General features: G+C 39.7%; 221 protein-coding genes, 2 tRNA genes, 1 other RNA gene and 2 pseudogenes (2 of these 226 only partly in view). 157 read left to right on the top strand and 69 right to left on the bottom strand.

The window, feature by feature from the left end; translation table 11 throughout:
• The 3 genes from guaB to ACJZU6_RS12840 form a co-directional block, all read left to right on the top strand.
• Nucleotides 1-1,358, top strand: partial view of an IMP dehydrogenase gene (guaB, locus tag ACJZU6_RS12850; RefSeq protein WP_080158899.1) — the 3' portion only. 106 nt of this gene lie to the left of the window's left edge; 1,358 of the gene's 1,464 nt are visible here — the last part of the coding sequence; its start codon lies off the left edge, out of view; it ends in the stop codon at nucleotides 1,356-1,358.
• Between the two features lie 113 nt (nucleotides 1,359-1,471).
• A complete protein-coding gene (gene guaA, locus ACJZU6_RS12845) occupies nucleotides 1,472-3,055 on the top strand; it encodes a glutamine-hydrolyzing GMP synthase (RefSeq protein ID WP_327773117.1) in 1,584 nt (527 codons plus the stop codon).
• A gap of 420 nt (nucleotides 3,056-3,475) precedes the next feature.
• Nucleotides 3,476-5,035 (top strand): AbgT family transporter, encoded by a 1,560-nt coding sequence (locus ACJZU6_RS12840; RefSeq protein ID WP_080158897.1) that lies wholly within the window; start codon nucleotides 3,476-3,478, stop codon nucleotides 5,033-5,035.
• A gap of 164 nt (nucleotides 5,036-5,199) precedes the next feature.
• On the opposite strand, the gene fghA is transcribed toward ACJZU6_RS12840, so the two are convergent.
• Together fghA and ACJZU6_RS12830 are read right to left on the bottom strand one after the other, a co-directional pair.
• Nucleotides 5,200-6,048 (bottom strand): S-formylglutathione hydrolase, encoded by an 849-nt coding sequence (gene fghA / locus ACJZU6_RS12835; RefSeq protein WP_080158896.1) that lies wholly within the window; start codon nucleotides 6,046-6,048, stop codon nucleotides 5,200-5,202.
• A 91-nt stretch (nucleotides 6,049-6,139) separates the two neighbouring features.
• Nucleotides 6,140-7,270 carry an S-(hydroxymethyl)glutathione dehydrogenase/class III alcohol dehydrogenase gene (locus tag ACJZU6_RS12830; RefSeq protein ID WP_107275697.1) on the bottom strand — a complete coding sequence of 377 codons (1,131 nt, stop codon included), beginning with the start codon at nucleotides 7,268-7,270 and terminating at the stop codon, nucleotides 6,140-6,142.
• A 225-nt stretch (nucleotides 7,271-7,495) separates the two neighbouring features.
• Between ACJZU6_RS12830 and ACJZU6_RS12825 the strand changes: the two genes are divergently transcribed.
• A complete protein-coding gene (locus ACJZU6_RS12825) occupies nucleotides 7,496-8,386 on the top strand; it encodes a LysR substrate-binding domain-containing protein (RefSeq protein ID WP_045037555.1) in 891 nt (296 codons plus the stop codon).
• A gap of 12 nt (nucleotides 8,387-8,398) precedes the next feature.
• Nucleotides 8,399-8,932, top strand: a complete 534-nt coding sequence (gene tadA / locus ACJZU6_RS12820) for a tRNA adenosine(34) deaminase TadA (RefSeq protein ID WP_080157165.1) — start codon at nucleotides 8,399-8,401, stop codon at nucleotides 8,930-8,932.
• Between the two features lie 65 nt (nucleotides 8,933-8,997).
• Here tadA and ACJZU6_RS12815 read toward each other — a convergent pair whose 3' ends face one another.
• Both ACJZU6_RS12815 and mltF read right to left on the bottom strand, forming a co-directional pair.
• Nucleotides 8,998-9,165, bottom strand: coding sequence for a hypothetical protein (locus ACJZU6_RS12815; RefSeq protein ID WP_162841599.1), 168 nt, complete (start codon nucleotides 9,163-9,165; stop codon nucleotides 8,998-9,000).
• Nucleotides 9,166-9,418: 253 nt separating this feature from the next.
• On the bottom strand, nucleotides 9,419-10,885 hold the full coding sequence (gene mltF / locus ACJZU6_RS12810; RefSeq protein ID WP_408900950.1) for a membrane-bound lytic murein transglycosylase MltF: 1,467 nt from the start codon (nucleotides 10,883-10,885) through the stop codon (nucleotides 9,419-9,421).
• Nucleotides 10,886-11,275: 390 nt separating this feature from the next.
• Between mltF and purL the strand changes: the two genes are divergently transcribed.
• The 12 genes from purL (at nucleotide 11,276) to pgpA (ending at nucleotide 24,123) form a co-directional block, all read left to right on the top strand.
• Nucleotides 11,276-15,193: a phosphoribosylformylglycinamidine synthase gene (gene purL / locus ACJZU6_RS12805; RefSeq protein ID WP_408900383.1), complete on the top strand. Its 3,918-nt coding sequence runs from the start codon at nucleotides 11,276-11,278 to the stop codon at nucleotides 15,191-15,193.
• A 184-nt stretch (nucleotides 15,194-15,377) separates the two neighbouring features.
• Nucleotides 15,378-15,782 (top strand): hypothetical protein, encoded by a 405-nt coding sequence (locus ACJZU6_RS12800; RefSeq protein WP_080157161.1) that lies wholly within the window; start codon nucleotides 15,378-15,380, stop codon nucleotides 15,780-15,782.
• A gap of 105 nt (nucleotides 15,783-15,887) precedes the next feature.
• Nucleotides 15,888-16,226: a nitrogen regulatory protein P-II gene (gene glnB / locus ACJZU6_RS12795; protein WP_006646656.1), complete on the top strand. Its 339-nt coding sequence runs from the start codon at nucleotides 15,888-15,890 to the stop codon at nucleotides 16,224-16,226.
• 298 nt (nucleotides 16,227-16,524) lie between these two features.
• Nucleotides 16,525-17,775, top strand: a complete 1,251-nt coding sequence (glyA, locus tag ACJZU6_RS12790; protein WP_080157159.1) for a serine hydroxymethyltransferase — start codon at nucleotides 16,525-16,527, stop codon at nucleotides 17,773-17,775.
• Nucleotides 17,776-17,992: 217 nt separating this feature from the next.
• Entirely contained in the window at nucleotides 17,993-18,442 is a 450-nt protein-coding gene (gene nrdR, locus ACJZU6_RS12785) for a transcriptional regulator NrdR (protein WP_045037560.1), read from the top strand.
• A 24-nt stretch (nucleotides 18,443-18,466) separates the two neighbouring features.
• The gene (gene ribD / locus ACJZU6_RS12780; protein ID WP_210434277.1) at nucleotides 18,467-19,594 is read left to right on the top strand and encodes a bifunctional diaminohydroxyphosphoribosylaminopyrimidine deaminase/5-amino-6-(5-phosphoribosylamino)uracil reductase RibD; all 1,128 of its coding nucleotides are present in this window, start codon (nucleotides 18,467-18,469) and stop codon (nucleotides 19,592-19,594) included.
• Nucleotides 19,595-19,617: 23 nt separating this feature from the next.
• The gene (locus tag ACJZU6_RS12775; RefSeq protein ID WP_107276210.1) at nucleotides 19,618-20,274 is read left to right on the top strand and encodes a riboflavin synthase; all 657 of its coding nucleotides are present in this window, start codon (nucleotides 19,618-19,620) and stop codon (nucleotides 20,272-20,274) included.
• Nucleotides 20,275-20,321: 47 nt separating this feature from the next.
• On the top strand, nucleotides 20,322-21,422 hold the full coding sequence (gene ribBA / locus ACJZU6_RS12770) for a bifunctional 3,4-dihydroxy-2-butanone-4-phosphate synthase/GTP cyclohydrolase II (RefSeq protein WP_369925330.1): 1,101 nt from the start codon (nucleotides 20,322-20,324) through the stop codon (nucleotides 21,420-21,422).
• 202 nt (nucleotides 21,423-21,624) lie between these two features.
• On the top strand, nucleotides 21,625-22,095 hold the full coding sequence (gene ribE, locus ACJZU6_RS12765; RefSeq protein WP_036795804.1) for a 6,7-dimethyl-8-ribityllumazine synthase: 471 nt from the start codon (nucleotides 21,625-21,627) through the stop codon (nucleotides 22,093-22,095).
• Nucleotides 22,095-22,568, top strand: a complete 474-nt coding sequence (nusB, locus tag ACJZU6_RS12760; RefSeq protein WP_080157149.1) for a transcription antitermination factor NusB — start codon at nucleotides 22,095-22,097, stop codon at nucleotides 22,566-22,568. Before ribE ends, nusB begins: the two co-directional genes overlap by 1 nt.
• A 73-nt stretch (nucleotides 22,569-22,641) precedes the next feature.
• On the top strand, nucleotides 22,642-23,625 hold the full coding sequence (thiL, locus tag ACJZU6_RS12755; protein ID WP_408900382.1) for a thiamine-phosphate kinase: 984 nt from the start codon (nucleotides 22,642-22,644) through the stop codon (nucleotides 23,623-23,625).
• Between the two features lie 9 nt (nucleotides 23,626-23,634).
• Nucleotides 23,635-24,123, top strand: coding sequence for a phosphatidylglycerophosphatase A (pgpA, locus tag ACJZU6_RS12750; protein WP_080157145.1), 489 nt, complete (start codon nucleotides 23,635-23,637; stop codon nucleotides 24,121-24,123).
• Nucleotides 24,124-24,208: 85 nt separating this feature from the next.
• Here pgpA and dxs read toward each other — a convergent pair whose 3' ends face one another.
• The 3 genes from dxs to xseB are packed head-to-tail and all read right to left on the bottom strand — an operon-like array spanning nucleotide 24,209 to nucleotide 27,236.
• The gene (gene dxs, locus ACJZU6_RS12745) at nucleotides 24,209-26,074 is read right to left on the bottom strand and encodes a 1-deoxy-D-xylulose-5-phosphate synthase (RefSeq protein WP_107276209.1); all 1,866 of its coding nucleotides are present in this window, start codon (nucleotides 26,072-26,074) and stop codon (nucleotides 24,209-24,211) included.
• 24 nt (nucleotides 26,075-26,098) lie between these two features.
• A complete protein-coding gene (ispA, locus tag ACJZU6_RS12740) occupies nucleotides 26,099-27,001 on the bottom strand; it encodes a (2E,6E)-farnesyl diphosphate synthase (RefSeq protein ID WP_107276208.1) in 903 nt (300 codons plus the stop codon).
• Nucleotides 26,991-27,236, bottom strand: a complete 246-nt coding sequence (gene xseB / locus ACJZU6_RS12735) for an exodeoxyribonuclease VII small subunit (RefSeq protein WP_045037567.1) — start codon at nucleotides 27,234-27,236, stop codon at nucleotides 26,991-26,993. The genes ispA and xseB overlap by 11 nt, the downstream gene beginning before the upstream one ends.
• A gap of 357 nt (nucleotides 27,237-27,593) precedes the next feature.
• Here xseB and pomA point away from each other — a divergent pair, with 357 nt between their 5' ends.
• From pomA to thiI, 3 genes are all read left to right on the top strand, one after another.
• On the top strand, nucleotides 27,594-28,355 hold the full coding sequence (gene pomA, locus ACJZU6_RS12730) for a flagellar motor protein PomA (RefSeq protein ID WP_080157137.1): 762 nt from the start codon (nucleotides 27,594-27,596) through the stop codon (nucleotides 28,353-28,355).
• A gap of 9 nt (nucleotides 28,356-28,364) precedes the next feature.
• Nucleotides 28,365-29,255 (top strand): flagellar motor protein MotB, encoded by an 891-nt coding sequence (locus ACJZU6_RS12725; protein WP_408900949.1) that lies wholly within the window; start codon nucleotides 28,365-28,367, stop codon nucleotides 29,253-29,255.
• Between the two features lie 224 nt (nucleotides 29,256-29,479).
• Nucleotides 29,480-30,931, top strand: coding sequence for a tRNA uracil 4-sulfurtransferase ThiI (thiI, locus tag ACJZU6_RS12720; protein WP_080157132.1), 1,452 nt, complete (start codon nucleotides 29,480-29,482; stop codon nucleotides 30,929-30,931).
• A 96-nt stretch (nucleotides 30,932-31,027) separates the two neighbouring features.
• On the opposite strand, the gene ACJZU6_RS12715 is transcribed toward thiI, so the two are convergent.
• From ACJZU6_RS12715 to ACJZU6_RS12680, 8 genes are all read right to left on the bottom strand, one after another.
• Nucleotides 31,028-31,636 carry a DJ-1 family glyoxalase III gene (locus tag ACJZU6_RS12715; RefSeq protein ID WP_080157129.1) on the bottom strand — a complete coding sequence of 203 codons (609 nt, stop codon included), beginning with the start codon at nucleotides 31,634-31,636 and terminating at the stop codon, nucleotides 31,028-31,030.
• On the bottom strand, nucleotides 31,629-32,534 hold the full coding sequence (gene panE / locus ACJZU6_RS12710) for a 2-dehydropantoate 2-reductase (protein WP_408900381.1): 906 nt from the start codon (nucleotides 32,532-32,534) through the stop codon (nucleotides 31,629-31,631). Before panE ends, ACJZU6_RS12715 begins: the two co-directional genes overlap by 8 nt.
• Nucleotides 32,535-32,642: 108 nt before the next feature.
• Complete coding sequence (locus tag ACJZU6_RS12705) at nucleotides 32,643-33,479, bottom strand: outer membrane protein OmpK (RefSeq protein WP_408900380.1); 837 nt, start codon at nucleotides 33,477-33,479, stop codon at nucleotides 32,643-32,645.
• A gap of 323 nt (nucleotides 33,480-33,802) precedes the next feature.
• Entirely contained in the window at nucleotides 33,803-35,191 is a 1,389-nt protein-coding gene (locus ACJZU6_RS12700) for an AmpG family muropeptide MFS transporter (protein ID WP_408900379.1), read from the bottom strand.
• A 178-nt stretch (nucleotides 35,192-35,369) separates the two neighbouring features.
• Nucleotides 35,370-35,738 (bottom strand): hypothetical protein, encoded by a 369-nt coding sequence (locus tag ACJZU6_RS12695; RefSeq protein WP_408900378.1) that lies wholly within the window; start codon nucleotides 35,736-35,738, stop codon nucleotides 35,370-35,372.
• A gap of 48 nt (nucleotides 35,739-35,786) precedes the next feature.
• Entirely contained in the window at nucleotides 35,787-36,338 is a 552-nt protein-coding gene (locus ACJZU6_RS12690) for a peptidylprolyl isomerase (protein WP_080157118.1), read from the bottom strand.
• Nucleotides 36,338-36,913 (bottom strand): YajG family lipoprotein, encoded by a 576-nt coding sequence (locus ACJZU6_RS12685; RefSeq protein WP_080157116.1) that lies wholly within the window; start codon nucleotides 36,911-36,913, stop codon nucleotides 36,338-36,340. Before ACJZU6_RS12685 ends, ACJZU6_RS12690 begins: the two co-directional genes overlap by 1 nt.
• 80 nt (nucleotides 36,914-36,993) lie before the next feature.
• Complete coding sequence (locus ACJZU6_RS12680) at nucleotides 36,994-38,118, bottom strand: methyltransferase (protein WP_408900948.1); 1,125 nt, start codon at nucleotides 38,116-38,118, stop codon at nucleotides 36,994-36,996.
• 154 nt (nucleotides 38,119-38,272) lie between these two features.
• Here ACJZU6_RS12680 and bolA point away from each other — a divergent pair, with 154 nt between their 5' ends.
• The 10 genes from bolA to dinB all read left to right on the top strand — a co-directional run bounded on the left by bolA (nucleotide 38,273) and on the right by dinB (nucleotide 47,766).
• Nucleotides 38,273-38,587 carry a transcriptional regulator BolA gene (bolA, locus tag ACJZU6_RS12675; protein WP_080157111.1) on the top strand — a complete coding sequence of 105 codons (315 nt, stop codon included), beginning with the start codon at nucleotides 38,273-38,275 and terminating at the stop codon, nucleotides 38,585-38,587.
• Between the two features lie 560 nt (nucleotides 38,588-39,147).
• On the top strand, nucleotides 39,148-40,488 hold the full coding sequence (locus tag ACJZU6_RS12670; RefSeq protein ID WP_199190770.1) for a Na(+)-translocating NADH-quinone reductase subunit A: 1,341 nt from the start codon (nucleotides 39,148-39,150) through the stop codon (nucleotides 40,486-40,488).
• 3 nt (nucleotides 40,489-40,491) lie between these two features.
• Nucleotides 40,492-41,736, top strand: a complete 1,245-nt coding sequence (locus tag ACJZU6_RS12665; protein WP_199190769.1) for an NADH:ubiquinone reductase (Na(+)-transporting) subunit B — start codon at nucleotides 40,492-40,494, stop codon at nucleotides 41,734-41,736.
• The gene (locus ACJZU6_RS12660) at nucleotides 41,726-42,517 is read left to right on the top strand and encodes a Na(+)-translocating NADH-quinone reductase subunit C (RefSeq protein WP_080157108.1); all 792 of its coding nucleotides are present in this window, start codon (nucleotides 41,726-41,728) and stop codon (nucleotides 42,515-42,517) included. Before ACJZU6_RS12665 ends, ACJZU6_RS12660 begins: the two co-directional genes overlap by 11 nt.
• On the top strand, nucleotides 42,510-43,142 hold the full coding sequence (locus tag ACJZU6_RS12655; RefSeq protein ID WP_065166531.1) for an NADH:ubiquinone reductase (Na(+)-transporting) subunit D: 633 nt from the start codon (nucleotides 42,510-42,512) through the stop codon (nucleotides 43,140-43,142). Before ACJZU6_RS12660 ends, ACJZU6_RS12655 begins: the two co-directional genes overlap by 8 nt.
• 7 nt (nucleotides 43,143-43,149) lie before the next feature.
• Nucleotides 43,150-43,746 carry an NADH:ubiquinone reductase (Na(+)-transporting) subunit E gene (gene nqrE, locus ACJZU6_RS12650; protein WP_060999503.1) on the top strand — a complete coding sequence of 199 codons (597 nt, stop codon included), beginning with the start codon at nucleotides 43,150-43,152 and terminating at the stop codon, nucleotides 43,744-43,746.
• Nucleotides 43,747-43,769: 23 nt separating this feature from the next.
• Entirely contained in the window at nucleotides 43,770-44,993 is a 1,224-nt protein-coding gene (gene nqrF / locus ACJZU6_RS12645) for an NADH:ubiquinone reductase (Na(+)-transporting) subunit F (RefSeq protein ID WP_080157106.1), read from the top strand.
• A 160-nt stretch (nucleotides 44,994-45,153) separates the two neighbouring features.
• Nucleotides 45,154-46,179: an FAD:protein FMN transferase gene (locus ACJZU6_RS12640; protein ID WP_080157104.1), complete on the top strand. Its 1,026-nt coding sequence runs from the start codon at nucleotides 45,154-45,156 to the stop codon at nucleotides 46,177-46,179.
• Between the two features lie 11 nt (nucleotides 46,180-46,190).
• A complete protein-coding gene (nqrM, locus tag ACJZU6_RS12635; RefSeq protein ID WP_036795773.1) occupies nucleotides 46,191-46,412 on the top strand; it encodes a (Na+)-NQR maturation NqrM in 222 nt (73 codons plus the stop codon).
• A 265-nt stretch (nucleotides 46,413-46,677) separates the two neighbouring features.
• Nucleotides 46,678-47,766, top strand: a complete 1,089-nt coding sequence (gene dinB / locus ACJZU6_RS12630; RefSeq protein ID WP_297480730.1) for a DNA polymerase IV — start codon at nucleotides 46,678-46,680, stop codon at nucleotides 47,764-47,766.
• Nucleotides 47,767-47,826: 60 nt separating this feature from the next.
• Here the strand turns inward: dinB and ACJZU6_RS12625 are convergent, their stop codons facing one another.
• Nucleotides 47,827-49,287, bottom strand: a complete 1,461-nt coding sequence (locus ACJZU6_RS12625; protein ID WP_080157100.1) for an aminoacyl-histidine dipeptidase — start codon at nucleotides 49,285-49,287, stop codon at nucleotides 47,827-47,829.
• 1,081 nt (nucleotides 49,288-50,368) lie between these two features.
• Between ACJZU6_RS12625 and ACJZU6_RS12620 the strand changes: the two genes are divergently transcribed.
• The 6 genes from ACJZU6_RS12620 to ACJZU6_RS12595 all read left to right on the top strand — a co-directional run bounded on the left by ACJZU6_RS12620 (nucleotide 50,369) and on the right by ACJZU6_RS12595 (nucleotide 57,018).
• The gene (locus ACJZU6_RS12620) at nucleotides 50,369-51,658 is read left to right on the top strand and encodes an NCS2 family permease (protein ID WP_408900377.1); all 1,290 of its coding nucleotides are present in this window, start codon (nucleotides 50,369-50,371) and stop codon (nucleotides 51,656-51,658) included.
• Between the two features lie 68 nt (nucleotides 51,659-51,726).
• The gene (gene gpt / locus ACJZU6_RS12615; protein ID WP_080157097.1) at nucleotides 51,727-52,185 is read left to right on the top strand and encodes a xanthine phosphoribosyltransferase; all 459 of its coding nucleotides are present in this window, start codon (nucleotides 51,727-51,729) and stop codon (nucleotides 52,183-52,185) included.
• 185 nt (nucleotides 52,186-52,370) lie between these two features.
• On the top strand, nucleotides 52,371-53,630 hold the full coding sequence (gene frsA, locus ACJZU6_RS12610) for an esterase FrsA (RefSeq protein WP_080157095.1): 1,260 nt from the start codon (nucleotides 52,371-52,373) through the stop codon (nucleotides 53,628-53,630).
• 256 nt (nucleotides 53,631-53,886) lie between these two features.
• Nucleotides 53,887-54,297 carry a sigma factor-binding protein Crl gene (gene crl, locus ACJZU6_RS12605; RefSeq protein WP_080157093.1) on the top strand — a complete coding sequence of 137 codons (411 nt, stop codon included), beginning with the start codon at nucleotides 53,887-53,889 and terminating at the stop codon, nucleotides 54,295-54,297.
• A 245-nt stretch (nucleotides 54,298-54,542) separates the two neighbouring features.
• A complete protein-coding gene (proB, locus tag ACJZU6_RS12600; protein ID WP_408900376.1) occupies nucleotides 54,543-55,697 on the top strand; it encodes a glutamate 5-kinase in 1,155 nt (384 codons plus the stop codon).
• 79 nt (nucleotides 55,698-55,776) lie between these two features.
• Entirely contained in the window at nucleotides 55,777-57,018 is a 1,242-nt protein-coding gene (locus tag ACJZU6_RS12595; protein ID WP_080157194.1) for a glutamate-5-semialdehyde dehydrogenase, read from the top strand.
• A 64-nt stretch (nucleotides 57,019-57,082) separates the two neighbouring features.
• On the opposite strand, the gene ACJZU6_RS12590 is transcribed toward ACJZU6_RS12595, so the two are convergent.
• The 4 genes from ACJZU6_RS12590 to ACJZU6_RS12575 all read right to left on the bottom strand — a co-directional run bounded on the left by ACJZU6_RS12590 (nucleotide 57,083) and on the right by ACJZU6_RS12575 (nucleotide 59,548).
• Nucleotides 57,083-57,625 (bottom strand): NUDIX hydrolase, encoded by a 543-nt coding sequence (locus ACJZU6_RS12590; RefSeq protein WP_327768655.1) that lies wholly within the window; start codon nucleotides 57,623-57,625, stop codon nucleotides 57,083-57,085.
• Complete coding sequence (locus ACJZU6_RS12585; protein WP_080157088.1) at nucleotides 57,618-57,830, bottom strand: DUF2897 family protein; 213 nt, start codon at nucleotides 57,828-57,830, stop codon at nucleotides 57,618-57,620. The genes ACJZU6_RS12590 and ACJZU6_RS12585 overlap by 8 nt, the downstream gene beginning before the upstream one ends.
• 220 nt (nucleotides 57,831-58,050) lie before the next feature.
• Nucleotides 58,051-59,181, bottom strand: a complete 1,131-nt coding sequence (gene dapE / locus ACJZU6_RS12580) for a succinyl-diaminopimelate desuccinylase (protein WP_408900375.1) — start codon at nucleotides 59,179-59,181, stop codon at nucleotides 58,051-58,053.
• Nucleotides 59,182-59,194: 13 nt separating this feature from the next.
• Complete coding sequence (locus ACJZU6_RS12575) at nucleotides 59,195-59,548, bottom strand: ArsC family reductase (protein ID WP_080157084.1); 354 nt, start codon at nucleotides 59,546-59,548, stop codon at nucleotides 59,195-59,197.
• 245 nt (nucleotides 59,549-59,793) lie between these two features.
• Between ACJZU6_RS12575 and ACJZU6_RS12570 the strand changes: the two genes are divergently transcribed.
• Nucleotides 59,794-60,075 carry a helix-turn-helix domain-containing protein gene (locus ACJZU6_RS12570; RefSeq protein ID WP_036795756.1) on the top strand — a complete coding sequence of 94 codons (282 nt, stop codon included), beginning with the start codon at nucleotides 59,794-59,796 and terminating at the stop codon, nucleotides 60,073-60,075.
• A 61-nt stretch (nucleotides 60,076-60,136) separates the two neighbouring features.
• On the opposite strand, the gene ACJZU6_RS12565 is transcribed toward ACJZU6_RS12570, so the two are convergent.
• Nucleotides 60,137-60,763 carry a response regulator gene (locus ACJZU6_RS12565; RefSeq protein WP_210434276.1) on the bottom strand — a complete coding sequence of 209 codons (627 nt, stop codon included), beginning with the start codon at nucleotides 60,761-60,763 and terminating at the stop codon, nucleotides 60,137-60,139.
• Between the two features lie 4 nt (nucleotides 60,764-60,767).
• On the bottom strand, nucleotides 60,768-62,459 hold the full coding sequence (gene narQ / locus ACJZU6_RS12560; protein ID WP_080157083.1) for a nitrate/nitrite two-component system sensor histidine kinase NarQ: 1,692 nt from the start codon (nucleotides 62,457-62,459) through the stop codon (nucleotides 60,768-60,770).
• A 310-nt stretch (nucleotides 62,460-62,769) separates the two neighbouring features.
• Here narQ and napF point away from each other — a divergent pair, with 310 nt between their 5' ends.
• The 6 genes from napF to ACJZU6_RS12530 all read left to right on the top strand — a co-directional run bounded on the left by napF (nucleotide 62,770) and on the right by ACJZU6_RS12530 (nucleotide 67,387).
• A complete protein-coding gene (gene napF / locus ACJZU6_RS12555; protein ID WP_107276194.1) occupies nucleotides 62,770-63,252 on the top strand; it encodes a ferredoxin-type protein NapF in 483 nt (160 codons plus the stop codon).
• A 25-nt stretch (nucleotides 63,253-63,277) separates the two neighbouring features.
• On the top strand, nucleotides 63,278-63,550 hold the full coding sequence (locus tag ACJZU6_RS12550) for a chaperone NapD (protein ID WP_080157079.1): 273 nt from the start codon (nucleotides 63,278-63,280) through the stop codon (nucleotides 63,548-63,550).
• Nucleotides 63,547-66,033, top strand: a complete 2,487-nt coding sequence (gene napA / locus ACJZU6_RS12545; RefSeq protein WP_080157077.1) for a periplasmic nitrate reductase subunit alpha — start codon at nucleotides 63,547-63,549, stop codon at nucleotides 66,031-66,033. Before ACJZU6_RS12550 ends, napA begins: the two co-directional genes overlap by 4 nt.
• Nucleotides 66,034-66,101: 68 nt before the next feature.
• Nucleotides 66,102-66,629: a nitrate reductase cytochrome c-type subunit gene (locus ACJZU6_RS12540; protein WP_080157075.1), complete on the top strand. Its 528-nt coding sequence runs from the start codon at nucleotides 66,102-66,104 to the stop codon at nucleotides 66,627-66,629.
• 29 nt (nucleotides 66,630-66,658) lie between these two features.
• Nucleotides 66,659-67,234: a NapC/NirT family cytochrome c gene (locus ACJZU6_RS12535; RefSeq protein ID WP_060999543.1), complete on the top strand. Its 576-nt coding sequence runs from the start codon at nucleotides 66,659-66,661 to the stop codon at nucleotides 67,232-67,234.
• A gap of 15 nt (nucleotides 67,235-67,249) precedes the next feature.
• A complete protein-coding gene (locus ACJZU6_RS12530) occupies nucleotides 67,250-67,387 on the top strand; it encodes a TIGR02808 family protein (RefSeq protein ID WP_080157073.1) in 138 nt (45 codons plus the stop codon).
• Nucleotides 67,388-67,493: 106 nt separating this feature from the next.
• Here the strand turns inward: ACJZU6_RS12530 and ACJZU6_RS12525 are convergent, their stop codons facing one another.
• Nucleotides 67,494-67,952, bottom strand: a complete 459-nt coding sequence (locus tag ACJZU6_RS12525) for a DUF1499 domain-containing protein (RefSeq protein WP_107276193.1) — start codon at nucleotides 67,950-67,952, stop codon at nucleotides 67,494-67,496.
• An 11-nt stretch (nucleotides 67,953-67,963) separates the two neighbouring features.
• A complete protein-coding gene (locus ACJZU6_RS12520; RefSeq protein ID WP_107276239.1) occupies nucleotides 67,964-68,308 on the bottom strand; it encodes a DUF2956 domain-containing protein in 345 nt (114 codons plus the stop codon).
• A gap of 452 nt (nucleotides 68,309-68,760) precedes the next feature.
• Here ACJZU6_RS12520 and ACJZU6_RS12515 point away from each other — a divergent pair, with 452 nt between their 5' ends.
• Nucleotides 68,761-69,114, top strand: coding sequence for a DUF2919 domain-containing protein (locus ACJZU6_RS12515; RefSeq protein WP_408900374.1), 354 nt, complete (start codon nucleotides 68,761-68,763; stop codon nucleotides 69,112-69,114).
• On the opposite strand, the gene ACJZU6_RS12510 is transcribed toward ACJZU6_RS12515, so the two are convergent.
• Nucleotides 69,107-70,284, bottom strand: a protein-coding gene (locus ACJZU6_RS12510) for an IS3 family transposase (RefSeq protein WP_408900069.1) whose coding sequence is annotated in 2 segments (ribosomal slippage) — nucleotides 69,107-70,026 and nucleotides 70,026-70,284 — 1,179 coding nt in all. Because the reading frame shifts where the segments join, the coding sequence is not laid out codon by codon here. The genes ACJZU6_RS12515 and ACJZU6_RS12510 overlap by 8 nt on opposite strands.
• Before the next feature lie 61 nt (nucleotides 70,285-70,345).
• Between ACJZU6_RS12510 and ACJZU6_RS12505 the strand changes: the two genes are divergently transcribed.
• Together ACJZU6_RS12505 and ACJZU6_RS12500 are read left to right on the top strand one after the other, a co-directional pair.
• The gene (locus ACJZU6_RS12505; protein ID WP_408900373.1) at nucleotides 70,346-70,468 is read left to right on the top strand and encodes a DUF2919 family protein; all 123 of its coding nucleotides are present in this window, start codon (nucleotides 70,346-70,348) and stop codon (nucleotides 70,466-70,468) included.
• Between the two features lie 20 nt (nucleotides 70,469-70,488).
• On the top strand, nucleotides 70,489-70,905 hold the full coding sequence (locus tag ACJZU6_RS12500) for a hypothetical protein (protein ID WP_235865868.1): 417 nt from the start codon (nucleotides 70,489-70,491) through the stop codon (nucleotides 70,903-70,905).
• 339 nt (nucleotides 70,906-71,244) lie between these two features.
• Here ACJZU6_RS12500 and crr read toward each other — a convergent pair whose 3' ends face one another.
• The 5 genes from crr to cysZ all read right to left on the bottom strand — a co-directional run bounded on the left by crr (nucleotide 71,245) and on the right by cysZ (nucleotide 76,166).
• Nucleotides 71,245-71,754, bottom strand: coding sequence for a PTS glucose transporter subunit IIA (gene crr, locus ACJZU6_RS12495; protein WP_080157069.1), 510 nt, complete (start codon nucleotides 71,752-71,754; stop codon nucleotides 71,245-71,247).
• A gap of 45 nt (nucleotides 71,755-71,799) precedes the next feature.
• A complete protein-coding gene (gene ptsI, locus ACJZU6_RS12490) occupies nucleotides 71,800-73,524 on the bottom strand; it encodes a phosphoenolpyruvate-protein phosphotransferase PtsI (RefSeq protein ID WP_080157067.1) in 1,725 nt (574 codons plus the stop codon).
• A 55-nt stretch (nucleotides 73,525-73,579) separates the two neighbouring features.
• Nucleotides 73,580-73,867, bottom strand: coding sequence for an HPr family phosphocarrier protein (locus ACJZU6_RS12485; protein ID WP_045037604.1), 288 nt, complete (start codon nucleotides 73,865-73,867; stop codon nucleotides 73,580-73,582).
• 319 nt (nucleotides 73,868-74,186) lie between these two features.
• Nucleotides 74,187-75,155 carry a cysteine synthase A gene (cysK, locus tag ACJZU6_RS12480; protein ID WP_080157065.1) on the bottom strand — a complete coding sequence of 323 codons (969 nt, stop codon included), beginning with the start codon at nucleotides 75,153-75,155 and terminating at the stop codon, nucleotides 74,187-74,189.
• A gap of 249 nt (nucleotides 75,156-75,404) precedes the next feature.
• On the bottom strand, nucleotides 75,405-76,166 hold the full coding sequence (gene cysZ / locus ACJZU6_RS12475) for a sulfate transporter CysZ (protein WP_080157064.1): 762 nt from the start codon (nucleotides 76,164-76,166) through the stop codon (nucleotides 75,405-75,407).
• Between the two features lie 352 nt (nucleotides 76,167-76,518).
• Here cysZ and zipA point away from each other — a divergent pair, with 352 nt between their 5' ends.
• The 6 genes from zipA (at nucleotide 76,519) to ACJZU6_RS12445 (ending at nucleotide 84,142) form a co-directional block, all read left to right on the top strand.
• The gene (gene zipA, locus ACJZU6_RS12470; RefSeq protein ID WP_408900372.1) at nucleotides 76,519-77,898 is read left to right on the top strand and encodes a cell division protein ZipA; all 1,380 of its coding nucleotides are present in this window, start codon (nucleotides 76,519-76,521) and stop codon (nucleotides 77,896-77,898) included.
• Between the two features lie 140 nt (nucleotides 77,899-78,038).
• A complete protein-coding gene (gene ligA, locus ACJZU6_RS12465; RefSeq protein ID WP_408900371.1) occupies nucleotides 78,039-80,057 on the top strand; it encodes an NAD-dependent DNA ligase LigA in 2,019 nt (672 codons plus the stop codon).
• Nucleotides 80,058-80,582: 525 nt separating this feature from the next.
• Nucleotides 80,583-82,010 carry a porin gene (locus ACJZU6_RS12460; RefSeq protein ID WP_408900370.1) on the top strand — a complete coding sequence of 476 codons (1,428 nt, stop codon included), beginning with the start codon at nucleotides 80,583-80,585 and terminating at the stop codon, nucleotides 82,008-82,010.
• 132 nt (nucleotides 82,011-82,142) lie between these two features.
• Nucleotides 82,143-82,331, top strand: a complete 189-nt coding sequence (locus ACJZU6_RS12455; RefSeq protein ID WP_408900369.1) for a hypothetical protein — start codon at nucleotides 82,143-82,145, stop codon at nucleotides 82,329-82,331.
• A gap of 174 nt (nucleotides 82,332-82,505) precedes the next feature.
• Nucleotides 82,506-83,930 (top strand): glutamate--tRNA ligase, encoded by a 1,425-nt coding sequence (gene gltX / locus ACJZU6_RS12450; protein ID WP_080157053.1) that lies wholly within the window; start codon nucleotides 82,506-82,508, stop codon nucleotides 83,928-83,930.
• 136 nt (nucleotides 83,931-84,066) lie between these two features.
• Nucleotides 84,067-84,142, top strand: a tRNA-Ala gene (locus tag ACJZU6_RS12445).
• 51 nt (nucleotides 84,143-84,193) lie between these two features.
• Here the strand turns inward: ACJZU6_RS12445 and ACJZU6_RS12440 are convergent.
• Nucleotides 84,194-84,730, bottom strand: a complete 537-nt coding sequence (locus ACJZU6_RS12440) for a hypothetical protein (protein ID WP_080157051.1) — start codon at nucleotides 84,728-84,730, stop codon at nucleotides 84,194-84,196.
• Between the two features lie 875 nt (nucleotides 84,731-85,605).
• On the opposite strand from ACJZU6_RS12440, the gene ACJZU6_RS12435 reads away from it, so the two are divergent.
• The 13 genes from ACJZU6_RS12435 (at nucleotide 85,606) to wecA (ending at nucleotide 102,221) form a co-directional block, all read left to right on the top strand.
• Complete coding sequence (locus tag ACJZU6_RS12435; protein ID WP_408900368.1) at nucleotides 85,606-87,714, top strand: polysaccharide biosynthesis tyrosine autokinase; 2,109 nt, start codon at nucleotides 85,606-85,608, stop codon at nucleotides 87,712-87,714.
• Nucleotides 87,715-87,793: 79 nt separating this feature from the next.
• Nucleotides 87,794-88,657, top strand: coding sequence for an ATP-grasp fold amidoligase family protein (locus ACJZU6_RS12430; protein ID WP_408900367.1), 864 nt, complete (start codon nucleotides 87,794-87,796; stop codon nucleotides 88,655-88,657).
• A gap of 181 nt (nucleotides 88,658-88,838) precedes the next feature.
• Complete coding sequence (locus tag ACJZU6_RS12425; RefSeq protein WP_080157046.1) at nucleotides 88,839-90,050, top strand: hypothetical protein; 1,212 nt, start codon at nucleotides 88,839-88,841, stop codon at nucleotides 90,048-90,050.
• A gap of 18 nt (nucleotides 90,051-90,068) precedes the next feature.
• The gene (locus ACJZU6_RS12420; RefSeq protein WP_080157045.1) at nucleotides 90,069-91,457 is read left to right on the top strand and encodes a lipopolysaccharide biosynthesis protein; all 1,389 of its coding nucleotides are present in this window, start codon (nucleotides 90,069-90,071) and stop codon (nucleotides 91,455-91,457) included.
• A gap of 46 nt (nucleotides 91,458-91,503) precedes the next feature.
• Nucleotides 91,504-92,574, top strand: a complete 1,071-nt coding sequence (locus tag ACJZU6_RS12415; protein WP_080157043.1) for a glycosyltransferase — start codon at nucleotides 91,504-91,506, stop codon at nucleotides 92,572-92,574.
• Nucleotides 92,575-92,580: 6 nt separating this feature from the next.
• A complete protein-coding gene (locus tag ACJZU6_RS12410; RefSeq protein WP_408900366.1) occupies nucleotides 92,581-93,738 on the top strand; it encodes a glycosyltransferase family 4 protein in 1,158 nt (385 codons plus the stop codon).
• 68 nt (nucleotides 93,739-93,806) lie between these two features.
• Nucleotides 93,807-94,865, top strand: a complete 1,059-nt coding sequence (locus ACJZU6_RS12405; protein ID WP_408900365.1) for a sugar-transfer associated ATP-grasp domain-containing protein — start codon at nucleotides 93,807-93,809, stop codon at nucleotides 94,863-94,865.
• A 256-nt stretch (nucleotides 94,866-95,121) separates the two neighbouring features.
• Entirely contained in the window at nucleotides 95,122-96,129 is a 1,008-nt protein-coding gene (locus ACJZU6_RS12400) for a sugar-transfer associated ATP-grasp domain-containing protein (protein ID WP_158258900.1), read from the top strand.
• 689 nt (nucleotides 96,130-96,818) lie between these two features.
• Complete coding sequence (locus ACJZU6_RS12395; RefSeq protein WP_408900364.1) at nucleotides 96,819-97,691, top strand: ATP-grasp fold amidoligase family protein; 873 nt, start codon at nucleotides 96,819-96,821, stop codon at nucleotides 97,689-97,691.
• Nucleotides 97,691-98,698, top strand: coding sequence for an NAD-dependent epimerase (locus ACJZU6_RS12390; RefSeq protein ID WP_080157034.1), 1,008 nt, complete (start codon nucleotides 97,691-97,693; stop codon nucleotides 98,696-98,698). The genes ACJZU6_RS12395 and ACJZU6_RS12390 overlap by 1 nt, the downstream gene beginning before the upstream one ends.
• 4 nt (nucleotides 98,699-98,702) lie before the next feature.
• Nucleotides 98,703-99,815, top strand: coding sequence for a glycosyltransferase family 4 protein (locus tag ACJZU6_RS12385; protein WP_107275294.1), 1,113 nt, complete (start codon nucleotides 98,703-98,705; stop codon nucleotides 99,813-99,815).
• A 10-nt stretch (nucleotides 99,816-99,825) separates the two neighbouring features.
• Complete coding sequence (locus tag ACJZU6_RS12380) at nucleotides 99,826-100,992, top strand: nucleotide sugar dehydrogenase (protein WP_408900363.1); 1,167 nt, start codon at nucleotides 99,826-99,828, stop codon at nucleotides 100,990-100,992.
• Nucleotides 100,993-101,141: 149 nt separating this feature from the next.
• Nucleotides 101,142-102,221, top strand: coding sequence for a UDP-N-acetylglucosamine--undecaprenyl-phosphate N-acetylglucosaminephosphotransferase (wecA, locus tag ACJZU6_RS12375; RefSeq protein WP_408900362.1), 1,080 nt, complete (start codon nucleotides 101,142-101,144; stop codon nucleotides 102,219-102,221).
• Nucleotides 102,222-102,279: 58 nt separating this feature from the next.
• Here the strand turns inward: wecA and ACJZU6_RS12370 are convergent.
• Nucleotides 102,280-102,356 (bottom strand) — tRNA-Arg (locus ACJZU6_RS12370).
• A 46-nt stretch (nucleotides 102,357-102,402) separates the two neighbouring features.
• A complete protein-coding gene (locus ACJZU6_RS12365; protein ID WP_408900361.1) occupies nucleotides 102,403-103,539 on the bottom strand; it encodes a flagellar assembly protein T N-terminal domain-containing protein in 1,137 nt (378 codons plus the stop codon).
• Between the two features lie 147 nt (nucleotides 103,540-103,686).
• Here ACJZU6_RS12365 and ACJZU6_RS12360 point away from each other — a divergent pair, with 147 nt between their 5' ends.
• Together ACJZU6_RS12360 and ACJZU6_RS12355 are read left to right on the top strand one after the other, a co-directional pair.
• Entirely contained in the window at nucleotides 103,687-104,322 is a 636-nt protein-coding gene (locus ACJZU6_RS12360; protein WP_080157024.1) for a FlgO family outer membrane protein, read from the top strand.
• 11 nt (nucleotides 104,323-104,333) lie between these two features.
• A complete protein-coding gene (locus ACJZU6_RS12355; RefSeq protein ID WP_080157022.1) occupies nucleotides 104,334-104,780 on the top strand; it encodes an LPP20 family lipoprotein in 447 nt (148 codons plus the stop codon).
• A gap of 3 nt (nucleotides 104,781-104,783) precedes the next feature.
• Here ACJZU6_RS12355 and ACJZU6_RS12350 read toward each other — a convergent pair whose 3' ends face one another.
• The 3 genes from ACJZU6_RS12350 to flgA all read right to left on the bottom strand — a co-directional run bounded on the left by ACJZU6_RS12350 (nucleotide 104,784) and on the right by flgA (nucleotide 106,441).
• Nucleotides 104,784-105,212 carry a flagella synthesis protein FlgN gene (locus tag ACJZU6_RS12350; protein WP_080157021.1) on the bottom strand — a complete coding sequence of 143 codons (429 nt, stop codon included), beginning with the start codon at nucleotides 105,210-105,212 and terminating at the stop codon, nucleotides 104,784-104,786.
• 72 nt (nucleotides 105,213-105,284) lie between these two features.
• Nucleotides 105,285-105,593 (bottom strand): flagellar biosynthesis anti-sigma factor FlgM, encoded by a 309-nt coding sequence (flgM, locus tag ACJZU6_RS12345; protein ID WP_297479146.1) that lies wholly within the window; start codon nucleotides 105,591-105,593, stop codon nucleotides 105,285-105,287.
• A 140-nt stretch (nucleotides 105,594-105,733) separates the two neighbouring features.
• On the bottom strand, nucleotides 105,734-106,441 hold the full coding sequence (gene flgA, locus ACJZU6_RS12340; RefSeq protein WP_080157017.1) for a flagellar basal body P-ring formation chaperone FlgA: 708 nt from the start codon (nucleotides 106,439-106,441) through the stop codon (nucleotides 105,734-105,736).
• 119 nt (nucleotides 106,442-106,560) lie between these two features.
• Between flgA and ACJZU6_RS12335 the strand changes: the two genes are divergently transcribed.
• The 11 genes from ACJZU6_RS12335 to flgJ all read left to right on the top strand — a co-directional run bounded on the left by ACJZU6_RS12335 (nucleotide 106,561) and on the right by flgJ (nucleotide 116,282).
• Nucleotides 106,561-107,505: a chemotaxis protein gene (locus ACJZU6_RS12335; protein WP_080157016.1), complete on the top strand. Its 945-nt coding sequence runs from the start codon at nucleotides 106,561-106,563 to the stop codon at nucleotides 107,503-107,505.
• A 49-nt stretch (nucleotides 107,506-107,554) separates the two neighbouring features.
• On the top strand, nucleotides 107,555-108,382 hold the full coding sequence (locus ACJZU6_RS12330; RefSeq protein ID WP_408900360.1) for a CheR family methyltransferase: 828 nt from the start codon (nucleotides 107,555-107,557) through the stop codon (nucleotides 108,380-108,382).
• Nucleotides 108,383-108,590: 208 nt separating this feature from the next.
• Nucleotides 108,591-108,986 carry a flagellar basal body rod protein FlgB gene (gene flgB / locus ACJZU6_RS12325; protein WP_080157011.1) on the top strand — a complete coding sequence of 132 codons (396 nt, stop codon included), beginning with the start codon at nucleotides 108,591-108,593 and terminating at the stop codon, nucleotides 108,984-108,986.
• A gap of 3 nt (nucleotides 108,987-108,989) precedes the next feature.
• On the top strand, nucleotides 108,990-109,403 hold the full coding sequence (gene flgC / locus ACJZU6_RS12320; RefSeq protein ID WP_045036601.1) for a flagellar basal body rod protein FlgC: 414 nt from the start codon (nucleotides 108,990-108,992) through the stop codon (nucleotides 109,401-109,403).
• A 17-nt stretch (nucleotides 109,404-109,420) separates the two neighbouring features.
• Entirely contained in the window at nucleotides 109,421-110,167 is a 747-nt protein-coding gene (gene flgD / locus ACJZU6_RS12315) for a flagellar hook assembly protein FlgD (RefSeq protein ID WP_080157009.1), read from the top strand.
• A gap of 6 nt (nucleotides 110,168-110,173) precedes the next feature.
• Nucleotides 110,174-111,559, top strand: coding sequence for a flagellar hook protein FlgE (gene flgE / locus ACJZU6_RS12310; protein ID WP_408900359.1), 1,386 nt, complete (start codon nucleotides 110,174-110,176; stop codon nucleotides 111,557-111,559).
• Between the two features lie 158 nt (nucleotides 111,560-111,717).
• Entirely contained in the window at nucleotides 111,718-112,467 is a 750-nt protein-coding gene (gene flgF / locus ACJZU6_RS12305; protein ID WP_408900358.1) for a flagellar basal-body rod protein FlgF, read from the top strand.
• A gap of 19 nt (nucleotides 112,468-112,486) precedes the next feature.
• Nucleotides 112,487-113,275, top strand: coding sequence for a flagellar basal-body rod protein FlgG (gene flgG, locus ACJZU6_RS12300; RefSeq protein WP_080157004.1), 789 nt, complete (start codon nucleotides 112,487-112,489; stop codon nucleotides 113,273-113,275).
• Nucleotides 113,276-113,366: 91 nt separating this feature from the next.
• Nucleotides 113,367-114,089, top strand: a complete 723-nt coding sequence (locus tag ACJZU6_RS12295) for a flagellar basal body L-ring protein FlgH (RefSeq protein WP_107275434.1) — start codon at nucleotides 113,367-113,369, stop codon at nucleotides 114,087-114,089.
• An 82-nt stretch (nucleotides 114,090-114,171) separates the two neighbouring features.
• Nucleotides 114,172-115,263, top strand: coding sequence for a flagellar basal body P-ring protein FlgI (locus ACJZU6_RS12290; protein ID WP_080157003.1), 1,092 nt, complete (start codon nucleotides 114,172-114,174; stop codon nucleotides 115,261-115,263).
• A gap of 17 nt (nucleotides 115,264-115,280) precedes the next feature.
• A complete protein-coding gene (flgJ, locus tag ACJZU6_RS12285) occupies nucleotides 115,281-116,282 on the top strand; it encodes a flagellar assembly peptidoglycan hydrolase FlgJ (RefSeq protein ID WP_408900357.1) in 1,002 nt (333 codons plus the stop codon).
• Nucleotides 116,283-116,379: 97 nt separating this feature from the next.
• Here the strand turns inward: flgJ and ACJZU6_RS12280 are convergent, their stop codons facing one another.
• Nucleotides 116,380-116,565, bottom strand: coding sequence for a flagellar hook protein (locus tag ACJZU6_RS12280; RefSeq protein WP_408900356.1), 186 nt, complete (start codon nucleotides 116,563-116,565; stop codon nucleotides 116,380-116,382).
• Between the two features lie 237 nt (nucleotides 116,566-116,802).
• Here ACJZU6_RS12280 and flgK point away from each other — a divergent pair, with 237 nt between their 5' ends.
• Together flgK and flgL are read left to right on the top strand one after the other, a co-directional pair.
• Nucleotides 116,803-118,779 (top strand): flagellar hook-associated protein FlgK, encoded by a 1,977-nt coding sequence (gene flgK / locus ACJZU6_RS12275; RefSeq protein WP_408900355.1) that lies wholly within the window; start codon nucleotides 116,803-116,805, stop codon nucleotides 118,777-118,779.
• 12 nt (nucleotides 118,780-118,791) lie between these two features.
• Complete coding sequence (gene flgL / locus ACJZU6_RS12270) at nucleotides 118,792-120,060, top strand: flagellar hook-associated protein FlgL (protein WP_408900354.1); 1,269 nt, start codon at nucleotides 118,792-118,794, stop codon at nucleotides 120,058-120,060.
• 448 nt (nucleotides 120,061-120,508) lie between these two features.
• On the opposite strand, the gene ACJZU6_RS12265 is transcribed toward flgL, so the two are convergent.
• Nucleotides 120,509-121,534: an IS110 family transposase gene (locus tag ACJZU6_RS12265; RefSeq protein ID WP_408900353.1), complete on the bottom strand. Its 1,026-nt coding sequence runs from the start codon at nucleotides 121,532-121,534 to the stop codon at nucleotides 120,509-120,511.
• 365 nt (nucleotides 121,535-121,899) lie between these two features.
• Between ACJZU6_RS12265 and ACJZU6_RS12260 the strand changes: the two genes are divergently transcribed.
• The 35 genes from ACJZU6_RS12260 (at nucleotide 121,900) to ACJZU6_RS12090 (ending at nucleotide 156,297) form a co-directional block, all read left to right on the top strand.
• Nucleotides 121,900-123,435: a flagellin gene (locus ACJZU6_RS12260; RefSeq protein ID WP_408900352.1), complete on the top strand. Its 1,536-nt coding sequence runs from the start codon at nucleotides 121,900-121,902 to the stop codon at nucleotides 123,433-123,435.
• 87 nt (nucleotides 123,436-123,522) lie between these two features.
• Nucleotides 123,523-123,975 (top strand): flagellar protein FlaG, encoded by a 453-nt coding sequence (locus tag ACJZU6_RS12255; RefSeq protein ID WP_408900351.1) that lies wholly within the window; start codon nucleotides 123,523-123,525, stop codon nucleotides 123,973-123,975.
• Nucleotides 123,976-123,986: 11 nt separating this feature from the next.
• On the top strand, nucleotides 123,987-125,429 hold the full coding sequence (fliD, locus tag ACJZU6_RS12250) for a flagellar filament capping protein FliD (protein WP_408900350.1): 1,443 nt from the start codon (nucleotides 123,987-123,989) through the stop codon (nucleotides 125,427-125,429).
• A gap of 8 nt (nucleotides 125,430-125,437) precedes the next feature.
• Entirely contained in the window at nucleotides 125,438-125,755 is a 318-nt protein-coding gene (locus tag ACJZU6_RS12245) for a flagellar biosynthesis protein FliS (protein ID WP_080156989.1), read from the top strand.
• 56 nt (nucleotides 125,756-125,811) lie between these two features.
• Complete coding sequence (gene fliS, locus ACJZU6_RS12240) at nucleotides 125,812-126,213, top strand: flagellar export chaperone FliS (RefSeq protein WP_080156987.1); 402 nt, start codon at nucleotides 125,812-125,814, stop codon at nucleotides 126,211-126,213.
• A gap of 250 nt (nucleotides 126,214-126,463) precedes the next feature.
• Complete coding sequence (locus ACJZU6_RS12235; protein WP_080156986.1) at nucleotides 126,464-127,909, top strand: sigma-54 dependent transcriptional regulator; 1,446 nt, start codon at nucleotides 126,464-126,466, stop codon at nucleotides 127,907-127,909.
• Between the two features lie 317 nt (nucleotides 127,910-128,226).
• Nucleotides 128,227-129,249 (top strand): sensor histidine kinase, encoded by a 1,023-nt coding sequence (locus ACJZU6_RS12230; protein WP_408900349.1) that lies wholly within the window; start codon nucleotides 128,227-128,229, stop codon nucleotides 129,247-129,249.
• A 29-nt stretch (nucleotides 129,250-129,278) separates the two neighbouring features.
• Complete coding sequence (locus ACJZU6_RS12225) at nucleotides 129,279-130,667, top strand: sigma-54-dependent transcriptional regulator (protein WP_408900348.1); 1,389 nt, start codon at nucleotides 129,279-129,281, stop codon at nucleotides 130,665-130,667.
• Between the two features lie 61 nt (nucleotides 130,668-130,728).
• A complete protein-coding gene (gene fliE / locus ACJZU6_RS12220; RefSeq protein WP_408900347.1) occupies nucleotides 130,729-131,040 on the top strand; it encodes a flagellar hook-basal body complex protein FliE in 312 nt (103 codons plus the stop codon).
• Between the two features lie 61 nt (nucleotides 131,041-131,101).
• On the top strand, nucleotides 131,102-132,847 hold the full coding sequence (gene fliF, locus ACJZU6_RS12215; RefSeq protein WP_408900346.1) for a flagellar basal-body MS-ring/collar protein FliF: 1,746 nt from the start codon (nucleotides 131,102-131,104) through the stop codon (nucleotides 132,845-132,847).
• Nucleotides 132,840-133,880 (top strand): flagellar motor switch protein FliG, encoded by a 1,041-nt coding sequence (gene fliG / locus ACJZU6_RS12210; RefSeq protein WP_080156979.1) that lies wholly within the window; start codon nucleotides 132,840-132,842, stop codon nucleotides 133,878-133,880. The genes fliF and fliG overlap by 8 nt, the downstream gene beginning before the upstream one ends.
• Before the next feature lie 45 nt (nucleotides 133,881-133,925).
• Nucleotides 133,926-134,747 (top strand): flagellar assembly protein FliH, encoded by an 822-nt coding sequence (gene fliH, locus ACJZU6_RS12205; protein ID WP_408900345.1) that lies wholly within the window; start codon nucleotides 133,926-133,928, stop codon nucleotides 134,745-134,747.
• Entirely contained in the window at nucleotides 134,744-136,060 is a 1,317-nt protein-coding gene (fliI, locus tag ACJZU6_RS12200; RefSeq protein WP_408900344.1) for a flagellar protein export ATPase FliI, read from the top strand. Before fliH ends, fliI begins: the two co-directional genes overlap by 4 nt.
• A gap of 43 nt (nucleotides 136,061-136,103) precedes the next feature.
• A complete protein-coding gene (gene fliJ, locus ACJZU6_RS12195; protein WP_045036582.1) occupies nucleotides 136,104-136,547 on the top strand; it encodes a flagellar export protein FliJ in 444 nt (147 codons plus the stop codon).
• 131 nt (nucleotides 136,548-136,678) lie between these two features.
• On the top strand, nucleotides 136,679-138,088 hold the full coding sequence (locus ACJZU6_RS12190; RefSeq protein WP_408900343.1) for a flagellar hook-length control protein FliK: 1,410 nt from the start codon (nucleotides 136,679-136,681) through the stop codon (nucleotides 138,086-138,088).
• Nucleotides 138,089-138,194: 106 nt separating this feature from the next.
• Nucleotides 138,195-138,668 (top strand): flagellar basal body-associated protein FliL, encoded by a 474-nt coding sequence (gene fliL / locus ACJZU6_RS12185; protein WP_408900947.1) that lies wholly within the window; start codon nucleotides 138,195-138,197, stop codon nucleotides 138,666-138,668.
• 7 nt (nucleotides 138,669-138,675) lie between these two features.
• On the top strand, nucleotides 138,676-139,728 hold the full coding sequence (gene fliM / locus ACJZU6_RS12180) for a flagellar motor switch protein FliM (protein WP_408900342.1): 1,053 nt from the start codon (nucleotides 138,676-138,678) through the stop codon (nucleotides 139,726-139,728).
• A gap of 23 nt (nucleotides 139,729-139,751) precedes the next feature.
• On the top strand, nucleotides 139,752-140,138 hold the full coding sequence (gene fliN, locus ACJZU6_RS12175) for a flagellar motor switch protein FliN (protein WP_080156971.1): 387 nt from the start codon (nucleotides 139,752-139,754) through the stop codon (nucleotides 140,136-140,138).
• A 9-nt stretch (nucleotides 140,139-140,147) separates the two neighbouring features.
• Entirely contained in the window at nucleotides 140,148-140,504 is a 357-nt protein-coding gene (fliO, locus tag ACJZU6_RS12170; protein WP_080156969.1) for a flagellar biosynthetic protein FliO, read from the top strand.
• Nucleotides 140,491-141,330: a flagellar type III secretion system pore protein FliP gene (fliP, locus tag ACJZU6_RS12165; RefSeq protein ID WP_080156967.1), complete on the top strand. Its 840-nt coding sequence runs from the start codon at nucleotides 140,491-140,493 to the stop codon at nucleotides 141,328-141,330. Before fliO ends, fliP begins: the two co-directional genes overlap by 14 nt.
• A gap of 31 nt (nucleotides 141,331-141,361) precedes the next feature.
• Nucleotides 141,362-141,631, top strand: coding sequence for a flagellar biosynthesis protein FliQ (gene fliQ / locus ACJZU6_RS12160; protein WP_036795654.1), 270 nt, complete (start codon nucleotides 141,362-141,364; stop codon nucleotides 141,629-141,631).
• A gap of 52 nt (nucleotides 141,632-141,683) precedes the next feature.
• Nucleotides 141,684-142,466: a flagellar biosynthetic protein FliR gene (gene fliR, locus ACJZU6_RS12155; RefSeq protein ID WP_107275314.1), complete on the top strand. Its 783-nt coding sequence runs from the start codon at nucleotides 141,684-141,686 to the stop codon at nucleotides 142,464-142,466.
• Between the two features lie 80 nt (nucleotides 142,467-142,546).
• Nucleotides 142,547-143,677 (top strand): flagellar biosynthesis protein FlhB, encoded by a 1,131-nt coding sequence (gene flhB, locus ACJZU6_RS12150; RefSeq protein ID WP_408900341.1) that lies wholly within the window; start codon nucleotides 142,547-142,549, stop codon nucleotides 143,675-143,677.
• Nucleotides 143,678-143,839: 162 nt separating this feature from the next.
• The gene (gene flhA / locus ACJZU6_RS12145; protein ID WP_408900340.1) at nucleotides 143,840-145,936 is read left to right on the top strand and encodes a flagellar biosynthesis protein FlhA; all 2,097 of its coding nucleotides are present in this window, start codon (nucleotides 143,840-143,842) and stop codon (nucleotides 145,934-145,936) included.
• 51 nt (nucleotides 145,937-145,987) lie between these two features.
• On the top strand, nucleotides 145,988-147,616 hold the full coding sequence (gene flhF, locus ACJZU6_RS12140; RefSeq protein WP_297479244.1) for a flagellar biosynthesis protein FlhF: 1,629 nt from the start codon (nucleotides 145,988-145,990) through the stop codon (nucleotides 147,614-147,616).
• On the top strand, nucleotides 147,609-148,499 hold the full coding sequence (locus ACJZU6_RS12135) for a MinD/ParA family protein (protein WP_080156958.1): 891 nt from the start codon (nucleotides 147,609-147,611) through the stop codon (nucleotides 148,497-148,499). Before flhF ends, ACJZU6_RS12135 begins: the two co-directional genes overlap by 8 nt.
• Nucleotides 148,492-149,214 carry an RNA polymerase sigma factor FliA gene (locus ACJZU6_RS12130; protein ID WP_107275317.1) on the top strand — a complete coding sequence of 241 codons (723 nt, stop codon included), beginning with the start codon at nucleotides 148,492-148,494 and terminating at the stop codon, nucleotides 149,212-149,214. Before ACJZU6_RS12135 ends, ACJZU6_RS12130 begins: the two co-directional genes overlap by 8 nt.
• Before the next feature lie 81 nt (nucleotides 149,215-149,295).
• Entirely contained in the window at nucleotides 149,296-149,667 is a 372-nt protein-coding gene (gene cheY / locus ACJZU6_RS12125; protein ID WP_080156955.1) for a chemotaxis response regulator CheY, read from the top strand.
• Nucleotides 149,668-149,698: 31 nt separating this feature from the next.
• Nucleotides 149,699-150,418, top strand: coding sequence for a protein phosphatase CheZ (locus ACJZU6_RS12120; RefSeq protein WP_080156953.1), 720 nt, complete (start codon nucleotides 149,699-149,701; stop codon nucleotides 150,416-150,418).
• 9 nt (nucleotides 150,419-150,427) lie between these two features.
• Nucleotides 150,428-152,584, top strand: a complete 2,157-nt coding sequence (locus ACJZU6_RS12115; protein ID WP_408900339.1) for a chemotaxis protein CheA — start codon at nucleotides 150,428-150,430, stop codon at nucleotides 152,582-152,584.
• A 74-nt stretch (nucleotides 152,585-152,658) separates the two neighbouring features.
• Complete coding sequence (locus ACJZU6_RS12110) at nucleotides 152,659-153,843, top strand: chemotaxis response regulator protein-glutamate methylesterase (protein WP_408900338.1); 1,185 nt, start codon at nucleotides 152,659-152,661, stop codon at nucleotides 153,841-153,843.
• A gap of 10 nt (nucleotides 153,844-153,853) precedes the next feature.
• Nucleotides 153,854-154,630: a ParA family protein gene (locus ACJZU6_RS12105; RefSeq protein WP_080156949.1), complete on the top strand. Its 777-nt coding sequence runs from the start codon at nucleotides 153,854-153,856 to the stop codon at nucleotides 154,628-154,630.
• Nucleotides 154,623-155,348: a chemotaxis protein CheW gene (locus ACJZU6_RS12100; RefSeq protein WP_408900337.1), complete on the top strand. Its 726-nt coding sequence runs from the start codon at nucleotides 154,623-154,625 to the stop codon at nucleotides 155,346-155,348. The genes ACJZU6_RS12105 and ACJZU6_RS12100 overlap by 8 nt, the downstream gene beginning before the upstream one ends.
• Before the next feature lie 20 nt (nucleotides 155,349-155,368).
• The gene (locus ACJZU6_RS12095) at nucleotides 155,369-155,863 is read left to right on the top strand and encodes a chemotaxis protein CheW (RefSeq protein WP_080156946.1); all 495 of its coding nucleotides are present in this window, start codon (nucleotides 155,369-155,371) and stop codon (nucleotides 155,861-155,863) included.
• Nucleotides 155,863-156,297, top strand: coding sequence for a DUF2802 domain-containing protein (locus tag ACJZU6_RS12090; RefSeq protein WP_080156945.1), 435 nt, complete (start codon nucleotides 155,863-155,865; stop codon nucleotides 156,295-156,297). The genes ACJZU6_RS12095 and ACJZU6_RS12090 overlap by 1 nt, the downstream gene beginning before the upstream one ends.
• Nucleotides 156,298-156,318: 21 nt before the next feature.
• Here ACJZU6_RS12090 and ACJZU6_RS12085 read toward each other — a convergent pair whose 3' ends face one another.
• The gene (locus ACJZU6_RS12085) at nucleotides 156,319-156,630 is read right to left on the bottom strand and encodes an EscU/YscU/HrcU family type III secretion system export apparatus switch protein (protein ID WP_408900336.1); all 312 of its coding nucleotides are present in this window, start codon (nucleotides 156,628-156,630) and stop codon (nucleotides 156,319-156,321) included.
• A 16-nt stretch (nucleotides 156,631-156,646) separates the two neighbouring features.
• A complete protein-coding gene (locus ACJZU6_RS12080) occupies nucleotides 156,647-157,501 on the bottom strand; it encodes a hypothetical protein (RefSeq protein ID WP_408900335.1) in 855 nt (284 codons plus the stop codon).
• 114 nt (nucleotides 157,502-157,615) lie between these two features.
• Here ACJZU6_RS12080 and ccmA point away from each other — a divergent pair, with 114 nt between their 5' ends.
• From ccmA to ACJZU6_RS12030, 10 genes are all read left to right on the top strand, one after another.
• Nucleotides 157,616-158,263 (top strand): cytochrome c biogenesis heme-transporting ATPase CcmA, encoded by a 648-nt coding sequence (gene ccmA / locus ACJZU6_RS12075; protein ID WP_080156938.1) that lies wholly within the window; start codon nucleotides 157,616-157,618, stop codon nucleotides 158,261-158,263.
• Between the two features lie 8 nt (nucleotides 158,264-158,271).
• Entirely contained in the window at nucleotides 158,272-158,940 is a 669-nt protein-coding gene (gene ccmB, locus ACJZU6_RS12070) for a heme exporter protein CcmB (RefSeq protein WP_080156937.1), read from the top strand.
• Between the two features lie 118 nt (nucleotides 158,941-159,058).
• Nucleotides 159,059-159,790 carry a heme ABC transporter permease gene (locus ACJZU6_RS12065; RefSeq protein WP_045039253.1) on the top strand — a complete coding sequence of 244 codons (732 nt, stop codon included), beginning with the start codon at nucleotides 159,059-159,061 and terminating at the stop codon, nucleotides 159,788-159,790.
• 7 nt (nucleotides 159,791-159,797) lie between these two features.
• Nucleotides 159,798-160,004: a heme exporter protein CcmD gene (ccmD, locus tag ACJZU6_RS12060; RefSeq protein ID WP_080156935.1), complete on the top strand. Its 207-nt coding sequence runs from the start codon at nucleotides 159,798-159,800 to the stop codon at nucleotides 160,002-160,004.
• Entirely contained in the window at nucleotides 160,001-160,483 is a 483-nt protein-coding gene (gene ccmE / locus ACJZU6_RS12055) for a cytochrome c maturation protein CcmE (protein ID WP_080156933.1), read from the top strand. Before ccmD ends, ccmE begins: the two co-directional genes overlap by 4 nt.
• A gap of 3 nt (nucleotides 160,484-160,486) precedes the next feature.
• The gene (locus ACJZU6_RS12050) at nucleotides 160,487-162,478 is read left to right on the top strand and encodes a heme lyase CcmF/NrfE family subunit (protein WP_080156932.1); all 1,992 of its coding nucleotides are present in this window, start codon (nucleotides 160,487-160,489) and stop codon (nucleotides 162,476-162,478) included.
• Complete coding sequence (locus ACJZU6_RS12045) at nucleotides 162,471-163,055, top strand: DsbE family thiol:disulfide interchange protein (protein ID WP_080156929.1); 585 nt, start codon at nucleotides 162,471-162,473, stop codon at nucleotides 163,053-163,055. The genes ACJZU6_RS12050 and ACJZU6_RS12045 overlap by 8 nt, the downstream gene beginning before the upstream one ends.
• The gene (locus ACJZU6_RS12040) at nucleotides 163,052-163,567 is read left to right on the top strand and encodes a cytochrome c-type biogenesis protein (RefSeq protein WP_080156928.1); all 516 of its coding nucleotides are present in this window, start codon (nucleotides 163,052-163,054) and stop codon (nucleotides 163,565-163,567) included. Before ACJZU6_RS12045 ends, ACJZU6_RS12040 begins: the two co-directional genes overlap by 4 nt.
• Nucleotides 163,564-164,853 carry a c-type cytochrome biogenesis protein CcmI gene (gene ccmI, locus ACJZU6_RS12035; RefSeq protein WP_080156926.1) on the top strand — a complete coding sequence of 430 codons (1,290 nt, stop codon included), beginning with the start codon at nucleotides 163,564-163,566 and terminating at the stop codon, nucleotides 164,851-164,853. The genes ACJZU6_RS12040 and ccmI overlap by 4 nt, the downstream gene beginning before the upstream one ends.
• Nucleotides 164,854-164,924: 71 nt before the next feature.
• Complete coding sequence (locus ACJZU6_RS12030; protein WP_080156924.1) at nucleotides 164,925-165,728, top strand: MlaA family lipoprotein; 804 nt, start codon at nucleotides 164,925-164,927, stop codon at nucleotides 165,726-165,728.
• A gap of 77 nt (nucleotides 165,729-165,805) precedes the next feature.
• On the opposite strand, the gene ACJZU6_RS12025 is transcribed toward ACJZU6_RS12030, so the two are convergent.
• The 4 genes from ACJZU6_RS12025 to ACJZU6_RS12010 form a co-directional block, all read right to left on the bottom strand.
• Nucleotides 165,806-167,071, bottom strand: coding sequence for an outer membrane protein transport protein (locus tag ACJZU6_RS12025; RefSeq protein ID WP_408900334.1), 1,266 nt, complete (start codon nucleotides 167,069-167,071; stop codon nucleotides 165,806-165,808).
• Nucleotides 167,072-167,429: 358 nt separating this feature from the next.
• Nucleotides 167,430-168,668, bottom strand: coding sequence for an outer membrane protein transport protein (locus tag ACJZU6_RS12020; protein ID WP_080156921.1), 1,239 nt, complete (start codon nucleotides 168,666-168,668; stop codon nucleotides 167,430-167,432).
• Nucleotides 168,669-168,931: 263 nt separating this feature from the next.
• Nucleotides 168,932-169,669: a DUF3379 family protein gene (locus ACJZU6_RS12015; protein WP_408900333.1), complete on the bottom strand. Its 738-nt coding sequence runs from the start codon at nucleotides 169,667-169,669 to the stop codon at nucleotides 168,932-168,934.
• Complete coding sequence (locus ACJZU6_RS12010) at nucleotides 169,662-170,225, bottom strand: sigma-70 family RNA polymerase sigma factor (RefSeq protein ID WP_080156917.1); 564 nt, start codon at nucleotides 170,223-170,225, stop codon at nucleotides 169,662-169,664. The genes ACJZU6_RS12015 and ACJZU6_RS12010 overlap by 8 nt, the downstream gene beginning before the upstream one ends.
• 619 nt (nucleotides 170,226-170,844) lie before the next feature.
• On the opposite strand from ACJZU6_RS12010, the gene fadI reads away from it, so the two are divergent.
• A complete protein-coding gene (fadI, locus tag ACJZU6_RS12005) occupies nucleotides 170,845-172,155 on the top strand; it encodes an acetyl-CoA C-acyltransferase FadI (RefSeq protein WP_408900332.1) in 1,311 nt (436 codons plus the stop codon).
• Nucleotides 172,155-174,257: a fatty acid oxidation complex subunit alpha FadJ gene (fadJ, locus tag ACJZU6_RS12000; protein WP_408900331.1), complete on the top strand. Its 2,103-nt coding sequence runs from the start codon at nucleotides 172,155-172,157 to the stop codon at nucleotides 174,255-174,257. The genes fadI and fadJ overlap by 1 nt, the downstream gene beginning before the upstream one ends.
• A 118-nt stretch (nucleotides 174,258-174,375) precedes the next feature.
• On the opposite strand, the gene ACJZU6_RS11995 is transcribed toward fadJ, so the two are convergent.
• Both ACJZU6_RS11995 and ACJZU6_RS11990 read right to left on the bottom strand, forming a co-directional pair.
• Nucleotides 174,376-174,657 carry a hypothetical protein gene (locus tag ACJZU6_RS11995; RefSeq protein WP_080156914.1) on the bottom strand — a complete coding sequence of 94 codons (282 nt, stop codon included), beginning with the start codon at nucleotides 174,655-174,657 and terminating at the stop codon, nucleotides 174,376-174,378.
• A 240-nt stretch (nucleotides 174,658-174,897) separates the two neighbouring features.
• Nucleotides 174,898-177,663, bottom strand: coding sequence for an insulinase family protein (locus tag ACJZU6_RS11990; RefSeq protein WP_408900330.1), 2,766 nt, complete (start codon nucleotides 177,661-177,663; stop codon nucleotides 174,898-174,900).
• A 277-nt stretch (nucleotides 177,664-177,940) separates the two neighbouring features.
• Between ACJZU6_RS11990 and sixA the strand changes: the two genes are divergently transcribed.
• Both sixA and ACJZU6_RS11980 read left to right on the top strand, forming a co-directional pair.
• Complete coding sequence (gene sixA / locus ACJZU6_RS11985) at nucleotides 177,941-178,414, top strand: phosphohistidine phosphatase SixA (protein ID WP_408900329.1); 474 nt, start codon at nucleotides 177,941-177,943, stop codon at nucleotides 178,412-178,414.
• A 16-nt stretch (nucleotides 178,415-178,430) separates the two neighbouring features.
• The gene (locus ACJZU6_RS11980) at nucleotides 178,431-178,790 is read left to right on the top strand and encodes a hypothetical protein (RefSeq protein WP_327765737.1); all 360 of its coding nucleotides are present in this window, start codon (nucleotides 178,431-178,433) and stop codon (nucleotides 178,788-178,790) included.
• Here the strand turns inward: ACJZU6_RS11980 and smrB are convergent.
• Nucleotides 178,787-179,317: an endonuclease SmrB gene (gene smrB / locus ACJZU6_RS11975; RefSeq protein ID WP_080156911.1), complete on the bottom strand. Its 531-nt coding sequence runs from the start codon at nucleotides 179,315-179,317 to the stop codon at nucleotides 178,787-178,789. The two genes, ACJZU6_RS11980 and smrB, sit on opposite strands and share 4 nt — an antisense overlap.
• Before the next feature lie 53 nt (nucleotides 179,318-179,370).
• Between smrB and prmB the strand changes: the two genes are divergently transcribed.
• Nucleotides 179,371-180,303, top strand: coding sequence for a 50S ribosomal protein L3 N(5)-glutamine methyltransferase (prmB, locus tag ACJZU6_RS11970; RefSeq protein WP_080156910.1), 933 nt, complete (start codon nucleotides 179,371-179,373; stop codon nucleotides 180,301-180,303).
• Between the two features lie 96 nt (nucleotides 180,304-180,399).
• On the opposite strand, the gene queC is transcribed toward prmB, so the two are convergent.
• Both queC and ACJZU6_RS11960 read right to left on the bottom strand, forming a co-directional pair.
• Entirely contained in the window at nucleotides 180,400-181,098 is a 699-nt protein-coding gene (gene queC, locus ACJZU6_RS11965; RefSeq protein WP_080156909.1) for a 7-cyano-7-deazaguanine synthase QueC, read from the bottom strand.
• Nucleotides 181,099-181,425: 327 nt separating this feature from the next.
• Nucleotides 181,426-182,511, bottom strand: coding sequence for a PLP-dependent cysteine synthase family protein (locus tag ACJZU6_RS11960; RefSeq protein ID WP_144396180.1), 1,086 nt, complete (start codon nucleotides 182,509-182,511; stop codon nucleotides 181,426-181,428).
• Between the two features lie 399 nt (nucleotides 182,512-182,910).
• On the opposite strand from ACJZU6_RS11960, the gene ACJZU6_RS11955 reads away from it, so the two are divergent.
• A complete protein-coding gene (locus ACJZU6_RS11955; RefSeq protein WP_080156907.1) occupies nucleotides 182,911-183,372 on the top strand; it encodes an Lrp/AsnC family transcriptional regulator in 462 nt (153 codons plus the stop codon).
• Between the two features lie 74 nt (nucleotides 183,373-183,446).
• Here the strand turns inward: ACJZU6_RS11955 and tesB are convergent, their stop codons facing one another.
• Nucleotides 183,447-184,304 (bottom strand): acyl-CoA thioesterase II, encoded by an 858-nt coding sequence (tesB, locus tag ACJZU6_RS11950; protein WP_080156906.1) that lies wholly within the window; start codon nucleotides 184,302-184,304, stop codon nucleotides 183,447-183,449.
• 64 nt (nucleotides 184,305-184,368) lie between these two features.
• Entirely contained in the window at nucleotides 184,369-184,677 is a 309-nt protein-coding gene (locus tag ACJZU6_RS11945; protein WP_107275330.1) for an MGMT family protein, read from the bottom strand.
• 89 nt (nucleotides 184,678-184,766) lie between these two features.
• Here ACJZU6_RS11945 and ACJZU6_RS11940 point away from each other — a divergent pair, with 89 nt between their 5' ends.
• Both ACJZU6_RS11940 and ffs read left to right on the top strand, forming a co-directional pair.
• Complete coding sequence (locus ACJZU6_RS11940) at nucleotides 184,767-185,504, top strand: hypothetical protein (protein ID WP_080156904.1); 738 nt, start codon at nucleotides 184,767-184,769, stop codon at nucleotides 185,502-185,504.
• 163 nt (nucleotides 185,505-185,667) lie between these two features.
• An RNA gene (ffs, locus tag ACJZU6_RS11935) (signal recognition particle sRNA small type) lies at nucleotides 185,668-185,764 on the top strand.
• Between the two features lie 605 nt (nucleotides 185,765-186,369).
• Here the strand turns inward: ffs and ACJZU6_RS11930 are convergent.
• The 4 genes and pseudogenes from ACJZU6_RS11930 to ACJZU6_RS11915 form a co-directional block, all read right to left on the bottom strand.
• Complete coding sequence (locus tag ACJZU6_RS11930) at nucleotides 186,370-186,912, bottom strand: hypothetical protein (RefSeq protein ID WP_408900328.1); 543 nt, start codon at nucleotides 186,910-186,912, stop codon at nucleotides 186,370-186,372.
• Entirely contained in the window at nucleotides 186,909-188,000 is a 1,092-nt protein-coding gene (locus ACJZU6_RS11925; protein WP_408900327.1) for a hypothetical protein, read from the bottom strand. Before ACJZU6_RS11925 ends, ACJZU6_RS11930 begins: the two co-directional genes overlap by 4 nt.
• A gap of 302 nt (nucleotides 188,001-188,302) precedes the next feature.
• Nucleotides 188,303-188,899: pseudogene (locus ACJZU6_RS11920) on the bottom strand (tyrosine-type recombinase/integrase).
• A 288-nt stretch (nucleotides 188,900-189,187) separates the two neighbouring features.
• Nucleotides 189,188-190,525, bottom strand: coding sequence for a protein kinase domain-containing protein (locus ACJZU6_RS11915; RefSeq protein ID WP_408900326.1), 1,338 nt, complete (start codon nucleotides 190,523-190,525; stop codon nucleotides 189,188-189,190).
• A gap of 1,370 nt (nucleotides 190,526-191,895) precedes the next feature.
• On the opposite strand from ACJZU6_RS11915, the gene ACJZU6_RS11910 reads away from it, so the two are divergent.
• The 3 genes from ACJZU6_RS11910 to ACJZU6_RS11900 all read left to right on the top strand — a co-directional run bounded on the left by ACJZU6_RS11910 (nucleotide 191,896) and on the right by ACJZU6_RS11900 (nucleotide 192,932).
• Nucleotides 191,896-192,045, top strand: coding sequence for a hypothetical protein (locus ACJZU6_RS11910; protein WP_162841597.1), 150 nt, complete (start codon nucleotides 191,896-191,898; stop codon nucleotides 192,043-192,045).
• Nucleotides 192,035-192,226 carry a hypothetical protein gene (locus ACJZU6_RS11905; protein ID WP_080156901.1) on the top strand — a complete coding sequence of 64 codons (192 nt, stop codon included), beginning with the start codon at nucleotides 192,035-192,037 and terminating at the stop codon, nucleotides 192,224-192,226. Before ACJZU6_RS11910 ends, ACJZU6_RS11905 begins: the two co-directional genes overlap by 11 nt.
• A gap of 256 nt (nucleotides 192,227-192,482) precedes the next feature.
• Nucleotides 192,483-192,932: a PACE efflux transporter gene (locus ACJZU6_RS11900; RefSeq protein WP_408900325.1), complete on the top strand. Its 450-nt coding sequence runs from the start codon at nucleotides 192,483-192,485 to the stop codon at nucleotides 192,930-192,932.
• Between the two features lie 7 nt (nucleotides 192,933-192,939).
• Here ACJZU6_RS11900 and ACJZU6_RS11895 read toward each other — a convergent pair whose 3' ends face one another.
• The 4 genes from ACJZU6_RS11895 to ACJZU6_RS11880 form a co-directional block, all read right to left on the bottom strand.
• A complete protein-coding gene (locus ACJZU6_RS11895; RefSeq protein WP_408900324.1) occupies nucleotides 192,940-193,830 on the bottom strand; it encodes a LysR family transcriptional regulator in 891 nt (296 codons plus the stop codon).
• A 103-nt stretch (nucleotides 193,831-193,933) separates the two neighbouring features.
• Nucleotides 193,934-194,368 (bottom strand): carboxymuconolactone decarboxylase family protein, encoded by a 435-nt coding sequence (locus ACJZU6_RS11890; protein WP_080156898.1) that lies wholly within the window; start codon nucleotides 194,366-194,368, stop codon nucleotides 193,934-193,936.
• A gap of 149 nt (nucleotides 194,369-194,517) precedes the next feature.
• Complete coding sequence (locus ACJZU6_RS11885; RefSeq protein ID WP_408900323.1) at nucleotides 194,518-194,901, bottom strand: VOC family protein; 384 nt, start codon at nucleotides 194,899-194,901, stop codon at nucleotides 194,518-194,520.
• A gap of 144 nt (nucleotides 194,902-195,045) precedes the next feature.
• Nucleotides 195,046-196,527, bottom strand: coding sequence for a SulP family inorganic anion transporter (locus ACJZU6_RS11880; RefSeq protein WP_080156896.1), 1,482 nt, complete (start codon nucleotides 196,525-196,527; stop codon nucleotides 195,046-195,048).
• 422 nt (nucleotides 196,528-196,949) lie between these two features.
• Here ACJZU6_RS11880 and nfsA point away from each other — a divergent pair, with 422 nt between their 5' ends.
• The gene (gene nfsA / locus ACJZU6_RS11875) at nucleotides 196,950-197,672 is read left to right on the top strand and encodes an oxygen-insensitive NADPH nitroreductase (RefSeq protein WP_408900322.1); all 723 of its coding nucleotides are present in this window, start codon (nucleotides 196,950-196,952) and stop codon (nucleotides 197,670-197,672) included.
• Nucleotides 197,673-197,814: 142 nt separating this feature from the next.
• Here nfsA and ACJZU6_RS11870 read toward each other — a convergent pair whose 3' ends face one another.
• Nucleotides 197,815-198,702, bottom strand: coding sequence for a DMT family transporter (locus ACJZU6_RS11870; protein WP_080156894.1), 888 nt, complete (start codon nucleotides 198,700-198,702; stop codon nucleotides 197,815-197,817).
• Between the two features lie 212 nt (nucleotides 198,703-198,914).
• On the opposite strand from ACJZU6_RS11870, the gene sigZ reads away from it, so the two are divergent.
• From sigZ to ACJZU6_RS11840, 6 genes and pseudogenes are all read left to right on the top strand, one after another.
• Nucleotides 198,915-199,454 (top strand): RNA polymerase sigma factor SigZ, encoded by a 540-nt coding sequence (gene sigZ / locus ACJZU6_RS11865; RefSeq protein WP_408900321.1) that lies wholly within the window; start codon nucleotides 198,915-198,917, stop codon nucleotides 199,452-199,454.
• Between the two features lie 282 nt (nucleotides 199,455-199,736).
• Nucleotides 199,737-201,523 (top strand): annotated as a pseudogene (locus ACJZU6_RS11860) (ABC transporter ATP-binding protein).
• On the top strand, nucleotides 201,516-203,333 hold the full coding sequence (locus tag ACJZU6_RS11855) for an ABC transporter ATP-binding protein (RefSeq protein WP_408900320.1): 1,818 nt from the start codon (nucleotides 201,516-201,518) through the stop codon (nucleotides 203,331-203,333). Before ACJZU6_RS11860 ends, ACJZU6_RS11855 begins: the two are co-directional and overlap by 8 nt.
• 46 nt (nucleotides 203,334-203,379) lie before the next feature.
• The gene (locus tag ACJZU6_RS11850; protein ID WP_408900319.1) at nucleotides 203,380-204,840 is read left to right on the top strand and encodes a glutathione synthase; all 1,461 of its coding nucleotides are present in this window, start codon (nucleotides 203,380-203,382) and stop codon (nucleotides 204,838-204,840) included.
• Between the two features lie 129 nt (nucleotides 204,841-204,969).
• Nucleotides 204,970-205,443, top strand: a complete 474-nt coding sequence (locus ACJZU6_RS11845) for a hypothetical protein (protein ID WP_235865862.1) — start codon at nucleotides 204,970-204,972, stop codon at nucleotides 205,441-205,443.
• 177 nt (nucleotides 205,444-205,620) lie between these two features.
• Entirely contained in the window at nucleotides 205,621-206,244 is a 624-nt protein-coding gene (locus tag ACJZU6_RS11840; protein ID WP_408900318.1) for a MarC family protein, read from the top strand.
• A gap of 89 nt (nucleotides 206,245-206,333) precedes the next feature.
• On the opposite strand, the gene ACJZU6_RS11835 is transcribed toward ACJZU6_RS11840, so the two are convergent.
• Together ACJZU6_RS11835 and ACJZU6_RS11830 are read right to left on the bottom strand one after the other, a co-directional pair.
• The gene (locus ACJZU6_RS11835; RefSeq protein ID WP_241956824.1) at nucleotides 206,334-206,723 is read right to left on the bottom strand and encodes a hypothetical protein; all 390 of its coding nucleotides are present in this window, start codon (nucleotides 206,721-206,723) and stop codon (nucleotides 206,334-206,336) included.
• A gap of 442 nt (nucleotides 206,724-207,165) precedes the next feature.
• Nucleotides 207,166-207,429, bottom strand: coding sequence for a hypothetical protein (locus ACJZU6_RS11830; protein WP_408900317.1), 264 nt, complete (start codon nucleotides 207,427-207,429; stop codon nucleotides 207,166-207,168).
• A 177-nt stretch (nucleotides 207,430-207,606) separates the two neighbouring features.
• Here ACJZU6_RS11830 and ACJZU6_RS11825 point away from each other — a divergent pair, with 177 nt between their 5' ends.
• The 3 genes from ACJZU6_RS11825 (at nucleotide 207,607) to ACJZU6_RS11815 (ending at nucleotide 212,704) form a co-directional block, all read left to right on the top strand.
• A complete protein-coding gene (locus ACJZU6_RS11825) occupies nucleotides 207,607-208,692 on the top strand; it encodes an efflux RND transporter periplasmic adaptor subunit (protein ID WP_408900316.1) in 1,086 nt (361 codons plus the stop codon).
• A complete protein-coding gene (locus ACJZU6_RS11820) occupies nucleotides 208,689-211,757 on the top strand; it encodes an efflux RND transporter permease subunit (RefSeq protein ID WP_408900315.1) in 3,069 nt (1,022 codons plus the stop codon). The genes ACJZU6_RS11825 and ACJZU6_RS11820 overlap by 4 nt, the downstream gene beginning before the upstream one ends.
• Nucleotides 211,758-212,209: 452 nt before the next feature.
• The gene (locus ACJZU6_RS11815; RefSeq protein ID WP_080156881.1) at nucleotides 212,210-212,704 is read left to right on the top strand and encodes a hypothetical protein; all 495 of its coding nucleotides are present in this window, start codon (nucleotides 212,210-212,212) and stop codon (nucleotides 212,702-212,704) included.
• Nucleotides 212,705-212,774: 70 nt separating this feature from the next.
• On the opposite strand, the gene rsmS is transcribed toward ACJZU6_RS11815, so the two are convergent.
• Genes rsmS through dinG form a run of 4 tightly spaced genes read right to left on the bottom strand, consistent with a single transcriptional unit; the run spans nucleotide 212,775 to nucleotide 216,448 of the window.
• Complete coding sequence (gene rsmS, locus ACJZU6_RS11810) at nucleotides 212,775-212,945, bottom strand: pleiotropic regulatory protein RsmS (RefSeq protein ID WP_080156880.1); 171 nt, start codon at nucleotides 212,943-212,945, stop codon at nucleotides 212,775-212,777.
• Between the two features lie 39 nt (nucleotides 212,946-212,984).
• Complete coding sequence (priC, locus tag ACJZU6_RS11805) at nucleotides 212,985-213,536, bottom strand: primosomal replication protein PriC (protein ID WP_408900314.1); 552 nt, start codon at nucleotides 213,534-213,536, stop codon at nucleotides 212,985-212,987.
• 24 nt (nucleotides 213,537-213,560) lie between these two features.
• Nucleotides 213,561-214,334 carry a TSUP family transporter gene (locus ACJZU6_RS11800; protein WP_107275343.1) on the bottom strand — a complete coding sequence of 258 codons (774 nt, stop codon included), beginning with the start codon at nucleotides 214,332-214,334 and terminating at the stop codon, nucleotides 213,561-213,563.
• 29 nt (nucleotides 214,335-214,363) lie between these two features.
• Nucleotides 214,364-216,448, bottom strand: coding sequence for an ATP-dependent DNA helicase DinG (gene dinG, locus ACJZU6_RS11795; protein WP_408900946.1), 2,085 nt, complete (start codon nucleotides 216,446-216,448; stop codon nucleotides 214,364-214,366).
• 533 nt (nucleotides 216,449-216,981) lie between these two features.
• Here dinG and ACJZU6_RS11790 point away from each other — a divergent pair.
• A complete protein-coding gene (locus ACJZU6_RS11790; RefSeq protein ID WP_408900313.1) occupies nucleotides 216,982-217,977 on the top strand; it encodes a porin in 996 nt (331 codons plus the stop codon).
• Between the two features lie 152 nt (nucleotides 217,978-218,129).
• Nucleotides 218,130-218,771, top strand: a complete 642-nt coding sequence (locus ACJZU6_RS11785) for a DUF2057 family protein (RefSeq protein WP_408900312.1) — start codon at nucleotides 218,130-218,132, stop codon at nucleotides 218,769-218,771.
• A 113-nt stretch (nucleotides 218,772-218,884) separates the two neighbouring features.
• Here the strand turns inward: ACJZU6_RS11785 and ACJZU6_RS11780 are convergent, their stop codons facing one another.
• Entirely contained in the window at nucleotides 218,885-219,232 is a 348-nt protein-coding gene (locus tag ACJZU6_RS11780; protein WP_080157183.1) for a conjugal transfer protein TraR, read from the bottom strand.
• A 355-nt stretch (nucleotides 219,233-219,587) separates the two neighbouring features.
• Between ACJZU6_RS11780 and ACJZU6_RS11775 the strand changes: the two genes are divergently transcribed.
• From ACJZU6_RS11775 to recR, 5 genes are all read left to right on the top strand, one after another.
• A complete protein-coding gene (locus ACJZU6_RS11775; RefSeq protein ID WP_255418333.1) occupies nucleotides 219,588-220,004 on the top strand; it encodes a YbaN family protein in 417 nt (138 codons plus the stop codon).
• 125 nt (nucleotides 220,005-220,129) lie between these two features.
• Nucleotides 220,130-220,675: an adenine phosphoribosyltransferase gene (gene apt / locus ACJZU6_RS11770; RefSeq protein WP_080156875.1), complete on the top strand. Its 546-nt coding sequence runs from the start codon at nucleotides 220,130-220,132 to the stop codon at nucleotides 220,673-220,675.
• 278 nt (nucleotides 220,676-220,953) lie between these two features.
• The gene (gene dnaX / locus ACJZU6_RS11765) at nucleotides 220,954-223,080 is read left to right on the top strand and encodes a DNA polymerase III subunit gamma/tau (protein WP_408900311.1); all 2,127 of its coding nucleotides are present in this window, start codon (nucleotides 220,954-220,956) and stop codon (nucleotides 223,078-223,080) included.
• Nucleotides 223,081-223,115: 35 nt separating this feature from the next.
• Complete coding sequence (locus tag ACJZU6_RS11760; protein WP_045041700.1) at nucleotides 223,116-223,445, top strand: YbaB/EbfC family nucleoid-associated protein; 330 nt, start codon at nucleotides 223,116-223,118, stop codon at nucleotides 223,443-223,445.
• A 3-nt stretch (nucleotides 223,446-223,448) separates the two neighbouring features.
• Nucleotides 223,449-224,048, top strand: coding sequence for a recombination mediator RecR (gene recR, locus ACJZU6_RS11755; protein WP_080156873.1), 600 nt, complete (start codon nucleotides 223,449-223,451; stop codon nucleotides 224,046-224,048).
• An 88-nt stretch (nucleotides 224,049-224,136) separates the two neighbouring features.
• On the opposite strand, the gene ACJZU6_RS11750 is transcribed toward recR, so the two are convergent.
• Together ACJZU6_RS11750 and ACJZU6_RS11745 are read right to left on the bottom strand one after the other, a co-directional pair.
• Complete coding sequence (locus ACJZU6_RS11750) at nucleotides 224,137-224,685, bottom strand: regulatory protein ToxS (protein WP_080156872.1); 549 nt, start codon at nucleotides 224,683-224,685, stop codon at nucleotides 224,137-224,139.
• Nucleotides 224,676-225,554: a transcriptional regulator gene (locus ACJZU6_RS11745; RefSeq protein WP_080156871.1), complete on the bottom strand. Its 879-nt coding sequence runs from the start codon at nucleotides 225,552-225,554 to the stop codon at nucleotides 224,676-224,678. The genes ACJZU6_RS11750 and ACJZU6_RS11745 overlap by 10 nt, the downstream gene beginning before the upstream one ends.
• Nucleotides 225,555-225,744: 190 nt before the next feature.
• Between ACJZU6_RS11745 and htpG the strand changes: the two genes are divergently transcribed.
• From htpG to ACJZU6_RS11725, 4 genes are all read left to right on the top strand, one after another.
• Nucleotides 225,745-227,646 carry a molecular chaperone HtpG gene (gene htpG, locus ACJZU6_RS11740; protein ID WP_080156870.1) on the top strand — a complete coding sequence of 634 codons (1,902 nt, stop codon included), beginning with the start codon at nucleotides 225,745-225,747 and terminating at the stop codon, nucleotides 227,644-227,646.
• Nucleotides 227,647-227,788: 142 nt separating this feature from the next.
• A complete protein-coding gene (gene adk / locus ACJZU6_RS11735; RefSeq protein ID WP_036795529.1) occupies nucleotides 227,789-228,433 on the top strand; it encodes an adenylate kinase in 645 nt (214 codons plus the stop codon).
• A 224-nt stretch (nucleotides 228,434-228,657) separates the two neighbouring features.
• Nucleotides 228,658-229,629 carry a ferrochelatase gene (hemH, locus tag ACJZU6_RS11730; protein WP_080156869.1) on the top strand — a complete coding sequence of 324 codons (972 nt, stop codon included), beginning with the start codon at nucleotides 228,658-228,660 and terminating at the stop codon, nucleotides 229,627-229,629.
• A 151-nt stretch (nucleotides 229,630-229,780) separates the two neighbouring features.
• Nucleotides 229,781-230,686, top strand: the 5' portion of a protein-coding gene (locus tag ACJZU6_RS11725; protein ID WP_080156868.1) for an inosine/guanosine kinase. It continues 399 nt past the right edge of the window; only the first 906 of its 1,305 coding nucleotides appear in the window; the start codon lies at nucleotides 229,781-229,783; its stop codon lies beyond the right edge, outside the window.

Raw genomic sequence — 230,686 nt, 5'->3', positions numbered from 1 at the left:
AAGAGATTGCTCTTAACATTCCTATGCTATCAGCATCTATGGACACAGTGACTGAAGGTCGCCTAGCTATTGCTCTCGCTCAAGAGGGTGGTATTGGTTTTATCCACAAGAATATGTCAATCGAACAACAAGCGGCTGAAGTTCGCATGGTGAAAAAGTTCGAAGCTGGCGTTGTTGCAGAGCCTGTTACCGTTAAACCAAATAACACTATTGCAGATGTTAAGCGTTTAACGGAAGAAAATGGTTTCGCAGGTTACCCTGTGGTTACAGATAACAACGAATTGATCGGTATTATTACTGGTCGTGACGTTCGTTTTGTTACCGACCTTTCAATTAAAGTTGAAGAAGTAATGACTTCAAAAGAGAAGCTAGCCTCTGCTAAAGAAGGTGCATCTCGTGAAGAAGTTGAAGCTATCATGCAAAAGTATCGTGTTGAAAAAGTGCTGCTTGTTGATGATAACTTCCGCCTAAAAGGCATGATTACAGCGAAAGACTTCCAAAAAGCAGAACGTAAACCTAATGCATGTAAAGATGCGCGCGGTAGTTTACGTGTTGGTGCTGCTGTTGGTGCTGGTGCGGGTAATGAAGAACGTGTTGCTGCATTAGTTGAAGCTGGCGTTGACGTATTACTTATCGATTCATCTCACGGTCACTCAGAAGGCGTTTTACAACGTATTCGTGAAACACGTGCAGCTTTCCCGAACTTGCCTATTGTGGGTGGTAACGTTGCAACTGCTGAAGGTGCTCGCGCACTGATTGATGCAGGTGTAAGTGCGGTTAAAGTGGGCATCGGCCCTGGTTCAATCTGTACTACTCGTATAGTGACTGGTGTGGGTGTTCCACAAATTACTGCGATTTCAGAAGCTGCATCAGTGGCTGATCAATACGGTATTCCAGTTATTGCGGATGGCGGTATTCGTTACTCTGGTGATTTATGTAAAGCCATCGCTGCGGGTGCGTCATGTGTAATGGTTGGCTCAATGTTCGCGGGTACTGAAGAAGCACCAGGTGAAGTTGAACTGTACCAAGGCCGTTCATACAAATCATACCGTGGTATGGGTTCACTAGGCGCAATGTCAAAGGGCTCTTCTGACCGTTACTTCCAATCAGATAACGCAGCTGACAAACTTGTACCAGAAGGTATTGAAGGTCGTGTGGCTTACAAAGGTTTGATGAAGGAAATTGTGCATCAACAAATGGGTGGTTTACGTTCAAGCATGGGCTTAACTGGCTCTGCAACAATTGAAGATTTACGCACTAAAGCTGAATTTGTACGTATTTCAGGTGCCGGCATGAAAGAATCACACGTACATGATGTGACGATTACAAAAGAAGCTCCTAACTACCGTATGGCTTAATTATTAAGCAGTCAGTCTTCATTGAACGAAAACGATTGCCTAAGTTGTGAAGTTAGATAAAATCGGGGCTAAATATAGCCCCCAATACATTCAATTTTTGAGATAGCTCTATAATGACCACTACCGCAAATATTCATGACCAACGTATTCTTATTTTGGATTTTGGTTCGCAATACACTCAGTTAATTGCCCGTCGTATCCGTGAAATCGGCGTTTACTGTGAACTTTGGAGCTGGGATGTTGATGAAGCTGATATCCGTGATTTCAATCCAAACGGTATTATTCTTTCTGGTGGTCCTGAAAGCGTAACTGAAGCGGGTTCTCCTCGCGCACCACAGTATGTATTTGAAGCGGGTGTTCCGGTGTTTGGTGTATGTTACGGCATGCAGACCATGGCAGAACAACTGGGTGGTAAAGTTGCCGGTTCTGATGAGCGTGAATTTGGTTATGCGCAAGTTAAAATTGTTGAGCAGACTGCTTTCTTAAAAGATATTCAAGATGCTGTTGCTGCGGATGGTACACCATTACTTGATGTATGGATGAGCCACGGTGACAAAGTTGTCGAAATTCCAGCGGATTTCATTAAAGTCGCTGAAACAGATACCTGTCCATTTGCTGCAATGGCAAATGAAGATAAGCGTTTCTACGGAGTGCAATTTCACCCTGAAGTAACGCATACCCGTCAAGGCATGAAGTTAATTGAAAACTTTGTAATGAATGTGTGTGGCTGTGAAAAGCTATGGACTTCAGCCAATATTATTGAAGATGCGATTGCACGAATCAAAGAACAAGTGGGTGACGATGAAGTTATCCTTGGTCTTTCTGGTGGTGTTGATTCATCAGTGGTTGCGATGCTTATTCACCGTGCAATTGGCGATAAGCTAACATGTGTATTTGTTGATAATGGTTTACTTCGTCTTAACGAAGGTCAGCAAGTAATGGATATGTTTGGTGATAAATTTGGCCTAAACATTATTCACGTTAAAGCAGAAGATCGTTTCTTAAATGCATTAGCGGGTGTTGATGAACCAGAAGCAAAACGTAAGATCATCGGCCACGTGTTTGTTGATATCTTTGATGAAGAATCAAAGAAACTAAAAAATGCTAAGTGGTTAGCACAAGGTACTATCTACCCTGATGTTATCGAATCTGCAGCGTCTAAAACGGGTAAAGCACATGTGATTAAATCACACCATAACGTTGGCGGTTTGCCTGATGATATGGAAATGGGCTTGGTTGAACCATTACGTGAATTATTTAAAGATGAAGTACGTAAGATCGGTCTAGAGCTTGGCTTACCTTATAACATGCTATATCGCCACCCATTCCCAGGACCTGGTTTAGGTGTACGTGTATTAGGTGAAGTGAAGAAAGAGTACTGTGACTTACTACGTCGTGCTGATGCAATCTTTATTGAAGAGCTACATAACGCTGATCTTTACAATAAAGTATCACAAGCATTTACTGTGTTCTTACCTGTACGCTCTGTAGGCGTGATGGGCGATGGCCGTAAGTATGATTGGGTTGTATCGCTACGTGCGGTAGAAACTATCGACTTTATGACCGCGCATTGGGCCCACTTACCTTACGATTTCTTAGGTAAAGTATCAAACCGTATCATCAATGAAGTTAATGGCATCTCACGTGTTGTTTACGATATTTCTGGTAAGCCACCAGCCACGATTGAGTGGGAATAATTACGGGCTTATTAGCACGAATTGAATAATAAAAAGCACCTACGGGTGCTTTTTTTATTGTTGTAATTTAAGGCGATTGAAGGGCAAAAGCTAACAGTGGTTGTTTATTTTTGTGTATCAGCAAAAGGAGAGTAGCCCTAATAAGGGGGTAGGTAAGGGGAAGATAAATCGTAAATTTCCATAAATGTTGCAGATATGTTTTTTTATTGTTTTTAGTAAGTTTCGTATTAATGATTGGTTACAATATGTTGTGGTATATGAGTGTTATAAATAGGTCTATAACACTGTTTGTTGTGGTAATTTCATTACAATCGTTCAGCGAATATTCAGAATTTATTTGGGCGAAAAACACAATGAGATCGACTACATGTAAGTAGATCCAAACAGCAAACATAACCAGCATAAGGACATGGCATTACCATGAACGAAAAAACACTAAAGCAAGCACCACCTCCATCGACGAGTGCGATGGACAAGTTTTTAAATGGTATTGAGCGCGCAGGTAATAAAATTCCTGATCCCGCTTTACTGTTCTTTTGGGGCTTAGTCACCGTTTGGATTCTTTCGGCTGTTTTATCACAGTTTGATTTCGGTCTTGTGCACCCAGTTACTAAAGATGTGGTACAAGTGAATAACTTGCTAACGGGCGATGCCATGGCAAGCTTCTTGGCTAATATGGTGAAAAACTTCACCGGTTTTGCGCCACTAGGTATTGTTTTGGTTGCTATGTTAGGTGTTGGTGTTGCTGAAGCGTCTGGCTTTATCAATACCGGTCTGAAAAAAATGCTAAATGTCACGCCAGCTAAGCTATTAACGCCGATGCTGATTTTAGTGGCAATTGTATCGCACACTGCGGCTGATGCCGGTTATGTGTTGGTTATTCCTCTTGGTGGTATTATCTTCCACGCTGCGGGTCGTCACCCTCTAGCCGGTATTGCGGCTGCGTTTGCGGGTGTTTCTGGTGGTTTCTCTGCTAACTTTATTCCTTCTGGTATCGACCCATTATTAGCGGGCTTCACCCAAGAAGCAGCGCGCATCATGGACCCAACTTACATTGTTAACCCGTTAGCAAACCTAATGTTCACTGGTTTATCATCATTTGTTATTGTGGGTATTGGCTGGTATATCACTGATAAAGTGATTGAGCCTCGTTTACAAAAAACAGCAATTGATACTGATGCAGAAGAAGCACCAGATATGGGCTCTTTTACACCATTAGAAAGCAAAGCATTCTCATACGCTGGCTGGACAATGGTCGTTGGTATTGTGCTATTAGTTGCTGCTGTATGGCCTGAAACATCACCATTGCGTTCACCATCCGGTGAAGTGGCAGCCTTTAATGCGCCAGTAATGCAATCTATCGTACCGTTGATTTTTATTCTGTTTGTTATTCCGGGTATTATTTACGGTAAAGTTGCGGGCACATTTAAGCAAAGCGGTGATGTAATTAAAGCAATGTCGACCACAATGGCGGGCATGGCTGGCTTTATGGTAATGGTGTTCTTTATTGCTCAGTTCTTAGTTGCGTTTACCCAGTCAAACCTAGGTACATTATTAGCACTTTCTGGTGCACAGTTATTGCAACAAATGAACCTTCCTGGACAAGTAACTATCATTGGTATGATTCTACTAACAGCAAGTGTTAACTTGTTAGTGGGTTCTGCGTCTGCTAAGTGGGCATTGATTGGTCCTATCATGGTACCAATGTTAATGGCCGTAGGTATCTCGCCTGAATTAACCCAAGCGGCCTACCGTGTTGGCGACTCTGTATCTAATATTATTTCGCCAATGATGGTGTTCTTCCCATTAGTGGTTGTTTACATGCAGCGTTATGTTAAGAGCTCAGGTATTGGTACATTAGCGTCAATGATGATGCCGTACTCAATTGCAATGCTAATTGGTTGGACTATCTTCTTGTTAGTATTCTGGACGCTAGGTATTCCTCTAGGTGTTCAAGCGCCTTACACTTACAGCATGTAATTAATAGACTGTAATAACGGTAATTAGCTTTAATATAGCTAGTGTTAATACAGCGTTATCGTCAAACAATAAAAAGCCTCGAACAGTTAGACTTAGACTGGCCGAGGCTTTTTTGTGTCTTATTAAACCCTGTCTGCAAAAAAGGAGTTTAATAAAGTTAGCGGTTATTTATTGAAGTTTTCAACGTGGAAACGCAGATGCTCATCAATAAATGACGCCATAAAGTAGTAGCTGTGGTCATAACCATCTTGCATACGAACTTCAACTGGGTAGCTATTGGTTTCTGCTGCCGCAATCAGGGTTTCAGTTCGAAGTTGACCGTCATTGTAGAAGTTATCGTGCGTACCTTGATCAACTAACATTGGTAATTTGATCTCAGCAATACGCATCAATTCACTTGCATCATATTGCTTCCAGTTTTGAGTATTTGTTCCCAAGTAACCGGTAAATGCTTTTTGGCCCCAAGCGCAATTCATTGGATTAACGATAGGGCTAAATGCAGATGCAGAGCTATAACGCTTCGGATTACGCAAGGCGATCATGAGTGCACCATGTCCACCCATTGAGTGACCACTGATTGCACGCTGCTCAGTGACAGGGAAGTGTGCTTCAATCAATGTTGGCAGTTCATTTACGATGTAATCATACATATGGTAATGACGATTCCACGGCGCTTCTGTGGCATTAACATAGAAACCAGCACCTAGACCAAAATCATAAGCACCTTGTGGATCGTCGGCAACGCCTTCGCCACGTGGGCTAGTATCAGGGGCTACAATCGCAACGCCTAATTCTGCCGCCATGCGTTGTGCACCTGCTTTTTGCATAAAGTTTTCATCAGTACATGTTAGGCCTGATAACCAGTAAATAACCGGTACTTTTTGCCCTGCGGCACATTGCGGTGGCAGGTAAATAGCAAAACGCATATCACAATTAAGAACTTCTGAGCGGTGAGTATATTGCTTATGCCAGCCGCCAGCACTTTTGTTACAGCTAATATTTTCTAAAGGCATTGGATTTGGTCTCTTGTTAAAGCTGCGCAGAGTGTAGGGACTCTGCGCATTTTTTATGGCGTTATTATAGTAATGCTGAGGTATAAAAAGCTTACTTATCGAAGTGAATAACCGTACGGATACTCTTACCTTCATGTAGTAGGTCAAATGACTTGTTGATGTCGTCTAGGCCCATGTTAAATGAGATGAAATCATCAAGTTTGAATTCACCCGCCATGTAACGGTCAACGATACCTGGAAGCTCTGAACGGCCTTTAACGCCACCAAATGCAGAACCACGCCATACACGACCAGTCACTAGTTGGAATGGACGGGTAGAGATCTCTTGACCTGCACCAGCAACACCGATGATCACTGATTCGCCCCAACCTTTGTGACAACACTCAAGCGCTGAGCGCATCACGTTGACGTTACCGATACACTCAAAAGAGTAATCAACACCGCCGTCAGTCAATTCAACAATCACTTCTTGAATTGGCTTGTCGAATTTCATTGGGTTAATACATTCAGTTGCACCTAGTTTCATTGCTAGATCGAACTTACTTTCATTGATATCAATTGCAATAATACGGCTAGCTTTAGCCATAGTACCACCGATGATAGCTGCAAGACCGATACCACCAAGACCAAACACAGCGATAGTGTCGCCTTCTTTAACTTTAGCCGTGTTAAGTACTGCGCCCATACCGGTAGTTACGCCACAACCAAGAAGACAGACTTCTTCCAGTGGTGCTTCTTTGCTGATTTTAGCTAAAGAGATTTCTGGAAGTACAGTGTACTCAGAGAAAGTAGAGCAACCCATGTAATGGAAGATAGGCTGACCGTCTTTGTAGAAACGCGTGGTGCCGTCTGGCATTAAGCCTTTACCTTGGGTTTCACGTACAGCCTGACAAAGGTTAGTTTTACCAGATAGGCAGTATTTACATTTGCCACACTCAGCAGTGTAAAGAGGGATAACGTGATCGCCAACTTCAACACTTGTTACGCCTTCACCGATCATTTCAACGATACCGCCACCTTCGTGACCAAGGATCGCAGGGAAGATACCTTCTGGATCGTCGCCAGATAATGTGAATGCATCAGTGTGACATACGCCAGTTGCAACGATGCGAACTAATACTTCGCCAGCACGGGGTAACATTACATCAATTTCTTCAACAGAAAGAGGCTGTTTTGGCCCCCATGCGATAGCCGCTTTTGATTTGATAAATTTGTCAGTCATAATCTTCACTCTAGTTGTATTTATTTCTACTTCGTCAAAAGTAGATGAAAATTGGGTGAAAAGGAAAAATAATTATTTTATTGCTCCGTTTCGATGCTAGCTATTGTATTTGTTTCTTGAATAATGATAATTACCTAAAAGTGCAAATTACTTTTACACGTGTGTAATAATAAGCAGCGTAATCGTCATTTTTGCGATCGTTCATGTTAGTAATAGGTATTTAAAATGTTTCTATGGGAAGGGGTGACCGAGTTTGTTGCTGTCGCGGAAACGGAAAGTTTTACTGCAGCATCAAAACGATTAGGTATTTCGACTGCGCAAGTGAGTCGCCAAGTCAGTGCGTTAGAGAACCGACTTAATACCAAGCTATTCTACCGTACTACACGTAAGGTTTCATTAACGGAAGAAGGCAATGTTTATTATCAACATTGTCGTCAAGTATTAGACGGCCTTGAAGATGCTGAGCGTGCAATCAGTAATTTACGCGGTAAGCCACAAGGGTTGATCAAATTAACTGCACCGGTGACTTATGGCGAAAAATACATTATGCCGTTGGTTAATGATTTTATGCTGCAATACCCTGAAGTGGAAGTAACGATTGATTTAACTAACCGTCAAGTTGATTTAGTGGAAGGCAGTTTTGATCTCGCAATTCGTTTAGGGCGTTTGACCAGCTCATCAATGATGGCGAAGCGTTTAACCAGCCGCACCATGTATGTTTGTGCTTCACCCGCTTATTTACAGAAATTTGGTATTCCACATTCATTATCTGAATTACGTCAGCATAATTGCTTGATTGGTAACTACGATCACTGGCGCTTCCAAGAATCAGGTAAAGAAAAAAGTATTCGTGTTAGCGGTACCCTTAATTGTAATAGTGGTTATGGTTTACGTGATGCGGTGATTAAAGGGATCGGCTTAGCGCAATTACCTGACTATTATATAGATAAGGATTTAGAATCAGGGGCTATTGTTCCTATTTTAACGAATTACCAAGAGCCTGATGAAGGCATTTGGGCGCTTTACCCGCATAACCGTCATTTATCACCTAAAGTGAGAATGTTGGTGGATTACCTTGCAGAGCAATTACCTCACATTAGCCATTATGATTTGTAAGTACTTATACGGATGTTAAATAAAGAATTAGATGCTGAGGATTCAGCAGTAACAGACGATGTTTTTATGCGTCGTGCAATGGAATTAGCCGCTCTAGCTGAAGCTGAAGGCGAAGTGCCTGTTGGTGCGGTAGTGGTACATGATGGCGTGATCATTGGCGAAGGCTGGAATCGCTCTATTGGTCATCATGATGCGACCGCCCATGCTGAAATGATGGCATTACGTCAAGCAGGACAAATGCTACAAAACTACCGTCTTATTGATACGACATTGTATGTCACTTTAGAGCCGTGTCCGATGTGCGCTGGGGCTATTGTTCATAGTCGTGTTGGAAAAGTGGTGTTTGGTGCTCATGATGCTAAAACTGGAGCGGCGGGCAGTGTTATGAATTTGCTTAGTTATGAAGGTGTTAATCATCATGTGCTATTTCAGGGTGATGTATTAGCAACGGAATGCCGAGCGCAGTTACAAGCTTTTTTTAAGCGCCGTCGTGCCGAGAAAAAAGCGGCTAAATTATTAGCAAGGCAACAGCAACATGATGATTGAGTTCAGTTAAATCGAATAAGCTTGGTGGTGATTTATTATTAGATAAATGATTCCAAGCTTATTAGCTAATAGCTTGGGCTGCTATGTTCTGCCGTTGCCGTCAGAATACAACTGCGCTGACGCCATAGAATTTTTTTACGGATATTACTACTTAGACGTTTGCGACGTGTTGCTGCGGTTGTGAGGTGTTTAGCAATGCGCGGTGTTTTTGATCTTAATTTGATAACTTTCATGGTTCCATCCATAGCGTTGACATAACGGTCAAAGCATTCTTCAGCAAATAAGATATCGCTGACGCCGTTAATAATGTCATTGTTGATACAATGTATTTATTATGCATAACAATGCATCTTTTGATAGTGATCTTTATAGGTTCATCATCAAACGTTGATCAAACTCTCATTGTGTAAAAAATGAGTCGATTATTCTAAATCGACGTCGATAAATACGATTAAATCACTATCTCTGATTCAGAAGAGTGCATGATTACTCAACGATGATAGATGGTGGTGATGGCGTTGGTGTAATCGTTTGTAGGCCATCAACAATTTTTAAATTATCACTTTCAAATTGACGACTATGAGCCCGTTCATAACCAATAATACTTTGGTAGTAACGTCGAATCCCTTCAACATAATTCAGTGCTTCATTGCCACGTGCATAACCATAACGTGATTGAATATAATATTTACGTTGACCTAATAATGGTAAGCGTTGCTTAACATCGACCCAAGTATCAGGATTTCCTCCTTGTGCTTTGGTGAGTCGACGAGCGTCCATTAAATGTCCAAAGCCAACATTATAAGAAGCGAGCGCAAACCAGACTTTTTCATGTTCTTCGACACTGTCAGGGACGCGGGCGATCATCTTTCGCAGGTACTCACTGCCGCCACGAATGCTTTGTTCAGGATCTAAACGGTTAGTGACCCCTACTGATTCTGCCGTCGGTAAGGTGAGCATCATCATGCCACGGACACCCGTTGGTGATATTGCCTGTGGATCCCAATGTGATTCTTGATAAGAAAGCGCGGCTAATAAACGCCAATCAAAGCCATTAGCATATTGTTTAAATAAGGCTTCCCACTGGGGTAAGGTGGTATTAACTGCGCGTAAAAAAGCACGAGTATCAACATAATCAAATTGATCGATATGACCGAAATATTTCTCTTCCAGCAGCGTCATGGTGCCGTTTTTCTTCATCTGTCCAAAAAATTCAATCATTAATGCATACAAACTGTCGTTACCACTTTGTTTTACAAACCAGCTTACTGGCTCGTCTTGTGTCAGTTCAAGAGCGATAGCAATATCAGGATGAATACGTTGCAATAACGCCACGTCAACAGAATCGGCAACGGTATAATCAAGTTCACCTGTCGCGACTTTAATTAATAGATCGTTAATGTCTGATTCTGGAATTGATTGCCATTTCAAGGTTGGGTGAGTGGTACGAATAAGCTTTAATTTTTGTTCATGACTTGAGCCTTTGACAACAGCTAAGCGTTTATTATTTTGAGCTAATTCATCAAGATTACGCGGTCGACGTTGGCCTTTTTTATACACCACGATTTGGCTAGCGTAATAATACGCTGGTGCGGGATGATAGCCTTGAAGACGATCGGGCGTCACTGTAAGCCCTGCGGCAATAATATCAATATCGCCGCGTTCTAATGCGGGAAATAATTCAGAGAGGGTAAACATCGCTGTGATCTCAAGTTTAACCCCGAGCTTTTTAGCAAAGGTCTGTGCCAGTTCATAATCTAGCCCGGTTGGACCTTCTGCGCCGATATAATAAGACAGTTGATTATTTAACGTTCCTACTCGTAATACACCACTATCTTGAATTTTCTCAAGGCTGGTGGGCGTGTTCTCTTGCCATTGACAGCCATTGGTTAATATCGCAAGTAACAGCAGACTTATAAAACGACGAAGTAGAGTGAACAACTGAATATTTATCAACTAAGCGGACCTAATCTGAACATTAATGTTCTTTATATCAAACCCTGTTAATTGCGCAAAGTTGAACTGTTCAGTTAATGATCATAATTTAGAGATCGGAATGGATTAAGGGACATTATCCTATTTCACGGTTAAAAAATGACCCAAAAATAAGATGGAATAGTGTTTTTTTGATATTTTGATTAAGATTGAAAAAAAAACACGCAAACGGTTGCGTCAGGTGTTACGTCACAAATTTTTTTCCCTTATACTAGGCACTCGTGAATAACGTTGTGATAGTTAAGCAGTGAATAGTCTTGTACTAGGTGCTATTGAGATAAGTTTCTACGGTTTGAAATTTACCTCAATATCACTTTTTTTAATCTGCTAATCGAGAGACCTTTGCACATGGAAATTTTGCGTGGTTCACCCGCTTTGTCTGAGTTTCGCGTTAATAAGTTACTTGAGCGTTGTCATGAGTTAGATCTGCCAATTACTCATATCTATGCTGAGTTTGCCCATTTTGCTGATGTGGTGACAACGCTAACCGCTGATGAACAAGCTAAACTTACCCGTCTACTCACATACGGTCCAACGATTGCAGAGCACGAGCCTAAAGGTTTATTGCTACTTGTTACTCCTCGTCCTGGCACGATTTCTCCTTGGTCTTCAAAATCGACCGATATTGCACGTAATTGTGGTTTAACAACGATTAAACGTCTTGAGCGTGGTACAGCATATTATGTTGAATCATCATTACCACTTACTGCAGCACAATTGGATGACTTAAAAGCGCTACTTCATGATCGGATGATGGAAGTGGTGACCGATAATGTTGAAGCCGCGGGCGCATTATTTATACAAGCACAACCGGCAGCAGTGAAAAGTGTTGATATTCTAACGGGTGGCCGTCAAGCATTAGAGCAAGCGAATCTCACCTTAGGCCTTGCATTGGCTGAAGATGAAATTGATTACTTGGTTGAAAATTTTACCAAGCTTGAGCGTAATCCCAATGACATTGAATTAATGATGTTTGCTCAGGCGAACTCAGAGCATTGCCGTCATAAGATCTTTAATGCCGATTGGACGATTGATGGTGTCGATCAACCAAAATCATTATTTAAAATGATCAAAAACACCTATGAGCATAACCATGAGCACGTGTTGTCTGCTTATAAAGACAATGCTGCGGTTATGGAAGGGTCTCACGTTGGGCGTTTTTTCCCTGATCCACAATCACGTCAATATACTTATCATCAAGAAGATACCCATATTTTGATGAAAGTTGAAACCCATAATCACCCAACAGCAATTTCACCGTGGCCGGGTGCAGCAACAGGCTCTGGCGGTGAAATTCGTGATGAGGGCGCAACCGGTATTGGCGGCAAACCCAAAGCGGGTTTAGTTGGTTTTACTGTATCAAACTTGCGTGTGCCTGGTTTTGAACAGCCGTGGGAAACCGATTTTGGTAAACCAGATCGTATCGTGACAGCACTTGATATCATGTTAGAAGGCCCACTGGGTGGCGCGGCATTTAATAACGAATTTGGTCGTCCTAATCTACTGGGTTATTTCCGTACTTACGAAGAAAAAGTCACTTCTCACGCTGGTGAAGAAATCCGTGGTTATCATAAGCCAATTATGATTGCGGGTGGCATGGGTAATATTCGTGCTGATCATGTGCAGAAAAAAGAAATACCTGTTGGCGCCAAGTTAATTGTGCTTGGCGGCCCAGCAATGAACATTGGTCTTGGTGGTGGTGCGGCGTCATCAATGGCATCAGGACAATCAGCAGAAGATTTAGATTTTGCTTCAGTGCAGCGTGAAAACCCAGAAATGGAACGTCGTTGTCAGGAAGTGATCGATGGTTGTTGGCAGATGGGCGATGACAACCCAATAGCTTTTATTCACGATGTAGGCGCGGGTGGTATTTCTAACGCTTTACCTGAATTAGTTAACGATGGTGAGCGTGGTGGTAAATTTCAATTACGTGATGTGCCTAATGATGAACCAGGCATGAGCCCACTTGAGATTTGGTGTAATGAATCACAAGAGCGTTATGTATTAGCAATTGCGCCTGAAAATATGGCTACGTTTGATGCTATTTGTCAGCGTGAGCGTGCCCCTTATGCGGTGGTGGGTGAAGCCACAGCTGAGCGTCATTTAAGCCTTGAAGATAGTCATTTTGATAACACCCCGATTGATATGCCAATGGATATTTTATTGGGTAAAGCGCCGAAGATGCACCGTGATGCACAAACGCTGACAGTAGTTGGGCTGCCGCTTGATCGCAGTGAGATCACCATTGAAGCTGCAACGCAACGTGTTTTACGTCTGCCTGCCGTCGCAGAAAAAACGTTTCTAATCACCATTGGTGATCGTAGTGTGACAGGCCTAGTTGCACGTGATCAAATGGTCGGTCCTTGGCAGGTGCCAGTGGCTAACTGTGCAGTAACAGCGGCAAGCTATGATAGTTACCACGGCGAAGCGATGTCGATGGGCGAGCGTACGCCTGTTGCGCTGCTTAACTTTGGTGCTTCTGCGCGTTTAGCGGTTGGTGAAGCAATTACTAATATTGCAGGTACTGATATCGGCGATATGAAGCGGATTAACTTATCGGCTAACTGGATGTCACCAGCAGGCCATCCCGGTGAAGATGCTGGTCTATATGAAGCAGTAAAAGCCATTGGTGAAGAGTTATGCCCAGCATTAGGGTTAACGATTCCTGTGGGTAAAGATTCAATGTCAATGAAAACTAAGTGGCAGCAAAATGGTGAGGAAAAAGAAGTCACATCACCATTGTCATTAGTGATCACTGCTTTTGGTCGCGTTGAAGATGTTCGTAAAACAGTGACACCGCAATTACGCACTGATAAAGGCGCATCAAGCTTATTGCTGGTGGATCTTGGTTGTGGTCAAAACCGTCTTGGTGCGACCGCTTTAGCACAAGTTTATAAGCAGTTAGGTGATAAAGCCGCTGATGTTGATAGCCCTGAATTATTAAAAGGCTTCTTTAATGCGATGCAAACCTTAGTGCGTGACGAGAAGCTATTGGCTTATCATGATCGTGGTGATGGTGGTTTATATGTCACTTTAGCTGAAATGGCATTTGCAGGTCACACTGGTATTGAAGTTGATATTAATACCACTACAACGGATGCATGTGATGATGTGCTAGCAGCGTTATTTAGTGAAGAGCTAGGTGCTGTGATTCAAGTGCGTAGTGATGATGTTGAAGCCGTACAAGCGGTATTAGCGGCAAATGGTTTAGCAGCATGCAGCCATATTATTGGTACTGTAATAGATGAAGACACAGTCCGTATTTGGAATGGTAATGATTTAGTTCTTGAACAGAATCGCACTGAATTACGTGCAATCTGGGCTGAAACCACGTATCAAATGCAAGCGATGCGTGATAATCCAGCCGGAGCATTACAAGAATTTGAAGCCAAGAAAGATACGCAAGATCCAGGCTTACATACTCAGTTAACATTTGATATTAATGAAGATGTTGCAGCGCCATTTATTGCACCAGCGATTAATTTTGGTGCGAAACCACAGATGGCAATTCTACGTGAGCAAGGTGTTAACTCTCACGTTGAAATGGCGGCTGCGTTTGATCGTGCAGGCTTTGAAGCGAAAGATGTTCACATGAGTGATATTCTTAGCGGTAAGGTACAACTTGATGGCTTTAATGGTTTAGTGGCGTGTGGTGGCTTCTCTTACGGTGACGTATTAGGCGCGGGTGAAGGCTGGGCAAAATCAGTGTTATTTAACAATATTGCCCGTGACCAATTTGCTGCATTCTTTACTCGTTCAGATACTTTGGCATTAGGGGTGTGTAATGGTTGCCAGATGATGTCTAATCTGCACGAGCTGATTCCAGGTGCTGATTTATGGCCGCGTTTTGTGCGTAACGAATCAGAACGTTTTGAAGCGCGCTTTAGTTTAGTTGAAGTACAAAAGAGTGATTCATTGTTCTTTAATGAAATGGCAGGTTCACGGATGCCAATCGCAGTTTCACATGGCGAAGGTCGAGTTGAAGTACGTAATGGCGAGCATTTGGCGGCGATTGAGCAGTCAGGCACGATTGCGCTGCGTTATCTTGATAACTACGGCAATGTTACTCAAAATTACCCAGCTAACCCTAATGGTTCGCCAAACGGTATTACAGGTTTAACCACGCAAGATGGACGAGTCACGATTATGATGCCGCACCCAGAGCGAGTATTCCGCACCGTGGCTAACTCTTGGCACCCAGATGATTGGAGTGAAAACAGTCCTTGGATGCGAATGTTCCGTAATGCGCGGGTTAACCTAGGCTAATAGATACATTCATTAAACATATAGAAGCTGTCATTTATTGGCAGCTTTTTTTATACTGTAACTGTGACACTTATAAATTTAAATATGAAGTTGATATTGATCACATTAACCGGGAAAGAACATTGGGATAATTAACGTAACGAATACGTAAAAATGACCACGGCGTCGTTACAAGGATGAAACAATGGGATGGGATGTTCCCAGTAGTTACCGTCTAATCGGTGCAACTAAATTACTTGCAGTGTTAGTTGTTATTGGTCTTATTCAACATTTTGATATGATCATTCAAGCCTTACGCTTTGATTTACTTAGCATGGTACCGATGAGTGTCACTATATTGGTATTGATCTCAGGAATACTTGCTTGTATTGGATTATTTCGAGGTAAGAAATGGGGGTTTATACCACTTTATTTTTACATTCCGGCTGCAACGTTATTTCTTCAAGTGAGTTTAATTCCTTTTATTCCTAATATTTTTCCGGTTAAACATCATGATATTGTTATTATGGTGATCAATGGCTTGGTATTACTGTACTCCGTGTCGCTACTTTTGCGACGAATGGAGACTAATTACATTAAAGAATATTAAATGGTATTAAATTACTGCATTGAATCTGTGATAATAGCTTTAATTTAATCAAGTCGGTGTTCGTAATCACGATCCCGATCTTCTGCTCAGCAAAGGATGATGATAATGAAAAAAATTGAAGCCATTATTAAGCCATTTAAACTTGATGATGTTCGCGAAGCGTTAGCGGAAGTGGGTATCACAGGCATGACAGTGTCAGAAGTCAAAGGATTTGGTCGTCAAAAAGGCCATACTGAGCTTTATCGTGGTGCCGAATACATGGTTGATTTTTTACCTAAAGTGAAAATTGAAATTGTAGTGACTGATGAAGTTGCAGAGCAATGTATCGACACCATCGTAGAAACAGCCCAAACAGGTAAAATTGGCGATGGTAAAATCTTCATGTTTGATATTGAGCGTGTGGTACGTATTCGTACCGGCGAAGAAGATGAAGATGCTATTTAATTTGTGATGGTTAATCATGATGAAACATCAAGAGGAGTTGCCACAGTGCAGCTCCTTTTTTATGGCTGTATTTTATGTCAATAAATAACCATTGAATCATGACGTCAATTTAGTAACTGATTACTGTTACAACAAAGAAAACCACATTTAGGACTTTCTGATTTAGATCAATTTATGTAATATAGACTACAGATAAGAAATGAAAACGGAAACGATTGCGCCCGCGTGGCGTCTAGGTTTGTGACTTTTCGTTTATCACTAAAAATAGTATAAAACTTTGCCGAGTCAGGAGATACAGATGCTAAAGCGCGATATGAATATTGCTGATTATGATGCGGAACTATTTGCAGCTATTCAGGAAGAAACAGCCCGTCAGGAAGAACACATCGAGTTGATTGCTTCTGAAAACTACACCAGCCCACGTGTAATGGAAGCACAAGGTTCTCAGCTAACAAATAAATATGCTGAAGGTTATCCTGGTAAGCGTTACTACGGTGGTTGTGAGTTTGTCGATAAAGCTGAGCAACTTGCGATTGACCGTGCGTGTCAGCTATTTGGTGCAGAATACGCGAACGTTCAGCCACACTCTGGCTCTCAAGCCAATAATGCGGTTTACATGGCATTATTGAATGCGGGTGATACGGTATTAGGCATGAGTTTGGCACACGGTGGTCACTTAACGCACGGCTCACCTGTAAACTTCTCGGGTAAGTTATACAACATCATTCCTTACGGTATCGATGAAAATGGTCAAATTGACTACCAAGAAATGGAAGCATTAGCGTTAGAGCATAAACCAAAAATGATCATTGGTGGCTTCTCGGCTTACTCGCAAGTGGTTGATTGGGCAAGAATGCGTGAAATCGCTGATAAAATTGGCGCTTACTTATTCGTTGATATGGCACACGTTGCGGGCTTAATTGCGGCCGGTGTTTATCCAAACCCTGTGCCTCATGCACATGTTGTTACTACAACAACCCATAAAACATTAGCTGGCCCTCGTGGTGGTTTGATTTTGTCAAACGAAGGCGAAGATCTTTACAAAAAGCTTAACTCTGCTGTTTTCCCAGGTGGTCAGGGCGGCCCGTTAATGCATGTTATCGCAGCGAAAGCGGTGGCCTTTAAAGAAGCGATGGAACCTGAGTTTAAAGTTTACCAAGCAAATGTGGTTGTGAACGCTAAAGCAATGGTAGCTGAATTTATTAAGCGCGGTTATAACATCGTTTCTGGTAGTACAGAAAACCATTTATTCCTTGTTGATTTAATTGATAAAGGTATCACTGGTAAAGAAGCAGATGCAGCATTGGGTGCTGCAAATATCACTGTTAACAAAAACAGTGTACCCAATGATCCACGTAGCCCATTTGTAACTTCAGGCATTCGCGTAGGTACACCATCAATTACTCGTCGTGGTTTTGATGCCGATGATGCACGTCAACTTGCAGGCTGGATGTGTGATGTTTTAGATAACATCAATGATGCTGCTGTTATTGAAGCGACTAAAGAGAAAGTGCTTGAAATTTGTAAGCGTCTTCCCGTTTACGCATAATTTAGTCATGATACGGTATTAAATACCTATTATTGCATATCAAGATAAGGCTTGCCTGTTTAGAGGTAAGCCTTTTTTGTTGTCTAAATAACATAAAATGTACCATTATTGATGATAATTGTTACTTTTAAGGCTATTTATTATAAAAAAGGAAGGGGATAGTCTCATTAAAGTGATGAAATGAGTTACACTGAGTCGATTGAATGTAGGAGGCTAAATGCATTGTCCTTTTTGCGGTGCAAATGACACCAAAGTAATCGATTCTCGATTGGTTGCAGATGGCCACCAAGTGCGCCGACGTCGCCAATGTTTAGCGTGCAATGAACGCTATACTACGTTTGAAACGGCAGAACTTGTGATGCCTCGCGTAGTAAAAACGAATGGCAACCGTGATCCGTTTAATGAAGAAAAATTACGCGGTGGTATTCAACGTGCGCTAGAAAAGCGTCCCGTGAGTACTGACGACATTGAACGTGCGGTAAATAGTATAAAATCTTGTCTTCGAGCAACCGGTGAACGTGAAGTACCATCTGAGATGATAGGTAATTTAGTGATGGAAGCTTTAAAAGAATTGGATAAAGTCGCTTATATCCGCTTTGCTTCTGTTTATCGTAGTTTTGAAGATATCCGTGAGTTTGGTGAAGAAATCGCTAAGCTGGAACGTTAAAACAAATAATCGTTAAGACCAACAATAATGACACACACTGATCAACAAATGATGTCGCGAGCAATAGTACTGGCTCAGCGCGGTCGTTATACCACAGCACCTAACCCTAAGGTAGGATGCGTGATTGTAAATAATGGCGACATTGTTGGTGAAGGGTATCATTATCAAGCAGGACAACCCCATGCTGAAGTGTTTGCATTACGGCAGGCACAACAACGTGCTCAAGGGGCGACCGTCTATGTTACCTTAGAACCATGTTCTCATTATGGTCGAACGCCGCCCTGTGCTGAAGCATTAATTAATGCCAATGTGGCACGGGTTGTGTGTGCGATGGTGGATCCTAATCCTGCTGTTGCTGGGCGGGGTATTGCATTGTTGCAAGCGGCAGGTATTCAAGTCGATATTGGTATTTTAGCTTTGCAAGCACAAGCATTGAATCCTGGCTTTATTAAACAAATGACCCATCAAATGCCCTATGTTGAGCTCAAACTTGCCGCGAGTTTAGATGGGCGAACTGCGTTAGCAAATGGGGCCAGTAAATGGATCACTGGCCCTAAAGCGCGATCGGATGTTCAACAATTTCGTGCCTGTGCTGGGGCTATTTTGTCGACCAGTGCGACGGTTATTGCTGACGATCCTTCACTTAATGTACGCTGGAATGAGCTTGATGCATCTGTTCAGCAACAATACCCTCAGTCAGCGTTACGCCAGCCTATGCGGGTTATTATTGATAGTCAGAATAGATTGACGCCTGAATATCAACTTTTCAATTTACCCGGAGAAACCATTCTTGCTCGTACTATGCTCGGTACTGAAGCGTGGCCCGATTCCGTGCAGCAATGGAAAATTCCAACTCAACCCAACAGTAACCAACTTGATCTGGTGGCTTTATTGTCGCGGTTAGCCGACTATGGCATTAATCATATTTGGGTTGAAGCGGGGGCTAGTTTGGCAGGAGCATTATTGCAACAGCAATTGGTTGATAGTTTGATTTTATATCAAGCCCCTAAACTAATGGGCAGTGATAGCCGTGGCTTGATTGATATCACCGGATTAACATCAATGACACAAACACCACTGTTAACCATTACTGATGTGGGGTTGGTTGGTGATGATATTCGTATTATAGCAACAGTACAAAATAATAAATAAAATAGTGAAATTAAGGGTTTATCATGTTCACTGGAATTATAGAAGCTGTCGGTAAAATATCAGCCATGACACCAAAAGGTGCTGATGTTTCTGTTACTGTTGATTCAGGATCGCTAGATTTATCAGATGTTAAATTAGGCGATAGTATTGCGACTAACGGTGTTTGCCTTACCGTCGTTAAATTAACGGGTAAAGGTTATGTTGCTGATCTTTCATTGGAAACATTAAACCGTACTGCTTTTGTGAATTATAAAGCAGGCCAAGTGGTTAATTTAGAAAAAGCGATGTTGGCAACGACGCGTTTTGGTGGTCATATGGTTTCAGGCCACGTTGATGCTGTTGCTGAAGTGATTGAGCGTCAACATATTGGTCGTGCGATTGAATTTTGGATTAAAGTGCCACCGCAACTTGCTAAGTATATTTCAGAGAAAGGCTCTGTGGCTGTTGATGGCATTAGCTTGACCGTTAATGCTGTGCGTGGTGACGAATTTAAGTTAACGATTGTGCCACATACTGCGGCTGAAACTACGATGGCTGATTTCCATGTTGGTCGAAAAATTAACCTTGAGGTTGATGTTATCGCGCGCTACCTTGAGCGATTAATGCTCGGTGATAAAGCGGCGGAAAAGCAATCTCAAGTAACAATGGATTTATTGGCGAGAACTGGGTTTCTCGGTTAAGCATTGCTTTATGCTCAATAAAGCAACATAAGATTAAGGGTAGTATTATGATAAGTAGTGCAAAAGAAATCATTGATGATATTCGCCAAGGAAAAATGGTTATCCTGATGGATGATGAAGATCGTGAAAATGAAGGTGATCTTATTATTGCATCACAACATATCACCCCTGAAGCGATTAACTTCATGGCGACAAATGGCCGTGGCTTAATTTGTTTAACATTAAGCAAAACCCGTTGTCAGAAATTAGGCTTACCGTTAATGGTTCAAGATAACACTGAACAATTTGGAACGCCTTTTACTATCTCTATTGAAGCTGCAACGGGTGTTACAACGGGTATTTCAGCGGCAGACCGTTCTCGCACAGTGCAAGCTGCTGTGGCTGCTGATGCAACCGCGGCTGATATTGTTATGCCTGGTCATATCTTCCCATTAATGGCGCAAGAAGGCGGTGTACTTACACGAGCTGGACACACTGAAGCAGGTTGTGATGTTGCACGTCTTGCTGGTCTTGAGCCTTCAAGTGTTATTGTTGAAATTCTAAATGATGACGGCACCATGGCGCGCCGTCCTCAATTAGAAGTATTTGCTGAAAAACATGGCCTAAAATTAGGCACGATTGCTGATCTTATTGAATATCGTAATTTGCATGAAACGACGATTGAGCGTGTCGGCGAGTGTAAGCTTAATACCGAGTTTGGTGAGTTTGATATGATCACGTATCGCGATAAAATCGACGATCAAGTTCATTATGCGCTGCGTAAAGGCGACGTTGAAGCCAATGCACCTACGTTAGTACGTGTGCATTTACAAGATACCTTTAAAGATATTCTTCAATCAGGTGCGACTCAGTGGACATTGCCAGCGGCAATGCAGCGTATTAGTGCTGAAAATGGTGTACTCGTCGTGTTGAGTAAACAAGAGTCAACCGATAGTATTATCAATAAAGTGAAAAATATTGCAGCTGAAAATGAAGGTCGCCCACAAGTAAAGGCGAATCCATACAATCCTTCACGCCAAGTAGGTATCGGTTCGCAAATTTTATCTGATTTAGGTATTGGTAAAATGCGCTTATTGTCATCAAGTACACAACGTTACCATTCATTATCAGGCTTTGGCCTTGAAGTGGTTGAATATATTTGCGAATAATAGCGTATTGTATTTGCTGAGATGAATTCACGGAGCATTATTATTATTGATAATGCACACTTATTGGTTGGTTCTACAACGAATAAGCAATAAATATTAACAAATCCACTGAAACCGACGGTTGTGCGTAGCAGACATATCGTAAAGTGTGTTAGACTCCCGCGGTTTCTCAAACTGGAAAGACATAGTCACAGGAAGGCCCATGAAGGTAATTGAAGGCGCCATCGCGGCACCAAACGCAAAAATTGCTATCGTAATTGCACGCTTTAATAGCTTTATTAACGAAAGTTTACTTTCAGGTGCATTAGATGCGCTGAAACGTCAAGGTCAGGTTAGTGAAGATAATATCACTGTTGTTCGTTGCCCTGGTGCTTATGAACTACCGCTTGTTGCCCAGCAAGTCGCGAAGAGTGATCGCTATGATGCTATCGTAGCTTTAGGCTCTGTTATTCGTGGTGGAACACCTCATTTTGACTATGTTGCCGGTGAGTGTAATAAAGGTCTAGCACAAGTAGCACTAGAGTATAATACTCCAGTAGCTTTTGGTGTGTTGACTGTTGACTCTATAGAACAAGCCATTGAGCGTGCCGGTACCAAGGCTGGTAATAAAGGGGCAGAGGCTGCACTAAGCGCGCTCGAAATGGTAAATGTCCTGTCCCAAATCGAATCCTAATGGGGGTTACTGTGAAACCAGCCGCGCGTCGTAATGCACGTCAATTTGCTGTACAAGCAATTTATTCTTGGCAACTTACTAAAGGTAATGTTGCGGATATTGAGCAATATTTCCTTTCAGGCGATAAGTTTGAAGAAGAAGAACATCAAGCTGATGCGCCTGTGTGTAAAGCGCCTGAGACTGATGTTAGCTACTTCCGTGATTTATTTGCAGGTGTTGTATTAAGCCATCAAGAACTTGATAGCAAAATGCGCCCATACTTGTCTCGTCCACTTCAGGATCTAGACCAGATGGAACTTGCTTTACTTCGTCTTGCAATGTACGAAATGGTTAAGCGTGAAGACGTACCATTTAAAGTTGTGATCAACGAAGCCATCGAATTAGCAAAACTTTTCGGTGCTGAAGATAGCCACAAATTCGTCAATGGTGTGTTAGATAAAGCTGCACCATCTTTACGTAAAAAAGATAAATAATTTTTTACGTTAAGTACGATGAAAGAAGTCAGCTTATTAGCTGGCTTTTTTTTTATTAAAGGAATAGAAAATCATGGCAAAAAGTGAATTTGATATCATCAAACAGTATTTCGCACACCAACAACAGCAGCGTGATGATGTTGTGTTAGCGATCGGAGATGATTGTGCGCTAGTGGATGTTCCCGCCAATTACCATGTTGCAGTAAGCACCGATTCATTAGTTGCAGGCACACACTTTTTAGCTGATGCCGATCCTGCGTTAGTGGCTTATAAAGCATTAGCATCTAATATCAGTGATTTAGCTGCAATGGGAGCCACGCCTGCATGGGTATCCTTAGCGTTAACATTACCGACAATTGATGAAGCGTGGTTAGCGCCTTTTTGCCATAGTTTTTTTGAACTTGCTAATCGATATAATATTCAATTAATTGGTGGCGATACCACTAAAGGCCCGTTAAGTATTACCTTAACCGTACAAGGTCTCGTGCCCCAAGGCCAGGCATTAACCCGTGGTGGCGCACAAGTGGGTGATGATATTTATGTAACAGGTAACCTGGGTGATAGCGCTGCAGGGCTTGCTTTGATATTAAATCAGTCTCAATGTGAACCATCTCTCGCGGCAGTGCTTGTTGAACGCCATTTCAAAGCACAACCTCGAGTGAATGTGGGTGAGGCTTTACGTGGTATTGCATCGGCGGCATTGGATATCTCTGATGGCGTGATTGCGGATGTAAAACATATTGGTGACCGATCTCAAGTTGCGATTGAGATTGATGTCGAAAAATTACCAGTATCTGCTGATTTACTGACATTCTGTAATGGTGATCGTCAACAAGCGCAACAGTTAGCTTTAACCAGTGGTGAAGAATATGAACTTTGCTTTACTGTTTCAAAAGCTAATCGAGATGCATTAGCGATGGCTTTAGCGCATACTAATGTTAAATATAGCTGTATTGGTCAAGTGACTACGGGTCGTGGCTTATCGTTATTACAGTTAGGTAAGCCATTGAGTTGGAAATTATCCGGTTGGGATCATTTTGGTGTAACAAATAATTAGGGTATTAACGTGAGTACAAATCCAAAAGATTTATTAAAAATGAATAATCCTTGGCACTTATTAGCCACAGGATTTGGCAGTGGTTTAGCAAAATATATTCCTGGTACGATGGGAACGCTGGCCGCCATTCCGTTATACCTTGTTCTTGCTCAATTGCCTTTTGGTTGGTATTTAGTGGCGGTTTTGGTTGCCGCTCTGATCGGGATCCGTATTTGTCATATTACCTCTACTGACATGAAGGTGCATGATCATGGCAGTATTGTGTGGGATGAGTTCGTTGGTTTTTGGATCACGATGGCTGTTGCACCAACCGTATCATGGCAGTGGATATTAGCAGGTTTTATTCTATTCCGCTTTTTTGACATGTTAAAGCCATGGCCGATTAGCTGGTTAGATAAACATGTCGAAGGTGGCTTTGGGATCATGATTGATGATGTGTTAGCTGGCTTTATGGCAATGATTTCGTTGTGGTTTGTTGGTTACTGGCTAGGTTTCTAAGTTTGAGTTTAACGAACAAACAATAAAAAAGCCATGAAGAGTATGCTTCATGGCTTTTTTGATTGCTGTAAGTGTAAATTAATGCTTATTTAGCAAGATATTCAACAATTTGTTTTTCAATGCCAACACCATCGATTTCTAACATATGGTGTAATTCAGCTTGCGTCCCTTGTTCGATGAATCGATCGGGCAGACCAATGTTTAATACTGGTTTCATGCATTTTTGCTGCATTAAGAACTCAATAACACCGCTACCTGCACCGCCAGCAATCACATTTTCTTCAACAGTAACTAGCACATCATGATTCGCTGCTAGTTCAAGAATTAATGCTTCATCAAGCGGTTTCACAAAACGCATATCGGCAACGGTTGCATTTAAGTTTTCAGCTGCATCCAAGCTATAACCCAGCATGGCGCCAAAGTTTAAAATGGCCACTTTCTCACCGTGACGGCGAACAATGCCTTTACCAATTTCCAGTGCTGTCATGGTAGTTTCAACTTCAGTGCCTAGACCACAACCGCGTGGATAGCGTACAGCACTCGGACCTTGATGTTGATGGCCGGTATAGAGCATTTGACGGCATTCATTTTCATCGCTTGGCGCCATGATCACCATGTTCGGAATACAGCGCATAAAGCTAATATCAAATGCACCTTGATGGGTTTGACCATCAGCGCCAACTAAACCTGCACGATCGATCGCAAACATGACAGGTAAGTTCATAATAGCAACATCATGAATCAATTGATCATAGCCACGTTGCAAGAAGGTAGAGTAAATTGCTACAACAGGGTGATAACCACCAATTGCCATACCGCTTGCAAGTGTTACTGCGTGCTGTTCTGCAATAGCAACATCAAAATATTGGTCTGGGTATTCTTTTGAAAAGCGTACCATGCCAGAACCTTCACGCATGGCGGGGGTAATTGCCATCAGTTTGTCGTCAACTGCCGCCATATCACATAGCCAATCACCAAAGATTTTAGAAAAAGTTGGGCTGGTATTTTTTGCTTTTGGCAGTGGTTTTTCACTTAGATCAAATTTTGGAACCGCATGATAATTGATTGGGTCGGCTTCTGCTGGCGCATAACCTTTGCCTTTTTTAGTCATGATATGCAGAAATTGCGGTCCTTTAAGATGACGCATATTCTTGAGTGTTTTAACTAACTCATCAATATCATGGCCATCAATTGGACCAATGTAATTAAAGCCAAGTTCTTCAAACATCGTGCTTGGCACAACCATGCCTTTAATGTGTTCTTCTGCACGTTTAACGATTTCTTTAATTGGTGGTGCATTTGAGAGTACTTTTTTACCGCCTTCACGAATGGAAGCGTAAAAGTTACCTGCCAACAAATGTGCTAAGTGGTTACTTAAACCACCCACATTTTCAGAAATCGACATTTCATTATCATTAAGAATGACTAACATATCGCTATGTATATCACCGGCATGGTTCATGGCTTCAAATGCCATGCCTGCCGTAATCGCGCCATCACCAATAATGCTGACAACTTTACGATCAAGGCCTTCTTTCTCAGCCGCAATCGCCATGCCTAAACCAGCACTGATTGATGTTGATGAGTGGCCGACAGATAAGACATCGTATTCACTTTCATCACGCCAAGGAAAAGGATGTAATCCACCTTTTTGGCGAATGGTCGACATTTGATCGCGACGGCCCGTTAAAATTTTATGCGGGTAAGCCTGATGGCCAACATCCCAGATTACATGGTCAAACGGAGTATTATAGACATAGTGAAGCGCAACGGTAAGCTCAACTGTACCGAGTCCGGAGGCAAAGTGACCGCTGGTTTGGCTAACCGTCTTGAGTAAATAAGTACGTAACTCATCACAGACTTGAGGCAGACTTTCTGCGGGCAATAATCGTAATTCATCTGGCGTGTTAGCTAATGCGAGATGCGGGTATTTTGATATATCCAAAGTCATAACAGTTCGGCGCTTTTACTGATTTTAGTTGTTGCGCTCGATAACATATCGGGCAAAAACTTCCAATTGATAGGTATTGTAAGGTATTGCTGCTAATGCTTGTAGTGCTTCTAGATAAAGTTGCTGCGCTTTTTGTTGCGCACCTTCTAACCCAAGTAGTGCAGGGTAGGTACTTTTATCTAACTCAAGATCTGAACCTTGAGGCTTACCTAGCGTTTCAGTGTCGCTGATTACATCTAAGATGTCATCTTGAACTTGAAATGCAAGGCCTATGGCATCGGCATATTTGTCGAGCTGTGGCAGAATTTCACGTCCTTTTTCACCAGCAGCCAGTGCACCTAAGCGAACCGCACAACGGATCAAGGCGCCTGTTTTGTGTTTATGAATTAATTCTAGTTGCTCTAGTCCAACGTGTTGGCCTTCAGCTTCTAAATCGAGTGCTTGTCCTTGGCACATACCAGCTGCGCCAGAGGCTTGCGCTAATTCGCTAACCATGGCAATACGTTGTTGATGTCCTTCTGGACTTAAACGACCTTGAGCAATAATTTCAAAGGCTAACGTTTGTAATCCATCACCAGCTAAAATAGCAATCGCTTCATTAAAAGCAATATGACAAGTGGGTTGACCGCGACGCAATGCATCGTTATCCATTGCGGGTAAATCATCATGAATTAACGAATATGCATGAATACATTCAACAGCCGCAGCGGCAGTATCTAGATCATCATAATCGACACCCAACATTTCACCGGTTACGTATGTCAGGTAAGGACGAGCACGTTTTCCGCCCAATAGGGTACCATGCTTCATGGCCTTTAGCAGGGTTTGGTCTGAAAAAGGTTGTTTATTTAACCAATCGATTAGGCATTGGTTGTTACGTTGTTGCAGCGTTTTAAGCGTCTGCGATAGCGGTACACTATTCGTCATGGCTTGGCTCAAAGTCGGTTAATGGTGCATTATCATCAGCATGTAATAAAATTTCTACGCGCTGTTCTGCTTGAGTTAACTTTAGCTGACTGTTGCGAGCCAATGAAATACCACGCTCAAATTTCTTCAGCGCATCTTCCAGTGGGATATCACCCGATTCTAGTTCATTGACAATGGCATCTAGCTCATCAAGTGCGGCTTCGAATGCCATATTTTCAGGTTTTTTTGCTGCCATATCATTTTCACTCTTATCTAAGTGCAAGAAAAATAACGTAGTGACTATCTAAGGTCAAATTATGTCACAGTAATCTGTGCCACAGACAGTAATTTTCATCGTTGGGAGCAATAAATATCACTCAATGATGGAAATAAAACCCTAAATGAAACGTCATTATGGTCGATAAAGAGTTAGCTTGCGATAGATAGTACTGTTGACGTTTTATTCTATGATCGCAATGTTTTATTTTATGGAGCGATATGGTGCTGCGGTTTAATGAACGCTGAACATTATCCTTATAAATTCTTGTCCTATGTTAATTGGCTGTCAGATCGTTAAATTAAAAATTAAAAACGACAGCGAAGGAGTTCTTGCGTGGATTTGGCAACACTTATCGGATTGGTTGGGTCATTCGCTTTTATTTTAATGGCAATGTTGGTGGGGGGCGATTTGGTGATGTTTGCCGATACCTCCTCGGTATTGATCGTTTTTGGCGGCAGTTTGTTTATCGTGCTGATGAAATACAATATCAGTCAGTTTTTTGGCGCTGCTAAAATTGCGGCTAAAGCGTTTATATTTAAAACCGATAAACCGGATGACCTTATTGCGCAAATTGTCACTATGGCCGATTCTGCTCGTAAAGGCGGTTTTCTTGCATTGGAAGAGATGGAAGTAGAAAACCCGTTTTTGCGTAAAGGTATTGATTTGCTGGTTGATGGCCATGATGCTGACACAGTAAGGATGATATTAAGAAAAGACATTGCATTGACCAATGAGCGCCATGAACAAGGGGCAAGTATTTTTTCTGCGTTAGGGGATGTTGCACCTGCAATGGGAATGATAGGAACACTCATAGGTTTGGTGGCGATGCTATCGAATATGGATGATCCTAAGTCAATTGGGCCAGCAATGGCAGTAGCATTGTTAACCACATTATACGGTTCTATTTTGGCTAATATGGTGGCATTACCCATCGCGGATAAATTAATGCTGCGTAAAAATGAAGAGCGCTTGAATCGGTTGTTGATTCTTGATGGTGTGTTAGCGATTCAAGAAGGTCAAAATCCACGTGTGATTGATAGTTATTTGAAAAATTATCTGCATGAGAAAAAACGTCGGATCAATTTTGATGAGTAAGGGTGGATGATGGATTCTTTACCACCACAACAGAAAAAAGGTGCACCAGCATGGATGGCTACTTTTGCTGATCTTGCGACCTTGTTGATGTGCTTTTTCGTATTATTGTTATCGTTTTCTGAAATGGATGTACTTAAATTTCAGCAAATTGCTGGCTCGATGAAAAATGCTTTTGGGGTTCAAAATGTATTAAACGTGAATGATATTCCCAAAGGTACCAGTGTTATTGCGCAAGAGTTTCGTCCAGGACGGCCAGAGCCAACGCCGATTGAAGTGATTATGCAGCAGACCATTGATATTACTAAGCGTTCATTAGATTTTCATGATGGCGTCAATGAACGTGATGGCGGAAGGCGTAAAGAAGATACAACGTCAAATAATGGCCCCAGTGACCATTCTAAACAACAAGCACAAATGCAGTCGCAAATGGCTCAAGTCTTAACCCAAGCCTTAGCGCGAGAGATCACTGATAATACGGTGGAGATTGAATCGTTTGGGCAGCAGTTAGTGATTCGTATTAAAGAAAAAGGCGCATTTCCTGAAGGCTCTGCCTTTTTACAGCCTAAATTTATTCCTCTTATTCAGCAGGTTACTGAGTTGGTAAAAGATGTTCCAGGTATTATTCGAATTAGTGGTCATACTGATAATTTGCCGCTAGATTCTGAATTGTATCGTTCCAATTGGGATATTTCATCACAACGAGCAGTATCCGTCGCTCAGATTATGGAACAAGTAACAGGTTTTGATCGTAAGCGAATGCGCGTTGTGGGTATGGCCGATACCTCGCCCATTGCGAATAATAAAACTGCTCAAGGGCGAAGTCGTAATCGACGGGTTGAAATTTCAATTGTACAAGGACGGCCTCATTATTCTAAAGAAGTGAGCGCTGAAGTAAAATAAGTGAGTGGTCTTTTTTCGTGATGGTATTTGCTGGTTGGTGTGATTGTGACTAAGGTAAAAACAGCATAAACACCAATAATAAGTGCGTGACTGAGTAAGATAAGTTGTGCTGTTCGTATATCCTTGTTCCAGTGGCAGACACCTTGCTGTATAATTCGCGCCTTTAATTCCGTTTGGTACTTTATTCTGTTTGGTACTTTAGACCCAGTAAAGCGAAGTGTGTTATGAAATTTATAGTTAAACCACATCCAGAGATTTTTGTTAAAAGTGACTCAGTACGTAAGCGTTTTATCAAAATTCTTGAGTCTAACCTGCGCATTATTTTAAAGCGTCAGTCTGAGTCTGTTAGTGTTTATAATCGTCGCTTTTCATTAGAAGTGAACGAACCTGATGAAACTAAACGTGAGATGGTGCTTGCCGCTCTAACGCAAACACCTGGTATTCACCATTCACTTGAAGTTCAACAGACGGAATTTACTGATCTTCATAATATCTTTGAGCAAACACTACAACTTGTTGGTGACAGTCTTGACGGTAAAACATTCTGTGTTCGCGCAAAACGTGTAGGTAAACATGATTTTACCTCGATTGAAGCTGAACGTTATGTTGGTGGTGGTCTTAACCAAGCGATTGAATCTGCAAAAGTTAGACTGAAAAAACCTGATGTTACTGTTAACATTGAAATTGAGAATAACTTACTTAACCAAGTATTATTCCGTCATAAAGGTCTAGGTGGCTTCCCTCTAGGTACGCAAGAAGACGTATTAAGTCTTATTTCTGGTGGTTTTGACTCCGGTGTTTCAAGTTACCTTCATATTAAACGTGGCAGTAAAGTCCATTACTGCTTCTTTAATCTTGGTGGTCCTGTCCATGAGATTGGTGTTAAGCAAGTTGCACACTTCTTATGGAAAAAATACGGTTCATCTGCCAAAGTTAAATTTATCGCTGTTGATTTTGATCCTGTTGTTGGTGAGATCTTAGAAAAAGTCGATGATGGTCAAATGGGCGTGATCCTTAAGCGTATGTTTATGCGTGCTGCGGGTCGTGTTGCTGAGAAGTTTGGTATTCAAGCATTAGTGACGGGTGAAGCATTAGGCCAAGTATCTAGCCAAACGCTAACGAATTTACGTCATATTGATAATGTGACTGATACTTTGATTCTGCGTCCGCTGATCAACTGGGACAAAGAAGATATTATCGATGTCTCTCGTCAGATTGGTACCGAAGACTTTGCTGCAACCATGCCTGAATTCTGTGGTGTGATTTCAAAGAGCCCAACAGTCAAAGCGGTAAAATCAAAGCTTGAGATTGAAGAAGCGAAATTTGATTTTACTATTCTTGATCGCGTTATAGATGAGGCACGAGTGATGGATATTCGTGAAATCGAAAAACAGAGCCAAGAACAAGCCCCTGAAATTGAATTAGTTGAGCATATCTCAGCTGATGCTGTTGTACTTGATATTCGTAGCCCAGATGAAGAAGACGAAAGCCCGCTAGAACTTGATGGTGTGGAAGTTAAACATATTCCATTCTACAAGTTAGCGACTCAATTTGGTGATTTACCAAAAGAGAAGACTTACTTACTTTACTGTGCTCATGGTGTGATGAGTCGTTTACAAGCGCTGTACTTGAAAGAGAATGGCTTTGAGAACGTAAAAGTATATCGCCCATTATAATTAATGCCATGTGCGCGGATCTTATGCCGTGCTTATGACATCAAAAAAGCCCTCAATGATCTGATCATTGAGGGCTTTTTTATGCTGGTGGTGCCGTTAACGTTCAGGCATAACATCGTAATGCATATTTGGCCACACAACCATTGATTCGGCGATAGCGGCAGTTGTGGCTTTATTGGTTAACTGAGTAACAAGATCAAGTGCAAATTCTTGTGCTGTACCGGGGCCTTGACTGGTTAATAAGTGAGCATGTTTATCATACACAACACGTTTAGGGCGTAATTGAGGTGCTGGAATTTGATCATGAAAAGCAGGGTGACAAGTCATTAGTGCTTTAGGAAACATGTCATTGGCGGCAAACATGATAGCTGGCGTGGCACAAATTGCGGCAATCAATTTACCATCATAGTGGTGTTGTTTTACAAATTCGACCACTAACGGGCTATCACGAAAATGCTCTGCTCCTGCAACGCCTCCGGGTAATACCACGGCATCAAATTGTTCATCGGCTATTGTAATTAGTGCGGTATCCGCAACCAGTTTAATGCCGCGTGAACCCTCAACAATTAATGCGCCATCTTCTGCTGCACTGGCAACAATAACCTCAAATTGAGCCCGTTTTAAAATAGAAATGGTATTAATTGCTTCCATTTCTTCACTGCCAGGGGCAATACAAACAACGACGCGAGGACATAACTCAGGCATGGTCTAGTGACTCCATGTGTTTAATAGCCTGCCATAATTGATAATTAATTGGAGTATCAATGTTATGGCGTTGGGCTTGTTGAACTAAATATCCATTAATATAATCGATTTCAGTGAGTCGATGATGAAAAATGTCACGATTCATGGATGAATAGTTACTGGCTGTTGCTTTAATAACATTATCAACTTGGTGGCGTAGCTGTTGTTGAGTAGTTGTAAAGCCTTCCGCTGTCATAACTTGTGCCACTTCTAAACAAATACCATCGAGTTGTGACTGGTAGCAAGGACGGGCTAAATCGCCATTACAGCATTGATGGATAGCTGTCAGTGGATTGATGGCACAATTGATGGCCAGTTTTTGCCATAGCGGCTGATAGATATTAGCTTGCCATTGGGTTGGCGCTAAAGCGGCACCAAATAGTGCCGCAATATGGGACAGAGATTGCGCATAATCATTGATAGCGCCCAGTGATGTTTGCCCTAAACCAGTATGCTGAATGGTTGTTGGGGTGGGTTTAAAGGCAGCTTGAGAGGTCGTGGCATAGATAATCGGGTTATGGGGCAATAATTGCTGAATCTGCAACTGAGTACCGATGCCATTATGCATAATAACCACTACGCAATCGGTGTTTAAATAAGGCAATAATGGTGTAAGTGCTGTTGTGACTTGAAAGGCTTTGACCGTAACAATTAACAATTCACAAGCGGCGAGATCATCTGGGCTATTACAGCTAAAAGAATAGTCATTTGTTGTTGTTGGCGTTGTTAATTCATTAAAGTGCAGCGTTGCTTTGGTTTCAGCGTTTCTGGTCCATAACTGCACATTGTGTCGTTGTTGGGTTAATTTTATGGCCCATAATGCACCAATAGCACCAGCACCTAGCAGAGTTATGTTCACAGTTTAATCCGTTATTAGCCTAATTTGTCGCATCATAACATCGTGGCTAATTACAGCGATCAAAAAAAGGCGCTATTAGCGCCTTTTTTGTGGTGTTATACCGTCAGCTTAGAACTTGTAAGATAGGCTAAAGTATTGTGAAACACCTGAAGTTTTTAGGGTCGCTGAATCTTTTAGACCATATACATTATGGTAAGCTTTTAGACCGTAACCGACTGCGTAGCGATCTGAGTGCCATACGATACCATTGTACATTGCCCCGCCATTACTAACTTGTGAGTATTTCTCTTTCATACCAAATTGGTAATCAATGTAACCTTGGTAAGAAATGAAAGTACCATTTTCAAAGGTGTAAACTGGCTTGAACCAGTTAGTTGATACTTGGTAACCGTTCCAGTCTTTAGCGTTCATGTCATATAGAGAATAAACGTTAAAGCCCATTTTGCCTAACCATGGCACTTCAATATCAGAACCTAGACCAACAAAATAGTTGTTAACTGGATCAAAAGCACCATTTGTTGGATCTAAGCCTTGAGATGTGTAGCCGCCGCCCCAGTTAAATAGTGTTGCTACATAAAGTTCTTTTACTGGACCGAAAGATAGATCTTTACCTGTTAATGCGTCAAGAGAGATGCGTGGTGCAAATTTCATGAACATTTTTTCTTTTTTATATTTATCGCTACTATCAGAGTTTGTTAGGTTAAATACATCAACATAACCATAAAGGTCAAAGATTCCTGAACGACCACCAAACTCCATCTCTAAGTAATCGTGACCTGTATGTGCATCTGCAGGGCGAGGTAATTCTTTTAACGCGTACATTAGGTTGAACTGCATCCACTTATAATCATTTTTGTGGATGTTGTCAGAGTAATCTGCTGCATTAGCTAACGAAGGAAGTGCTGTTGCTGCTAAAACGCTGAATGCTACTAGTGATTTGCGCATCTTTTTATCTCGCTCATGTTGATCTAGATAGATGGTGGGATTTGGCCGCCCCGTTTGTTGGCGCTGATTCTAGTGCTTTATTACACGTTTGGGAATGAAACGTTTGCGCAATCCTTTACCATTTGTGATCGCGATCTAGTGTAATCGATTACATTAACTAAAAGTGTGATCTTGATCCATTGAATATCAATAAGAATGAACTTTAATCTGTCTTGATAGACTAACGGCAACGCAATAAAAATTGTTAGTTTTAGCGGAGAGTATCGAAAGCTAGCTGTATCGATCTAGCTTTCGAGATCGGATAAATTAAATTGATGTTTTTATCAAGATGGGCGGGTAGGCTCAGCGATAATATTAAGTGCTGAATTATTGGCTAACATGCGGATCAGTATTAATACGGGCACTCCCATTAAGGCCGTGGTTAAGAAAAATACGTTATAACCAAAGTGATCGATATAGACGCCCGAAAACCCCGCAAGGAATTTAGGGAATAATACCATTATCGAACTGAATAAAGCATATTGAGTTGCTGAGAATGCCACATTGGTTAGACTTGACATAAATGTGATAAATGCAGCTGTAGCAATACCTGCACCAAGATTATCGGCGGAAATAACCAATGTCAGCATTTCAAGGTTATTACCGACATAGCTAAACATAATAAATAATAAGTTAGTGATTGCCGATAACATTGCACCTAATGCCAGTATTTTAAGGGTGCCAAACTTACTGACTAAAATACCGCCTAATCCTGCGCCAGCAATGGTCATTGCGACTCCAAATACTTTTGATATTGAAGCGACTTCATTTTTAGTAAAGCCCATATCGACATAGAACACATTCGCCATTACGCCCATCACAATATCTGAAATACGGTAACAACTGATTAATAACAGTATGAGTAGTGCATTTTTACCGTAGCGTTGAAAGAAATCTCGAAATGGCATGATCACCGCAGTGTAGAACCAAGCACTTAAATTTGCGTGATGCTTATTGTAACCGTTATTAATAAGTTCTTGTTTGTAATTGGCTTCAATGGTGTTGATAGCGCTGTTATCTATAGTTGGCTCTTTGACAATAAGGGTGGTGATCACCCCGATAAGCATCATAGCTGCCATAATGAAATAGGCACTTTTCCAACCACTAGGATCGTAACCGGAATCAGATCCAAACCAGGCGGCAAAAGCAAGAGCACCGGCACCTGCCATGATCATCGCTAAACGGTAACCGGCTAAATAGGTTGCTGACAATGCGGCTTGCATACGCTCTGTTGCAAGTTCAATACGAAAGGCATCGATAACAATATCTTGGGTTGCAGAAGCAAATGCAACCAGAATGGCAAAAAGGGCGAATTGAAACAGGTCTGTTTGTGGATTACTTAATGCCATGCCGCATAAGGATAAAATAATTACAATTTGTGAAAATAGCATCCAGCCGCGACGGCGACCAAATAAAGATGAAAAAATGGGTAATGGGAAACGATCGACTAGGGGAGACCATGCCCATTTAAAGCCATAAGCTAAGGCAACCCAGCTGAAAAATCCAATGCTTGTTTTACTCACGTCGGCTTCACGTAGCCAAAAAGACAGAGTACCAAACACTAATAAGATTGGTAATCCTGATGAAAATCCAAGTGCTAACATGATCAAGGCTTTAGGGTTGGCGTAAACTCGCCAACCTTGGGTGTCTGCTTGAGGTGTCGCTTTATCCATATATTCCTCTGAAAATCAAGGTCACAATACTTGTTGCTAGCGTACTGAAGATTTAAAATTTTATTGTAAAACGAAAGCTTAGCAGCTCTCAAATTTTTACGCATTGACTTGATGATTCTCAGACAAACATTTTACAATTTAATTCTATTTTTAGTGTTATTTACGCAAATTAACACCATTAGGGACGATTTATCAGCGTGATTTTAGGGCAAGGACCAATATTGAGTAAGTAACAGCTGAGGGTAGCAACCTTATGTTGGATAAAACGATCCCCCATTAATTGATAATCACTAATACCGCTCAATGTTTGAATTAACGACCAATAACTGGCTTCATATTGATTAGCTGGTTGTGGGTTATCATAAGGAAGTGTCCACCATTGAGCTAATTGGTGGTTAAATAAATTTTGCAGTTGGATATAAGTAATTTGTCCGTGGCTAGCGGCAATGGCATTTAGCGCAAGGATGGGGGCATTATCAACAACAAATTGTTGTAAATACCGTTCTTGAGTTGGAATAGCTGTGCGATTATAAGCAAGTGTTAACATAGATGTCACCTGTTACGTGAGTGATCACGCACAGGTGACGTGATCACATTATTTAATGACTTTCATGGCTTCAATAATAATCGGTTGTTGTGGAATATCACTCATGCCCGTTTGTGGGTTTGAGGTTGTCGGTATCGTTGCCATTTTTTCAACAACAGGGAAGCCTTTTATTACCTTACCAAATACAGCATAGCCTGTTCGGTTGCCTTGAGTATTTAAGAACGCATTATTTGCGAGGTTGATATAAAATTGGCGCGTAGCTGAGTTTGGATTTTGAGTACGTGCCATGGCGATGGTCGCAATATCATTAGGTAAGCCGTTATCCGCTTCATTTTTGATTGGCGGGTAACTTGGACGTTGTTTTAATGCTTTATCAAAACCACCACCTTGCGCCATAAAACCAGGAATGACACGATGAAAAATAGTGCCCACGTAACTGCCATCATCGACGTAACGTAAGAAGTTTTTAGTTGTGATTGGTGCTTTTGCTTCATTTAATTCAACGGTAAAGCTACCGATATTAGTGGTAACCAATACTTTAGTTGCGGCACTAACGGGTAGTGCAACCAATAAGCATAAAGCTAATAAAAAACGCGACATTATACATTCTCCTTAAGGTATTTATTTAATTCACTATCATTAGCGATTTCATGAAGTACAGAATTCATGAGTTTATTCATGCTTGTTGCAATTTCTTTATTTGATGCGGTTAGTGCATCTTCACGACTTGAGCGACCTGAATAACGTTTAGTAAATTGACCACTAGGGGTATTTACCACCAACTGTAATTGCAGTTCACTGCGCATGTCATATTTCACCAGTCCTTGTTCAACAGTAATTAATGCTTTTTCAACGCTAATTGCCATGGTGGACGTTGCATTATTAGTGATGCTAAATCCTTGACCTGTTAGCTGTTGTGCTAATGCTTGACGTAATGTTAATGCTATTGGCTGTTGAGGTTGAATGACCTGCACATTTTCAGTGCTGCCATTATCAATAACGGCGATATAACTATTTGGCGCTTGATCAACACAAGTTAGGTTAAGTGCTTTGTTATTGGCCCATGGCTGTGATGTGAAGACGGCTGTGGGCATTAATGCAACGGGCGCTGGTGGTGTCGTAGCACATGCACTTAATACCAATGTTGATACTAGAACAACGTATTTTTTGATCATAAAGCATTCCCTTTGCTTATTTTGTTAATAAAAGTTGTTACTGTCGTTTAAATCTTGATTTAGACGACAATACATGAGGTTTATTTTATTGCACGTAATACGACAAATTTATCATTACTGCCAATGGTGTCGACTTTCGCGAAAATACGGCTTAATTTCTCATGGTATTTAAGTTGGCGATTACCAATGATTATTAACTCTCCATGTTGACGTAATATTCGCTGAGCATCACAAAACATTTGCCAAGCAATATGATCTGTAATGGTATTATTCTGATGGAATGGTGGATTACATAACACCAGATCTGCACTTTGATTGTCAAAATTATCGAGGCAGTTTGATGCCATTACGTTAAATTTTTCTGTTGTTGGCAGGTTTAATTGCGCATTATCACGACAGGAGGCTACTGCCATAAAGCTTTCATCAACACAGGTAATGTTAGCATGTGGGTTTAATCGAGCCGCTTTAATACCAATCACACCATTACCGCATCCAAGGTCAATAATATCGTTATATTGTGACTTTGATGGAATGAAATCTAATAAGAATCGGCCACCGATATCTAAGCTATCACTTGAGAAGACATTAGCATAATTAGTCATCGTTAAATTATGATCAGGTACTGTCCAGCTTGTTGGCTGTGGCATTGGGGCTGTTAATGATTTATTGACGGAAGTAAAAATTAACCGTGCTTTTTTAACGGCTAATGATGTCTTTGTTTCACCTAAATATTTTTCAAACAACTTTAACGTTGAAGAGTGAATTTCTTTTACTTTACCCGCGGTAATAACCATACAATCTTGTGGCAATAGATGGCAAAGTTGTTGTAGCTGCCAGCTTAATAGGCGGTTATTTTTCGGTTGCTTAATAATAACTAGCTGTGGCTCTGCTGGTAATTCTGCCAGACAATCAATAATAGTGACTGCCGGTAAATTATTAACACTTAGGTTATTAGTAATGGCTTGCTGAGTAATAAAGGAATCTGTCACCGTTGTTACTGGTGCTTGATCTGCAAACCAACAACTCAATGCACCAAAATTATCATTGAGGATCAATACTGGTCGTTGAGGATTAATATCCATCGTATGACAATGATTGATCAAATATTCATCTGCGGCATCCCATGCTTGCAGGGTTTCATTTTTGCGTACAGGGAAACGGGTTAACGTTAATGTACGTTGGTGCAAGGTTAGCTCTGGTTTCATTAAGAATAACTTTCGAGTATGTTGACGAAGAAATAGTAGAGTATTTTCGCAGAACAGTGAAAAGCTTGAAAGGAAATCTAGCAAGTTAACACCATAATAATGAGGAATTGTTATTATTGGTGTTGAAAAAGCTGCTTTTTTAGTTGAGGACATTATGATTCAACCCCAAATCGAAGCAAAGTTAAATCACAGTTTTACGCCTGTGCATCTTGACGTCATTAATGAAAGTTACATGCACAACGTTCCGGAAGGTGCTGAAAGTCATTTTAAAGTCGTTGTCGTGAGTGCTCAGTTTGAAGGCCAACGTCTTATTTCCCGTCATCGGGCGGTAAATCAGTGTTTAGCCGATGAATTAGCAAATCATATTCATGCACTTGCAATTCATACTTATACTGAATCAGAATGGCAGCAACAATCACAGGCACCCGCATCACCACACTGTCATGGTGGTTCAACATTAGATAATTGATAAGGGTGTCTATAATTATAAAAGTCGTTAACAAAACGGCTTTTTTTATGACATTTTGAAGTGGTTACTGTTTTGGCTATTAGTTAGCGGTGTTGTTGGTGAGTTGTTAATGTTATGGTTAAAATACAACTGACTATCACATGGTTATTGATAAGTTTGTATTTATGTTGACATGATGTGTTTTTGGGGGTGTTTTTTTACAATAATGTTAAATAAATCATTGGATTTGAAATTTAATATTTATGTGAAAAATTCCCGTAAATGTGCAGTTGATCATGTTTATTAGTTAATAAACCTATTGCGTCTTATTTGTTGCTTGGTTTTCACACGGAATCGCGTGGATTACCATAGAAAAAACGAGTTAATTAATGGTAGAATCGCGGGCTGAAAAATTACTCGCGCATTAATGTTTGTGGCGCGATAGTTAACTGGATGTTGCGATACGGAGTCGTTCAGTGGTTTCTACCACTGCCTGTTCATCGATATCAGGCCAAGGAACGTAGTATCTTAATTACGCAATATGAAAATTCTTTTTTCCCTTTAATGTAGTGCAAGTGCGTATGATTACAATAAAAAAGGGTTTGGATATCCCAATTTCAGGGACTCCAGCCCAGGCGATACATGATGGTAATGCCATCTCTAAAGTCGCCTTGCTTGGCGAAGAATATGTTGGTATGCGTCCTACAATGCATACTCGCGTAGGGGATGTAGTGAAAAAAGGTCAGGTTCTTTTTGAAGATAAAAAGAACCCTGGCGTTAAATTCACTGCACCAGCTAGCGGCAAGGTAATAGAAGTTAATCGTGGTGCTAAGCGCGTTCTACAATCAGTTGTTATTGGTGTAGAAGGTGATGAGCAAATCACATTTAACAAATATGATGCAGCGCAATTAGCACAGTTAAGTCGTGCGGTTGTGGTTGATCAATTAGTTGAATCAGGTATGTGGACAGCGCTTCGTACGCGCCCGTTCAGTAAAGTACCCGCTGTTGGTTCAGAGTCGAAAGCGATTTTTGTTACTGCAATGGATACCAATCCATTAGCGGCTAACCCTGAAGTTATCATCAATGAGCAAAATGAAGCGTTCATTGCCGGTTTAACTGTGCTTTCACGTTTAACCAGCGGCAAAGTTTACGTATGTAAATCAGGTGCAAGCCTACCTCGTTCAGCAGAAGCGAATGTTGAAGAGCATGTATTTAACGGCCCACACCCAGCAGGTCTAGCCGGAACACATATTCATATGTTGTTCGGTGCAGACGCGAAGAATATTGCATGGAATATCAATTACCAAGACGTGATTGCGTTTGGTAAGTTATTCCTGACTGGTGAAATTTTCACTGATCGTGTTGTTGCGTTAGCTGGCCCTGTAGTGACTAATCCTCGTTTAGTACGTACTCAGATTGGTGCTTCTATTTCTGACTTAACTGATTCAGAAATGATGCCAGGTCAATTACGCGTGCTATCAGGTTCAGTACTTAACGGTGTTAAAGCTGAAGGTGTTCATGGATACCTTGGTCGTTACCACTTACAAGTTTCTGCTTTACGTGAAGGCTATGAGAAAGAATTCTTAGGCTGGATTGTTCCTGGTAAAAACAAGTTTTCTGTTACTCGTGCCTTCATGAGCCAGTTCTTCCCAGGTCAGTTGTTCAACATGACAACAACGACAAATGGTAGTGAGCGTGCCATGGTGCCAATCGGTAATTATGAAAAAGTAATGCCGCTTGATATTGAACCAACATTATTACTGCGTGATATCTGTGCAGGTGATATTGACAGTGCACAACAATTGGGCCTCCTAGAACTAGATGAAGAAGATCTAGCACTATGTACGTTCGTGTGTCCTGGTAAATATGAGTTTGGTCCAATGATGCGTGAGTGTTTGGACAAAATTGAGAAGGAAGGGTAATTCATGGGTTTCAAGAATTTCCTCGAAAGTATTGAGCACCACTTTGAACCAGGTGGTAAGCATGAGCGTTGGTTTGCGTTATATGAAGCGTTTGCCACTCTTATGTATACGCCAGGACAAGTGACGCGTTCATCTGCGCACGTTCGCGACAGCATCGATCTAAAACGTATCATGATCATGGTATGGTTTGCGGTATTCCCAGCAATGTTCTGGGGTATGTATAACGTAGGTGATCAAGCTATTGCTGGTCTTAACCACTTATACACAGCAGACAAACTAACAGCAGTCATTGCTGCTGACTGGCATTACTGGTTTACCCAGATGTTAGGCGGCACGCTATCAGCAACTGCTGGTTGGGGTAGCAAGATGCTACTTGGTGCAACTTACTTCTTACCTATCTACGCAGTTGTTTTTGCGGTAGGTGGTTTCTGGGAAGTGTTGTTCTGTATGGTGCGTAAGCATGAAGTTAACGAAGGTTTCTTTGTAACTTCTATTCTTTTTGCATTGATCGTTCCGCCAACACTACCACTTTGGCAAGCCGCTTTAGGTATTACTTTTGGTGTCGTTGTCGCAAAAGAAATTTTTGGTGGTACTGGTCGTAACTTCCTTAACCCAGCACTTGCTGGTCGTGCTTTCCTATTTTTCGCATACCCAGGTCAGATTTCTGGCGACCTAGTATGGAATGCGGCGGATGGTTTCTCTGGCGCGACACCACTAAGTCAGTGGTCTCAAGGTGGTCAAGCAGACGTAGTTAACACTATTACTGGTCAATCAATCACTTGGATGGACGCATTTGTTGGTCATCTTCCAGGTTCAATTGGTGAAGTATCAACACTCGCTATCCTTATCGGTGGCCTGTTTATTGTTGTTATGGGCATTGCTTCATGGCGTATTATCGCTGGTACAATGATCGGTATGATCGTTGCTGCAACGCTATTTAACATCATTGGTTCTGATACTAACCCAATGTTCAACATGCCTTGGCAGTGGCACCTAGTGTTAGGTGGTTTTGCGTTTGGTATGATGTTTATGGCGACAGACCCAGTGTCGGCTGCGTTCACCAATAAAGCAAAATGGTGGTATGGCGCACTGATTGGTGCAATGGCTGTAATGGTACGTGTAGTTAACCCTGCATATCCAGAAGGTATGATGCTAGCGATTCTATTTGCTAACCTATTTGCACCTCTATTTGACAACCTAGTTGTTCAAGGCAACATCAAACGGAGACTGGCTCGTCATGGCAAGTAATAAGGATAGCTTCTCAAGAACGCTGATTTTTGTAGTTGTATTGAGCCTTGTGTGTTCAATCATCGTATCTACAGCAGCAGTTGTTCTGCGTCCAAAACAGCAAGAAAATGCAGTACTTGACGTACAACGCAACATTCTTGCTGTTGCTGGTCTGCTAAATAAAGACACTAACATTAAGCAAACATATAACCAGTTTATCGAGCCTAAGCTTGTAAACATTAATACGGGTAATTATGTTGCGGAAGTTGCTGGCGAAAATGCAGCTAAATATAATCAACGTGACGCTGCGAAGAATGATAAAGAATCTATCAAACTTCCAGCTAACGAAGATTTAGCAAAGATCATTCGTCGTGCAAATGTGGCGACTGTTTATCTTGTTAAAGATGCAGCTGGTACGTTAACTAAAGTGATCCTACCTATTCACGGTAACGGTTTATGGTCAATGATGTATGCATTCGTTGCGGTTGCAACCGATGGTAATACTATTGACGGCATCACTTACTACGATCAGGCGGAAACTCCTGGACTTGGTGGTGAAGTTGAAAACCCAACATGGCGTGAGCAGTTTGTTGGTAAGAAGTTGTATGATATGAACTTCAAACCTGCAATTAAAATCCTTAAGGGTGGTGCACCTGTAGGTACTGATCACCAAGTTGATGGTCTTTCTGGTGCAACGCTAACAAGTAACGGCGTACAGCATACCTTCGATTTCTGGTTCGGTGCACAGGGCTTTGGTCCTTACCTTGCTAAGTTACGTGCAGGAGATCTGAATAATGGCTGATACTAAAGAAATGAAAAAGATCCTATTTGGACCTTTTATCAGCAATAACCCAATTGCATTACAAATTCTTGGTGTTTGTTCAGCGTTAGCGGTAACTACTAAGTTAGAAACTGCGTTTGTAATGACAATTGCAGTGACATTGGTAACTGCATTTTCGAACTTCTTCGTATCATTAGTTCGTAATCAAATTCCAAACAGCGTGCGTATTATTGCGCAAATGGCGATTATCGCATCATTGGTAATCGTGGTTGACGAAGTATTACGTGCATACCTTTACGATGTATCAAAGCAGCTATCTGTATTCGTTGGTTTGATCATTACTAACTGTATCGTAATGGGCCGTGCGGAAGCATACGCAATGAAATCTGCACCAGTACCTGCATTTATTGATGGTATCGGTAACGGTTTAGGTTACGGTTTTGTACTTATTACTGTGGCTTTCTTCCGTGAGCTTTTAGGCTCAGGTAAGTTATTTGGTATGCAGGTATTGCCTCTAGCTTCTGATGGCGGTTGGTATCACCCGAACGGCCTAATGCTGTTGGCTCCTTCTGCGTTCTTCCTAATTGGTTTCATGATCTGGATTATTCGTACTTTCCGTCCAGAACAAGTAGAAGCGAAGGAGTAAGAGGAATATGGAACATTATATTAGCCTATTGATTCGCTCGATCTTTATCGAGAACATGGCATTATCTTTCTTCTTGGGTATGTGTACTTTCCTAGCTGTGTCTAAGAAAGTTAAGACCTCTTTTGGTCTAGGTGTTGCGGTAATCGTAGTACTGACACTATCTGTACCGTTAAACAATCTTGTGTACAACTATGTACTTAAAGATGGTGCAATTTTCCCAGGTGTTGACCTTAGCTTCTTGAACTTTATTACGTTCATTGGTGTGATCGCAGCATTGGTTCAGATCCTTGAAATGGTTCTTGATCGCTTCTTCCCGCCACTATACAACGCGCTAGGTATTTTCTTACCGTTGATCACAGTTAACTGTGCAATCTTCGGTGGTGTATCTTTCATGGTGCAACGTGATTACAACTTCACAGAATCAATCGTCTACGGCTTCGGCTCTGGTGTTGGTTGGATGTTGGCAATTGTTGCGCTTGCGGGTATCCGTGAGAAGATGAAATACTCAGATGTACCTGCGGGTCTTCGTGGTTTAGGTATTACCTTTATCACTGTTGGTCTTATGGCGTTAGGCTTTATGTCTTTCTCTGGCGTACAGCTGTAATCAGGATAAGGAAGGAATAGTCAATGGATATTATTCTTGGCGTAGGCATGTTTACCTTGATTATCCTGGCTCTAGTTTTAGTGATTTTATTCGCTAAATCTAAGCTAGTACCATCAGGTGACATTACTATCTCAGTAAACGGCGATCCAGAAAAAGCGATCACTACAGGTGCGGGCGGTAAACTACTGAATGCACTTTCTGCTAACGGTATTTTCGTATCATCAGCATGTGGTGGCGGTGGCTCTTGTGGTCAGTGTCGTGTAAAAGTTAAATCTGGTGGTGGTGATATTCTACCAACAGAACTTGATCACATTTCTAAAGGTGAAGCACGTGAAGGCGAACGTCTAGCGTGTCAGGTTAACGTTAAATCTGACATGGACATCGAGCTTCCTGAAGAAATTTTTGGTGTGAAGAAGTGGGAATGTTCTGTTATTTCTAACGATAACAAAGCAACCTTTATTAAAGAGCTTAAGCTTCAAATTCCTGATGGCGAAACAGTACCTTTCCGTGCTGGTGGTTACATTCAGATTGAAGCACCGGCTCACCACATTAAATACTCAGACTTTGATGTACCAGAAGAGTACCGTGGCGACTGGGATAAGTTTAACTTGTTCCGCTACGAGTCTAAGGTTGATGAAGATATCATCCGTGCTTACTCAATGGCTAACTACCCAGAAGAGTTCGGTATTATTTTGCTAAACGTACGTATTGCTACGCCGCCGCCGAATAATCCTGATGTAGCTCCTGGTCAAATGTCATCATTCATCTGGTCACTGAAAGAAGGTGACAAGTGTACTATTTCTGGTCCTTTCGGTGAGTTCTTCGCGAAAGACACTGAAAATGAAATGGTATTCGTAGGTGGTGGTGCAGGTATGGCGCCAATGCGTTCACATATCTTCGACCAACTTAAGCGTCTACACTCTAAGCGTAAGATGTCTTACTGGTACGGTGCACGTTCTAAGCGTGAAATGTTCTATGAAGAGGATTTTGATGCACTAGCTGCAGAGAACCCTAACTTTGTATGGCATTGTGCGCTATCAGATCCACAGCCTGAAGATAATTGGGATGGTTACACTGGCTTTATTCACAACGTTCTTTATGAAAACTACTTACGTGATCATGAAGCACCTGAAGATTGTGAGTACTACATGTGTGGTCCACCAATGATGAACGCAGCTGTTATCAGCATGCTGAAAGATCTTGGTGTTGAAGATGAAAACATTCTATTGGATGATTTCGGTGGCTAATTACTAGCCCTTCGCCTTGAAAGAAGGCTGGCCTATTAAGGTCAGCCTTTTTCATTATTAATGAATAATAATGTTATTTTTATTGTGGTTATTATCAGTTAGTAATGACTAACTATGGTCCCTAGAGTAAAAATTACCTTTATTTCATTGGAGTAGTTGAATGAAAATGTTCCTTATTCGGGCTGTATTTGTGATTACAGCATTGTTAGCGCTTGCCGGCTGTAGTGATCAGCGTCAGCAAATCACTATTAATGGCTCGACAATGGGAACCTATTATTCAATTAAAATAATAAATCAAGATGGTTTGCCAACAGCAAAAGAAATTCAAAAAGAGATCGATCGTCGTTTAGAGTTAGTTAACGATCAAATGTCGACTTACCGTCCAAATTCAGAATTAAGTTTATTTAATCAAGCGCCAGCCAATAAAGCTTTTCCTGTCTCTGCGGCAACCGCGAAAGTGATCACTGAAGCCTTACGTATCTCTAAGGTTAGTAATGGTGCTTATGATGTGACTGTTGGACCTGTGGTTAATTTATGGAGCTTTGGCCCTGAAGCACGCCCTGAATCAATTCCAACCGATAAAGAAGTGACGACTCGCTTATCTGAAGTGGGTTATCAGCATGTGAAAGTTTTACCTGATAATAAACTTATTAAAGATGAAGCTAAGTTATATGTCGATTTATCATCAATCGCTAAAGGCTATGGTGTTGATGTGGTTGCTGATTATCTAAAAGATGATTTACACGTTAAAAACTTCATGGTTGATGTCGGTGGTGAGCTTCGCTTGCAAGGTAAAAATCAAGCCAATGTTTTATGGCGTATTGCTGTTGAAAAACCAGTAGAGAATGAACGTGCGGTACAAGAAATTCTTCAGGCGGGTGATATGGCGATTGCAACATCAGGTGATTATCGTAATTACTTTGATGAAAATGGCGTACGTTATTCACACTTGATTAACCCTAAAACTGGCCGTCCTATTGATAATCATGTAGTGTCGGTAACTGTTATTGCGCCATCATGCATGACGGCAGATGCTTATGCGACAACCTTCTCTGTAATGGGTGAGGATGAATCAATTGCACTAGCAAACCAAGAAAATATTCCTGTTATGTTGATTGTAAAAACCAAAGATGGCTTTGTTGAATACAAATCAAAGACTTTTGAGCAATACGTAGATAAAAAATAATAGAGGCTTCCATGGCAATTTATTTAGTAACATTTGCTGTTTTTCTACTGGTTATTATTGCAATGGCAGTAGGGTATATTTTTCAGCGTAAGTCTGTTAGTGGTAGTTGTGGCGGTTTAGACGGCATTGGTATCGCAAAAGAATGTGATTGTCCTGAACCGTGTGATGCACGTAAAAAACGAGAAGCTCGTGCTGCACGTCAGGCTGAATGGAAGAAAAATCAGATTATATAATCGGTTTTAATCACACAATGTAAGTTATTACTTACTCTGAAACCCAGGTACGACAACGAAATTGTCATACCTGGGTTTTTTTATGAGTGTAATTTAAATGAAATCCAAGCCGATAAAAAAGTGCTGTGATGTAGCTTCTGTTACATTCTCCATCGCCCCATTTGGAAAAATGGTCATTGCTATATTGGCACTGATTCAGTAAATTGTCGTATAATGACTGTATATAAAAACAGTTATTTGCTGTGTTCATTAATGAGTATTTGCTGTGACCAATCCATTGTCTATCCAACGTAAAATTATCCATGTTGATATGGATTGCTTTTATGCAGCTGTTGAAATGCGTGATAACCCGGCTTTACGTGATATTCCAATCGCTATTGGTGGGCGTTCTGAGCAACGAGGGGTGGTGAGCACATGTAATTATCTCGCCCGTAAATATGGGGTGCATTCAGCAATGCCGACTGCACAAGCAATGAAACTGTGCCCGCATTTAACGTTAGTGCATGGACGAATGGAAATATATCGTCAAGTTTCTCAGCAAATACGGGCTATCTTTGCTCGCTACACCGATAAAATTGAACCGTTATCATTAGATGAAGCTTATTTAGATGTCAGTGATTGTGAGATGTTGCACGGCTCTGCAACCTTGATTGCACAACATATTCGACAAGCTATAGAACAAGAGTTGCAACTAACGGCATCTGCTGGCATTGCTCCGGTTAAATTTATTGCAAAAGTAGCATCTGATCTTAATAAGCCCAATGGTCAATATGTAGTAACCCCCGAACAAGTGGATGACTTTGTCGCAGAGCTAAAACTGGAGAAAATTCCAGGGGTTGGGAAAGTCACTATTCAAAAACTACATCAACAAGGATTGTATGTCGGCCGTGATGTTCAAAATTATGCACAACAGCAGCTACTGCAACAGTTCGGTAAGTTTGGACAATCATTATGGTTACGTGCTCATGGTATCGATGAGCGTGAAGTGATTGTGGAACGTCAGCGAAAATCTGTTGGCGTTGAACGTACGTTTAGTAAAAATATAGCCAGTTATGACGAATGTTGGCAGGTAATTGAGCACTTACATTTAGAGCTTGAACAGCGGTTGCGAAAAGTACGGCCGCAACTGAATATTGCTAAACAAGGGGTAAAATTAAAATTTGCCGATTTTCAGCAAACAACAGTAGAGCATAGTTACCCGTTATTGGATAAACAGCAATTTATACCACTGTTAACAGAAGCACTGACACGTCAACAAGGACGAGAAATTCGTCTTATTGGATTAAGTGTGGGTTTAGAGCAAGGATTAAAAGCCCAGCAGTTATCATTTAGTTTTGATAATAATAAAGATTAATACACCCCAATAAAAAACGGGCACGAGGCCCGTTTTGAATTCATACTTCAATTATTCGAGTTATTTTTTAACAGGAATATTTTTCAGAATCGCTAGCATTTGATCCCAGAACATTTGTACGGTATCAATTTTCACTTTCTCATCTGGAGAGTGAGGGAATTTGATTGTTGGGCCAAAAGATAGCATATCCATTTCTGGGTATGGTTCTTTAAATAGGCCACACTCAAGACCAGCGTGGATCACCATGATGTTAGGTTTATTTCCATACATCTGCTGATAGGTATCACGGAATACTTGCATGATTTCAGAATCAGCATCAGGTTTCCAACCTGGGTATGCGCCAGATGAAACACACTGTGCGCCAGTAAGTGCCGCTAATGATTGCAACATACCTTCAACGTAGCTACGACCAGAATCGATCAATGAACGAATCAGACATAGGATCGTTACTGTGTTTGTTTCAGTCGTGATTACACCCATGTTTAATGATGTTTCTACTACGCCTTCAATATCATCGCTCATGCGAATAACACCGTTAGGACAAACATTTAACGTATGCATTAAACGTGTTTGGTCAGCCAGTACCATAACATCGCTAGGTTGTGCACATGCTTCAGTAAATAAGGTAATGTCAGTTTCAACATGGCCTAATTCAGCACTAACGATTTGTTGGTAATGAGCAAATAACGTATTAAGCTTATCGATATTTGCCGCTGGTAATGTTGCAACAACGCTTGCTTCACGTGGTAGGGCATTACGTAAGCTACCACCAGTGAAATTGTTGATACGTAAATCAAGCTCATTAGCATGACCCACTAAGAAACGCGCCATTATTTTATTCGCGTTACCACGACCAGTATGAATATCACAGCCTGAGTGACCGCCTTTTAGGCCTTTAACAACTAATTTAATTGCTTGATGTTCAGCCGGAACAGCTTCGCGTTGAATATCAATGGTCAACGCAACATCAACACCGCCTGCGCAACCCATGTAAACTTCGCCTTCTTGCTCAGAGTCAGTATTCAATAGAATATCACCCTCAAGCCAGCCTGCTTCCAAACCAAAAGCACCTGTCATGCCTGTTTCTTCATCGATGGTTAATAATACTTCTAATGGACCATGTTCGATGTCTTTAGCCGCTAGAATGGCAAGGCAGGTAGCCATACCCATGCCATTGTCTGCACCTAGTGTTGTGCCTGTCGCCGTTACCCATTCACCATCAATAAATGGCAGAATTGGATCTTGAGTAAAGTCGTGGACAGTGTCTTCATTTTTTTGTGGCACCATATCAATGTGTGCTTGAAGTACAACGCCTTTACGGTTTTCCATGCCAGCTGTTGCTGGTTTTTTAATAATAACGTTGCCGGCATTATCACGACGAACATCTAATCCTTCCGCCTGTGCGAACGACACAATGTATTGTGCTAGTTGCTCTTCATATTTAGAAGGGTGAGGGATTGAACAAATCTGATCAAAGAAATGCCAAACAGCTTTTGGTGATAGTTGAGTAATTTCAGACACGGTAGCCTTCCTTTTAATATACGAGATTGGGCTAGTGTCATTTTGTAGGGTCTTAGCCGTAAAATGACAAAATAGGTAGCGAGTGTTTTTATCGCTTTGGTTTTAGCATATCACTCTGCCTTTAGGGGAGATAGGGCAAATAATAAAATCTTATAGCACTGATTTCTGCGGTTATTACGGCACTGATGCCGTTATCCTCAATCATAATTGTGGTTATGTCTTTTATATGATCAAATGTGCTGAAAAATATCCAAAAAGAGAGGGATTGAAATATAACCAAATAATAATGTAATAAATTTACACGAAAAGCCATATCTCAAGTTAAAAAAGCAGAAAGTGTGATCTACTTAAAAAAAACGTTGTAAATTTATTTCATTTTGACTATAGTTTAGTCATGCCTAATTGATAGGCACAATGATTAACACGACATGTTCAGGATGAACCCGAGATATCGCCTCCAAGGAACCGAGAATAAGTGAGCCGCGATGGCAAGCCACTAACGATGACGTTGGTGTACTTATGACTAAGGTGATTTAAATGAAAATTTTTTCTTCAATGACACATTTTTGGAATAACCGTACTGTATATACAAGTAACTTCCATTACCCAACGCCGTACCGTTACTAATTAGATTTTATTGTTTTGTTGCTTTCAACGAAACAAATGCAAGTTTGTTCATCCCCTTAAATTAAGAATATCTCGATAACACTATCCAGTTATCTGCAACATTCTGCCGCCACTTCCCTTTGAAGTGGCGTTTTTTTAGCTGCTTTTCATGTTATACCCTCATTTTTATTCTGGTTATCGGCCTTTATTAACACTTGTTTAGTTATTTAAAAAGTAAATGTTCAAAAAATAGCCATGGATGTTTTATTTTTAATTAACTGATAAATATACTTTAAATAGACGTTACTTAAGTTATATCAAGACTGATAGTTATTGTTTTACGCTTTTCAACGATAAAATCTGGAAATTGCGTGATCGCATGATTATAATCAGCCCCGAAATGGATTGCGCAATCGTTTTCTATTTCTTGGCGTTGTTTGTTACTTTATTGCGTATCTCTAAGGAACCGAGAAGCATGCTAGAAAAGTTATTTAAACTCACTGAAAATGGCACAACTGTGCGCACTGAAATTATGGCAGGTGTTACTACCTTCCTGACAATGGCTTATATTATTTTTGTAAACCCCACTATGCTAGCCAGTACAGGAATGGATCAAGGTTCAGTGTTTGTTGCTACTTGTTTAGCGGCAATGATTGGCTGCTTTGTGATGGGTTTTTATGCTAACTATCCTGTCGCACAAGCACCGGGCATGGGACTTAACGCCTTTTTTACTTATACCGTTGTTTTAGGTATGGGTCATACATGGCAAGTGGCATTAGCAGCAGTATTTTTATCTGGCTTATGCTTTATTGCATTGAGTGTTATGCGCGTCCGTGAATGGATTATCAACGCGATTCCTCATTCATTACGTATCGGTATTTCAGCCGGTATTGGTCTGTTTTTAGCGTTCATTGCTTTGCAAACATCAGGCATTGTTGTGGCGAGTCCTGCAACATTAGTCACCGCCGGTGATTTAACCAGTTTTCCAGCAATAATGGCTGCACTCGGTTTTTTCCTGACGATTTCTTTAGTACAACGTGGTTTTAAAGCGGCGGTATTAATTGCGATTTTAATTGTAACTGCAATCAGCATTATTGTTGGTGAAGTGGATTACAACGGCATTATGTCAATGCCACCAAGCATTGCTCCAACCTTTATGCAGCTTGATTTTTCAGGCGCGATGGAAGTGGGGTTAATTTCAATTGTGTTTGCCTTTTTGTTTGTTGATTTGTTTGATACCGCAGGCACATTGGTCGGTGTTGCAACTAAAGCAAACTTAATTGGTGAAGACGGCAAATTACCGCGTTTAAACCGAGCACTATTAGCCGACAGTACTGCAACCTCGATTGGTGCACTATTGGGGACGTCAAATACCACATCTTTTGTTGAGAGTGTGTCGGGTGTCGCAGTTGGCGGTCGTACAGGTCTAACAGCCGTAACAGTTGGCGTGTTATTCTTATTAGCCTTATTTTTTGCCCCATTGGCTGGAATGGTTCCAGCCTATGCAACGGCGGGTGCGCTGTTTTATGTCGCGATTTTAATGATGTCAGGTTTGGTATCGATTGATTGGCGAGATTTAACAGAAGCGGCGCCGGTGGTGGTTGTGTGTTTACTAATGCCTTTAACTTATTCAATTGCGGAAGGTATTGGTCTTGGTTTTATCACATTTGCGGTCGTAAAAGCATTGAGTGGCAAGGGACGTGAAGTAAACATGAGTGTATGGGTTATTTCAGCGCTATTTCTTGCGAAGATTATTTTCTTATAAGCGTAATGTTATATACGTTTACATAAATTTATGCGGTTTTAAATCGCTGTTTCAGAGGTTGTTTTACTATGAGTAATAAATTCGTCATCACTTGGGATAACATGCAAATGTACACGCGCCAGCTAGCAGAAAAATTGCTACCAGCAGAGCAGTGGACAGGTATTATTGCAGTTAGTCGTGGCGGTTTAGTGCCAGCTGCTATTTTGGCGCGCGAATTAGGCATTCGTCATGTTGATACCGTATGTATCGCAAGCTACGATCATGATCACCAGCGAGATATGAAAGTGATCAAGCAAGCTGATGGTGACGGTGAAGGCTTTATCGTGGTTGATGACTTGGTTGATACTGGTGGTACTGCTGAAAAAATTCGTGAAATGTACCCACGCGCTAAGTTTGTAACAGTATGTGCTAAGCCTGCGGGTCAGCATTTAGTTGATGATTTTGTTGTTAGTATTCCACAAGATACTTGGATTGAACAACCTTGGGATATGGCGGTTACTTTCGTCGATCCTATTGCGAAAAAGTAATTCGTTTATTTCAGCACTGATTCAGCAATCAAGTTATGTTGCGGTAATCATCGAGCTTGAAAACTAAGTTTTATCAAAGACGTCACGTTGTTGACGTCTTTTTTTATGGATTTTAGTTATTGGCAGCCGTTTAGGTATATTATCTAGGTCTATTAAGAGAAGTGATATATACGTTGGAGGATGCCGTGTCGGAACCATCAAAACAAAATTTATCAGAGAAGCTATTTGCTCCACGTCAAACCAGCAAAGAGACATCGAATATTGTTAAGATTGCGCATGTCCGTAGTGGGGATGTAAACAATGCTCTTGATGGTGAAAGTCAGCTTGAATGGTATCGTGTCTTACGTCGCCCACAATGGATATGGCAAGGTGTTGATCCTGTTGAGCAAGAAGCTGTTTTAGCGCGTATAGCGGGTTCTAATGCCCCTCGTACCAGTGATCATTTACTTGATACCGTTATTGGTTATCGTCCGGGTAACTGGACCTACGAATGGTCACAGTTAGCTTCAAATTATCAGCAATTAGCCCGTACGGCGGCTAATAATGGCGAGAAGCTAGCAGCATCAGAGCTATTATTTAAAGCCAGTACCCATTATAGCATTGCTGCTTATCCTTATATCAAAGGTGATCAGCTGGCTGATCAAGCTGAGTTACAGGCCAATCAAAGTTACCGAGAGGCAATTGAACTACGGCCGCATGATATGCGTAAGATTGATGTTAAATATGAAAATAAGACTTTTGAGGCATTCATTCATCTTCCGCGCACTGACAAATTATTACCGACAGTTATTGTCAGTGGTGGTTTAGCAACATTACAAAGTGATTTGTGGCGTTTATATGAAGATTATTTAGGCCCTGCTGGATATGCAATGGTCACGCTTGATATGCCATCTGTGGGCCACAGTGATCGCTGGAATTTAACCGAAGATACCAGCCGTTTGCACCAAGCGTTACTGCAACAAATCCGTGATGTGCCTTGGGTCGATAACCGCAATGTAGCAATGTTAGGGCTGCGTATGGGCGGTAATGCTGCAATTCGACTTGGGTTTATGGAGCCAACACGACTAAAAACCTGCGTTAGCATCGGGGGAGCTATCAATAGCTTTCTTACACAGCCGAAGTTATTAGATAAAATTCCACGGATGTATTTGGATGTATTGGCATCACGCATGGGTAAGAATGGCCAAGCTGAAGCAAGTATTAAATCTCATTTACCTGCGTGGTCATTAAAAAACCAAGGAATACTTGGTCGTCGCCGCGTTGACATTCCTATGCTTGGTATTGGTTTAAAAAACGATCCTGTTTGCCCAGAGATGGATAACCAATTGATTGCGTTATCAAGCTATGGTGGTAAAGCGATCACTTTACCTGCAAAACCTATTTATGATGGTTACCATCGCGTAATGACTGAAGTGGTTAAATGGCTTGATGATAAAATGAAATAATTATCACAGCGACAATATGAGATTTAACAGTAACGGAATCGTACTATTGTGCGATTCCGTTTTTTTATAACCAAATATATTGTCATGATATTGTTAGCAAAATTGATAGCTATGGTTTGTTATTTTGTTAAATATTATCCATACTATAATCAATTATTATTGTGCTAAGCGTATGTTTTAATGCGTTAGGGATAATATCAAAGGTAGTAAGTATTACTTGCGAATTCAATACCGCTGACTATGGATGGACAAAACAATGACAATAGCAACAAGCTTTCCGCCGCATGGCCGTTTGATGTCTAAATTGACAGCAATAGGTCCTTATCTTCGTGAGAAAAAATCACAACCTCAACGGTTCTTTTTTGACTGTTTAGCCAGTTGTGTCAATGCTGAAAAAGAACCTGAACTACGTGAGTTTTGGGGCTGGTGGTTAGTGATGACGGCAACCGATACTGGCTATGAATATGAGTATGATTTTGGTCGCTTTAATGCCGCAGGTGAGTGGGTTGATGGTAAATTACCTGCAAAACATAAAGACGCTGTATTAAAAACATTAACGGATTTTTACTCAAAATTAACGCCCTTTATTATTGATGAGTGTCAATTAACATTGTCTCCCGCTGCAAAATTAACTCAAACCCCGCTAATTGAGTTATCAGCTAACTAAGCTAATTGATGGTTTAAGTTGACTCAAATGACCACTGGCGACATGAAATACTGCCGCTGTGAAATTCTCATAACGATGCACTGATATTGTCGCTACGTGGTATAGGGGTTATTCATTAAGGATGTTTATGCTTAAACATCCTTCTAAAGCCGATTAATATTGATTTTGTCATTGTTTTTTTCTTGTGCTTTTCGGTAGGGATTGATACAACAAAGAACATTTATTATTTCAATCTATTTGATCTCATGGCTGATTCAAAAAAATCTCAAGCACAACAGCAAGACGTTGCCGCAGGTGCCGCAACACATACAATTGTCGTCAAACTAGGAACTAGCGTGCTAACAGGTGGCACACTAAAACTTGATCGTGCCCACATGGTTGAGTTAGTGCGTCAATGCGCGATGTTACGTAGTCAAGGCCATAAAATTATTATTGTTACTTCTGGTGCGATCGCGGCTGGTCGTGAGCATTTAGGTTACCCCGAACTACCCAAAACGATGGCGAGTAAACAATTACTTGCCGCAGTTGGACAAGGCCGCTTAATTCAAGAGTGGGAAACCTTGTTTGGTATTTATGGGATCAATATTGGTCAAATGTTACTAACGCGCGCTGATTTAAATGATCGCGAACGCTATTTAAATGCGCGCGATATGTTGGTGGCGTTATTAGATAATGGCATTGTACCAGTTGTTAATGAAAACGACGCTGTTGCAACCACTGAGATCAAAGTCGGCGATAACGATAATCTCTCTGCGCTGGTGGGCATTTTAGGCGGTGCAGATAAACTATTATTAATGACAGACCAAGCAGGTTTATTTACTGCTGATCCACGTAGTAATCCTGATGCTGAATTGATCCATGAAGTACATACCATTGATGATAAATTACGTAAATTAGCCGGTGGTACTGTTGGTGGATTAGGCACTGGTGGCATGGCGACTAAGTTACAAGCCGCAGAAGTGGCTTGCCGTGCAGGTATTGAAGTTATTATTGCTGCGGGACGTCGCGTTGATGTGATCGTTGATCTTGCCGCTGGTAAAGCGGTGGGAACACGTTTTCTACCTTTAGAATCATCACTTGAAGGTCGTAAACAATGGATCCTTGCCGGTCCACCGCCAGCGGGTGATATTGTGATTGATGATGGTGCTGTAACCGCAGTGCAGCAAAAAGGCAGTAGTTTACTTGCTAAAGGGATCACTCAGGTAAAAGGCACCTTTGAACGTGGTGAAGTAGTACGTATTTTTGATAGCAAAAACGTCTTACTAGCACGGGGTATTAGTCGTTATTCAAGTGATGATATGACTAAAATTGCGGGTAAGCACAGCCATGATATTCATCAGGTTTTAGGTTATGAATACGGTCATGCTGCTATTCACCGTGATGATATGGTCGTTATTTAGTCGTCGTGATAATTCACCCGATAACTTATCAGGCATTGAATTTGAATTTAAGTAAGGAATTATTGTGAATCTTGAAATAATGGGACAAGCGGCGCAGCAGGCTGCGTTTGAATTAGCGACCACTGCAACCTCGATAAAAAATACTGCACTAGCGATTATTGCAGATGAATTAGAAGCAAACCAAGCGGCTATTCTTGCGGCTAATAAGCAAGATACGGACGCTGCTGTAGCGAGTGGTATGTCTGATGCGTTAATCGATCGTTTATTACTTAACGATGAGCGTATTTGTGCTATTGCCAACGATGTGCGCAATGTTATTAACTTAAATGATCCTGTTGGTGCAGAACTTGATAGTCGTGTACTTGAAAATGGTATGCGTTTAAGCCGCCGTCGAGTACCGTTAGGTGTTGTTGGTGTTATTTATGAAGCACGTCCTAATGTAACCATTGATATTGCAGCTCTGTGCCTTAAAACGGGTAATGCGAGTATTTTGCGTGGTGGCCGTGAGACGTTCCATTCGAATATGGCATTGGTAAAAGTAATTCAATCTGCATTAGCTAAAGCGGGTTTACCTGCAGCGTCTGTGCAATATATCGAACAGCCTGATCGTGAATATGTTTCGCAATTACTTAAGCTTGATCAATATGTTGATATGATCATTCCTCGTGGTGGTGCTGGTTTACATAAGATGTGTAAAGAAAATAGCACTATTCCCGTTATCATTGGCGGCTTTGGTATTAGCCATATGTATGTTGATGACAGTGCTGATTTATCCCGCTCATTAGATGTGGTTGAAAATGCGAAAGTACAACGGCCTTCTGCATGTAACTCATTGGATACGTTATTAGTTAACGAACAGATTGCGGCGACCTTTTTACCTCGTTTAGTTGAGCGCATGAATAAAGCCCAAGTAACCTTAGTGGCTGATGATGCTGCGTTTAATCTACTTGAAGGTAAAGCAAGCTTACTGCGTAAAGCAGAAGCGGGTGACTTTGATACTGAATGGTTAAGTTATACGTTAGGCGTTAAGGTTGTTGCTGATGTTGATGAAGCTATTGCGCATATGCGTAAACATAATGCTAGCCATTCAGATTCAATCTTGACCAATAACATTCAAGCGGCTGAGCGGTTTGTTAATGCAGCAGGTTCTGCGGCGGTATATGTGAATGCATCAACCCGTTTTACTGATGGTGCGCAATTTGGTTTAGGTGCAGAAGTTGCGGTATCTACACAAAAACTGCATGCACGAGGTCCGATGGGCTTAGAAGAATTGACCAGTTATAAATGGGTTGGTATTGCTGATTACCTGAGTCGTCCGTAACTAATAACATAATATAATACATATCAAAAAAGCTGCCGATAAAATGGCAGCTTTTTTATTGGTGTTAAATTGCTTGTTTAAGCTTCGCAAGCCCATATGCGGCAATGGTGACGCTATCTTTTAATTCACCGTTAATGATCATTGTTTCAAATTCAATAATAGAAAAAGATTGGCTGATGAGATCTTCTTCTTCAGCATCTCGGTGTTGCTCTGGTGCTGAGTGGAGTTGGGTCGCGAGATAAATGTGACAGGTTTGATTTAAAAAACCATAAGCAATAAATTGGCTGCCAAGGTAGACCATGTTATCTGCAATTAATCCAGTTTCTTCTTGCAGTTCACCTTTTGCAAGATCAAGATGATCCGCATCCGGGTTTGCTTCCCATGCCCCTTGTGGAATTTCCCAACACCGTTGTTGAATACTATAGCGAAATTGCTGTACTAGATGAATGTGGCCATTATCAATCGCTAAAATAGCGGCACAATCGGGCTTTTCAACCACACCATAAATGCCTTCGGCACCGCTTTGACGCTGGATTTTATCTTCGCGTACTGTCATCCATTTATTTTGGTACACAATACGGCTATCTAATGTTTTTATATCAGTCATTTTTATCCTGTGAATGGTTGTTGTCGTGAGTGTTATGAGTATCCGTGGAGTGTGATGACTGAGAGTCGTCAAATGGTGTTTGCGGCGGGTGTCTTTTTTTGAGTCCTGTACGCATATAAGCGGTGTATTTTAAAGCGGCAATATTGCTGGCGATCACCGCAATAATAATCACACAGATAACCCAAGGATTAAAAAACCATTCCATATTCACCTCACAACGATAATGTCTATATCAATTCACTGCATCTTATATGCGTGATTGATCATGAGTCTAAATCATTGTTATAGAGTATCAAGAATGCCGGTTAGCTTCGATGGTTTCATGATAATAACAATGCATAATTATCTATCAAATATCGCATTATTAGCTGTTCAATAGTGTTATCTGAACAGCATTAATGATGAGGAACGTCGGTGGGGTGTAATTATAAAATATTGTTTAGAATCTGTTGGTACATGTCAGTTAGCCGTTCAAGATCGGTGACTTTAACGCATTCATTCACTTTATGAATAGTGGCATTAACGGGTCCTAGTTCTACCACTTGTGCGCCTGTGCGTGCAATAAAACGGCCATCTGAAGTACCGCCTGTTGTCAGCAATTGTGGCGGAGTATGGTTAATGCCAGTGATGGCAGCAACAACGGCATCAACTAATGTACCACTGTCAGTTAAGAAGGGATGACCACTTAAGGTCCATTTTAAATCGTAGTCTAAGCCATGTGCGTCAAGGATTGAATGTACACGACGTTTAATATCAACATCGGTTAATTCTGTGCTGAAACGGAAATTAAACTGTATATCACATTGGCCGGGAATAACATTTGATGCGCCAGTGCCAGCAGCAATATTGGGGATCTGAAAGCTGGTTGGCGGAAAGAAGTCATTACCATTGTCCCAATGGGTTGCGGCTAATTCAGCTAATGCGGGCAGGGCTTTATGAATCGGATTATTGGCCAAATGTGGGTAGGCAACATGGCCTTGAATGCCCTTAATGAGCAGATCACCGGTAATAGAACCACGACGACCATTTTTGACAATATCACCAACAGTATCAGTACTTGATGGCTCACCTACAATGCACATGTCTATTTTTTCATTACGTGCTTCAAGGGTGTCAATTACGCGAGTGGTACCATTAATAAATGGGCCTTCTTCATCAGAAGTGATGAGCAGTGCAATTGAACCATTATGATTGGGATTTTGGGCAATAAAACGTTCAATCGCAACAACCATACAGGCCAGTGAACCTTTCATATCAGCAGCACCACGTCCGTGTAAGTAGCCATCAATAATGGTGGGTTCAAAAGGCGGTGTATGCCATTGCTCGATAGGACCTGAAGGCACAACATCGGTATGACCTGCAAACACAAACAGTGGTGCTTGAGTGCCACGACGAGCCCACAAATTTACCGTATCTTCAAATACCATGGTTTCAATATTAAACCCTAATGTTTGTAAGCGCGCGATCATAACTTGTTGGCAACCTGCGTCTTCAGGTGTGACTGAAGGACGAGACATTAAATCTTTTGCTAGTGTAATAACGGGACTGTCAGACATCCTTGTATCCTTGTTATTTAGTAAGAAAAATAGCGTTATATTGGTCAGGTTTAAAACCTAAGTAGTAATGATTATTATGCTGTAATAACGGGCGCTTAATCATGGCGGGTTGTTCTAGCATTAATTGTAATGCTGTCTCTCGATCAAGGTTGGCTTTTTGTTCTGCGGTTAATTGACGGAAAGTTGTACCGCGTTTATTGACCATGGCTTCCCAGCCAAGTGCTGCTTCAAAGATTTCAAGTTGTGCAAGATCAAGCCCATCAGTACGGTAGTCATGAAATTGATAAGCGATATTTTCAGCAGTAAACCATTGCTTCATTTTTTTGATGGTGTCGCAGTTTTTAATGCCATAAGCGATAGTGTTCATATTTGACTGACTTTTTTATAATAAGTAGATTATCTTTTATAGCGAGATTATTAGGTTATCGCAACCGTTGTACTTTTATTGGGAGTATTTACGGTAACTTACTTGAATGATGATAATCAGAATAATGCGAGTAAGTTCACCTTTATTTGTATCCATAATGATGAAACCGAATGTCTCGTTGATCAAACGCAACATCCTTGTTTGAGAACGGGCAATAATAGATACAGTATATTATGGAGGCCCCAATGGAACTGAATCCGGTTTTTGCCCGTAGACTTTATCTGGCTTTACTTGTTGAACACACGGAACGTCCTAATGTTCCTCGTTTAATTGAACAAACAGGTTGGCCCCGACGGACGATTCAAGATGTATTAAAAGCCTTACCTGGGCTTGGTATTGAATTGACTTTTATTCAAGATGGGCGACGTCATAATGATGGGTATTATAAATTAAGTGACTGGGGACCTTTTGACCTGCAATGGGTTGAATCGCGAGAACAGGATTTAATTACATCTTTAGCGTTGTAAGCTAGTACTATCATAATGATTAATGACCGCAGTGTGTTTATCACTGCGGTTTTTTATGTATCTAATAACCTAAGGTTTGTAGATAAAGTACTGTTGCTGCCGTACGAGATTTGACTTGCAGTTTGCGTAATAAACTTTTCATATGCACTTTTACAGTGGCTTCTGAAATAAACAGTGAATCTGCAATAACCTTATTACTATGGCCTTTGGCTACTTCTTGTAATATTTGATTTTCTCTTTCCGTTAAGCTTGAAAATAATGTATTTTCAGTGCCATTGTTATTAAGAAATGCCGTTACAACTTCACTGTATGCTTTACCCCCCGTTAGTGCGGTTTTTAGTAAAGCGACTAATTCATCAGGCTCGGTATCTTTGAGTAAATAGCCATCAGCACCTGCATCGATAAGTGTTTTAATATCAGCATGGTTATCCGACACTGTAAGGATCACAATACAAGCATCTATGCCTTCATTACGAAGCGTAATCAGAGTATCTAAACCTGAAATACCTTTCATGTTGAGATCTAACAAAATTAGATCTACGGGCAGTTTATGGGCGAGGGCAATGGCTTCATTACCATTACTGGCTTCACCAATAACATCAAATTTAGTATCGAAACTCAATAACTGGCCAATACCTCTACGCATTAATGGATGATCATCGACGATCATTACTTTCCAAGGTGTCATCTTTTTATCCTTCTGATAATGCGAATTGCAACTTAACTTGACTGCCAACGCCGATTTGAGAGTAAAGGGTTAATTCGCCCTTTAAGCGAGAAGCACGCTCTTGCATGATGTTTAAGCCATAGTGATTAAGTTTTGAGTTTGAGGGATCAAATCCAACCCCATCATCAGCAATTTCAACATTAATAATGCCGTGTTGTTGATGACATGAAATTTTGATTTGCTTGGCATCAGCATGCTTGATTGCATTTAATACTGCTTCACGAATAATCTGTAATAAATGGACCTGATTATGTGCAATTAATGCCATTGATGGTAAGTGATTTTCAATGTTAAATTGCGCTGGCGTTTGTTCCCGTAATGGTATTAATAATTGTGTTAATGCTTCACTGAAATTGGCTTCTTTGATGGTTAATCTAAAGGTACTCAATAACTCGCGTAATTGGGTGTAAGCATTTGATAGCTCTTCATCAATAGTTTGTATGGTTTGTTGCTGGCGATTGTCGGTATTAGTAAGTTGTCGTTTTAATAGTGTTAATTGAATTTTAAGATACGATAATGACTGTGCTAATGAGTCATGCAGCTCACGAGCAATTGTCGCTCGCTCTTCCATTAATAATAACTGCTCGGTCTGTTTTTGAGTTCGGTTGTAATAAATTCCACGGCTTAAAATATTAGCGATATTTTCAATCAATGCCAGATCAGGACAAGGCAATTGATATTGCCACCATAGTTGCCCCATTGTTTCACCATCAATTAATAATTGCTGTCGGTGCCAAGTGGTTGATTGTTCTTCACCGACGGTAATTTCAGTGGTGGTGCCATTTGATTCTTCAATAATTAACTTAGCTGCAGTTAAACCATCAATCGCAATTAATGTTTCCAACATCTGTTGAAAATGGTGATGAGTTAAGCGGCTAACTGATAGTTGTTGCGAGCAGTTATATAACACTTTCAACGATTCATTAGCATGGCGCAGACGGTGAGTTTTTTCATTGACGCTTTGTTCTAAATCGTAATAAAAATTATTTAAATCTGCAGCCATTTGGGTAAATGTGCGCGCTAAAATTCCTAATTCGTTTTTACTCTTATTATTGATGGTTAATGAAAATTGATGTTGCTTAATTTGTTTACATCCCGCCATTAATTGATTGAGCGGGGCTACAATTTGGCGCTGTGTAAATTGGATTGTAAATAACACCACCATCAAAATGAGTAATAAACCTACCGCACTAATAAGTGCTAAAAGATGTAACTTGTTTTCGGATGATTGTTGTAATTCAAAGACAAATTGATCGATACGCTCTACAAAAGGGGCGACTTGAATTAAATAGCCATCCTTATCTATTTGATCTAATTCTGAACGTACAGCCTGCCATGTTAAGAGTAATTCTGTGTAATGGTGCTGTATTGTTTGTGGAGTGTACCAACGATGTAATTCCTGCATTGTTGGCGATGTCAGTGATTGATCAAACTCAATAGTATGGGAGTTAAGTAATGGAGATTGAGTTTCGATATCAAATGCCAAGCGATAACTTTGCATTCTTAGTGAGCCTGCTGTGTTGATTGCTGCCGCATCGTTAAGACTCGAAACTAACATACATAGCGCTAAGCTCGTCGTTGTCGCAACTAAAAATAGAATAGTTACCATTGAACGACCAATTGTGGTGGTAACGGAATTAACTTTTTGCTGTTGCATGAATTGCCGCCAACCTATAAATATGAATGATTGTTAATGGAAAGGGATGCTAGGTATTATTTATTAGGATTATATTGAGTCTGCTAATTTTGCACTGACTGATTAAACGATAAATTTGCAAATGTTAGATATTATCCACTATGTTTTATTGATCTAGATCAAAGTATAGGGTCAATTACCCCTTAGGGGGTATGTTCGCAGTTATGACGATATTTAAAAATAACGTAAAAGAACATTAATAGAAAGTGAATGACAGCAAGAGAGATTAATTGGTCATCATATAATGTTTACATATATAAAGGAGAGCGCTGTGATTAATCGTTCCCGTCGAGGTTTTTTTACTCGTAAGCAGCTATCCCCACAGCCACGCTTGCCTTGGATAAAGGACGAAAATACCTTCACTGATCATTGTCTACGTTGTAATGCTTGTATTGATGCTTGCCAAACAAAGGTGATTATAAAAGGTGATGGTGGTTTTCCAGTGGTGGATTTTCATCATGGGGAAGGTGAATGTAGTTTTTGCTATCAATGTGCAGATGTGTGCCCTGAACCTTTATTTGAGCTCCAATCCCAACCTCCATGGACACAAGTGGCTACGATTAATTCATCGTGTCTCGCACTCAATAACATTGAATGCCGTAGTTGTGGCGACCAATGTGAAACACAAGCAATCACTTTTTCTTTACAAGTGGCAAAGGTTGCTCAACCTGTTATCAATCAGGCTGATTGCAGTGGATGTGGTGCATGTATAAGCGGTTGCCCTGTGGCTGCGATTGAAATGATAACGCCTTAAATTTAAAGAATTATAGAGAGTAAACATGACATTAAATGAAGTGCATACCTCAAGCCTTATCGTTCACGTTAAGCCACAATATTTAGCAACGATTAGCCAACAGATTTTAGCAATACCGAACACCGAAATTCCTGCGACAAGTGAAGAAGGGAAAATTATCGTAGTACTTGAGACAGAGAACCAAGGCTACGTAACAGATGCAATTGATAAAATTAATAATTTAGATCATGTATTAATTACTTTTTTGGTCTATCACCATATTGAGCACTACGATACACAAGCTGAGGGTAAGCTATGAAAATGACAAGAAGAGCATTTGTGAAAGCAAATGCTGCAGCATCAGCTGCTGCGGTAGCGGGTATTTCGTTACCAGCATCAGCGACGAATTTAATTGTGAGTTCTGATGAAACGAAGATTAAATGGGATAAAGCGCCTTGTCGTTTTTGTGGTACGGGTTGTTCAGTGTTAGTCGGGACTCAAAATGGACGAGTGGTTGCGACGCAAGGTGATCCCAAAGCACCTGTAAACAAAGGCCTTAACTGTATTAAAGGCTATTTTTTATCGAAAATAATGTACGGTAAAGATCGTTTACAAACGCCATTATTACGCATGAAAGATGGTGAGTACCATAAAGAAGGCGAGTTCACGCCTATTTCATGGGATCACGCGTTTGATGTGATGGCTGAGAAATGGAAAGCAGCATTGAAAAAGCAAGGCCCTACAGGTGTTGGTATGTTTGGCTCAGGCCAATGGACTGTCATGGAAGGCTATGCGGCTTCTAAAATGATGAAAGCAGGCTTTCGTTCAAACAATATCGATCCCAATGCCCGTCACTGTATGGCGTCTGCGGTAGTTGGCTTTATTCGTACCTTTGGTATTGATGAGCCGATGGGGTGTTATGATGATTTAGAGCATGCAGATGTGTTTGTACTTTGGGGTTCAAACATGGCTGAAATGCACCCTGTATTATGGACACGAATGACTGATCGTCGTTTAAGTCATCCCCATGTAAAAGTAAATGTGTTGTCGACTTATGAGCACCGTTCGTTTGAATTAGCTGATAATGGCATGATTTTCCATCCGCAAACTGATTTAGCTATTGCTAACTATATCGCTAATTACATCATTGAAAACGATGCTGTGAATTGGGATTTTGTTAATAAACATACTCATTTCAAACGTGCTCAAACGGATATTGGCTACGGTTTACGTGATGATAATCCATTACAAAAGCAAGCTGAAAACCCTAATTCAGGCGAACTATTCCCAATGACATTTGACGAATATAAAGCGTCAGTTGCGGAATATACCCTTGAAAAAGCATCACAAATGTCAGGTGTTGAACCTGAAAAACTGGTTGAGTTAGCTAAATATTATGCCGATCCTAAACTCAAAGTAATGTCTTTATGGACCATGGGAATGAACCAACATACTCGTGGTGTATGGATGCAAAGTTTGGTTTATAACTTGCATTTATTAACCGGTAAAATTTCAACGCCGGGTAATAGTCCATTTTCATTAACCGGTCAGCCTTCAGCATGTGGTACTGCACGTGAAGTAGGTACGTTTGCTCACCGTTTACCGGCTGATTTACTGGTTGCTAATCCTAAGCACCGTGCTATTGCTGAAAATATTTGGAAGTTGCCTGAAGGTACGATTCCACCTAAACCGGGTTACCACGCCGTGCAGCAAGATCGAATGCTGAATGACGGTAAATTAAACGCGTATTGGGTGATGTGTAATAACAACATGCAAGCGGGTCCTAATATTAATGAAGAGCGTTTACCTGGTTACCGTAATCCAGATAACTTTATCGTCTGTTCTGACCCTTACCCAACGGTTACCGCTCAAGCGTCTGATCTGATTCTACCAACGGCTATGTGGGTTGAAAAAGAAGGCGCTTATGGTAATGCTGAGCGTCGTACTCAAGCTTGGTATCAACAAGTTAAAGCGCCTGGTGATGCTAAGTCTGATTTATGGCAGATCATGGAGTTTTCAAAGCGGTTTAAGGTTGAAGAAGTGTGGGACGAAGCATTACTTAATAAGATGCCTCAGTACCGCGGTAAAACGATGTACGATATTTTATTCCTTAATGGTCACGTTGATAAATTCCCATTAACCGAAGCGCAACCATTGAATGATGATGCTCAAGCGCAAGGTTATTACGTTCAAAAAGGGCTCTTTGAAGAGTACGCAAGTTTTGGTCGTGGTCATGGGCATGATTTAGCACCTTATGATACTTACCATAAAGTTCGTGGTTTACGTTGGCCTGTTGTGGATGGTAAAGAAACCCAATGGCGCTTTAAAGAAGGCACTGATCCCTACGCTAAAAAAGGCACTGGCTGGGACTTTTATGGCAAACCTGATGGTAAGGCGTTAATCATTTCAGCACCTTATGAAGCGCCACCGGAAGTGCCTGATCAAGATTATGATATGTGGTTGTGTACTGGACGTGTGTTAGAGCATTGGCACACAGGTACCATGACGCGTCGTGTACCAGAACTATATAAAGCGGTGCCAGACGCATCGTGCTACATCAATCCACAAGATGCAAAAGCCCGTAACCTTCGTCGTGGTGATGAAGTGTTATTGTCATCGCGCCGTGGTGAAGTACGCTGTCGAGTAGAAACGCGTGGTCGTAATCGTCCACCGGTTGGATTGGTCTTTGTACCGTTCTTTGATGCCAATATTTTAGTTAATAAATTGATCTTGGATGCAACTGATCCATTGTCGAAACAGACAGATTTTAAGAAATGTCCTATCAAGATCACCAAGATCTAATCAATTAATTCAGCGGACGAGGGTTGTCGTTCGCTGTAACTAGAATATGTACAGAAACGGAGAACAGCATGAAGAAATTAATTTTTGCAGTATTAGTTGCAGGACTGATGCTCACCGGCATTGCACATAGTGATGATAACAATGTTACGACAGCAACTGAAACCGCGAAGACAACGGCAAATATTGCCGCTGCAGCTAAATTAGATAATCCCGGTGGCATTGGTGGACTTGAGTCATTACGTGGTTTAGCTGAAATTGAAGCAACACGCCCAGCGGATCTAATGAAGCATTACCCAAAGGATCAAGGGGTAATAGACAGTGATTATATTTATCAGCCACCGCTGATCCCACATACCATTCGTCACTACGAAGTGTCACTTAATGCTAATAAGTGTCTTGCTTGCCATAGTTGGAAAAATGCCAAAGAGATGGGGGCAACCAAGATCAGTGTGACCCATTATGTGTCACCACAGCAAGGCCAAGTGTTGTCTGATGTATCACCAAGCCGTTATTTTTGTTTGCAGTGCCATGTGCCTCAAGCAGACGCTAAGCCATTAGTTGAAAATGACTTTAAACGTGTAAGTGCATTACGTTAATCGTGACTGAATAGTAAAAAGGTTGATCTATGAAGTTGTTAAAAACATTTTGGTTACGACTAAAAACACCCAGTAAAGTCGCTGTCGGACTGGTTCTCTTTATGGGATTTATGGGCGGACTATTATTCTGGGGCGGGTTTAATACCGTAATGGAAAAAACTAACTCAGAAGAATTCTGTGCTGGTTGTCATGCGCCAATCGTAAAAGAGATTCAAGAAACGATACACTTTTCTAACCGATCAGGGGTAAGGGCAATTTGTTCTGATTGTCATGTACCTCATAATTGGACGGATAAAATTGTGCGTAAGGTACAGGCTTCAAAAGAAATTGTTGCTCATATGATGGGTACAATTGATACCCCTGAAAAGTTTAATGCTCGTCGTGGTCATTTAGCTGAACGAGAATGGCAACGTATGAAAAATAACGATTCTCAAGAATGCCGTAATTGTCATCAGTTCAATTATATGGACTTTTCTGAGCAAGCGCCACGTAGTGCAAAACAGCATTCGACCGCATTAGCATCTGGCGATAAAACCTGTGTTGATTGCCATAAGGGGATTGCCCATAAGTTACCAGACATGAAAGATGTGGCTGGGTGGCAATAAACCAAAGGAGAAATGATGAGTACGCTAGAATCAGTAATTTGGCATGTGTTGGGTTATGCAGCAATGCCTGTGATTATTTTATCTGGTTTTGTGGCCGTCGCAGCTGTGAGTGTGTGGCTATTGTCGCTAGGTAAAGATAAAAAAGTAAATTAAATAGCGTTAACAACACCATAATGAAGCCATGACAATTCAAATAAACATTTGGATTGTCATGGTTTTTTTTGAGTCGAGTTACGATGTGTGAATTTGCGGTATCGTATTAATCGCTGGTGGTCGATGTGTCATGAATTAATTGTTGTTCGACTAATTGGGTTCTAAATTGGTGTGCTCGTTTACGGTTGACGCCAAAATCAGAATAACCACTGCGAGAGATAGATCTTACATGCAGTTGTTGTGCGTGTTGTTTGACTTCAAAGTCATCCACAAAGCCAAATACAGCACTGGTGACTTCAATATGAAAGTAAGTATCATCATGTTCGATTAGCTTTGCTCCTGGTAACGTTTGGGCGACAGCAATAATATCAGACCAACGTTGAATACCTTTAGCGGTTAGCCTGAAGGGAGCAAGCTTAAACTTTTCACGTTGTTCAAGTGTTGATACACAATGGGATTTATTATCACAAGGCATGTCTATTTGACGTTGCCATGGTGTCGCTTGAGGATCGGCACAACCACTGATTAAGCCACCAATCGCTGTTATAAAACCAATAATTTTCATATTTGCTCTCATCATAGTGCACTGGTATAGGCTAAATAAGCCCCAAAGCCAACCCAAGAAACAATAATAAGTCCCCACGGTAGCCAATGTTGCTTATAGATAATTTGTGGGGCTGATGATGACGTATTAGCGGTGGTTTCAAGTTGAGTATTTTTGACTTGCTGAGTTTTCTTCTTTAATTTATCGCGCTCTCTGGCTTTGGCTTTCTGTTGTTTTTTATATTGTTCAATCCCTTTTTGAATTCCTTGTGCGATAAGTTTTGTTTGCTCTTTTGTTTGACCTTCTTTTTGCGTGGCTTTAGCAACACGTAATGCTTCTATCTGTGTTTCTGCAGAAGGTACTGTATTTTTTTTCATGGTCGTCATACGCACTAGTGACCTTATTGATAAATGGTTATTAAGAGTGATTATATCTGATTACTTTATTTTAGCAGCAGTGTTGCTGTATGTATGGTTGTTGGTATATATGTTGAAATTTATATATTTACGGTTTTTTGTATGAAAATTCCAGTTTTAGATGAACATAGTGTTAATACTATATTCATATTGTAACTTTATGATTAAAAAGAATTAACCAACCTATTTGGGCCATAGGTGTTGGTTGAGAAATAACCTGTTTTTGTTGGTTTTAGATCAAAAAACGTGACTTATACGGCAATATGCATAAATGAAAAGTGCGGTATTCCACAAAAATAGCGCTTAAATAGTACTTAATATGCAGTGATCGATTAGAGTCGAAATTAAGCCATAGTGTATTGATGTTATCTTAATTGATGCGTATTGAGTTAAACAGGTAAGAGGGAAGTTGTTTGCTTTATCCTATCAATGCTTATGATGATCATGGGCAGTTAAAACTAAATAAGATGCTATGGCTAGCGCTGATTTTTAATGCGAAAGCATTGGTGATTTTTATCATGGCAGGGGTGAGTCGAACCCAAGGCGGACAATTGCTTGAGTTGATTTATCCTCTTCGAGAGACACTTTATATAGGCATGGTATTGGGAAGTCCTGCCTTATTATTAATGTGGTTATCGGGTCAGCGTAATAGCAATAATAAAGTTGTACATTATCTGTGGCAGCATGGAAAAAAATTATTAATAGCTGCTTACAGTATCGATTTTGCTTTGCAAATATATCATCTCGTGTTTGAAGTGGTCAAGTAAAATTGGCCACTGATTTGTATTCATTATTAAATCGGCGTTCTGATTCATTAGGCGTCAAGCCACCGTTATATTGATGGGGCCTGACTTGGTTGTAATATCGGATAATATATTCAGTGATCGCCACTTTAGCTTCATTCGATGAGCGATAACCCGCAGTTGGCATCCACTCTGTTTTAAAACTTCTAAAAAATCGTTCCATTGGGGCGTTATCCCAACAATTTCCACGTCGACTCATACTTTGTGTAATTTGATACCGCCAAAGTAATCGGCGATATTGTTTACTTGTGTAATGACAGCCTTGATCTGAATGAAACATAACACTTTTAGGCGCCCCTCGAACTTCATAAGCCATCGAAAGGGCTTTACCTGTTAGATCTGTATTGGGTGAGCCTGACGTTGCCCAACCAATCACTTTACGGGCAAATAAATCAATCACAACAGCAAGGTACAACCAACGTTGTCCTGACCAAATATATGTCACGTCGCCACACCAAACCTGATTAGGCTCAGTAACTGCAAACTGGCGATCTAATGTATTGGGAATATTTAAATGTTCATTTTCTACTTTTTTATAACGATGTTTTTTAACCTGACAACTGACTAATCCTAGTTGTTTCATGATGTTAGTTGCCTTATATCGACTTAACGGCACGCCTTTAGTCGTAACGATACCTGCAATTGTTCTGGCTCCAGCAGAGCCACTACTGGCACGATGTGCAGCCTTCACTTCACTAGATAATAGCACTTGCTCTTTTGACTGCGTTTTAGGCCGTTTAGTCCAATATTTATAGCTACTGCGATGAATATCAAAGACATGACAAAGGATAGATACAGGATAATAAGCTTTTAATTCATCAACTAATATGAAGTTTTGAATGAGTCCGAGGCCAAAAGAGCGGTTGCTTTTTTTAGTATTTCTTTCTCCATTTCAATCCGTTTAATCTTCTTCTCTAATTCACGAATTTTAAGCTGATCAGGCGTCATTGGTGTTGCTTTCGGTGTCATTCCACCACGTTCATCTTTCAGCTGTCGAACCCACTTATCCATTGTTGATTTACCAACATTCATTGCTTCCGCAGCTTCTTTTACAGAGTAGCCTTGGTCTAAAACGAGTTGTGCTGATTCTAATCGAAATTCAGGTGTAAAATTAGGGCGTATTCTTTTAGTCATAGTGTCACCTATTAAATTATGAGGTGATGATATCACCTCTAACTAGGTGGCCAAATTAACTATGCCACTTCAGTTGCGTGAAGGTGCATTCTCTTGGGTTGGTGCATTAACCTTGTTATTAACGGTTTGGCTAGGGTTATATCTAGTTCGAAGCTCACGAGTCAAAGATGTGTTTGCGTATTAGCTTGTAGAGAGGTAATCGCAATGGAAAAGTTAACAATGGGTAAAGGGCAATTATTTCTTAGTTCATTATTGAGCCCACTGGCGATGGCTGATTGGCTGTTGGATGTCAGTTTTGAAATACACAGTGCTTGTCGATTACGACAAATGGTTAATACGTCATTGTCTTTATTGCCAGGCGAAGAAACCATTTTTTTTGAAGGCTTAAGTGAAAATAATCATCATTCATACCGTGAAGTGGTAGGCAGTGCGCAATTACTCGATGTTTCAGCTGAAAGTGTTAGCATTGCGTTACAAGTACAAGAACGACTAGATGATGGTGGCTGGCGAACTATTTTGGCACAAACATTATCGACAGGATTAAATATGCCAATGCTGTTTGAATCTGGCGAACCCAATTGTGAACATGTTAAATTACAAGTTGAGGTGATGACAGCATAAGCCATCAATTAAATATGAATTATGATGATATATAAGAAGCGCGACTATTTTATAGTGGCGTTTTTTTATGGCTGCTCATAAATAGTCAGTAATAATGTCTATAGTATTATGCCGTTCACAATAAGTTTTTGACCTAATGTTTTTAAAGGATAATCACTTAATTAATGGGGCTAGTATTACCTATGAGCGGTTTAATAAATTGAGATGTAATATATCAAGATGAATAGAGAAAGTGGCACAGAGGCGATTTAGTGTGTTTTTATAAGCAAAGATGGATTTATAATAGATATAAAAAAACGCAGCTAGAAAGCTGCGTTTTTTATTAAGATAATAACTATCTTATTTCTTGATGCGTAGTACTGGTGTTTCACCAACGTTTACAGCACCAGATAGCTTGATTAGCTCTTTGATCTCGTCCATGTTAGAGATAACTACTGGCGTCAATGTTGACTTAGCTTTCTCTTCTAGAAGTGCAAGATCGAATTCGATGATAGTGTCGCCAACTTTAACAGATTGGCCTTCTTCAGCGATGCGAGTAAAACCTTCGCCTTTAAGTTCAACAGTATCAATACCGAAGTGAACAAAAAGCTCGATGCCATCGTCAGACTCAATAGAGAAAGCGTGGTTAGTTTCAAAAATCTTACCGATAGTACCGTTTACTGGTGCAACCATTTTGTTGCCAGTTGGTTTGATAGCAATACCATCACCAACAATTTTTTCAGCAAATACTACATCAGGCACATCTTCGATGTTAACGATTTCGCCAGAAAGTGGTGCGATAATTTCAATTACACTAGCTTCACTGCTGTCGTCAGAAACCATTTTCTTTAATTTGTCAAACAGGCCCATATCGTTGCTCCTAAGCGTTGTTATTTTATCTGCAGCTATATTTTATTAGCAGATGGTCTTTTCTGCGATGAATTTTTCTACGTGCTCTTCAATCTCAGCCGCTGTTGGAAGAGTTAAAGCATACTCTGCCATTGCTTTAACGTCAGCAAAGTTAGCATTACGGATAACTTTCTTAACGCGAGGGATAGAAATAGCACTCATGCTGAACTCGTCCAGACCCATACCTAATAGAAGTAGGGTTGCACGTTCGTCGCCAGCAAGTTCACCACACATACCTGTCCACTTACCTTCAACGTGAGAAGCATCAATAACTTGCTTGATCACAGTAAGTACAGCAGGCGATAGTGGATTGTAGAGATGAGAGATAAGCTCATTACCACGGTCAACTGCTAGAGTATACTGGGTTAAATCGTTGGTACCAATACTAAAGAAAGAAACTTCTTTCGCTAAGTGGTGTGCAATCGCTGCGGCTGCTGGTGTTTCAACCATAACACCGATCTCGATGTTAGTGTCAAACGCTAAACCTTCAGCGGTTAATTCAACCTTAAATTCTTCAATAGCAGCTTTTAGTGTACGTACTTCTTCAACCGAAATAATCATCGGGAACATGATACGTACTTTACCGTGTGCTGACGCACGCAGAATAGCACGGAATTGGTCACGAAGGATTTCACGACGATCTAGGCTGATACGAATTGCACGCCAACCCAAGAATGGGTTCATTTCCTTAGGAAGATCTAAATAAGGTAGATCTTTATCACCACCGATATCCATAGTACGGATAATCACTGGCTCGCCATGCATTGCTTCTGCAACTTCTTTGTATGCTTGGTACTGTTCTTCTTCTGTAGGTAGAGAATCACGGTCCATGAACAAGAATTCAGTACGGTATAGACCAACGCCTTCACCGCCATTACGGTTAACGCCAGCACAGTCTTTAACTGTGCCAATGTTGCCGCATACTTCAACTTGCTTGCCATCAAGTGTAATTGCAGGAAGATCTTTTAGCTTAGCTAGTTCTTCTTGCTCTGCTTTATTAGCATCACGGATAGCTTTAAATTTGTTTAATTCATCATCAGTTGGATTGATAACAACCTGATTATTGATTGCATCAAGAACTAACATATCGCCGTTCTTAACTAAAGATGTAATGTTATTTGTACCTACAATTGCAGGAATTTCTAGTGAACGAGCCATGATAGAGGTGTGTGAAGTACGACCACCGATATCAGTAATAAAGCCAAGAACGAACTCTAGATTAATTTGTGCTGTTTCTGATGGTGTTAGGTCGTTAGCAACCAAAATCACTTGCTCATCAATAGCACTTAAATTAATAACATTAATACCTAATGCGTTTTTAATAAAACGGCTACCGATATCACGGATATCACTTGCACGTTCTTTTAAATACTCGTCATCAAGTGATTCAAGGGTTTGCGCTTGTTCTTCAATGATAGAATAAATCGCGTAATCCGCTGAATGCTTATCTTTAATAAGGGCTATGATCTCTTCTTCTAGCTCCTCATCTTCAAGCAACATGATGTGACCTTCAAAGATGGCTTCTTTCTCTTCACCAAAGGTGACACGTGCTTTTTCTTTGATAACTTCAAGTTGCTCAGAAGATTTTTTTCGAGCGTCGAAGAAACGTTGAATTTCGTTATCGATCTGGTCTGCAGCGATTGGAGTTTTGTTTAGAACAATCTCTTCTTCTTGCAATAGCAATGCTTTACCGAAAGCAATACCAGGAGACGCCAGGATACCTGAAATCATAGCCTTACCTTTAAATTAACTAAAAACTGGAAACTCGTTTGTATACAAACTTAGCTTAGATTTCGCGGAACATTGCGATTTCAGCGCCGTCGTGTAGCTCTGTAAGAGTTACTAGCTTATCTACTGCTTCTTGAGCTTGTGCACCTTCAGCTGCAATAGTAATTACTGCACCTTTAACTAGGCCAAGAGTTTGAAGCTTAAATAAGCTCTTAGCGCTTGCGCTTTTACCGTTTGAAGTTACTGTGATGTCAGCTTCAAATGATTTTGCATCTTTAACGAACTGTGCCGCTGGACGAGTGTGTAGGCCGTTTGGTGCAGTAATTTCAACTTGCTTCTGATACATATTTCACCCCGATTTAGATATATTTGTTATATTAATAGTTTGCCTTACAAGCTATAACCGCTGTGATTATAGTCTCAGCATGTTGTGTAAGCAGTATAAACTACCTAATAACATACTGTCTTAGCTTTAATCCAAGTCAAAGTTTTATGAAAAACTTTTTTTAGTATTAATCAAAATTGACTAATAATTGTCCTTTTATTTTGATGCTAAAAATAAAGCGCATCAGCTTTATAGTAAAGCTAAGAATAAAATGCAACAAAAAAGCCCGCAAAGGGCCTTTTTGAGGGTAGATATACCTAGATAACATCACAAAGTGTGATCACTGTTGGGTTTCTTTTTCTGTAAAGATACCCGCAAAAAGTGCTGTAGATAAGTAGCGTTCGCCAGAACTGGGTAAAATAACAACAATGTTTTTATCAGCAAATTCTGGTCGAGCAGCAATATTATTTGCAGCAACAACGGCGGCTCCTGATGAAATTCCCGCCAATATACCTTCTTCATCCATTAATCGACGCGCCATATCAATCGCATCTTCCGAGCTAACTTGCTCAATTTCATCGATCAGTGCTAAATCAAGATTGCCAGGAATAAAGCCGGCACCAATACCTTGAATCTTATGCGGTGCTGGTTGAACGGTTTCACCATTAACGGTTTGAGTCATGACTGGGGATTCTGATGGTTCTACTGCAACCACTGTAATAGCTTTGCCTTGCTGTTGTTTAATATAGCGACTTACACCTGTAATTGTGCCGCCTGTACCGACACCTGAGACAAAGACATCAATTTCGCCATCGGTAGCATCCCAGATCTCAGGCCCTGTGGTTTTTTCATGAATAGCGGGGTTAGCCGGGTTATTAAATTGTTGTAGCAATAGATATTTACTTGGATTTGAATTGACAATTTCTTCTGCTTTATCAATTGCGCCTTTCATACCTTTAGCCGCTTCAGTGAGAATCAATGTTGCACCAAGTGCTTTTAATAATTTGCGGCGCTCAAGACTCATGCTTTCTGGCATGGTGAGAGTAAGTTTATAGCCACGAGCTGCAGCCACAAAAGCCAGCGCGATGCCTGTATTACCACTGGTCGGTTCTACAAGTTCAACACCTTCTTTTAATAAGCCATTTTTCTCTGCTTCCCATACCATATTGGCACCAATGCGGCATTTAACACTAAAGCTTGGGTTACGTGCTTCGATTTTTGCGAGCACCTTACCGTTACTGACACGATTAAGACGTACCAGCGGAGTGTTACCAATAGTGAGAGAGTTATCTTCGTATATTTTGCTCATACTTCGTTCCTTCGTGACAAATTAGACTCAATGTTGAATAGATTAAGCATATACCTGTCTCAATATTTGCAAAGTAATTAATGGTTATATCTTATTGTTATTATGTGACAGTTAATACTATTAAGGGTGTTTAGGTTGTAAGATCTGGTGGTGTTTTGTTGTTTAAGTGGCATTTTTTTTATTAGAAATAAAAGCAAAAAAGGTCAATACAGTAATCGTGATTGACCTTATTTGAGTAATAAATTTAGATTAATAGCGTTTGAATTGATTTCGGTAATGATCAACCCACATTGCCGTCGCGCCACACACGGCAATTGGCATTACAAATAAATTAATAATAGGTACCATGGTTAATAACATCACAACGGCGCCAAAACTTAATGCTTGGCCTCTTTTTTGTTTAAGAGCATCGCGCATTTCAGGGAAGGATACTTTATGGTTATCAAATGGGTAATCTACATATTGAATGGTCATCATCCAAGCATTGAATAAGAACCATAATACTGGCGCTACTGTTTGGCCAATCGCTGGAATCCACATTAAAATGAGTAATCCAATCGCTTTAGGTAGATAATACTTAAGCTTGGTCCATTCTCGACCCATGGTACGAGGAAGATCTTTTATTAATGCTTTTAAACTATCATCAGGCGGTGTTTTTCCTGTGAGTTTGGCCTCAAGGTATTCAGCTAGCAATCCATTAAATGGTGCAGCAATCCAGTTAGCTATCGTACTAAAGAAGTATGAGAAGGACACCAGAGCGGCAATTGCCAGTAATGGCCATAAAATATAAGACAGCCAATCAAGCCAACTTGGTAAGTAGCTTAGCCAATGGTTAATCCAACCACCAAGATGATCTAATAAGGTGGCAAAAGCACTACCAAGTAATACAATATTGATCAATAAAGGAATAAGAACAAAACGTCGCGTTCCTGGTTGTGATGCGAGTTTTAGGCCTTGAAAAAAATAACCAGCACCGCTGGTTGTTGGTTGTACATTATGCTGTTGTGGCATTTCTTTCTCCTGAACAAGCATTTTTTAGTGTTTTACTGTTCATTTGTTTAGGTTTCTTTATCAATGTTAACGGTAGCGGTAGGATGGAATCAAACCACAAAATTGTTGTCACTACTTTAACAACAAAATAAAAAGGATGAGTCATAATACAAAAATGATGTAAATTTGTACAAAAAACGTCAAGCTGGCACTATCCTTGATGGAATCTCGATATTCATCTTCTCATTGCCAAGTGAGTTTTGGTACAGTAAGTCATTCGGTGAGAAATTCTAACTAGATATTAAGTTTCCTAGTAGATTTTTTTCTATTATTAACCCCGTAAAGGGACAACGAGTTAATTTAGAGTATTCATATGCAGGAATTGCGTCTGGTTCTTATTATTGTTGGTGCGTTAGCAATTGCAGCGCTTCTTTTTCATGGTCTATGGACAAGTAGAAAAGAAAAACCAGCTAAATTTGGTGAGAAGCCACTAAGTAAAATAGATGAAGCAAATCTTGAGAGTCAAGATATTGCCCAAGAGAGTGTTAGTGACGTCCGTGTTGTGAATACTGCGCCGGAAGTAACTGAGACTAAGTCAAACCAAGCAGACACTATTACAATGACAACAAAACCAGTGTCAAAACGTAAAGAGCCTGGTTTTAGTTTTGGTGAACGTCCCCAACATGACCCATTACTCGGTGAAACTGCGCCTCAAAGTACAACCGCTCCTGTAAAAGTGGTTGCAAATGAGCGTATTGAACCACAAATGCACATTGGCTCAACACCTAAGCCTACTGTTGCAGTTCAACCAAGTGTTGCGCCTCAGCCCACTGTTGCAGTTCAACCAAGTGTTGCACCTCAACCAAGTGTTGCGCCTCAGCCTACTGTTGCGCCCCAACCAAGTGTTGCGCCTCAACCAAGTGTTGCGCCCCAACCAAGTGTTGCGCCCCAACCAAGTGTTGCGCCCCAACCAAGTGTTGCACCTCAACCAAGTGTTGCACCTCAGCCAAGTGTTGCGCCTCAACCAAGTGTTGCGCCCCAACCAAGTGTTGCACCTCAACCAAGTGTTGCACCTCAGCCAAGTGTTGCGCCTCAGCCAAGTGTTGCGCCTCAACCAAGTGTTGCGCCTCAGCCTACTGTTGCGCCTCAACCAAGTGTTGCGGATGTTAAGCCAGCAATTGCAGAAGATGTAACGACTGCTCCAACTCCTATTTTTACACCAGCAGTTGAAGAAGAGATCAAAGCGGAGGCTGTTGCAGTAGTGACACCTGAGCCTGAGGTTATTTCTGAGCCAGAAACGATCATCGAACCTGAAGTATTACCAGAGCCAGAACCTCTACCGCCAAGTTATTTATCTGTTTGTGTACATGCTCGTAAGGGTAAGGTGCTGCGTGGGCCATCATTATTTGCTTGTTTAGAGCGTAATGGATTAATTTTTGGCGAAAATTCAGTTTTTCACCGTCATGCTGATTTAGCGGGTACTGAGCCTGTTATTTTCTCTGTGACTAATTTGCTTAACCCGGGCACATTTCCAGAAACAAACTACCAGCATTTTGAAACCCCTGGTATTGGCTTTTTCTTAATGTTGCCATGTCATGGTAAAGCATCAAGTAACTTCAATATGATGTTGCAAACAGCGCAGCAAATTGCTGATCAACTTAATGCGGATGTGATGGATCAAGATCGTGTCATGATCACGCCAAATCGTATTGCAGCATATCGAGAAAAATCAGTAAAATATAATCAATGCTAAGTTGATAAACTATTATTATTGATAAAAATTCAGGCTCCTTCGGGGGCCTGAATTTTATTGTATCTACTGATATAACTATAATGATTTACTGTTTTGTAATCAGAGTCATTAATCGACATTTTCTTCAGGTAGGAATTGAAATGAGCACCGACCTTCAGCAACAACTTGCCAGCTTAAAACAACAATTAGATTATCATGGCCATCGTTATTACGTTGAAGATAACCCTGAGGTACCGGATGCTGAATATGATCGTCTGATGCAACAGTTATTGGCGATAGAAGCTGAATATCCACAATGGGTAACACCTGACTCACCAAGCCAACGTGTTGGTGGCAGTGCCTTAGACGGTTTCACTCAAGTAACCCATGAAATTCCAATGTTATCATTAGGTAATGCATTTAATGATGATGATTTACGTGATTTTCAAAAACGTCTTCAAGATCGATTACGAGATAACAGCAGTATTCATTACTGCTGCGAACCTAAGTTAGATGGCTTAGCGGTAAGTTTATTGTATGAGAATGGCATTCTGGTGCAAGCAGCAACACGAGGTGATGGTACAACGGGTGAAAATATCACTCATAACGTACGTACGATTGGTGCAATCCCACTACGTTTACGCGGTGATGATTGGCCGCAGCGTTTGGAAGTGCGTGGTGAAGTCTTTATGCCAAAGAAAGGCTTTGATGAGCTAAATGCCAAAGCACTTAAAAAAGGCCTTAAAACTTTTGCTAACCCACGTAATGCTGCAGCCGGAAGTTTACGTCAGCTTGATCCTAAAATTACCGCAACGCGTCCACTTAGTTTTTATGCTTATGCGGTAGGAGTCGTTGAGGGACGTGAATTAGCGGACACGCAATATCAACGTCTATGCCAGCTTAAAGCATGGGGTCTACCCATGTGCCCAGAAATTAGAATGGTTGATAGCATTGAGGCGGTGATTGAGTACCATCAAATGATCGGTGATAAACGCCAATTATTAGGGTATGAAATTGATGGGGTTGTGATCAAGGTTGATCAGTTAGATCTACAGTTACAATTAGGTTTTGTTGCGCGTGCACCTCGTTGGGCGATTGCTTATAAGTTTCCAGCCCAAGAAGAAATGACCATTTTAAACAATGTTGAATTTCAAGTTGGCCGCACAGGTGCAATAACACCAGTAGCAAAACTTGAACCAGTATTTGTTGGCGGAGTTACCGTCAGTAATGCGACGTTGCATAATGCTGATGAAGTGTCACGTTTAGGGGTCATGATTGGTGATACGGTGATCATTCGTCGTGCTGGTGATGTTATTCCTCAAATAGCCGCGGTGGTTGAATCTCGTCGCCCTGCTGATGCTGTTGCGATAGTCTTTCCAACACAATGTCCTGTGTGCCAATCTAAAGTTGAACGTGTTGAAGGAGAGGCTGTAGCGCGTTGTTCTGGTGGCTTATTTTGCCAAGCGCAACGTAAAGAAGCACTAAAGCATTTTGTTTCACGTAAAGCATTAGATGTTGATGGCTGTGGTGAAAAAGTGATAGAGCAATTGGTTGATCGCGAGATGGTGATGACGCCTGCTGACTTGTTTAAGTTTAGTGCTGGTGAAGTAACGGTACTTGAGCGCATGGGGCCTAAATCTGCGCAAAAATTAGTTGATGCTTTATCTGCGTCGAAGCAAACAACCCTTGCACGGTTTATTTATTCATTAGGGATTCGTGAGGTGGGTGAAGCGACCGCTGCTAATGTTGCTAATTATTTTGAAACATTAGAGGCGATCAGTCTGGCCTCTAAAGATCAGTTAATAAAAGTACCTGATGTCGGTGAAGTGGTTGCCGCTCATTTGTTCAATTTCTTCCGTGAACCTCACAATACAGCCGTTATTGATGATTTATTGGCACAAGGTATTCATTGGCCTGTGATTGAAAAGCCGCAAGCAGGAGTTGAATTACCGCTAGATGGCAAAGTTGTTGTGCTAACAGGATCATTGTCACAATTAACCCGTGGTGATGCTAAAGCGGCATTACAGGCATTAGGGGCGAAAGTGACGGGCAGTGTTTCTAAAAAGACTGATTTATTAGTTGCAGGTGAAGCCGCTGGTTCTAAATTGACCAAAGCTCAAGAGTTAAATATTGAAATTTGGGATGAAGAACAGCTCGTCGATTTAATCAATAACGCATAAAAAGACCAATATTTGAGACTGAGGCCCCACCTTGTGGGGCTTTTTTTGGGGTGGAAATCGGTAATTATTATTGATGAAAGACTTAATTTTTAGCGTTTATTTAATGGTGGTCATAATCAAATTTTCATATAAGCAACAATGAGAGTGTTGTTTTGTATATTATTAATCATTGTATTTGTAAAATACGACGCTGTTCACAATAATATCTCGCCATTGTATTAAGTTATTGTTTTTATTTAATTATTTATTTGGTGTGAAGTGATGTATCAAACATATGACATTGATCACGATAGCGTCAAAAGTTTGCACTCAATCATATTTTCACTATTAAAAAGTAAGTTCTTATTGATGTTTTGCGCCGCGAAAGTAGTCTTAATGTCGAAGTAAGTTAAAAGTTCAATTTAAAACGAAATAATATGTATTGGTCGAAATGATTCGACTGACATATAAGAGATTTACTTGCCATCTTCGGCGGCCAACCTTTCAGGGGCAAGTAAACAGCTAATATCTTTTAGGAGTTATTCCATGGAATCAAAGTTTTTTAAAGTTTCGGCTTTAACCGCAGCAATGGTAGGTGCATTATCAGCGGCACCAGTTATGGCAACGGAAGACAGTGCAGCAGGTCCAGAGTATGTGGTAGCTGTTAATGAATTTCTTGATGATTCAACATTAGCAGGTGTTGCTGTTGTTGATACGCGTTCACGTACTCGTACTTCAGGTAAACCTGGCGGTGAAAATGGCGATTCGTGGAGCCGTCTAGATTACTCTGCTTATAACCTTATTTTAGATTTTACATCTGGTTACCATAATGGTTGGTTAGGCGCGGATATCGCTGGTTATGTATCTGGTGATTTGTACAATGATAGTGCAGTTCATAGTGGTAAAAATAGCCCTAACTATGGACGTACCCTTGCTAATGAAATATCAACATCAACGAATTTAGATTGGGGTTCAGGTGATGGTGACCCAGTTAAAATTACTAAAGCGGCATTGAAGTTTAAAGCTGGCCAAAATGTAGATGGTCGTTTTGGTTTTACTCAAGCGAATGGTAATGGTGTTTTAGGTAACGTATGGTCTTTCGTTCCTGGTACATACCGTGGTGCTGAATTGAATGCAAACTTTGGTAACTTTAAAGCAACATACTTTATTGCAGACCAATTTACAGCTCCTTGGATTCTAAGTGAAAAAGATTATGCGCCTACTGGTTGGGCTGATACGAAATGGGGTATTGCGCACTCTCTAGGCCTTCAAGGTAATGCAACTGATGACTTATTCCTACAATTTGGTATTGGTCAGGTAACTGATGTCCGTTATCAAAACGGTGTAGACTGGGATATTGATCAAGCAACTGGTCATCATGATGCAATTGATACAACAGGTTACAAGGTTTACGCTAAGTATAATATCAATGAAAACATGTCACTTGCATACGATTTCTACGGTGTAAATGATGACGTACAATATGATGGCCTTGGTTACACCACGGGTCTATCATTCAACGCTAAGTTCGGTCAGTTCTCATGGATGACAGATCTTCAATACGCGAAGAGTGATAACGATCGTGATGTTAACCCTCGTATGATTTACACATACGGTATGACAAATGGTACATATTCACTATGGTGGGATGCATTATCTGATTGGAACAAATCAGGCGAAGTATCGATCTACAACCGTTTATCATATGACCAAGGCAATGGTTGGAACTACTACCTAGGCTTCGGTTACGGTTCTGGTAGCAAGTCAGCAGCTGATGGCGCTATGGGTGACTGGGATTACGAGAGCGAGTATGCAGTTAACGGTACAGTTTCTTACTCAGTACCAAATGGTGCACTTAAAGGTTCTACCATTCGTCTACACGCAACAATGCTAGAGCGTGATGAGTTTGCTGGTGCAGCTTCTGCTGATGAAACAGATTTACGTTTCCAAGTTATTATTCCTTACACTTTCTAATATAACAATTAGTTAGGTATGAATTTAAAAGCCCATTTCGATGGGCTTTTTTATTATCTTAAAAAAGAGAACTGGATTATTCATCTTCTTCCTACAATTGAGTTAGGTAACTCAACTAACGAAGGTGATTATATGAAAAAATATATTATTGGTATTATGGCTGCGATGGTACTAGCTGTCAGTTCAAATGTTTTTGCATCAGGTGGTTCCAATGGCGCTGGTGGTTTTGGTCAAACATACTGTCACTTATCAAATAATGAGACGGTTTTTGTTCCTTGGTTTATATGTAAGCAACACGGTGGTGAATCATACGACTTTTGATTTGATAATAGAGAATGGACTCTCTAATTTTTTATTGTGACCCATCCACCATGACTATTTTACGCTCTCGTCTTCCTGATTATTGTAGAATTAGCCCACAGTGCTAGAATACCTACCAATAGATTCAGCACAGTAGCTTTTACTGTGTCATCCATCATTCATAAGGTAATCTCAATGACGGTTAAAACTCGCTTTGCACCAAGCCCAACAGGCTTTTTGCACGTTGGTGGTGCGCGTACAGCATTGTATTCATGGCTATTTGCTAAGCACATGGGCGGTGAATTCGTATTACGTATCGAAGACACAGATCTTGAGCGTTCAACGCAAGAAGCGATTGATGCGATCATGGAAGGCATGGAGTGGTTAGAATTAAATTGGGATGAAGGTCCTTACTACCAGACTAAGCGTTTTGATCGTTATAACGAAGTGGTTGATCAACTTCTTGCAGAAGATAAAGCATATAAATGTTACTGCCCAAAAGAATTGCTTGATGAAATTCGTGAGCAGCAGATGGCTGACGGTGTAAAACCGCGCTATGATGCTAATCACCCAAAAATTGTTGCAGCAAATGCAGCAGCAACAGCTGACTCTCCTTTCTGTATTCGTTTCCGTAATCCAAAAGAAGGCACAGTGATCTTTGATGATAAGATCCGTGGTCATATTGAGATTGCTAACAGCGAGCTAGATGATTTAATTATTCGTCGTACAGACGGTAGCCCAACATACAACTTCTGTGTTGTTATTGATGACTGGGATATGGGTATTACGCAAGTTGTTCGTGGTGAAGATCACATCAACAACACTCCACGTCAAATCAACATCTATGAAGCATTAGGTGCACCAGTGCCTGAGTTTGCACACTGTGCAATGATCCTAGGTGATGATGGCGCTAAATTATCTAAGCGTCATGGCGCTGTTGGTGTAATGCAATACCGTGATGACGGTTTCCTACCGCATGCTCTACTAAACTACTTAGTTCGTTTAGGTTGGTCGCATGGTGACCAAGAAATCTTCTCACTACAAGAGATGATTGATTGCTTTACGCTTGAGTCTGTAAGCAAGTCAGCATCAGCATTCAATACTGATAAATTGTTATGGCTAAACAATCATTACATTAAAACAGCAGCACCTGAATATGTTGCTAAATACCTACAATGGCATTTAGATCAAAAACAAATTTCCATTGAAAATGGTCCTGCTATTACTGACGTTATCACGTTAGTGGGTGAGCGTTGTCATACACTGATCGAACTAGCAGAGCAATCACGCTACTTCTACCAAGACTTCAGTGAGTTTGAAGCGGGTGCAGCTAAGAAGCACTTACGTCCAGTTGCTAAAGATGCATTGGCACTAGCACTTGCTAAAGTTGAAGCATTAGATGAATGGACAACTGAAAATCTACATGCTGTAACAACACAAGTTTGTGAAGAGCTTGAGTTAGGCATGGGTAAAGTAGGTATGCCTCTGCGTGTTGCAGTAACTGGTCAAGGCCAATCGCCATCAGTTGATGCGGTAATGCAATTGATTGGTAAAGAGCGTGTTATTACACGTATTAAGATGGCATTAGATTATATCGCAGAGCGTGAAGCTAACGCTTAAGTATTTGTTTTTATAAAGACAAGCGGAAGCATCGTTGATGTTTCCGCTTTTTTTATAACTAGCGTAAAGTAGATCACATTTTTTGTTTTATCGTCGTGACATTTATTAAAAACATCAATACTATAAGCATCATATTGGGGCTATAGCTCAGCTGGGAGAGCGCTTCGCTGGCAGCGAAGAGGTCATCGGTTCGATCCCGTTTAGCTCCACCAAATTTAAAACCTCGTCAGTTATCTGACGAGGTTTTTTGCGTTTAGTTATATTTAAAAACGCGCATTAATAATTGGGAAAATTGGAAGGTTTTTACTTACAAAAGTGCCTGATTTATCATAGTTAATTAAACCTATCTGCACTCCTTTATTAATGTGGTCTGTCGCATTAACTAAACCGAACTGAAGTCCATTAAGTGATCCAGCGTAGTTGAAGGTACCAAATTGAGCGCCAGTAAAATTATTGGCTGTGTAGTTTACTAAACCAAAGTCAGCACCTGTAGCTTTGCCTTCGTTCCAGTTAGCTAAACCAAATTCTAAACCTTTCATACTGGATGTAGTATGGTTAACACCAAAGGCTAAACCAAAGTTAAGTCCGGTAAAATCATTGATAGTCGATAAGCCTAGCAATGAAAAGTTAACACCTTTTACTTGGTTTGTTTGGCCGTAAAGTATGTTTAAACGCGCTCCAGAGACATTACCAGCAGGTAAATTTACACCAGGTACAGAAAGTTGTACGGGTGTGTTAGCCATTGCTATTGGTGATAAAATAGCGGTTGTTAAAGCGATCATTACAGAAGTTATTTTCATATGAATACCCTAAATATAGATGACTGATATTTAGAAAATCTTATATCAAATATAATAAGACATATATAGTAAAGTCCAAAAAACAAATGAAAATAAGCTTTTGAAATTAGCAAAATTCGTTATTTAAATTATAGATTTTTTTAATTTATTAGATGATATAAGTAAAAGTTTTATTAAATAATGAGTTTTATTTGATGTAGTATAAGTGTTTTTTATTAAGTATATATTTATTTCTTTTATGTCGTATTTAATTATAGTTAATAATTGTCGTTAATATATTCACCGTGCGAATAATTGACATGGTAAACATTGTAATAATTATTACTATGCTTGTTTTTAGTACTTAAATTATTTTTTTTATTTTAATATTCTTTTTGATTTTAATTTATTGTTAGTGTTTACTATTCTTTATCATATTGATTTTTATGTATTTTATTTTTTTATTTTAGGTTTTCTTGTTAATTCAAAAGATTTAAATGGTGTTGGTTTATTATTTTCTTTATTGTTGTCACGTTTGAAAACAATTGTATCAATGGAAATTAATTAACCATTAAATGTTTATTGGTTAATTAATTTTATTATTTAATGTGATTGTTAATTAACCGCCATATATATCCGTGATTTAAAGGTTTTTATATGGTCATAAATAGATTTAACACGAAAAAATAAAAGATGAAGTAAGATAAACGCAAATGAGGGGCTGTAACCTTAGGGCGGTAGCGTATTTGATTATTGGCATATATCTTCATTGTTTGTCTGTCTGAGAACTCATCGATAGAGTAAATAATGTCTTAGATGTAGTTAAATACTCTTATTATTTAATCGAAAATTTTTAAAAATTCCTTTTAGTTAACCATTTCGGATTGAAATCATTCATGACTGCCATTAGTAATAAACAAGTAAAATCCATTTCGACAGCGAATGAAGAAATCGACTTAGGTAAGATTTTTGGTGTTTTGCGAGATAGTAAAAAATCTATTCTTGCTTTAACCCTAGTTTTTACTTTATTAGGTCTGATTTATTCTGTTTTTGCTACTCCTATTTATAGATCTGATGTATTGATTCAAGTTGATTCAAAAAGTGATGGCTCTCCTGCTTTTGGAGAAGCGATGGCAAAAGAATTTACAACTGAATCATCAGCAGTTACCGAGATAGAGTTAATTAAATCTCGTCGCGTTATTGGTAAAACAGTCGATAAATTAAACCTAACAACGTCAGTTACTCCTGATTACTTCCCTATTTTTGGTAAAGGTTTTGCACGATTAACTCATACTCAAAGTAGTGCAACTGTAGCGCACTTCTCTATGCCGACTAACGCACAAAAAAATGTTTACCAGTTAAAGATTGTTAATATAGATACTGGTGAATTTGCATTAACTGATGAAGATAATGCAAACGTTAAATTAACGGGTTTTGTAGGGCAACCAGTTAAAGAACAAGGTTATGATTTATTGGTAACAGCGTTAACTGGTGCGAATAATGACACTTTTACAGTTAAACAAATTTCTCGCTTTGATATTATTGCTTATTTCCAAGAATCATTAATTGCAGCTGAAAAAGGTAAAGATACCGGTATTGTTGAAGTTTCACTAAAGGGTCAGAACCGATTAAAGACTCAACGTATTCTGAACAGTATCAGTGAAAACTATTACTTATTGAATGCAGACCGAGCTGCGGCAAGTGCAGATAAGAGCTTAGCGTTTTTAGAAGGACGTCTACCAGCAATCAAAGTGGAATTAACCACGGCTGAAAATAAGTTAAATCAATACCGTGAAGCTAATCAATCAGTTAATATAGAATTGCAAGCAAAATCTTCACTTGACGAGCTTGTTGCTTTAACGGGTCAAATTAATGAATTGAGTTTCCAAGAGGCCGATATTTCACGAAGCTATACTAAGTCACATCCACTGTATAAAGCATTAATTGAAAAACGTAATGATTTACTGGCTCAAAAGAATCGTTTAACTCGTAAAATTGATCAAATGCCAGAAACACAACGTGAAATTATTCGCTTAACGCGTCATGTTGATGTTAATCAGCAAACATATATGCAAATTCTTAATAAAATTCAAGAGCTTAATATAGTTAAAGCTAGTAGTTCTGCAAGTGTTCAAATTATTGATACAGCATCAAGTAGTGTTAAGCCTATTGCACCTAACCGTGTAATGCTCGTTATTGCTCCTGCTATTATTGGCCTGATTCTTGGTGCATTAATCGCATTATTCCGTGTTATTTTGAATAATACCGTTGTTGATCCTCAGCAATTAAAACTAATGGGTTTACCTGTTTTTGCTTCAGTACCAAAAACGAAGAAGCTGCCTAATGCGATTTTAGCGGAAGTTGATTCAGATGATATCTCAATTGAAGCACTACGTATGTTACGTAACCGCATGTTGTTAGCGATGAATAATGCAAGTAATAATACAGTATTATTAACAAGCGCTAGTTCAATGGTTAAATCAGGAAAAACATTTGTTATTACTAATGTTGCAGCATTAATGGCTGAAGCAGGTAAGCGAGTGTTAATTATTGATGCCGATATGCGTAAAGGTAAAATTGCATCAACACTAAATGGTAAGCAAGCAAATGGTTTAGCTGAGCTACTTAGTGGTAAAAATGATCTGAAAACAGTAATAAAGACATCTACAATTGCTAATCTAGATTATATTTCTGGTGGCGAACATGCACATTCACCTGCCGAATTGCTAATGCATGATCAATTTAAAACATTATTAGCATGGGCTTCTGAACACTATGATGTTGTTATTGTTAATTCACCACCAGTATTAGCTGTTGTTGATGCTGCGATTATCGGTGCTACTGTTGGTACAACAGTAATGGTTGGCAGTTATGGTGAGGATACTTTAAAAGATATCGAACAAGCTAAGCAAAAGTTTGAAGATAATGGTATTGAAGTTGATGGATTTGTTTTAAATAACGCAATGAAGAAAACAAGTAATCAAGCTATCTTTAAAAAGTATTGATAAGTTATTTTTAATTTCAAAATAATTATGGCAAGTAATTGCCATAATTATAATTTCCCTTTATATAAAGATATAAGTAATGCGTAAAATAATTAATCTTATTTGTAATAAAAGTAAATTAGCTAGAGAATTAAGATATAACTTTAGTTTTATACGTGAAACTGGTTATATACCATCATTTAAAAACCCTAAAACATATAATGAAAAAATAAACTATCGCAAGCATAACCCTAAACATGAATTATTTAGTGTTTGTGCTGATAAGATTAAATCTAAAGAATATGTAGCAGAAAAACTATCTTCAGATTACATTATTGAAAACTATTATGTTGGCGATAGTATTACTGTAGATAAAATTAAAGAAATTCTTGCTGATAAAGGTGATTTGTTATTAAAAGCGAATCATAATTCTGGACCAGTTTATTTAATCACAACTGAAGCTACAGATGATGAGATTACTCGTAAGGTTGATGATGTAAATAATCAATTAAAAGTAGATTATGGTAAGCAGCTAAATGAACCTTGGTATAGTGACATAAAACGAGGTGTATTAGTTGAAAAAAGGTTATCTCCTCAAGAAGGCGAAACTGATGTTCGTGATTATAAATTCCATGTTTTCAAACAAAATGATGGTAGTTTTAAAATCATTGTACAAATAGATTTTGACCGTAGTGGTAATCATACTCGTTCTTTCTTTGATGATGAATTGAATTGGCTTCCATTCTATACTTTGTACTCAGATACTGGCGTATGCATTAAAACATCAATTGAAATGCCTAAGAATTACGATCTAATGTTAACTGCAGCTAAAACATTAGCTGAACCATTTAGTTATGTTCGTGTTGATTTCTATAATGTCGATGGTGCTATTTACTTTGGTGAATTGACTTTTGCTCAGGGAAGTGGCCGTTCAGGGCTTACAAATAAAGCATACGATCTTTGATTAGGCCGCTTATGGGAAGGCGACCCCTCTTATTAAATTCCATATTGATTAAATATAAAGTTAAATACTTAGTTCTGTTTTTCATTATATTTACTGATTATATATACAATAAATTACCAAATTATAATGTATAACTTGGTAATTTATTATACATCTCACTTCACATTATGATTTAATAAATATGATGTCAAATACTAAAATAAGCCAAGTTGTATTTTGGATATCTGTAGCAATTATCTTTATCGGATTTATGGAAAACATTAATGAGTTAAGATATGACTTAATGATTCCATTAATAGCTATAGGGTGGGTATTACACTTTACTTATAGTGATCATAAGATTGATAGTCAGAGTACTAAGTCCTTTATATTGCTTTCTGGAATTATTGCACTAATTGCGTTACCTTCACTACTTAAAATTTACCCTCATATACATAATCTAATAAATTATACTTATTATAGTTTTACTGTGGGTATGATCGTAAAGTTATTCTCGGTATATAGTACTTTTGTATTTTTAAAAGGGGATACCGATAAATTAGAAAGAATGATTAAATATGTTTTAATTCTTAATTTATCGATGTTCTTTATTCAATTTATAATAGTATTCCCTACTGGTATTTATATTGATCCATTAAAATTAATAACAGGGGAGTCATCACGATATGGCAGTGATATCTTTGTCCCTCTTATTGGTAATATATATCGTTGTACTGGATTCTATGAAGAACCATCAACGTATGCCGGATTTATTGTTGTTCTTTTAGCATCCAAACTTTATTTAAATCCGAAAGTAGATAAATTAGTTATTTTCTCTGCTTTATCTATTATTTTATCTTTTTCTGTTGCCGCAATTGTTTATGGATTAATCATTATTGGTTATTTCCTTTTACGCAGTAAAGCGAGTTACTTGAAATATATTTTGTTTTTGTTATCCCCATTACTTGTGGCTGCTATTATAGGTATTGCTATTCAGCGCCTAACTTCATTGGGTGGTGATGCTCAAGATATTCGTAGTAATTTGAATGATATGGTATTTGATCAGAATTTAATGATCCTTATCTTTGGCAATGGTGCTTTAGGTATTATGCCTGAAGCTGCACATATAATGAACACAACAGGAGATATATTTAAATTAGGTATAGCTTCGTTGAATGATAATGGTATGTGGTTATTCTTTATCATTAAATTTGGATTTGCTGGATTAGCAATAATAATATCTTATTTATTTATTAAATCTAAAACATTACTCAATAGAATTATGTTTTTAGTTATATTATTAACTAAATTAAGTTTTTTATACTTTGGATTTATATTCTATTTCTTTTTAGTCTTTAATAATAAACCAGAATTAGAGGAGTCAGACAATGGAACCAAAAGTGAAGTCGAGTAAACAAAGGGATCTGTTTTTGTGAATATTCGAGAATTCAAAGCTTTTTTTTGGAGCTTTATTGATGGTGTTGGCTCTCAGGGTAGCCAATTAATTATTACCATCATGTTAGCTCGACTACTGACTCCTGCTGATTTTGGTGTGATTGGTTTAATTTCAGTCGTTGTATATTTATCGAATGTTATAGGTAACGGTGGTTTAAATAGTAGTCTAATTAGAAAATCTAAACCATCTGCCGATGATTTTACATCAGTATTCATTTTTAATATAACACTTGGTATATTGCTTTATGTTATTATTTTCTTATCATCAGGATTTTTATCGCATTTTTTAAATTTACCCCAAGCTGAAATTTACCTCAAAGTATATGCATTAAGTATTATATTTACTGCATTGGAACAAATTCAACGTGTAAAATTAACAATCGATCTTAATTTCAAAACACAGGCTAAAATTACATTATTTTCGGTTATTTTCAGTGGTATAGTTGCATTAATTTTAGCTAAACTTGGCTTTGGTGTATGGGCTTTAATTGCACAAGCTGTTGTTTTATCTATTATTAGATGTGCTATTTTTTGGTATGTGATCGGTTGGAGACCAACTGGGCATTTTAAAATGCCACTATTATTAGAACATTTAAATTTTGGATATAAATTATTACTAGGCAATGTTGTTGATGTTGCGTATAGATATATGTTCAATTTGGGTATTGGTAAGTTTTATTCTGTAACGGATCTTGGTTTTTATAATCAGGCTACAAAACTTACAGAAGTACCATCTATGACGATAACAACAGTTGTTCGTCGTGTAAATTACCCTATTATTAGTAAATTAAGAAATAATAATAAGTGTTATTTTGATAATTTAAATAATATAGCTTCTTATATTGTAGCTGTTTATTTACCTATTACATTATGGTTATCATTTAATTCTCATAATATAGTATTGAAGTTATTAGGTGAAAGATGGATTGATGCTAGTCCTTTTTTATCAATATTAGCTATTGCTTTCTTTATTGTGCCATTATCTAATTTATTTGGTAATATTTTATCAGTTGAAGGACGGACTGATTTATATTTTAAAATAAGATTGATTGTTAAATTTATTCTTGGAGTATTATTTTTCATTATCCATTCTTATGGTATTTATGTTGTATTATTTTTCATAATATTTGCAACCATATTTGAATGGTTTGTTAATATTATAGTTTCATATAAATATTTCAATTTTCCTGTATTAAAATATTTCAAGAGATTATTATTAATCACTATTCCAATAGTTATTTCTAGCTTTTTGGTTAATCATTATATCAATATAGATTCAACAATAGGTGATTTAGCTATGAAGCTAATAGTAAGTATGATTATACCTGCTTGTATCTTATTTTTATTATCGAAAGAAAAGGTTTAATTAATAGCCTTTATTGATTACTTACTATTATTTATTTGGTTATATTATGTCACAAAAAAGTATAGATTTATTTATTGATGCAATAAGGAAGGGTGGCGCTGAGCGCGTTTGTGTAAATTATGCAAACTATTTGGTAGATAATGGCTATAAGATACGAATTGTTATATTTAAAGAGTATGAAGATTCTTATATTGATCTTGTAGATAAGCGTGTTGAGATTATAACTTTAGGTTGTCATGATGCTTCATCGATGATTAAAAAGGTAAAGGCTATAAACTTTATCTTTTCTGATACAGTTATAGTATTTAATCATCAAATGTCTATTGCATTATGGTTCTATCGCCAATTTGGCTGTAAACAGAAATTTAAGTTAATATCTCGTAATGTGAATTATCTAAGCCGAGATTTATATACATCTAAAAATTCAATAAAAAAATGGGTGACTATTTTATTAACTAAAATAATATATCGTCGTATTGATTGTTTTATTGCCCAATGCAATGACATGAAAAATGACATGGTAAATTACCTTTCTGTACCTGAGAGTAAAATTACAGTTATATATAATCCAGTATCTACTAGTGTTTATAAAAAAGAAAATGTAGAGAAAGATATTGATATTTTATTTGTTGGTAGAATAAGCAAGCAGAAAGGGTTGCCGTATTTAGTTTCCGTTATCGATAGCATTATTAATAAAGAGCAAGCTAAAGTTTGTATTGTTGGTAAAGGTGTTCTTGAAGAGCAATTAGATAAAGAATTATCTGTCATAGAAAATAAATATAATATTAAAATATTACGAGTTCGTTCAACTAATGATGTTAATAGTTATTATAATCGAGCAAAAGTAACGATATTAACCTCTCTTTATGAAGGATATCCAAATGTATTGGCAGAATCATTAACTGCAGGTACTCCTGTTGTTTCTTTTGACTGTCAAAGTGGTCCTGAAGAAATTATTCGTGATGGAATTAATGGCTACTTGGTTCCATGTTTTAATACGGAAATATTTGTTGATAAACTAGAATTAATTCTAAACGGAAAGACATTATCTGACGTCCGTGATTTTAATAGTGAAAACAGTTTTAACCTTTTAGAAGAATTGATTAATAAAGAGTAAATAATAATGAGTAAAAAAATTCTGGTTATTAGTGATCATCGAGGAGGTGGTGCTGGACATGTAGCAACACAGTCTGGATTATTATTCTCAGATCAAGGTTATAATGTTGATTATATTTTTGGTGATGATTATTTTAAGTTTAATGCTGTAGGATATTGTTGCAATTATAGCGCGATTGATATAATTAGAAAAAAATTAGCAATTAGTAAGCCAGAAATTATTTTAATCCATAACTTTGATCACTTATGGAGTCCGTTTTTTTTAGTTGAAATTAATAAATATAAAGAAAAAACTGGAGCTAAAGTAATTATGACTGTTCATGATTACCATATAGTTTCTGCTTCAAATTCTTTATCTTATTATGAAAATACAGAAAAAAAATTCTTTAAAGATCCACCTTCATTTAAACAATTAGTGACTAAAAAACTTGATAGACGTAGCTATATTTATGGATTGGCAAGGTTAGTGCAGTGGTATCCATATTATTCTGTATTGAATTTGCAAAAAACGTTTGATCATTTTATGTGTCCGAGTGAATTTATTTATAAGCAAGTAGTCAAGCGATTCGATCCTTCTATTGTAAGTGTTGTACATAATCCGACATCTGCAACTATTTCATCGTATCAACTTGATAATGATGACGTTGTTATTACCTTTGCTGGGCGTTTAAGTAAAGATAAAGGAATTTATGATTTTATTAAATCGATAGCTGACTCAAAATTAGTATCACCTAAGCATATTACTATCAACATTATTGGAAAAGGTCCTTATTTTGATGATATTGAGAGACTAGTTGATACTCTGAAAGAGCAAAATATTACTATTGTATTACATGGGTTACAAAAATTTGAAATTGTAAAATCTATTTTTGAAAACTCTTCATATGTATTATTACCGTCATTATGTTATGAAAATGCACCATTAACCTTGGTTGAAGGTGTTTTTGCTGGCTGTAAAGTATTAACTATGAATTATGGTGGTATGGTTGAGATTGCAGATAAGCTTAATCTTTCAATATTGATGGATGATTTTAGTCCGAAATCTATTCAATTTGTTTTTGATAATTTAAATACAAAAAAAGAAGAGCAATCGACTTTAGATAAATTTTATCAGGATTATTCAAATGATAACTATATCTCTAAGGTCAAAGAAATTATTTCATGATTTAATTTATTATTATGTAATGTTGAGTAAGTAATTAATATAAATACAAATCTAACTTGGATTTTGAAATGTTTACTAAATTATTTATTATAAATAATTTAGTAAAGTTAAGGTTTAAAATGAAAAATAGCTTTTTACGTCGTCGTTTTTTTGAGCTTCGTGTAACAATAAAAGATTTAATTTGGGGTGTTAAGAATCCTGAGTCTTTTAAACGGAAAAATAATTTAAGCCCAATAATGGGACGTTTTTCATCTTATAAATTTGAGCAACTCTCTGGAATACAGTCAAATGATTATGTATCAGATTGTTTTTATTTTAATAAGATAGAAGCAAAAATAAATAATTTTGAATTAAGCGATTATTTTAATCATAAAGGCTATTTACCTTCGATCTTACAGTCAAATGCAATTCCATTACTGTTTAATTATATTTCTGGTATTGTTTATGATGCTGAAGATAAAGTTATTGATGCAAATATAGTTGCTGAACGATTACGTAATGATCCTAATAATACTGAATTTGTTATTAAAAGAAGTGTTGGGACTGGTGGTGGTGAAAGTGTAGAGATTGGAAGTGCGAATGAAATTATTCCTTTTTTTAATTTATATGCAAAAAAGAAATATGATTTCGTTATCCAACCATTAATTAAACAACATGATTTGTTAGCTGCTTTTAATCCATCATCACTAAATACTGTACGTATTATGACATTAGCTTATGACAATAATGTTCATCATGTTTCAAGTATGGTAAAAATGGGTGGACCTGGCGGCCGAATTGATAATGTTAGTGCCGGTGGTTTGTGTATTGGAATTAAAGATGATGGTTCTTTAACTACTTTTGGTTTTGACTGTTATTTAAATAAAACTACTCGTCATCCCCAAACACAACTTAGTTTTCCTGATAACTACGAAATACCATATTTTAATGAAATGGTTGAAGTGGTAAAAGATAAGCATAAGTTATTTAAAAGTCATGGAATTATCTCCTGGGATGTAAGTGTAGATAATGATGGCTATGTTACTATTGTTGAATGCAATACTGCTTGGAGTGGTTTGGAATCACATCAAGCTTTTCATGGCCCTGTCTTCAAAAGGCACATGGAATACATAAAGAATATCAATTGATAGTGGGTATTTTTGTTGTTGAAATAATGTAAATTATCTTTTTTTATAAACATTTACACTTAATATTATTTATTCTCCTGAAAGTTGGGCATAAGTCTAAATTATTAGTTATTTTATCGAAATCTAGATGCTTATAATAATAAACGACAAGATTAGTCGTTTGCTTTGATAGTCCACCTATCGAGCATTTTATGAAATGAATTTAAATATAATTTCTATTCATTATTGTTATAAGTTGTATAAGGTTTCACTAGCTATGAAAGATAGTAATGTTCGTCGTTTAGCTTATTCTGTTTTAGCCAATGCTAAATACGTTAAGTATGGTATAAAAAATCCAGAATCGTTAAAGTGTAAAAACTTACTTAGCCCAATTACAGGGCGCTTCTGGAACCATCGATACCAATCAGTATGTGGTATTGAATCAGATAAATATTTATCTGAACCTTATTTTTATAATAAAGTTGAATCTAAGGTTAATGATTTCAGCCTTAATGATTTTCTTGATCATAAAGGTTATATATCAAATATATTAAATAGCCATACAGTACCTGATATAGCTAATTGTATTTCAGGCACTATTTATAATAGCAAGAGTGAAGTAATTAAATTTGATGATTTAGTTATATTATTGGAGCATGAATCAGCGGATAATGAATTTGTAATTAAACGCAGTATTGGTACTGGTGGTGGAAAGAGTGTTGAGATTGGTAATACAAGCCACATTATTCCATTTTTAAAGTCTTATTTCGATAAAAAGTATGATTTTGTTGTTCAGCCGGTTATAAAACAGCATGATGATTTAGCTATTTTTAATCCATCATCGATTAATACTGTTAGAGTTATGACTTTTTCTTATCATGGCAATGTTTATCCCATTTCAACAGTACTAAGAATGGGAAATGGTGGTAGAGTCGATAATTCTTCATCTGGTGGCATATCTATTGGTGTTGATGAGACTGGAAAGTTACGCGATTTTGCAATTGATCATCATTTTAATAAATATGAACAACATCCAGGAACATTGATTAATTTCTCTGATGGTTATGTTATTCCTTATTTTAATGACTTATTAGAACTTGCTAAAGATAAGCATAAATGGCTAAAAAGTCATGGTATTATTTCGTGGGATTTGACCGTTGATAATAATGGTAATATGTCAATTATCGAATATAATGCAGGTTGGGGAGAAATTAACTTCCATCAAGCAAATAATGGTCCAATATTTAAAAATCATATTGAATATATAAAAAGTATTAATGGTTAATAGTTGATGTGGATAATATAATAAGTATTTATTATATATTTAGATCGTTCTTTTAATTTATTCAATGTTTTTAATATATTCAATGTTGTTAACGATTGATAATGTGGTTACCTATATCTGATTATAAAAAATGGAAGTATTTCATTTAATAGGTAGTCACTCTCTTCTCCTACGTTTATAATTGGAGGTGAAAGTAGAATTAGTGTTTTAAGTTATACCACTCTTTTATGATTAGAAGTAAATATGAAAATTGATAAATATTAGCTTATTAAAGCTATAATATTTTCTTTTATAAGAGTGTTTTTCTATTTAGTGATTTAAAGTGAAAAGATAATTGAAGTGCTAAATATTTATTAAAAAGTAGATGTTGATGTTAACAAAGCGGTAAATTGTAGCGTTTAACCATAAATATGGTGACTAAAAATATTATCAATATCCGTAATGTCAATATAATTTTGATTAACTATATTAAAGTCTGTGCTAATAAATGCTGCTTATTGAAGGACAGTAAGAGATAATATAGTTATGTTTCGTCTTATAGAATAGAAAATATTATCATAAATTAACCATACAATTTATGAATAAAACATCTTTCAACAATGGTAATTATTTATTGTTAAAATGACAGATATTCTATATTTATAAATCATATTAAGTAAATAAAATGTATTAATAAGTGAGGGTGTAACGTGGAAAGTCTAGAATTTAGATTGTTCTCCAAGATCATCTCTAAAATACCAATTAAAACAAGATTGCAAATCTTATTTTTTCGTAAATTTAAGCGATTTATTAATTTTGATAATCCTCGGACATATAACAAAAAAATTCAGTGTAAAAAGATTGCAGATCGCAGTGAATTATTAACAATTGGTGCTGATAAAATAAAAGCCAAAGATTTTGTTAAAGATATAGTTCCTGAATTATATCTACCAAAAATGCTTTGGGTGGGGGATTCTCCTGAGTCTCTTGATAATTTAGATTTATCAACATTACCTAAAGATTACGTATATAAAGCTAACCATACTAGCCAGACAATTGAAATTATTCGTCATGGTAATCATCTTCCTAAAACAAAGATGAAAGCGTTAGCAAAAGATTGGCTGAAAAAAGATCAATCAGGTGCATTAGGTGAGTGGGCATATGAAAATATTCCACCACGGGTGTTTATTGAAGAGTATTTAGAGTTTGATGGTCATGAGCCTGATGATTACAAATTATATGTATTCAACGGCAAAGTCGGTTTTATCCAGTTAGATTCTGGCCGATTTACCAGTATGACTCGTAATCTTTATGATGCTAATTGGGAGGAGCTTGGGTTTGAATATCATCATCCTCGTTGTCATCCAGCACCAGAAAAACCAGAATACATCGATGAAATGATCCGTATTGCAGAAAAAATTGGTCAACAATACGATTTTGTACGAGTCGACTTATATTTTTATGATGGAAAAATAACGTTTAGTGAGCTGACAATGTATTCAGCCTCCGGATTTTTAACGATGCCTGATGATTGGGACTTAAAAATCGGTGATCTATGGACTCAAGATTATAAGGTAAAATAATGAAATATTTAGTAACGGGCGCGGCCGGTTTTATTGGTGCAAAAGTAAGTGAAGAATTATTAAAAAAAGGTCATGACGTTGTTGGTATCGATATTATCAATGACTATTATGATGTAGCGTTAAAAGAAGCACGTTTAGCACCATTATTAGAAAATAATAAATTTGTTTTCAAGAAAATTGATATTGCTCATTCGCAAGATGTACTTGATTTATTTGCTGATGAAAAATTCGATCGCGTTGTTCACCTTGCCGCTCAAGCTGGTGTACGTTACTCGATTGAAAACCCAATGGCATATGCAGATAGTAACCTTGTTGGTCACCTTAATATTTTAGAAGGTTGCCGTCATAATAATGTTGGCCACCTTGTTTATGCATCATCAAGTTCTGTATACGGTCTTAATGCTAAAACACCATTTTCAACATCAGATACAGTAGATCATCCTGTATCTCTTTATGCAGCAACGAAAAAATCTAATGAGTTAATGGCGCATTCGTACTCTCACCTGTACAACATGCCAACAACTGGATTACGTTTCTTTACTGTGTATGGACCTTGTGGTCGCCCAGATATGGCTCCTTATATTTTCACTAAGAAAATTTTGGATGGCGAAACAATTGATATCAACAACAATGGTGATATGTGGCGCGACTTTACTTACATTGATGATATCGTTGAAGGTGTTATTCGTATCGCTGATGTTGTTCCTGCCCGTAATGATGATTGGACAGTTGAAGAAGGTACACCAGCATCAAGCTCTGCACCTTATAGCGTATATAACATTGGTCACGGTAGCCCAATTAACTTAATGGAATTTATTAAAGCCATTGAAACTGAATTAGGTATTGAAGCAACTAAAAACTTCCGAGGCATGCAACCTGGTGATGTATACCAAACTTATGCAGATACTCAAGATCTATTTAAAGTAACTGGCTATACCCCAAAAGTTGGTGTTAAAGAAGGCGTTGCGAACCTCGTTCGTTGGTATAAAGAATTTTATAATAAGTGATCCCATGGCAAAGATAGCTATATCAGCCAATACAAGTTGGTATTTATTTAACTTTAGAAAGAACACTATATTAGCGTTAATTGAAGCGGGTCATACTGTAGCAGCCATTTCTCCTCGAGATGATTATTCAGTGAAACTTGAACAATTAGGTGCGCGATTTATCCATATTGATATTGATCAAGGTGGCACAAATCCAATTAATGATGCTAAAACGTATTTTGCTTTTAATACTATTTTTAAAGCTGAAAAGTTTGATGTTGTATTAAACTTTACACCTAAAAATAATATTTATAGTACTGTGGCTGCGTCAAAAAATGGTACTAAAGTCATTAATAATATTGCTGGACTTGGCATTATTTTTATCAATGAAAATATGACGGCAAAAATTGCACGAGCTTTGTATAAGTTTAGTCAACGTCGAGCCAGTAAAATTTTCTTTCAAAATGAAGATGACCGCGGGTTATTCATTGATAACAAACTGGCAGATATTTCAAAGACGGATCGTTTACCTGGTTCTGGTGCAGACCTCTCACGCTTTGCAATATCACCAGCGGCTGATGATGGCGTTGTCACGTTCTTATTAGTGGCGCGTATGCTTTACGATAAAGGTATCGGTCATTATGTTGAAGCTGCTCGTGAACTAAAGCAACGTTATGGCGATAAAGTACAATTTAATTTACTTGGCTTTCTTGATGTAAATAACCCATCTGCTGTTTCAAAAGCTGAAATGCAAGTATGGGTTGATGAAGGCATTGTTAATTATCTTGGTTTCTCAGATACTGTTGAAGCTGAGATAGCAAAAGTAGATTGTATGGTGTTACCTTCTTTCTATCGTGAAGGTGTGCCTAAATCGTTGCTTGAAGCAGGTGCTATGGGGAAACCTATTGTTACGACTGATAATGTTGGTTGTCGTGAAACAGTTGACCATGGGATTAATGGCTATCTTTGTCAAACACGTTCTACCGCAAGTTTGGTGGAAATGCTCACTAAAATCATTGAGCATACCCATCAAGAACGTCTTGATATGGGTTTAGCGAGTCGTCGAAAGATTGAAAGCGAATTCGATGAAAAAATTATAATTAATAAATACCTAACGGCTATTGAAAGTATTATCTAAGAGAGATTTCATGAAAATTACTATTGCAGGTACAGGCTACGTAGGTCTGTCAAACGCCATGTTATTGGCACAGAACAACGAAGTTATTGCTATTGATATTATTGAAGAAAAAGTAAATCTTCTTAATAATAAAAAGTCACCAATTGTTGATCGTGAAATTGAATATTTCTTAGAAAACAAAGAACTTAACTTTGTTGCGACATTAGACAAAGAATTAGCATATAAAGATGCTGAATATGTAATTATTGCAACACCAACAGATTATGACACTGTTCATAACTACTTTAATACTTCTTCAGTCGAAGCGGTTATTAAAGATGTTATGGCGATTAATCCAAATGCAGTGATGATTATTAAATCAACAGTACCAGTGGGTTATACTAAAGAAGTTAAAGCAAAGTTTGGTTGTGATAATATTATTTTCTCACCTGAATTCTTGCGTGAAGGCCGTGCCTTATACGATAACTTATACCCATCACGTATCATTGTTGGTGAGCAAAGTGAGCGTGCTAAAGTATTTGCTGAACTACTACAGCAAGGCGCGATCAAAGAAGATATTAATGTTCTATTTACTGATTCAACAGAAGCTGAAGCAGTTAAACTATTCTCAAACACTTATTTAGCAATGCGTGTGGCTTACTTTAATGAGCTAGATACTTATGCTGAAACACATGATTTGAATGCGCGTCAAATCATCGAAGGTGTTGGCTTAGACCCTCGTATTGGTAGTCATTACAATAACCCATCATTTGGTTACGGCGGCTACTGCCTACCAAAAGATACTAAGCAGTTACGTGCTAACTACCAAGATGTACCAAATAGCATTATCGGTGCTATTGTTGACGCAAACACAACCCGTAAAGACTTTATTGCTGACTCAATCATGAAACGTAGTCCAAAGCGTGTTGGCGTATATCGCTTAATCATGAAGTCAGGCTCTGATAATTTCCGTGCTTCAAGTATTCAAGGTATTATGAAGCGTATTAAAGCGAAAGGTATCGAAGTTGTTATTTACGAACCAGTATTAACTGAAGATGAATTCTACCATTCTCGTGTTATTAAAGATTTAAATCAATTTAAAGGCGAGTGTGACGTTATTGTTTCTAATCGTATGGCTGAAGAATTGAGTGATGTAGCTGATAAAGTTTATACTCGAGATATATTCCAAGAAGATTAATAATAGCAATCAATAAATTATATTTATATGTTTTTTATTGATGAATGATCGTAAATAATAGAAACAGTAGAAATGTAATAGTCAGTATTATTACTTCTATTGTTTCTTTTTTATTTTCGGAATGTATAAGATTTAAAAAAGTGTTTATTATGTTTATTGGATATTGTTTTATCTTTATCTCATCATTGATTTTTTTATTTGTGATGAGAGTTGTAGCCAAAAGAGTGGGTTTAGTTGATAAACCTAATGAACGAAAACATCATAAAGGTACAATTCCTTTAATTGGTGGTATTTCTATATTTGCGGCCATATCTGTTACCTTTTTGTCATTTCTACCTCACACCCGTGATTTATATTTATATTTAGGCTCTGCTCTAGTGCTTATTATTCTTGGTGCATTTGATGATCGTTTAGACATTAGTTTTAAAATACGATTAATTGTCCAAGCAGCTATTTCTATCGCTATGATTGTAATTGGTGGCCATAGCCTCCACAATCTTGGCTTTTTAATGGGCAGTGAAACCATTCAATTATCTGTTTTTGCTAGCTATGTAATCACTGTTATTGGTGTTATTGGTGCAATTAACGCATTTAATATGGTTGATGGTATTGATGGCTTATTAGGTGGATTAGCAGCGGTAACTATTGGCTCTATAGGTGTGGTGTTTTTCTTATCGGGCAATACATATTTAGGGACGGTTTGTGGCTTAATTGTGACTGCTATTATTCCTTATATCATGCTTAATCTTGGTATTCCTTTTGGCTCTAGAACTAAGGTCTTTATGGGTGATGCCGGTAGTATGTTTATTGGTTTTACAGTTGTATGGTTACTGATAAAAGCAACCCAAGATCCCGAGTTATATGCTTTTAAACCCGTTACTGCGCTATGGTTAATTGCGATTCCATTAATGGATATGGCGACGATTATGATCCGTCGTATTCGTAAAGGCCAGTCACCATTTCAACCCGATCGTGAACATTTACACCACATCTTCCAGCGACTTGGATTATCACCTCGTCAAACATTATTGACGATTTGTTCAATGGCATTGGCGTGTTCGGTTATTGGTTTATGGGCTGACTATCTAGGTATTGCTGAGTCAACGATGTTTGTTGCTTTCTTAGTGATGTTTGTATGTTACTTCACTGCAATTAGTCATATTTTCCGCATTGTAGCATTTGTACGTAACGTCTTAGGGATTAAGACGAATAAAGTGAAAGCTGATTAATTTATCCTAGAAGCAATAAAGGCTTAGTAATCAATGATCACTAAGCCTTTATTTAATATGGTGCTCCCTGCTGGAGTCGAACCAGCGGCCTTCCCCTTAGGAGGGGGACGCTCTATCCATCTGAGCTAAGGAAGCGTTCGCACAGTGTACACGAAAATCAACAGAGTTTAAGAAAATAGTGTTATTGATTCAACTGCTTGGTCAGTAAATCGCCAGGTTGAATGCTAGATGTCAGTTGTGGTTGATTAACACTAAGCTCTGCAGACTTTTCATAGACTCGATTAACGGTAAGTGTGATCGCTGTTTCAACCATACGGTTGCGTGGAATACCTTTCTGATCGATAAACCCTGCGCTGTGCCATAATTTAAGTTGATCACCGTTGTGAACCCCATGTACTCGACCAACATTGATTTGAGCGACGCCTTGATGGATATTAATTATTTCAGGCAGGCTAGCGCGGCATGAAAGGGCACTTTCAATATCTAACATCATATTTTGAGTGACGCGTTGAATACTTTGCCCATACGGTGATACCCAAAAACGTGCCGTTTTAGTATCAACATAACTTGTACGAGCAAAGGGCCATAAACCAATATCACGGTAACTATTTTGGTAGATTGTCTCACCTGTTTTACCGTCCATTATATTAAGAGTTAACGCAAATTGACGATTAATGGTGTTGGGTTGTAATAGATGATCATCAACGGTAGCGGAAATATCCGTGATCTCACCACTGACCAAATATTGTGCGTCATTATCTTCAGCTAACATCATCATCGCATCTGCATGGTTAGCACTAACAGGCACTTGGGTTACACCTGTTACTAAAAAACTTTGCGAACGTTGCTGAATATTTTTTTGTAAGACCTTTGAAAAATCATCCCCTAGCTGATAAATACTGCCCATCGCTGCTTGTTGTGGCTCCGCGAGTGAAAATTTCCCCAGTAATAATCCTTTCTTATATTGTACCTTGTGGCAACTTTTTGCCGATGGGTAAATATCTATTCTGGCTGTAACATACATTTTGCCGCCAGCATCTTTCTGTTCTAGCACGCTAATATGTCGAATTTCATTACCGCTAAAACGGTATTGTTGCCGATCTTCTTGCAAATAAGTTTTAAGCATCGGTAGGCTGGCAATCTCACCTCCCGTAAATGTCATTGCTTGAAAGACCGCATTTTCTAAGGCATTGACGCGTGCGGTCGCTTTACTTTCAAGAATGTTAGCTTCACCTGTCACCTGTACCCATTGGGCATGACTTGAGTGTGATACGAACAACCATAACGCACTTAAACAGAGTAATAATTTTTTATTCATAAAAGGCCAATTTAGGTATGTTTTTTGCTTTGATCAGGACATAACCACAACGGAATGCAAAGAGTGTTCCCAATTGGTGCTTCTCATTAAAGAAATTGTATTCGTGAACGATATATCCCTTATCACACGTAGCAAGAGTGACCAACAATGAACAAATTTATACTGGTGGTGTGTGCGCTACTATTAACAGCTTGTACAGGACCCCAAGTTTATAACGGTAAAGAACCATTTTCTTCAGCGGGGTATTCGCTAACAACGACGCCTCGTCATACGGTCGATTATTTTGTTGAAGGACTCACAAATCAACTTATTGAGTCCAATCAATATTTAACTGCAAGTACGCCTTTGGCTGTGACGTCGTTTGTTGATCTGCAAGATATGGGGGTCACTAATTGGTTGGGTAATGTGGTTAGTGAAAATTTTATGTTTCAGATGCAGCAACGAGGATTTACGGTCGTTGATTACAAATCAACAGGGGTGATTAAAGTAACACGTAATGGTGATTTTAGTATTAGTCGTAATTGGCAAGAATTGTCAGCGCAACAGCCGGTTGATTATGTGCTAACGGGGACAATGTTACGTCAAAGCGGCGGTGTGCTTGTGAATGCAAGAATCATCGGAATGCGATCGCATGTTGTTATTGCCACGGCACAAGGCTTTTTACCCGCAGAGCGTATTGGGCGTGATTTGGATTTTATGAATAAGATTCAAATCCGTAATGGGGTGATTATTCGAACGGAACAACAACAGCCTACTACCAATAATATTGTGTTACGACCTTAAGGATAACCGTGATGACTAAATGGCTAATAATGGTGTTATTAATCTTAATATCTGGGTGTTCTTCTTCAAATAGTGGTACTCACCCGAATTTAACCAATAGTAATGAAAGAGTATTTGCCGTTGGTTACGCGTCAATTAGTGAGCAAAATGGGCGTACTCAAGAAGAAAAAAGTTTACGGGCAATGCGTGCATCAAAAGTGGATGCGTACCGTGAATTATCAGAACAAATTTATGGGTTACGAATTTCAGCAACAACATCGTTATCAAATCAGCAACTAGGCCCTGAAAATACGAATGGTGCTGTTGATGGTATTATTCGAGGGGCCAAAGTGATCCGTAGTTATCCTGTAGGTGATAGCTATGTAACTGAAATGGAATTAAATTTAGGCTTAATGGAACGTATGAAGCAACACGGCGAAGTGTTTCATGTACCCAATAATCAACAAGTGATGTTTTAACTATTAGGCTTTAAGGTTGGTGCCTAATGAGCGAACATTCTGCGCCTTACCATCACAATTATAGGTCATCTGGTGGCGACCTCGACTTTGTTGAAATAGGTTATTGAGTTTATGAAAACTTAATTGCGCCCGTTGTAATACTTCGCCATTGATGTCATTACGTTGTTTACATAATGTCACGAGCTGTTGAATTTCTTCAACATGCTGACCGAGTAATGCATCGTCTTGTAATTGTTGCCGCTGTGAATGATGAGCAATAAGATAATCATGTTGTTGAATACTATTGATCAGTGTCAGTTTTTCTTTTGCAAATTGCTCTATTTCTAACGCTCGTCGATGAGCTATGGCTGTTTTTTCTTGGTTGAGTAATTCAGCAAGAGAGACCAAAGCCGTGTGTTGAAGCTCAAGCAATTGCTCAATAGTGTGTTTCATAACCAAGATCCTTACAGTGAATGCGCAATAATATTAGTCTATTAATAACATCAGTTCTTAATAAGAACAGCATTAAAGATCGTTAAGTTCATCTTCAAACTTGATTATATTATTAGCGAGTTTGTCGGCATCAATAGTATAACTGCCATTAGCGATGGCTTGTTTTATTTCAGCAACTTTTGCGGCATCAAAACTGGTTTCTGCTGCTAATTGTTGATGAATTTGACCAACCGCTTTACCTTGAGAACTTAAAGATACCGCGTCGTGTTGCGGTTCAATTGTAGTGGTTGATGGCGTATTTGTTGTTGCCGTTTTGGTATGGTTAACCGTACGAGCTGTATTTAGTGGTTGCCCACCACGAAGATGATCAATGTTTGTCATAATGTAGTACCTGTCGATGCCAATAGCGTTATAGTCAATTATCGACGTATAGACTATAAACTTTAGCTTTTTTTGTTTACGAATACCAAAATATTATGATGTATTATTTTTGATTTTTAGCCGCCTATTGTCGGTTGTTGTTAATATTTTACCGAGACTTCTCCTACCGCTGTAATGACCCCATCAATGATTCGCTTTGATTTGCTATTTTGCACGCGAATCTCATCACCAATAGCCCCATCTGATAATGCTTTGCCGGTGGTAACTATGGCTAATCCTGTTTGCCCGGCTCGAATTAACACACTGTCATTGCGGCACACTAAGCAGATATCATTTGCTTGAATGACATCACCTGCTTTCACGGTACGTTTTACTTTTGAACCAATAATTTGTTGAGGATCATTAAAGCTGACACCACGTTGAAAGCGGCTTTCCACCATGGCAACTTTTACGTTAGCAGCACTGAGTAAAGCGCCACGGCCGAGGTGGGTGGTGGCGATCACTTGTGGCAGAGTCTGTTGAACATTAACCGGCACATAGAGCTGCCAATCTTCACTATTACACTGTACCAGTACCGTAACATTACCTGATAACGTTTGTTTACCCGGCGTGGTTGCTACTAGGGGACTTGAGCAGGTAGGAAACCGTAATCGAGAATCTAATGTTGCAGCGGTAATATTAACACTACCAAAATCAGATGGCGCTAACGAACGTTTTATATGCTCTGCTGCTGTTTGCTGAATAAGGCTTTGTTGTGAGATAGATGTGGCATGAACATTAATACTAAAGTTCAGCAACAAACTGCCGATAATAATGCAAATTAAGTTTAAATATCGATGAGTGATCACGGCGTTATGCTCTCTGTCGGTGGTAATCATGCGGTTATTAAGCGGCTTATCATAAGTAATTATTTGAAAAATTGCTTGTATTGGTGTTGTTAATATTTTCAGACAGGAAACCCTTTCACATGTCAGGCATTTTAGATTCCGTTAATCAACGTACGCAGTTGGTAGGACAAAATCGATTAGAATTACTTACTTTTCGACTTAATCGGCGTCAGCGATATGGGATTAATGTCTTTAAAGTTAAAGAAGTTTTACAGTGTCCTAAGTTAACATCGATGCCGAATTTACATCCGTTTGTTAAAGGTATCGCTTATATTCGAGGACAAACAATATCAGTGATAGATATGAGCCTTGCCACAGGCGGACGACCTGTCGAAGATATCAGCAATTGTTTTATTATCATTTCTGAATTCAACCGCTCGGTGCAGGGCTTTTTAGTGTCAGCAGTTGAGCGAATTGTGAATATAAATTGGGAGGCGATTTTACCACCCCCAAAAGGCGCAGGACGAAATAATTACCTTACAGCCGTCACTGAAATTGATAATGAACTGGTAGAAATTCTTGATGTAGAAAAGATCCTTGATCAAATTTCACCTGTTGATACTCGGTTATCGAGTGAATTACTGAATGAAATTAGCTTAATAACACCAACAGTAAAAACGGTACTCGTTGCCGATGACTCCATGGTAGCGCGTAAGCAAGTGCAGCGTGCGATTGAATCTATCGGTTGTGATTGCATTTGTGTGAAAGACGGTAAAGAAGCCTTTAGAACATTACAAACCATGGCTGCAAAAGACAGTATTTATCAACAACTAGCTTTAGTGATATCAGATATTGAAATGCCTGAAATGGATGGTTATACCTTAACGGCTGCGATTCGTAATGATTCCGCGTTAAAAGATCTGCATGTTATTTTACATACTTCACTGAGTGGGGTCTTTAATCAGGCGATGGTTGAACGTGTGGGTGCTAATGCCTTTATTCCTAAATTTAATCCTGATGAGCTAGGTCGAGCAGTAAAAAATGCCATGACCACAGCGACTGCTGCTTGCGTTAGTTCTAAATAATAAATCTATTTAATATGCAATAAACGACAAAAACAAGAAAGAGTAATTGATGACAACATTAACGGTAAATGATCAAGACTATTATGACTTTTGTCATTTTCTTGAAGCACAGTGTGGCATTGTTTTGGGGGACAGTAAGCAATATTTAGTGCGAAGTCGTTTAAGTCCTCTCATTAAACGTTTTGGGTTGCCATCTTTGTCTGATTTATTGCAAGGCGCATTGAAAGGGCGTAATCGAGAATTACGGGTTGCACTGATAGATGCAATGACAACGAATGAAACACTGTGGTTTCGTGATAGTTATCCTTTTACTGTTTTAGCCGATAAGATCTTACCTGAACTTGCAGCCAACAGAAGGCCATTAAAAATATGGTCAGCGGCAAGTTCGTCAGGACAAGAACCGTATTCAATGGCGATGACTATTTTAGAACAGCAATTGAAACGACCGGGGCTATTACCCAGCATTCAGATCACTGCGACCGATATTTCACAGACCATGCTTGATATGTGTCGTGAAGGGGTATATGACAACCTGGCGCTAAGTCGTGGTTTATCTGTTGAACGTCGAAGACTATTTTTTGAATCACATATTAGTGGTGGCATGCAAGTTAACCAACGCGTAAAACAGCTGGTTAATTTTCGGACTCAAAATTTAAAAGACAGCTACGTTCTATTGGGTAAATTTGACGTAATATTTTGCCGTAATGTACTCATTTACTTTTCACCTGAAACCAAAGTAAAAGTGTTAAATCAATTAGCAGCCAGTTTAAACCCTGGTGGTTACTTATTTCTGGGTGCTTCTGAATCATTAACCGGACTCTGCGATCGGTTTGAAATGGTACGTTGTAATCCCGGTATTATTTATAAATTGAAATAATAGCAAGAGCAGGTGATTTAGGGGCGAGGATTCAAGGATTTTAGGATTCGAACCCCTGAACTAGACCTTGTATGCTATTCCTGCTATTCCTGCTATTCCTGCTATTCCTGCTATTCCTATTTTTTCCTCCTCCCTTTTCCATCTTGGCATTGTCTTTGCTTTACTGCTGTTGTCACTGTGACAGTAAATAACACCGTAGAGGCAAAGTATGTCGATTTCTTTTGATAAAGCATTAGGTATTCATCAGTATACCGTTGGTGCACGAGCAACACGTGCAGAAACATTAGCGAGCAACCTTGCGAATGTTAATACTCCAGGCTTTAAGGCAAAAGATATCGACTTTAGCCGCGTCCTGCAATCGGCAACCGCAGGGGCAAATGTTGGCCTTAATCGTACCAATGGGCGGCATATTACTGCCTCTCCAGCCGCCAATGGCGAACAACTTTATCGAGTGCCAACTCAGCCTGATACTGGTGATGGCAATACTGTTGATGCGCAATTAGAACAAAATTTATTTATGCAGAATAGTATTGAATATCAAGCATCGCTCGATTTTTTAGGCTCTAAATTTAAGAATTTAACCAAGGCATTGAAAGGGGAATAATGGATGAGTTTATTTAATATCTTTAATGTGACCGGTTCTGCCATGAGTGCTGAATCAGTACGACTTAATACCACCTCTAGTAACTTAGCCAATGCCAACAGTGTCAGTAGCTCAGCGCAAGAAACTTATAAAGCGCGTTACCCTATTTTTGCGGCAGCGCTTGATAGTGCTAATCAAGGCGATGCTAGCGTGCCAGTACAACTGCAGGGGATTGTTGAAAGTAATGAGCCATTAAGTGCGGAATATAATCCTGAGCATCCATTGGCGAACAGTGCTGGTTATATTTATAAACCTAATGTCAATGTGATGGAAGAAATGGCGAATATGATTTCCGCATCACGCTCTTACCAAAATAATGTTCAAGTGGCGGATGCAAGTAAGCAAATGCTGATGAAAACCTTGCAGATGGGCAAATAAGCTAAGGAGTTTGTGTTATGACAACCATTAACGGTGCCGGGCAATCTCTTTCTTATCTTGACCAGTTAAAAGGCATGCAAGATAAAAAGATTGCCCAAGAACAACCTACAACGGGCACTAATCAATTAAAACAAGACGATTTTTTATCGTTGTTAACTAAACAGTTAGCGCAACAAGATCCGTTTAAGCCTGTGGGTAATGATCAGATGATCGCTCAAATGGCGTCTTTTGCTACCGTTGATGGTATCAATAAAATGAATGAGCAATTTGGTTCACTCAATAGTGCTATGACATCAAACCAAGCGCTGCAAGCCTCATCGTTAGTTGGACAAGATGTGCTTATTCCAAGTGCATCGGCATTGAAAAACCATGACGGTGAAATGGCGGGCATGGTACGCATGCAACAAGGGGTCGATAACGCCATTCTGCGGGTTGAAAATGAGCAAGGCGTATTAGTAAAAACTATTACTCTTGGCGCAAAATCAGCCGGGGAACATCCGTTTGCATGGGATGGAAAAGACGATGCTGGCAATGTGATGCCACAAGGCAAATATAACTTTTCGGTATCGGGAACTGTTGGCGGCGAAAGCCAACAATTTGAAGTATTAACTCACGCTAATGTTAACAGTGTTTTATTAGGTAATAGTGACGGCAAAGTAATGTTAAATCTGGCGGGGGTGACCAAACCTGTCAACTTAGCCGAAGTTTTACAAATCGGTAAAAGTGCACAATCAGCGGCACCACTTAGTACACAACAAGGATAATTTACGATGAGCATGAATATCGCATTAAGTGGCTTGGGTGCTGCGCAAAAGGATTTAAATACCACCAGTAATAACATTGCTAACGCCAATACTTTTGGTTTTAAAGAGTCACGGGCAGAGTTTGGGGATGTGTATTCTAATTCCATCTTCTCAAACGCTAAAACCACGACGGGTGGTGGTGTACAAACTTCAACCGTGGCACAACAGTTCCATGAAGGTTCAAGCATTTATACCAATAACCCATTAGATTTACGAGTATCTGGTGCGGGTTTTTTTGCGGTGGCAGATAATAAAAATGAAGCTGCAAACAGTAATTTAACCCGTAATGGTGCGTTTCAGTTAAACAATGAAAATGAATTAGTTAATGCGGAAGGAAAGTTTTTACTCGGTTATCCTGTTAATCAAGATTCAAATACTGTTGCTTCTTATGAGGCTAAATCTTTAAAAATTGATGATGTATTTGGACAGCCAACGGCGTCTAAAAATATCAAAGTTTCGCTTAACTTGCCTAACAAAGAGACTGCACCTAAAACGCAGCCATTTGATTTTGCAAATAGTGACTCATTTAGTCGTTCTACCTCATCAACTATTTATGACTCACTCGGTAAGCCATATAAAATGACCACTTATTATGTGGCTAAGTATGATCCTAATGCCGTGGCACCAGAATCAACTAATGCCAATACATGGGAAGTCTACCAAACCGTGACTGATAATAACGGTAAAGAAAAAGCATTAGATGCTAAAGCAGAGTCTTTACCTACGGGGTATTCAGTCGCAGGTTCAAATGGTCATCTGGGGTATATGATGAAGTTTGATGCTAATGGACAACCACTAAAAGCAACACCAGCAGTACCGCCTGACGCTGCTATTCCTGGAACACCATTAAATATTCAGATGGAAAGTTTTGCCGAGGCGGCTATTGATGTGGGTGGTGCGGATGGCACTCAAGCAATCACCATGAATTATGAAGATCCAACGCAGTATGCATCGGCGTTTGAAGTGCGTAAGTTTCAGGATGTTGATGGTGCATCAACAGGGTATTTATCTAAAGTGGATATTGATCCTGAAGGTAACATTATGGCGTCTTATTCAAACGGTAAAGATTTAGTTGTTGGTCGCGTGGCGATGGCTCGAGTTGCCAATGAGCAAGGGCTTACGCAACTTGGTGGCTCGCTATGGAATGCAACCCAAGAGTCGGGTGAAGTGGTGTGGGGGGATGCATCTCAAGGTTCATTTGGCGCCATCAAAAGTGGCACTCTAGAGCAATCAAATATTGATATGACTCAAGAGCTGGTGGATTTGATCAGTGCCCAGCGTAACTTCCAAGCCAGCTCACGCGCATTGGATGTTAATAATCAGCTGCAACAAAATATTCTTCAGATCCGTTAATTTCAAATGCGTTAATTATTATTAATCGCTCGACGCCACCGTTATCGGTGGCGTTTTTGTATCTTCAGTTCTCAATTCTTAGCCGTTGTTATTCTTTATCCACATCTTGGCGTAGTTTTTGCTTTAAATCGGCTAATGCACAGAGGAGTGTCAAAAAAATGGATCGGGCGCTGTTTCTCGCTATGAGCGGGGCAAAACAAGATATGCAAGGCATGCGAGTACATGCCAATAACCTTGCTAACGTGAGCACTACAGGTTTTCGTGCTGACTTACAGCAAGCGCGTAGTATGCAGGCTTTTGGTGATGGAGTGCCGAGTCGTGTGTTTACTATGGCGGAGCGCACGGGCAATGATTTTGCTCAAGGTTCGATGATCAATACTGGGCGTGATCTTGATGTTGCGGTACAAGGTGATGGTTGGTTGGCTGTTCAAGATGCGGGTGGTCAAGAAGGATATACTCGCGCGGGACATCTTAACGTTGATCAGATGGGCATGCTGCAAAATAGTAATGGTCAGCTTGTTTTAGGGCGCAATGATAGCCCGATCTTTATTCCTCTGCCGATTAATAAAATTGAGATTAGTCAAGATGGTACGGTCTCAGTAATCCCTAAGGGAGCACCATCAGATGTGATGGTAACGGTTGATCGTATTAAGTTAGTCAAACCTGAAAATCGAAGTCTGTTTAAAGATACAGATGGTCTCTTTAAGGTGATTGGTAATCGTGAACCATTAGATGCCGATGCTAGCGTCAGTTTAGCTAAAGGCATGCTTGAAGGCAGTAATGTTAATGCGGTGGCCGAAATGACCAATATGATCGATTTACAGCGTCACTTTGAAATGCAAGTGAAGTTAATGAAAACAGCCGAAGAAATGGATAAATCTTCTTCTTCTCTGATGCGTATCAGCTAATTACTAAAGGACGATCATCATGCATCCAGCATTGTGGGTCAGTAAAACGGGTTTAGATGCCCAACAAACCAATATTTCAACCATTTCTAATAACTTAGCTAACGCATCAACCATAGGTTTTAAGAAAAGTCGCGCGGTTTTTGAAGATCTGTTTTATCAAAATATTAATCAGCCCGGCGGTAAATCAACCCAAGATACCACATCGCCAAGTGGCTTAATGCTGGGTGCAGGTTCAAAAGTGGTTGCGACTCAAAAAGTGTTTACTCAAGGTAATACGCAAACCACCAATAATGCCATGGATATGATGATCGAAGGCGATGGTTTTTTCCAAGTCTTACTGCCTGATGGCAATATTGGTTATACCCGTAATGGTCAATTTACGATTAACGATCAAGGTATTTTAGTCACCAGTGGTAGCGGTTATCCGGTGCAACCTGAAATTGTAGTGCCTGATAATGCGGTGGGTATTACTGTCGGTACTGATGGCGAAGTGTCGGCGCGTATTCGTGATCAACAAGAAAATGAAGTGCTAGGGCAATTAACCACCACCGATTTTATTAACCCCGCAGGTTTAGAGCCGATTGGACAAAATTTATTCTTACCCACAGGAGCCAGCGGTGATCCGCAAGAAGGTACACCAGGTTTAGAAGGTTTTGGCTCTATTCGTCAATCAATGCTTGAAACATCCAATGTCAATGTGACTGAAGAGCTAGTGAATATGATTGAAGCGCAGCGGGTCTATGAAATGAACTCCAAAGTGATTTCAACCGTTGATCAAATGTTGAGTTACGTTAATCAGCAACTATAAGTTTATTAGCTAGGAAATCGCTGTGAAAGTACATTCAAATCACCATGGACGCTGGCTATTGATTGCTCTTGTTTGTAGTTTAAGCGGGTGTATGTCAACGCCAGATTCAGTGGGCAGTGATATTGAAAAAGCCACGACTAATGTTGATGCTGTTGAAGGTAAACAGCCTGAATCAAAGAGTTTAATTGACCGTTTACGCGCGCGTGATGATGCTCAAATGAATGATCCAGCATGGAATCCGGTTCGACCGCAAGCTAAGCCTGAACATTATGCAACTGCAACCGGATCGTTATTTAATCAAGATCAAGCGCAAGATTTATATGATGACACCAAGCCGCGCGGTATTGGCGATATTGTGACAATCTTGCTTGAAGAAAAAACCACCGCGAAGAAAAATGCCAGTTCAGATCTTGATAAGAAAACCGATCTTCACATGAAACCTATTGAGTTGGGTGGCAAACCCGTCACTCTGCATGATTATACCCTGTCTTATGCGATGGCAAATAATAATACCTTTGAAGGATCAACATCGGCAGATCAAAGTAACAGCATTAAAGGTTCCATTTCTGTTGAAGTTATTGATGTGTTGAGTAATGGCAACTTAGTTATTCGCGGTGAGAAATGGTTAATGCTCAATACCGGTGAGGAATATATTCGTGTAAGCGGCAATATTCGTCCGGATGATATCGATCAAGATAACACTATTGCTTCAACCCGTATTTCTAATGCGCGCATTCAATATTCAGGTACTGGCGATCGGCAAGATGTTCAGCAGCAAAATTGGTTATCCCGCTTTTTTAATGTTGCTTTTTAATAGAACTTTTTAATCTCATTATTCATCTCGCCTTTGTATAAGGTTGGTTGCTTTATCGTTTTAACTTGTCTTGGAGAATCGCTTGAGAATTTCGACAATATGTTTACTGGCATTCACTTTCTTCGCCACAACTGTACAGGCGGCACGTATTAAAGATGTTGCAGCGGTTGCTGGCGTACGGAGTAACCAATTGGTCGGTTATGGCTTAGTCGTGGGTTTGCCGGGAACTGGTGAAACTACCCCTTTTACTGAGCAAACCTTTAATGCAATGCTGCAAAATTTTGGGATTCAATTACCCGTCGGTACTAAACCTAAAACCAAAAATGTCGCGGCAGTTGCGGTGAATGCCACCTTACCTGCGTTTACTAAACAAGGGCAGACCATTGATATTACCGTGTCTTCGATTGGTTCAGCGAAAAGTTTACGTGGCGGCACATTATTACAAACGTTTCTAAAAGGCCTTGACGGTAAAGTGTATGCGATTGCACAAGGCAGTTTAGTGGTGGGCGGTTTTAGTGCTGAGGGCGCAGATGGTTCTAAAGTTGTTGGTAATACGCCTACCGTTGGTCGAATCACTAATGGTGCAATGGTTGAGCAAGAAGTTTCAAATCCCTTTGGCCGTGGTGATTATTTAACTTTTAATTTATATGAGTCTGATTTTACCACTGCACAACGAATGTCCGATTCGATTAATCAATTTTTAGGACCACAAATGGCGTCAGCTGTCGATGCGACTTCGATTCGTGTGCGTGCTCCACGTGATGTCAGTCAGCGCGTTGCGTTTTTATCGACCGTGGAAAATTTGGAATTTGATCCTGCTGAAGGCTCAGCCAAAATCATTGTTAATTCACGTACTGGCACCATTGTTATCGGACAACATGTCAAATTACGTCCAGCGGCAATTACCCATGGTGGCATGACGGTATCAATTAAAGAGAATGCACAAGTGAGTCAGCCTAATGCCTTTGCTGGTGGCGATACAGTGGTGGTGCCTAATTCTCAGATCACCGTTAATGAATCAGATGCACGCATGTTTAAATTTGAACCCGGAGTGACATTGGATGAATTAGTGCGAGCGGTCAATCAAGTTGGCGCGGCACCATCAGATTTGATGGCCATTTTACAAGCATTAAAACAAGCTGGTGCCATTGAAGGCCAGTTAATTATTATCTGATATTTAAGAGAGCGGCAATGAAACAAATAGATCCTGGTTTTATTCATGATTTAAGTAGCCTTGATCGCCTACGGGCAGGCATTGGTGAGGATAAAAAAGGCTCTTTACGTGAGGCCGCGGTTCAATTTGAATCTATTTTTACGCAGATGTTATTTAAATCGATGCGTGAAGCCAATAGTGCGTTTGAATCCGATTTAATGAGCAGTAATAATGGCAAATTTTATCAACAAATGCATGACGAACAAATGTCGTCGCAGCTAAGTACCACAGGTAGTCTTGGGCTGGCAGATATGATTGTTAAGCAGTTAGGTGGTGAGCAACAAGATAATAGTCAGCACCAACCAACAACAGATTTATATCCACAACAACAGCCGCAGCCGTTTTTAATTCGTCCAATTAATACTGATGTGATTGCGTTGCCATTAGCAGAGTCACCTGCTAGTAAGCTGAGTCCATCAGATAAGCAGCAATCACAGCCAACAATGCTCACTGTTATTGCCAAAACACAGCCAACGATAACCACAGAATCACCACTAAAACCAACTGAACCGACAAGTTTTTCCTCTGCAGAAGCATTTGTGAGTTATATGAAGCCTTATGCTCAGCGTGCAGCACGTGCGCTAGGTACTGATCCGTCATTATTGATTGCACAAGCAGCATTAGAAACTGGGTGGGGAAAGAAGGTGATTAATAATGCTCTGGGTTCAAGCAATAATTTATTTAATATTAAAGCGGATCCGCGTTGGCAGGGGCAAAAAGTTGCCACTAAGACATTAGAATTTCATGATGGTATTGCCGTACAAGAGCAAGCGGCGTTTCGATCTTATGATTCTTACCAACATAGCTTTGATGATTTTGTTAATTTCTTACAGCACAACCCGCGTTATTCAAAAGCATTAACGCACAGTAACCAGCCGCAGCAATTTATTCGTGAAATTCATCAAGCGGGGTATGCCACTGATCCGAATTACAGCAATAAGGTGTTAGCTGTCATGAAAAAAGTGCAGAGCTTATTGTGATACGTGGTTATTGTGATTAGGAATGGTAATCAAAGTTAATAGTGATCAAAGGGGGATAACAATAGCAGAATGAATCGTTAATACCGTAATAAAAATATCACACCACAATATCAATTAGACTTGATACCATCTTGATCAGATCGTTACTCTCAAATAACGCTCCTTCCACTTCCTTATCAGACACTTGTTTTTTATCTTGCTTATCATCAACGCTATCGGTGATTAGTGGCACCACCACTTCTTTTATTGCGTAACCAATCAGTCCTGAAAGTAAAATATTCATTAACGATATCCTTTATTTTGAAGGCTGTTTTGCCATTGTTTTTGATGGTGTTTTATCTATATCGGCAGCAACGGCAAAAGTATAAGTAAATAAATGCCAATTAACAGTATTTATTTAAACAATGCCGTTAAAGATAGAATTTATTTAAAAGTGGTTCAGATCTTGCTTGTTAGCAACAGCGTTATCGCACGATTGTTGCCGATAATGGTTTGAATTTTAGTGGGGAGCAAACAGGCGATGGCGGTAGATTTGATGCAAATTGGGGTGAGTGGCTTACGCACATCTCAAAAACAATTGGATGTGGCAAGTCATAATATTACCAACGTCAACACGCCAGGATATAGCCGCCAAGTTGTTGAACAAAAAGCCGATGATGCGCAGTGGAATGGTAATAGTTACTATGGTACTGGTGCTTATATTGATAATGTCAGTCGTGCTTATGATCAATTTGCTGCTCGCGAACTGACGCTTTCCACCACTCAACTAGAAGAAGCCAATGTTAAACAACAGCATTTAGCAATGCTGGATGATTTTACCTCTAAAAGTGCAGTTAATAGCGTTAACAGTATGAACGATTTTTATCATTCTGTGCGCTCTTTAGCTGATAATCCTAATGATCTGGGTAGTCGTCAAACGGTACTGGAACATGCCAATCAAGCCGCGGTGAACTTAAATAATGCCCATGAAACTCTAACCAATATTCGTACTGATGTTAATCAGCAATTGAGTGTCTCTTTAGAGCGGGTGAATGCATTAGGGCAAGAACTTGCCGCGGTCAATACCAGTTTGCAGCAACAATCTAGCAGCGATGATAGTAATGATCTGTTTGATCAACAACGTACTCTGATTAATGAATTAGCCCAATATACGCAAGTGACCGTGTTGGCAGATAAAGGCAGTTTAGCCAATACAGTTATCATTGGTAGCGGTGATACCTTGGTGTCAGGTGTAAGTGCTTCACAACTTAAATTAGTCGATGGCGATCCGGATATTGCCAATAAACAAATCGCGTTAATTAATGGCAATAATAGTAAACCGATTAAAAGCGACACCATTGGTGGCAGCTTAGGTGCAATGCTGACAGTGCGTGATGATGTTATTGATAAAAGTTTGGATCAACTCGGACAAATGGCGCTTGGCTTTGGATCGCAAATGAATGATCTTCAGCAACAAGGGGTTGATCTTAATGGTCAGCAAGGACAAGCGTTGTTCAATGATATTAATAGTCCGAATGCGATGTCACAACGGGCACTTAAACCCTTTGGTAGTAGCAGTGATATTAGCGTTAAAATTGATGATATTAATCAACTTAAAATCGGTGATTATCAATTAGTCAGTGAGGCTGTGGAAGGAATAGATAAAAAAATAGCTATTAGCCATATGGTTATTGATCACCAAGGTAATAAAACTCAACTTGAAGCTAATGATGAAGGTAAGTTTGTTGCCAAGGTTGATGGTTTAGAAATCATCGTTAATGAGCAACCTTCTTTGATTGCGGGTGAAACGGAAACCGCCATTATTCAACCTTTACGTCGTGGTGCAGCGGATATTAGTTTAGCCTTAACCGATCCTCGTGGGCTGGCGGGACACCGTCAATTAACAGCAATAGCGGCTGAATCTAATCTGGGCTCGGCAACCATCACCAAAGCGACTGCTGTGTCTGATAATGCCGCAGGTCGGTATCAATTACAGTTAAACGCCGCGGGCGATCAAGTTACCGTTACTGACTTAAAAACCAATACCAATGTTGAATTAGCAGATAATAAATATTCAGCTGAAAATGGCGCCACCATTGCTTTTAAAACGGGCGCTACTTCGTCAATTTCCGTTATGAGTTTATCTGCTGGCGCAAAAGCTAACGACAGCTTTGAAATTGAACTGGGCACTCAAAATGCTCAAGGCGGTAATGGCAATTTCTTGGCGATGCAGCAAGTGCAGCACCAAAAAACCATGGCAGACGGTAAATCAAGTGTGATTGATTTATTTGAAGGCTTAGCCACTGATATTGGGATGCTCAAAAAAAATGCCGATAAATTAAGTGAAGTGAATCAGCTTGATTTTGATTCAGCCTCAGAGCGAGTGTCGAATTTATCAGGGGTTAACCTTGATGAAGAGGCCGCTAATTTAATGAAGTTTCAGCAATCATATATGGCGTCATCACGAATTATGTCGGTGGCGAAAGAAACCTTTGATACCTTAATGCGCGCAGTATAACGAGGAGTTGTCATGATCAATCGCGTCTCAACCGCCAGTCAGTACCAAAATCTGACCTCCAACTTAATGCGTAAGCAAGGCGAACTGAATCAAACTAACGGTCAATTATCTAGCGGCAAACGGGTCGAAACTGCAGGGGATGATCCGGTATCATCGGTAACGATTCAAAACTACCGCCAACAGTTAACTCAAATCGATCAATATAATAGTGCCATCACCCTTGCAAATAATCGTCTGCAAACCATGGAAACCGCGATAGCTGGTGTTGAAGATAACCTTGGCGCAACCAAGCAAAAAGTACTTGGTATGATTAATGGTGCGATGGCAAGTGATGACCGCACTGCATTTAAAGATGAATTAATTAGCTTGCGTGATGGCTTACTTGAACTAGCCAATAGCCGTGATGAAGCCGGTAACTATGTGTTTGCGGGCTATCAATCGGATACTAAGCCGTTTATGGAAGCCACTGATGGCAGCATGGATTATCATGGTGATAGCCAGTCGCGTTATGCGCAAATAGATAAATCAGTAAACGTAAAAACCAGTTTACCCGGCGATCAATTATTTACGGATGTTCCTAATAGCTACGGTGATTTTCGACCAGTCTTTAGTGATAAAAGCAGTGATGGTGCTGGTGGCTTAACTGATGGCTCTAAACTGCATTTGTTATCTGCCACTACCAGTGATTTTAGATCAGCTGAAGCTATTGAAGTGAGTTTCAATGAAGTTGATGTCTCTGCTGCCGATGGTACAACAACCAAAGAGATGCAATATAACTTAACCGTTGGGGGTAAAGTCGTCGCTGAAAATCAAGCTTATGATTCAGAACAAGGCATCGTTTATAAAGATCCTGCAGCTGCCGATAGCGCCACCCTTAATTTAAAATTTGGTGATATCAACAGTGGCGATAATATTAGCTTAAAGCCAGCTCAAACCATCAATATTTTTGATTCGATTCAGAGTGCGATTGATAACGCAGAGCGTCCAACCTCATCCCCTGCGGCAGAAGCAAACTTACAACGAGTGATTGATGATCTCGACAGTGGTTTTGTGCATATGAACCAACAGCGTTCAGAAGTCGGCACTATTATGCAGCAGGTCGATCGCCAGTTAGAACAGCATCTTGATTTTGAGTTAACTCTAAATCAGGCGCAAAGTGGCTTAGAAGATCTCGATTACAGCAAAGCAATCATGGATATGAATCAACAAATGATGGCATTGCAAGCCTCGCAGCAAGCGTTTGGGCAAACCAAGCAATTGTCATTGTTTAATTATATTTAGGGGTGAGAGGTAAGAGCAGGGACGAGTTTGCTAGGGGCGAGGAAGAGCAGAATATAGGTAAGAGCAGGGGCGAGTTTCGAGGAAGAGCAGAATATAGGTAAAAGCAGGGGCGAGTTTCGAGGAAGAGCAGAACAAAGAGTCTGTGGCAGCCCATTATGCGTCATCTCGGAAGGCGAGGGACGTATATGGACTCCCCGTGTAATGCAAGAGTTTGAGAAAGCGTGTTGGCAAGTGCACGTATATTCGGTTTCTTTATGGGGAGCTACCCCGAACCTGTATGGCTTCATTCACGTTGCAAGGATTCTATACGAGTTAAAGGTGTATCAACACCGTCGTCCCTCTCAGATTTTTCCTTGCCTGCTTTGATTACACGTTATCCACGGTTTCTTGCAACTACATTGGTGAGATATTGCACTTCATGTTACATCGCAACCTTATCTAAGCACTACTAAGCAGGCAGCTTTTCTTGGTAAGGTTGGTTTGATTTCAGCATGGCACAAGCCATCCTGACGGTCTTATTGGCTAATGCTATAACAACTTTATTAAAATGATTTCTTTCAAGTAAGGCTCGAAGCCAGCAACTAAGTTGATCTGATTTATCTTTGATATTACTAACGACAGATCTTGCCCCATGCACAACCACTGCACGTAATGTTCGATCTCCCTTTTTACTTATACCTAATAGCTTATTATGACCACCACTACCTGAATGAGCGGGGACTAAACCTATACTGGCACTTGCATCGCGTCCGCATTTATATGCTGAAGCATCGCCCATTCGAGCATAAAGTGCGCTGGCAACTATCCAGCCAACACCTCTTAATGTCATTAATAACTGACAAGCTGGTATCTGTTTAGCATAAGCAATTAAATAATCAGTAACCTCCTGAATAGGCTTATCAAGTTCAATAAGCTGATTAAGAAGCTGATGTAAAACAAAACGGGCAGAAGACGTTAATCCATTATTAGGATCTTCCAATTCAAGAGGAAGTAAAGCACGTAATTTAGTGGTGCTTTGCGGGAATTTTATTCCATATTCCAAGGCAAAGCCTCTAATCCGATTTGATATCGCTGTTCTTTGTTTTATATAACTTTCTCTGAGATGCAACACACTTGCTATATCTTGTTGCTCAGTTGTTTTGACTGAAACAAAGTGTATGTCTGGACGTTGGGCTGCTTCATAAATAGCAAGAGCATCATTTGCATCATTTTTATTACCCGCTCGATACATCCTGACAATTTGAGGTGGGAGAAGATGAACATGATGCTTATTATTTTGAAAATATCGCCCCCAATAATGAGCAGAACCACACGCCTCCATATAAATCATAGATGCGGGATATTGGGCTATAAATGTGACCATTTTAGCTTGAGACATTTTTTGATTAGGCTTTAATTTTCCATGTTGATTAAACAATGCAACTTGAAAAACGTTTTTAGCGAGATCAATACAAATAGTGCTAGGCTTATTCATGGTATGGGCTCCTTTTTGGTTGACGCTATAACTGTAGCTGACAATGTCAGTAAGGTGGGGAGTCCATACCATTGAAGCTATCCGTGATCTACTCAACGCGTACTTGAGCCTTAAAGAAGCCAGTGAAAACCGTATTACAATCACAGTAACTCTACGACGCGTGGGTAGTAGATTCCCTATCGCGTTCGTAACCTCACTGTAGGGAATGACGGGGATGGGGTGTGCGTTAACCTCGCCTACAAAAACCTAAAAATAATCCTAAAGCTTCGCCAAAAGGTGCCGTTAACTTTAGCACTAAGTTAATTAAATCTCTTTTTAACCCGGCACCACGTCTGGGAAAGATCATACCAAGGAGTGTCACCTTTATGGCTATTACAATTAATACTAACGTAACAGCAATGACTGCCCAGCGTAACCTTAACAGTGCAAGCAGCAGTGTTGCCGACAGCATGCAAAAACTATCATCTGGTCTGCGCATTAACTCTGCTAAAGACGATGCTGCCGGTCTACAAATTTCAAACCGTTTGACCAACCAAACTAATGGCCTAAACGTCGCAATGCGTAACGCTAATGATGGTGTGTCAATGGCACAAACGGCTGAAGGTGCGATGTCAGAATCAACCACTATCATGGAGCGTATGCGTGAGCTAGCTCTTCAATCTGCTAACGGTTCAAACTCTGATAAAGACCGTGACGCAATGCAGAAAGAAATGGGTGAATTGCAAAGCGAAATGAACCGTATCGCTGATACAACCAGTTTCGGTGGTCAGAACCTACTAGATGGTTCATTTGGTTCAAAATCTTTCCAAATTGGCGCTAACTCTAATGAAACACAAAGCCTAGAGTTGATGGATGTTTCTTCACACTCTGTTGGTCGCTCATACTCAGGTGTAGAAGATGTAACTAAAGCATTAGCTGATGAGTTTGTTGGTGGTTCATCAACAGGTGATACTACTTTTAGTCTAAAGCTTGGTGACACAGAGCATAAGATCGAAGTAACTAAAGATATGACTGCAGAAGATTTACAGAACAAACTAAATAATATTGACGGTATCAGCAATATTAAAGTGACGAATGGTGATGTTGAATCAAAAGCGGCTGTGGATGCAGAACAAGCAACACAAACGCTATCTGATATTAATACCGCAACTAAAGGTTTTAACCTTGATGTTGCAGGTCAAAAAATAGCAGTAGCCAAAGATGCAACCAATGCTGATATCGTTAAAAATATTAACGATAAAATGGCAACAATTACGGATGGTTCCGTTGATGGTATAAAAGCAAGTTTAGATAAAGACGGCAATATAGCTGTTACTGGTAAAAGTGATGGTTCTCAATTAGAAATTAAAGCTGACTTTATTGCTGGAGCAACAACAGATAAGATAACTATCGGTACGACAAGTACTGCAGGTGGAGCTTCTATTGCTGCTCCTAAAGGTGAATCAACCACAAATGGTGTAAAAGCTGAAGCTGAAGTCGCTGGTACTTTCGATATCGATTTATCAAAAGCTAAGTTTGATACTGGTGTTGAAAATTATAGCCTAAATGGCGCAGCGGCAGCAAAAGTAAGTGGCACAGTAACCACTGAATCAGTAGCAAGCCTAGATCTATCAACTCAAGAAGGTGCACAAAACGCTATCGACGTACTTGATTCAGCAATGGAGCAAGTGGACGAGAAGCGTGCGGAAATCGGTGCTTTCCAAAACCGTATGACGCACACCATGAGCAACTTGGCTAACATCAACGAAAACGTTAATGCGTCAAACAGCCGTATCAAAGACGTTGATTTCGCCTCTGAAACTATCAACATGACTAAAGGTCAGATCCTACAGCAAGCAGGTACTTCTATCCTTGCGCAAGCAAAACAAATTCCACAAGCGGCACTTAGCCTACTAGGTTAATCCGCTCTAAATATCGTGCCCTGTTGATACTATCAGCAGGGCATTATTGTATTTTAATCGCTAACAAATATGCTCAAGGAACTGGCTATGGCGATCACCTCTACTACTGCTGCAACAGGGCTACATACCGCGCTACAGACATCACTAAATAGTACGACTTCAGCGACGGCTAATACTACTCATCAGTCTAAATCTGATCCAACTTATAGTGAATTACAACCTAGCGGCAAGCCATTGCCACTGATAACAGCGTTAACGGATGTTGATGATGTTAATCACCCTCTTGATGACAATCCGCTTAATTCATTCACGCTTGATCCTATTGCAGAGCAAGAACGCATTAAGCAGATTGAACAAGCATTACAACAATGTAATCGCAGTCTACGTTTCCACCAAGATGAGGAAACAGGCAAGCAGATAGCCACCATTGTTGATAATAAAACCGGTGATGTAATTCGCCAAGTTCCGGCACAAGAATTGCTAGAGTTAAACAAAAATTTAGCCAAGCATGCTTTGGGCTCTATCAGTAAAACAGTGTAGAGGACATAACTATGGGGTTAAGTGCTGCCGGAATGGCATCTGGGCTAGATATTGCAGGTATGACACAGCAATTAGTTGCCGCTGAACGTAAACCAAAATCGGATCGAATCACCAATCAGCAAAAGCAAGTTAATGTTTCTCTGAGTGCTTACGGTCAGGTCAAATCATCTGTCAGTGCAATGCAGTCCATGCTAGAAAAATTTGGCAAAGATGAAGCCTTTAATGGTCAAAAAGCCTCGTCTGATAACAGTGATTATTTATCGATAAAAGCCACCGCTAAAGCCAAAAGCGGGGTGTATAACATTAACATTCAGCAAATGGCACAGTCACATAAATTGATGGGTAAAGAACTATTTAGCGCTGATCCAGAAGCCTCTCTTGGTAGCGGTGAAATGGTAATTAAGGTCGGTGATAAATCGATGACCTTAAATATCGGTGAAGACAATGATGATTTATCGTCAGTGGTTGATGCGATTAATAATGCTGAAGATAACCCCGGTGTTACCGCAACCTTAATTAATACTGGTGAAGACGGCGGTTCAAAAATTGTATTTTCAACCAAAGAAACCGGTGAGAAAAATACCATTGAGATTGATACCTCTGCCATGACGGGGCAATTAGCATCACTTGCTTATAAAGACGGCATGGTGGACAGTAAAGTTGATGAGATGCAGGCAGCGCAAGATGCCAAAATCATGATCGATAACTTCACTACCGTTAGCAGCAGTAATAATACCTTTGAAGATGTGATTGAAGGGGTGACGTTAGATCTTAAAAAGCTCACTGGTACTTCAGGCTCAAGTAATCCCGAAACCGATGATATCGATGTTAAATCGGTAAAAATCACTATCGAAAATGATGAGAAAAGCACCAAAGATTCACTGAAATCGTTTGTTGATAGTTATAACAGCTTAATGGGCACCATTGATAAGTTAACCGGATTTGATGCAGATAAAGAACCAGATGATCCTAATCGGGCAGGGGCATTGAACGGTGATAGCTTAACCCGTTCAGTGACCACCCAAATGCGTAACTTACTCAATGAGCCGATTGAGATTAATGGCAAGCTGTATCAAATGTCTGATTTTGGTATTTCTATTCAGCGTGATGGCACACTAGAGCTTGAAGAAGACAGCGATAAGCTTGATGACATTATCAGCGAAAATTTTGCGGTTATCGGTCAGTTTTTTGCTCAAGAAGACAGTGGCTTTTTGGCTAAAGCCGATAAGCTGTTAGACAGTTTTACTGATAAAACCGATGGTTCATTGTCTGTTAAAGAAGACACGTTAAAAGAGCGCCAAAAATCACTAGACGATGACATGACCGATCTTAATAAACGTATGGCCGCTTATGAAGATCGTACTTATAAACAGTTTTTAGCGATGGATGAAGCCATCGGTCAGATGAATAATCAACTCAGTAGCATGATGAGTTTGATGATGTCGTTTGATTAAGGATATTAATGCAGCCACTCATAATATTAGAGCAACTAACCCAATTAGAACACCAAATCGAACAGTTATTACTTGCGGAAGATTACCCTGATGATTTTCCGCAGCAACTTGAAAACTTAGTCGCTTTGCGTCATCAGCAAGTGGAAGTTGTGCTTAAACATGCGGATTTATCACGGGCGGTATTTGATGACGTTGTTGCTCGTACCCAGGCCATGAAAGGTTTATTACAACAGCATAAAGATCGTATAGGTATGCAATTGGTACGATCGAAAAAAAGTCAAAAATCATTATCGCTCTACAGCAATATTCAACAACATGGACAATAACCTCTAAACCCAATGTTTATTGATAAATGTCTCGCTACTAAACAAAGGATAATAACATGCGTGGTTCTCTTCAGGCATATAAGCAAGTTTCAGTGAATGCACAACTCGCCAGCGCCTCACCGCACCGTATCATTCAAATGTTATACGCTGGGGCGATAGAACGCCTTATTCAGGGCAAAGCGGCGATGGAACAAGGTAATATTGCGGTTAAATGTGAACGTTTAACCAAAGCATTAGATATTGTACTAAGTTTGCGTGATTGTTTATCAATGGAAGATGGTGGTGATATCGCTAAAAACCTTGATGCGCTTTATGATTTTATGGGTAGCGAGATTTCACGCGCTAATGCTGAAAATGTCACTCAGCCTATTGATGATGTGATTGGTATGCTACGCGAAATAAAGTCAGCTTGGGACCAAATTCCAGCGGAATATCACCATCTTACTGAAACAAACTAACTGTTTTTGGGCGTCGGTAACCGTAATTAGAGTTGCCGATAACCATTTTTTTTTGCGTTTTTAGTCTTAAATTGGCATAAAACCTGATCAATTACATTGTTATTTGTATTGGTGTCACAGCTTTTATACGTCAAATCTTGCCTTATGGTGCACATTAATTACAATGTAGCTACTCTCTTCTTGATTGTTGTTCTGTTCGCTACATTGAATATACCGTCAGGGTGTACTCTTATAAAGGCAATATCCATCTATGCACGGTTTAGTAAATACGCTTGTTATTGATGACGACCCACAGCAACGTCATGATTTAGGTGTCATCCTCAACTTTATGGGTGAGCATCATAATGCGCTGTCATCACAAGATTTAACCGTGTCATTATGGGAGCAACCGTGGGGTGTTTGTCTGCTAGGAACAATAACCAATACCAAAAAACTCACTAGTATTATTGAGATGTTGAGAGTGTACCCACAAATTCCTGTGGTTGCGTTAACGAACCATCATGAGTTATTAGCTGAATTACCCAATTATATTGGTGATCTTAAATTTCCGCTGCATTACAACCAACTCGCCGATGCTTTTCGTCATTGCCAAGAATATTTAGGCAAGCGCACTCATCAAGTACCATCTTTAGGCCGTAAGAACATGCTATTTAGAAGCATGGTTGGTCGTAGTACAGCAATTAGTGATATTCGTCGTTTAGTTGAACAAGTCGCTGCTTGTGATGCAAGCGTGTTGATTTTAGGTGAATCAGGCACGGGTAAAGAGGTGGTTGCGCGTAATGTGCATTATCATTCTGAGCGTGGCAAAGGCCCATTTGTACCTGTTAACTGTGGCGCTATTCCGGCTGATTTACTTGAAAGTGAATTATTTGGTCATGAAAAAGGGGCATTTACAGGGGCAATTTCAACCCGTAAAGGCCGATTTGAATTAGCCGAAGGCGGTACTTTATTTTTAGATGAGATTGGTGATATGCCAATGTCGATGCAAGTGAAATTATTACGGGTCTTACAAGAACGTAGCTTTGAACGTGTTGGTGGCACTCAAACCATTAAAGCGAATGTACGTATTGTTGCGGCAACCCATCGTGATCTGGATAAAATGATTGCCGAGAGATTGTTCCGTGAAGATTTATATTACCGCTTAAATGTATTCCCAATAGACATGCCAGCGTTGCGTGATCGTATCGAAGATATTCCGTTATTATTACAAGAGCTGCTTACCCGTATGGAAGCAGAAGGTGCTAAACGGATCCACTTTACACCACGTGCGATTGCATCATTAATGTTGCATGATTGGCCGGGCAATATTCGCGAATTGGCGAATTTGGTCGAACGATTAACGATTCTTTATCCTGGTGAAATGGTTGATGTTAATCATTTGCCAATAAAATACCGTTATAGCCAGCTTCCTGATTTTGTGCCGGAAAGCAGCATGATGTCTATTGAAGAACAAGAACAGCAAGCGTTAGCAGATATGTTTGCGGTTGAAGAAACAGATACCGCATCATTAGGTAATGATTTACCACCTGAAGGATTAAATCTTAAAGAGATGCTGGCTGAACTTGAAGTTGAAATGATTCGCCAAGCATTAGATGCGCAATCAGGCGTTGTTGCACGTGCTGCTGACATGTTGGGTATGCGTCGTACAACGTTAGTAGAAAAAATGCGTAAATATGGATTATCAAAAGACAGTTAATTTATCTTAACTTGCTTTCAATATAAAAAAAGCCACTGCCATTAATTTGGCGGTGGTTTTTTTTATGTTGTTTTCAACATAATTGTTCAATCAATCCCCATCTAATATCACTGTTAGCAATAGTTATTGAGGTGTTGTTAATAATAAATATGCCCTTATAAGCTAAAAAAAGCACGCAGCATCATAAAAGTGTTATTAGCGTCATAAATATGACATTAGTAAATAGTATGATTTTACAATAAGTTACTGATAAATAATGACTAATAATGGCATGTTGTTTGCATGGTATGACCATCATCGTTTGTTGCAGATTAATCATGAGTGACTCATCCAAAACATTATTAGCGTTAAACCAGCAAGTTGAGCGTTATCAGCAAGTATTACAAGTAATGCCTGTTGCCGTCATTTTATTGGATGAAAAGGGCGTAATTAGTGAAGCTAATCAAGAAGCCTTGCGGTTACTTGGTGAACCATTAATCGGTCAACGTTGGGGAGAGATTATTCAACGTAGTTTCGCACCCCAAGATGATGATGGACATGAGGTTTCATTGCGCAGTGGCCGTAAAGTGAAGCTTGCTATTTCAGCTTCTGCGGCTGGGCAGCTTATTGTGATCACTGATTTAACCGAAACCCGCCAGCTACAGTCACGGTTAAGTGAAATGCAGCGTTTGTCGTCGTTAGGGCGAATGGTTGCATCGTTGGCACATCAAGTGCGTACTCCGTTAGCCAGTGCATTGTTGTACGCCGCTAATTTAGCATCAGCAGGGTTAACTCCAACCACGCGAACACGTTTTCAAACTAAGCTGGTGGATCGATTATATGATCTGGAAAAACAAGTTAACGATATGTTGTTATTTGCCAAAGGTGGCGACAATAAAGTGGTGAGTGAATTTACTATTGAAAGTTTACTCAACAGTTTAGAAGCAATGATAGAAGCCCAAGTTTTGAGTCATGATGTCGATTTTAGCATTGACTGTGACGATGAAACATTGCGTTTAATGGGCAATGAAAATGCATTAGCGAGCGCGGTGGGTAATTTGATCACTAATGCGATTCAAATGGCTGGCAAAGGTTGCCGAGTTGCAGTGCGCTGTCAACAGCAGGATCAAATGCTATTACTCAGTGTGACAGATAACGGCCCAGGAATTGCGGCAGAGCATCATCAAAAAGTGTTAGAACCTTTTTTTACCACTCGTAAACAAGGCACCGGATTAGGACTGGCTGTGGTACAGATGGTGGTATCAGCCCATCACGGTAGTTTGATATTAGATTCACAATTGGGGCAAGGGGCCACATTTACCTTGCAGTTACCGTTAGTCACATCAGTTCAAGCCGCATAATGGTTCGAGTTAACTATGGAGAGTGAAGCATGAGTCAAACGCGAGTATTAGTCGTAGAAGATGACGAAGGTTTGCGTGAAGCGTTAGTGGATACGCTTGCATTAGCGGGTTATCAATGGCTAGAAGCGGAAAGTGCAGAACACGCATTAGTGCTATTGAAATCTGAATCGGTTGATATTGTGGTTTCTGATGTGCAAATGACGGGCATGGATGGCTTAGCTTTATTGCGTAGTATTAAATTGCAATGGCCGAAAATGCCAGTGTTATTAATGACCGCTTACGCCAATATCGAAGATGCTGTTGCAGCAATGAAAGAGGGGGCACTTGATTACATGGCTAAACCATTTGCCTCGCAAGTTTTGTTAAATATGGTTGGTCGCTATGCACCGATCCGATCCAACGCTACCAATACGGTCGCAGCGGATCCTAAAAGTTTGCATTTGTTAGCAATGGCAGAAAAAGTCGCTAAAACAGATGCCAGCGTGATGGTCTTAGGTCCTAGTGGGTCGGGTAAAGAAGTGTTGTCACGCTATATTCACGACCATTCTTTACGCTGTGATGGACCTTTTGTGGCGATTAACTGTGCTGCTATTCCTGAAAATATGCTAGAAGCGATGCTATTTGGCTATGAAAAAGGGGCTTTTACAGGAGCAATACAAGCCTGTCCGGGCAAGTTTGAACAAGCTCAAGCAGGTACGATTTTACTGGATGAAATCAGTGAAATGGACATTAACTTGCAAGCTAAATTATTACGGGTATTGCAAGAACGTGAAGTTGAACGTTTAGGTGGACGTAAAAGCATTAAATTGAATGTGCGCATTATTGCAACCAGTAATCGTGATTTAAAAAATCATGTTGCGAAGGGGCGTTTTCGTGAAGATTTGTATTACCGCTTAAATGTTTTTCCAATGACATGGCCAGCATTAATGGAGCGTAAGGGCGATATTGTGCCGTTAGCGCAGTTATTTTTACAACGCCATGCGAGTCAACAAGGGATGGCGATCCCTGTCATAGCACCATGTGCGCTCAACAAATTATTACAATATACATGGCCCGGAAATGTACGTGAACTTGATAACGTGATTCAACGCGCGTTAATCATTCACGATAACCTTATGATAACTGAGCAACATATTTTGGTTGAAGGACTTGATTGGTTACAGATGGTTACACCTTCTACCGCGCCTGATTGCGAAATATCACCGTCGACCACAACGACAATTGACTCAATATCATCCACAGTTGCGGAAAGTTTAGGCCATGAATTACGCGGCCAAGAATTTAATATTATTTTAGATACCTTAGTTGCTTGCCAAGGTAATCGAAAAAATATGGCCGATAAATTGGGTATTAGTCCACGTACATTACGCTATAAATTAGCCAAAATGCGTGATGCTGGCATTGAACTCCCCGCATAATCGATGGGTTATAGATATAACAAACCTTTTTTAGTAGCGATAAACACAGTGAGATTTTGCAATGAAAGTTAATGGATTAGCGGCTGAAATGCAGGCAATGCGTTTAGATGCTCAAAATAATATTCGTCCCGTAACAGGACAACAGGTTAGTGCTGATTTTGGCAATTTACTTAATGATGCCATTAAGTCGGTGAATACGCTTCAAGGGCAGTCAAGTGATCTTGCTACTCGGTTTGATCAAGGTGATCGCAGTGTGTCGTTATCTGATGTGATGATTGCCCGTAATAAATCCAGTGTGGCGTTTGAAGCGACGGTGCAAGTGCGTAATAAAATGGTACAGGCCTACAAAGAATTAATGAATATGCCGGTATAAATATCGTTGTTATCCGTCGATGTGATAGCGCATCATTAGTTATATGTGTGAGAAATAAATAGTGTCAGATCAAATTGTTAATCAACCCGTTACGGTTGCAAATAATAATACTTCACCGATATTACGCGATGCTGCTCAAGATCCCGATCTTGCTGAAAAGAAAGCATCGCGTACTGACAGTATTTTAGGCAATCTTGATCTGTTACGGCAGGTGATTTTAGTGCTATCGGTTGCGATTTGTGTCGCGCTAATTGTCATGGTCGTGGTGTGGATAAAAGAGCCCGAAATGCGACCATTGGGTAGCTATGAAACCGAAGAATTGATCCCTATTTTAGATCACTTTGATCAAAAGAAAATTGATTACCAACTTGATGGCAATACCATTCGAGTACCTGCTGATAAATATAGCAGTATAAAATTAGATTTAACCCGCAGTGGTTTAAACAGTCGTACCGCTGAAGGCGATGATATTTTATTAAAAGACATGGGATTTGGTGTTTCACAGCGGCTTGAAAATGAACGTTTAAAATTAAGCCGTGAACGTCAATTAGCGCGTGCTATCGAACAAATTAGTCAAGTACGTAAGGCGCAAGTGTTGCTTGCGATGCCAAAACAAAGTGTGTTTGTGCGTCATAATCAAGATGCTACCGCGACGGTTTTTCTGACTTTAGCATCAGGCGGAGCACTAGGGCAGCAAGAAGTTGATTCCATTGTTGATATGGTGGCAACGGCGGTGCCTGGTTTACGTCCTACTCGCGTTACGGTGACCGATCAACACGGGCGTTTATTAAGCTCAGGTACTGAAGATCCTTCCTCAACCGCTAAACGAAAAGAATACGAATTAGAGCGTAAACAAGAGCAATCTTTACGGGAAAAAATCGACGCTATTTTGATGCCTGTTTTAGGGGTGGGAAATTACACCTCACAAGTTGATATAACGATGGATTTCTCCGCCTTAGAAGAAACCCGTAAACGCTATGACCCTGCCACGGCGGCTACTCGAAGTGAGTTTACGCGTGAAGATAGCAATGGTGGTCAAGTGGTAGCGGGTATTCCTGGAGCATTAAGCAACCAACCTCCTGTCAGTAGTGCTATTCCCGAAAATATAAAAGACATGCAAGCTGGCACAAGCAGCGGTAATGGTCGCATGCACCGTGAATCTACCCGTAACTATGAGTTAGACACCACGATAAGCCATAAACGCGCGCAAACAGGTGTTATTGATCGTCAAACGGTGTCGGTTGCGATTGATTATAAATCAATAGTTGATCCTAAAACGGGTGAGATCACACGAGTACCAGTATCTGAAGCTGAAATTGTTAAAATTCGTCGTTTATTAATGGGCGGTATTGGTTTTTCAGAGGCGCGTGGTGATTTATTGGAAGTACTATCGGTGCCATTTGCGCTGCCTGAAGAACTATTATTGGCTGATGTGCCTATTTGGGAGAACCCGAATTTTAGCAGTTGGATTCGATGGCTTGCAGCGGCCTTGGTGATTATTGTGGTGATTATCGTCTTGGTGCGTCCAGCAATGAACAAGTTGCTATACCCAAATCAAGCGGCTAATGGCACACCGTTAGATGAAAATGGCTTACCGATTTTAACCCACAATAGTCATAGTGATGGCACCAGCTTAATCGGCGGTGACTTAGATCCAAATGAAAGCTTTGAATTAAGCAGTAGTAGTTTAGATCTGCCTAATTTACATAAAGATGAAGATTTACTGAAAGCAGTGCGGGCGTTGGTTGCCAATGAACCGGATCTTGCTGCACAAGTCGTGAAAAGCTGGATGAATGAAGATGGCTAATGATGTAGCACCAATCGATAATAAATTTGATATTAAAAGCCTTAATGGCACGGAAAAAGCTGCGATTTTATTATTAAGTCTTAATGAACAAGATGCCGCCAGTATTATTCGCCATCTTGATCCGAAGCAGGTGCAGCGAGTCGGTGGCTCGATGGCAAGCATGAAGAACTTAAATCAAGATAAAGTCTCGAGTGTTCATCGTTCATTTTTAGAAGAAATTCAAAAATACACCAGCATTGGTATGGGTAGCGAAGATTTTGTTCGTAATGCGTTAGTGGCAGCATTAGGTGAAGATAAAGCCAATAATTTGGTTGATCAAATTCTAATGGGTAGCGGTTCGCGTGGACTTGATTCTTTAAAATGGATGGATCCGCGCCAAGTTGCCAGTATTATTTTAAATGAGCACCCACAGATTCAAACCATCGTGTTGTCTTATTTAGAGCCTGAACAATCCGCTGAAATTTTATCGCAATTCCCTGAACGCGTGCGGTTAGATTTGATGATGCGTATTGCTAATTTGGAAGAAGTTCAACCTGCGGCACTGCATGAATTAAACGACATTATGGAAAAACAGTTTGCGGGTCAAGCGGGTGCACAAGCCGCTAAAATTGGTGGCTTAAAAGCAGCAGCAGAAATCATGAACTATCTCGATAATAACGTTGAAGGGCTGTTGATGGATCAAATTCGTGAAAACGATGAAGAAACAGCGACTCAAATTCAAGACTTGATGTTTGTGTTTGATAATCTGATTGAAGTTGATGATCGTGGCATTCAAATTCTATTGCGAGATGTGCCGCAAGATCTATTACAAAAAGCCCTTAAAGGTGCAGATGATATGTTACGTGATAAGTTTTATCGCAACATGTCTAAACGTGCGGGTGAAATGCTACAAGAAGATTTAGAAGCCATGGGGCCTATTCGTGTGGCTGATGTTGAAGCGGCTCAGAAAGAAATTTTATCTATTGCGCGTCGTTTATCTGATTTGGGTGAATTAGTGCTAACTGGCAATGGTGGCACTGATGAATTTTTATAATAGTAATGCGGTGGTTCAATGTAAGTTGAAGGAAAAGGTGTTGCTATGAGTGATGAACGTCGTCGTGGTTTTATGCGTGTGTCAGAACATCAAGCCCAAGAACTTGAACGCTGGGCATACCCTGATTACAGCCACGACAGTGATCATGAACCTGAAAATGCGCTTAATTATGATCATCAATATTATCTTGAGCAACAACAATTACAGCAACAGCAATTAACTCAACCTGAGCCTCCGCCGCCACCATTAACCGCGGCAGAACTTGAAGCCATGCAGCAATCTGCTTATGACGAAGGGGTTGAGCAAGGGCGTCAAGCTGGGCATAGCGAAGGTTTTTCCCAAGGCCATGCTGAAGGGGTTACAGCCGGGCATTCTGAAGGGCTGGCACAAGGCTTACAGCAAGGGCTAGAACAAGCTCAAGCTCAAATTGATCAACAAGTGGCATTATTAACGGCGGTGATGGATAAATTTGCAGATCCTATTGCTAAAGTCGACACTGAAGTTGAACAACAATTATTGTTATTGGTGAATGGTTTAACCAAGGCATTGATTCGCGTTGAAGTTAAAACCAATCCTCAAGTATTACTCAATACTGTTCGTGAAGTTGTAGCAACGCTACCGATAGCCGAGCGAGAAATTAAAATACATTTACATCCAGAAGATGTTGCGTTAATTCATGCCAGCTTTGATGAGGCTGATCTGCAACAACGTCAATGGTCATTAATTGCAGAGCCGAGTTTACAACGAGGGGATTTACAGTTGGCGTGTGGCAGTTCTAGTGTTGATTATTTAATTGATGATCGTATTTTGCATTCACTGACCACCTTTAATGAACTCAACAGTAACTTGCAAGAGCCAGTGTTATGACCCTCGCACAACGCCTAAGTCGCTACCAAACTGCAAATACCGCTTGTAAACCTGTGGCTTCAGGGCGGTTGGATCGTGTTGTTGGGCTAACCCTTGAAGCGATAGGCTGCCGCGCCCCTGTTGGTAGTGTCTGTAAAGTAGAAACCCTCACTGGTGAACTAGAAGCAGAAGTGGTGGGTTTTGCTGGTGAAACGCTTTTTTTAATGCCAAGTGAGCAATTATCAGGGGTGATGCCAGGTGCTAAAGTTACCCCTATTTTGCATAACAGTGGTATTCCAGTCGGGCCTGAATTACTTGGGCGTGTTATTGATGGTATTGGTAATCCACTTGATGGCTTAGGGCCTATTTTTACTGAGCAACGAGCAGCGTTTACCTCGGCTCCCATTAACCCCTTATCACGCAAACCGATTAAAGAACCCCTTGATGTTGGTATTAAGGCTATTAATGGTTTATTAACAGTCGGAAAAGGACAGCGGATTGGTCTTTTTGCTGGTTCTGGTGTGGGTAAATCGGTCACGCTGGGTATGATGACTCGCGGTACCAGTGCGCAAATTGTGGTGGTGGGGCTTATTGGCGAGCGTGGTCGAGAAGTAAAAGAATTTATTGATGAAATTTTAGGTAAAGAAGGCCGTGAGCGAGCCGTTGTGATAGCCGCGCCTGCCGATGCTTCGCCATTAATGCGTCTAAAAGGCTGCCAAACCTCACTCACCATTGCCGAGTATTTTCGCGATCAAGGGTTTGATGTGTTGCTGCTGATGGATTCATTAACCCGCTTTGCTCAGGCGCAACGTGAAATTGCATTGTCCGTTGGTGAACCACCTGCAACCAAAGGTTATCCACCATCGGTGTTTGCTAAGTTACCTGCGCTGGTGGAACGGGCAGGTAATGGTAATGAAAATCAAGGTTCGATCACCGCTTTTTTCACGGTATTAAGTGAAGGTGATGATCTGCAAGACCCGATTGCTGATGCTTCACGTGCGATCCTCGATGGTCATATTGTGTTATCGCGTGAAATGGCGGATGCGGGGCATTATCCTGCAATTGATGTTGAGCGTTCTGTTAGTCGTGTTATGCCAGCCATCGTTAGTGATGACCATATGCTGATGTCGAAAGCCGTACGTCAAATTTTATCTATTTGCCGTAAAAATCAAGACTTGGTTGCTATTGGTGCCTATAAACCGGGAACTGATGCAACGATTGATCAAGCTTTTAGTTTTAAACCGAAATTAGATAATTATTTACAGCAAGAAATGAAAGAAGCGGTACCGTATGAAATGTGCGTCAATATGTTGCGATCTACATTAGGTAGCTAATGGAACTTGGTAATAAGGTAATTGAAGACAAGGTCGTTATAGTATGCCATTGAGAACATTTGAATTATTAATCGAACAAGCACAACAACAAGAACATCAAGCTAGCCTCGCCCTCAATCAAGCGCAACTTGAACAGCAAAATTATTTACAGCAATTAGCTCAAATTGAACAGTACCGATTAGATTACTGTCGTCAGCTTTCTGAGCGTGGGCAACAAGGGCTGAGTGCAAGCCAATATAGCCATTTACAAAAATTCTTAACTCAACTTGATACCACATTAGAGAAGCAAAAACAGGCGGGTGGCTATTTTGCTAATCAAATTGAGCAATGCCGTCAGCATTGGCAAGCCATGCAGCAAAAAAAACGTGGTATTGAATGGTTACTGGAAAAAAAACAGCGTGAACGGCAGCTTTTTTTGAATAAACAAGAACAAAAAATGATGGATGAATTTGTAACGTTACAATTTGCACGTCGCCAACAACGCTAGAACTAAAAAACTGGTTTACTTTTTGCATTAGGATAGAACATTAGTTTTGAATGAAACGTTTTTTTGACGCTTTAATCAAACAGTTATTCATTTATTTGTCGTCTGTCGCGACACGTATTAAAAGAGTTACTATGAATCTATTTAATGTGTCATCTGCGCAAACGCCAAAATTGGTGACGGGCAGTTCCGTTGCCAGTTCAATACCTGACACTACGCCATTCGGTGATGGTCAGTTTTTAGAGCAATACCAGCAAGCGCTTGATGAAATGCCTCCGTTAGCGGTGGTTGATGGCGAACTCACATTACTTTCTGATCAAGCAGCGATGAGTGCTGAACAGATGAATATTGAGAGTGAAGTAAACATTCCCTCTACCACTGACGTTATTGATGATGAAAGTGAAATATTAATCGCAGATTCAATAATTGCCGATACCGCAACTGATAAATCATTAATGAACGCTGATGACGGCGAGAGAGTCATTGATGGCGCAGTAGAGTTAATGGCTGCAGGCAATGTCTTTTTACAGCAACTCACACAATCTAACCAGCAGCTTAATTCAGTCGATAAAACACAAACTGAGACTGTTGATGCGAGCGGCAAAAGCTTGCCATCGGTCGTCATGCCAACAACAGATGCTGTACTGACTCAAGATGAATTGGTAGCAGCTCAAACAGCCATTAAAACCACCAATGAAAGTGCTGCGTTTATCATGCCAGCTATGGCCGTAGCGACAACTGCGGCTGAGGCTCTGACGGCAAAAGCGACAGCAAATAGTGATGGACAAAAATCTGGCGCACAGAGTGATGCCGAGCTTATTTCTGATATTAGTGTCAATAATTTGCCATTGCCAGCCTCTTATCGCTCTTTATCTACCTCAACACCTAGTACCGATATGCTTATTAATCCTGCTGTGTTTGATGGTGCTTCTTTGTTGGTAGACGATAATCGACCTCAACAAGGCGTAAATAACCATTCTCAAGCTGATTCATTGGTTCAACAGTTAGCGGGATTAACGACAGCATCAACAACACCAATGCTGAAACCTGAATTACCGCCCATGACCAACGCTTTGCAATCGTCATTAGTTCTTACTCATGAACAGGCTGGCGAAGAGGTTCATGAACGGATCAATATGATGATGGCAAAGAACCTAAAATATGTCGATATTCGGTTAGATCCACCAGAACTTGGCAAACTTCAGATTAAATTGAGTATTAACCAAGATCAAGCTTCGGTGCAATTTACGGTAAATAATCACCAAGCCCGCGATATTGTTGAACAAGCGATGCCACGTTTACGCGAAATGTTACAACAACAAGGGCTACAACTCGCACAAAGCTCGGTACAACAAGAGAATAGTCACCAATTTACGGGGCACAACTCTAATAACTCTGCACATTCACAGTCACACTCAGGGCAGCCATCCTCTTTAACAATAATGGCTGATGATGGATCTCTCATCGCTGAAAGTGATCAAGGGGATTTGCCCATCAGTATGTTCGTAGCAAAACACAAAGACCAAGTTGATTATTACGCTTAGCGTTTTTGGTCATATTAATCGCGTAGGTTTAATCAATAAGGAAAAACATGCAGCAATGTCATGTCGTAATAAAGACCGCAATAAATAGCGAGCAGGATAAATAATGATGGCTAGAAATAGAAAAAAAACAATTGTCATTAGCTTGGTTATTTTGCTTGTGAGCGTTGTGATTGGTGGTGGCATTTGGTTTTTCACCACACCATCAGCAGAAGCTAAAGCGGCAGAGGTTGGCTCAACATCAACTCAGTCGCCGTTGAAAGTGTCGGCTTATTATATCGTGTTACCTGAACCATTTATTTTTAATGTTAGTGGTAAAGAACGTGATCGCGTGGTGCAAATAAAAGTACAGCTAATGGTTCGTGGTGAACAAAATGAAGCGTTGGCTAAAAAACATGTGCCATTGGTTGAAAGTGTATTGCTACAAACTTTTGCAGCAGCCACGGTTGAGCAATTACGCCAACCACAAGGGCGTGAACAGTTACGTCAACAAGCATTGACAACCGTACAAGCAACGATGAACAAGATGACGAACATGCCTGTGGTTGAACGGGTGTTATTTACTGGCTTTGTGATGCAATAGGTGTGCTGTGAGTGATTTATTAACCCAAGATGAAATTGATGCGCTATTGCATGGTGTTGATGAACCTGATGATGATACGAGTGATGGTGATCAAGGCTCTGGTATAACGGCTTTTGATTTTTCTTCGCAAGATCGGATTGTTCGTGGCCGAATGCCGACCCTTGAATTGATCAATGAACGTTTTGCGCGCCATATGCGGATCAGTTTATTTAATATGTTGCGTAAAACGGCTGAAGTGTCAATCAATGGCGTCCAAATGATCAAATTTGGTGAGTATCAAAATACGCTTTATGTGCCTACGAGTTTAAATATGGTGCGTTTTAGACCATTAAAAGGAACCGCATTGATCACCATGGAAGCACGATTAGTGTTTATTTTGGTTGAGAATTTCTTTGGTGGTGATGGTCGTTTTCACGCCAAAATTGAAGGGCGTGAATTTACCCCAACGGAACGCCGTATTGTACAAATGCTACTGAAATTGGTGTTTGAAGATTACCGTGAAGCATGGTCACCCGTGATGTCGGTTGAGTTTGAATATATCGACTCTGAAGTTAACCCAACCATGGCCAATATTGTCAGCCCGACCGAAGTGATTGTGGTGAGCTCATTCCATATTGAGATTGATGGTGGTGGCGGTGATTTTCATGTGGTGATGCCGTATTCAATGGTTGAGCCGATTCGTGAATTGCTCGATGCCGGTGTACAAAGTGACAAAATGGATACCGATGTCCGTTGGAGCCATGCATTACGTGATGAAATCATGGATGTACCTGTAAATCTACGCGCTAAGTTATTAGATATTGATATTTCATTACGTGATTTGATGGAGCTACAAACGGGAGATGTTATTCCAATCTCGATGCCAGAGTCAGCCACGATTTTTGTTGAAGATTTACCGACCTATCGCGCCAAAATGGGGCGTAGTGGCGATAATGTTGCGCTGAAAATTACCGATAAATTAAAACGCCCAGATATGGTGAAAACCGACTTGGCTTTTTTAGATCGTGAACTTTTAAGTTCGACTTTATTAGAAATGAATAACACTGATGACACTCATTAATTGACTCTTTAGTAGGAAAAATCATGTCTCAAAATGATCAACAAATGGCAGATGACTGGGCGGCAGCCCTTGCCGAACAACAAGACAGTGTTCAACCAGCACCATTGGAAGAGTTAATCGATGATACCGCCCCGATCTCTGATGATGAGCGTCGTAAACTTGATACCATTATGGATATTCCGGTGACGATTTCAATGGAAGTTGGCCGTACGCAAATCAGTATTCGTAACTTGCTGCAACTTAACCAAGGCTCTGTGGTTGAGCTTGATCGAATTGCAGGTGAGTCATTGGATGTGATGGTTAATGGTACTTTGATTGCTCACGGTGAAGTGGTGGTGGTCAATGATAAATTTGGTATTCGTTTAACCGATGTGATTAGCCAAACCGAACGCATTAAAAAATTACGGTAAGAGTTAACGATGGATCAGTCAGTGACTTTAGGGCAAGCCCCCGATCTTAATCTAGCCACAACCTTAGCGTCATTGGTGTTGGTGATTGTTATTATTCTGTTTTTGGCATGGGTGCTAAAAAAAATGCGCTTAGTGGGCGTTCACAGTAGTGACCAGCGACTTACGATTGTAAAGCAATTAACGCTTGGACAGCGAGAGCGAATTGCGCTGATTCAAGTGGGTGATGAACAGCTGTTAGTTGGTATCACGCAGCATAATATCTCGTTGCTGAGTAAGCTTGAGCAACCTTTAATCATGGAAGATGTGCCAGCCAATGATTTTGCATCTCAGCTGAGCCGATTGATGACCACCAATGATAAAAAATAATCCCGCAATGTATTTTAAAATCGCTTTATTACTGTTGCTGAGCAGCGGTTGGATCATAACAACCCCTGCTTGGGCAACCGAGAGTGTTACTCAAGCGGCGATGACAGCGGAAAGTAGCGCATCACATTTAATTGCAGGAACTGGCCATGGTGGTATTCCTGCATTATCAGTCACCATGAACCCTGATGGTAGTGAAGATTACTCCATCACCTTGCAAATATTAGCGTTAATGACCGCGTTGGGATTTTTGCCTGCGGTGGTGATTTTAATGACATCATTTACCCGTATTGTGGTGGTGATGTCGATTTTGCGTCAAGCGATGGGTTTACAACAAACACCATCAAATCAGGTGATTATTGGTATCGCAATGTTTTTGACTTTTTTTGTGATGTCGCCTGTTATCGATAAAATTAATAACGATGCAGTGCAGCCTTATATCAATGAACAGATCAGTGCTAAACAAGCATTAACTAAAGCTGAAGCGCCGATGCGACAGTTTATGTTGAAGCAAACGCGCGTTAAAGATCTGGAAACCTTTGTTAATATTTCAGGTTCTACTGCGACGGATCCACAAACTGTTCCTATAACGGTGTTGGTGCCTGCCTTTATTACTTCTGAACTTAAGACTGCGTTTCAGATTGGATTTATGCTGTTTTTACCGTTCTTAATTATTGATTTAGTGGTGGCGTCAGTATTGATGGCGATGGGTATGATGATGCTATCACCGATGATTGTGTCATTGCCGTTTAAATTGATGTTGTTTGTTTTGGTAGACGGCTGGAATTTAATTCTGTCTACGTTAGCCGCCAGTTTTGGCACCTTATAAAGCCTACTTAAAGAGTAAGGATAAATAGACGATGACTCCTGAAGCGTTTGTCGGTATTTTTCAAGAAGCGCTGTACATGGTGTTGATCATGGTGTGCGCAATTGTTATTCCGGGCTTATTAATTGGTTTGGTGGTCGCGGTATTTCAAGCGGCAACCTCGATTAACGAACAAACATTGAGTTTCCTGCCACGTTTAGTGGTGACGTTATTAGCACTGATGTTCTTTGGGCACATGATGACACGCATGTTGATGGATTATTTTTTTCGTATTATCGATCAGATACCACAACTGCTGTACTAATTGTATTGATAGCAGCTCGCCACCGTGTTTGTCTCGTGAGTAGTCACCGTTTATGCACTATACCTCCAGCATATTATTAGAGTGGATTGCCAATTATTTTTGGCCGTTTACTCGTATTTCTTCAATGATGATGGCAATGACCTTTTTTGGGGCGCGTTTTGTGTCACCTAAAATTCGGCTATATCTGGCATTAGCGATCACTTTTACTGTGATGCCAATGCTACCTAAAGTGCCGACTGACATTGAGTTACTTTCTTTGGCCGGGTTTATTGTTACTACTCAACAAATCATTATTGGAGTGGCGATGGGGTTAGTGACCCAGTTTATTACGCAGACTTTTGTATTGTTAGGACAAATTTTAGGCATGCAATCAAGCTTAGGTTTTGCCTCAATGGTGGATCCTGCTAATGGTCAAAATACCCCCGTATTGGGACAATTTTATATGTTTCTGGCGATATTATTGTTCTTAGCCACTGACGGTCATTTGACGATGCTGAATGTGGTGGTGTTGAGTTTTACGACCTTACCTGTGGGCAGCAGTATGTTAGTTGCTGCTGACTATCACCAATTAGCAGGGTGGTTTGGGCATATTTTTAAAGCTGGGGTTGATATGGCGCTGGCTGGTGTTATTGCACTATTAACCGTTAACCTGTCATTTGGCGTGATGACCCGTGCTGCGCCCCAGTTAAATATTTTCTCATTAGGCTTTTCATTTGCGTTGTTACTTGGGCTTGCGATCAGTTGGTTTATTGTGCTGGGGATAGTGCCGCAATATGAGGCTATTTGGCAAACAGGGCTCGATCAAGTTTGTCGTTTAGTTCGGCTAGATTGTTAACCGTAAATTCCGTTCTATAACGGCTTATTGCGCTGCTTATCTTTCTTACATTCACTTTTTTTCACCATGGACGAATCACAATGTCGGATGCTGACGGTCAAGAACGTACCGAAGACGCCACCGCGCGAAAACGCGAGCAGGCGCGAGAAAAAGGTCAAGTACCGCGCTCAAGAGAATTAGCCTCCGTTGCTGTATTGGTTTCCGGTGCAGTGGGTTTAATGTGGTTTGGTGAGGGATTAGGAACCGCATTAGCCAAGGTCATGAGTCGAATGTTTACTCTCAGTCGTGAAGAAGCATTTGATGTTCACTTACTATTTTCAGTGATTTCTACTGCGATATGGCAGGTGTTTTTACCACTGGTTATTATTTTAGTATTTTTATTTACTGCCGCCTTAATTGGAGCAGCAGGGCTCGGTGGCGTGCGTTTTTCTTCTGAAGCGGCAATGCCAAAATTCTCAAAAATGAACCCAATGAGTGGTCTTAAACGCATGTTTGGCAGTCAAAGTTGGGTTGAATTAATTAAATCGATACTTAAGGTTGGGTTAGTTGCCAGTGTGGCTGGATATTTAATTTATTCAAGTTTGAATGACTTTTTTCAGCTCAGTATCGAAATCTTTCCTGCTAATTATTTTCATGCCTTAGATATTCTATTGAATTTTGTATTACTGATCTGTTGTTCGTTGTTGATTGTGGTCGCCATTGATGTGCCTTATCAAATTTGGCATTTTAGCGATCAATTAAAAATGACCAAGCAAGAAATTAAAGACGAATATAAAGACTCAGAGGGAAAACCGGAAGTTAAAGGTCGTATTCGTATGCTACAGCGCGAAATGGCACAACGCCGCATGATGGCGGATGTTCCTCAGGCAGATGTTGTGATCACTAACCCTGAGCACTTTTCTGTGGCATTACGTTATGATCCTCAATTAGACGCCGCGCCAGTCGTCATTGCCAAAGGTGGCGATCATCTAGCACTTAAAATTCGTGAAATTGCCAATAAACACAATATTGATATTGTTCCTGCCGCACCATTAGCACGTGCGATTTACTATACCACTGAATTAGAACAACAAGTGCCTGATGGGTTGTTTGTTGCGGTAGCGCAAGTGCTTGCTTACGTTTTTCAATTAAAAGCTTATCGTCGAGGAAAAGGACAAAGACCTATATTATCGGCAGCTGCAACAGATATTCCATCAGAGCTACGTCATTAATGCAATAAAATGAAGCCTAACAGTATAATTTTACTGTCAAAATAATGGCATAATTATGCGGCATGATAATTGCTTAGTCATAGGCCTTCGTGATGGTTTATGGTTCAGTGTCGATTCATAGCCTCACTTTTATACCAATAATCGTGATTTGATGACAATAGAATGAAGCTTTCAATTCCTTTTGCTACGCGCTTACCGTTAGCGCGTTTACAGAATATGCCCGCTATTGGTGCACCAGTGATGGTGTTAGCCACCTTGGCGATGATTATTCTGCCAATGCCACCATTATTATTGGATATGACGTTTACCTTTAATATTGCGTTGTCATTAGTGGTGTTGTTAGTGACTGTTTACACCCGTCGTCCTCTCGATTTCGCCGCTTTTCCTACCGTATTACTTATTGCCACCTTATTACGTTTAGCCCTTAACGTAGCTTCAACACGGGTGGTGTTATTGCATGGTCATGAAGGTTCTGATGCGGCAGGACAGGTCATTGATGCCTTTGGCTCGGTAGTGATTGGCGGTAACTATGCTGTGGGTTTGGTGGTATTCCTTATCCTTATGATTATCAATTTCATGGTTGTTACCAAAGGTGCTGGGCGTATTTCAGAAGTTAGTGCTCGCTTTACGCTAGATGCGTTACCCGGTAAACAAATGGCGATTGATGCGGATTTAAATGCGGGTCTTATTGATCAAGAGCAAGCACGAACGCGTCGTTTTGAAGTGACCAAAGAAGCGGATTTTTATGGTTCGATGGACGGTGCATCTAAGTTTGTTAAAGGGGATGCGATCGCTGGTATTTTGATTTTGTTTATCAATATTATTGGTGGCTTGATCATTGGTATGACGCAATATGGCTTAGGCTTTATGGAAGCGATGGAGATTTATAGTCTACTCACCATTGGTGATGGCTTAGTCGCACAGATTCCATCGTTGTTGTTGTCTATTGGTGCCGCGATGTTGGTTACTCGTCAAAATACTGACGAGGATATGGGCCAGCAGATGTATTTTCAGATGTTTAATAACCCTCAAGCCTTGATTATTACTGGGGTTATTTTATTTGTAATGGGGATTGTTCCTGGCATGCCCCATGTGCCGTTTTTACTGTTAGCTGCCATTATTGGTGGTGCAGCTTATTGGCGTTATAAGAAAGATAAAATAGCAGCATTAGTTGAAAAAGAACCACCAACACATGCGATGGCGCCAGCGCAGCCAATGAAAGAATTGTCATGGGATGATGTGCAGCCCGTAGATACCATTGGTCTTGAGGTGGGTTATCGACTTATTTCAATGGTAGATAAAGATCAAGGTGGTGAGTTGTTAGAGCGCGTTAAAGGTGTGCGTAAAAAGTTATCTCAAGATTTTGGTTTTCTCGTGCCTCCTGTCCATATTCGTGACAATTTGGAACTCCCTCCTAATAGCTACCGTATCAGCCTAATGGGTGTTACCTGTGGCGAAGCTAATATTCATCCCAACATGGATTTAGCCATAAATCCCGGCCAAGTGTTTGGCAATATTGATGGTGAACGTACGCTCGATCCTGCTTTTGGTTTAGAAGCGGTGTGGATTCAAGTTTCTCAACGTGAACATGCACAAGCGTTAGGTTACACCGTGGTGGATTCTGCCACTGTGCTGGCGACCCATTTAAGTCAATTACTCACTAACCATGCTGCTCAATTACTGGGCCATGAAGAAGTACAAAACTTACTTGAAATGTTAGGGCAATCAACACCGAAATTAGTGGATGGTTTCGTGCCTGATCAATTGCCATTAGGGGCGGTAGTGAAGGTAATGCAAAACTTACTTAATGAAGCGATTCCACTACGAGATATTCGAACCATTGTTCAAACCCTGTCTGAGTACTCTAGTAAGAGTCAAGATCCTGACATTTTAACCGCCGCTGCTCGTATTGGATTAAAACGTTTAATTTGTCAGGAAATCAACGGAATAGAAGCAGAATTACCCGTCATTACTTTAGTCCCTGAGTTGGAACAGATATTGCATCAAACGATGCAGTCTGCTGGGGGGGAGTCATCGGGTATTGAGCCTGGATTAGCCGAGCGTTTACAACGTTCACTAACAGAAGCAACACAACAACAAGAATTAAAAGGTGAACCTGCGGTGTTATTAACCTCCGGTGTTTTACGTTCTACCTTGGCAAAATTTGTCAAAAATACCATTCCGACCTTAAGAGTACTTTCTTATCAAGAAGTGCCCGATGAAAAGCAAATTCGAATTGTTAATGCGGTAGGTCATTAATAATGTTGAAAGTGAACACTAATTTAAGCACTTGCTGATAGGGAACTAAGTTTGAAAATTAAACGATTTTTTGCCAAGGATATGAGAACCGCACTTAGCGAAGTCAAAGAAGAACTTGGCCCTGATGCGGTGATTATGTCAAATAAAAAAGTCTCGGGTGGGGTTGAGATAGTGGCTGCAGTTGATGCAGAAACAAGCCAACCAGTTGCAAAAACAAACCATGCCGTACGTGATGAATTAGAACAAGGTTTAGGCCAAGCAAGGCGAAAACTGGCGGATGATAAAGTTAATGTAACGCCTTCTGTTTCAAAGCAGTTTGCCAGCGTACTGCAAAATTATGCCGCAGCAACAGAGGGGAGCGATAATATGGCCTCAGTGGATTCATTAACTGCCTTGTTGCAACGCCAATCTAAACATCAAACCCAGCATCAGCAACAATCAGCGCTAAATAGCACTAATGAGTTAAGTCGCGATCAAGCTCGACAGCATTATTACCACAGCGAGAGTCATGAACAACAGCGTCAACACGCTAGCACCGACAGACAACGGTCGTTATCTCAGTCGAAACAGGCTCGTCGTTATGATGATTCGGCACAAGATCTCAATGTGGGGAATTATGTTCGTCCATCATCAAAACATTATGAACACGAGACAAATGTTGGGCGTAATGACTATGCTAGTACCGCGCGTAAACCTCGTTTAGATCCGAGTCGTTATGAAGCAAAAAACATCAAAAAAGATGATGAATTAGATGCGATGCGAGCCGATATCGTGTCTATTCGACGTTTATTAGAACATCAATTATCAGGGTTAATGTGGCAAGAAGTTGAACGCCAAGAACCGATGCGGGCGATGATGATCAAACGGCTTGAAAAGATGGGATTATCCGATCAATTAGCTGATCAATTAGCGTGCTATATACCGGAAGATTTGCCTACCAATGAAGCCTGGCCCGCTTTACTTGATTTATTAGCCGATCAATTAGTAACCACAGACGACTGTATTTTAGAAAATGGTGGCGTGGTGGCATTACTTGGCCCGACAGGGGTTGGAAAAACTACCACGGTTGCCAAACTAGCGGCACGAGCTGCGATGGAGTTTGGTCCTCAACAAATAGCGTTAGTGACCACCGATAATTACCGTATTGGCGCCCATGAACAATTGGCCACTTATGGCCGAATTATGGGGTGTCCTGTAAGAGTTGCTAAAGATGCACAGGAACTGGCCGATATACTTCATCAGTTGCGTCATCGTCGATTAGTGCTGCTTGATACCGCCGGTATGGGTCAACGCGACATTCGTTTGTCAGAACAATTAGATACCTTAATGCAAAATAGCGGCGCTAAAATCCGCAGCTATTTAGTGATGCCTGCGACATCCCAACGACGAGTACTACAAGAAACACTTGAACATTTTCGTCGTATTCCATTATCGGGCTGTGTATTAACCAAGTTGGATGAATCGTTGAGTTTAGGTGAAATCATCGGTGTCGCTATTCAAAATGCGTTACCGATTGCCTATTTAGCGGACGGTCAACGGGTTCCTGAAGACTTGAAAGTAGCGACCGGGAATTATCTCGTTTCGCGCGCAAATGAGTTGTTAGAACTAGAACTGTCACAGCAATCTCATCTCTGGTCTAGTGATAGCTCAGATAACATTTCGGCTGATTTTTATGACTGAGAACATCATGTACGATCAAGCGAGTGGTTTACGTCGAATGACCCAATTAACGTCGACGAAGGTCATTACGATTACAGGTGGTAAAGGGGGCGTAGGTAAAACCAATGTCACTCTTAATATGGCAATTTCAATGGCGCGTCAAGGCAAGCGGGTCATGGTACTTGATGCTGATCTTGGATTGGCGAATGTTGATGTAATGCTTGGTTTACGTGCAGGACGCAATCTGTCGCATGTATTGGCGGGAATGTGTGAACTTGAAGACATTATTATCGAAGGCCCTTACGGCGTAAAAATTATACCTTCGGCTTCAGGTACTCAAAATATGGCTGAATTAACCCCGACGCAACATATAGGGTTAATTCGAGCATTCAGCAACTTACAGTATGATATTGATTTTTTCTTAGTTGATACTGCGGCGGGTATTTCAGACATGGTGCTGAGTTTTGCTCGTGCTGCTCAAGACATCATTATTGTGGTTTGTGATGAACCGACTTCGATCACAGATGCATACGCATTAATGAAAATTTTGAGTCGTGAGTATGATATTCAACGGTTTAAGATTGTGGCTAACATGGTACGTAGTTATCGTGAAGGGCGTGATTTATTCATTAAGCTAACTCGAGTAACCGAACGTTTTCTTGATGCTAACCTTGAGCTCGCGGCATGTATTCCACTTGATGACAATGTTCGCCAAGCGGTTAAACGCCAAAAAATAGTGGTCGAAGCATTCCCACACAGCCCGGCGGCATTAGCATTAAATTCATTAGCATCAAAAGCAATGACATGGCCACTTCCGCATCACCCCGGCGGACATTTAGAGTTTTTTGTTGAACGATTGTTGGTGCACAAACCACGAGCCATGGAGGCTACTTTTCGTGAATAAAACGTTAACTTATAGCCGTTACCAACAAAGCCCACAGGCGTTTATTGAGCGTTATTCGACGTTGGTTAAACGAATAGCTCATCACTTAATGGCACGGTTACCACCCAGTGTTTTGGTCGAAGACTTAATTCAATCTGGCATGATTGGCTTATTAGAAGCGCAACAGAATTATGATCCCACTAAAGGGGCTAGTTTTGAAACCTTTGCTGGAATTCGTATTCGTGGTGCGATGCTAGATGATATTCGACGTGGTGATTGGGTACCGCGATCTGTATACAAACATAGTCGGCGTATTAGTGATGCGATTGCAAAACTAGAGCACAGCCTTGGACGAGATCCAACGGACATTGAAATATCACAGTTTCTAGAGATGCCGCTAGAGCAATATCATCAAGCATTAAATGACGTTAATTGTGGCCGTATTGTGGGTATTGCCGATCTTGCTGGTGGTGAAGAAACCATGATGCATGAGGATGATATTGATCAAAATATGCCGTTGCAGAATGTTGTTGATGATAGTTTTCGCCATAGTTTAGCTGCGGCGATAAAAACCTTACCAGAACGTGAAGCCTTGGTGTTATCGCTGTATTACGATGAAGAAATGAATTTAAAAGAAATTGGTGCTGTTATTGGTGTCAGTGAATCACGTATTTGTCAGATTCATAGCCAAGCGATGCAGCGCTTACGAGCTAAATTACAAGCTTGGGCTGCCTAATTTCAATAAAACATAAACCATAATTATTTTATAACTAAGAACAACACAGGTTTCGCTGTGGAGGCAATTTTGAATACAAACATGAAAATTCTTATTGTTGATGATTTTTCAACAATGCGTCGAATTGTAAAAAATTTACTGCGTGATTTAGGGTTTAATAACACAGTAGAAGCAGATGATGGTTTAACAGCACTACCACTATTAAAACGTGGTGATTTTGATTTTGTAGTAACAGATTGGAATATGCCAGGAATGCAAGGTATTGATTTGTTACGTCAGATTCGTGCGGATGAGCAATTAAAGCATTTACCTGTGTTAATGATTACAGCTGAAGCTAAACGTGAGCAAATCATTGAGGCCGCTCAAGCTGGCGTTAATGGTTATATTGTAAAACCGTTTAATGCAGTGACATTAAAAGAAAAACTAGCAAAGATTTTTGAACGATTACAATAGTGATTGTGTTTTGGCATAGGGAAATATAACCATGATTTCATTGGAGCAAGCACAGCAGTTAGTGGTGTTGCTTGAACAAAACCAGCAACAACAAGCCAATACACTCGTGCAAACTTTAGTTGAACGTCATCATGCGCCTATGTATGAGGAAGTTGGAAAAATGACTCGCCAGTTACACGATTCATTGGTGAGTTTTCGGCTGGATCCTCGCTGGAACGATTTAGCGAGAACCGATATTCCTGATGCGCGCGACAGTTTATCTTATGTAATTGATAAAACAGAAGCAGCGGCAAACCGAACTATGGATGCGGTTGAAATAACCTTGCCGATTGCTGAGCAATTACAACAAACATTACATAGCCTGCATCCGCAATGGCAGCGCTTAATGGTGGGGCAAATTGCGTTAACTGATTTTAAACAACTTTGTCATGATATCAATGCGTTACTGCTTCAAGTTGATCAAGATAGCTCACTATTACGAGAGCATTTAACCGATATTTTAATGGCACAAGATTTTCAAGATCTTACTGGGCAAGTCATACGACGAGTGATCACCTTGGTGCATGAAGTTGAAGATCGAATGTTGGATATTCTGCAAGCATTTGGAATAGAACAAGCATCATCTTCTAGCGTAGAGCTGCTGCCATTAGGGGTTACTGCGGAAGGACCTATTATTAATCCTCAGCAACGTAAAGATACGGTTTCATCGCAAGATGATGTTGATGATTTACTTTCAAGTCTTGGATTTTAGAGGGAATTTATGAGTTTTAATTTAGATGAAGATATCCTACAAGACTTTTTGATTGAAGCCGGAGAGATCCTTGAATTATTGTCTGAGCAATTAGTTGAACTTGAACGTAGTCCAGATAATAGTGAATTATTAAATGCTATCTTCCGTGGTTTTCATACCGTAAAAGGTGGCGCAGGTTTTTTATCATTAACTGAGTTAGTTGATGCTTGTCATGGCGCGGAAAACGTCTTTGATTTGCTACGTACGGGTAAGCGTAAAGTGACATCAGAATTGATGGATGTCATTTTAGAAGCGCTAGATTGTATTAATGTGATGTTTGCTCAAGTACAAGAGCATCAACCATTAAGCAAAGCCGATCAAACTTTGTTGGATCAGTTGCATCATTACAGTTTACCGCCAGCAGTTGTTGCAGCGACAGTCGATATTGTTGAAAAGACAATGGCTGAAACCGCTGTGGTTAGTCATCAACCTCTTGCGGCTGCTGCACCGACAAGTGCGATTGCGGCTAATTCTGTTGACGATATCACTCAAGATGAATTTGAACGCTTATTAGATGAATTGCATGGTGTAGGTAATTCACCATCGTCGTCATCAACCGCTGTTATCGCTAATACTGTTACAAGTGTTGAAAGTAATGATATTACCGATGATGAGTTTGAACGTTTATTAGATGAGTTACATGGTAGTGGTAATGCTCCCGGTGCTGGCAATTCTTCAGCTGCAATAACTCTGCCGTCTATTAAAAATGAAAACCTTGCCGTTGTTAACGATGATTTAATGACTGATGATGAATTTGAAAGCTTATTAGATGAATTACATGGTATTGGTTGTGCACCTCAGGTTGATCATGCTGCTAGTGTGAATCAAGCGGTAGTCAGTACACCTGTTATTGAAGCTCCAGTCACTGAAAACCCAGTGTCAGTCGCGCCAATAGTGGTCAGTGAGCCTGTCAATCGTTCACCATTACCAGCAGCTAAAGATAAACCTAAGCCTCAAGCGGAGACAACGGTACGTGTTGATACTTCGACTCTCGATATCATTATGAATATGGTGGGCGAGTTGGTATTGGTGCGTAATCGACTGGTTAGCTTAGGTTTAAATACCACCGATGAAGAAATGTCAAAAGCGGTATCAACATTAGATGTTGTGACTGCGGATCTGCAAGGGGCGGTAATGAAAACTCGCATGCAGCCGATTAAGAAAGTCTTTGGTCGTTTTCCGCGAGTGGTACGTGATTTAGCCCGTAGTCTCAATAAAGAAATTGTGCTTGAGATGGTGGGTGAAGATACCGATCTTGATAAAAACTTGGTGGAAGCACTTGCTGATCCATTAGTACACTTAGTCCGTAACTCAGTTGATCATGGTATTGAAATGCCTGCAGAACGAGAGCTGGCAGGCAAATCGCCAGTGGGTAAAGTGTTATTATCAGCCTCGCAAGAAGGGGATCATATTCGATTAACTATCGCTGATGATGGTAGTGGAATGGATGCCAATAGATTGCGTCAAATCGCGATTGATCGCGGCATGATGGATCACGATGCAGCTTCACGCTTGAGTGATAATGATGCTTATAATCTGATTTTTGCACCGGGTTTTTCAACTAAAAAAGAAATTTCAGATATTTCAGGACGTGGTGTTGGTATGGATGTGGTTAAAACCAGTATCAACCAACTTAATGGCTCAATCGTGATTGATTCTACCTTAGGAAAAGGGACACGTATTGACATTAAGGTACCGTTAACATTAGCGATTCTACCAACATTAATGGTCGGCGTAGCTCAGCAACCTTTTGCCTTGCCGTTAGCAAATGTGAATGAAATTTTCCACTTAGATTTGACTAAAACCCATACCGTTGACGGTCAATTAACCATTATTGTGCGTGATAAAGCGATTCCATTATTTTACTTACAAGATTGGTTATCAAAAAAATCAACAACGAACAAACAACATAATAGTTTTGGTCATGTGGTGATTGTACAAACGGGTCATCAGCGGATCGGGTTTGTAGTTGATAGTTTGATTGGTCAAGAAGAAGTCGTGATTAAACCGTTAGATAAATTGCTCAAAGGAACGCCAGGAATGGCAGGGGCAACCATTACCAGTGATGGTCATATTGCGCTTATTTTAGATGTACCTAATTTATTAAATCATTATGTAAGACGTTAATTATTAACAATGATACCCCGTAAACCGCCAGTGTTTAGGCTTGCGGTGTTGTTTATGTAAAGGAATGAAAACAAATGGCAATAAAGGTGTTAGTTGTTGATGATTCAAGTTTTTTCCGTCGGCGTGTCAGTGAAATTATTAATGCAGACCCTCGATTAACTGTTGTAGGTAATGCAACTAACGGCAAAGAAGCGTGCGAGTTGGTTAAAGCGTTGCAACCTGACGTTATTACGATGGACATTGAAATGCCAGTGATGGATGGAATCACTGCCGTCCGTGAAATAATGAAAATAGCCCCAACACCTATTTTGATGTTTTCTTCTTTAACCCAAGCTGGCGCTAAAGCAACGTTAGATGCTCTGGATGCTGGTGCATTAGATTTCTTACCGAAAAAATTTGAAGATATTGCCCGTAATCGTGATGATGCTGTCGATTTATTACAAAAACGCGTAGCAGAATTAGCAGGTAAGCGGTTTTATTTGCGCCGCAATAGCAGTGTTGCAGCGACAATCAAACCCGTATCTATTCCGTCGGTGCGTCATACCGCAGCGACACCGACTAAGGTAATGGCAACAGCAAACCCCACTGTTACTTCAAGTGTTGGACGTACATTGGCTGGTTCAGCAATAGCGAGTTCGATAATGACGCCATCAATGCCATTTCATTTTCGTGCATCAGGGAAAAAATATCAGTTATTAGCCATTGGTACATCTACGGGGGGCCCGGTTGCTTTACAAAAAATATTAACTCAATTACCGGCTAATTTTCCTCACCCGATTGTGTTAGTGCAACATATGCCCGTGACATTTACCGCCGCTTTTGCCGCTCGATTGAATAACTTATGCCGTATAGAAGTAAAAGAAGCCCAAGATGGCGATATACTACGCGCTGGTGTTGCTTATTTAGCGCCAGGTGGACAGCAGATGATGGTCGATGGACGTAACGTTGGAGCACGGTTACGAATTATTGATGGTGGCGATCGAATGAACTATAAACCTTGTGTTGATGTGACGTTTGGATCAGCGGCAAAAGTGTTTAATGATCGGGTGCTATCGATAGTGCTGACAGGCATGGGTGCTGATGGGCGTGAAGGTGCGCGGATGTTAAAAGCCAATGGATCGACCGTTTGGGCACAAGATGAAGATAGCTGTGTCGTATATGGTATGCCACAAGCAGTTGCTAAAGCTGGCATTTCTAGTCATGATCTTCCCCTCGACCGTATTGCTGAATGTATTTTAATTGAATTAGGTTTGTCGTGAGGAGTTGACGGTGGTTGTTTGGAGTATTGCAAACCAAAAGGGTGGAGTAGGGAAAACGACCACTACCATAGCATTAGCTGGATTATTAAGTGAACAGAACCAACGGGTATTAGTGGTTGATACCGACCCGCATGGTTCATTGACAACATATTTAAATTTTGATGCTGATTATGTACCAGCCAGTTTGTTTGATTTATTTCAACTGCCTGAGATTACGCGTGATGGCGTCAGAGAATTGATTTTAAGCACCACATTTAAAAATATCGATATCATTCCAGCCCATATGTCATTAGCGACTTTAGATCGTTCGATGGGGAACCGCAGTGGCATGGGGTTAGTATTAAAAAAAGCCTTACACAGTGTTGCTGCTGATTATGATTATGTATTAATTGACTGTCCGCCAATTTTAGGGGTGATGATGGTCAATGCATTGGCAGCCAGTGATCGAATTTTAATTCCAGTACAAACGGAATTTTTAGCCATGAAAGGCTTAGAGCGAATGTTGCGTACCTTGCAGATCATGCAGCGTTCTAAGCCATCAGGATTTGATGTCACTATCGTACCAACGATGTATGACAAACGTACTCGTGCATCATTACAAACGTTACAAGACTTAAAAACACGTTACCCAGATCAAGTGTGGATGTCTGCTATTCCTATTGATACTAAGTTCCGTGATGCCAGTATTAAACATATGCCACCGTCATTGTATGCTCATAATTGTCGAGGGGTTTTTGCTTATAAAACCCTCCTGAGTCATTTAACAAGGTTGGCCTACGATGAATAAGAAACCGTTAACCAGTGAACAGGCATTAGACGATTATTTTGGTGATTTGTTGTTAGACGCCGAGCCACAACCTGTGTCTGCTACTCAACCAACAGCCTTTTGTGAACCGGTATCGACACAGCAACTACAACAGTTATTAGATCAAATACCAACACAGGTTGATGTTGAACCTCAAGCTGTGATTGTGATTAATGCAGAACCAGAACCAGAACCAGAACCAGAACCAGAACCAGAACCAGCGGTTGTTACATGGCAACATCTCGGCCAGCAACAGCCATTCCAAGCGCTGTTTTTTGAAGTCAATGGCATGATGTTTGCGGTGGCATTAACCGAGTTAGGTGCCATTTACCAACTTGGAGAACTGAACCATATTGTCGGTCGTCCTGCTTGGTATTTAGGTTTAGCACCGTTACCACAATATCATGTCGATGTGGTTGATACCGCGCGTTGGGTGATGGCCGATAAGCTAACCAATAATGATTATCGCGATAATTATCACTATATGGTGATGTTAGGCAACAGTCAGTGGGGCTTGGCTTGCGATAAATTACATGGCACGCAAACCTTGATGTCAACTGATCTCCGTTGGCGAGAACAAGCGGGTAAACGGCCATGGTTGGCGGGAATGGTAAAACAAAAAATGTGTGCTCTGATCCATGTTGATGCATTAATTCAAATGTTGAATAAAGGCTTAGATGTTAATAGTGGCGCGAGTTGAGGCATTAAAGAGGAAAGACTATGTCCCAAGTAAATATAACGGAAATACAAAAAGATGGCGTTAACGATCACGTCTTGCAATGGGTGACTTTTCAATTAGAAAATGAAACCTATGGCATTAATGTTATGCAAGTGCGAGAAGTGTTACGTTACTCAGATATCGCGCCAGTCCCCGGTGCGCCAGATTACGTGATCGGTATTATTAATTTACGTGGCAATGTTGTTACCGTTATTGATACTCGTGCTCGTTTTGGCTTACAGCGTGGTGATATTTCAGATAGCACGCGTATTGTGATCATTGAAGCGGAAACGCAAGTGATTGGCATTTTAGTCGACAGTGTGGCGGAAGTGGTTTATCTGCGTAACTCTGAAATTGATAGCACCCCTTGTGTTGGTACTGAAGAAAGTGCCAAATTTATTCAAGGTGTGAGCAACCATGATGATCAGTTACTGATATTAGTTGATTTAAACAAACTGTTGTCAGAAGACGAGTGGGATGAGGTCGCATATTTGTAATGGATATAATACTTCAACAATGGTTACCTGTTGCGATTTCAGTGGTGATTGCGATAACGGCGGCGGTATTAATTAACCGTGAACGTCAAGCGCGAAAAGCATTAGAAGTGAAATTTTCAGCTATTGAAAAAGTATTAAAAAATAGCCGGTTACAGCATGAAAGTTTAACGAAACAATTTAATGAGTTACGTACTGGCAGTATTGGTATGAGTAATAAATTGGTTGATATGATTGAGCAGCTGGAACGGGTTGAAGAACGTCAAAATGAGATCGCCATGAATGATTCTGGTGGGCGGTTATACAGCCGTGCCAGCAAGATGGTTGAATTAGGGGCAGATGTTAACGAGTTAATGAAAGAGTGCGACTTGCCAAAAGCAGAAGCAGAATTAATGCTGAGCTTACAAAAAAGTATGCCGCAACATTATCGACGTTAATGCCTCGTTCTAAATATTGAACTATGCCGTAATATCAATATTTTCAAACCCTTCCCATCCCGGAGGGGTTTTGCCGTTTAGATACCATGAAAATGCAATGAGTTCGGCAATAATCAAATACAATTCCTGCGGTATATGATCATTGAGATCAAAACTATTGAGATACTGTGCGAGTATGGGATCTTGATGAATTAAGCCGCCTTGCTGTTTTACTTGCTCAATTATGTGCTGTGCTAATTTATCGTAACCTTTAGCAGCGATATAAGGAGCTTGCTCACCATCATAACGCAGTGCGATAGCTTGTTGAGCATTCGGCGTTGTTTTGTTTGTCATACCATACCTTTTGTTATTACACCTTTATTGAAAGACCAGATACGACAGCTGGCTGATGCTGTTGCTGGGGAGGTGCCAGTTTATATTGGGGTGGTGTGCTATTTATACCTAATTGTTGTAATCGTGAAATTAAATAAGGCGTTCCCCGTTCAATATGATGTAATAACGTTTTATTGGAGCATTCAAAGCATGTACTCAACTGTTGTTGATGCCAACAAGCGATAACATTCATAATATCTATTGCACCAATAGGTAAACTCAATTTGACGGTCCATTGACTATTGTTATTCTTAACAGCATTTGTTTTCTTTTGTGAACGATTGTTTATTTGTAGTAATACTGTTTGGCCGTTGTCTTGCACCCACTGTAGATGGATATTGTTATTATCGGGTGAACGTTGATTTTCAGGTCCTCGTTGTTCACCTGCAAGACGTAACAATGCGCTGAACTCTTGTTGCTGTTCAGGACCCAGTTGGCCCAACCATTGATTAAGTAGGCTTGAGGGCTGTGACAGTTGCTGTAATAAGGTGGCCAAGGTCTGATGACCGGTATTGTGCTGTAACCATGTAATTAATGTTGCTTGGTTATTCGGCAATAATAATTGGTTAAATAACTGTTGAAGTACGTGAGGCGTTGAATGGGGTGACTTAACTGTACCTAAGTTTAACGGAATCAATAAATTTGTAACTAATCGTTGCAAGCTATTCATAGATAATAATAATTGCGGCAGTTGAGATATAAATTTTGAGTGGTTGTTAGCAATTATTGGTAGTGATTCTAAATGTGAAGGTTTAGACGTTACGTTAACTGTTTCAATTGTCGAAAGTTTTTCTAAAAACGCAGGCATATTAGGTAATGTTTTTATTTGCATTTGTTTCACATTTACTTACGTTAGTTAACGATTAAGAAGCTGAGCAGTTTAGTCAATTTGTTAGCCATTGTGGTACTATGCGGCTATTTTGTGACACCTAGGATACATCATTTTATGTTGTCAGTAGCAAATTTGAGCTGTGTTCGTGATGAACGCGTATTATTTGATGAATTAAACTTCACTATTTCAAGTGGTGAGTTAGTTCAAATTGAAGGTCCAAACGGTGCAGGCAAGACGACCTTATTAAGGATTATTGCTGGTTTAGGCTACCCAGATAGTGGTGATGTGCTGTGGTGTAATGAAAATATTGCGACTGCACGTGAGGATTATCATCAAGCTCTATTATTTTTAGGTCACCAAACAGGCGTAAAGCGAGAGCTTACGGCCTTTGAGAACTTGGCTTTTTTTCAGGCAATGCATACCTGTGAACAAGGCTCCGATCTCAAAGGAACACCTAAAGTAAGTGGTGATGATGCACTATGGCAGGCGTTGGCACATGTTGGTTTAGCTGGCCGTGAAGATATTAGTGCCGGACAGCTATCTGCGGGTCAACAACGTCGGGTTGCTTTGGCTCGATTATGGCTAAGTAATCATAAATTATGGGTACTTGATGAGCCATTAACAGCAATAGATAAACAAGGTGTAAAAGTGCTTGAAGCGCTGTTTTTATCCCATGCAGAGCGTGGAGGAATGGTGTTGTTAACCACTCACCAAGACATGTTTGTCGATAGTGACCGTTTAAGAAAAATTAAGCTAGGATAATAACAATAATGCTTAACACCCTTATGCAAATTATTCGTCGTGAGTTGTTAATTGCTTATCGTCGACAAGCGGATATTTTTAATCCGCTGTGGTTTTTTATTATTGTTATTACGTTGTTTCCATTAGGTATTGGCCCTGAGCCTAACTTATTAGCCCGTATCGCCCCAGGTATTATATGGGTAGCTGCATTATTAGCAGCATTGCTGTCGATGGAACGGTTGTTCCGTGATGATTTTTTAGATGGTTCATTAGAGCAAATGTTGCTCATGCCAACGCCATTATCCGTTGCCGCTTTTGCTAAAATGGTCGCGCATTGGTTGTTGACTGGATTACCGTTGATTCTTATTAGCCCGTTATTGGCGATTTTATTGTCACTTAATTTACATACTTGGATCGCGGTGTTATTAACGTTGCTGATTGGTACGCCAACATTGAGCTTTTTGGGCGCAATTGGCATGGCATTAACGGTTGGATTACGAAAAGGTGGCGTTTTATTGAGCTTACTCATACTGCCTTTATATATACCTGTGCTTATATTCGCCACCTCTGCGATTGAGGCGGCAAGTTTAGGCATGGCTTATGATGGCCAATTAGCCATTATGGGCGCGATGTTAGTGGGATCGTTGACCTTAGCTCCTTTTGCTGTTGCCGCAGCACTAAGGATCAGTGTCCATTAACCAATGAATTTTTTCTTTAATGCGTCGGCCTCAAAAGAGGGGTGCGCAGTGAAGAATGCGAGAGTGATGATGTTGCTCTCAGTGACGTATTTATTATTGATTATAAGTTGAGAGCATTATGTGGAAGTGGCTACATCCTTACGCTAAAGCAGAAAACACCTACCGTCTATGCGGTAAGTTGTTGCCTTGGTTTTCTATTATCGCTTTGATCTCCATTTTAGTGGGATCTGTATGGGGACTATTGTTTGTTCCCGCCGACTATCAACAAGGCGATAGCTTTAGGATTATTTATATTCACGTACCCGCTGCAATTTGGTCGATGAGTATTTATGTAACAATGGCGATTTCTTCTTTCATTGGTCTTGTGTGGCAAATTCGAATGTCAGATATGGCTGCTGCTGCAATGGCACCTATTGGCGCCGTGTTTACCTTTATTGCTCTTATTACAGGGGCTATTTGGGGTAAGCCTATGTGGGGTGCTTGGTGGGTTTGGGATGCTCGCTTAACCTCTGAATTGATTCTATTGTTTTTATATCTTGGTGTTATTGCATTGTATAACGCGTTTGATGATCACAAAACAGCCGCAAAAGCTGCGGGGATTTTATCGATTGTGGGCGTGATTAATATTCCAATTATTCACTATTCAGTTGAATGGTGGAACACCTTACACCAAGGTGCAACGATTTCTAAATTTGGCAAACCATCAATGTCAAACGATATGTTATGGCCATTGTTGGTGATGTTACTTGGTTTTGGTTGTTTCTTTGCGGCTGTTACGCTGGTGCGGTTACGTAATGAAATTCTATTACGTGAGAGTCATCGCCCTTGGGTACAGAAACTGGTGAAGTGAGATAGCTATGTATTTTGATTCTATAAATGATTTTTTTGCGATGGGTGGATACGCAGGCTACGTTTGGAGTGCCTACGCAATTTCTTTTCTATCCATGTTATGGATTTTATTTTCGAGCTTAACAACTAAACGACGTTTGTTACGAGAAATAAACAATAAAATGGCGCGTGAGCAACGTATTAAAGAAGCCAAAAAATTGGAGAACACCCTATGACCCCAAGACGTCAAAAACGTTTAGTGATTGTACTGGCGTTAGTGCTTGGACTCGGTGCAACGGTTGGACTGGTGTTATACGCACTTAACCAAAATATGAACCTATTCTACACGCCATCAGAATTAATTAACGGTAAGACCGATGGTGGTGCTAAGCCTGAAGTTGGGCAGCGGTTACGTATTGGTGGCATGGTAGTGAAAGGGTCGGTTAAGCGTGATCCTCAATCATTACGAATTACATTCAAAGTGGCTGATATTGGTCCTTCGGTTACCGTTATTTATGATGGTATTTTGCCGGATCTGTTCCGTGAAGGCCAAGGTATTGTGGCGCAGGGGGTATTGATTAACCCGACCACAGTTAAAGCAAGTGAAGTGCTTGCAAAGCACGATGAGAAATATATGCCACCAGAAGTGGCAGATGCAATGAAGATAAACCATAAACGACTTCAGTACACTGAAGAACAACTACAAGGTAAGTGATCAATGATCCCTGAATTAGGCCAATTCGCACTTATAGCCGCATTAGCGCTATCGGTGCTGGCCAGCATTTACCCATTGTATGGTGCCACGGTTGGTAACCAAGCAATGATGCGTATGGCACGTCCACTGTCCTACGGAGTATTCGGCATGCTTGCATTGTCGTTTGGTATTTTGAGCTGGTCGTTCTATAGCAATGATTTTACGGTAGCGTATGTTGCCAGTAATTCAACCAGTTTACTGCCATGGTATTACCGTTTAACCGCAGTATGGGGCGGGCATGAAGGTTCATTGATGCTATGGGTACTTATCCAAGCGGGTTGGGCAGCAGCTGTTGCTCGATTTAGCCGTGGTATGCCTCTAGAAGCAGTGGCGCGTGTACTTTCCGTTATGGGTATGGTTGCAGTGGGTTTCTTACTGTTTATCATCGTAACATCGAATCCATTTTTGCGTACATTGCCAGACTTCCCAGTACAAGGTCGTGACTTAAACCCATTGCTTCAAGATCCCGGTTTAATTGTTCACCCACCAATGTTGTACATGGGTTACGTTGGTTTCTCTGTTGCATTCTCATTTGCTATTGCCTCACTAATGACCGGCCGTTTAGATACGGCTTGGGCACGTTGGTCACGTCCGTGGACAATCGCGGCATGGTCATTCCTAACTTTAGGTATCGCACTAGGCTCATGGTGGGCTTACTACGAACTTGGCTGGGGCGGCTGGTGGTTCTGGGATCCAGTTGAAAACGCATCATTAATGCCATGGCTTGCGGGCACAGCATTAATGCATTCATTATCAGTCACTGAAAAACGCGGTACATTTAAAGCGTGGACAGTATTACTGGCGATTTCTGCTTTCTCACTAAGCTTATTAGGTACGTTCTTAGTCCGTTCTGGTGTGTTGGTTTCTGTACACGCATTTGCGTCAGATCCGTCACGCGGTATGTTTATTCTTGGCTTCTTAGTGGTGGTTATTGGTGGTTCATTACTGCTTTATGCACTGCGTGGTGGTCAAATTCGTTCTCGTGGTAACTATGCATTGTTCTCACGTGAAAACTTCTTATTAGCCAATAACTTATTATTAGTTGCTGCGTTATTAGTGGTATTGATTGGTACGTTACTACCATTAGTTCATAAACAATTAGGCTTAGGCTCTGTTTCTATTGGTGAACCGTTCTTTAATACCCTATTTACATGGTTAATGGTGCCATTCTCATTCTTAATGGGTATCGGTCCTCTGGTTCGTTGGAAACGTGATAACTTTGCTTCAATCGCAAAACCAATGTTGTGGTGTGGTTTATTCACCGTTCCATTCTCATTCTTGGTTATTTACTTAACTGCAAGTGTGGTTGAGCCGTTAGCGGTTGTTGGTGTGATGATGGCAGTGTGGATTATTGTTCTCCATCTTGTTGAAATCTACCGTCGCGCAACCCACCGTCATTCTTTCCTTGAAGGTCTGAGTAAGTTAGGACGTAGCCACTGGGCGATGATGTTAGGCCATTTAGGTTTAGCGATTGCTATCATTGGTATGACGTTAGTATCGAACTACGGTATTGAGCGTGATTTACGTTTGTCACCAGGACAATCAGTTAACGTTAAAGGTTATGACTTCCACTTTGCAGGTTTACGCGATGCAGATGGTTCTAACTATGACGGTTATGTAGCTGACTTTGAAATCAGCCGCCGTGGTATTGATATCACAACACTACACGCTGAAAAACGTTACTACACCGTTGCGGGTTCAATGATGACGGAAGCGGCAATTGATAGTGGCTTTACCCGTGACTTATACGTTGCAATGGGTGAGCGTTTAGGTAATGACGGTGCATGGGCAGTACGTATTTACTACAAACCATTTGTTAACTGGATGTGGATGGGGGCGTTCTTAATGGCACTTGGTGGTGCGTTTGCTATCAGCGATAAGCGTTACCGTTTCCGTAAGCCTGCTAATATTGCTGCAAATGATCAAAAATCGGAGGCGAAGCTAACTAATGAATAAGAAGCTATTATTTATTCCTTTAGTGTTGTTTTTGGCGTTAGTTGTGATGTTTATGGTCCAACTAAGCCGTAACGCTGCTGGTGATGATCCAACAAAACTTGAATCAGTATTAGTGGGTAAGCCTGTTCCTGCCTTTAAGCTTGAAGATTTATTTGAGCCGGGTAAAGAATATCAGCAAACGATTTTTAAAGGTCAACCGCTGCTATTGAACGTGTGGGCGACGTGGTGTCCGACTTGTTACGCTGAGCACCAATACTTGAACGTGTTGGCGAAGCAAGGGGTGAAGATTATTGGCTTAAACTACAAAGATCAGCGACCTAAAGCGATTAACTGGCTTAAAGAGCTGGGTAATCCTTACATGATTTCTTTGTTTGATGGTAATGGCATGTTAGGCATGGACCTTGGTGTTTATGGTGCGCCTGAAACCTTCTTAATTGATGCGAATGGTATTATTCGTTACCGCCATGTGGGTGATGTTAATCCAGAAAACTGGAACAAGACCCTTGAGCCTCTTTATAAGAAACTACAAGCCGAGGCAAAAAATAACAACACTCAAGCGGAGGCAAAAGCATCATGAAACGCTTTTTTGCTTTGATGTTCGCACTTGGACTGACTTTTTCAATGGTTGCGCCAGCATTGGCAGCCATTGATGTGTACGACTTTAAAAATCCGGCACAAGAAAAGCAGTTTCAAGAGCTAACAGAGACTTTACGTTGTCCTAAATGTCAAAATAACAGTATTGCCGATTCTAATGCGACCTTAGCAGAAGATATGCGCATGAAGACGTTTGAGCTGTTAAAAGAAGGCAAAACCAATCAACAAGTCATTGATTACATGATTGCACGTTACGGTAATTTCGTAACCTACGATCCCGCAGTGACAGCATCAACAATGATCCTATGGGCCGGTCCTATTGGTTTTATTGTGATTGGTTTTAGCATCTTAGTTTATCGCTCACGTAAAAAAACTGAGCTAAGCAAAGATGAGCCACTTGATGATGTTGAGTCGGAACGTTTGCAGGGGTTGTTGGCTGAAATGGCGCAGCAAGATACTGAAGCTACCAATAATCAGACAAAGGTAAATAAATGACGCTGTTTTGGATTTTAACCGCTGTTTTGGTTTTAATTGCGATCGCCATCTTTGTAATTCCGATGTATATCGGCAAAGAGTATGACGATGTAGCAAGCCGAGATGAGCTTAATAAAGCCTTCTTTAAAGATCGTATTCATGAACTTGAAGAAGAATCACAAGAAGGTTTAGTCGATAGCCAGCAAGATATGGTGACGGACTTACAACAAACATTATTGGATGACTTGCCTGTTACTGAAAAGCAACAAGCAACATATGTTAGCCCTGCAATGGTTGTACCTGGCCTTATTTTAATTGTGGGTATTTGCTATGGTGTTTATGGTGCTGTAGGTAGCAGTGCTAAAGTAGAAGCATGGCATCAAGCCGTGAATCGCTTACCAGAGCTAACACAACGTTTAATGGGTGATAACGCCGCTAATGAGCCACTGTCTGATCAAGATATGTCGGATCTTACTTTAGCGTTACGAACTAAATTGCACAAAGACGGTGATGATCCTATGGGATGGTTACTGTTAGGTCGAATTGCGATAGCTAATCGTGATGCAGCAACGGCTGAAATGGCAATGAAACGCGCGTATGATCTTAACCCTGTTGATACCGCTATTCGCTTAGGTTATGCACAAACATTAATGTTAAGTGGCAAACCTGGTCAAAGTGAGCTTGCGCGTCAAATTTTACGTCAAGTAATTAAGACTGATCACACTAACGTTCAAGCGCTGTCATTACTCGCATTTGATGCGTTTGAGCAGAAGCATTACCAGCAAGCTGTCGATTATTGGACGATGATGAAAACCCTGATTGGGCCAAAGGATTCTCGTACACCGATGCTAACCCGTAGTATTGCGCGTGCAAAAATGCGTATTAACGGTGCTGATGGTTCAACAGTTGCACCAGATCCAACGGCAATTGATGAACAAACAACACCAACTGAAACGCAAAATATCGATACAGGTAAGCAAGTTACTGCTACTATAGCGTTAGGAAAAAACGTAGTATTACCAAAACAAGGTAATATTATTATTTCGGTACATGATGCTGACGGTTCACCAATGCCGATTGCGGCTGTGAAATTACCGTTGTCGACAACATTCCCATTAACGATAACGTTAACGGATAAAGACAGCATGATTCCACAACGCCAGCTATCATCATTGTCAGAAATGATCATTAAAGCACGTGTTGATAGCGATGGTAACGTGATGACTAAACAAGGCGATTGGTATGGTCAAAGTAGCCAGACCCCCTTGGGTGGAGAAACTGCGTTTGTCATTAATAAGCAATATTAAGTAATTAATTGCTAAAATGAATAAGGCAGGCTGAATATTGTGTTCAGCCTGTTTTTTATTAGGTGTATGTTTTGAATAAAAAGCTATTACTGATAATTATTTTAAGTATCGGCATGGTGGGCTGTGCTCAATCACCCGATAAGGCGACTGAGCAAACGGTATCAACAAATGTTGTTGATCATATTGATGGCGATAATACTGCGGCGGATGCAGTATATGATCCATTTGAAGGCTTTAACCGCGCGATGTGGGATTTAAACTTTAATTATTTAGATCCATATGTTGCTCGTCCTGTTTCACTCGCCTATGTGAATTACACGCCGTCATTTGCCCGTACTGGTATTGCTAACTTTTTATCAAACCTTGATGAACCAGCAGGGATGGTAAATAGCTTACTTACCTTGCATGGTAAAGAGGCGCTAACCCATTTTAACCGCTTTTGGATTAATACTGTTTTTGGTTTGGCGGGTCTGATTGATATTGCATCAGCTGCGGATATTAATAAGGTTCAAGATCGTGAGTTTAGCGATACCCTTGGTTATTACGGTGTTGGTAACGGTCCTTACTTGATGTTACCTGTTTATGGCCCGATTACCTTTAGAGGCTTTACTGATTCTGTCGATGATCTCTATTTGCCATTGAGTCTATTAAACTTCTGGGAAGGCTTAGGTAAGTGGATCTTTGAAGGTATGGAAGATCGTGCAGCATTAGTCAATCAAGAAGCGATGCTAAAGAGCTCACCTGATCCGTATATCTTTACCCGTGATGCGTATATTCAATATAAGAATTTTACCGCCAGTGATGGTAAAGTCAGTGATCAGCCAGCAGCTGAAACATTTGATGATAGCTATCTAGATGAAATTGATAGTGATTAATTTTATTGATTAATTCATGCTATAAAAAAGACCGCCATTTTGGCGGTCTTTTTGTTGGTCGCTAATTACGTATCAGATTAGAAACGGTAGCTTGCTTGTACACCCGCTAACCAAATGTGACCTGATGTTTGGCCTTCAAATTGACCAAATTCAGGATGTTTGTCATCTCTTTCTTTCATTGGTGCATTCTTAGCGAAAATGTAAGTAAAGCCAGCATCTAAAGTTAGGTTTTCAGACCAAGCATAACCTGCACCCACACTTAACCACGTACGGTCAGTTTCAGGAATAGTTTGAGTGCGGTTTGCTTCATCAACCGCTGAGGTGTCATACGCAATACCAGAACGTAAGACTAGCTTATTGGTTACTTGGTAAGTGGTACCAACAGCAAAGCGGTAGTTATCTTTCCAATTTTCTTTTTTGATTAGATCGGGGTTATTAGTGCCAAGAGCAGGAATATTAGCTTCTAGCTTTTCAAATGCACTCCAATCAGTCCAGTTAACACTCGCGTGCACTGCCCATTGATCATTTAGTTGGTGGAAACTGGCGATTTCAGCTGATGCTGGTAGCTCGATAAGTAACATCCCAGGTAATGATTTATTACCATAAGCCAGACCAGAAGCATGGCCTTCAAGGTTAAGTTTAACTGCTGATTGGTAACTAATACCAATACGGTTATTAGCATTAATCTGCCATGCTGTACCTGCTTGCCAGCCCCACGCATTATCTTCACCTTCCATGTATTTTAGATTTTTTCCAGCTAAAGGTTGCATCATACCTAATGATGCATTAGCTGGCAGTGCTGCGCCAAAATGACCTTTACCCATAACATAACGCACACCTGCACCTACGCTTAATTGGTTATTAATTTTGTAACCAAGGTTAGGGTTGATCTCTACTGTGTGAACTTCAGCTTGGTTACCAAACATAGAGGCTTTGAAATCGGTGCCAAGATCGGTGCGCATACCAAAGTGAGTACCAAACGCAATACCAATTGTTGCTTTATCCGTTAATGGGCGAGAAAAATAAAAATTAGGAATAATAGCGTTATTAGCAAAGTCAGATGTGCTTGTTTGACCAAATAGAGTATGGCGACCGTCAATATCAATGTTTGGATCAACATAAATAGCACCCGCTGAAACTTGGATGCCTTTTAAATACGTTAACATTGCAGGGTTACGGAATTGGGCGCTGGCATTATCAGCCATTGCTGCTTCACCAGCAAAAGCACGTCCTAGACCTGTAGCAGAATATTCTGCTAATTGAAAACCTGCGGCAGCGGCTTGATTGCTGATACCAATAGCAGCAGTAATCGCTAAGGCTAAAGTAATTTTATTTTTAGTCATGTTAGATAAATATATTGTTCACGGAAATAATTACGCAAATGATACTCGCAGCAATAAAATGCGTTAAAAGCTATCTTATAAAATAGCCTTATTAAATGTATTATGCTGTGTTTTTGTGTTTTTGTGGTTTTTTATCGGGTAGGCTTTGTGCAATAAGACCAAGCTATTAATATTTGAGCGTACACATGTACGAGAACTCATGCTAATTCAGCGGTTTATATTGATGGTTATTTGTGCGTTATTCTTTGTTTTTTGGTCGGTTATCATGAGTAAAATAAAGATTGGCTATTATTTCGCGTATAAAAAAAGAAGCCACTACGGCTTCTTTTTTATAATTGATTATTACTGTACGCTCAAATTAGAATGAACGGCTGTATTGTAGACCGTATAGCCATGCATCTGCACGGGTAGTCGCATTTACTGACATACCAATAGGATTTGTTTCTTGTGCATTAACATCTTTACCAATCAGGTAAGTTAGGCCGAAATCGATAGTTGATTTGCTATCAACGTGGTAACTGAAGCCACTTGATAACCAGTCACGTGCAGAATCAGGAACTGAAATAGAGGTATTACTCTTTTGTTGAGCACTGGTGTCATGCATGTAACCTGCACGTAGTGTCCAATCATTGTTTAGGTAGTAAGTGCCACCTACAGAGTAGTGCCAGCCATCTTGCCATTGGTAATTATTCAGCTCTACGTTACCTGATGTCTCTAAGACGTCGAACTCGCTCCAACGGATCCATTGAATACTATAGTGAACCGCAAATTTATCGTTTAGTTTATTAAAACCAGAGAATTCAAGCATATCTGGTAGTGGTATTTTTAATTTTTGGCCGTCAATATTAGCGCCCGCATAATGCATGTCGCCTTTAGCTTCTAGTGTTGGGCTGTAACGGTATGATAAACCAAAACGGTTATTGTCATTGAATTCGTAGATTGTGCCAAGATTGAAGCCAAGTGCTAGGCCGTCTGCATCAATATCAAGTAGATTTACTTTAGGGGTATTTATATTTCCGATAGGCGTTGAAATTGTGCCTGCTGGAATATAACGTTTTAATTTACCGCTACCATGAATAATATCTAAACCACCACCAACGCTAAAATGTTGGTTTATACGGTAAGCAGCGCTTAAACCTAAATTAACGCTTTTAACGTCAGTTAAACCACCGAATGCATTGGCTGCATAATTATCATCAAATTCAGTTTTAGTGCCGAAGTTTGAATATAACGAAGCACCTACTGAAAATTTATCATTAATAGGTTGAATGTAGTAGATGTTCGGTGCGTAGCTAGTGCCACCAATTGATGTGTCATTTATAGATTTATTATTATATTGGGCATTGGTAACATTCACATCTGTATCAATGGCAATAACACCTAATGATAATGCTGGTGCGTCAAAAAGAGCCATTGAAGCGGCGTTTTTGGCCATAGTCGATGCGTTATCAGCAATAACACCGTCACCAGAGAATGCACGACCTAAACCTGTTGCTGATTGGGCATTCAATTGGAAGCCCGCAGCCATTGTTTGTGACGATGCTAAGGCGATGGCTACAGTAATAACTGAGCGTGTAAATATCTGCTTCTTGTTCATGCTTTTATGATTCCTGATCATGATTTTTATATTTATTAGTCCAGTCTATATATGACTGATTGGCGATGATTGTAGGGGGGGGGAGAGCCGTATCAAAGCTGACCAGTCGTTTAGGCTGGGAAACATATTTTATCATGTTCATTTGGGTTATTTTTGGATCATTTGAATATATATCATTAAAAATAAGCAGATTAAGTGACAACTAAAAATCGATATTTTACTAAACATATCGATTTTTAGGTCGTTGTGTAACGATTTATTGGCTAGATTTGCCAGTAAAGCTCAGATTTAAGTTTTTCTGCAATTGGCATTAGTTTTTGATCTTTGTCTCCAACAACAATTAAGCTGGCATCTTGTAGGGGTAATAATAAACTTTTATTGGTATGGTCACTGTCTGTCGCCATCTGCGCACTGGTTTGTGGCACGATAAATACCGTCATTTTCCCTTTATCGGTACCTACAACCATGTGCAAGGCACGGTTACCTTCAAAACCACAATAATTGAGATAATAAATATGGCCGGGTAGCTGATTCATACTGGTACCAAAAGGTTTAAGTTTGGCATTAACCTGCTGCAACGTTACTGCTTCATCAGTATGCTCAACAAATTTCGCTTCAGCATTAACGTGTTGTAAAGCGATACTTGACATTGATATTGGAGTAAAGACCTGCTGCGTAGGATGCTGTGGTGAAAACCCATATTGTTGCCCTACCATAACTCCGACAAAAAACATTACAGACGCGGCTAACCCGTTAGATAGATAGCGTTTATAGTGAGACTGTTTTGGGGGATGTACCTGACTTGATTGATGGAATAAGATCCTATCAGCCAGATTATCAGGAATATCAACCTGCAATGCTTGTTTTAGTTGTTGATCTAATTGCTGTAATTCATTGGAAAAATGGCGATTAGTGATGGACTGATTTTTAGTTTTAATCAGTTCTGGGTCATTATCATTAGGATCTGCCAGTAAACGGCGACGAAATTCTAGATCATCCATGATGATTCCCCTTTTGAGTCGTTTTCTTTTCAAGTTGTTCTTTTAGTTGGTTACGAGCACGAAAAAGTCGCGTCATAACAGTATTGCGATTCAGGTTTAAGATCCCCGCGATTTCATCGCCATTAAATCCAGCCATCACTTGTAAAATTAACGGTTCTCGATATTCGGGGGCTAGCTTCATGATTAGTCTATGTAATAAATATTGGTCAGCATCCATTTCGACACTGGGTTTAGTGTCTGCAATATGGTGATCATCAATATCGACTAAGTCAAATTGTTTACGTTCAAATCTACGCGCATTTTCACGGCGTAAAATAGTGATCAACCACGCTTTAGCAGCATTATCATCTTGTAAATTATCTAATGATTTCCATGCGCGTAGACATGTTTCTTGCACTAAATCTTCAGCAATATGGGGATCATGAGATAACCAATAAGCATAGCGATATAAATCTTGGTGCCATGCTCTAACAAGGGCTTCGTAACGTTTTTGTTTATCCATATTTAAACAGACCGTAGCAGAAGCTTTTTTGTTACTAAAAAATTTTTTTATCATTGATGAGCCTGTTTAGCGTTATTGCACCAATTAATGATGCCATCTGATAACTTTTTTGAATGATGCACTATCTTTTTGTGTATAAGATCGTATAAATAGCAATAAAATTGATCTGGTTCAAATTCTGTTCTGAGTGGTAGGTTATAGTTGTCGGGTCATCTGATGGTTGAGGTTATGGTTAAGTTGAATAACTTAATAATAGTTAATACCGTCTGTTGAGCAAGATGACAACTTCCTTTTGAAGGCTGACTTTACTTTCTCCTATCAGGGGTTTTCCTGATTTGCAATTGGCTTTATGTTAATTGATTATTTTATTACGCTGATTGATTGCTTTCTGCGTGAATTCAAACCATACCTAAGGGTGTGGTTTTTTTTTGCTTAAATTTAGCCCCCGCGACATTATCCCTTTAAAATAATACCTATATTTTATGAGTATTTAGTCACAGAGTAATTGTTCTTTTTTATACTACAACCCATCTTAAAGTCGAAGTGTTTTACGTCAAAAACGTCATTTAAGAAGCATTTTTAAACAAATGTTTTTTTTTGATTACTTTGTGGTTACAATTATGTGGTCTGACCTCGCAATTGAGGTTAATTATAATTGTGACAAGGAGTTGCGATGACGGGTCTTCAACATATCACCACACGTAACGGTGAACGTATTGCTATTGTTAGCGGGTTACGGACACCATTCGCACGTCAATCAACCGCATTTGATCGTTTATCCGCCCTTGATTTGGGTAAGTTAGCCGTTAATGAAATGCTACAAGTGGCTGACTTTGATCCACAGTTAATTGATCAAGTTGTGTTTGGCCAAGTTGTGCAAACCCCTGAATTACCAAATATTGCGCGTGAAATCGTACTGGGTACGGGAATGAATATTCACACTGACGCCTATAGTGTCACGCGAGCCTGTGCGACCAGCTTTCAAGCTGCCGTTAATGTAACGGAAAGTATTATGGCCGGCTCGATTGATATTGGTATCGCGGGCGGTGCTGACTCAACCTCAATGCTACCTATTGGGGTCAGTAAAAAAATGGCTGCGACGTTATTAGCATTAAGTAAAGCCAAAACCATGCCGGCACGCTTAAAATTACTCAGTGCATTAGGCGTCAAAGATCTGATGCCAGTACCACCTGCCATTGCTGAATACTCAACGGGATTGAGCATGGGACAAACGGCAGAACAAATGGCAAAAAGTCATGCGATTAGTCGAGAAGAACAAGATACTTTTGCGCATCGTTCTCATACGTTAGCGGCTAAAGCATGGCAAGATGGGTTATTGAATAATGAAGTAATAACTGCATTCTCAGCGCCTTATCAACAATGGATTGATCGTGATAATAACATTCGTCAAGATTCAACATTGGCAGCATACGCGAAACTAACGCCAGCATTTGATCGTTTACATGGCAGTGTTACAGCGGCTAATTCAACCCCATTAACCGATGGTGCTGCGGCAATATTATTGATGCGAGAAGGGCGAGCAAAAGAATTAGGCTTGACTCCGCTTGGGTATATTCGCTCTTATGCATTTACTGCGATTGATGTTGCAGAAGATATGCTAATGGGGCCGGCCTATGCCAGTCCATTAGCCCTTGAACGTGCAGGATTGACTCTTGGTGATTTAACCTTAATTGATATGCATGAAGCATTTGCAGCTCAAACTTTAGCCAATGTAAAAATGTTCAGTTCTAAACGGTTTGCTCAACAAAAACTGGGTCGAGATAACGCGCTTGGTGATATAGACATGGATAAATTTAATGTTCTTGGTGGCTCGATTGCTTACGGTCATCCTTTTGCTGCGACAGGCGCAAGAATGATCATTCAAACATTACATGAATTGCAACGTCGAGGTGGTGGTTTTGCATTAAACACCGCTTGTGCTGCTGGTGGCCTTGGTGCAGCAATGATTTTGGAGGCAGAATAATGACGCAATCAGCATTTAGTTTATCTTATGGCGATAATGGCATTGGCTGGCTTAAAATTGATGTTGCCAATGAAAAAATGAACACCTTACAAGCTGCTTTTGTTGATCAGGTTAATGATGTCTTAGCTGAATTAACTCACCATCCCGAACTTAAAGGTTTGGTGGTGTATTCAGGTAAAACGAATAACTTCATTGCTGGTGCTGATATTCGTATGTTGGCAAAGTGTGAAACAGCCACTGAGGCTGAAGCGCTAGCAAATAAAGGTCAACAGCTATTTAATGCCCTTGAAAATTTACCAATACATGTCGTGGCTGCTATTCATGGACCCTGTTTAGGCGGGGGATTAGAGCTGGCATTAGCGTGTCATAGTCGAATTTGTACCGACGATGATATTACGCGTTTAGGCTTACCTGAAGTGCAATTAGGCTTATTACCAGGCTCTGGTGGAACCCAACGTTTACCACGCCTCATTGGTGTTGCAAATGGCTTAGAATTAATGCTCACGGGTAAACAGGTACGAGCAAAGCAAGCCTTAAAAAAAGGGTTGGTTGATCAAGTTGTGCCACAGACTATTTTGTTACAGGTAGCAGAACAAGTGGCTTTAACCACTAAGCCAATTCGTACCCATTCATTTCAAGATTGGGCGATGGCTGGTAATGCTTTTGGCCGAAGTGTGGTGTTTGATCAAGCCGCTAAAAAAGCGCAGCAAAAGGCACGTGGATGTTATCCCGCCATTGATGCGATTTTAGATACTGTAAAATATGGTTTAGAAAAAGGCATTGAAGCCGGGCTTGAACAAGAAGCGAAAGTGTTTGGTGACTTGGTAATGACTGCGGAATCAAGCGCATTACGCGATATTTTCTTTGCTACGACGGCGATGAAAAAAGAGACAGGTGCCGATGCTGAGCCAATTAATATCGAGCGTATAGCGATACTGGGTGGCGGTTTAATGGGCGGTGGGATCGCGCATGTGTCAGCCATGAAAGCGGGTTTAGCGGTACGAATAAAAGATATTACTAATGATGGTATTCAGCATGCACTCGCGTATAACTATGCCATTTTAAATAAACAACGTCAGCGGCATATTATTCGAAAACCACAACTGCAACAGCAGATGTTACGTATTACTGGCAGCACTGATTATCGTGGTATAGCTCATGCTGATGTGGTGATAGAAGCCGTATTTGAAGATATTGCGCTTAAACAACAGATGGTGCAAGAAATCGAAGCCAATACATTCGAGCACACAATTTTTGCAACTAACACGTCCTCGATTCCGATTCATCAAATTGCAGCAAATGCGCAGCGCCCACAAAATATTGTTGGTTTACACTATTTTAGTCCGGTTGAAAAAATGCCATTAGTGGAAGTTATTCCACACGCAACAACCTCCGCCACAACCATTGCAACTGTGGTTGCATTAGCTAAAAAACAAGGTAAAACCCCGATTGTCGTTGCTGATAAAGCCGGTTTTTATGTTAACCGTATTTTAGCGCCATATATGAATGAAGCGGCTCAAATATTATTAGCGGGTGAGCCTATTGAACATATTGATACGGCGTTACTTAATTTTGGTTTTCCGGTTGGACCAATAACATTACTTGATGAAGTTGGGGTTGATATTGGTGCTAAGATCAGCCCTATTTTAGTCACAGAGCTCGGTGAGCGTTTTGCGACACCAGCAATGTTTGATGTATTACAACAAGATGGGCGTAAAGGTCGTAAAAGTGGTAAAGGGTTCTATTTGTATAACACCAATAATAAAGAAGTGGATAAATCGGTTTATACCTTACTTGGAATCACACCAGAACAGCGATTAACTGAAGCCAATATTTCGATTCGTTGTACGTTAATGATGCTTAATGAAGCTGCTCGCTGTTTACATGAAGGGGTGATTCAATCTGCTCGTGATGGTGATATTGGCGCTATATTTGGTATTGGTTTTCCACCATTCCTTGGCGGTCCATTCCATTACATGGATCACCTAGGCATTGATTTGGTGGTTGATATGATGCGTGAATACAGCGATGCTCATGGTGAAAGATTTGCACCTTGTGATTATTTAGTCGAGATGGCGCAACAAGAAAAGCGGTTTTATTAGCGTTGATCGTGTAATAGATGTTTAAAAATAACCGTAACAAAAAAAGCCTGTTCAATGCAGTGATCCTTAACGTTGGATACTTCATCATGCAGGCTTTTTTATTGTTATGAGTTCGATATTAGTACGTACAGCGAATTAAACGAAAATGAGATTCAAATAATTTGCTGCGGCAAAGACGATAACCCACAGCGGCAAAGACTAACGCGATGAAGGTGTTCACATGGCCCACTAATATCAGCAATAATGCGCTCAATGCAATAAAACAGAAAGCATAGAGAAAGATATCAATCTGACTGTGAGATAAAGTGGCAGCACAGTGCGGGCAAACAAAATTATCTTCATACGCGTTCAGTTTTGGCGCGTGTATTTCAATTTGGCAATGTGGGCATTGTTGAGTCACGTGAGTCCTCTTCTAATCTATTCGTTACTATCGTAAGCATTTCTATCTATATTAATTCGTGATAGTAATAGCGATATATTCGAGATAAACATTATGGTTTGAAGAGGGCTTAATTGGCTACTGAAATCTTATGAAAGCGATTTTTATCATAATAAAAGTAGATCAGATTAGAGTGCAAAATAAAAATCCCATTTATGTTGAACTCTTTCTAGTTGAAAGTACATAAATGGGATTTTTTATTTAGTAAGCGTTCTTTTGAAAATCAGCTATAGATTCAATGGCTTTGCCGATTGTTAATGGTTCTGCATCATGGTGGGTTTTCCCCGTGTAATACATTACTAACCGGTTTGCGGTACGAGGCTTAACCGTATCAACAATAAACTTAATCATATCAACACGGCTGAGTTGTTTTAGCTTTTCAACCACTAATTGGCGCTGATTGAAGTTTTCATCTTTATTGCCAATGCTGACCCAAAACCGTTGTGCACGTGAACGTAGGTTAGTATCGGGCTCAGAAATTTGTGCAATAAGTCCTTTTTTACTCGCTTGCCATTGTGCTTCACTTAACTCTAATAACACAAGTGCAAAAGCATTGGTGAAATCATCGATAGCATCGGATAAATAACTTGGCTCAGCCACAGGAGATTGAATATACAAGATCAATCCTGGGTGACGATTTAGTGGCAAATTACCCGTTCCCACCATACAACCAAGCTGTTGTTTGGTCCGTAATTCATGGAAAAACGTGGTCGACATTAAATGATTAGCGAGTGTATAAATCGCAATTTTGTGTGGCGTTGTTTGACGAGATTGGTAATACATCAAAATCGCTGAGTCTTCATGATGACAATCTAACTCGTAAGTTAAGGTGCCACTGTTTTCTAAATGCACTAATGGACGTTGTGATTCACCGTATAATTGGTCAGTGACTCTAAAGGCATCTTTGAGGGTTTCAGCCAGTGCCAACGCATCTTTTTTGACCCAATTACCATAGACAAAAGTATCAATGTGTATTTCGGCAAACATCGCCTCAACAAATGGTGGTAGTTCATCAATAGTGATGGTTTCCAGTGCTTCGATAAGGTGCGGATAAGGCGGATTATTCGGCTGTAATAATCCTGTAAGTTGATTAAACAACTGAGAGATTGGTTTATCTTCTGCTGCATTGCGCCAATTACGTAACATTTGGGCTTTGATATTATCAAACCGTTGCTGAGTAAAATGGCGATTTTTAAAACGCGCTAAAATCAGTTGCATCAATTGAGGTTGTTTTTCACTAAAGCCAGAAAGCTGTAGGGTTACACCGCCTTGATGAGCATAAAGATTGTAAGACATTCCTGCAATTTCAGCTGGGTAAGCCGATTCATTGATTGCTTCTAATAACAGTTCGACACACAACCGTGTTTTAACAATATTTTCCGTTGAACTCACGGCATGTGGGCTATCAATAGCGACGTAAACAATGCCTTTCGGTACGCGAAAATCATGTTCTTGTTTATGCCATAAACGAAAACCGGGTAAATCTTGAATTAATTGTGGGGGTAATTCAGATCCTGCTTCAAGTGGCAAGGGTTCAAATTGTTCACACAAATAAATATTAGGCTCTGGTAATAATAATGCGTCATCAAGGCTGACATTGGTCCAGCTTTCAATTTGTTGTGGTGTGAATGGTGTCACTGAATAAGGGGTGTCATACCAAGCAGCAACCCGATCGTAGTGTCCACCTTGGGCGACTAAGGTTAAGCGCATATTACTCACGCTAAGGTAAGCTAATAGTTGTTCAAGTAGATCTTGATCATAGCCTTCCATCATATAATCGCCGTAGATAATATCTTCCGCGTTGTAATGCAGCAGATTCATCACTAAATAACTGACAGTATCCAGAGGGCGGCTTTTCTCTTGATAACGGAATGCCATTTCCAAGACGGATTTCTTCTCTTGGTAACGCCATGCATTTAACCCTTGCTGTTTGATTAAAGCAATAAAGGCAAACACGCACTGCACGATTTCATCTGTGTGTTGCTGGCCTTTAGGGGTTAAATTTAAACCAATGGTAAATTCACGAAAATTATTACCACTGACACCACCGCCAGCGGTAAGGGTATTGATTAATCCTCGTTGTTTTAATATTGCCATTAAACTGCCAGTGCCTTCATTTCCCAGTAGGTGAGCAATGTATGACAACGGCTTAATTTGATAATGCGCATCAACAGATGGCAACGCAAAAGATAAAGTTAATTTACGTAATTCTTTAATAGGTTCAATTTGAATGAACTTCTGACATTCGTTTTCAGTAACAAATGGCACGTCTATTGCTAATTTTTTAGTGGTAGCATTAGGAATTTCACTAAAGAACGTTTGAGTGAAGTGTTCTAGTTCATCTAATGATTGTGGGCCTAATAGCACCAGCCCCATCACATCAGCTGAATAATGTTGATGATAAAATGCCAGCAGATCATCACGTACAGACTGGCCATTACGATCATCAAGCGTAGTGAGATCGCCAACCGAAAATTTAGCGAAAGGGTGGGCTTGATTAATGGTTTCTTTTTGCACTTGATACAAACGACGTACATCGTCTTTTATTTTTAGTTTGTATTCAGAATCAACAGCTTGACGTTCTTTATCAACCGCGTCTTCATTAAATAATGGGGCGGTAAAAAATTGGCCAAAGCGATCTAATCCCTCTTCAAATGCATGGGGACTGATTTCAAAGAAAAACGTAGTGTTTTCAGTGCCTGTCCATGCATTATTGCTACCACCATTACGGTTGATAAAGGTTTGGAATTCACCGACGCGTGGGTATTTTTCGGTGCCAAGAAAAAGCATATGCTCAAGAAAGTGTGCCATGCCTTGACGATCCGTGGGATCATCAAAGTGGCCTATCTCGACAGACAATGCAGCAGCAGAGCGAGGCGCTTCAGCATCATGAACGAGCAGTACTCGAAGTTCATTCGCTAAAGTGAGATAGCGATACTGCTTATGATCGTTAGGGCTAGTATGCACAGGAAGAGCCTATTTTTGAGGGAATTAGGTTAAGTATGACGTTCAATATTAAGGCTGGCAAATTGAAGATGCGATTAGATGAATTATAAGTCGCATTTCTGTTAATAAATTAAATAAACAAGTGATGAGTTAACCAATTGAGCCATTAAAAAGTAAGCTTAGCCACAGAATTAAAACTCTATGGTTATACCAATAATAAAAGCATGTAATAATGATCGACCGACTCGATGATGTGAGTAGGATCTGCGATTGTTTAACTGAGGTTATCGAAATATCTATGCAAATTTATATTATGCGTCACGGTGAAGCCGAAAATTTTGCTGCAAGTGATGCTGAACGCCCATTAACGACGCGTGGCATTGCGCAATCACAGCAAATGGCAACATTATTAGCATCACATTTGAAGGGAGAATTAGATCAAGTATGGGTTAGCCCTTACTTACGAGCCCAACAAACATGGCAAGCAATGGTAAAGAGCTTACCTACCGCGACTCAAGTCGGTAGCGTTGAAGATATTACCCCTTATGGTGATGCTGAAACGGTGGCTGATTTTATTAAAGCGACCATTGAAACCGAGCAACCACAATCGTTACTGTTGATTTCACACTTACCGCTAGTAGGCTATTTAACAGCAGAGTTAGTTCCCGGATTACAACCACCTATGTTTTTAACCTCTGCGATTGCCGCGATTGATTATGATCCACTATCAGGAAAGAGCAAATTGTTGTGGCAGCATCAACCACATAAATAATAGGTAATAAATGACCATGACGAAGTGTGAGATTATGGCGCTGGCGGGTGTCTTGTTTATGGCTGGATGCAGTGTGGGTGAGCCAGCCCATATTACAGCTAACGGTATGGTGAAATGGTCTGATGGGCAAACTGAAGGCATGCATATTTCACAAACGGGCAGTAGCTTAACATTTGCTAATTATTCCAATGAAGTCGGTGCTCCGCCATTGGTCATTTTTGCGCGTATTGATAGCGCCCGTAATGATGATTGTGAGTATTTCTATGTTGAAACCGCAGTTAAAGAACGCCTTAAAGTCTGTGAGACAGGAGAAGTGACGTTATTTAACCGTGGTAAAGTAATCAAAGTTGGCCATATGGTAAAACCACGGTATTAGCGCTCTGGTATATCAATTAAGACGAGCAACGCGCCCGCGCCACCAAATTCTAAAGGCGCTTGGTGAAAAGCCATCACATCAGGATGTTGTGCTAACCACATTGGTGCTTTTTGTTTGAGAATATGTTTGCCAATGCCATGCATAACACAAGCACATGACACGTGTTCTTTGATACAAGCGGCAATCATTGCGGCTAATTCACGTTTTGCTTCTTGTTGTGTCATACCGTGCATATCAAGATAAATGTCAGGCACATATACACCACGACGTAATTTCTTTACTTCATATTTAGACACGCCAGTTCGCGCATATTGGGTTGGACCCGTGTCGCTAAGGTGGGGCTCAAATTCATCTGAGAAATAAAACTCATGATTTTGAGTCTCTTTGCCCATCACTTTTGCTTTATCTGCTTTTGAGTTCTGTTGACGGGGCGTGATTATGGTATCATGCGTGAACTTTTTTACGCCTTTTACCTCTGCCTTGAAGAGATCAAAATCATCTTCAAGCGGTGAATTTTTATTACTCATAATGAAATTCCAACAATTATATAGTGGTATTGTAGCGTTTATCGGAGGCTATTTTGGATAAGATTTTTGTCGACGAAGCTGTCAGCGAACTTCACACATTGCAGGACATGCTACGTTGGACGGTTAGCCGTTTTAACGCTGCTGGCCTATTTTATGGTCATGGTACAGACAATGCGTGGGATGAAGCCGTGCAACTGGTACTACCGACAGTTTACTTACCGTTGGATGTTCCACCGGAAGTGCGTAATTCTCGTTTAACAAGCAGTGAGCGTCATCGTATTGTTGAGCGTGTTATGCGTCGAATCAATGATCGTACACCCGTATCATACTTAACGAATGTTGCCTACTTTTGCGGTATGGAGTTCTTCGTTGATGAACGTGTATTAGTACCACGTTCACCGATTGGTGAGCTCATTGAAAACCGTTTTGAACCCTTTTTACAACAAGAACCAACACGTATCATGGATCTGTGTACGGGCAGTGGCTGTATCGGTATAGCTTGTGCGCACATGTTCCCTGAAGCAGAAGTCGATATTGTTGATATTTCGACTGATGCACTCGCTGTTGCTGAGCAGAATATAACGGATCATGGCCTTGAGCAGCAAGTGATTCCGCTTCGTTCTGATCTTTTACGTGATATTCCAAAAGATAAATACGATCTTATCGTGACCAATCCACCGTATGTTGACCAAGAAGATATGGACAGCCTACCAGAAGAATTCCGTCATGAGCCAGAGCTAGGTTTAGCCGCGGGCAGTGATGGTCTAAAATTGGTACGTCGTATTCTTGCAAATGCACCGGATTACCTTAAAGACGACGGTATTTTGATTTGTGAAGTGGGTAACTCAATGATCCACATGGAAGAGCAATATCCGCATATTCCATTCTTGTGGCTAGAGTTTGCGAATGGTGGTCACGGTGTGTTCATGTTAACTCGTGAGCAGCTTGTTGATTGTGCTGCCGATTTTGCACTTTACCGCGATTAATCAGTACCCAAATAACGCAAAATAAAAAGCCGACATCAATAGTATTGATGTCGGCTTTTTTTATATTATTTGCTATTTAAATCAATGCGATAATGATTACGCTTTATGTTGTGCTTGCTTGGCTTTCAATGCAGCCATAACCGTCGCTTGATGCTGTAAGTAATCTTCTAAGCCGGCACGACGTAAATCGCAAGATGGGCAGTCACCACAGCCATCACCGACAATACCGTTGTAACAAGTTAATGTTTGTTCGCGAATATAATCTAGCTTGCCATATTGATCAGCAAGCGCCCATGTTTCGGCTTTATTGAGCCACATTAATGGGGTTTCGATAGTAAATTGACGATCCATACCGAGCACTAACGAGTGGTTAAGTGAGCGTACAAATTCATCGCGGCAATCAGGATAGCCAGAGAAATCTGTTTCACAAACACCTGTGATCACCGCTTCTGCACCAATTTGGTAGGCATAAATACCCGCTAAAGTTAAAAATAAAATGTTACGTCCTGGTACAAATGAATTAGGTAAACCATTGGCTTGTAATTCATGAGAAACAGGAATGCTATCGCGGGTTAATGAACTGATTGCAAGCTCACCAATTAAGCTGACATCCATGACTTTATGTGCGGCAACACCAAGATCTTTGGCAATGTGCTCGGCAATTTCAACCTCTAGTTTGTGGCGTTGACCATAATCAAACGTAATACAGTGCACTTCATCGTAGTGCGCTAATGCTTGAATGAGACACGTGGTCGAATCTTGACCGCCACTGAAAACAACTACGGCTTTTGCCATGATGAATTATCCTTTGTGAGTGATTACCGAGAAACAGTCGGTACAATAATAGTCTAATGATGATTTCATTAGCATGGGGATATGCTAACTCAGCTGAAGGCGATAGAAAAGTAGCGATGACAAATAGCACCGATAAAAAAAAGCCGTACAAAGTGTACGGCATAAAATAAGCGTGATACGTTATCCATATAAACCTAATTGATAAAATGCAGAGCACAATTAGTTTTATCCGTATTTGCTTAAAGACACAAAATATAACCGGGTTGTAAATAAAAATAGGGGGGTTGGCGCTGTAGCTAACCAACCCAAGGGGTTGTTCTTTATTCGTTATACTGGCCACTCACCCGTTTGTTGTAAGTGCTGCAATTGAGCTAGGTGTGGATTAATATCGCCAATATTGGCGGTGATCCAGTCGTCGTTATAATAGGTTTCTAAATAACGTTCACCGCTGTCACATAACAAGGTCACAATTGAACCTGTTTCACCGCGTTGTTTCATTTCTGTCGCTATTTGCAATACGCCATACAAGTTAGTACCTGTTGAAGCTCCTGCTTTACGACCAATGATCTTTTCTAACCAATGGACGGTTGCCACACTGGCTGCATCAGGAATTTTGCGCATTTCGTTAATAACATTGGGAATAAAACTGGGTTCAACGCGTGGTCGTCCGATTCCTTCAATGCGGCTTCCTGTTGTTAACGTAATCGCAGTATCTCGTTCCTTAAAATAGTCGTAGAAGACAGAATTTTCAGGATCAACCACACATAATTGAGTGGGGTGCATTTGGTAACGAATATAGCGACCAATTGTGGCCGATGTACCACCTGTTCCAGGGCTCATTACAATCCAGCTTGGAATTGGAAATCGCTCAAATTTCATTTGGTTAAAAATGCTGTTCGCAATATTGTTATTACCACGCCAGTCAGTTGCTCGTTCAGCATAAGTAAATTGATCCATATAATGACCATTTAATTCTTTGGCTAAGCGACGAGATTCTTCATAAATAGCGGCTGATGAATCAACAAAGTGGGCTTTACCACCGTAAAATTCAATTTGCTCAATTTTTTTGCGTGCTGTTTTCCGTGGTACTACCGCAATAAACGGCAGTCCGAGTAAACGAGCAAAGTAGGCTTCTGATACTGCGGTGCTGCCTGATGACGATTCAATTACCGTCGTATCTTGGTTTATCCAACCATTACAGAGCGCATACAAAAATAATGAACGTGCTAAACGATGTTTTAGGCTTCCCGTCGGATGCGTACTTTCATCTTTTAGATAGATATCGATACCTTCAAGGCTGGGCATATCAAGTTTAATCAAATGAGTATCGGCAGAACGTTGGTAGTCTGCTTCAATGGCTTTGATTGAGTTACTGATCCAAGCATTGTGTTCTGGTACGGTATTTACAGTCATATTCATTACGTATTACCTCTTTGCTTAATTCGAATCCATCGAGTGTTTACTTAATCAACTCCCTTGATGCAACATGGGTATATAGTAAACAATGGTAATAAAAAAATCTTTGCTTTATTTGTTGTTTGCTTGACGCTTTGTGGAAAATAATTCTACTTTTAAATTTTAAAGTAAAAACACGTTCTATTTTTTATTGTTTTTATAGGAAATTGTTCTTGGTTTCGGTGGTGGCTTTCAATAACATCTACCACTGTAGATTTAAAACTCATAGTTGTCTATTGTGAGATTACATAAATAAAGTGGTAGCGATCGTTATTATTAGTAATTTTTTTGCCTCTTCGCTGAATAAAAGGTATTTTTTAGGAAGTATTTATCTTTTTATCCTAATTGGTGGCATTAATGGCAGTTTTAGATAGTGTTGATAGAACGTTATTACGTTTATTGCAGAATGATGCAACCATGCCGTTGGCAGAACTTGCAGACGCTGTGAATTTAACAACCACTCCATGTTGGAAACGATTAAAGCGTCTTGAAGAAGACGGTATTTTACGCCAACGGGTAGCACTGCTTGATCCTGTAAAATTAGGTATCGCCTTTACTGCATTTGTACAAGTTAAGACCAGCAACCACTCACAAGATTGGTTTAATCATTTTGTTTCAACGGTAACGGAATTTCCTGAAGTGATGGAATTTTATCGCATGGCTGGGGAATATGACTACATGATGAAAGTACAAGTGGCTGATATGCAAGCTTTTGATAATATGTATAAAAAACTAGTCGCGTCTGTATCTGACCTGACTAATGTGACGTCCACCTTTGCAATGGAACCACTAAAATACACCACAGCATTACCCGTTTAACTGCGCCTGCATACTGAAAATAACCCCGAGTCATTGTTGTAGTGATTTGGGGTTATTTTTATGTCATGTTTTAGTTAGCGCTGGCGAATCAATCCTTCCTGAACCGCCGATGCAACAAGTTGTCCTTGCTGATTATAAATTTCACCACGCACAATGCCACGTGATCCACTCGCTGATGGACTATCAATTACATACAGTAACCACTCATCAACTTTAAATGGACGGTGGAACCACATTGAGTGATCAATGGTCGCGACCTGCATATGAGGACTAAAGAGTGTGACGCCATGTGGATGTAATGATGTGGTCAAAAATCCCCAATCAGACGCGTAAGCCAGCATATATTGGTGAATGCTTAAATCATTAGGCATTGCACCATTGGTTTTTATCCATAAATGTTGCTTTGGTTCTGCAATCGCTGGTTTTAAAGGGTTAATGACCGTTACTGGGCGTACTTCAATCGGGCGCTTGTTACCAAACATCTCAACAATCTTTGGCGGTAAATATTGTGCAACCGATTCAACTAAATCACTTTCAGACGCTAAGCCATCAGGACCCACTACATTTGGCATTGTAGCTTGATGTTCAAACCCTTGTTCATCCGCTTGATAAGACGCCGTTAAATAGAAAATAGGGCGGCCATTTTGAATGGCTTTTACACGACGAGTGCTAAAACTGCGACCATCACGTAGGGTTTCTACATCATAGATAATCGGTTTTTCTGGATTACCCGGTAAAAGAAAATAGCTATGAAAAGAGTGTAAATGACGCTCGGGATCTACCGTTTGCTTCGCTGCTGATAAAGATTGCCCTATAACTTGACCACCGTATACCTGTGGTAAACCTAAATTCTCACTTTGGCCTCGAAAGAGTTCACGTTCAATTTGCTCTAATTGCAATAAAGTTAGTAGTTCATCTAATTGTTTGCTCATGGTACATCCTGAAAAATAAAAACTAGGGGAATGGTATGCTGATTTAGCGCTGCTGCCAATATGCCTATGAGTGCCCTTGCCATCGATAATAGCGTAGTGATATTCGCCCAGTGTCAGAGACGACAATGTTTTCTGCTCGTAATGCCGCTATCTGTCTTAATAATGCATCATCTTTTAATGAAATCCGGCCTTGGCTATTAATAACACGATGCCAAGGTATTTTTGAGCCTTCAGGTAAGGTCGCCATTAAGCGTCCGACATGACGAGCATACCCAGGAAAACCGGCAAATTTAGCAATATCGCCATACGTAGAAACCAGCCCAAATGGAATTTGATAGACTTGGCTATAGATTTGATTGCAAAAGTCGTCCATATTTAATAAGTAGCCGTTAAATAATATGCTTGGTAAATAATAGCGGTTCTATCTTTTTAGACAACAGGATAACGCAAGGAGGTGTTGCCATGTTGTATGCTGCTTCATTGGTTACCGTTACCTTAATTTTAACGGTATTAGGTGTCAGTGCTCTCGGTCAAACTGCGGGGGAGTTGCCCGTGTTAGCACTTGCTATTCCTGCTCTGTGGCTACTACCACAAAGCGGTGTTGCAGGTTGGCTATTGCTCTGTGGCTTAGGTGCCTACGGTGCGATGCTGCCTGAACAACCGTTAGCATTATCAATCAGTTTATTTATGATGCTACCTATTCTGATGATTTGTATCTCCACCAAAGGCTGTTGGCAGCTTGGCGCATTGATGATCTCAATTGCACTCTCAATGAATGTTGGTTTAATGGCATTGCAAGGAGAAGGCAAGCTAGAGGGCAGTATCAGTGCAACCTTAGTGCAAATTATCGCGATTGGTGTTATTTGGTATGCCGCCCGTTGTTGGCGTCCTATTGCCGGTAACACATGGTGGCCATTACTCGCGGTATTACCACTATGGATAGGTGGAATGGGAGCTGCGGCATTAGTTGGCTTGTGTGTTACAGGATTAATCGCAGCACTACAAAGCCTGATTAAAATGAAACATCAAGATTGGATTCCACGCCTTGCTTGTATATTACCCGCGATTGGATTTACGACCTTAGTGGTGTTGCCACAATTTAGTGTTGAGAATCCGATTTTAGTCTCATGGCTATTAGTATTAGGCGGAGGCTTGTTAGGTGAATCACTATTAGATGATCCTGAAGAAGAGGATGAATAATCTTAACTAATGGGCAATAGGTTGACTTTATTACTATTTTGTTTAAATTCGAGCAAATAATCAGCAGTCAAACAAAAGGGTAAGATAACGGCTTGCATTGTTGGCGAGGTTAATAGATAATCCTTCCCGTTCTCGAAAGAGACAAAGAATCTATGGAGGCCCCCATTGGTCCTCCCGCAACACTAACCTGTGAACTCGGCCAGGCCCGGAAGGGAGCAACCGCAGCAGGCGTCGTGTGTGCCGGGATGTGGCTGGTGGGGGCTTCCACCCATCTAGCGTTTAGCAAATCCCTTTCCTATCAAAAAGTTACATTCTAATTCACTCTTTACAGTGTAGTTCAATATTATTGTTTTGTTCTTTTTATTACTATCAATAATAAATACTTCGTTATAATCTTCAAACTACCAAACTACCAAACTACCAAACTACCAAACTACCAAACTACCAAACTACCAAACTACCAAACTACCAAACTACTCACATATTTAGATCTGTAAGCGTATTACAAGCGTCATTTGGTCTAAGCGCCATGTGATTCAAATATTATGTGATCCAAGAGTTACCTAACCACTGAACCTCCCCCGCGTCATTCCCTACAGTGAGGTTACGAACGAGATAGGGAATCTACTATTAGCGTGTTGTAGAGCGAATTGTTTTTATTTTTGTTGTAACTAGTTTGTGGACAAAAGTGTGTTACGTACTCTGCTTTATTTTGGCTAGTAGGTATTAGAAAAAATAAGGGTGATGTCATGTTCGATTTTTCAACATCACCCTTCAAGTTATTTTTAATATTAACTTATCTAAGGTCGTAGGCTTGTGTAAGAGGTGTCGACTACACGTCACATATCTTTATCTGTTAACTAACTTAGTGATGCTGATTATGTGAACGTTCATTCCTAGTTTTAGCTTCTGCAATTTTGCGCTTAACATCTTTCAGCGCAGACTTTGTTTGTAGAAACGTCGCAAACAAAAGATATAGTTGAATGATTGTTAGTACAAAAATTGTAAAGAACAGAATTCCTCGAAGGTAATTACGATATTCAGTCACAAAGCTGATTTGAATAGCAACTTCTTTAACGAGAGGAATTACAACGCTAATTGCGATAACAACTATTGAAATAATGATTGTTTTTATAAAACCAAGCAATACATCATTATCATGTTTCGCTTGTTCATAAACAGCATCATTAGCAGCTTTAAGTGCCAGTTCTGATGATGCTAAAGCTTTAGGGTATATAAGAGCTAACCAAGCGCCAGTTACCCCAAAAATTATAGCTGAGACATTTCTAATCTCCGCCAATAAGGTCGCTTGCTTGGCGTAAGAAATATCCATCCCCAAAGTCACCGCATAATATGAACCAAGCAACATGGTAACTAGCAGAATAAATTTTGCTAATTTAGACTTCATGCGGTCTGCCGTTGCTCCAAAGTTGACACGTTATCTTCTAATAAGTTGAGCAGTTCATTTCTGTGAGAATGCAATGCCTGAAGAAGCACATCGCCTTTAACAAGTTGCCCAATCAAAACCCACTCTATATCGATCGTTAATTTTATTTTAGCAAATGACTTGCTCAGCCATTCTGTTTTCTCAGCGCCAAAACCATTGTTATCAGGAAATAAAAAACCTACGTCCTCCCAATTACTTTTGCTTGGTGAAGTCTCGTATGCTGAGAACATTTCTTGGACTTCATCCATGGTCGGTGTATAGCTAAATTCATATTTAAGCGACACATCATGAGCATGAATTTCTGTTTCCGTCGATATGCCGACACGACTTTTTAAATTGTCGATTAATCCCTTATCTGCAACCTGTCCACGTTCAAGATTGATACGGCGAACTACTCCACGAATATGCTGACAGTTTGAAAGTATAAGTTGTCTTTTTGAAGGGTTTCGATACAGCTGTTTACTAAATCTAGGTTCAAGATCGTTATAAATCATGCCGTCAGCAGACTGAAAACCGATAAACTGATCACTTTCATCAAAAGTGGCAAAACGACTTTCAGTACGGAAAAAGCTCTCTAGCCAATAGCTAAACGCATTCATACCTGAGCGAGGATTACCAAAAGTAATTGTAGCCATTACAGATTTAGACGGCATGAACCAAAAGTAAGTTGCATATCCCGGAATTGAGCTTTCCGGCAAGTTACCTTGATGAAATGTTTGGTCAGAAACATTGATCAACTGAGTGCCTGCATCCAAAGCATAGACAGAATCACCACTGGCATGCGTTCGATTCCAGAAGCAAAATAAGTAGTCACCAGTTTCACTATATCTTTGAGCTGAAACCAAATACGTTTCTAAAAACTCTTGTTCAAAATCTTCCCCGACCTCGTAACTACATGTATTCAGAACTAAGCGCCCTGGCTCTGTAGCCCAATTATAGATATTGTGTAAAATTTCGTTGAAACTACCCAGTGTGCTTTGACGCGCTCTGGCTTTAAACAGCCCACAATGTTTCACATCGTAAAATCGAATACTCGCCCTTTCTGACATATTTCACCATTATTAGTTGTATTATACAGCGTCACCTGCCAGTTAACTGCTTATTTAATAAACATTATTACTTGCACGTAGCGCGATGTCTAAAAATCTAGGCGATATTACTTTGGGTATGCATATAATGTCATTATCGTAGTAACACTTTGTTACTTTAAAAGCTGATGGCAAGGAGCAGGGTTCGAACAATAATAAAAACTAATCCCAAATAACGTTAATACGATATGAATGAGTATTAGGTCTAACTGATAAAGGGGCACAGGCTTTTCAGAGGAAAAGCCTGTAGCAGATCCCTCCTGTCAGCAGTCTGTTTTCTCAGATAGTCTCAGAGCGTCTTCTAGCTCAACGCCAAGGTATCGAATTGTGTTATCTAGCTTCGAATGTCCAAGTAAGATCTGTACAGCCCTGATGTTTTTTGTTCTGGCATAGATTAAAGTGGCTTTAGTGCGGCGCATGGAATGAGTGCCGTAATAGTCAGCATTCAATCCCAGTTTTTCAGCCCAGTTTCTGATAATTGAGCGATAGAATGAGTAGCTGATAGGTTACCCTTTGCGGCGACAACTTGGAAATAAAAAGCTACTTGTATCTAGGGATGCAGAGTAAACCCACCGACTAATACTCTGTTGTGTTCTCGGAGTAATCTCATAGTGTACATCTGTACCTGTTTTTTGCTGGGTGCATTGAACCCTCTCATAGATCACTCCTTGCGAAGAAACATCATATACGTGCAGTTTTAGTAGATCACTCGCCCTCAACTTGCTATCAATGGCTAGGTTCAATAGTGCAAGTTGCATTAGGTCGTTTTCAAGCTCTAGCCTAGTTCTTATTCGCCAAATCTCTTCCAACTTGAATGGTCTTTTTATCCCGCTGCATTTTTCTGATGATGACTTTCTCATGTTGACCTCCTCTTAGGTGTTATTGGTCAACATAAAGTCTGGTTATTGACTAAAACTGTTGTAGCAGTTTCGATTACTGTCGTTCAGGGCGTGCAAGAACGCCCATGGACAGAAACGAGTTAGGTAACTTGCTTTATTTAGACTGGCAGATATTAGGAAAAATAAGGGTAACGCTCGACTTCTTTTCAGCATCACCCTTGATGATCTTCGCAATATTTACTTATAAAGCAGCTCGACTTATCCAACACTTCGGATAGGTGTCGGCTGCGTAATATATATCCTTCTTTGTTATATCTGTTTTAAAGAAGTCAGGTAGTTTGTTATCGCGTTACATTTACATTGTGATTCTTCGATGTCATCAACAAAACTATTGGTAAACTTCTGCATTGTAGCCACAACATGATTCCCTAAATTTTGATCGGTTACAGAAGTGATCATAGACGTGCATGTGTCCATTGCAGCAAATCGATTCGTTCGAATAGCAGCATCAATTGCTAATTCGAGTGCCTTAGCTTTTAGTTTCGGCTCAACGAGTGGGTTATTGAAAATATTTGCCATACCTAAAGCTATTGATTCTGCAAAACCCCATGAGTACTGATAGCTTTCTACCATTACCTGATAAACTTTTAGGAAATCTTCTAAATAAGGTAAAATATGTTGTTGAGGCAAGATAGACATAAACGAGCGAGATAAATCCATACAAATGCGGTTTTGATCGCTACGATTCAGCAGTAGGAGTTTTTCAATAAACTGTATTACATGTTCAGGTGTGTATTTACTCTCGTTTTTCAATCGGTCTTCGATAGTAGATATCAGTTGATTTACCTCACCTAAACTTCCACCTCGGTTCAAGATAACATCGTATGCTGATTTCATTGCTTGTTTCATTTCAGAAAGCGACTTGTATCTACGATTATAGTCCAATTCACACGCCCGTTGAATCACATGAAAAATTGCAGGATGCAGCCCTGTATCCATTAAAAAAGTAGGATTCTGTCTTGTAAGCAAAACATACAAACTTCTTCCTAGCATGAATATATCTCCACGCTCATCGGCATGCTTAAAGCCGCTATTTTGATATTCAGGCGGCAAATATCCTTGTGTCCCCCAAAACATAGAACTACTAGTAAATCGAGATGAGGAATTGGGATCCATTCCTAGACCGAAGTCTGACACCAAAATGTTATCACCCTCAATTAGAAAGTTTTGTGGTTTAATATCGCGATGAAAGACATTGTTTGAATGCAACTCTTGAATACAATCAATCATTTTATTGAAAATTGACTCTTGATAGGCAGGATCATCCATAATTCCTGATATAAGATTAGTTAAATCGCCGTCAGAATAAAATGGCATCACAAAGTAAGGAATATCGTTGTCAGTGTTACTATGTAAAATAGTTACAACTTTAGAATTACCATTAAATGTTTCGAGTAGACGAACTTCTCTTTTAAATCGTTTTACATATTCTTCGTCTTCTTTTCTGCAATATTTGAGGACTAAATCCCCATCTAATTGCTGTTGTAAGTCCTTAACAAATAGGATTTGCCCCATTCCACCCTCATCATTGCAAAGACCATTTACTTGAAATCGACCATCGATTACATCATTTACTTCATATTTCATTTCGATAAACTTCCTGTTTATTACAAAAGGTATGACAGCTTATTAATAAGAGTTATTACATTACGAATAAGCACGCCTGAAAACTTAGGCAATTATACCTAATTATGCATACTGATGCATAACTATAGTGATACTTTGTTACTCAAAAAAGCAGAAAGGTGAAAAAGAGTTTTGTATTGAAATAGTAAAATTAAATATATAAGTAAAACTAATCCAAAATCACGTTAATACGATATGAATGAATATTTGACCTAAACAGTTTTGGGGCATTTCCGTGTTAGTAACTTTTCTAAATTAGTGTAATCACCATACAATAACCATCTTCATTGGCGTCTTTAAATGCTCAAGCGCGTGATAAATAGATCACGGATAGCTCGTGCCTCCCTTCCGAGATGACGGATAATAACCTGCATTACACTTTTTATTTTACGATGATCAATAAATTGAGTGATGTAATTAAAGTTATGGATGATTATCCGTATATTATTAAATTGTGATTTTATACTTAAATAGAAAGAATCATCCGTTATTGAATATAAGTATCGTTCTTTGAGGTGATGCTTTTATATTAGAGCTTATATAAACAGGTTCTGACGTTGAAGTGAAATTAACAGATTTTAATTGAAATATATTACAGCGAAGGATATGACGTTTTAGCGTGAAGGGCAGATAGAACAGAAGGTTTGATAATAGTTTGCGAGATATCAATATCAAAGCTTCTAATCACTGTGATGTATTAGAAGCTTTGCTAATGACAGCCTAACGTTAGTTGTTAGCTGCTATTTTTTTAGTGATTTTAGCTAATTTTTTAGCTTTTTTCTCTTTTGTCGTTAAAGATGGTTTTTTATTACCTTTCTTAGTATCTAGCGACTTACTCATAACACTAACCTCTATTTTTTGAGGTTGGTCAGCTTGGCCAACGACAGATTAAACAGTGATATTGATGTAATATCACTTGAGTTTAATATGCGCTTACTACCTAAAAAATCAATGATATTTATGCAAACAAAAAACTTATTTTTATGATGTTTATAGTAATGTCTATCAATAGGAGTAATGTATTAGAGGTGATAGTTTTTTTGAGTATTATCTTGGTTTTTTGGTAAAAATATCACCCCAGCAATTGTATAAAAAATGTGTTATAATGGCACAAATTTCTTAAAATCTGAACGTTTAATAGAACATATAGGTAAATATTCTTTATTATTGTTGTTCTAATTTATGCAACGGCGCAATGTGGATTTGTATTTCATTGTGAATATCCTTTGCTAAAACTTAACGCATTTCAATTATGTTGTTTTTAATTTCAAAGACTTAGTTATCTGTCAGCATAAGCCAGATTTGTATATTCAAAATCAATAAGGTAAACCATGACAAAGCCTACAGCTAAAGAAGCTAATACTAAGCCAAAGAAAAAAAAGCCATTAGCCGTGAATAAACGAACAATGAGTGTTCGTGAACGTATTGAAAATATTAAAGCACAGCAAGCCTGGGATAAGGAATGGGAGAATGACGAATAATCTTGCGTTAATGAATAAAATTAACACGGTATTGCTATTACATTCTGACAGTTTGACTCATTGGGAACGAGATTATTTAAGTAATCTTAATCAAACAGTTACCAATTATGGTCAGCTATCAGAAAAGCAATTAGGATTATTTGAGCAAATATTAGTACGCAGAAAAATAACCGCGGTATAACGTAATATTTAATTTTGTGCTAATGATAAAATCCTCGCGTTAAATCCGTCGTTCCTTAATATAAGGAACGTGCGCGATAGTTTGTTGATTGAGCTATTTATGCTAACCAATGCGGGAGAGTTAGATCGATGTATTGGGATTATATGGTTGCTTTTTTATATCATCGAATTAAACTTAATGCCTAAGCAGAAACCGTAGCTTACAGCGCTAGAATAATTTCGGGGCGGACCGGACTTTTAAGCATAAAGCATGTTTAATGATTGTTCTTGCACCTCGTACCCGTAAGCTTGTTTACGCTATTTCTTTTGAAATACTTGCGATCATATTAAGTACTTTCTTATTAGCGATGCTCAACCATGGTGAATCGTCCAATTCACTGCCAGTTGCCTTTATGGTGTCAACGATAGCCTTGATTTGGAATTATGCTTTTAACTCTTGTTTTGAATTGATTGAAACTAAACTGCATATTAAAAAAAGAACCCTCGCTGTTCGATTAACCCACTCCATATTTTTTGAGCTTGGGCTATTCTTATTTACCATTCCATTGTATATGTGGTGGTATGACGTTAGCTTGGTGAAAGCCATCAGTATGGAAATGGCGATCTTAGTGTTCTTCTTAATTTATACCTTTATATTTACGTTATTGTTCGATTTATTATTTCAGACAAACAACCAAATGATCGCAGCAACCACAGGTCATCAGTAGTGGTTAGCTATTGTAATTGTTCAGCTAAATAATCAAGAAACGCTCTGATCTGCGGTTTTAGATATTGGGCGCTTTTGTAAACGGCATAGATTTCACCACTGGTGTTTTCGTTATGTGTTACTGTCCACTTTGGCAGCAAGACTTCTAATTGTTTGCTTTCAATATAGGGTTTAACCATCCAATCAGATAATAATAATACCCCCAGATGTTGTAATGCCGCATTTAATAATGGCGAACCACCTTTTGATGCTAAATTACCGGTTACTGATATTTTAGTTAGTGTTTTATTTGAATTAAAATACCAATTAGTGCGTTGACGTTCATGGCTGATAATTAAACAATTATGATCTTTTAGATCTTGTGGGGTTTTTATTTGAGGATTATTTTTAATATATTCAGGGGTCGCAACTAAAGAGGTGGTGTTGGTAAGAAGGTGTCGAGCTTTAAGATTACTATCAATAGGCGTACCAATACGAATTGCAATATCGATATTATCACTGTTTAAATCAACCAGATTATTATTTAACTCTAATTCTATTTTTATTTTAGGGTAGCGTTTTAAAAAATCAGGAATTAAATGCGTCAGATAAATATTACCAAAAGTTTCAAATACTGAAATACGTAAAGCACCTTCTGGCGTATTATTATTTCCTTGCATTTCTGATAATAGATTTCGAGATTGTTCAAGTATTTTAATCGATTGTTGATAAAAATATTGACCATCTTCAGTTAATATTAATTGACGAGTACTACGTTTAAACAGGGTGGTTTTGATCTTGTTTTCAAGTTTATCAATGTTTCGTGTTACTGATGATGGAGCCATATTTAACGCTTTCGCTGCTTGTGAAAAGCTTCCAGAAACAACAACTTGCTCAAATACCCCTAGTAAATCTAACATAATAATATCCTTTGTTATTAAGTATAATTTACCATATAGCACTTAAAAATTGTAAACAAAAACCCCCAATATTTAAACTAAACATTGGGGGTAAGTATTATAATTAGTGTTTCATTTTAGTTGCTAGTGCAAAGCGATTCCATGAGTTAATCATGATGATTTGCATCATTGCTTCTGCTAATTTTACTTCGCCTAATAAACTAAAGCATTCAGCATAGGTTTCATCAGTAACAGCATTATTTGAAATTAATGTCATCTCATCTGTTAATTTTAATAGTGCTCTTTCAGTATTATCAAATAATGGTGATTCTGACCATGCAGAAATAGCGAATAGTTTTTGTTGATCGATGCCTAATTCTAATGCAGCTGTAGTGTGCATTTGAATACAATAAGCGCATTTATTGATCATTGATGAGCGAATTTTAATAATTTCTTTTAATTGATTTGATAATTCAGTTTCAGCTAAGTAATTTTCAATCGTTAACATTGCGCTTAATGCTTTTGGTTGAACTTTTGCAATATCAATACGCTTATTCATAATAATACCTTTATTTTTGTTGTTTATGATTTGTTGGAAAGAGTATATTAATTATTTTTAAATGATGTAATCGATATATAAGCGTAACAGTTTTGCATAAAACGCAAAGATACAGCTGAATAGTAGGGTGATTCTGATGAAATATAGCTTTAAGCTCGGTAATTGGCGATCTCTATTAAATTACCATCAGGATCACGAAAATATATCGACATAATTTTACCCATCGCGCCTGTGCGTTCAACGGGGCCTTCAATAATGGTGACACCACATTGCTTAATATGTTGCGGCGCTTGAGCCAAATCAGTATTGGTAATAAAACATAAGTCAGCACTACCCATGTGCACTGTTTGCGCTTTGGGTTCAAATTCAGCGCCATATTGATGGAGGTTTATTTTTTGGTTACCAAAACGTAATCCAAATCGACCATTGGCAAAAGTTATCCGTTCCATGCCTAAAACTGTCTGGTAGAAATCAGCACTAATATTAATGTCTTTCACGGTGAGAACTAAATGGTCAAGATGGCTAATATTCATGACGTTACTCCTGTCTTTAATATTGTAATAAGAAAGCCAACCTTATATACCTTTCAACGAGTAAGGTATCACGGTTGGCAATCTGTTTACGGTTATATTATTAGAATAAGCGAAGACTAAAAGCTAATCTTTTAAATAGCGTTATTAGTGGCTGGTTAACAGTTTTTGATTTAACTCTGGATCATCATGAACCGCGAATTGATTAATTATTTTGGCGGTTGCTTCATTCATGCCTATAAGTTCAGTGGTTGCACCTTGTGATCTTAATTTAAGGATGGTTTTATCTAATGCTGTTATGGCCGTGAGATCCCAAAAATGCGCTAACGATAAATCAATTTTGACATGCTTAGCAACGTTATTAACATCAAAGAAAGATGAAAAGTGATCCGCAGAAGCAAAGAATATTTGCCCATAAACATTGTAAATTTGTTCATTTTCCAGCGTTGATTTTACGACAACGCATTGGCTAACTTGATGTGCAAAGAAGACTGATGACAGTAATACGCCAATGAAGACGCCAATCGCTAGATTATGGGTTGTCACAACGACGATAACCGTTGCTAGCATAACAATGTTGCTTGATAACGGGTGATGTTTGATATTTTTAATGGAATCCCATGAAAATGTACTAATGGATACCATTATCATCACTGCGACTAGAGCGGCCATTGGAATAAGCTTTAGAATATCACTTAAAAATAAAATCATTATTAATAAGGCAATACCTGCAAACAAGGTTGATAAGCGGCTTCTTCCTCCTGATTGAATATTGATCATCGATTGACCGATCATGGCACAGCCTGCCATTCCACCCAGTAAACCCGTACCTATATTTGCGATGCCTTGCCCTTTACACTCTTGGTTTTTGTTACTTGTAGTTGAGGTTAAGTCATCAATAATGGTTGCTGTCATCATCGATTCGAGTAATCCAACAGCAGCAAGCGCTAAAGAATAAGGAAATATTATCTGTAAAGTATGGAATGTAAGGGGAACATCGGGCAATAAAAAGATAGGTAGCGTATCGGGTAATTGACCCATATCACCAACTGTGCGTACATCCAATTTCAGCAATACTGCACCAATAGTTAACGTGATAATACAGACTAGCGGTGAAGGAATAAGTTTTCCAATGAGAGGAATAAGCGGAAATAGGTAAATAATGGCTAATCCACTGGCTGTTAATAGATAAACAGACCAAGTTGTATGTGTTAATTCTGGAAGTTGAGCCATAAAAATAAGTATTGCTAACGCGTTAACAAATCCAGTAATAACAGGTTTAGACACAAAGCGCATTAAATTACCAAGCTTTAAATACCCGGCCATTATTTGTATTACACCCGTAAGGATAGTAACGGCCATTAAGTATTGCAGCCCGTGTTCTTTTACAAGGGTGATCATTAATAATGCCATTGCCCCAGTTGCCGCTGAGATCATGCCTGATCTTGCTCCGACAACAGCAATGATAACGGTCATCGAAAAAGAGGCGTATAAACCAATTTTAGGATCAACACCCGCAATAATGGAAAACGCAATAGCTTCTGGTATAAGGGCTAGGGCAACCACAATTCCGGCAAGGAGATCTTTCTTTATATTATATAACCAGTTGTTTTTTATGTAATCTAACATGTTATCTCTATATTTTAGACGTGTAAAAGCCACGGATGAAATCCGCAAACATTTAGGATCAGGAAGTTTTAGCTATGGCAGGCATAGCAGAGTGACAGCAAGAGAGCTGCATTTAGAATAATGAGCAGGCGCTCATTAGAGAGAGGTTAAGGCGGCGTAATCTTCAAGTTTAACTACTTTTATTTGGGAGTATGATGATGAAATCATACTGTGCGATTTAGAAGTGGGTGATGCTAACATATAAATAAATAGATAACAAAATAATTAGTAGTCTAAACGAAATTATTGTATTCGTTTTTTTCGCTTGCTTATTTAGTATGTTGTTATTAGTTTTGTCGAATAACAATTATTGTAGTGATGGGTTAGCAGAGTACTGTTGCTCTTCGCTATTGGTTTATATCTACTCGGATGGATCTCTATCAATGAATACCACTATTCAAACTATGCTTGGTCATCGCTCTATTCGTCAATTTACGAATGATGCTATTTCTGCTAAACAATTAAAGACGATTATTGCGGCAGGTATTGCGGCTTCTAGTTCAAATATGATCCAAGCGACATCGATTATTCGCATTACTGATCCTGAGAAACGCACAGCATTGGCACATCTTGCAGGTGATCAGGGTTATGTAAAACAAGCGGCTGAGTTTTTAGTGTTTTGTATTGATTATCAACGTCACTATTCTATTAGCGCTGGAATAAAACCTGAGTACACCGAGCTTGCTTTAATTGGTGCGATTGATAGCGGCATTATGGCGCAAAACTGTTTATTAGCCGCAGAATCAATGGGGTTAGGTGGGGTTTACATTGGAGGATTGCGTAATAATCCCCATGAGGTTGATGCTTTATTGAATTTACCGCCATATAGCGCGGTATTATTTGGTATGTGCTTAGGTGTGCCTGCGCAAGATCCACAATCAAAACCACGCTTACCGATGGATATGATTTTGCATGAAAATGAATATCAACCATTAAATAAACCGCTGTTGGCTGAATATGACCAACAGATGATTGAATATTATCAGCAGCGTTCGACTCATAATAAACAACAAGATTGGTCAAGTGCAGTAACGGCAACGTTATCGAAAGAATCACGTCCATTTATTGCGGAGTATTTTCATAGTAAAGGGCTAATGGAAAAGTAATACGGTACAAGTAATATGATGGATGATGGCGTAAATTCAAACGCATAGTATTAATGATTATGATCAGGTGGCTTATTAGAAAAAGCCATTTTGATCATGATTGAATATCACCAAACCTGTTTTATTTTTAAAGCCATGTTTATTATTGCTTGTTTTTATTTGTAGGAAAATAATTAGAATAGGTAATAAGTAACCCTGCTGCAACAATAAAAAGCCCACCAGTAATGGTATAAAAAGTGGGTAATTCATCAAACATCCAGTATCCAAAAATACAAGAAAATATAATTTGAAAGTAAAAGAATGGCGCTATATGTGATGCTTCTGCGATGTTCATGGCTTTAATTAAACACAGTTGCGATATGATGGTAACAATAGGAATGGTTATAAAATAAGGTAGTGCCGTTAAGGATGGCGTTATCCACATTTGAGGTTGAGCAATTAAAAGCAGCGTAGATATTGAGCCTAAAATAAAGAATGAATTAATTAACACCGATAATAATGAGATGCTTGAATCAATAGTTTTGGTAATAAGATTATAACCTGAATTAGCAACAGCAATCAGTAAAGGTAATAAATAAACCCATTGCAGACCATCGATATTGGTTGGGTTTATAACAATAATTACGCCCACAAAGCCTAATAATGTAGCGATAATTTTTATTGGTGTCAGGGTTTCTTTAAAAAACAAAGTGCCACCAAGCATATAAGCAATACTGCCCATCTGCACAATGATGATATACATTTCTAACGGAATATATTTTAACGCAATAACCGATGTGACTGCACACACTAAGAATAATAAGGCGCGTAATATCAACTTACCATTGGTGGCGAAAATAGCTACCTTGGTTTGTTTGGGCATAAAAATAGCCATGCATAAAAAAGGGATCGCAAATCGAAAAAAAACCATTTGAATAGGGTGGTAATCGTGTTGAATAAGATATTTATCTGCACTGTCTTTCAGTGTTAAGGAAAACGTCGCAATGAGAATTAACACCGCCCCGAGCATATTTTGGTTTTTGATTGGCATGACATTTTCTTCTGTGTCGTAAGTTATCGCGATAAGAAAGAAGCACAACAATAAAGAGTCTATTTCAAATACGCCATGACTTTTAGCAAACCATGGTGTTTTTGTTAAATGGCGACGTTGTGCTTTTTTGTTAAGCTGTTACTATGCGTCACTATATTGTCCATTATTCTAGTAATATGGAATTATAAGCAATAAATATTGAGGACAGGGTTATGTTAGAACAATGGTTATTACATCAAGATCAGCTGCGACGTTATGTAGCAAAGCAACTCGGTGATGCTGATTTAGCGGATGATATTGTTCAAGATGTCTATATCAAAGCAAGTAATAATCTACACCAACTGACCTCCGCTGATAAATTTAAAAGCTGGATTTATCGAATTGCTCAAAATCGAATGATTGATCATTATCGTGAGCATCAACACTTTCTTGAGTTACCAGAAGATTTAGTCGCCAATGATGATTTGGTATCAGATCAACATGAACAATTAGCATTGTGCTTATATCCATTAATTGATTCATTACCAAAGAAATATGCAGAGCCGTTACGTTTAGCTGAACTGAAAGGTATGCCTCAACAAGAAGTCGCTAATCAATTAGGCTTATCACTCTCTGGTGCTAAAAGTCGAATTCAGCGAGCTCGCGTTAAATTTCGTGAACAATTAGTGGCATGTTGTGATTTTGAATTTAATCATAATGGTCAAATTATTTATCAGCCAAGAATAACCCCAAGCGTCAATAGTTGTTGTTAACTATCTGTTTATATTCGATTTTAAATAATATTTTTTAATTGTGAAATTTTTTATCTATTTTTTGCGTCTTTTTTGATATTTGTTCGTCTTATGAGAGTTAATACTTTTTGTGAAATGAACTGCAAATGATAACTAAACAGAATAAAAAGACAGTTAAAGGAATCATCCACATCACGTTACCAAAAAACGGGTCTTCATTAATGCTTCCTATGGCTTTTAATGGTTATCTTCAGGCTGAAAATTTACGAACAATAATAGAGATAGGTTAAGGCGAAATAATTTATGGCTATTATTTGGAAGTTACGCCACTACATTAGCATGTTTGCGCGTCAATATTTAATCGCAATCGTTGCTTTGCAAGTGGTTGCTTTACTTAATTTAATTCCATCATGGTTAATTGGTCATATCGTTGATGATATTAATCACGGTAGTTTAACTCTGAGGTCATTGATCATTGATGTTTGTGGCATCGTTGGTTCAGCACTGGCAATGTATGGCTTACGTTATGTGTGGCAAAGCCGATTATATGGGGCTGCAATTGCGATAACACAGGTGTTACGACGAGATCTGTTTCATCAACTGTCTTTATTACCGCCATCATTTTATGGCCGTCGTAGTACTGGCGATTTGATGGCACATGCAACCAATGATCTCAATGCAGTAGAAGAATCAACGGGCATGGGCATTATGACATTAGTCGACTCTTTTATTGCCGGTTTCACTGTTATTTTCGGAATGATATTTGTTGTTAGTGGTCAGCTAACAGCGGTTGCTCTGCTGCCTTTCCCGTTATTAATTTATTGTACGCATCGATATGGTTCGCGTTTACATCAAGCATTTGATGCCGCTCAAGCCAGTTTTTCTGATTTAAATGAAGAAGCCCGTGAAACCGTCGCTGGCGTGCGAGCCGTTCGTTCACATGGCATTCGTGCGCGCCAAGAACAGCGATTTGAACAATCGTTAGATAATACGCTCACGACGAATCTTGCTGTCGCTAAAGTGGATGCGGCGTTTGCACCAACGGTTCAAATTATTTATGGCTTTTCTTTTGTTTTGTCATTGGCTTATGGCGCATGGTTGATTTCACAGGGCAATATAACCATTGGTTTATTTACGACATTTACCCTTTATTTGGGGCAATTAATGGGGCCATTTATGCAGTTTGGGTGGCAATTTAATGTGTTTCAACGTGGTAATACATCATGGTCACGCTTAGAAGCATTATTTGCAGAGCAGCCGGATGTAAAACAAGGCAGTGAAATATTACCTGAAGATGCTGAACCGAATTTAGAAATCAATATTGTTGAATTTGCTTATCAAGATGCCAATCAATGTGCGCTGCAAGATATTCAAGTTAAGGTACCAGCGGCAGGATTGGTTGGTATTACAGGCCCAACGGGAAGTGGCAAAAGTACATTGTTGCATTTAATCATGCGCCAATTTCCACTGACAAAGCCCTCTGAAATTTACATTGGTGGCTATGGTACTGATTTACTGACGTTTGATAGCTTACGTCAACATTTAGCCTGGGTACCTCAAAAGCCGTTGTTATTCTCCGGTTCAATTGCTGAAAATATTGCTTTTGCTCAACCTAATGCAACACGTAAAGAAATTATGCATGTTGCTGAAATGGTAGCGATTAAATCTGAAATTGAAGCAATGCCGCAGGGGTTTGATAGTATGCTTCGTGAAGGTGGGACTAACTTATCTGGTGGGCAGCGACAACGATTAACCCTTGCTCGCGCATTGCTTTCTGGTGCCAATATCTTGTTATTAGATGACCCATTTAGCGCTTTAGATATGAAAACGGAAGCGATCATTCGTAAAAATATGAAGCTACATTACGGCATAAAACGATGGTATTAGTGACGCAGCGTTTAGCTAATTTGATTCATGCGGATCATATTTTGGTTTTGGATCAAGGGCAGATAGCCGAACGAGGCACTCATGCTGAATTAATGCATCAACAAGGGTGGTATGCAACGGTTTATCAACGTCAAACACATTTGAATTCAGCTGGAGCGACGAAGACACAGTCTACATTGTCAGCAGAGGTGACGCATGCTTAAAACGACGGCGGGGGAAACAACGTTATTTTGGCGATTACTGGCTTATTCATTGCCTCATAAAGCCCGATTCGTGGTGGCGTTTATGTTGTTAGCTGTCGCGGTGGCTGCTGAGATGACGATCCCTTGGTTAGCGAAGATTATTGTTGATGATGTGATTGTGCCGCAACACTTTGAATGGCAACACCTTGGTTGGCTTATCGTTGCGGTAATGGGATCTTATTTAATTGCTGCACTGTTTTCTTATTGGCAAGCGGTAACATTTCGTCACAGTGCATTATTGGTTATCAATGATATACGTCGAAATTTGTTTAGCCATATATTGAATTACCCAATTCGTGTTTTTGATAAACAACCAGCGGGTACTTTGGTGTCATATATTACTAATGATACTGAATCAATGCGTGAAATGTTTGTGTCGACCATTCCAACGATTATTCAAGGTGGATTACGAATTAGCGCGATTTTTATTGCGATTGCAATGCTGGATTGGCGCTTGATGTTATTGAGCTTAGTGCTGATTCCAACCTTGTTGTTTACGATGCATTTATATCGAAAAATCTCAATGCCAGTATTTAATGGGGTTCGAGAGCAGATAAGCTCTATTAATGGTCGATTAAATGAGTCGTTACAAGGCATGGCATTAATTCAAGCCTTTAGACAGCAAGATGCTTTTCGAAATAAGTTTGAGCAGGAAAATCAACGATGGTTTGCATTTCGGTCTAAATCTATCGGTATTGATAGCTTAATGTTGATTCCGTTAACCCGCCTAGTGTCTACATTAACTGCAGCGGGCATTGTGGCATGGTTTGCAACCGGATCGTTAACTACCGTTATTGATGTGGGTACGTTATATGCTTTCTTAAACTATATTGAACGCTTTTTTGACCCCTTTAGACAGCTATCAATGGAGCTACGAAAGTTGCAGATTGCGACAGTATCATCAAAGCGTATTTTTGAACTGTTTGATGATAAACCTGAACCTCAATCTTCATTAACAATGAATGTTGCGATGCCGCCACAATGTGATATCGAATTTCGCAATGTTAACTTGAGTTATGAAGAGGGGCAGCCTGTTTTAAAAGATGTTAGTTTTGTCGCTAAAGGTGGGAAATTTACTGCGATAGTTGGACATACCGGCAGTGGAAAAAGCTCTATTATCAATGTTTTGATGCGTTTTTATCAACATCAGCAAGGACAAATATTGGTTGGTGAACAGCCGTTAGTGTCGATCCCTGAAGCTCAGTTGCGCAAAATGTTTGGTTTAGTTTCTCAAGATCCAACCATTTTTAGTGGCTCGGTGCTTGATAACATTGAATTGTCGCATGCGACACTGAATGAAGAGCGTGCGATTAATGCTGCTAAACAGGTGCGAGCGGATGATTTTATTCAACGCTTAAATGGCGGTTATCATCATCGTCCAAGCATTGGTGGTGGATCGTTATCGGTTGGAGAGCGGCAATTGTTAGCGTTGGCGAGAGCGTTATCTCACAACCCACAGGTGTTTTTATTAGATGAGGCCACCGCCAATATTGATAGTGAAACAGAAGAAGCGGTCAAAATTGCCTTGGATAATATTCAAGATGGCAGAACAGTCATTATTGTCGCTCATCGACTATCGACGGTTCAAAATGCAGATCAAATCTTAGTGATGAATCAAGGTCAAATTGTCCAAAGTGGAACACATGATGCTTTAATTACTCAAGACGGAGATTATCGAGATCTCTATTTAGCACAACAAGAGCAGCAGCAAAATGAACAATTAACCACAACCTTTGGACTCACATCGGCAACCCTGTCGTCGACATTATAGATAAACATCAGTGTCAAATTAGGCTAGATTAAAGAGCGATTAAAGTATGAATATCAATAAAAAAACAGTGATTGCACCACAGATTATTGAAGATGTTTGTGAATGGGCAATTATGCATGGTGTGGCTTTTCGTCAAGCGGATAATACAGCCAAGCACTGTCCATTGAGTATTGCTCCGATGACGATAGAGCGAGAGGTTTATGCGCATTTACGTCGTGTGGTGCCGCTTCTTACTAAATTGATCAGTAATGTGGCTGAAGATCCTGATTTTTTACAATCCTCATTGAGTGATATGGCAAAAGCGGATCCTTTCTTTGGTCGTTTAATGGCGCTTCATCAGCAAATCCATGGCACAGCCACTCACCCACTTGATCCTGCTCGTCAGCCATTACTGTTAATGCGAACGGATTTTATGGATGATCGTCAATATGGCGCTAAAGTCATTGAATTTAATGGTATTGCTGCGGGGATGGCTCCATTTGGACAACGTGCAACTGAATTTCATGCCTTTATGCAACGCCAATGGCCTGAAACCTATCAATCATGGTTAGAAGATACCGCAGCAATACCCGCTGAAAATGAAGGCTTAACACAATTAGCTAATGGCATTGTGACCGCTGCAACCCAAATAAAAGCCGATTTTAATGAGCAAGGCTCACCGGTATTTTTAATGGTGGTGCAGAAAAATGAAGATAATGTTTATGATCAGCATCTGTTAGAAATAGCGTTGCAGCAACAAGGCGTGCGTACCGTAAGACGTACCTTTGAACAATTAAGTGCCCAATTAATAACTGGCCCAAATCAACGCTTGATCTTAGACGGGGTTGGCGCGGTAGATGTGGTGTATTTACGTGCGGGTTATCAATATTCAGATTATTGCGCTCCCGAGCTTAATGAAGCGGTGTGTTGTTATACTTTAAGCCAAATACGCGTTTTTATTGAGCAGCACCATGTTGCTCTTAATGCTACGGTTGGTCAGCAGCTGGCAACCAGTAAAACGATGCAAATGTTATTAACCATGATGCCAGCCCAAGAGTATGTCCGTTGGGGAGTTACTCTTGAAGAAGCCCAGCTAATTAAAAGTGTGTTAGCAGAAATGAAGCCGATTAATACTGATACGATTCATTGGTTTAATACTGAAGCGATAAAAAGTGAATGGGTACTTAAGAATCAAGGCGAGGGCGGTGGACACTGTGTTTTTGGCGATGATATTAGTGCAACGTTAGCGAAATTAACGGTTGCTGAATATGATGCTTGGGCGTTAATGCAGCGTTTATATCCTCATGAACGAGACGTACCTACTGTTGCTATTCGTGATGCTAAATCGACGGTCGTGAATGATTTAGTCAGTGAAATAGGTTTATTTACCGCTTATTTTAAAGGCCAGCCCGTTACTGACCTTGATGGTTACGCGGGATATTTAATTCGTAGTAAGCCTGCAAGTGAAAATGAAGGTGGCATTCATAGTGGTAAAGGTATTTTAGACTCTTTAGTATTGATTGATTAACACTGCAGTATAAAAAACTGTATAAATACCAAAGCTGAAAATAAAATTACGGTAAAAGCTATTGCGTTATTATCGCTAATAGTCATATTAGATGACTATTAGCGACATTTAGCCATTGGAGTGCACGCAGTGCTTAACCGAACTACCGTTATTTCTTCATTTTTGCTTTCATTAAGTTTTATGGCTCCTAGTGCCTTTGCTGGTACGACACAGCACAATAGTTACCAAGCGCTCCCTGCGCAAAATGAAATCGTGACCAAAACAGATTTCGGTAATCAAGCTTATATTTTTCATTTTACTAATAACGGCCAACGCTTATCTCGCATTGATTTTCTTGATCATATGGAAACACGAGCAACAGCATGTCGTAATTGGTTATATGTGCCTGCTTTCAGTAATTTAAATGTTGCGGATGAAATTGTATTACGCGTAAATACTCACTACGATCCTACAACACATAATTGTACTGCATATGCTTATTCTGGTAATAATTCAGGCAATATGGACAAAGTACTGACATTATTTCAAAAGAAAGAGTATGTCGATATTGCTGGATTTAATCTCTCTGCGAATGGATTTACCGCGGCAGCTGAGAAATTGTAAAATCGAGTTATTATCTTTTTATTGATATCTTTCAAAAAGATATCAATAAATTGAAATTAGACGTTTATTTGTAGCATTGTCAGGCTAGGTTTATAACCAAAACTAAAATCTTTAATAGAATAAGATGACTATCTTATTAGTAAATGGAATTTGTATTCATTATCGGAGAGGTGATTTTTGCTTAGTATTATAATTACTCAGTTTGTTGTGCTTTGGGCTGTTATTGATCCTATCGGGTCGGTGCCAGTTTATTTATCACAGACTCAACATTTAACATTAAAACAGCGTCGTAAAGTGGCATTAAAAGCTGTTGCGATTGCGAGTGGCGTTTTGATTTTTTTCTTAGTCGCTGGGCAATTATTACTTGAAGCAATGCAAATTCCACTGCCTGCATTTCAGGCGGCTGGTGGTTTAGTATTATTACTGTTTGCGTTAACGATGATTTTTGGTGAAAGTAAGCCAGAACAGGAACAAAAATTAACTCAAGATATTAGTCATTCAGAACTTGCGGATCTCGCTGTTTATCCTTTAGCTATTCCCTCGATAGCCTCTCCTGGTGCCATGATGGCGGTGGTGATGTTAACTGATAACCATCGTTATTCAGTGGTGGATCAAGCAATAACCGCAGGGGTGATGATGGCGGTTTTATTTGTCAGTTTGCTATTACTACTGAGTGCGACAACAATTCAAAAATGGATTGGTAATATTGGTGCCGCTATTATTAGCCGTGTAATGGGATTGATTTTAGCCGCAGTTGCGGTGAACAATTTATTACAAGGAATTAAAGATTTTTATATTTAGTTTAAATAGAGTAGTACTAATATAAATAGTATCGTATCTAAATTAAAAAATATAATTACAGGTGGTTAAATAAATAACCACCTTTTTTATTACTGGCAGTTACCAGATAAACCATTATTAATGCGGTTTTGTTGTTGAGTTTTACCTGAATCAATAATTTCTTGTTTTACAAATTCAAGCGTTTTATTTGGTGTCTGTGCATGTAATTGTTTAGCAATAGTATTAATTTTGGCTGTATTACCTGCTGCCGCATAGTTTGCACCTAGTGCAATAAGTGCTGCAGAACCTCTCATATCATGGTTATTCTTTGCAATATTTTCTAATGTATTTAAGCCAGACATATCACAGTGATCAAGTTTTTCAGCGGCTTGAACTAAATCTTCGCCTAATACCATATTACCTGCAGCCTCTTTAATTGAATTACAACCTGCTAGTACTGTGCTTGATAATAGTAATGTAATTAGAATTGATTTTTTCATGATAGGTCCTGTTATATTGGATAATAATATATTTATATAAGTTCATTAAATAATAATATGTATTGAAATGTTTTTATTTAATGGGTGTCTGCATTGGAAATAGATGCTAAAGATTATTTAAAATACATGCAAATATATACACGGCTAGCAAAAAAATAACTGTAAACTATTATTTACGTAATTGAGAATTATTATCACTTGTATTTGAATGTGACAAAATATTATTGTGTTCTAATTTTAACGTTTACTTTTTTGTTACATTTAAAACTATTGTTATTTATTAGGTAGTTAATGTTTGTTTTCGTTTTCTAAGGCTCTCAACGGATATTTTTCATGCTTAAAATATAAAATATTTATTGTGACGATAAATATTTTTAATCAACATAGTGGGTTTTATAAGATCGAATAAAAAACAAGCTTCTCATTGTTTGTTTTATGGTCATTATCGAGCGGTTGTGGCTTGACTTAATGCTTCTACATTTTGTATGTGTTTTTCAGTGATAGTTGATACTAATTGTTGTTTGGTTATTTGCTTACAAGCGCAAATAATTTTAGGTGCTGCAATATTGTCTTTGCCATTGAGAAATTGATGCAATGCTAATTCATCACTGCGACAGGTAAGAATGTTTGCTGGTGGGTTAATCATCGGCTTATTGTTATTTTCTTGAATCAGTAGTGAACGGACACATCGGTCATTATTCAGCATGATAATTCGGCGATGTTGAGCGCCAATTGCTCTTTTTGTCTTAGTTAATGTAAAACAGCGTAAAGTTCACAGGTAATGATGTATTAAACAATCAGCCTTGATAATATTGTATTCCTTATGGGTATATTGTGCTGGTTTATCCTAGCTCATATTGTTTTATGTTCTAGGAAATAGATCATGTTAAAACGAACAGCGGTTTCAATGTTGGTTATTACTACCATGGCATTTACGTTGGTAGGTTGTGATGGTGGTTCAAACACTATCGCTATAGCGCCAGTGGCTCCTGTGATTCAAGTTGAAACGCAGCCAATTAAATCACGTACTATTATTCAGCAAGTGACGGGCTATGGTGTGGTAAAAAGCCATAATGTCGTGGCATTAAAATGTTTACAGACCAATAAGATCACGGCCATTTTGTTTAATGCAGGTCAAACTGTCACTAAAGGGCAGGTATTAGTACAATTGGATCCACAAGTAGCGGAAGCTAAAGTCGCTCATGATCAAGCATTGTTAGTGGCGACGCAGCAGGCATGGCAACGTCAAGCGCAGTTAAGTGCCAAAGGTCTAATTTCACGTAGTGTTTATGATGACAGTGAAAGTAGTTACAAACAGGCGTTAGCACAATTTGATCAAGATAAAAGTTTATTAGCTCAGTTGACAATTAAAGCGCCGTTTACGGGCGTAATTAGCTCAACCGACTACCATGTTGGGGATATTGTTACCGTGGGTAATAGCCTAGCAACGCTATACACGCCACATCAATTAAAGATTGAATATCAACTACCTGCATTACATCGCCAGGATTATAAACTAGGACAGCATGTCTTGGTGCAATCAGAGCTAATACCATCGATTCAAGAGACTGGACGTGTGATTTATATTGCACCCAATACCGCTACGGGGTTAGTAACATTACAAGCGCTGTTACCGCCATTCGCTCCCTTTTCTGCTGGACAATACCTCAAGGTTGTTCAACAAACACAACGATTACCTCATCAAATAACGATACCGACATCCGCTTTGATGACCAATATTCAAGGGGCTCAAGCTTTTGTTGTGGTTGATAATATAGCGCGGTTACGCAATGTAAAAGTAGGTGATTATTATGATGGCTATGTACAAATTTTATCGGGCTTAAACGTTGGTGAGCAGCTTGTTGTGAATGGTCAAAATTATTTACGTACCGATCAAAAAGTAGAGATTGTTCATCCTCAACATGTACATACCAATACCAATACTCAACCACAAGCAATTCAAGCATGAAATTAACTGAACTTTGTCTTCGTCGCCCAGTATTGTGCACCGTATTATGGTTAATACCCGTATTTATAGGGTTGTTGTTTAGTCAAAAGTTACCTTGGCGTTATACACCTCAAATTAGTCAGTCAAAAATTCAAATTGTTGTGTATGACAATGCTATTGCTGCGCAAAATATGATGACGGAAGTACTGATTCCGATTCAAAACGCTATCGCGGGTACGGAAGGGATCCGTCATTTAACAGCAACGGCTCACCAAGGTCGAGGCAGTATAATTATTGATGTAGCTACCAGTATTGATGAACATGGAATAGATACCTTGGTAAGTGAGATCCATAATGATATCGGTAATATTGAAAGTCAGTTACCGGATGATATAACACCTGATGTTTTTAAATCTGATGATCAGGGTATGCCTGCAATGCTGATTGGTTTAACGCCTGGGCCACATCAACAACAATATGAATTTCATCAATATGGTATTAATTCGTTATTACCACAGCTTGAACAGTTGCCCGCAGCAGGAGCGGTAAGTGTTGCTCCTAGCTCTGCACAATCAGTGTTAATTACGATCAATCCAGATAAAGTGCAGCACTATGGCTTGACGCTAAATAAGGTTATCAACAAATTAGCTGATATTGACAGTATTACCGCATTAAGTGGTCAAACATCGGGAACACAAAGTCAATACCAATTAGTATCAACAGGGGCTATTTCAAATTTAACGGCGATTAGTAATACCATTGTGGCGGTATATGGCCAACAACCGATTCGCTTATCACAAATTGCCACGGTAACCATAGGTACACCCAGTAGCCAACTTGAATTGCAGCCTTTAGTGGATTTTTCAAAGAAGAATGCGATGCTGTTTGTGCTTAATCCACAATATACTGCGACGGCTAATCCGTTAGTGTTATCACAACAAGTACACCAATTACTTAATTCGACTACCCTACCAAGTGGTATGAAAGCGACGGTATTGTTAGATAAATCGACCTTTATTATTACTTCTCTCAATGATGTTTATTTTGCGATTGGATTAGCTGTACTGTTAGTTGCTGGCGTGATTTGGTTATTTTTAGGTAACTTACGTATTGCTTTGATTCCTATTGTGACCATTCCGGTGTGCTTATCTTGTTCGTTTATTATTTTAAAGCTCGCAGGGTTTAGTATTAATTCATTAACCTTATTGGCGATGTTATTAGCGGTTGGGCTGGTGGTTGATGATGCGATAGTCGTGGTTGAGAATGTTCATCGTCAGTTACGGCATCACTCATCTGTGCGTAAAGCGACCGTGGTTGCTTGTCGTCAAATTGGATTTGCTATTATAGCGACTACCTTAACATTAGCGGCGGTTTATATTCCTGTTGGACTTGTCGATGGTATTACTGGTCAGTTGTTCCAGCAGTTTGCGTTTACCTTAGCGGGGACTGTGATTATTTCTGGTGTGGTGGCATTAACGTTATCGCCGATGATGTGCAGTAAAATGATGAATCATCACCCCGCGGGTCGATTTGAAACGTGGATTAATAATAAGTTAACTCATTTAGCGATGGTTTATCAGCGCGTATTAGCCTCAACTATCGATTATCGTAAAATGACATTAGTGTTGATGGTGATTATTTTAGTCAGCAGTTATTGGCCATTTATGCAGACACCATCAGAAATGTTACCTGCAGAAGATTCCGGGCAAATCTTTTTGTTTCAGCCTTTAGTGGGCAGCAGTGACGATGCTACTGAGCAACGAATGATCAACAATATGAATAAGCAGTTGCGTCAGATCCCTGATATTGCGCATGTGGCTATTTTGACCAGTAGTGATTTTATTCGTGGTTTTGTAACGTTAATACCATGGGATCAACGTCAGCTATCAGCACAGGCGATCAGTGAAAAGATCGATGCGCGTTTAAAAGTAGGTGGTAATACGGTGTTTACTGGTGTGATCCCCGCCATTGAAACGGGAGGTGGGCGACATGGTAATAGTAATGGCATTGATATTAATGTTAGCAGCAGTGCTGATGAAAAAACGTTATCCCAACAGATGACAGTGCTTGCTCATAAGATTCAGCAGTCGCCGTTATTTGTTCATGCAAGAAGTGGATTAAAATTCGATCAAAATCAGTTTAAGATCCAGATCAACCGTGTGCTGGCATCTCAATATGGTGTGTCGCTGTATAATATTCAGCAAGTGTTAAAATTAGCCATGAGTGGTAAGACATTCAATAATGATATGAGCTATCAAGGTGCTAATTATCCTCTCCATTTACAATTAGCGTCGGCTTATACTTTAACACCGAATGCACTCTTACAACTTAGGATCAGTAATAATAATGGTACCTTAGTGCCATTATCTGAGTTGATTAGTATTAATAATCAATTAGGGCCACACGCGCTTAATCAATATGATCGTGCGACATCGGCGTCATTATCGATTCGATTGGCTGATGGTGTCAGCATGGGGCAGGGGATCAATGCGTTAAATAAAATGTTACCAACGCTTCTGCCGACCAATGCGCGTTATAGCTATGTTGACAGCGCCAAACAATATTTAGATGCCAATCAACAAATGCTATTCGTCTTTATTGCAGCATTAGTGTTTATTTACATGGTATTAAGTGCACAGTTTGAAAGTGTGGTAGATGCATTAGTGGTGATGTTGTCATTACCTATCACTATATCTGTCGCTTTGTGGGCTTTATATTTTAGTGATTACAGCTTAAATGTGTATTCACAAATTGGTTTAATTACTTTAATTGGATTGATTTGTAAGCACGGTATTTTGATCACTGAGTTTGCTAATGAATTACAAGCTCAAGGTTATTTGCCTCGCGCTGCAATTTTAGAAGCAACTAAAACGCGCTTAAGGCCGATATTAATGACCTCATTAACTATGATTTTGGGCACATTGCCGCTGTTATGCGAAGCTGGGCCAGGAGCAAATGCAATGGGATCGTTAGGAATAATTATTATCGCAGGTATGGCACTCGGTATTGTCGATCCTTTATTTGTAGTGCCAAGTATGTATGTCATGGTGCAAAAATTAAAACGTTCCAAACCGATACCGTCATAACGAAGTAACTCGCTTATTATCACGATAGATTATTTGTCGTGATGAACGCGGCTTTATTGTTACTATTGGTACAAATGTTAATACTATCATTGTGTGAAAAACCAACTAAACTTTAAGCATAAATATGTGTGTTGTTAGTTAATTTGTTCATCGTGATTAGCCAATACGACGTAACGGGCAAATGTGTGGTGTTAATGACGGTTTAATGCTTGGTGAAAAAATAGATGTTGATGCAAATTAACGTTTTTATATTGCTAGACAAATAGTTACAATCTGCTGATTGAAAATCAATCTAGCAGTGCTTTATTTTTGTTGTTGAAAACGGCAGAATGAGCATACATTTGAGCTCTGTCTCCTATTTGAACTAATTTTTGATAAAATATATAGCAGTTTATCGAGTAGGTGGTAAGGTCTCACCGCATTCCGAATTCTTAAAGTAAAAGGTTACAAATATGTCTGATGTACCAGAGTCTGTTGCAAACGTTGCCGCTGTCGCTCAGCCTGTTGCTGAATCTTCAGGTTCTATCTGGGGTTATGTTGCAGCTGGTAGTGTAGCGTTATTGGTGCTAGCGGGTATCTTCGCTTATCGTAAAATTAATCAACCAGCATTTGTTATTAATCAGGTTCGTAAGAAAAACCTTAAAGAAATGAAAAAACAGGGTACTGAAAACTCTGAATTTATGGTTGATATGGATCGTTTACTTGATTCAATTTTACGTTACACAACTGAAAATAAAAAGAAAGGCTCTGATGTCGTCACATTGCTTAAGCCATTGAACGATAAAGAGCGTATTAAAACGCCACGTGATATGTACCAATCAATGATCTTCATTGCTAATGATGTTAATGATACAGCGCTTGCTAAGGATCTGAAAAATAAATCAAAGCAAGTAAAATCAAGTTCAGCATTGATGGCTGGTTTGCTAAAGCGTGCGGGCATTAACTAATTTATTTTTAAGATAAAATAGATATTATAAAGGGCTGATTAATTCAGCCTTTTTTTATGGCTGTTGATTATTATTTTGATGATGGTGATTGCAGTTTTTTCTCAAAATCATGACGCACAATATCAAGTGCGGATAAAACGATTTGTGGATCTATATCGTTATCTTCTAATAGGCAGATTAAATCAACTGCAAGTTTAATTTCTGCTGGTGCATTGTCTAATGATGTTGGTGCATTACTCATTAATGGATCTCTTTGGTTTGGTGTTGAGAATAGAGAAGATTAGCCTTTTCTCTCACGGCGATTAATCTCATTTTCGAGTGTTATTAATGCTGCTTGGCAACGGCTTATACGGCCTTCTAAGGCAAGGATCTCTTTTTGAGCTTGTTGCTGTTCAAGCTGAGAACCACAACGGTTGAGTAACGATTCTTTATCTCGAAGCATAGCTTTTAAACGGCGTTCCCAATCTCTATGCTTATTAAGATCTTGGTATACGTCATTGATCGAACGTTGCCATTTAGCGGCTTGCTGTGGTTCATTTTTACGAATATGTTGGGTTGCGAGTTCACGTTGAATGGCATTTATTTGAGCGATAAGTTTCTCACACATATGCTGGGTACGTTCAGGCAATAATTTACCCGCTTGTTGTTCTTTTTGTAGTGTTGCCAGTTCTTGTGTAATTTCAACAACGCAAGGTGTGAGTAATTTACTTCGATGACGAAATAATTGTTGATCAAATAATGGCCGCTGCGCTTCACCGCGAAGACGATCGGCTTCTTCTGCTTGATGTTGTAGTTGTTCAATAAGCGTTTGTAATCGAGAAAGATCAATCATTGTTATACCTATAAACGGGTATGTTTAAAACCACGCTTGCCACGCTAATTTAGCAGCAAGAATAAACACGACCGTAATAAAAACGGGACGAATAAATTTAGCGCCAAAATGAATGGCCGAATGAGCCCCTAAATATGCACCTATCATTAAACATACGCCCATAATTAAACCTAGCGCAATATTCACATGACCCAAGATAATGAACGTAATAAGTGAAGTTATATTACTGGTGACATTCATGGCTTTTGCGAGTCCACAAGCGCGTAGCATATCTAATCGATATAAGACCAAACTTGATACCGTCCAAAATGCGCCAGTTCCGGGGCCTGCTAAACCATCATAAAAACCTAAGCTCGATCCTTGTAGCCACTGTTTACGTTTAAAGGTTTTGGTTACCTCTGGTAATTGTGTTTGATCAGGATTTGGGTGTGGATGCCATAAGCTATAAATAGCGACCGCAAAAATCACTAAAGGTAGGATTTTTTCTAGCCATGCACCACTGATGAGATTCACTGTCAGCGTACCAATAATTGCGCCGATAAAAGTTGCAACAAAGGACGCCTTCCAAAATTGTGGATTAAATAATTGTTTCTTGTAATACGTCCATGCCGCCGTTGAGGAAGCAAAGCTTGCTGCCAGTTTATTGGTACCAAGTGCGATATGGGGGGGAAGACCAAGGGACAATAGAGCAGGAACGGTAAGCATGCCGCCACCGCCTGCTACTGCATCAATAAATCCTGCTGCTAATGCAACTACGCCAAGTATCGCTAATGTACCTGGTTCAATCATATCAATCATTTAAATGCTTTTTATTATGGCTAAGATGATTAGTTGTATTCAATTACGCGCTTAAATGGAGGCAAAGAATCAAGTAATGCCTTTCCATAACGACGATTAATAATACGACGATCTAAAATAACCACTCTACCAGAATCGCGTTCTTTTCGCAGCAGGCGACCTACTGATTGAATTAACTTTTTACTCGCTTCTGGAACAGAAATTTGTAAGAAAGGGTTACCGCCTTTACTTTCAATGTATTCTGCATGTGCTTCTTCTACTGGTGATGTTGGTACGGCAAATGGAATTTTAGTTATAATTAGGTTTTCTAATAAATCCCCAGGTAAATCAAGACCTTCAGAGAAGCTTCCAGTGCCAAATAAAATGCTAGGGATGCCATTTTTACAATTGTCTTTATGTTTTTTTAGCGTTTCGTTACGTGATTCTTCACCTTGAACCAGTAATTGCCACTTGTTTTTCTTGGTTAATGGTCGCAAGGCATCGGCGACTTTGTTCATTTGCCAGTAAGATGAAAATAATACTAAGCTTGCGGTTTCACCTTCAAGGTATTCAGGCAATACTTCTATCAGTAGATCGGTAAATTGTTCTGCTTGTGGCTCAAGTTTTAGCGCTGGAATAACTAACCGAGCGTTGTTTTGATAATCAAACGGTGATGCAAGTGCAAGAAAACGCGTGCCTTCTGCTTCTGCATCAGAGATTCCCGCTTGACGACAAAAGAAGCTAAATTGATTTAATGCACGTAATGTTGCCGACACCAAAATAGCGCCCGCAGCACGGCTCCATAACAGTTGATCAAGACGATAGCCGACTTCTAATGGTGATACTTCAATGATGTAATCATTCTCACGTTCAGGACTTTTTTCTATCCAACGTGCAAGTGGTGCGCCTTTTTTATGGTTGGGTTGTGCCATTAAAGACCAAACTTTTTCTAAATTTTCAAGGCGTTGAAGGTAAAAACCGATCTCAGTAAGTGCTTGCTCACCTAAACGTGGAATAATGACATTTTCCTTGGTACGTTCAGCGATAAGATCTTGAATTTTACCTAATGATTGTAATGCTTTCTTACTGGCATCTTTACAACCTTTTGCTTCTTCTTCGAGCCATGCGGGTAATTCACCATGCTCAAAGCGATAGACACCATCTTTATTGAATTTGCTTGAATCAATAGTGTTGGCGATTTGATTTAAAGTCGGTACTAAATGCTGCACGCTGTCTTGAATTGCGTTTTGGAATCGGTTTGCTTTTTGGTAGTCGGCCAGCTCAGCAAATTTAGCCACAATTTGATTGAGTTTTTCAAGCCATGTAGCAGCCCCTTTGAGGCTGGATGCGGCAGATGAAAAGTCACGCGCGACTTGTGGTAAATGGTGTGCTTCATCAATCACATAAATGGTCTGTTCCGGCTCAGGTAAAATCACACCACCGCCTAATTCAATATCAGCCATTAATAAGGCATGGTTTGCCACAATAACATCTGCTTTATCTAGATGTTCTCGTGCTTTAGCAAAAGGGCAGCTACGGTGTTTAGGCATTCCTGCATGGCAGCTGTGTTTATCCGCCATAATTTGTTGCCATACTTTGTCTGGAATCGTTGTCGGCCAGCTATCACGATCACCATCCCATTTGTTTTGTTCAGTAGCTTTTAGCATCCGTTTAAGTAAATCAAGATCGGATTTTTTTGGTTTTTCTTCCCACATTCCCAGTTGTAATTCGCTATCGGTTGAACAACTTGCTTCTAATTTGTGGTTACAACAATAGCGTTGACGTCCTTTGGCAAGAATAAAGCTAAATTCTCGTGGGAAAATTTGATTAAACAACGGTAAATCTTTGGTAATTAATTGCTCTTGAAGGGCGACGGTTGCCGTTGAAATCAACAGTTTTTTATTATTGAACAATGCAAAAGGGATCCCGCCAATTAAATAGGCCAGAGATTTACCAATACCCGTCCCTGCTTCTGCAACGAGAACTCGATTCTTTTTATGGTATTCACCTGCGAGTGTTTTCGCTATTTCTGCAACTAAATAGTTTTGTGCACGACGAGGAATAAAGTTATCGAGTTGATGACCAAGGTTGATGTAACACTGTTTGATGTCGCTTTTTATGGTGTTGTGCAGCATGGTTGAAACTTCATAAGGGCCGGGAAAAGCATTATAGCATGAAGCACTAAATGTGAGCGGTAACAAAAATTACGCTATTTATATTTTAAAGTGAGGCATCGCTCACGATTTTTTATTTCTATTACATTTGCGTTATAGGCACTTTCTGCTAGTAAATTTAAATGCTGCTCATTTGAATTTAGCACAGTGTTTTATGCTGTTTTTTTTGTGTTTTTAGGTTGATTAGTTATGTAAAACACCGCTGTTCATAGGTATTAATTTAATGTTAATTGCATTTTTTTACTTATTTCTTTGTGATTAATATCGAATCTATTTTTCGTAACTATTTGTTTTTGTGATGTGTTTTATGTTTTTTTATATTTAATTTAGATTATTTGACAAAAATATTGAACTTCTGTCAGGATGTGAGCCATAAATTACTTCCTTTGTGTTTTAGTGTTTTGTTTTAAAAATAGAACTCATGACAGGGGAATATAAGGACAGGGAATCTCAGGACTGAGATTTACAACAATAAGAAAGGCAGTGGACATATCATGAAAAAAACTCTATTAGCGCTAGCAGTTCTAACTGCAGCTGGTTCTGCGAATGCTGGCATCAACCTTTACGATGCAAATGGCGTTAAAGTTGATCTTTCTGGCGCAGCTGAAGTACAATTCTGGAAAGATTATGCACCACAAAATGATGCTAAATTCCGTATTGATGATGCAGATCTTGCGTTAACAACAAGCATTAAAATTTCAGAGCAGTTAACAACTGTAGCTGGTATGGCTTTTGAATTCGAAGATGGCGATGTAACGAGTGATGAGTTATGGGCAGGTTTCTCTGGTAACTTCGGTACGTTAACATTTGGTCGTCAATACTTAGTATCTGATGATTCAGGTATTGGTAAAGATTATGAGTTAGGTTCTGAAGGCATTGACTTCGTACAAACAAATGGTAACAACGTAGTTAAGTATGTTTATGATAACGGTACTTTCTACTTTGGTGCTTCTCATGATATGAAAGACAATGGTCTAATTTCTGACGGTAGTGGTGATATCTCTCGTGATGTTAATACTTACGTAACTGATGCGCGTATTGGTTACCGCGTTGGTGGTCTTGACGCACGTGTTTACTACTATACTGCTGACAATATTCCTGGAACAACATTTAAACCAGCTGGTGTTATTGATGTTGAGGGTTACAACCTAGAAGCTGAATATGCATTTGGTCAATTTGGTTTAGCCGCATCTTTCGGTCAACTTGAATATAAAAATGCATTAGGCGTAGATAAGTTACGTGGAAATGTTTACCAAATTGCTGCTGATTACACGATGGATAAAACAACGTTTGCTATTGGTTACAACAATTATGATCGTCGTGATCAGAAAGGCGATACTTACGCAGTATATGCTAACGTAACTCAAAAAATGCATAACAATGTTAACGTATACGGTGAAATCGGTACAACTGACGCTAAGTTCCTAGAAAATGGTGAATCACGTAGCTCTGATTTCGGCTACGTAGCTGGTATTGAAGTAACATTCTAATCTGTTTATAAGAATCGTTATATAAAGCCGCCTCCTTGGCGGCTTTTTGCTACTTTTTGTTTTGTTAAGCAGAGGGTGGTTATTGTTATCGCGCTGACAACAGATAGTAGTGATAACAATAATCAGCCAATAAAAATATTAAGGATTAATACATGAAAAAAAATCTATGGCTATTAATGGCATTGTTTTCAGTAACGGCACAAGCTGCAACATTGACGGTGGCGGATAAAGTGAAGTTATTAGCCGTTGATGGTAAAGAAGTGAAAGGTCAAGGCTGGAGTGAGGTTGATAGCGTTGAGTTAACTGACGGTAAACACCAAGTTGTAGTTCGTTTTGATGGTGACGTTAAACGTGGTTCAAAAACAACAATTTATACAACTCGTCCTTATTTGTTTGATATTGATTTAGCGGATCAGAATGCTGAAATAATATTGCCTCGACTAACAACTGAATCACAAGCAAAAGCTTTTTTTGAACGTGGTGCAACATGGCAATTAGCCCTTGAAAATGGTGTAACAAAGCCATTGGTTGGGGTTGAGTTGCAAGGTGATGGTTTTGCCGCATACAGTGATATTGAAGCGGTTATTGCTGCTTATAATCGCGATAATGGCATTGTGATTGAACAGGGTAATGCTGTTGATTTACAACAAGTTTCAGTGAATGTTGATAATGAAACGGGGAAAGTTGAAATCACAGGCGATGCATTAATACAGCTTAAGATGTGGTACACCAAAGCGTCTAAAGAAGATAAAAAAGCGTTTAAAATTTGGATGGCCGAAAAAGATTTTAATTAGTCGTTACGCAGAAATTACAGTGTAGTGATGTAATGATTTTGTGATTTAAAAGTAAAAGGCAGCTTATGTTGCCTTTTACTTATTCGTAATAACAATATGACTTTTAGTGATAGTTAATCGTGATGATAACGACTATGTTCACGGCATGATTTGCATCGAGGCTGGGCTGGATCTTGTTCGAGATCGCTGTATTCAATCTCTTCTTCACAATCAGCACATAAGCCATACATTCCTAATTTAAATGAGCATACTGCAGCATCTACTTTTTCTAATCGTATTGCCATATCAAAAAGATTAGGAATAAAGGACGATTTAGCCATTACGATAAGATCATTGAGATCGGTATTATCTATTGTGTCGGCATTATTATTTAAATGATTGATTAGCATTTCATTTTTTAATTTTTCTGCTAGCGATGAGTATTCAGTTTCTAACGGATACTGAAAATTTTTATAATTCATATCGGTGATAGCCATAGTGATGATATTCAATAGGAAAGCTAGTGATTAATAATATTAGCTATGCTTTGATTGGGTGTTGTTATACTGCGATTAAATAAGTATCTAATGCAGTATCTCTATGTTTATTAGTCTAATCGAGATTCAATATACTGTTGTGATTTGAATCAATTCTTTAAACGAATTTAATAAATATTGTTTAATTTACTGCGAGATATAACGCTTACTAATGAATGATGCGGTATATTAACAATTAAAACTAATTATCGTTACACGCAGTAAATTACCTAATAGGAAAAATATTAGGGTTGTTTAATAGGTTGATTGAGGTAATAAAAGCTTGAACGAAGGAAAAAAGGTGAATAGTCGAGTGGTACGCTATATTTTAGTCGCTATTGGCTGGATTGCCGTCGTCTTAGGTGTCATGGGGATTTTTTTACCCTTATTACCTACAACGCCGTTTTTATTGTTAGCTAGCGCATGTTTTATGCGGGGCTCGCCTAAGTTAAATCATTGGCTTCATCAACACCCACAACTGGGACCTATTTTAGTTAATTGGCATCAGCATGGAGCCGTGACATCGGTTGTGAAACGGCGGGGATTGATCATGATCGTGCTCAGTTTTACTTTCTCTATTATTATGGTGCCATTATGGTGGCATAAGGGGATGTTACTGACGGGATGTGTGGTTTTATTGTACTGTTTTAATCGCTTACCCATTGTTGATATTCAACCTGATTCTGTGTCAGTTGCCGAACTCGACGAAAACTCATAAAATGCTCGATTGTCACATAAAAATACGGCTGTTATTAACGGCTCTATTTTTATGCTTTGTCTGCAACTAGCAGGCTTTAACTTAAGATTACTCTGTTTGCCGTCAGAGTAAGTACGGAAAGAATGATGAATCAAGAAACATTAAATTTAATTACCAATAGCATTAAATCAATTCAAGATTATCCTAAGCCAGGTATTCTTTTTCGTGACGTAACAAGCCTAATGGAAGTACCTGAAGCGTATCGCGCTACGATTGCGATTTTAGCTGAAAAGTATCAAGATCAAGGCATCACTAAGATTATTGGTACAGAAGCTCGTGGTTTCTTATTTGGTGCACCTTTAGCTCTAGCACTTGGGGTTGCATTTGTACCTGTACGTAAGCCGGGTAAATTACCGCGTGAAGTGATCGCTGAAAGTTATGAACTTGAGTATGGCAAAGACACGCTAGAAATTCATAAAGATGCGATTGTTGCGGGTGACAAAGTGCTACTTGTTGATGATTTATTGGCGACGGGCGGCACAATTGAAGCAACCACTAACTTAGTACGCCGTTTAGGCGGTGATGTTAAGGATGCGGCATTTGTTATCAACTTACCTGATATCGGCGGTGAAGCGCGTCTACAAGGCTTGGGTCTTGACGTTTACTCTATTTGTGATTTTCCTGGTCACTAATTAATACGCTATAGCTTAAGCATATTTCCTATTAAGGTGATAGTTGGCTAATCATTGGGCGCTTACTCTAGCGCCCTCTCGCTCACTAAACAGCACTATGCTAGCATTGATGCTGATTTCAATGTTTTACATACCTCATTACTATTTCGTTTATTTTCTTTGTTTTATAATGATCGATATCGGTTACTATCATTATAGCTATGATGGCGAGAATAAAAGAAAGAGTGGCGAGTTTCGTTACACCAGATGCAGTCCAGATTGATTAAGGTTATTTATAAATGAGTTATCAGGTTCTGGCCCGAAAATGGCGTCCCTACCAGTTTGCTGATGTGGTTGGACAATCACACGTATTAACTGCACTAGGTAATGCCTTAGAGCAAAATCGGCTTCACCATGCTTATCTTTTTAGTGGTACGCGTGGAGTAGGTAAAACGACGATTGCACGTATTTTTGCTAAAGGGTTAAATTGTGAGCAAGGCATCACAGCTACGCCTTGTGGTAAATGTACAACCTGTCGTGAAATTGATGAAGGACGGTTTGTTGATCTGCTAGAAATTGATGCTGCATCACGCACTAAAGTTGAAGATACACGTGAATTGTTGGATAACGTGCAGTATAAACCTGCACGTGGTCGCTTTAAAGTTTATCTGATTGACGAAGTGCACATGCTTTCACGTCATAGTTTTAATGCATTATTGAAAACATTAGAAGAGCCACCAGAATATGTGAAATTCATTCTGGCGACGACTGATCCGCAAAAATTACCAGTAACGATTTTATCGCGTTGCTTACAGTTTCATTTAAAACATCTTGATCACCAACAAATCCATGCCCAACTCGATAAAGTCCTAACGGAAGAGAAAGTCGAGTATGAAGCGCGTGCATTAGCGTTGCTAGCTCGTGCAGCTGAAGGCAGTATGCGTGATGCATTAAGTTTAACAGACCAAGCGATTGCATTGGGTAATGGTAATGTTAGTGCTGAAACTGTTGCGACAATGCTAGGTACATTAGATACCGATCAAGCGTTGTCATTACTTGAAGCGGTGGCAACAGCTGATGCTAATACTGCAATGGCAAGTTTGCAGCAGTTAGCCTCGATCGGTATTGAGTGGGACAGTTTATTACGTGAATTATCGGCACAATTGCACCGAGTGGCAATGTTCCAAGCATTACCAGCAAGTTTAGATGATAGCTTACCTGATGCTGAGCGAATTAATTTATTGAGCCAATTGATGACACCACAAGATGTACAATTGTGTTATCAAATTTGCTTACAAGGGCGTCAAGATCTGTCGTTTGCACCCGATGGCCGTACTGGCTTAGAAATGGTGTTATTGCGTATGCTTGCTTTCCGTCCTGTTAGTGGTGGCAGTATTACGCCTCAGGCGATTGTGGTGCCGAGTAGTCAGCCTGCACCGTTAGTGGCACCCGCGACCAGCGGTGTCTCGCGAGTACAAGCATTAAAAGCACAAATGCAAACACCGGCAACGAATAATATTCAATCAATGGTAGCACCTGTTGTCGCACCTCAGTCGGCAGCACCGATGGCTCCAGCACCAATGCCTGACGTTATTGTTGCGCCTGCGCCACAGGAACAATCATCAGTGCCACAGCCACCACAACCGGTGACGCAACCATCAATAGATGCTGCGCCTGTTCGACCATCGGCAGCATCAGGGTTATTAGCCGCGCGTAATCAATTACGTAGTCAGACCAAACGTGGCCAAGACGGACAAACAACGAGCACGTCGCCAAAAAAGGATCTAACGACGCCAGCTAAAAAAGTCGCAACTTCAGTGATGGATCGGATTGCGAGTAAGCAAACCTCGATGCCAACAATGAAATCCCATGCGATGCCGGCGTCGACAGTGGCGAATAATGCGACTGAAGACGATGAATATCGTTGGAAACCGATGGCAAAGCCAGCGTTAGAGGCCGATGTTAAGCCTGAGTTAACCCCACGAGTATTGAAGCGCGCTTTAGAACATGAAAAAACGCCTGAGATGGCGAAATTACTTGTCAATGAAGCTGCAAATCAGGATAGTTGGTCACAGTTAGTCACTCAGCTTGATGTGCCAAAATTAATTCAGCAATTAGCATTGAATTCGGCTTTTGAACGTGTGGATGATCACATTACATTGTATTTACGTTCAGCTCAGAAACATTTGCAAGCTGATCGAGCGACGGCACAATTAAACAGTGCCTTGAGTGAGGTGTTACAAGCACCTGTACAATTGTCGATTGTTTTAGGCGAGCAAGGTCAGACACCGCTTGAATTACGCGAAAGTTTGTACCAACAAAAATTGCTACAAGCGCGAGACAGTTTAGCTAACGATCCTAATGTTAATTTCATTTGTCAGCGTTTTGCTGCACAACTGGATGAAGAAAGTATTAGACCTGTTTAAAATTTTTAACCAGACCCGATAGAGAGAGAAGAGATATGTTTGGTAAAGGCGGTATGGGCAACATGATGAAGCAAGCGCAGCAAATGCAAGAGCGCATGCAAAAGATGCAAGAAGAAGTTGCTAACATGGAAGTTACTGGTGAATCTGGTGCTGGCCTTGTTAAAGTAACTATCACAGGCAGCCACAGCGTTCGTCGTGTTGAAATTGATGAAAGTCTAATGGAAGATGATAAAGACATGCTTGAAGATTTGATTGCTGCGGCATTCAATGATGCAGCACGTCGTATCGAAGAAACACAAAAAGAAAAAATGGCAGGTGTTACCGGCGGTATGAATTTACCTGCTGGCTTTAAGCTACCGTTTTAATCAATGCGAACCAGTCATTTACTGGAGCATTTGATGGAAGCCTTACGTTGTTTGCCTGGGGTTGGCCCTAAGTCAGCACAACGGATGGCTTTTAATTTGCTACAACGAAATCGTCAAGGTGGCTTACAACTCGCTGATGCGTTAAATCAAGCCATGACTGAGATTGGTCATTGTCGTGATTGTCGTACGTTTACCGAAGATGATGTTTGTGCAATTTGTGATAACCCTCGGCGTAAAGAGAACGGTATTATTTGTGTGGTCGAAAGCCCTGCAGATATTGTAGCAGTAGAAGCAACCGGTCAATTTTCAGGACGTTATTTTGTATTAATGGGCCATTTATCACCACTTGATGGTATTGGTCCTGCTGATATTGGTCTTGATACGCTAGAGTTTCGTTTACAAAAAGAAGCAATTAATGAATTAATTTTAGCTACCAACCCAACGGTTGAAGGCGAGGCAACTGCCCATTATATTGCTGAACTTTGTCATGAATATAATGTACCTGCGAGCCGAATTGCTCACGGTGTACCCGTTGGTGGCGAGTTAGAATTGGTTGATGGCACCACGCTATCACACTCTCTTGCTGGACGGCAGCGATTGTAGCCATGGTTATTATTGCAATAAAAAAACCGCGTTCTTTGAGCGCGGTTTTTTATTTACTGCTATTTATATAGTCTTAAGCGTTAAGGGATTATTTTGTTGAATACAACACCTTAGAGCCATGAGTGAGACTAGTCAGTAATAAGGTATGCTCGTTGATAGTGTCAATGCGCCGACTTTCTTGAGCATTCATCCTAAAGATATCTCTAATAATATTTAGCTGTTTACTATCAAAATCATGGTTTGAACCTGATGTGATATCTTTAAATTCTAATGGTTCTGTTAATAAATAGCCGCCACTGACATCCCATCGACCTGACTCTGAAATATGGATCGTTAGGGGTTGTGGTTCATCACTGTGTAACTCAAGAATCGTGATTCGAGAATAAGTATGGTTAGGTAAAAATACCATATTACTGCTTTGTTTTACTTTGCGTAATTCTTGCAGTGACGATTGTGGTAATGATTCTATTTGACTAATCGTCGTGCTTTGCCATTCACGCGACATCAACAACTGTTGTTGCTTGTAGTCTGTTGAATAATAAACCCATGAACACAGAGTAATTGAGCTAATTAAAATCAAAAAAGGCCAGTATTTGTGTAAAAGACGGGTTATTTGGTTAGAAGCCGTTAGCGACATAAATTTGAGTTATCCTTACCGCTCGTGAGTAAACGCAGTGTGACATTTTCTGCAGGCTGCTTACTACTATGTAAATAGTTTAAATACAATTGGTTATTTTGACCGCCAGTCACAATAACTTCCGACGGTTTCATCTCTGGATTATTGTGATATTGAATGTAACTGTTTACACAAGTTCGGATTAAATCCTGCCACTGTTTGATTTCAGTGTTATTTTTAGACGCATAAATAGTTACCCCATCAACATCAAATAAAGGTGTAAAAGCAACAGATTTTGGTGGCATGCTGAGGTTAACAATAATTGGCAATACAAACGCAATCGCTAATGCTAACCAACCTTTCCACGAGATCAATGTCGACTTATTTTCCTCTGATACTTTATCCTGAGGATAATGTGCAGTTGTAGGTGTATAGCTATACGCTTCTTTACGTGGTGAAGAAAGTATCGGTTCAAATTCTGGTGGTGTAGAAAGTACCGCTGGTTCATCAGTCTTTGTTTCGGGTTCTAATAACTGTTTTTGACAGATGTAACCCTCCACAGAAGCAATCATTTGATAGCCACGTTTAGGCACTGTTTTTACAAATTCAGGTGATTTTGTTGAGTCTTTTAATGCCTTACGCAAGGTCGAAATCGCTTGCGTTAGGCTCGAATCATCGACTTCAAACCCTTGTTCACGCCATACATAATCATGAATTCGTTGGCGAGTAATAATTAGGCTAGGATCTTCAATGAGCAAACTTAAAGCTCGACTTTCATTGCTACCAAGTCGAGTTAATTCATTATTATCACATTTATCTATTAAGCTGTTATCATTAGGATCGAAAATAAAACGATTTCCAATCAAATACTTAGTTGCATTTGCCGTCATTGGTTTAGCCTTGCCAAGGGTTTTATATAAATAGTATTTTATATGTTTTTTCTGAATACTATCTGAATCTAAAAATATAAAACCGTTACTCAAAAAATATAAAAATAAAAAACATGTTATTTTAGGTTGAAATCATACAGTTTGACCATATTTATCTTTATATACTACTCATAAATTTTTTGGAGTCGAAATGAGCGAGCAAACAGTTGATAATCAAAAGGAAACACGTGGCTTCCAGTCGGAAGTAAAACAACTACTGCATTTAATGATTCATTCTCTTTACTCTAATAAAGAGATTTTTTTACGTGAATTGATTTCCAATGCATCTGATGCTGCTGATAAATTACGTTTTAAGGCCTTGTCTCAAACAGCGCTTTACGGTAACGATGCTGATTTATGTGTAAAGCTATCAGTTAACAAAGATGCGGGTACATTAACCATTAGTGATAATGGTATTGGTATGACGCGTGAACAAGCGATTGAGCATTTAGGGACTATTGCTAAATCAGGTACTAAAGAATTTTTTGCTCAACTAAATGAAGATGAAACCAAAGATTCACAACTGATTGGTCAGTTTGGTGTTGGTTTCTATTCAGCATTTATTGTTGCTGATAATGTTACAGTCAATACTCGTAGTGCTGAAGTGAATGCCGAAGAAGGCGTAAGCTGGACATCAGCAGGTGAAGGTGATTACAGCATCGAAACCATCACTAAAACGACCCGTGGTACTGATATCATTTTACATTTGCGTGCTGATGAACAAGAGTTTTTAGAAGAGCACCGCTTACGTGAGATCGTTGGTAAATATTCTGATCACATTGGTATTCCTGTCTTTATTCAAACAGAAGAACAAGATGAAGAAGGCAAGGTTACTGGAACAAAATGGGATCAAATTAACAAAGCGCAGGCACTGTGGACGCGTAATAAGTCTGATATCAGCGATGAAGAGTACAAAGAGTTTTACAACCACGTCGCCCATGATTATGCCGAGCCATTAGCATGGAGTCATAACCGTGTTGAAGGTAAGCAAGATTACACTAGCTTATTATACATTCCATCAAAAGCACCGTGGGATCTTAATAACCGCGATGGCCAACACGGTCTTAAATTGTATGTGCAACGTGTGTTCGTTATGGATGATGCTCAGCAGTTCATGCCAACGTACTTACGTTTTGTGCGCGGCTTAATTGATTCAAATGATTTACCTCTAAACGTATCTCGTGAAATTTTACAAGACAACAAAGTAACTCAAGCACTACGTAAAGCGTGTACTAAACGTGTGTTACAAATGCTTGAGCGCATGGCGAAAAATGAGCCAGAGCAATACCAGTCATTCTGGAAAGAATTTGGTCAGGTGCTAAAAGAAGGCTTAGCTGAAGATTTTAGCAACCGCGATAAGATTGCAACGTTGTTACGTTTCTCATCAACAGAGAATGATACAGCAGAGCAGACGGTTTCATTAGCTGATTATCTTGGCCGCATGAAAGACGGTCAGGATAAAATTTATTACTTAACTGCAGATAACTTCAATGCGGCGAAACACAGCCCACACCTTGAGCAGTTCCGTGCGAAAGGCTTAGAAGTTATTTTGATGTACGATCGTATTGATGAATACCTAATGGGTCACTTACCTGAGTTTGAAGGTAAGAAATTCCAAGCGATCACAAAATCTGATCTTGATCTATCTTCATTTGATAATGCAGAAGAAAAAGAAAAGCAAAAAGAAACAGAAAAAGAATTCACATCAGTAACTGAGCGTACCAAAACATACCTTGGTGAGCGGGTTAAAGAAGTACGTCCAACATTTAAACTGCATGATACGCCAGCGGTAATGGTGACAGATGAAAATGAAATGGGCACGCAAATGGCGAAATTGCTTGCAGCAGCAGGTCATGAAGCACCAGAAGTGCAGTACATCTTTGAGTTAAATCCAGAGCATAGCTTAGTGAAGCAAATGGCGGATGAAGCTGACGAAGAAGTCTTTGGCCGTTGGGTTGAGTTCTTGTTTGGTGAAGCAATGCTTGCTGAGCGTGGCACAATGGACGATCCTTCACAGTTCTTAGCTGCCGTAAACAAATTGTTGGTTAAATAATCAATTAACCAATCAAAATCACAGACTATTCTGATAAATCATTCAATCGCAGCTTGGTCACAGTACCAAGCTTGCGACTGAGCGCTAATCAGTGTATTTTCAGTTTTTTGCAAATCTCCACTCTATTTTAAAGGGGAACACAATGCGCATTATCCTTCTGGGTGCTCCAGGTGCAGGTAAAGGTACTCAAGCTCAATTCATCATGGAAAAATTTGGTATTCCTCAAATTTCTACTGGTGATATGTTACGTGCAGCAATCAAAGCGGGCACTGAACTAGGTAAGCAAGCAAAATCAGTGATCGATGCAGGTCAACTTGTATCTGACGATATCATCCTTGGTCTTGTTAAAGAGCGTATCACTGCAGAAGATTGTGCAAAAGGTTTCCTACTTGATGGTTTCCCTCGCACAATTCCTCAAGCTGATGGTCTTAAAGAAAATGGCGTTGTTGTAGATTACGTTATTGAATTTGATGTTGCTGATGATGTGATTGTTGAGCGTATGGCGGGTCGTCGTGCTCACCTTGCTTCAGGTCGTACTTACCATGCTGTTTACAACCCACCAAAGGTTGAAGGTAAAGATGACGTAACAGGTGAAGATCTTGTTATCCGTGAAGATGATAAAGAAGAAACTGTTCGTGCACGTCTAACGGTATACCATAACCAAACTGCACCACTTATCGAGTACTACGGTAAAGAAGCAGCGGCTGGTAACACTAAGTACCTTAAATTCGATGGTACTTTACCTGTTGCTGAAGTAAGCGCACAGCTTGAGAAAGCACTAGCATAAATAACATTGTTGATTAGCTAATATTTATAATAGCTAATAACGATGTAAATAAACGGGCTTACCAATTGGTAATGCTCGTTTTTTTTGGTTTTAATATACGGGTGTTATAAGATGTTATAACAAGATTGAGTATTTTTTGTTGCTGAAATGTATTCGTTTGAGGCTGGAAATAACGTATTTTCAGCGACGGGAATAAATAGAGTAAAGATAAAGGATAAATACCGATGACAATAAATAATAACTATGGGGTATTACTGGTTAATCTTGGTACTCCTGATGCACCAACAACTGCTGGCGTGAAACAGTTTTTAGCTGAATTTTTGCATGATAAGCGAGTCGTGGATATGACGCGTTGGTTATGGTGTCCTATTTTGCATGGCATTATTTTACCAATACGTTCACCTAAAGTGGCTAAATTATATCAATCAGTATGGATGGATGATGGATCACCGTTAATGGTGTATTCTCGTCGTCAGCAACAAGCCCTACAACAAAAGCTTAATGTTCCTGTTGCATTAGGAATGACTTATGGTGAGCCGAGTATTCAATCAGGCTTGCAGCAATTAAAGCAACAAGGGTGCAAACAAATACTTGTGTTGCCGCTATACCCTCAATATTCAGCGACGACAACAGCTGCGGTTTTTGATCGTATTGCTAAAGAGTTGAAAACAGTGCCTGAATTACCCGAATTACGGTTTGTGAACCATTATTATGATCACCCTGATTATATTGCTGCGTTAGCTCAATCTGTTGAAAAAGTTTGGGCAGAGAAAGGACAACCAGATTATTTATTATGTTCTTATCATGGCATTCCCCAACGTTATGCAGATAATGGCGATCCCTATCCAGATCATTGTCATCAAACAACCGTGTTACTTGCTCAGTCGCTTGATATGGCGCGAGAAAAAATGAGCATGAGTTATCAATCTATTTTTGGGCGTGAAGAATGGTTAAAACCGTATACTGAAGCGACGATTCGCTCGTTAGCAGAAAAAGGCATAAAACGGTTGGATGTAATGTGCCCGGCTTTTTCGGTTGATTGCTTAGAAACCTTAGAAGAGATTGCTGAACAATGTAAAGAGGTATTTATTGAGGCAGGTGGCAAAGAGTTTAATTTGATCCCATGCTTAAATGATGATTCTGCTCATATAGCAATGATGGAAAGCTTGGTTAAGCAGCATACACAAGGATGGTAATGCCGATAGCGACAGGAAAATTATTCCCTTGACGATAACGTTTGCGTTATTGTTTATGGCTATTATTCGCAAAACCTATGATAGCTTTTGCTTTTATGTACCAAATTCTGTGATAGAATTCGCAAAATTTACAACTTGACAGCCCATTGACATGAAATTTCCAGGCCAACGAAAATCTAAGCATTATTTTCCCGTACATGCTCGCGATCCACTTCTAAGTCAAACGAAGATAGAGAAGCGTTTAACACGTACTCATGTTGTGGGTATCGATCAAACATTGGTTGATATTGAAGCCTACGTTGATGATGAGTTTCTGGAACGTTATGAGCTAAGTAAAGGGCATTCATTAGTTATTACTGATGAAAAAGCTGAAGCGCTTTACCATGAGCTAAAAGAAAATAATCTTGTGACTCATGAGTTTGCTGGCGGCACAATCGGTAATACTTTACATAACTATTCAGTATTAGCCGATGATAAATCTGTATTATTAGGCGTGATGAGTAAAGACATTGAAATTGGTAGCTATGCGTACCGTTATCTTTGTAATACCTCAAGCCGTATGGATATGAACTATTTACAACCTGTAGATGGTCCTATTGGCCGTTGTTTTGCGCTGATTTCTAAAGATGGTGAGCGTACCTTCGCAATTAACGAAGGTCGAATGAACCAACTGAAGCCTGATAGTATTCCTGAGTGCGTATTTGAAAACGCATCAGCTTTAGTACTGACCGCTTATCTTGTTCGTTGTAAGCCAGGCGACCCAATGCCAGCTGCAACAATGCAAGCAATTGAGTACGCGAAAAAATATGATGTGCCTGTTGTATTAACATTGGGTACTAAATTCGTTATTCAAGATGATCCACAGTGGTGGCGTGATTTCTTACGTGATCATGTTACTGTGGTTGCAATGAACGAAGACGAAGGCGAAGCATTAACTGGCGAGTCAGATCCTCTTGTTGCAGCAGATAAAACTCTTGAGTGGGTTGATCTTGTACTATGTACTGCGGGCCCTGTTGGGTTATACACTGCGGGTTATACTGAAGAGTCAGCAAAACGT

This window comes from Photobacterium piscicola (genome assembly GCF_046058925.1).
Lineage (GTDB): Bacteria > Pseudomonadota > Gammaproteobacteria > Enterobacterales > Vibrionaceae > Photobacterium > Photobacterium piscicola.
The sequence above is the reverse complement of the archived record's forward strand: the minus strand, read 5'-3'. Positions and strand labels throughout refer to the sequence as shown.

What these genes read in the sequence shown, in the direction of transcription:
- guaA (WP_327773117.1), top strand. Translation starts at nt 1,472, where the DNA reads ATGACCACTACCGCAAATATTCATGACCAACGTATTCTTATTTTGGAT.
- ACJZU6_RS12840 (WP_080158897.1), top strand. Translation starts at nt 3,476, where the DNA reads ATGAACGAAAAAACACTAAAGCAAGCACCACCTCCATCGACGAGTGCG.
- fghA (WP_080158896.1), bottom strand. Translation starts at nt 6,048, where the DNA reads ATGCCTTTAGAAAATATTAGCTGTAACAAAAGTGCTGGCGGCTGGCAT.
- ACJZU6_RS12830 (WP_107275697.1), bottom strand. Translation starts at nt 7,270, where the DNA reads ATGACTGACAAATTTATCAAATCAAAAGCGGCTATCGCATGGGGGCCA.
- ACJZU6_RS12825 (WP_045037555.1), top strand. Translation starts at nt 7,496, where the DNA reads ATGTTTCTATGGGAAGGGGTGACCGAGTTTGTTGCTGTCGCGGAAACG.
- tadA (WP_080157165.1), top strand. Translation starts at nt 8,399, where the DNA reads ATGTTAAATAAAGAATTAGATGCTGAGGATTCAGCAGTAACAGACGAT.
- ACJZU6_RS12815 (WP_162841599.1), bottom strand. Translation starts at nt 9,165, where the DNA reads ATGAAAGTTATCAAATTAAGATCAAAAACACCGCGCATTGCTAAACAC.
- purL (WP_408900383.1), top strand. Translation starts at nt 11,276, where the DNA reads ATGGAAATTTTGCGTGGTTCACCCGCTTTGTCTGAGTTTCGCGTTAAT.
- ACJZU6_RS12800 (WP_080157161.1), top strand. Translation starts at nt 15,378, where the DNA reads ATGGGATGGGATGTTCCCAGTAGTTACCGTCTAATCGGTGCAACTAAA.
- glnB (WP_006646656.1), top strand. Translation starts at nt 15,888, where the DNA reads ATGAAAAAAATTGAAGCCATTATTAAGCCATTTAAACTTGATGATGTT.
- glyA (WP_080157159.1), top strand. Translation starts at nt 16,525, where the DNA reads ATGCTAAAGCGCGATATGAATATTGCTGATTATGATGCGGAACTATTT.
- nrdR (WP_045037560.1), top strand. Translation starts at nt 17,993, where the DNA reads ATGCATTGTCCTTTTTGCGGTGCAAATGACACCAAAGTAATCGATTCT.
- ACJZU6_RS12775 (WP_107276210.1), top strand. Translation starts at nt 19,618, where the DNA reads ATGTTCACTGGAATTATAGAAGCTGTCGGTAAAATATCAGCCATGACA.
- ribBA (WP_369925330.1), top strand. Translation starts at nt 20,322, where the DNA reads ATGATAAGTAGTGCAAAAGAAATCATTGATGATATTCGCCAAGGAAAA.
- ribE (WP_036795804.1), top strand. Translation starts at nt 21,625, where the DNA reads ATGAAGGTAATTGAAGGCGCCATCGCGGCACCAAACGCAAAAATTGCT.
- nusB (WP_080157149.1), top strand. Translation starts at nt 22,095, where the DNA reads ATGGGGGTTACTGTGAAACCAGCCGCGCGTCGTAATGCACGTCAATTT.
- thiL (WP_408900382.1), top strand. Translation starts at nt 22,642, where the DNA reads ATGGCAAAAAGTGAATTTGATATCATCAAACAGTATTTCGCACACCAA.
- dxs (WP_107276209.1), bottom strand. Translation starts at nt 26,074, where the DNA reads ATGACTTTGGATATATCAAAATACCCGCATCTCGCATTAGCTAACACG.
- ispA (WP_107276208.1), bottom strand. Translation starts at nt 27,001, where the DNA reads ATGACGAATAGTGTACCGCTATCGCAGACGCTTAAAACGCTGCAACAA.
- xseB (WP_045037567.1), bottom strand. Translation starts at nt 27,236, where the DNA reads ATGGCAGCAAAAAAACCTGAAAATATGGCATTCGAAGCCGCACTTGAT.
- ACJZU6_RS12725 (WP_408900949.1), top strand. Translation starts at nt 28,365, where the DNA reads ATGGATTCTTTACCACCACAACAGAAAAAAGGTGCACCAGCATGGATG.
- thiI (WP_080157132.1), top strand. Translation starts at nt 29,480, where the DNA reads ATGAAATTTATAGTTAAACCACATCCAGAGATTTTTGTTAAAAGTGAC.
- ACJZU6_RS12715 (WP_080157129.1), bottom strand. Translation starts at nt 31,636, where the DNA reads ATGCCTGAGTTATGTCCTCGCGTCGTTGTTTGTATTGCCCCTGGCAGT.
- ACJZU6_RS12705 (WP_408900380.1), bottom strand. Translation starts at nt 33,479, where the DNA reads ATGCGCAAATCACTAGTAGCATTCAGCGTTTTAGCAGCAACAGCACTT.
- ACJZU6_RS12700 (WP_408900379.1), bottom strand. Translation starts at nt 35,191, where the DNA reads ATGGATAAAGCGACACCTCAAGCAGACACCCAAGGTTGGCGAGTTTAC.
- ACJZU6_RS12695 (WP_408900378.1), bottom strand. Translation starts at nt 35,738, where the DNA reads ATGTTAACACTTGCTTATAATCGCACAGCTATTCCAACTCAAGAACGG.
- ACJZU6_RS12690 (WP_080157118.1), bottom strand. Translation starts at nt 36,338, where the DNA reads ATGTCGCGTTTTTTATTAGCTTTATGCTTATTGGTTGCACTACCCGTT.
- ACJZU6_RS12685 (WP_080157116.1), bottom strand. Translation starts at nt 36,913, where the DNA reads ATGATCAAAAAATACGTTGTTCTAGTATCAACATTGGTATTAAGTGCA.
- ACJZU6_RS12680 (WP_408900948.1), bottom strand. Translation starts at nt 38,118, where the DNA reads ATGAAACCAGAGCTAACCTTGCACCAACGTACATTAACGTTAACCCGT.
- bolA (WP_080157111.1), top strand. Translation starts at nt 38,273, where the DNA reads ATGATTCAACCCCAAATCGAAGCAAAGTTAAATCACAGTTTTACGCCT.
- ACJZU6_RS12670 (WP_199190770.1), top strand. Translation starts at nt 39,148, where the DNA reads ATGATTACAATAAAAAAGGGTTTGGATATCCCAATTTCAGGGACTCCA.
- ACJZU6_RS12665 (WP_199190769.1), top strand. Translation starts at nt 40,492, where the DNA reads ATGGGTTTCAAGAATTTCCTCGAAAGTATTGAGCACCACTTTGAACCA.
- ACJZU6_RS12660 (WP_080157108.1), top strand. Translation starts at nt 41,726, where the DNA reads ATGGCAAGTAATAAGGATAGCTTCTCAAGAACGCTGATTTTTGTAGTT.
- ACJZU6_RS12655 (WP_065166531.1), top strand. Translation starts at nt 42,510, where the DNA reads ATGGCTGATACTAAAGAAATGAAAAAGATCCTATTTGGACCTTTTATC.
- nqrE (WP_060999503.1), top strand. Translation starts at nt 43,150, where the DNA reads ATGGAACATTATATTAGCCTATTGATTCGCTCGATCTTTATCGAGAAC.
- nqrF (WP_080157106.1), top strand. Translation starts at nt 43,770, where the DNA reads ATGGATATTATTCTTGGCGTAGGCATGTTTACCTTGATTATCCTGGCT.
- ACJZU6_RS12640 (WP_080157104.1), top strand. Translation starts at nt 45,154, where the DNA reads ATGAAAATGTTCCTTATTCGGGCTGTATTTGTGATTACAGCATTGTTA.
- nqrM (WP_036795773.1), top strand. Translation starts at nt 46,191, where the DNA reads ATGGCAATTTATTTAGTAACATTTGCTGTTTTTCTACTGGTTATTATT.
- ACJZU6_RS12620 (WP_408900377.1), top strand. Translation starts at nt 50,369, where the DNA reads ATGCTAGAAAAGTTATTTAAACTCACTGAAAATGGCACAACTGTGCGC.
- gpt (WP_080157097.1), top strand. Translation starts at nt 51,727, where the DNA reads ATGAGTAATAAATTCGTCATCACTTGGGATAACATGCAAATGTACACG.
- crl (WP_080157093.1), top strand. Translation starts at nt 53,887, where the DNA reads ATGACAATAGCAACAAGCTTTCCGCCGCATGGCCGTTTGATGTCTAAA.
- proB (WP_408900376.1), top strand. Translation starts at nt 54,543, where the DNA reads ATGGCTGATTCAAAAAAATCTCAAGCACAACAGCAAGACGTTGCCGCA.
- ACJZU6_RS12595 (WP_080157194.1), top strand. Translation starts at nt 55,777, where the DNA reads ATGGGACAAGCGGCGCAGCAGGCTGCGTTTGAATTAGCGACCACTGCA.
- ACJZU6_RS12590 (WP_327768655.1), bottom strand. Translation starts at nt 57,625, where the DNA reads ATGACTGATATAAAAACATTAGATAGCCGTATTGTGTACCAAAATAAA.
- ACJZU6_RS12585 (WP_080157088.1), bottom strand. Translation starts at nt 57,830, where the DNA reads ATGGAATGGTTTTTTAATCCTTGGGTTATCTGTGTGATTATTATTGCG.
- dapE (WP_408900375.1), bottom strand. Translation starts at nt 59,181, where the DNA reads ATGTCTGACAGTCCCGTTATTACACTAGCAAAAGATTTAATGTCTCGT.
- ACJZU6_RS12575 (WP_080157084.1), bottom strand. Translation starts at nt 59,548, where the DNA reads ATGAACACTATCGCTTATGGCATTAAAAACTGCGACACCATCAAAAAA.
- ACJZU6_RS12570 (WP_036795756.1), top strand. Translation starts at nt 59,794, where the DNA reads ATGGAACTGAATCCGGTTTTTGCCCGTAGACTTTATCTGGCTTTACTT.
- ACJZU6_RS12565 (WP_210434276.1), bottom strand. Translation starts at nt 60,763, where the DNA reads ATGACACCTTGGAAAGTAATGATCGTCGATGATCATCCATTAATGCGT.
- narQ (WP_080157083.1), bottom strand. Translation starts at nt 62,459, where the DNA reads ATGCAACAGCAAAAAGTTAATTCCGTTACCACCACAATTGGTCGTTCA.
- ACJZU6_RS12550 (WP_080157079.1), top strand. Translation starts at nt 63,278, where the DNA reads ATGACATTAAATGAAGTGCATACCTCAAGCCTTATCGTTCACGTTAAG.
- napA (WP_080157077.1), top strand. Translation starts at nt 63,547, where the DNA reads ATGAAAATGACAAGAAGAGCATTTGTGAAAGCAAATGCTGCAGCATCA.
- ACJZU6_RS12540 (WP_080157075.1), top strand. Translation starts at nt 66,102, where the DNA reads ATGAAGAAATTAATTTTTGCAGTATTAGTTGCAGGACTGATGCTCACC.
- ACJZU6_RS12535 (WP_060999543.1), top strand. Translation starts at nt 66,659, where the DNA reads ATGAAGTTGTTAAAAACATTTTGGTTACGACTAAAAACACCCAGTAAA.
- ACJZU6_RS12530 (WP_080157073.1), top strand. Translation starts at nt 67,250, where the DNA reads ATGAGTACGCTAGAATCAGTAATTTGGCATGTGTTGGGTTATGCAGCA.
- ACJZU6_RS12525 (WP_107276193.1), bottom strand. Translation starts at nt 67,952, where the DNA reads ATGAAAATTATTGGTTTTATAACAGCGATTGGTGGCTTAATCAGTGGT.
- ACJZU6_RS12520 (WP_107276239.1), bottom strand. Translation starts at nt 68,308, where the DNA reads ATGAAAAAAAATACAGTACCTTCTGCAGAAACACAGATAGAAGCATTA.
- ACJZU6_RS12505 (WP_408900373.1), top strand. Translation starts at nt 70,346, where the DNA reads ATGCCACTTCAGTTGCGTGAAGGTGCATTCTCTTGGGTTGGTGCATTA.
- ACJZU6_RS12500 (WP_235865868.1), top strand. Translation starts at nt 70,489, where the DNA reads ATGGAAAAGTTAACAATGGGTAAAGGGCAATTATTTCTTAGTTCATTA.
- crr (WP_080157069.1), bottom strand. Translation starts at nt 71,754, where the DNA reads ATGGGCCTGTTTGACAAATTAAAGAAAATGGTTTCTGACGACAGCAGT.
- ptsI (WP_080157067.1), bottom strand. Translation starts at nt 73,524, where the DNA reads ATGATTTCAGGTATCCTGGCGTCTCCTGGTATTGCTTTCGGTAAAGCA.
- ACJZU6_RS12485 (WP_045037604.1), bottom strand. Translation starts at nt 73,867, where the DNA reads ATGTATCAGAAGCAAGTTGAAATTACTGCACCAAACGGCCTACACACT.
- cysK (WP_080157065.1), bottom strand. Translation starts at nt 75,155, where the DNA reads ATGAGCAAAATATACGAAGATAACTCTCTCACTATTGGTAACACTCCG.
- cysZ (WP_080157064.1), bottom strand. Translation starts at nt 76,166, where the DNA reads ATGCCACAACAGCATAATGTACAACCAACAACCAGCGGTGCTGGTTAT.
- zipA (WP_408900372.1), top strand. Translation starts at nt 76,519, where the DNA reads ATGCAGGAATTGCGTCTGGTTCTTATTATTGTTGGTGCGTTAGCAATT.
- ligA (WP_408900371.1), top strand. Translation starts at nt 78,039, where the DNA reads ATGAGCACCGACCTTCAGCAACAACTTGCCAGCTTAAAACAACAATTA.
- ACJZU6_RS12460 (WP_408900370.1), top strand. Translation starts at nt 80,583, where the DNA reads ATGGAATCAAAGTTTTTTAAAGTTTCGGCTTTAACCGCAGCAATGGTA.
- ACJZU6_RS12455 (WP_408900369.1), top strand. Translation starts at nt 82,143, where the DNA reads ATGAAAAAATATATTATTGGTATTATGGCTGCGATGGTACTAGCTGTC.
- gltX (WP_080157053.1), top strand. Translation starts at nt 82,506, where the DNA reads ATGACGGTTAAAACTCGCTTTGCACCAAGCCCAACAGGCTTTTTGCAC.
- ACJZU6_RS12440 (WP_080157051.1), bottom strand. Translation starts at nt 84,730, where the DNA reads ATGAAAATAACTTCTGTAATGATCGCTTTAACAACCGCTATTTTATCA.
- ACJZU6_RS12435 (WP_408900368.1), top strand. Translation starts at nt 85,606, where the DNA reads ATGACTGCCATTAGTAATAAACAAGTAAAATCCATTTCGACAGCGAAT.
- ACJZU6_RS12430 (WP_408900367.1), top strand. Translation starts at nt 87,794, where the DNA reads ATGCGTAAAATAATTAATCTTATTTGTAATAAAAGTAAATTAGCTAGA.
- ACJZU6_RS12425 (WP_080157046.1), top strand. Translation starts at nt 88,839, where the DNA reads ATGATGTCAAATACTAAAATAAGCCAAGTTGTATTTTGGATATCTGTA.
- ACJZU6_RS12415 (WP_080157043.1), top strand. Translation starts at nt 91,504, where the DNA reads ATGTCACAAAAAAGTATAGATTTATTTATTGATGCAATAAGGAAGGGT.
- ACJZU6_RS12410 (WP_408900366.1), top strand. Translation starts at nt 92,581, where the DNA reads ATGAGTAAAAAAATTCTGGTTATTAGTGATCATCGAGGAGGTGGTGCT.
- ACJZU6_RS12405 (WP_408900365.1), top strand. Translation starts at nt 93,807, where the DNA reads ATGTTTACTAAATTATTTATTATAAATAATTTAGTAAAGTTAAGGTTT.
- ACJZU6_RS12400 (WP_158258900.1), top strand. Translation starts at nt 95,122, where the DNA reads ATGAAAGATAGTAATGTTCGTCGTTTAGCTTATTCTGTTTTAGCCAAT.
- ACJZU6_RS12390 (WP_080157034.1), top strand. Translation starts at nt 97,691, where the DNA reads ATGAAATATTTAGTAACGGGCGCGGCCGGTTTTATTGGTGCAAAAGTA.
- ACJZU6_RS12385 (WP_107275294.1), top strand. Translation starts at nt 98,703, where the DNA reads ATGGCAAAGATAGCTATATCAGCCAATACAAGTTGGTATTTATTTAAC.
- ACJZU6_RS12380 (WP_408900363.1), top strand. Translation starts at nt 99,826, where the DNA reads ATGAAAATTACTATTGCAGGTACAGGCTACGTAGGTCTGTCAAACGCC.
- wecA (WP_408900362.1), top strand. Translation starts at nt 101,142, where the DNA reads ATGTTTATTGGATATTGTTTTATCTTTATCTCATCATTGATTTTTTTA.
- ACJZU6_RS12365 (WP_408900361.1), bottom strand. Translation starts at nt 103,539, where the DNA reads ATGAATAAAAAATTATTACTCTGTTTAAGTGCGTTATGGTTGTTCGTA.
- ACJZU6_RS12360 (WP_080157024.1), top strand. Translation starts at nt 103,687, where the DNA reads ATGAACAAATTTATACTGGTGGTGTGTGCGCTACTATTAACAGCTTGT.
- ACJZU6_RS12355 (WP_080157022.1), top strand. Translation starts at nt 104,334, where the DNA reads ATGACTAAATGGCTAATAATGGTGTTATTAATCTTAATATCTGGGTGT.
- ACJZU6_RS12350 (WP_080157021.1), bottom strand. Translation starts at nt 105,212, where the DNA reads ATGAAACACACTATTGAGCAATTGCTTGAGCTTCAACACACGGCTTTG.
- flgM (WP_297479146.1), bottom strand. Translation starts at nt 105,593, where the DNA reads ATGACAAACATTGATCATCTTCGTGGTGGGCAACCACTAAATACAGCT.
- ACJZU6_RS12335 (WP_080157016.1), top strand. Translation starts at nt 106,561, where the DNA reads ATGTCAGGCATTTTAGATTCCGTTAATCAACGTACGCAGTTGGTAGGA.
- ACJZU6_RS12330 (WP_408900360.1), top strand. Translation starts at nt 107,555, where the DNA reads ATGACAACATTAACGGTAAATGATCAAGACTATTATGACTTTTGTCAT.
- flgB (WP_080157011.1), top strand. Translation starts at nt 108,591, where the DNA reads ATGTCGATTTCTTTTGATAAAGCATTAGGTATTCATCAGTATACCGTT.
- flgC (WP_045036601.1), top strand. Translation starts at nt 108,990, where the DNA reads ATGAGTTTATTTAATATCTTTAATGTGACCGGTTCTGCCATGAGTGCT.
- flgD (WP_080157009.1), top strand. Translation starts at nt 109,421, where the DNA reads ATGACAACCATTAACGGTGCCGGGCAATCTCTTTCTTATCTTGACCAG.
- flgE (WP_408900359.1), top strand. Translation starts at nt 110,174, where the DNA reads ATGAGCATGAATATCGCATTAAGTGGCTTGGGTGCTGCGCAAAAGGAT.
- flgF (WP_408900358.1), top strand. Translation starts at nt 111,718, where the DNA reads ATGGATCGGGCGCTGTTTCTCGCTATGAGCGGGGCAAAACAAGATATG.
- flgG (WP_080157004.1), top strand. Translation starts at nt 112,487, where the DNA reads ATGCATCCAGCATTGTGGGTCAGTAAAACGGGTTTAGATGCCCAACAA.
- ACJZU6_RS12295 (WP_107275434.1), top strand. Translation starts at nt 113,367, where the DNA reads ATGTCAACGCCAGATTCAGTGGGCAGTGATATTGAAAAAGCCACGACT.
- flgJ (WP_408900357.1), top strand. Translation starts at nt 115,281, where the DNA reads ATGAAACAAATAGATCCTGGTTTTATTCATGATTTAAGTAGCCTTGAT.
- ACJZU6_RS12280 (WP_408900356.1), bottom strand. Translation starts at nt 116,565, where the DNA reads ATGAATATTTTACTTTCAGGACTGATTGGTTACGCAATAAAAGAAGTG.
- flgK (WP_408900355.1), top strand. Translation starts at nt 116,803, where the DNA reads ATGGCGGTAGATTTGATGCAAATTGGGGTGAGTGGCTTACGCACATCT.
- flgL (WP_408900354.1), top strand. Translation starts at nt 118,792, where the DNA reads ATGATCAATCGCGTCTCAACCGCCAGTCAGTACCAAAATCTGACCTCC.
- ACJZU6_RS12265 (WP_408900353.1), bottom strand. Translation starts at nt 121,534, where the DNA reads ATGAATAAGCCTAGCACTATTTGTATTGATCTCGCTAAAAACGTTTTT.
- ACJZU6_RS12260 (WP_408900352.1), top strand. Translation starts at nt 121,900, where the DNA reads ATGGCTATTACAATTAATACTAACGTAACAGCAATGACTGCCCAGCGT.
- ACJZU6_RS12255 (WP_408900351.1), top strand. Translation starts at nt 123,523, where the DNA reads ATGGCGATCACCTCTACTACTGCTGCAACAGGGCTACATACCGCGCTA.
- fliD (WP_408900350.1), top strand. Translation starts at nt 123,987, where the DNA reads ATGGGGTTAAGTGCTGCCGGAATGGCATCTGGGCTAGATATTGCAGGT.
- ACJZU6_RS12245 (WP_080156989.1), top strand. Translation starts at nt 125,438, where the DNA reads ATGCAGCCACTCATAATATTAGAGCAACTAACCCAATTAGAACACCAA.
- fliS (WP_080156987.1), top strand. Translation starts at nt 125,812, where the DNA reads ATGCGTGGTTCTCTTCAGGCATATAAGCAAGTTTCAGTGAATGCACAA.
- ACJZU6_RS12235 (WP_080156986.1), top strand. Translation starts at nt 126,464, where the DNA reads ATGCACGGTTTAGTAAATACGCTTGTTATTGATGACGACCCACAGCAA.
- ACJZU6_RS12230 (WP_408900349.1), top strand. Translation starts at nt 128,227, where the DNA reads ATGAGTGACTCATCCAAAACATTATTAGCGTTAAACCAGCAAGTTGAG.
- ACJZU6_RS12225 (WP_408900348.1), top strand. Translation starts at nt 129,279, where the DNA reads ATGAGTCAAACGCGAGTATTAGTCGTAGAAGATGACGAAGGTTTGCGT.
- fliE (WP_408900347.1), top strand. Translation starts at nt 130,729, where the DNA reads ATGAAAGTTAATGGATTAGCGGCTGAAATGCAGGCAATGCGTTTAGAT.
- fliG (WP_080156979.1), top strand. Translation starts at nt 132,840, where the DNA reads ATGGCTAATGATGTAGCACCAATCGATAATAAATTTGATATTAAAAGC.
- fliH (WP_408900345.1), top strand. Translation starts at nt 133,926, where the DNA reads ATGAGTGATGAACGTCGTCGTGGTTTTATGCGTGTGTCAGAACATCAA.
- fliI (WP_408900344.1), top strand. Translation starts at nt 134,744, where the DNA reads ATGACCCTCGCACAACGCCTAAGTCGCTACCAAACTGCAAATACCGCT.
- fliJ (WP_045036582.1), top strand. Translation starts at nt 136,104, where the DNA reads ATGCCATTGAGAACATTTGAATTATTAATCGAACAAGCACAACAACAA.
- ACJZU6_RS12190 (WP_408900343.1), top strand. Translation starts at nt 136,679, where the DNA reads ATGAATCTATTTAATGTGTCATCTGCGCAAACGCCAAAATTGGTGACG.
- fliL (WP_408900947.1), top strand. Translation starts at nt 138,195, where the DNA reads ATGGCTAGAAATAGAAAAAAAACAATTGTCATTAGCTTGGTTATTTTG.
- fliN (WP_080156971.1), top strand. Translation starts at nt 139,752, where the DNA reads ATGTCTCAAAATGATCAACAAATGGCAGATGACTGGGCGGCAGCCCTT.
- fliO (WP_080156969.1), top strand. Translation starts at nt 140,148, where the DNA reads ATGGATCAGTCAGTGACTTTAGGGCAAGCCCCCGATCTTAATCTAGCC.
- fliP (WP_080156967.1), top strand. Translation starts at nt 140,491, where the DNA reads ATGATAAAAAATAATCCCGCAATGTATTTTAAAATCGCTTTATTACTG.
- fliQ (WP_036795654.1), top strand. Translation starts at nt 141,362, where the DNA reads ATGACTCCTGAAGCGTTTGTCGGTATTTTTCAAGAAGCGCTGTACATG.
- fliR (WP_107275314.1), top strand. Translation starts at nt 141,684, where the DNA reads ATGCACTATACCTCCAGCATATTATTAGAGTGGATTGCCAATTATTTT.
- flhB (WP_408900341.1), top strand. Translation starts at nt 142,547, where the DNA reads ATGTCGGATGCTGACGGTCAAGAACGTACCGAAGACGCCACCGCGCGA.
- flhA (WP_408900340.1), top strand. Translation starts at nt 143,840, where the DNA reads ATGAAGCTTTCAATTCCTTTTGCTACGCGCTTACCGTTAGCGCGTTTA.
- ACJZU6_RS12135 (WP_080156958.1), top strand. Translation starts at nt 147,609, where the DNA reads ATGACTGAGAACATCATGTACGATCAAGCGAGTGGTTTACGTCGAATG.
- cheY (WP_080156955.1), top strand. Translation starts at nt 149,296, where the DNA reads ATGAAAATTCTTATTGTTGATGATTTTTCAACAATGCGTCGAATTGTA.
- ACJZU6_RS12120 (WP_080156953.1), top strand. Translation starts at nt 149,699, where the DNA reads ATGATTTCATTGGAGCAAGCACAGCAGTTAGTGGTGTTGCTTGAACAA.
- ACJZU6_RS12115 (WP_408900339.1), top strand. Translation starts at nt 150,428, where the DNA reads ATGAGTTTTAATTTAGATGAAGATATCCTACAAGACTTTTTGATTGAA.
- ACJZU6_RS12110 (WP_408900338.1), top strand. Translation starts at nt 152,659, where the DNA reads ATGGCAATAAAGGTGTTAGTTGTTGATGATTCAAGTTTTTTCCGTCGG.
- ACJZU6_RS12100 (WP_408900337.1), top strand. Translation starts at nt 154,623, where the DNA reads ATGAATAAGAAACCGTTAACCAGTGAACAGGCATTAGACGATTATTTT.
- ACJZU6_RS12095 (WP_080156946.1), top strand. Translation starts at nt 155,369, where the DNA reads ATGTCCCAAGTAAATATAACGGAAATACAAAAAGATGGCGTTAACGAT.
- ACJZU6_RS12090 (WP_080156945.1), top strand. Translation starts at nt 155,863, where the DNA reads ATGGATATAATACTTCAACAATGGTTACCTGTTGCGATTTCAGTGGTG.
- ACJZU6_RS12085 (WP_408900336.1), bottom strand. Translation starts at nt 156,630, where the DNA reads ATGACAAACAAAACAACGCCGAATGCTCAACAAGCTATCGCACTGCGT.
- ACJZU6_RS12080 (WP_408900335.1), bottom strand. Translation starts at nt 157,501, where the DNA reads ATGCAAATAAAAACATTACCTAATATGCCTGCGTTTTTAGAAAAACTT.
- ccmA (WP_080156938.1), top strand. Translation starts at nt 157,616, where the DNA reads ATGTTGTCAGTAGCAAATTTGAGCTGTGTTCGTGATGAACGCGTATTA.
- ccmB (WP_080156937.1), top strand. Translation starts at nt 158,272, where the DNA reads ATGCTTAACACCCTTATGCAAATTATTCGTCGTGAGTTGTTAATTGCT.
- ACJZU6_RS12065 (WP_045039253.1), top strand. Translation starts at nt 159,059, where the DNA reads ATGTGGAAGTGGCTACATCCTTACGCTAAAGCAGAAAACACCTACCGT.
- ccmD (WP_080156935.1), top strand. Translation starts at nt 159,798, where the DNA reads ATGTATTTTGATTCTATAAATGATTTTTTTGCGATGGGTGGATACGCA.
- ccmE (WP_080156933.1), top strand. Translation starts at nt 160,001, where the DNA reads ATGACCCCAAGACGTCAAAAACGTTTAGTGATTGTACTGGCGTTAGTG.
- ACJZU6_RS12050 (WP_080156932.1), top strand. Translation starts at nt 160,487, where the DNA reads ATGATCCCTGAATTAGGCCAATTCGCACTTATAGCCGCATTAGCGCTA.
- ACJZU6_RS12045 (WP_080156929.1), top strand. Translation starts at nt 162,471, where the DNA reads ATGAATAAGAAGCTATTATTTATTCCTTTAGTGTTGTTTTTGGCGTTA.
- ACJZU6_RS12040 (WP_080156928.1), top strand. Translation starts at nt 163,052, where the DNA reads ATGAAACGCTTTTTTGCTTTGATGTTCGCACTTGGACTGACTTTTTCA.
- ccmI (WP_080156926.1), top strand. Translation starts at nt 163,564, where the DNA reads ATGACGCTGTTTTGGATTTTAACCGCTGTTTTGGTTTTAATTGCGATC.
- ACJZU6_RS12025 (WP_408900334.1), bottom strand. Translation starts at nt 167,071, where the DNA reads ATGACTAAAAATAAAATTACTTTAGCCTTAGCGATTACTGCTGCTATT.
- ACJZU6_RS12020 (WP_080156921.1), bottom strand. Translation starts at nt 168,668, where the DNA reads ATGAACAAGAAGCAGATATTTACACGCTCAGTTATTACTGTAGCCATC.
- ACJZU6_RS12015 (WP_408900333.1), bottom strand. Translation starts at nt 169,669, where the DNA reads ATGGATGATCTAGAATTTCGTCGCCGTTTACTGGCAGATCCTAATGAT.
- ACJZU6_RS12010 (WP_080156917.1), bottom strand. Translation starts at nt 170,225, where the DNA reads ATGATAAAAAAATTTTTTAGTAACAAAAAAGCTTCTGCTACGGTCTGT.
- fadI (WP_408900332.1), top strand. Translation starts at nt 170,845, where the DNA reads ATGACGGGTCTTCAACATATCACCACACGTAACGGTGAACGTATTGCT.
- fadJ (WP_408900331.1), top strand. Translation starts at nt 172,155, where the DNA reads ATGACGCAATCAGCATTTAGTTTATCTTATGGCGATAATGGCATTGGC.
- sixA (WP_408900329.1), top strand. Translation starts at nt 177,941, where the DNA reads ATGCAAATTTATATTATGCGTCACGGTGAAGCCGAAAATTTTGCTGCA.
- ACJZU6_RS11980 (WP_327765737.1), top strand. Translation starts at nt 178,431, where the DNA reads ATGACGAAGTGTGAGATTATGGCGCTGGCGGGTGTCTTGTTTATGGCT.
- smrB (WP_080156911.1), bottom strand. Translation starts at nt 179,317, where the DNA reads ATGAGTAATAAAAATTCACCGCTTGAAGATGATTTTGATCTCTTCAAG.
- queC (WP_080156909.1), bottom strand. Translation starts at nt 181,098, where the DNA reads ATGGCAAAAGCCGTAGTTGTTTTCAGTGGCGGTCAAGATTCGACCACG.
- ACJZU6_RS11960 (WP_144396180.1), bottom strand. Translation starts at nt 182,511, where the DNA reads ATGACTGTAAATACCGTACCAGAACACAATGCTTGGATCAGTAACTCA.
- ACJZU6_RS11955 (WP_080156907.1), top strand. Translation starts at nt 182,911, where the DNA reads ATGGCAGTTTTAGATAGTGTTGATAGAACGTTATTACGTTTATTGCAG.
- tesB (WP_080156906.1), bottom strand. Translation starts at nt 184,304, where the DNA reads ATGAGCAAACAATTAGATGAACTACTAACTTTATTGCAATTAGAGCAA.
- ACJZU6_RS11945 (WP_107275330.1), bottom strand. Translation starts at nt 184,677, where the DNA reads ATGGACGACTTTTGCAATCAAATCTATAGCCAAGTCTATCAAATTCCA.
- ACJZU6_RS11940 (WP_080156904.1), top strand. Translation starts at nt 184,767, where the DNA reads ATGTTGTATGCTGCTTCATTGGTTACCGTTACCTTAATTTTAACGGTA.
- ACJZU6_RS11930 (WP_408900328.1), bottom strand. Translation starts at nt 186,912, where the DNA reads ATGAAGTCTAAATTAGCAAAATTTATTCTGCTAGTTACCATGTTGCTT.
- ACJZU6_RS11925 (WP_408900327.1), bottom strand. Translation starts at nt 188,000, where the DNA reads ATGTCAGAAAGGGCGAGTATTCGATTTTACGATGTGAAACATTGTGGG.
- ACJZU6_RS11915 (WP_408900326.1), bottom strand. Translation starts at nt 190,525, where the DNA reads ATGAAATATGAAGTAAATGATGTAATCGATGGTCGATTTCAAGTAAAT.
- ACJZU6_RS11910 (WP_162841597.1), top strand. Translation starts at nt 191,896, where the DNA reads ATGACAAAGCCTACAGCTAAAGAAGCTAATACTAAGCCAAAGAAAAAA.
- ACJZU6_RS11905 (WP_080156901.1), top strand. Translation starts at nt 192,035, where the DNA reads ATGACGAATAATCTTGCGTTAATGAATAAAATTAACACGGTATTGCTA.
- ACJZU6_RS11900 (WP_408900325.1), top strand. Translation starts at nt 192,483, where the DNA reads ATGATTGTTCTTGCACCTCGTACCCGTAAGCTTGTTTACGCTATTTCT.
- ACJZU6_RS11895 (WP_408900324.1), bottom strand. Translation starts at nt 193,830, where the DNA reads ATGTTAGATTTACTAGGGGTATTTGAGCAAGTTGTTGTTTCTGGAAGC.
- ACJZU6_RS11890 (WP_080156898.1), bottom strand. Translation starts at nt 194,368, where the DNA reads ATGAATAAGCGTATTGATATTGCAAAAGTTCAACCAAAAGCATTAAGC.
- ACJZU6_RS11885 (WP_408900323.1), bottom strand. Translation starts at nt 194,901, where the DNA reads ATGAATATTAGCCATCTTGACCATTTAGTTCTCACCGTGAAAGACATT.
- ACJZU6_RS11880 (WP_080156896.1), bottom strand. Translation starts at nt 196,527, where the DNA reads ATGTTAGATTACATAAAAAACAACTGGTTATATAATATAAAGAAAGAT.
- nfsA (WP_408900322.1), top strand. Translation starts at nt 196,950, where the DNA reads ATGAATACCACTATTCAAACTATGCTTGGTCATCGCTCTATTCGTCAA.
- ACJZU6_RS11870 (WP_080156894.1), bottom strand. Translation starts at nt 198,702, where the DNA reads ATGCCAATCAAAAACCAAAATATGCTCGGGGCGGTGTTAATTCTCATT.
- sigZ (WP_408900321.1), top strand. Translation starts at nt 198,915, where the DNA reads ATGTTAGAACAATGGTTATTACATCAAGATCAGCTGCGACGTTATGTA.
- ACJZU6_RS11855 (WP_408900320.1), top strand. Translation starts at nt 201,516, where the DNA reads ATGCTTAAAACGACGGCGGGGGAAACAACGTTATTTTGGCGATTACTG.
- ACJZU6_RS11850 (WP_408900319.1), top strand. Translation starts at nt 203,380, where the DNA reads ATGAATATCAATAAAAAAACAGTGATTGCACCACAGATTATTGAAGAT.
- ACJZU6_RS11835 (WP_241956824.1), bottom strand. Translation starts at nt 206,723, where the DNA reads ATGAAAAAATCAATTCTAATTACATTACTATTATCAAGCACAGTACTA.
- ACJZU6_RS11830 (WP_408900317.1), bottom strand. Translation starts at nt 207,429, where the DNA reads ATGCTGAATAATGACCGATGTGTCCGTTCACTACTGATTCAAGAAAAT.
- ACJZU6_RS11825 (WP_408900316.1), top strand. Translation starts at nt 207,607, where the DNA reads ATGTTAAAACGAACAGCGGTTTCAATGTTGGTTATTACTACCATGGCA.
- ACJZU6_RS11820 (WP_408900315.1), top strand. Translation starts at nt 208,689, where the DNA reads ATGAAATTAACTGAACTTTGTCTTCGTCGCCCAGTATTGTGCACCGTA.
- ACJZU6_RS11815 (WP_080156881.1), top strand. Translation starts at nt 212,210, where the DNA reads ATGTCTGATGTACCAGAGTCTGTTGCAAACGTTGCCGCTGTCGCTCAG.
- rsmS (WP_080156880.1), bottom strand. Translation starts at nt 212,945, where the DNA reads ATGAGTAATGCACCAACATCATTAGACAATGCACCAGCAGAAATTAAA.
- priC (WP_408900314.1), bottom strand. Translation starts at nt 213,536, where the DNA reads ATGATTGATCTTTCTCGATTACAAACGCTTATTGAACAACTACAACAT.
- ACJZU6_RS11800 (WP_107275343.1), bottom strand. Translation starts at nt 214,334, where the DNA reads ATGATTGATATGATTGAACCAGGTACATTAGCGATACTTGGCGTAGTT.
- dinG (WP_408900946.1), bottom strand. Translation starts at nt 216,448, where the DNA reads ATGCTGCACAACACCATAAAAAGCGACATCAAACAGTGTTACATCAAC.
- ACJZU6_RS11790 (WP_408900313.1), top strand. Translation starts at nt 216,982, where the DNA reads ATGAAAAAAACTCTATTAGCGCTAGCAGTTCTAACTGCAGCTGGTTCT.
- ACJZU6_RS11785 (WP_408900312.1), top strand. Translation starts at nt 218,130, where the DNA reads ATGAAAAAAAATCTATGGCTATTAATGGCATTGTTTTCAGTAACGGCA.
- ACJZU6_RS11780 (WP_080157183.1), bottom strand. Translation starts at nt 219,232, where the DNA reads ATGAATTATAAAAATTTTCAGTATCCGTTAGAAACTGAATACTCATCG.
- apt (WP_080156875.1), top strand. Translation starts at nt 220,130, where the DNA reads ATGAATCAAGAAACATTAAATTTAATTACCAATAGCATTAAATCAATT.
- dnaX (WP_408900311.1), top strand. Translation starts at nt 220,954, where the DNA reads ATGAGTTATCAGGTTCTGGCCCGAAAATGGCGTCCCTACCAGTTTGCT.
- ACJZU6_RS11760 (WP_045041700.1), top strand. Translation starts at nt 223,116, where the DNA reads ATGTTTGGTAAAGGCGGTATGGGCAACATGATGAAGCAAGCGCAGCAA.
- recR (WP_080156873.1), top strand. Translation starts at nt 223,449, where the DNA reads ATGCGAACCAGTCATTTACTGGAGCATTTGATGGAAGCCTTACGTTGT.
- ACJZU6_RS11750 (WP_080156872.1), bottom strand. Translation starts at nt 224,685, where the DNA reads ATGTCGCTAACGGCTTCTAACCAAATAACCCGTCTTTTACACAAATAC.
- ACJZU6_RS11745 (WP_080156871.1), bottom strand. Translation starts at nt 225,554, where the DNA reads ATGACGGCAAATGCAACTAAGTATTTGATTGGAAATCGTTTTATTTTC.
- htpG (WP_080156870.1), top strand. Translation starts at nt 225,745, where the DNA reads ATGAGCGAGCAAACAGTTGATAATCAAAAGGAAACACGTGGCTTCCAG.
- adk (WP_036795529.1), top strand. Translation starts at nt 227,789, where the DNA reads ATGCGCATTATCCTTCTGGGTGCTCCAGGTGCAGGTAAAGGTACTCAA.
- hemH (WP_080156869.1), top strand. Translation starts at nt 228,658, where the DNA reads ATGACAATAAATAATAACTATGGGGTATTACTGGTTAATCTTGGTACT.